The sequence below is a fragment of the Paenibacillus sp. TY11 genome, from assembly GCF_059772165.1.
The window spans coordinates 57,672-223,812 of record NZ_JCBAIQ010000011.1; the positions used below are offsets into that span (position 1 = coordinate 57,672).

Consider the following 166,141-nt stretch of genomic DNA (forward strand, 5'->3'; position numbering starts at 1 on the left):
TGGCTCCAGCGCAGGTTATTCCTTTTTCAATCAGTAAGGAAGAAGCCATAGCTGCTTTCAAAAAATGGTGCAAGAATGGCCGTCTGACGCCGAATCGGTTCATGATAGCAGACCGAATCAAGGGAATAACCGGGATGTATGTGCCCTTCTGGTTATACGAATTACATAATAAAATTGAGGTTCAAGGTGAAGGTACCCAAGTGAGAACCTATACGAGCGGAGACTACGAATATACGGAAACGAAGCATTTTGATGTATATCGGAAAATCCGTTTGAATTATGTAAAGGTTCCGATTGATGCTGCGGAGAAAATGAACGATGAGCTGATGGATAAATTGGAGCCTTTTCCATACGATCAGCTAAAGCCCTTTAAAACACCATATCTAGCCGGTTATATTGCGGAAAAGTACAGTTATAACGAAGAAGAGCTTTTCCCGCGAGTTAAAGACAAAGTGAAGGAATATATTGATGCTTATATTCAGTCTACGGTGTCAGAGTATACGGCCGTGAGTTATACGGAAAAGCAAATTGATACTACATTAAAGCAAGCGGATTATGTCCTGCTCCCGGTATGGGTCATACACTATGACTACAACCAATTGGAGCATACGTTTGCGATGAACGGCCAGACGGGGAAAGTAGTCGGTAAGCCTCCGATTAGCAAGTTCAAAGTGACGGCTTGGTTTGCAGGCATTTTCGGCATTACTCTCTTTTCATTGAGGTTAATCACTTGGTTGATGATGGGAGGGGGATTTTATTGAAAAAGCATAGAGCGATTATAGCCGTTTTGTTGTTCTTTGCTGTTTTTCTGGCGCTTCCTATGGAAATGAAGGGCGAAGCAGCAACGACAGAAATGAAGCCATTGATTTATGATGAAGCGGGTCTGCTTAATCAGGAAGAGTATGATGTGTTGAACGCTATGGCTAATCAATACGGAGCGGAAAGAGAAACGGACATTATTATTTTTACTACCCTCAATCCCAACAATATGGATGTTATGAAAATGACGCAAGACTTTTATGATGACCATGGCCCTGGGTATGACAGATCTCATGGGAACGCGGTCATTTTAACGATGGATATGAGAAATAGAGAGGTGTACTTGGCCGGATTTTATAAGGCAGAACGGTATCTGGATGATGACAGGCTTACTAAAATACGCCATGAGATTAGCCCGGATCTGACGAACGGCAACTATGGGCTGGCATTTCAAAAGTATATTCTAAGCGCGCACAGATATTTGGCAATCCGTCCAGGGGTGAATCCGGACAGTATATTTTTTAAAGGCTGGCTTCATTTGGCGGTTGCACTGGGATTGGCGTCTATTATTGTGGGCAAGATGGTTTCCAATTCCGGCGGTCGGGTTACGGTAAATCGGCAGACCTACGAGGATGCGAACACTTCAGGAGTTCTGGAGCATCGAGATCAGTATCTTCACACAACGACAACGAAACGGAAGATTGAAAAGAGCAGCAGTAGCAGCAGCTCAGGCGGTGGTGGCGGAACTACCAGCGGCGGTCATTCGCATAGCGGCAGCAGAGGATCATTTTAACTGAAAGGATGGATACAGTATGGGATTCTTCAGAAATCAATTTGCAAATGTTGTAGAGTGGGAAGAATTTAGAGATGATATGATTTTCTGGAAGTGGAGTAATCGTGAAATTAAAAAAGGCAGTAAATTGATCATCCGCTCCGGTCAAGACGCGATTTTTGTAAATAACGGCAAGATTGAAGGCATTTTTGAGAATGAAGGGTCGTATAACATGGACTCTGACATTATCCCTTTCCTGTCTACGTTAAAAGGGTTCAAGTTTGGCTTTAATAGCGGCATGAGGGTGGAGGTTTTGTTCGTTAATACAAAGGAGTTTACCGTCAAATGGGGGACGCAAAATCCGGTTTTGATCCCGACTTCCCAGCTGCCAGGCGGTATGCCCATTCGTGCCAATGGCACATTTAATTTTAAAGTGAACGATTATGTTACGCTCATCGATAAGATTGCCGGGGTGAAGGACAGTTATCTGGTTGAGGATGTTAAAATACGGATTACTTCGGTGTTGGATCAGTTATTGATGAAGTGGATCAGCAGAGAAGGCAAGGACATGTTTAATCTGCAGGCGAACGCTTGCGATATATCGAAGGGTATTCAAGAAGACCTGGACATGCAAGTGATGGACAACGGTATGACGATTACAGGCTTTCATGTGATGAGCTTCAATTATCCTCAAGAAATCCAAGATATGATTACGAAGACAGCTTCTCATGAAATGATCGGTAATCTGCAAAAGTACCAACAAGTGACGATGACGGACGGGATTGCATCGGGTAATGTAAAAGGCGGCGGTGCTGCTTCGGATATGGCGAGTATGATGATGGGGATGAATATAGCGAATGAAATGATGAAAAACTTGAACCCAAACCCAAATCCTCCGGCTGAGACTCAGCCTGCACCTGCTGCCCCCTCTCCATCTGGATATGGTAAAAAGCCCAATTTTTGTCCGAATTGCGGTACTAAAAACGAAGGAGCTAACTTCTGTCCGAATTGTGGACAGAAATTGAACGTGTAACCATAGCTACCGCCGAACTTCTTCATTTCAACAAAGTTTCAACTGGCTAAGTAGTCCTGCAAGCCAAATAGCAGTTGTCGCAGAGTATCCTCTGTGATGGCTGCTTTTTTTAATGTAGTTTGTTCGAGCATTTTCCTTAGAGATCCGATTTATTTGATTGAAAAAGGTACACAGGATAAGGTACTATAGCTATATAGTATGTATTTATATTAACTAATTAGTTATTACATTAATAAACTATAGGTATAGGAGCAAAGAAGATGACCAAATTCCAAGATCAAATCATTGCGCGGTATAAGTTTGATGATGCAGGAAATGTCGGCAAAGATAGCTCAGGGCAAGGCAATGACGGGGTTGCTTCAGGCACAGTAACACCTACGATCTCCAATGCTACCGGAAGAGCGGCTTTGACGCTTGAGGGAGGTCCCAACGGTACGTCTTATATCCAGCTTCCTTCCGACCTTTTTAAAGATGTAAGCGATAACACGGGTGTCACGGTTACTGCTTGGGTCAACTTCGGCAGATTTACGGATATGTGGGAACGTGTTTTTGACTTTGGTAAAGCCCATACAGGGCCCTATATGTTCATGACACGGAATCTGCGCGGAACTCTTTTCACCGAGGCAGATTTGTCCGTAGACCCGGGAAGAGGCTTTGTCAGGGATGAGTGGATGCACATAGCCCTGTCCGTGATCGGTACGGAAGGCGGCACATTAAGCAGCGCGGGCCCGATGGTATATGTTAATGGTGAGGTAGTAGCGGACGGCTCTATCAGCCAAACCTCCAGCGGGAACTATGCCAAGCTGCGTAAATGGTTCGAAACGTTTACAGATTCGTCCAACTATAGTACCAATTTTATCGGTCGTTCCCAACATGCAGCGGATGTAGACTTTGCCGGCTCCGTTTCAGACTTCCGAATTTATAAAGCAGGCTTGTCGGCGGATGAAGTCATTGAGGTCATGTGCGATTCGTTGACAGATGAAGAGATCGTGAAGCTTGCTCGCGATAAGTATTTGTCCTTTCCAACGACGATTGTAACCAAGGACATAACTCTGCCAACCGTTCTGATGGGCGGAAGAGTAGAAGTAACCTGGAAATCCAGCCAACCTGGTATACTCTCTGACAATGGGCAGTTGCAGGCGATTACCTCTGCACAAGGGGTTACCGTCACAGCCTTATTGACGAAGGGCTTAAGCCAGATTGAAGAAAGCTTTGAAGTATCCGTTCTTCCAGAACAGCTACCCCCGTACACGTTGACCATTCATGGAAATAAGGAAGTACTGGATGTCAGCGAAGTGATGTACGGCTTGTTCTATGAAGATATCAATAACGCGGCAGATGGCGGGATTTATGCAGAACTCGTTCAGAATCGCTCCTTTGAATCTTTCGAGTTCGATACGTATTCCCATGCTTCCGGTGAATGCGGCTGCTCTACAGGACGAAACCGCAACCCGTTGTTCGCCTGGTCGGGTGATACGGAGAAGATGACCCCACAACATAGCGGTGGATTAAATGAGTTTTTAGGCGCAAAAGACAAAGAAGTGAACTCTTATTATGTGACGGTAGCGGATGGTGCAACGATTCGGAACAAGGGCTTTTCCGACTCTAACCAGAATTGTGCCATGTCCATCCAAGAGGGTGCCAAGTATGAGTTTACCATCTGGGCGAAGGCCGATTCAGCGGGCACAATCACACTGCAACTGCAAGACTCAAATGAAAAGGCTATTAGTGATTCGGTTACGATACAGGTGGAAGGCGGCAACACGTGGAAGAAGTACGGCATCGATTCCAAGCTTGTGCTGACAGGCTCAGCTACGGTTCTCGGGCAGCTGGCGCTTACGTTTGAAGGGGACATTTCGGTTGATATGGTTTCTTTATTCCCACAAGATGTATGGGGCGCAGGAGAGGAAGAGCAATCCCCATCGGCACATGCTAACTTCCAGGGTAATCCTAACTACCGACTGAGAAAAGATCTGGTGAACGCACTGGTTGGCATGCATCCGAAGTTTTTGCGTTTTCCAGGTGGTTGTATTTCCGAGGGTTCGTTTATATGGGAAAACGTATACGACTGGAAGGAATCGATTGGGGATATCGAGCTTCGCAAGGAAAACTTTAATGTATGGGGCTATATGATGACCATGGGCCTTGGTTATATGGAGTATTTCCAGTTGGCAGAAGACCTGAATGCAGCTCCGCTTCCGGTTATGGCCTGTGGCGTTCTCTGCCAAGCCCGCTCGGATTACGCTCATCCGGCTGGTGGCGCATTAAGAGAATACTATATCAAGAATTTTACGGACCTGATCGACTTTGCGATTAGTGTGGATTTTGAACATAATGAATGGGCTGCCATGCGTAAAAAAATGGGCCATGAAGCCCCGTTCGATCTGCATTATCTGGGCGTGGGGAACGAAAACTGGGGCACAGAGTTCTTTGCCAACTTTGAAGTGTTCAAGACATCTATTGATGAGTACATGGAGAAAAACTACCCAGGTTATGAGCTGCATATCATCTCCACGGTTGGCGCTCAAGCAGACGACGATGCCTATCAACAGGGCTGGAAGTTCCTGAGCGGTAATATGAAGGGTTCGGCTAAGGTTGCCTTTGCAGATGGTAACCAGGTGACGGAAGAAACGGTAACCTGGTATGAGAAGCAAAAGGACTATATGGACACGATTGCAGACGAGCATTACTACCGTTCTAACGAGTACCTGCTAAATAACGTGGACCGCTATAACTACTACTACAGAGCTTATAACGTGGACGGCAGTATAAATTGGAAAGCGACATCAAAGGTTTTTGTCGGGGAGTACGCCTCAACAGATAAAAATACATTGGCAGGCGCTGTAGCAGAGGCAGCGGTGATGACGGGCTTCGAAAATAATGCCGATGTCGTTCGGTTGGCTGCCTATGCACCGCTGTTTAACAAGGTGCTGACGGATGGAACCTACAGATGGACGCCAGACTGCATCTGGTTCGACGACGAAACGGTGTGGTTTACGCCGAACTACTATGTACAGCAAATGTATGCTAAATATTTGGGGAATAAAGTATTGAGCACTTCTTTCTCTACTTACAAAAACGGCAAGCCAACGGATCTCATTCCTCAGGGTGGAATTGAAATCGCGACAGGCAATGCCGAAGTTATGATTAAGCGTGTGACCGTTACTTCCAACCAGGACGGCAGTGTGCTGCTGGATCAAGACTTTACCCAGGAATTGAATTCAGTCTGGCAGGTCATTCCCGGTTCCGTGGGCTCTACAGTGGAGGAAGGCAAGGGGCTTGTCCTCAAAGCTCAGGATAGCGGTCTGAATGGTCTGTACATCTTGAACGACAGCTGGAGCAATTACAAGGTAGAGGTGGTCGCTTCCCGCATTTCCGGCACGGACGGCTTTTATGTGGGTGCGGGTCTCACCGATATTTCTGCGGAGAAAAAGGACGTCGTTGAATACGCGATCGGCTATGGCGGCAAGGCTACCGGCGTGAAGGTTTACAAGCAAGGCATAGAAGGCTACACATTGGGTGACTACTCTTCCAGTACAGCGGCAGGTAACTTGAGAGCAGCTAGCTATGAAGAGTTGGCTGACAACACGGACTACACCATAACGGTGAACTATGGCGGTGAAACGGGCAACAACCTGATCTGCTCTTACACCGACGGCGAGACAACCAGCAAAGTGCTGGACTACAAGCTGGAGGCTTACAACAGAGACGTGTTCAACTCGGTGACCAAAGATGCTGAGCATGTATATGTGAAACTGGTGAATGCCGATAACGTGAATAAGGCAACGCAGCTGAATCTACAAGATTTAAGTGTTGAGTCCATCGCTAAGCTGATTACACTAACCGGCGATTCCTCGCTTGTTCATGTACCTAACGTGAACAAGAAGAATGATGAGAAGGTAGTGCCTACCGAGCAACAGGTTTCGCTTGATACGAATTCTGTCCTCTTACATTTACCGGCTAACTCGGTCAATGTGCTGGTGCTGGATCTTAAAGCGTAGCAAGGCTGAGGGGTTAAGCGGAGAATTCTGCATTTACCGCACACCGTTCATGTTCTGTAAAAAATTTAAAACCCGCTCACTGAGCGGGTTTTTTCTATGAATAGAGTCAGGATATTGAGCTAATTTCTCTGAAGGGCATTAGTGCGTGCTTCTGTTTACCAATTCACGCGGATTGGTGCCATCATCCATCGTTAGTGGAGTGGGTGCTCCCGTGGCGATTCGCTCCCAAGACACCATTTTAAAGTTCTGATTCAACTTTTTTCCGTTTTGAAGATTTTCATCATCTTGTGCAACGAAGATACCATGAGGAAAATTTTTGCCTAACCCATAGCCAAGAACATCAATACCGTCTGTGATAGAGGTACCGTCGACTGTAGGACTGGCACTGATTGTAAAGTTGCTTATATAAGCATTGTCGCCTTGCCGTTCATAGATTGCATAGCTGCTGTTTCCTTGACTGGAGGCCATGAGGTATCCCTTGCCGTCTTTGCCGTAATACAATGTAACTCCCTCTATATCATCTTGAAGTCTGCGCCCATCTGCAATATCAACACGTCGTAGCGGCTCAGAAGAACCGTCTGGTTCGGCATCATATTTCCAAATGGCGTGATCCTCTTCAGCGATATAGACTGTACCATATTCATCATCAGCCACCATGCCCTCGGATTGCGTAGCGAGCTTGAACTGGCGGACAAGCTTGCCGTCAATTTTGCCGCTTCCGTTGTCAGTCAGCTCATATTGTTCAAATTCCCCCTCTTTGCCCAATACGAGCGCGTAAAACTTATCTGTCTTGAGGCTATGGTACAAGCTGAATCCGTATACTTCTTTCATAGATGATTTAATAGGCTTGTTAACCACGTTTGTTAGCGTTCCTGATATCCCGTCAATAGCAAAGATATCTACAGTGTTGTTGGTGCGATTGGTCGCGCCTGCAATATCAATTTTTTTACCGCCCAGTGTAAACCCGTAACGGATGTCCACGTTGTTCATTTTTCCGACTTTAAAGTTTTGCAGCTGCTTGCCTTCCAGATCGTAGACCAGAATCCCGCCACCTTTATTGGTTGCCACAATTCTGCTGTTCTCCGGATTGGCTGGGTTGAGCCAAATCGCAGGATCGTCGGCTGCGTCATCTCCATCCTCCACTGCTTCTGTTTCGGCAGAAGGAGTCACTTTATAGGTAGGAACAGCGTCTTTAGGATCAGTATATTTGCTGTTTTCTGCCTTAAGCGTGGCAAAAAGCTTGGTAGGGAGGTATATATTCTCACCGACCATCTTAATTTCGTGGTCCGCTTCTCCGGTTTGACCGGCCAGGCGATATTGCTTCTCACCAACTGTAAAGGTTCCAACGATACCGTTTTTCAGCTTTACCAAAGCAGACTTGTCGTCACTGTCCCATGTAATTGTGGCTCCCATGGTATCTGCTAGTGTTCGTAGTGGTGTATACCCGGAGGGTTGCACCTCTGCGGCATGGGTCGTCCCAGGAGTAATGAGAGCCCCTGTCAAAACGGTTAATAATGCGAATTTAGCTACCTTCATATGTATACCCCTTTTCTGAAGTAGGATCATATAACTGACTTAGTATAAAGGGACAATATAAGAAGAGTGCGATGAAAATGTAAAGGAGATGTAAGCATTCAATTGGCTGGTTTCCAGTATTGTTGTCTGTAATTCTTCGGAGACATCCCGAACTTTTCTTTAAAGCACTTGGAGAAATAGCTTGCTTGGGAGAATCCCGTTTCTTCTGTGATTTGTTGGACGGACCAGTCGGTTTGCAGCAAAAGACTACGCCCCTGATCCAGTCGATAATCCATTAAATACTCAAGCGGCGTGCGCTGGAAAGCGACCTTCATGCATCTGGCGAGATAGTTCTGATGGACGTGAAAATGGGCCTCCAAATCTTTATTGGTGATTGTATTTTTGTAATTCTGTTTTAGGTATATTTCGATTTGTTCCGCCAACTTAGAGGAGCTGTCTTTATTATTCTGATCATACTCCAAACTCTGGAAAATGTTCACAAACGTCTGTTGGGCCTCCCATAATGCCAGCTTTCTAGGTTTTAAAGTAGAGGATAATAAGTAGTCTAATTTAGAAAATAGCTCATGCGGATTCACCACTTTTTGAATTTTGGGCAAATGAATGGTCGTATGTTCTGAATGAAAATGCAGCTCGGGAATGGGGGTGCTAGGTATAATAAGATTGGGCGAGGATTGTGCGCACCACATACTATTGGTTTGAAAATGGAACCAGTAAAAGGAGGTTTGTTCTGTACATGCCTCAATGGGAAAATGGTGTTTATCCGGCTCAAGAATGAGAGCGTAATTTTCAGTTACCTTCCACGACTCCTCCTCCTCACCGATGTGCAGCAATCCTTCTTTAATAATAATTACGTCAAAATAACCCAAGTTATACCGGTTCGGGTGCCAATCCCCTTTTTGATATGTAGTAAAATTCCCCTCAATGAAATAAGGAAGGGGAGGAACAAGGAATGATAGAAAGTCTGTTTTGCTCATGGAAGCTAGCTCCTTTGTGTGTGAAATCGTATAAGTTTTAGTTAAAGATCGCGATTTTTTTTATAAATTCAGGTTGATAAAATAAGGACTGTAGCAAGGGGAACTCAGGTTAGCTTGGTCAGTATCATCATTACTTTATCCTTATTTTTTCAAAAATGAAAGCGTTCTATTTACAGGAAGGGATGTTTATCCAATGAAAACGGCAAAGCCAGTTAAGCATGTCATCGTTGATGATTTATTTTGGGAAAAGTATAAGCAGGTTGTGGCGGAAGAGGTTATTCCTTATCAGTGGAAAGCATTAAATGATGAATTACCAGATACAGAACCCAGTCATGCGATTGAAAACTTTAGGATTGCAGCCGGGGAATCCAGTGGGGAGTATTATGGAACCGTTTTCCAGGACAGTGATCTTGCCAAATGGCTGGAGACGGTTGCCTTTAGCTTAAGGGATCATCCGAATCCTGCGCTTGAAGAGCGGGCAGATGAAGTGATTGCGTTGTTGGGAAGAGCTCAAGCTGAGGATGGATATCTGAATACGTACTATCTGCTCAAGGAACCCGATAATCGCTGGACGAATCTAAGAGATAATCATGAGCTGTATTGTGCAGGGCATTTTATAGAAGCGGCTGTTGCTTATTATGAAACGACGGGCAAGACGAAGTTTCTTCACATTATGGAGAAATACGTAGACCTGATTCAGCAGATTTTTGGTACGGAAGAAGGGAAACGGAAAGGCTACCCGGGACATGAAGAAATTGAGCTGGCCTTAATCAAATTATACGACGTAACTGCCAAGGATCAATATCTCAAATTAGCGCAATATTTTATTGAACAGCGGGGGCAGCATCCTATTTATTTCGCGGAGGAACAAGAAAACAGAAAACACATTCAAACAGAGCCCACCTGGAATGATGATAACAACATTAATTTTGGGTTAGGCTTCGAATATCAGCAGGCACACCAACCTGTGCGGGAACAAAAAGAGGCTGTCGGCCATGCGGTAAGAGCGGTGTACCTGTACATTGCGATGGCGGATTTGGCCGCGAAAACGGGGGATGTTTCCCTGTTAAAAACCTGTGAAACGCTGTGGGATGATGTAACGAATCACAAAATGTACATCACCGCCGGAATCGGATCTACTGTAAATGCGGAAGCGTTCACTTGCCATCATGATCTTCCCAATGACAGCATGTACTGTGAGACTTGCGCCTCTGTAGGGCTGGCCTTTTGGGCTAATCGTATGCTGCGCTTAGCGCCGGACCGGAAATATGCCGATGTTCTGGAGCGTGCACTATACAACGGGACGATTAGTGGAATGGACCTAGATGGGAAACGGTTTTTCTACGTGAATCCGCTGGAAGTTAATCCTTTTCAAAAATCCAGAAAAGATCAGGAGCATGTAAAAACAGAACGGCAAAAATGGTTCTTCTGCGCGTGCTGTCCGCCCAATTTGGCACGAATGATCGCTTCGGTCGAAGATCATATGTACACCCAGACCGAGGACACGTTGTATACGCATCTTTATATTGCCAGCAAGGTGAACATGACTTTATCTGGTCAAGAGGTTGAAATTACACAAACTCATCATTACCCATGGGATGCGGATCTAACCTTTTCGATCCACGTAACAGAGCCAACTTCATTTAAATGGGCACTGCGAATTCCAGGGTGGTGCAAGCAGGCAGAGGTAAAGGTGAATGGGGAAACCATTTCATTAGACCATCTGGAAAAAGGCTATATAGAGATTCAGCGTACTTGGAAGGACGGAGATGTGGTAACTCTGCATTTGGCTATGCCGGTTGAGCGCATCCGGAGCAATCCGCTTGTCTCCATGAACCAGCAGCAAATTGCTCTCCAACGCGGCCCAGTCGTGTTCTGTCTGGAAGAAGTGGATAATGGGGCGAATTTGGCAGGGTTAAGATTGCCGAAGGATAGCCTCATTACGGAAGAGTTCAGCGAAAACCTGCTGGGTGGAATTGTAAAGCTGACCATAGAGGGATACCGGGTAAAAAGTTCGGATGCATTATATAGCTCGGAGCCTCCTGAATTTGTTCCTCAACAAATCACGGCAATTCCTTACTACGCCTGGTGCAATCGGGCCAAAGGGGAAATGCGTGTATGGGTTTATGAATCATAATTCATTCGCATGAGGAGAGGAAAGATCATGAGCACGAGAATTGTGAGTACGGAACCACCCGAGAAAGAAGCAAGTTCAGTTCCTTTTCATCGTAAAATCAGCTATTCATTAACGGATACGGCAGGCAATCTGTTATACTGTGTCATTTCCAGTTATCTATTATATTTTTATACGGATGTATTCGGTCTTTCTATTGGGATTGCCGGGACATTACTATTCATCACCCGTTTTATCGACGCTATTGATGCCCCGATTTGGGGCATCCTGATTGACCGGACCAAATCAAAATATGGCCAGAGCAGACCCTATTTTTTATGGTTAGCTATCCCGTTTGCTGTGTTCATGGTCCTTACGTTTACGACACCCAATTGGAGTGAGTCTGGAAAAATTGCGTACGCGGCCATCACTTATATCATAGCGGGTATCCTTTATACGGGAATCAGTACACCGATTACATCTATTCTGCCTAACCTGAGTACCAATTCTAATGAACGCGTAGTTTTGAACTCCTTCCGTATGGTCGGGGGAAATGTGGGCTTCTTCATCGCTACGACGTTTACATTACCTCTGGTAGCTTTGTTTGGACAGGGCAATGATCAAAAAGGATTTTCCTTAACGCTCGTTTTATTTGGAATCATGGCGATTATTATGTTTTTCATAGCGTTTGCCGATTTGCGAGAAAATGCAGCAGTTAAAACGAAATCCGTTCCGATTGCTAAAAGCTTTACAGCCATCAAACGAAACTGGCCCTGGATGCTCGTTGTAGCTGCTAACCTGTGTTACTGGATCGGCTTGAATATTCGTTCAGCAACGTTAATCTTTTATCTGCAATACAATTTGGACAGTAAGGACTTAGTTCCTTTAATCAATGGGCTGACCTCTTTACAATTGATCTCGATGGTTCTGATTCCGTTTTTTGCTAGAAAATTAAGTAAAAATACGATTATGATTATCGGATTGATATTAGCTGCACTGGGTCAGGTCGTGATTTTAATGGGAAGTACAAACTTAACCCTCATTATTATCGGCTGGATTATTGGTGCGTTAGGATCAGGCTTTGCATGTTCTATGCCGTTTGCGATGTTATCCGATACGGTTGATTACGGGGAATGGAAAAATGGGATTCGGGCAAGTGGCTTCCTGACCTCCATTGGAAGCGCATTCTGTATTAAAGCGGGTAGCGGAATCGGTGGATTATTGCCAGCATGGATCATGGGCAGCACTGGTTACATCGCGGGGAAAGTTCAAACCCCTACGGCGTTGTCTGGAATTCAGTTTAGCTTTATCTGGCTGCCGTTTATCGTTTTCTTGATCGGAATCATCCCTATGTTTTTTTATAAAAAATTCGAAAAGAATGAAGCTTCTATTCAACAAGATTTAATTGCGAGAAGATAATATCTGTTCTTTTAACAAAGGTTTAATGATATCCTAAAACATTGTAATGCTACTTCAAAACCTGTTCACTGAGCTGAGCAGGTTTTTATGTTTTTTCTATTCAAAAGTGAGCAAAACCATTGACAGGATTTTCTTTTGGAGTGATACTTCTATGTAGAGAAAAGTGTACAGAATCAAGAACTAGATACATCTAGCCTTGCAACTTTATACATTTTTTCGCCATGAAAGCTCTTCTGTTGAAGGGTTTTTTTCAATTTGATAAAAAGAATGTGATGATATGAGTCAACTGAGTGTAAGGATGAGAACACATGGTTTTCTGAATAAGCATTTTTCAGGAGAGTCTATTGATTATCGACAGATTATTGCACTGTTTATCCCGCTTTTGATTGATCAGGCTTTTATCGTGGGTCTAAATTTGGTGAACACGGCAATGATTAGCTCGTCGGGGATGGCGGCGGTCAGTGCCGTAAATATGATTGATTCTTTGAATATTTTTCTGATTAATGTGTTTGTCGCTGTGTCTACCGGGGGAACGGTTGTCGTGGCACAGTATAAGGGGAGCGGTAACGACCTTATGGTCTCTAAAGCCGCATCCGGCACCATTTCCTCCGTTTCCTTGCTAGCCTTATGCATCAGTTTGTTTATGATCGTGTTGTACAATCCGATTTTAAGTGTTCTGTTTGGTTCCGCCTCGCCTGATGTATTAGCTAACGGTAAGGTATATCTGCTGGGAAGCTGTATGTCTTTTGTGGGGATTGCAATCGTTGAGGCGGTGTGTGGAGCGCTGAGGGGGATCGGAAAGACGAGGGCATCGCTGGCTCTTTCTCTCATCATGAATCTCTCGTACGTGCTTCTCAATGTGGTATTCATTAATGTATTGGATATGGGTGTGCTGGGCATGACGATTGCCGTAAATGTGTCCAGATATGCAGGAGCAGTATGCGCGCTGATCTATTTGGTCAGAGTAGATGACGACTTGCGTGTTCAGCTTAGAGATATGCTTTATTTTAACCTGGCCATGCTTAAAAAGATTCTGTTTATCGGGCTTCCTTTTGCAGCGGAGCAGATGTTTTTCAATGGGGGTAAAATTTTAACCCAAATTTTCATTGTGAGCCTGGGGACAAATGCGTTGGCAACGAATGCCATTTGCTCATCACTAGCTAACGTGTTCCAAATTCCTGCGAATGCTTTGGCTCTTACGATTGTGACCGTGGTTGGTCAATGCATGGGGCGTCGAAATGTCGAGGATGCCCGAAAGTTTACCAAATCGTTTATTTGGTTGTCTTCTTGTTCGTTTATTGTAATGGGATTAATCCTGATGCCTTTGTTTAAGCCGATGGTGGGACTGTTTCATCCGCCTGCTGAAATCGTAGATGACATTTTCATTGTCATGCTGATTAATACGTTAGCCCAGATCCCGCTCTGGTCCATCGCCTTTATTACACCTTCTGCGCTTAGGGCAGCAGGTGATTCAAAGTTTACGTCCCTCACCTCGATGCTGTCCATGTGGTTGTGCCGGGTGGTGCTCGGGTATATTTTGGGCATTGTGTTCAACCTGGGGATTGTTGGTGTCTGGCTGGCAATGGATATTGAATGGGGCGTGCGGGGACTCGTTTTCCTTTGGCGCTTCCGAGGGAACAAATGGGTCCAGCATCGTTTGATCGACTGAATAGGTCCACTACCATAAAATTGACTTCTGGATGAAGGCATTTTAAGGTAGTGGATTTTTTTCTCTTCCTATTACTTCGTTCAGACCCCTTACCCCATCCTGATCCCTATATTGCCTAACTGCGCTCCCTGCTGCATACGGTGGAAGGCTTGCGCTGTGTCTTGTAAAGGAAATACGCTATCTATAATCGGGTGGAGTGTATGGCGCTCTATGAATTGAAGCATAGCTGCGAATTCCTCGCCACTGCCCATAGAGGTGCCGATGATGCTGATTTGAGGGAAAAATATAGACCGCAGCGGAATCTCTACTCGATCTCCTGAGCTTGCGCCAAATGTAACGATCCGACCGTTCGGCTTAAGGATATCGAAATATTTATCGAACGTAGCAGGACCGATACTGTCAAGGACCAGATCCACAGTGTCTCCGTTCATACTTTCTTTCCATTTGCTATGGCTGTCGAATGCATGATTAGCGCCATGAGCGAGGGCAGCCTGCCTTTTTGCTTCGCTGCGTGATGTGACGGTGACCCGTGCGCCTGCCGCTAAAGCCATAAGCATGGCATACGTGGCTACACCACCGCCAATACCGGGAATGAGGACGCGCTCACCCTGCTGTAATTGGCCTCTTGTGAAGAGCGCGCGGTAAGCGGTCAAAGCAGACAAAGGCAGTACCCCTGCCTCTTCCCATGAAAGGTATGCTGGCTTGCTGATGGCATTTTGGACGGGAATGATAACCGATTCAGCGAATGTCCCGTCTGAAGGTCCGCCCAGAATGGCTGGAACCAAGGGAACGTGATGCGTATTCTCCCATCCGATACATGGATTGATAATTACATCGGTGCCTACCAGCGAGGTTGGGACACCAGGACCCACAGCCTCGATCACACCTGCTCCATCCGATCCGAGAATGAGTGGAGCATCGTTGGCAGCTCGATCTGCCATGAGGAACAGATCCCGATGATTCAAGCCTGCGGCTTTGAGCCTTACCTTCACCTCATCGTGCCCTGGCTGTCTGTCCGTAACGTCTGTATACATCAGACCCTCAAGGCCGTTTTTGCCGGTATGTATCACGGCTTTCATTTTAAAACCTCCCGTGGTGCGAATTTAGATGCAATTGCATGTACATTGAATTGTACAGAGCGGCAAGCATCCGGTAAAATGAACAAAATCGAACGTGAGTATCATAAATGATCATACCAAGCAGGTGACGTATACATGGAAAGCAGTGATTTGAAAATTTTTCGGGCTGTCGCTCGTGAGGGCAGTATCACAAAGGCTGCGCAAGCCTTGAACTATGTACAGTCCAATGTGACCTCGCGGATTCAGCAGCTTGAGGCACAATTGAACGTACCGCTATTTCGCCGATCTAATCGGGGAATGACGCTAACGTCGGCAGGAGAGAATCTGCTGGAATATGCGGATACCATACTGACCTTGCTGGACGAGGCTGTAAAGTCCACTCAATATTCGGACTATCCTGCGGGACCTTTGCGACTGGGCTCGATTGAGACGGCGGCGGTTACGCATCTGACTTCTTTATTGACGGAATATCACTCACAATATCCTGATGTCCATCTATCGCTTATGACAGGCAGCACACATGATCTCGTACAAAAGGTATTAAATTACGAATTAGATGGAGCGTTCGTCTATGGCCCCGTCGATGATCCGCATATAGAGCATGTTGCAGCTTTTGAAGAGGAATTGGTGCTTATCTCGGAACCAGGGAAAAAGGACATGGGCGAGCTGCTAGCCAAGCCTATGCTGTTTTTCGACGTAGGCTGCACACATCGTACAAGAGCGGAAAGCTTTCTGAGCGAAGCAGGTGTGAATGCGTATCAGATTATGGAATTCGGAACATTGGAAGTAATTCTGGGTGGTGTAGCCTCTGGTCTCGGGGTGTCCATGCTGCCACAATCGTCGATTGCAAAGACAGAGGAGGCGGGAAGTATTGCTTCTCATCGTTTACCTGAAAAATATCGAAAATTAGAGGTATGGTTTGTTCATCGGCGGGATTCGGTTTACTCCAGTGCACTGTCAGGCTTGCTTCACTGGATGAAAAAGGATGCTATACTTAACTGGGATTAAATTGACAACAGGGGTGTATCATTTGGAGGAACATAATTTATCGAAAAATCCATCTACAGTAGTTCCGGGAGAGTATGCGGCTCATGGCAGCTACCATCGACGAGAACCGGATAAGATGGCAGTATTATCAGCAACATACGGTGCCTCTATTTTTTTCAGAAGATGGGCGGCTTGGATGATTGACTTCATTCTTATCGTCTTTGGGTATGGAGGGCTGGTTTATTTTACAGCGAAAAAAGTATCTGAAGCGGAAACCCCAAATATGGGCATGGTAGTGATGCTCTTCCTGATTGGCTCCTTCTGCTATTATCTGTTACTGGAAGGACTTACAGGCTATACGCTGGGCAAGTTTGTACTTCGTATTCAGGTCGTGAATGGAGAAGGAAGGCCGCCAGGCATGGTTAAATCCTTGATCCGCACTCTCATACACCTGGTAGATACGAATCCGCTGCTTTTCCTGGGACTGCCTGCGGGGTTATGTGTGCTGGTGACACCAAGGAAACAACGGCTTGGCGATATGGCTGCGAGTACATATGTGGTTAAGGTACGAGATTTGGGGACAGTGGGCAGAAAAAAAACCGGAATTTTTACCGGGGCAATTATTCTGATGACGATCATTTCGGTCATTTTTGCTGTATCCCTTATTTCTTCGCTCATCACACAAATGGTGAAGCCTGAGGTTTTTGTTAGTAAGGATGATCAGTTTGCGGTTACAGCCCCGTGGAATTGGTCACGAGATGATACGATTAATGAGGATGCGGCCATCTCCATTAAAAATGAATTTACAGAAAGATATGTAATTGTATTGTCAGAACCGAAAAGCGATTTTGACAGCAGTATGACTCTTCAAGAATATAAAGGAATCATTAAAGATCATTTGGTGTCAGGAATTACGGCCCCTGAATTGGGGGACCCTTCTGACATCTTGGTAAATGGATACCCTGCCATCGAATTTACCCTGAAAGGAGAAGTGGAAGGGACTCCGATTATGTATAACGTGACTACGATTGAAACACCTTCGCATTATCATCAAGTGCTTGCCTGGACCTACGCTTCCCGATACAGCAGGGCACAGCAAGAGCTGCGCAAGATTAGAGACAGTTTCCGTGAAATGAACAGGTAGGCGCTACCTGTGATGTTAAGCTATACAGCGCGCAGAAAGCAGAAAAAGCAGACAGCTCACAGGAGCGTCTGCTTTTTCTTATATAACGATCTTCCCTAAGACCGCTTGATCACTCGCAATCCGGCGACTTTTGCCACCTTGCCTTGTGGATAGGCTTTGAATTGAATCGTAACTTCATTCTTTTGGTTCGTCACAGACAGAGGCAGCTCATAGGCGAACGTTTCGAATTTATTCATTTCCTCGGATTCCAGCTTGCCTTCCCCTAAAATCTGACCATCTGCAGTGATGTCAAAGTCACGATGAGAACGGTTGGAGTCCTTCAGATAAGTCACCGCCAATTGGACAGGCTCATCCGGGAGCACCTTCATGACAAAAGAGAACCAGCCCCCAGGCCATGTATCGCGATATTTACGGTTATAGATGGACCCCAGACTCACATGTTCGCCTGTAAAGGCATGATCCCGTTCCGGCTGCATTTCGGCAGGTTGCACAACATCCACTGTAAGTCGTTCCAGCTCCACTTGGTACGCTAACGCGGTACGATATTCTGCCTCTGTTGAAGCCCATTCCTCCTTGGAAAAGAGATCCCAATAGACGGTATAAGAACGATCATACATCTGATAAAACGGACGAAGCTGCAAGTCTCCGACATAGCCTAAGTCATTCATGCGGAATACATTAGGCTCGTTGTTGTCAGGAACCAGCTTCGATGTCAACGAGTCGGCCGATCCGATCAGTACAGACGCCAGCAGGCGCTCCTCGTTGGACTCCTGTGCGACAGGACCAAGGTCCCCAGCCAGCACAAGCGGGCCGTACATAAAAGCAATTCGGCGCGGATTATCCGGCATTTCCTCGATTCTTACTGTCATAGGAATGGCGTACTCAATGATATCCTCATCGTTCCATTCCCGTTCGATTACAACGTAGCTAGTAGGACAAGCCTCTGCGGCATACTCTTCCCCGTTGATTTTAATCATCATACCTTGCTCCGCCCAATACGGGCATCTTAGCTTGATCGTGAAGAATTTGGGCTTCTTGCTGATGACGCGCAGCGTTCCCCGCCCATTTTGCGGAAAGAGCGTGTCTTGTTTGAGCTGTACGCCCATCTCGTCCCACGTCACGGTAGAAGGGACATATTGATTGACATAGATCGTTTCTGGCGTGTGAAAATAAATCGCAGTGCCGTACATGGAGTGGCTTTCCATACCGGACCCGACACAGCATGTAAAATCCTCATATTGAGAATTGAAGGACTTGTGTCCTCCCATTTCCAGCGATACAAAATAGCATACACGTCCATCGACAGGCTGCTGTGAAGCCAAAATATGATTGAACATCGCTCGTTCATAGTAGTCGGCATAGGCTGCGTACGCGTCCCACTCGAACATATGTCTTGTTAATTTCAGCATATTGTAGGTGTTGCAGGTTTCACAGGTCCCTTCGCCCAAACGGTCATTCAGCTTCCCGGGTTCACCAAAATGTTCATTATAGCTATTGCCGCCGATCACGTAGGAATGCTTGTGAACAACCCGATCCCAGAAAAAGCGGGAGAGGTCCGCATATTGCGGTTTGCCCGTCATTTCAAATTGCCGTGCAGCGCCAATGATTTTGGGGATTTGCGTATTGGCATGTCGCCCTGCCAGCGTATCTTGGCCGTCCGCGAGATCATTTAGCACCTCTCCGTGATAAAAGCGTTCCGCCAGGCTCAAAAAGCGTTCTTCTCCCGAATGTTCCGCGAGATCCGTCAGCACCTCGTTCATACCGCCAAACTCGCAATGCAGCACCTGCTGCACCTGATCATCGTCCAGCCCTTGAAGTACATCCTCCAGCCAGTTGCCGAGTTTGATTTCTATAGACAGGGCCTTGGGATGATGCGCCAGCAGATGTGCATCACGCAAGCCCGCGAAAAGTTTGTGCATGGTATATAGCGGCACCCAGCCGCCGTTCAGATCAAAGCCCTGGGAGCGGATATCTCCGGCTTTTACTTCCTCAAAAATCTCTTTTCCGCGTGGAATGCCGGAAATGTATCCGTTTCCATGACTGTTTTGACATATTTCCAACTCGTCGACCACATAGTTCACTCGTTCCAGCAGTCTTTTGTCGCCTGTGGAGGCAAACATCAGCGCACAGCCAGACAGGTAGTGACCGAGTGTATGTCCGCTGATGCCACGCGCTTCCCAGCCCTCATAGTGAGCTGCTTTGGGCTCCAGTCCCGCATATTCACGAAAGCGCGATAATAAACGGTCGGGTTCCAAACTCAGCAGATAGGCCGTATTCAGTTCCATCGCATGTAAAAGCGGGCCGGAATCAATTCTTACTTTATGCAAGTCAAAAGCTTTAGCTTTCAAAATCATCGCTCCTTAGCTAAGATGAAAGTGTATATTTCTCCACTACATTAGCATTGCAATCGCGGTATGTCAGTAGCTTAACCATACAATGGGTGGACAAATCCGAACATGAATCTAAAGAGGCGATAACATGACCTATCTGAAAGTAAATGTAGATGCTCCGATCCAACTGATCTCGGCAGGCGAGTTTGTTTCCGAGGTGCCTTGGAAGCATATGAGTCGTTCCATTGAGAACTTTGAGCTGATCCTGGGTGTCCAAGAGACGGTATATATACGGGAGGAACAGGAACATTTTGAAGTAGGCGAGGGAGATATTCTATTGCTTTACCCCGGTCGTACGCATAAAGGATACCGGGAATCGTTGCCGGGCGTAAAATTTTATTGGTTTCATTTCGATGTTCCCACGACCCCGAAAGTATTATCTAATGAGGAAATGAAGCAGGAAACAAGGTCTATGGATGGGCTTTTGCAGCGTCACGGTGTGGTGCGGGATATCTATTTACCGCAATGTGTACAGGCAGACAACGGAGATCGGATTCATATTATCGTCAATCAAATTTTGCATGTAGCCAACTCACATTATCTTACGTATCACAGTGCAAATTATTTGTTCACCTCGCTGCTGATCGAGATATCTGAACTGGCGCTCAGCCGCTTGCTTTCCAATCCTGTCAGTTCACAGGGGAATGTGAGTTTTAACAAAATTATCGAGTGGACCCGAATTCATGCTGAAGAGCCGCTGACCGTGACGGATTTAGCCCGGAAGTTCAATTACAACAAGGATTATATATCTCGTTTGTTCAAGCAAAATACAGGCATGCGTCCCCTGGAGTTCATTCACAGTATTCGTATCAACAAAGCCAAGGAGTTGATTTCCCGTACAGATATGAGCATTAAGCAGGTTGCCGAAGAGGCAGGATATAGCGATGAGAAGTATTTTATGCGTTTGTTCAAAAAGAGAGTCCATATGACTCCTTCCCAATATCGGAACGCCTATCACAAAACATTTATGAACAATGTCTAGTACATTTCCGCTTGGATCGTAAATGCAGAGCTGGATGTATCCACCATTCACTTGCAGCGAAGATCAATGATAGATCGATGATTTGACCGAGGACTGACCAACCTGTCACCAGAGAAATAGCTTGTCAGACTGTAATTTGGTAATCTGATATAAGAGATTAAATGAGAGCAAGCAATACATAATACTTCAATGTAAAGGGGCGAGTGAGATGCTGCAACCACCATTAAAGGATGAACTGACTCGAATACTGGAAGGGCATCCACTGGATGAACAATTAAAAGAAGCGATCTATCAGGAAGCTCAGGCTGCTATACAATTTCATGTTGAACATGAAGAAAATTATGAGCATGTTGGCAATAGCCGAATCGCCGGCTACCCGGATTTGCCGCCCTCGATAGAGTGGCCTTGTAATTCAGACGGGGAATATTATACATTTATTGCTCAAATTAATTTGGGCGAGCTGCCATTTTCACCATTTGAGGGATTGCCTCATCAGGGCATACTTTACTTTTTTCTTGGGCTGGATGAGCCCGCCTATGATATTGACCATAAAATCTTTTACTATAACGGTGACAGCAGCGCTTTGGAGAAAACCTTGCCACCGACTGGGAAGGTTGAAGTATGTGCCGAGGACAGGGATTTCACATCTTGTGCAATTTCTTTTCAGCCAATTGTTACCATTCGGTCGGAGAGTGAGCTAGGAGATATTCTTGTAGATGAGTACGAAGAGCTGTATGAGCTTGTATGTGAACATAGTGACACGGTGTGGGGACAGCATCAGTCTTTTGCCGGGAATACCCTGCGGGATGCTTATCTATGCCGAAACGGGCTGGAGGGTCTTCTGTTTAACTGGCATAAGAGTGAGAGTCAGATCCATAAGGAAGTCGAGCAAGCCATGCATAGGGGAAGTACAGAGTACGCGGAGCATTTACGATCCGAAGTGCTGCCTCAGCTGCAAGAATATCAGACGAACAAAGAACAGCATGACAAAGCTTCGGAAAATTGGCATGTTCTGCTCTCGGTATCTTCTTTGGATGAGGTCGGTATGTGCTGGTGGGACGCAGGGTATTTGGAATTTTTGATCGATCAAAGAGACTTGAAGAACCTTGATTTCTCGAAGACATATGTCAATCTTGCTACGAGCTAGCCAGGTGCGGCAGACTCATGCTGATTTAGGGCAAATGATGGGGGGTTAGAGCAGGGCGGTTTTTTGATTGATAAAAGCAATGAATTGAGCATGTGGCACAGTAGGTTTGTTTTGCCTGAGTATCGGGAATCGAACGATCAATAATAGGTGGTCCTATATAGGGCTGCCTTTTTTCGATGTAAATGAACGATTGTACTCCATTATTAGTCTTAATAGATGAGACTACAACAAGGGAGGTGCACGTATATGACTGATCGAGAGCTGTTTGAACTATATAAGGAGCAGATATATTATTTTTGTTATTATTTGATGCAAAATCAAGCAGATGCAGAAGATGTTTGCCAGGAAGTGTTTGTCAAAGCACTTTTGGCCGACAGGTCCAAAGTACAAGATCTCAAATCATGGATTTTGCGAATTGCTTCTAATGAGTGCAGTAATGTGCTTAGAAGGCGAAAAACTGGGCTGATGAAGGAAATACGAACTTTTTTATTGTCACGCCCTCATTCATTTAATCCGGTGGAAGAGAGCTTATATCATCAAGAAACTAAGACAGAGTTACACAAGCTATATAACAAGCTGCCAGATAAAATTCGTATGGTCGTGGTCCTTCGTTATGTAAACGAATTGACTGTGCCGGAGATCTCTAGAGTTATGAATATACCCGAAGGAACAGCTAAATCTAGATTAAATCGGGGGCTTAAACTGCTAAAAAAAATGGTGATACCCCAAGTAAAGGAGATGAGTAGCAGTGAGTCGGTATTTTGAAAAAGAACAGAACATTCCTCAACCTGAATATGATGCAATGTGGGTAAATATAGAACAGGAAGCAACCAAACGAAAAGCAACTCTGCAACAGTCACAGGAAGCACCTATGCATAGAGCAAAAATTGTTCCAGCAAGTATCGTATTCTCATGTTTTCTGCTCGTTGCCATCCCTGTATTCGCTAGTGTGACCATCAATTGGGATAGAATAGGCGGACGTAGTGTAACCAATGCGCTAAATAACGGTATTGGCCAGCGGTATGATCTAAAAGCATCCAATGCAGGCATTACGATGAATTTGAATGGTGTTGTAACGGATGGAGAAAAAATGAAAATGCTTATCTCTCTGGATCCAGGAACCGATCCAACCAGTTATATTGGGTTTGCTATAGAGAAAACTATGGTAACTAGCAATTCTGATACCAAGGAACAAGCACACGGATATTTAAATTACGATCCTAAAAGCCAGAAACTCCTTGGCATTTATGAAACTATTGATACTTTAAAGGATCGTAAAAAAGATTACACACTTGAGGCACAGAATCTAATTTTTTATCGTAACCAGGATATTCCCTTAAAGACGGATCATCAAGCCGGGGACACCCTCGTTACCGGGACCAAGCAGTATCCTACCATTTATATAGAATCCGTTCGACAAACCAACAACAAGACTGTTGTCCGCTTTAGAGTTGCTGCAGCTCCATCCGATTTAGGAAGTGGGAACCCGCATTTGGTAATGAAGGTGGGCGACAAAGAGATAGACGCAATCCCAACCATTCTACCTAGCGACAGCCCAGACTTGCATATTGAGCAGGTATTCAACATGACTGCACAAGATTGGAAGAAGGCAAACCTTCATTTTTGTTACATTGAGGAAGCAAAACGAATTGAAGGTACTTGGAAGTTCGAATTTGAAGCGGATGGAAAAAAAGCAAGTGAAGCGATTTATTCCAAGAAGCTGCATAGCAGCGCTGAATTCCAAGAAAATACAGGCACTACCTTAGAGCAACTGATTGTTACCCCCTTGGATATTGAAATTCTAGTAACAGAGCGTGATTCACTTAAAAAAGGAATTGTTCATTATAAAACAGCTCAGCTGGTTATAGGTGATAAAAAAATTAACGGAGGGTGGAATATTAAAGGAGCTGGTCCTGAAAATTATCAACACTTATATCAATTTGAATCCCCAGAGTGGTATAAGGACTGGTCTGATGTTCCAATGAAACTTATATTGAAAGATGCTGTCATCGAGAAACGTGATACGTCTAAGAATTGGATCACTCTTCATAAACCTAAAGAAGAAAAACAGTTCGCTGAGCTTAATGCGGACGGTTATCAAATTGATTTCACATACTATACAGAGGGAAAAGATTTGATTGTTGAATCGAAATCCGATTCCCCTGGCTTCAAAGGCGTCAACCAAACAACAATGCGAATTAACGGCAAAGAAGTAGTGCCTGAGATCATTGCGAAGGGTATGGTATCCACAGGAGTTAATGTTGACCGTTACAAAGACATTGAATTAGACGGAAAATTGGAACTAAATCCTGGCATCTACAAGTACAGCGATCCTGGACGTGATATTGAAGTTATATTGAAATAGATATGGCCATCGCTGCCTATTCTGCAGATACGTAAATACAAAAGCCCTTCCAGCTTTAGCTTCTCATGAGGGAAGCAGCGGAAGGGCTTTTGTTATATCTACTCGTCTATACAGTGAGCGTGCTTATTTATACCCGTTGCACGGTAAACTCAAATTCCAGCTTTTGATCGGCTGCAATTTGGTATTCTTCATGTACCGGAGCTCCCCAGCTGTCGTCGCCGCCTACACCCATTTGCTTGCCAGCTACAGTGACAACGGTGTAATACACGTTGGGTAGCTCATACAGATGGTAGGCACTTTCCAGCTCAAACGCTGTATACGGCGAAATATTGCATTCCACAGGTGCGGTAGCAGGTGCAGTAATGCGTATACCTCGCTGAGAATCGTCGGTAATATCGACACGGCGCACGCCTGTACGGTTGCCGGATTCCTGCGGTACGACATACCCGGACACGTTATCCGCAGCTTCGTTGCGGAATACGCCTAGTCTTGCGCCAAAGGCACGGTCGATGTAATTCTCTTCCGGTCCCATCGCGTACCAGTCCAGATGGCGGTAGTCCGCTGGAACCTTGAACGAAAGGGCAAAGATCGGCAGGTTAGGCAGCCCCGATACGCCTTCATAAGTCGATTTTACTTTCAGACTGCCATCGGCAAAGACGGTGTAGGCTACTGTTACCTGTACGTCTGCATGGATGCTCAGCGTGTAGCGGAACGTAACGGTTACACGATCTGTCTGCTCTTCCGTGACCTCGATGCCCACACATTTACGCGTCAGACTTGCAGCGAACCAGCCACCGGCTTCAAAGCCCAGTGCGGTTCCCCGATCATTGTCTGTGGTCGCACGCCAGAACAATGGGGCAGGGGGAATGGCAATCATCTCGCGTCCGGCGTAGCGAAGTGAAGTCAGGCTACCTGCTCCTTTGGAGAACATCATGCTGAAATCTGCACCGTGAACGCCAATGTTTACATCGCCATGCACCACTCGTAGGGCGCCGCCCGTAGGGATCTTCAGCGGACTTGGATCTTCCACAATGAAAATATGCTGTCCGAAGGCTACTTCATACCCGGCCTCAGCCCAGAGCGTGGCTTCTTTCAAAACCAGAGATGTGTGAATGACATATTCACCGGGCTTCCCGTCTGTATTAGGGAACGTTAGTGGGATATACGCTTCAGTCTGAGCCGCCACATCCACAGGAATGACATTTCGTGCGATCTCTTTGCCTTCATGGAGCAGGCTGTATACGAGATCGTAGTCACCCGTTCCCTCGAACAGGTTTTCATTGCGGAGAGTCACGCCGTTGCGATCCGGGGTAAGCTTCAGATTTTGATACAGGAATTTGACCTCCTGCATCTTCGGTGAAACCTTCCGGTCCGCGTAGACGATTCCGTCCGTACAGAAGCCATAGTCTGTGGCACGGTCGTCAAAGTCGCCACCGAAAGCGAGGTACTCGCGTCCGTAGCGATCTTTTTTCATAACAGCCTGATCAATATAATCCCAAATAAAACCGCCCTGATACAGCTCGTATTTGTTCTCCAGCTCTGTATACTTGTGCATGCCGCCTACGGAATTACCCATCGCATGCATGTATTCGCAACTGATATACGGCTTTTGCGGATTGTCGTTCAAATATTGCTCGATATCTGCGGGTTTGGCGTACATCCGGCTCTCCATATCGCTGGTGTCATCGTACGTACGGTTGTGGAACACGCCTTCGTAGTGCACCAGACGGCTCGGGTCAGTGGCTCGGAAATAGTTGGCTACATTGCGCAGCACTTCACCTGCATACGACTCATTGCCGCAGGACCAGATCAGAATGGACGCATGGTTTTTGTCCCGTTCCAGCATGGAAATGGCACGATCCATGACGATATCCTGCCACTCAGGCAGATTGGCAGGAATATTCCACGATGGCTCGACGGCGCCGAGTTTTTGCCAGGAACCGTGTGTTTCCAAGTTCATTTCATCAATTACATAGACCCCGTACTCATCGCATAGCTCATACCACAGAGTCTGGTTTGGATAATGAGAGGTACGAACAGCGTTCATATTGTTCTGCTTGAGCGTTTGGATATCCCACAGCATATCTTCACGGGAAATCGCACGTCCGGTGCGAGCGTTAAATTCATGGCGGTTCACACCTTTAAAGACGATACGTTTGCCGTTCAAATGCATGACCTTATTCATCAGCTCAAATTTGCGGAAGCCAATTTTTTGTGGAATGACTTCCACGAGCGATCCACTGGCATCATAAATTTGAATGAACAACGTGTATAAATAGGGTTTCTCGGCGCTCCAGCGCTGCACTTGCTCCAAGATTGCTGACAGCGAAGCTGTGCCATCAGTAAAGTCGGCTTTCAAAGAAGCTACAACATGGCCGGTAGCATCTTTCACATCGACAGTTGCATAGGCCGTTGCCGGCTTTTCCAAGGTCAATTTCAGCTCCAGAAGGCCCTGCGTGTAGGAAGCATCCAGATCCGTCTTGGCATGCAGGTCACGTACGTGAACCGTAGGGATGGTATAGAGATATACGTCTCTGAAAATACCGGAAAAACGCCAAAAGTCCTGATCCTCCAGCCACGCCCCCGTACTTCTCTGATATACCTCTACCGCCAGCTTGTTTTCGCCTGCTTGCAGGAACGGTGTCAGTTCAAAATCAGACGGTGTAAAGCTGTCCTCGCTGTAACCGACAAATTGTCCGTTCAGCCATACATAGAAAGCCGACTCGACGCCTTGGAAAGAAATGAACACAGGCTGTGCGTCGGAAGCCATATTTTCCGGCAAAACAAAGCTTTTGATATAGCTCCCGACCGGGTTGTGATCCTCCGGAATATGGGGTGGGCGAACATCCGAATGTCCATCCCACGGGTACATCGTATTTACGTACTGCATTTGGCCGAAGCCTTGCGTCTGAATATGACCTGGTACCTGAATATCGCTCCAGCCGCCATACTCAAAGTCAGGGGCATAGAACTCTACTGGGCGGCTGGCTGGATTGGTCGCATAGTTAAACTTCCAGCTCCCATTCAGGCTATGACGCCAAGCCATATCGGCTTGCTGCTCCGCTTCCTGAAGCGTGGCGTAATATTTATGATCCGAATAGGCGGGTAGCCGATTTACCGCGAACTTGGTCACATCGGTGAGCCAGTCCAGACTAGGGGTATGAATGGTCAAGGCGAACACTCCTTATTTTTAAAATGAATGAAGAAATTACACTGTAATCTGTTATTTTACCGAGCCAACCATGCCCGCTACAAAGTGCTTCTGCATCAGGAAGAATACCAGTGCAGTCGGCAGCGTGGACAGGACAATGGCGATCATGATGACACCGTAATCCGGTGCATAGCTGGAGCCGAGGTTCGAGATCAACAACGGAATCGTTTGATTCTCCGGCGTTTGCAGCACAATCAGAGGCCAGAGGTAGTTGTTCCAGCTGGACATGAATGTAATGATCGCGGCAGCGGCATAGGTTGTTTTCATCGTAGGCATATACACCCGGAAGAACAGACCCAGCTCGGATAATCCATCCATACGACCTGCTTCGAGCAAATCCTTGGGAAACATCTTGGTGCTTTGACGGAAAAAGAATATCAGGAACGCCGTAGTTACGGTCGGAATGACGACAGAAGAGAGTGTATCAATACCGATCCATGGTATGACATTAGAAATACTGCCGAACATCCGGTAAAGCGGGATCATTATCGCCGCAAACGGAATCATCATAGACATCAGCAGGATATTGAAGACAATGTCTTTCGCTTTACTTCTGTAAATTTCAAAGCCATAGCCTGCCAGTGATGCAATTAACATAGCCAGCAGCGTAGTTGAGATCGAGACTTTTGCAGAATTACTTAATGCGGTAACGATGTCTACTTTTTCGAGCAGATTGTGCATGTTATCCATCAGATGGGAGCCAGGCAGAAGCTTGCCTTTCGTCACATCGACCGACAGGTTCGTGGAGCTGGATAGCATCCAGAGGAACGGGAAAATCGAAACGAACGACACAATGATCAGAAAGGCGTACGTAAATGCTCTTTTTGTTTTCATCATTTTTTCTCACCTGCCACTTTGAACTGGATAATCGACAAGATAATGATCATAATGACGATGGAATAAGATACGGTCGCTGCATAACCAAAGTCGGATGAATATTTGAAGGACAGATTGTAAATATATTGCGAAATTGAAGATGTCGCGTTCCCTGGCCCACCCTTGGTAATATTCATAATTTCATCGAAGAGCTGGAGTGTACCAATGGTCGATGTAATCGAGGTGAACAGGATAATCGGTTTAAGCAGTGGGACGGTAATACTGAAAAACTGTCGGATCGGGGAAGCACCGTCAATACGGGCTGCTTCATAGATGGAGCTGTCAATGTTCTGAAGACCGGACAGGTAAAAGATCATATTATAACCGGTCCAGCGCCATGTGATCGCGATAATAATGGTAACCTTGGCCCAGAAAGGATCTGTAATCCATTGGATTGGCGTGCCAATCACGTGCAGATTCAGCAATAAGGAGTTTACCAGACCGTCGGACGAGAACAGATACTTGAAGACAACCGAATACGCTACAAGGGATGTGATGCACGGCAAGAAGATGGCTGTGCGGAAAAAGCCCTTGAATTTCAGGTTTTTATCATTCAGTAATACGGAAATGAACAGAGCCAGAATGACCATCAAAGGCACCTGGAAAATTAAATAAATAAACGTATTCTTCACGGCAGTTATAAACATTTTATCGGTGAACAGACGCTTGTAGTTATCAATGCCGTTAAAGCTCAGATTAGACCCTGTACCTGTCTTAAAGGACAAGATAAGCGCCTGAATCATCGGATAGAAATAAAAAGCCGCAATCATGATCACTGCGATGGATATGAACAACCATCCTGTCATACCTGCTTTGAGACGTGTTGTAGTTATATTGGGCGCGGCTGTCTTCATACCATTCAACTCCCTGTGCAGCAATAAAACCTTGAACTCGCAAGCCCAAGGTTTTAAGTGCTTATCGTTTTATTGTTTAGCCTTGGCTAGATGGACTGTCTTATTTAAGCTGTGCTTCCGCCTGTCCTTGAGCATCTTTCAGAACGGTGTCTACATCTTTTCCGTTCAGATAGTTTTGAATTTCAACGGTCATGATGTCCTCAATGGCATACGTGTGCAGGCCATAATTGACTTTTGGAACTTGTTTAGTCCAATCTGCAAATTTCTTGTAGACTTTGTCGCCTCCGAAGTACGGATCTTCCACGTCATAAGCTTTACCGCTGGAAGCTGCGTTCAATGAACCGACAATTCCAATTTTGCTCAGCATATCTTGATACAGCTCTGGATCTGTACCGAATGTTTCTTTCAGGAAATCCGCAGCGGTATCTTGACCGTCCGAGTTAAGGACATACCAGGAGCTGCCACCGAGGCTGGAAGCATTCACGGATTCAGGTACATTTTTCAGTTTAGGGAAAGGAACAACGGCCCATTTACCCGATTGTGAAGCTTCTGCTTTGATCGAAGGCGTAATCCAGTTACCTGTAGGTACGGAAGCAACTGCACCACTATTGAAGGCGGCCAGGAATTGACTCCAGTCGGCATTCATTTTTACAATATTTGCGTCAAACAAGGATTTGTACGTCAAGAGCGCTTCTTTCAGAGCTGTATTACCAGCCAGGTTTGGTGTTTTACCGTCTTCTTTCAGGTACCATGAACCTGCAGATTGGATCATACCACGGATCAGACCGAGGTCATTCGGATCTTGAGTCAGCATTTCTTTGCCTGTTTTTTGTTTTACGGCTTTACCGATCTCAATGAATTTGTCCCAATCAATATTGGTCAGGTCCGCTACTTTGTAGCCAGCTTGTTCCAGATAATCCGTTCTTACATACAGTCCCATAACACCGGAGTCAAATGGAACACCGTACTGCTTGCCGTTGTAGCTGGTCGGTCCGATTTTATAATCAGCGAAATCGGATGCTTTGATCGAGCTGGTCATATCATGGAAAGAATCCGGATAGGCTTGCAGGAAGTTCTGTGCCCGGTAATCCTCGATTAGAACCACGTTAGGCAACCCTTTGGTAGAACCGGAGTTAAGGCCGGCATTCATTTTTTGTACGATATCGTTTTGAGCATATTCAACAATGTTTACGGTTACATCTGGATGTTTGGCAACGTAGCGATCTTTCGCCAGCTTCAGAGCTGCGATATTAAAGTTCGGGTCCCAAGCCCAGACGGTGATTTCTTTTTTGCCTGAATCTGTGGTCGTAGCTGCTTTCTCGGAATTGCTGGAGCACGCGGATAACAAGATCAAGCTTGCAATCAGCAGAAGGAAAGTCATTTTTTTCATTTTGTTCAACCCCTACTCTTTTTTTATATGTTGCTTGCCAGTTCTCAACCTCTTAAATGAAAGCGGTTACTTGTTTATGAATCTAGTGTATCATCCAGACTTTATCGGCGTTAGGAATATCTTTATACGGATTGGTCTTATTATTATGATTTATCAAAAAGGCACCGCTTACATTTTGTATTTTATTTGGGTTTTGGTGTTTTTTATAGATTGAACTAAAGAGGTACACGAAGCGCCACTGCGCGGTCGGATGGTGCTTCCCATCGCTGTTGTATCCAGATTTCTTTATTCAATTATATAAGGTTGAAATCTGGATACAGCTTATGCTTCCGATGCGAGCTTTCCTATGGAAAGCTTTTAGGCGACCGCTACGCTTGTACAGCACCATTCCGCCCACTCCGTTCTTGTTCCACTTCTTTGTCTTTAGTTCAGTGTATATATCATTTGCTGGAGTCGTTTGATCTCACGATCAATGGAAGTGTCAATCTCACTTTGGTGCCCTCGCCTTTTTTGCTGGAGATGGTCACGCCATATTCTTCTCCATATAAAAGGGTAATGCGGTTGTGTACGTTCTGGATGCCGATGCCAGTGAACAGTTGGCGTTTACTCTTGGGATTCGGCAGTCCGTCTTGCGCCGTATGTCCGTCCAAATCCATACCGTCTCCATCGTCGACCACCTCACAGATCAATGTATCCTCCGTTTTGGACACTAGTATATAGATAAGACCTGCATTTTTCTCATTAAACGCATGGAAAAAAGAGTTTTCGATAAAAGGCTGAATGATGAGCTTGGGCACATGATACTCCAGACAATCGGGCGATACAAAATAATTCACTTGTACCCGCTGTCCGTAGCGCACATGGTTGATGAACACATAATTTTGCATGTTGGCCATTTCCTGCTCGATGGTGATCGTTTCGCTCACATTACTGATTGTATTTTGCAGTAGGGAAATGAGCGCATTGATGGTCTCGGCGGCGGTTTCCTTGTTTCCTTTAAGCACCAGCATTTTGATCGAAGCCAGTGTATTGTACAGAAAATGCGGATTGATCTGCCGTTGTAGTGCAGCAAGCTCTGCATTTCGTTGACCCTTTTGCGTCTCTAAAAGCTTACGGATATAGTCATTCAGTTCATCCAGCATGTAGTTGTAAGCATGACTTAATTGTCTGACCTCATAGCTGCCCGTTACCGGGATATAATTATCAAAATTTTTCTCGCGTACGGTCGACATTTGCTTGACCAGCCGAGTCAGGGAACGAATCAGGCGACGGGAAATCAGAAAAACGATCACCAAAGCAATCAGTACGATGGCAATGCAGATCCATACAACAGATTTAACGTCAATAATTTGCCCAATGGCGGCTTGTCTGTCAATCATGTTCACCAGATAAAAATCAAATGAAGGGATATAGTTGGAAAGGAGGATACTCTCCCTATTCATCACATCCGCATTAATGTAGTTAAGTCCCTGTTCATTGATTTTTGTGGCATAGCCTAGCAGCTCACTGGAGCGTTGCCCGATCAGATCCTGGCGGTTGCTCGATATAATCAGTCCCGACTTGTCCAAAATAAGCACATCATTGCCGTTGCTCGTGAAATTGTTATAGAAACGGCGAAATTCAGGCTCTCGGATAGCGATGTAGATCATGCCGTACAGGGTACCGCTGGTTCGCTCCATAAATGGTTTGGAGGCGATGATATAGGGTGTTGGCTTTTGCGCGGTACTATTCATTTGTTGTTGAAATAATTCAGTATCCAATTGATACATAAGCTGTGCCGGTCGTGCTACACTTCGGGCTGTAATAGCACTGCTTTTAAGCTCTTCCGCAGTTACAGGCCAATAGGACGAGTCGGAGTAAAAGCTCCGGCCGTTCAGACCTGTTACAGCGACACCGACATCATAGGCATCGACGTTCGATTTAATTTGCTTCATTTGCTGTGCCATTCCGAAGTAAATCCTCGCCGAGTTAATCGAGTCGGATTGGCCGCCAGTCAGATAGTTTTTGACTGTTCCATTTTCGGAAGCATGGGTTACGGCATTCACGATAGAGTCATTGAAGGATTCAAAGCTGGATTGAATCTGACTGAGTACCTTGGCATTCGTAATACTGAATGTCTCAGCAAACAGTCGTTCAGACATCCGAATCGTCACCAAAGAGGTCAGCAAGGACACCGCAGTGATGCTGACCACCATAACAATAAAGATTTTGAAGAACAGACCTTGATATTTGATCTTATGGATATATCTTTTCATATTCAATCTCTTTTCTACTGGCAGATGTGGCTTACTCCCTAATAGAGATGCTCCCGGCGGTACTGACTGGGCGAGTAACCCTTCACTTTTTTGAACACTTTGGTAAAATAGCTGGGGTCCGAATAGCCTACCGTGCTGCTAATATCCGAAATCGACATCGTCCCTGAACGTAGTAACTCCGCGGCTTTTTCAACCCGAATTTTGTTCAGATACTCGCTAAAACCTTCTGTATGGTGTGCCGTAAAATAACTGGACAAATAGGAGGGGTTAAAATGAAAATATTGCCCAAGTGTCGTTAAATTGAGTGTTTCAGCGTGATGTTCCTCAATGTACTCCAGCAGCTTTTTCATGCTTGCGCTACTTCCTTGCTGTGTTTTAGCCATGATCTGCCTGTTCGCTTCCTCCAAAAAAGTCTCCAGCAGTCGCACGGCTTCATGTACGTGAGGGGCATCATTAATTGTTTTGAAATAGGAATATTTCGCCGCATCCAGATCTTTCATATCATACCCCTGATTCCCGAGCAAAATCGTAATGTTGAACACGATATTTCCGAGAAGCGATTTGAATTCAAAAGCGGTAGAGGTATAGTTGCCGGACATGGCTGCTACATAGGATCTCAAATCCTGAAAAGCTGTATCAAAATGCTCGCGCTTCATCTCTTCTGTAAACTGTTTTAAGTTGAACGAGCTGTTTACCTGAACAGGCTGGGGAAGTTCGTCTTCTATCAGCAGCGCTGTTCCTGGGAAATAAAAGCGATAACTCAGCAGTTTTGGCAGTTCATTCTGATAGACTTCGCTAATCCGATTAAAATCATCAAATAGATGGCTGACCGCCCAGCCTGTCTGTGGGTCGATCTGCTTCATCTCCTGAGCAACTTCCCTAACCGCAGCCATCCAGGAGTCTAATTCCCGTGGATCAAGATTAGCTAAAAAAACAGCCGCATAGGTATCAGACGGCAGTTGTTGCAGTACGATGTGTTCACAGGCAGAGGCTACTCGATCTGTAAGCTTGGAAAATAGGTCCGAGGTAGAGGGGGAGCGCCCCTTATTCTGCTGTGCCGACTGTTCTATGCCTATGAGTGCAAAACGGGCATGAGGAAATGCTTGCTTCAGCAGCTCAGCGTCATAGTCTATGCTATAGCCGGAAATCAGTTTTTCGATCACATGATCTATCGTAATTCGATTATTCCCGGCATATTCCTGATACTGAATGGATGGAATTTTGCGAGCCGTTCTCTGGAGCACTTGAAGCAGTTCATCTGTGTCTAGCTTAGGCTTTAAAATATAGTCAGCAACACCTTGCTGAAAGGTGGATCGCACGTAATTAAACTCGCCGTAGCTGCTGAGCACAATGACTTCGATATCTGGATAGTTCTGTCTGACTATGCGCGTCAGCTCCTCGCCGTCCATGATCGGCATTACGATATCCGTAATGACAATATGAGGGCGCAAGGTTTCAATCAGCTCCAACGCTTCTTTCCCGTTAGAGGCCTCACCTACAATTCGAAATCCATACTGTTCCCACGATAAATGATGCTTGATTCCTTGCCGTACCAATATCTCATCATCTACAATCAAAATGTTGCATAGCTCATTCATGGCAGCACTCTCCGTAATTAAACCTATTCAAAAAAGACGCCATTAAGGCGGATGTCCTATCATCTGAGGGATACGCGTTGATAGCGCTTCCAACTCGGTTCAAATATAAAGCATTTAATCTTTACATGCTAACATAACGACACGGCGATTCCAAAGATAATTTGGTTCAAATGACATATAAAAGACCAAAAAGGCTGCCGAGAAGATCTCGACAGCCTGAACAATCGGGATTACTTTATACAGTACCCCATGTCCGATCTCCTGCCAAATATTTTTCAGTCAAAATAGACAGCAGTTGAATACCAACCTCATTATGTCCTCCTTCAGGAAGAATCAGGTCGGCGTATTTCTTGGAAGGCTCAATAAATGCCTCGTGCATAGGCTTAACCGTAGTCAAATAGTGATCGTGGATCGAATGGATGGTGCGGCCGCGTTCTTCAATATCGCGAAGAACCCGACGGAGAATACGCACATCAGGGTCAGTATCCACAAATACCTTAATGTCAAGCAGGCTGCGGAGTTTTTCGTCTGACAGTACGTGTAGACCCTCCAACATTACGATATGATTCGGCAGAAGCTCTACCGTCTCGTCCGTGGAGCGGGCATGAACCGTAAAGTCATACACTGGCGCTTGAGTCGCTTGTCCTTTTTTCAGACATTGGAGATGCTCAATAAGCAAGTCGTTGTCAAAGGCAAACGGATGATCATAATTGACCAAAGCACGTTCGTCATAACTCAGATGTGAATGGTCTTTATAGTAGTTATCCTGAGATATGAAAGTCACTTTATTAGATCCCAGACGCTCAACGACGGCGCGTGCTACCGTCGATTTACCGGAACCTGTACCGCCGGCAATACCAATAATAAGCATGGCGTTTCACTTACCCTTCCCTAAATGTATCCCGATACAACTCAAGTATTGTAGCACAATGCACGCTTTTTTTCATCACTGTTGAGCTTTGTATTTCTTCCATTTCCGTATCTTGGCCCTGAATGTTTTAAATGGTGCCACCGAGTTGATATGAATCCATCTGGTCTTGGGCCAGTTCGGGTTACTGCCAGTCCACTTGTGAATGCCCTGTGTGAAGAGTTCTTCATGACTGAGTGTGTCAATCCAGTCCAGCCATTTTTGCTCGGTCAACTTGAATAAATGGCGTAATTCACTTAAAGAGTGATGGGAGTAGGTCTTGTAAAAGGATTGGTAAAGTTCGCCTAGCCTATTCCATTTATAGTTCGGTGCAGGCATGATGACGGTTTTTCCTTCCTTTTCGTCTCTGTCCCATGACATCACAAGATGAAGCCACCCGAGCTGGTAGGCAATCATTTCTGCGGGTGTTTTATCTACTTCGGGGATTCGAATATCCTTTTGGTTCTCGTCGATCTCCTGAAACTCACCGTCAAATAGTAAGTAGGAGGCATGAACGGCTTCTTTTAACTCTGCTTTGGAAGCGTAGTAGTAGCTAGACATCTAATCGCCCCTTTAAATGATATTGATGATACTCACCTCTTTATATGTACCATTCTCAATATGACAACTGTATGTCTTATTCAAAAATAAAAAAATATCGATTTTTGTGATTTTATGCAAGAGCTTTTGGTGTGTTTACGAAAAAGGACGAAAAATTAATAGAGAATTTAAGACAAAAGATAAGTAATTAGTCATATTTTAATATTTCTTTATATGTCTATAATTATTGGTGGTAGTTGTTTTGGTACTTATTAATTCATTTAAGAAGGAGATTGTTACATGAAGCCAAGTTTGTTGAAGAAATGTGCAAGTGTAATGCTGAGCAGTTCGTTGGCGCTGTCTTTATCGTTACCGTTACTAGGTCATGCGTATGCAGATGGTAATTTACAGGTGAGTGATGATTTTGAACAAGGAGAAGCTCAAGGATGGACCGCAGGTTCGGGAAACTGGTCTGTTGTGAAGGATGGGAATGGCTCTACATACCAACAATCTAGTCGAAGCGAAAGCCATTCCGTTAAAGGTAATGCGTCATGGACGAACTATAGTGTGCAAGCAGATGTGTATGTAAATGATTTTAACGGCTCCAACCGGGTGTATGTTGCAGGTAGATACACAGATGCCGATAACTTCTATGCGGCTACGTTGTACAACAAGAAGGGCGGAGCTCTTGAAATTCGTAAAAAGGTAAACGGCTCTATGAAGACACTGGCTACCAACAAGAATTACAAACTGGACACCCATACATGGTACAGAGTGAAGCTGGAACTGTCCGGTTCGGAAATTAAAATGTACGTCAATGATCAACTGGAGTTGTCCGCAACAGATTCCAGCCTTACTGCGGGAGCCGTTGGTTTGGTAACCTCCAAGACAGTTGCCCAATTCGATAATGTGATTGTATCCGGTGCTTCCTCAGAAGGGGATACAGGTATATCACCTGTGAAACCAGTGCCAGGCAAAGATCAGCCAACTCCTGGAGTGGATAAAAACGCAACCTCCAAAAATAACTACAATTTGACCGGCTTTTCGTATGGTAATACAGGCGGTGGAAACATTGCGGATACAGATGCCAATTACAAAAAGGTTTACAACGCTGTAGATCTCAACGAAGCACTGAAAAAAGGCTCCAAAGTTAAAGTTATTGAGATTATGAACGATCTGGATCTTGGCTGGAATGAAATTCCTAGTGCTGCGAAGGTAATGCCTTTTAGTGCCAACAATCCTGTACAGACACATCCTGTTCTGAAGAAAACAGGTGTGAGCAAAATCTATGTGGAGAACTTGCATGGAGTCACGATTTTCTCAGCGAATGGCGCTAAGATCAAACATGCTGGCTTTGTCATCAAAAGAAGCTCTAATTTGATTTTCCGTAACCTCGAATTTGATGAACTTTGGGAGTGGGATGAAGCAACCAAAGGGAACTATGACAAGAATGACTGGGATTATATTACCATCGAAGGTACAAGTTCCAAGGTATGGATCGACCATTGTACATTTAACAAAGCATATGATGGCTTGGTAGATGTGAAAAAAGGCAGTAACGGAGTCACCATTTCCTGGTCTTTGTTCAAAGGAGATGACCGCAGTTCCAACAGCTGGGTAACCCAACAAGTCAACGCGATGGAAGCAGACAAATCTTCCTACCCTATGTACGCTTATCTGAGAAGCAGTGCAGTAGGCATGAGTAAAGAAGATATCATTGATATTGCAGCAGGACAAAAGAAAGCGCATCTGATCGGTGCTACGGAAATGGCTGGCGACAATGCAGATTTGGAAGTGACGCTGCATCATAATTACTACCTGGATATTCAGGACCGCATGCCTCGTCTGCGTGGCGGTAATGCTCATGTATATAACATCGTTATGGACGATGCTGGATTGGCGAAAGCCAAGAATAGAATTACTTCTGACATGGCTAAAGCAATTGCCGCAAAGGGATACCATTTTGACGTCGTGGGTAACGGTGCGATTTCAACAGAAAACGGTGCGGTACTGCTAGAAAAATCGTATTTAATCGATGTGTTTTCTCCAGTGCGTAATAATCAAAAAGATCCTAACAAAGCGGATTACACAGGTAAAATCAAAGCTGAAGACGTTATCTTTTCGGACAACGGTACCGTGTTCAGAGGAGGCAGTGACGATGCGAATAGCCCGTTAGCCCCTTATCCTGCTAAGACCAAGGACTTCTCTTGGAATGGGTTCACAACGTTGCCATACAGCTATACAACCGAAGACCCTGCCAACCTGGTTGCTCAATTGCAGGGCAAGGATGGAGCGGGTGCAGGCAAGCTGAACTGGTCGAGTGAAAACTGGCTCAAAACGGTGTACAAAACAGCCGTTTCGAAAGATGTGCAAGTGGAGGAAGATTCCGAATAAGTAACATAGAAGAAGCAGCTAGAACAGATATCTTCTGTTCATAGCTGCTTTTTTGTTAACCACGTTTAGGCTACGTTTGGTACGATCTTAGCCGATAACAACGAACGAGGATACGCCAGCAGGTACCGATCTAACCCGGAATAACGTTCCATCGTCTCTAAAAGTACGCAGGGTATAAGGCTGGTTCGTAGGTGTGCGGACTCTGCTGAATCGGGCAGTACCAAAACTGTCGAAGCCTGCAGCTTGCACAAAGCTTCCATCTGCACGCCGGAGTGTTGCAAAAAACCCGGACGTGTTAAAAGGCACACCATTATTGTTAGCCCAGATGACTGTAAATCGACGAAGGGTTTGCGTTGGACTCACATTGTGATATCTCGAAGCAGGAACCTTTCTGCCCGTAGATTTCAACGTTTGTGGAGGACGGATGGCCACTTCAAATCAACTCCTTTGTTGTGATGTGATAGTAAATGCACACAAAGGAGTTTTGGACCGTGCTATAAACTACTTTTCAAATAATTAGGTTAATAGTCGTCCTCATCATGCCCAATCGCGCCGTAGCGTAAAGAGGTCTTTTAATGCGTCTGTCGACAGCTCGGTAATCCAGCCCTCGGTACTGGTAATGATTTGGTCGCTAAGCTGCTGCTTGCTCTCCAGCATTTCATCAATGCGTTCCTCAAGCGTGCCCAGCGAGATAAATTTGTGCACCTGTACATCCTTCGTTTGCCCCATCCGGTAGGCGCGGTCTGTGGCCTGATTTTCAACAGCTGGGTTCCACCAGCGATCAAAGTGAAAGACGTGGTTGGCGGCCGTCAGATTCAGACCCACCCCCCCGGCTTTGAGCGACAAAATAAACACGGAAGGCTGCTCGGCAGGGGGGAGCGTGTGAGATTGGAATTGATCAATCATTCGGTCACGCGCAGTTTTGGATGTGCTACCGTTCAGATAGAGCACAGGCTCTTGCAGCTCCTGAGCGAGTACCCGTTGGAGCATCTGACCCATACCAATATACTGTGTAAAAATAAGGCAGCGCTCGCCCTCCTCTCGCAGTTCCTTGACCATAGCCAGAATGCGCTCCAGCTTGGATGAACGGCTAATGACCGCTTCAAGATCAGACTGACTATAACCGGAAGCCGCGGTATCTGGGAGCGCCTCCTTCGTTAAGAGGGCAGGATGGTCACAAAGCTGCTTCAACTGGGTAAGGGCGGATAAAATGGCTCCTTTCCGTTCAATCCCTTCCAGCTTCTGCATCCGTTCCATCAACTCTTTGACAATCTGGTCATAGAGCGCGCCCTGTTCAGAGGTTAGGTGAATGTAGGTTTTCATCTCATTCTTGTCAGGCAAATCAAGCTGTATAGCAGGGTCCTTCTTTTTGCGCCGCAGCATGAAGGGCTGAACCAGCTTTTGCAAATCTATCGTGCGTTGCTCGTTATGTTCCTTCTCAATAGCATTAATGAAGCGATTGCTAAAGGCGCGTGAGCTGCCCAGATAACCTGGATTGATAAAATCATAAATGGACCATAGCTCGGATAAGCGATTTTCAATTGGTGTCCCGGTTAACGCAATCCGATGCCGTGCAGGAAAGCTACGCACGGCTGTGGATTGCTTGGTTTGCGCATTTTTAATATTCTGCGCTTCATCCAGGCAGACTGAATCCCAAGTCATGCTTTGTAGCAGCTCTTGATCCAGGGTTGCCGTAGCGAAGGAGGTCAGGATGACATCGGCCTGCTCGACTTCTTCGCGGAACAAGTCTCCCTGCTCCCGCTTGCTTCCATAGTGCAGCATCACCTTTAATGAAGGGGCGAAGCGGCTGAGTTCCTTCTGCCAGTTGCCCAGCACCGAAGTCGGGCAAATCAGCAGCGAACTGGAGCGGACGCCCGTCTCGGCGGCAATATCCTGTAGGTGCAGTAAATAAGTAATAAACTGCACTGTTTTACCGAGTCCCATGTCATCGGCCAGACAGGCACCCAGTCCAAAACGCCGTAAAAAGGCAAGCCATGCATACCCGTCTCGCTGATACGTCCGCAGCTCGGCTTGCAGCCCGTCCGGCACGTCCAGTGCGGGCCATTCCGACTGCCGTCCGAGCTGGCTGATCAGCTTCAGCAGATGGGCATTCAGCTCGACTTCCAGTCGGAAGCGTGCCGCATCCTCCGGCTGCTCGCCCGAAGCGTCGCCTTCAGGCTCGTCGGCGTTGCCGAGCAGATGTAGCTGCAGGATGTCCTGGAAGGACAATCCCTGAGCACTGTCGATCCCGGCCATGGCCCGGCGGATCTGCGCCAGCAGTGCGGGGTCGAGCGCGATCCATTGCCCGCGGAAGCGCACCAAGCGCTCGTTGCGAGCCACTAGCTCGGCGAATTCGGACTCGCTCAGATCGGCATCACAGATGGCAACACGCCAATCGAACTGGACAATCGAGTCCAGTCCGAACAGCGAGCTGCCCTTCGTGCGCTCTCCCGCTCCTTCGCCCGGGCGAACCTTGGCCCGCAGCTTTGGCTTCTTGCGGGTGGCTGCCTCCCACCAAGCCGGCAGCAGCACCTGCCAACCGCTTTCCAGCAGACGCTGGCTGTCGGTTGTCAGGAATTGCCACGCCGATTCGTCGGAGAGCGGGCGATTCAGCACGTCATCGCGGCTTCCGGCACGCTGCCCGGCGGGCAAAATAGAGGTCAAGCGTTCCAGCCACCCGGCTGAGCGCTCACGCACATGCGCCGTCCACGCATCGGGCCATGAGCCGGATGCGTACCCACCATCGGCAAGCTGTACAGGCATCAGCAACGCCGGGTCCTGCTTGTCCTGCAACACAAGCTTGAGCTGCCAGGACGGCTCGTCGTCCTCCAGCTCTGGCTCCAGCAGTTGCAGAAGCGGCCGAAATGGCGCGGTATCAGCTTTCCAGCCGATGGTGATAAGCCATGCCTGTGCGTCCAGACCCGCTGCGGCCGGGCGATTGGAGGCGAAGAGAATCGGATACTCTCTTCGCAGATCGGCGGCTTCCGCTTCGGTGCCGTACCAGCGCTGAAATACGGCAGCCGAGAACGCCGCTACCAGCCCTTCGCGCTCGTCCTTCTCCAAGCTGTCAAGCAAAGCAAGCTCTGCCGGTTGGATGTTTTCCAGTGCTTCCGCATCCCAATTCCATTGCAGCTTCCCCGCCTGAAACGCCACGAAGCTGGGCACGTAGGCTTTCGCTTCAATGCAATGAGCAAGTAGAGGGATCAGCCGAAGCCACGGGGCATTTTCTTCGTCCCAGACCCATTCGATATGCTTCAGAAGCTCGCGCTCTGCCAGAAAAGGAATCACTTGCTCCGAGGGCAGCAGGATAATATCCGTGTCTTGAACATGTTGAATCTCCAGCTCGGTGCCGTAAAATGAAGCCTCATGCCAAGCAAACAAACGCTGCTTCAGAATTTGGCCGGAAATGCTATAGTTCATGGAGGAATCGCCATAGATCAGCGCGTCTCCATAGGTAGTTAATTGGATATGCACCGTAATCGTTTCGGTATATTGGCTCATGATAACAATTTCCCTTTCCGCAATTCCTCCTGTAGCGCCCTCAGGCGGCTATGACGGCTGGTAAAGGTCGTGAAGAACAGCTCCCAGCGTGATTCTTGCTTCATTTTCTTGTATAGCTTGAACAGTCGCTTTAACAGCTTGACGGCTGCTTTATAGCTGGCTCTGTTTTTTTCCAGTACATATCGTTCTACCGCTTGATGGTAAAAGGGGAGTAGTAACTCGGGCGCATTCTTTTCAATGGGTTGCAACACGCTCACCCGAAAACTCAAAGGTTCACTGCGTATACTTAGCTGATAGTCGATCCATTGCCGCCATTTTTCGTGGGCAAGTAGCGCCTCTTCATACATTCCTCCAGCAAATGGAAGCATACCAACCAGTGTGTCCCACATGTCCTGCTCCGCTTCGGGAAGGTGCTGCAAAACCAGATCCCAATCATGTATATAATCTTGTAGATGGTCATCCCGATGACTGTGAAGCAAGGGGCCGATATGCCGCAGTCCGTCCTTGAGACGTGCCCAATCTTCGGCTTGACGCAACGTCTGTAAGAACAAAAGTAATTGACTGGAAGAGATTTTTAGTGGAAAAGCTCGTTCCGCCTCCTGAAGCAGTTCCCAGGCTTCATCATCCTGCGATTGGTAAACATGCATCCAGCTTCGGGCCAGCATCCACGGAAGCCGCGCCAAAGTTGCGCCAAGATCCTCCTCAGCCGCCTGTAAATGCTGTAATTCCTCCGTATATATGCTGGAGTCCTGCCTTTCGGGATGCACCCAGTGCAGCCAAAACTGATAATACGCGTCTGAAAAATAAGTACCGTTACGCGCCTCTGTCAGCATTTTTCGGCGCAAATAGGCTAAAGTTTCTGCCATACGGGCTTCTTGCATCGGTTCATCAGTCAGCTCCAGTGGACTCTCAAAATCACGCTCGATAGCTTCTTTAAGCTCATCTGCGGCGATTTGCGTGTAATACCCCATATAGGTATGAGTAGGATAACCCGGCATAGGGGACTGAGGCACCAGCTTTTCCAGCACACGCAGATGAGCATGCAGTCCGTATAGCTGTTGCATGCCAGGTGAAAGCGGCGGCTTCACAGCATAGATCGAGGCTAAAGCGCTTTGAACATATTGGGAATTTTGCGTGTGCACATGGTTAAGAGCGATACACTGATCGAACAGATCATGCCACTCTGAAATGGGCATGTCTGGTATCTTGCTTGCTGTTTTACTGAGAGCGTTTCTTGTTGCTTCCTTGTGATCCGGTGAAAGATTCGACCGGGAAGGAGGTGTGGTACGCGTGTCAGCTTTTGCCGTCAACCGAGTGAATCCCGCCGAATGAGCGTTCACTAATGCATGTACGGAACGTTCCTGTTCATTCGCGTAATTCAATAGTACGGCGATCATATGCTTGCAGTTGGTGTGGACAGGGCATGTGCATCTGCTGGCAGCAAAAGCACTCAAGTGGAAATCTACCTCGTAGAGCTCATTCCCATCCACAACAGCCGCAATATGGTCGAAGTCAGGCATTGCGAATTCTTTTACCTTTCCTTGCTTAAAATATTGAAAGCCTCGTTTGATCGTTACATCAGTAAAATGGTCAGCCACGTTTTGAATAAGCTGCTGCCACTGTATATCATCCATAAGATAGGTTGGTTTCATATGCTTAGTCTCCTAAGAGAGAATAGTCAATCCGATGACTGCTTAACTCTTCTATTATAACAGTTCGCGCACGTAAATTGAGGTGGAGGGAGCAGATGGGAAATTTCGAAGAATAACCCGCTGTGGAAAGTAAAAAGTCCCCTACGTTTATAACGTAAGGGGGCCTGAGTCATCAGCAAAGTTTGGGGGGAATCCCCTTACTGTTTGCCATCAGGATTGCCTTTTCGGTGGAAGACCATGGAGATAACAAGAAGCACCAAGGGTACTGCCGCTCCCATAATAATTCCAAAATAACCTGATATTTTATCGAAATTGCCTATCTCAATAAAGTTTTGGGGATACATGCTCAGGGAAAATATTAAAATTAACGGGAGATAACAGATGTATCTGTTCCACTTTTGGGTGAGTTGGCTGATTCCGGCTACCATATAGAAATAATAATTTGCGGCGGTCATAAAAATTTTGATCGTCCACAAAATGATAAATAATATTTCAAACCGTTCCAGGAACGAGCCGGGGAATTCAATTTGCTGTGCAAAAGAAACGACCGGCCATTGCAATCGGGAAACTTCCTCAACCGACATACAGCCAACGACCATCGTTACCATCAAGAGATACAAACCCATTGCAATTGAGTAGCCGATCCACCCTGCCTTCCATGCTTTTTGTGGATTGACCATCACATTAGTTAATATAAGGAGGGATTCAAAACCTATTGTCGAGAAAGGTATAACCTTAAGAGATTCGAAGATCGGATGCCATCCTTTATGGAAAACAGGGCGCAAATTATCAAGATTAAAATGATTGATATTGAGGATGATCAACAATAAAAAAACAATAAAGGTTAAAGGAAAAAAAAGCTCGACCAATCGAACCATTGCATGGAGACCGCCCCAGGTCAAATACCCAATAAGCAGAAGAAACGGCAAGAGAATCATGCTTAATGGCGTTCTTTCCAATGCAAGGCCTTTGAGGAATTCCGCCATCATTCTGCATACAAGAGAGCAGATCATCGTGCAATGTACAATAAATGCAATATTGATGAGAAGGCCGACGAATTTACCTGCGATTACGGGATTGAGCTCATAGAACGTCTTCCCTGGAAACCTCTGGCACAATTTAACATTGATAAAAACGACGCCTACCCCAAGCAGACTTGCCAGCAAAAGTCCCTGCCACACGTCGGGCGTTTGAGTCTTCTCCGCGATGGTTCTTGGTAAACTGACAATTCCCACAGCGTACACGGTCGAAGTGACTGTAAGTAAGGCTTGAAGGGTAGAGATTTTTTCCTGTTTCATGGAAGGTATGTTGGACATTACGCTCCCTCTCCTTTTGTATAAGCACCAGTTCGTTCAATCTGTACTTCAGCCTGAACGTCGATCGGTATTTGACTGAATGCATCTTGCCAATTTTCCTTTACCCGATCCCAGTAAGCGGGATAGTTCACTTTTACCTTTGTGCCGAAACCCACTACATCTGATCTCATTTTTTTTTGAAGCGTGTTTAACGATTGGGATACGGTCTGTTTGATTTCTTCTTGCGCCGCTTCTTTAGCGGTTCGGATGAACGGTTCCTTCAAGAAATCGGAGGAAATATCCAAGTTTTCATTTAATTTGATATCTGCTTTGATACGAACCGTGAAGGAAAGATCTTGTCCGTTGAGGTGGGGGATAAGTTTACTGTGGGCATCCTCAACTTCAAAGACCATGGGTTGCTCTGACTTTGGTTCCTCCGTTTTAATAATTGAACCCTGCGTTTTTCCAAGCATCCAGTTGATCCCGATGACATCCTCTTCATTTAGCCAATCGGCAAATTTCTTCGTTTTGCCGCTGACTAATGCTGCGCCTGAGAAGTGGTTGCCTTCATTGGTTTCTAGGCATTGAATGACGAAGTCAGCTCCTTGTGAAATATGAGTGGAAATTTCCCCTAATGTTATTTTATGAGGTATTTTAGAGTTGAAAGCGCTATTTTTAGCCAATGCTTCAAGGTCAATGGAAGGTATCTCTTTATGTTTGCCGATCTTATTGAGCGCTTCTTTCGCATCGCCCTTTACGATCATAACAAGTGATTTTCGACTCGGTTTATAGGAACGGGTAAACGTATCTAACAATTGGTCGATTCTTGTTTTTTGTAGAGCTTGTTCACTAATCAAAATCAAACGAATAAAACTATATAAGGGAGCACGGGACACTAGCTTTGCCTGTTCCCTGGAAGCAGTCTGAATGGAAGCTTTGTTAAAGGTTGTTACGTTGCTATACATATTTTTTTTGGATTTCTGCGCTATTAAATGCTGATAGGTAAGTTCCAGCATATCCTGCTGATCCGTATCAATGGCGACGCCCTGAATGATACTCAAGTTATCGATTTCCCTGCTGTCCCAACAACTGGTGAGGAGAGCACATGCGATCCATACGGCAACGCATTTTTGCACCCATAGGATTCGACGAGACAGATAGATGAAAGCGATCATAGGCTTACTTCCTTTTCCTGTTAGATTGTGTTTCGTCCTGTGTCTTTAGCATCATAGGACGCTTTTTGAGGTATTTAAAAGGAGCCCGAATTAAAGTATCTTGTTGATCTCTTAGCCGAATCGGGGCTAGAGGTGACATGAAAGAAACTCCAAAACTTTTGATCTGGACCATGTGCACACCCAAAAAAATAAAGGATAAAATCACGCCATACAGCCCATAAATCCCTGCAATCATCATAATGGGGAACCGAAGAAGGCGAATTCCAATACTTCCGCTGTACTGCGGGCTTGCAAAGGATGCAATTGCGGTGAGACCAACGATAATAATCAGGAAAGCACTTACGACCGCGGCCTCAACAGCTGCTTGTCCAATAACAAGACCGCCTACAATACCGATGACCTGTCCTATCCCTTTGGGTAGCCGCAGACTGGCCTCGCGCAATATTTCCAATGCCACTTCCATAATTAAAGCCTCCACAAAGACGGGAAAAGGAATTCCTTCCCTTGAGGCAACGATAGATATTACCAGCTCGGGCGGGATTAGTCCGGGATGGAAAGAAATGAGTGCGACGTACAGCGAAGGCAGAAATGTTGCAATGAACATCGCCGTTAAACGAAGCATACGGAAAAATGTTCCCAAGGGAAAACGCTCGTAATAATCCTCTGGGGATTGAGCCAGCATCCAGAAGGTCATGGGAGCAATCAGGACAAAAGGGGTGCCATCAAGCATAATGACGACTCTTCCTGACATTAAAGCAGCTATAGCTTTATCCGAGCGTTCAGAGGCTTGAATCTGAGGGAACGGAGACCACGAATGTTCCTCGATCCATTGCTCAATAATCCCGGTATCGGAAGCATCGTCCACATCAATCGTTTCGACTCTTCGCTTCACTTCCTGAACCAGCTCCGGATTTGCAATATCCGATATGTACAAGATCGCTAATTTTCGGGAAGATCTTCTTCCTATAGTTATTTTATCTATTTTAAAACTGATATCTTTGATGTGCCGCCTTACCATTGCCAGGTTGCTTTCCAAATCTTCGATAAAACCTTCCCTCGGTCCCCTCACCAAAATCTCGGTGCTTGGTTCCTTGACACTTCGCTGAGGAAACTTGCCTGTAGCAGCAAAGAAGGCTTCATCGGTTCCTTCGATCAGCAGACAAGTATTTCCCGATAATACTTCAATTACGCACGCCTCAAGGTCTGTTCCTTCTTTCATATTGATCGTAAAAGCCGTCTGCTGTACCAGTTCTTCCTTCAGTTTTTCCGGATTAACTTGGGAGTGGTTTTCACGAATTCCAGTTAAAATGAGCGGCTTAACGATTTGTTCGTTAATCATACTTGTATCCGCGATGCCAGAGAGATAGACCATAGCTACATGAACTCCCGTTTGCCCCACATCCATTTTTTTGAAGACGACGTCAGGAAGATGACCCAGAGTCTTTTTTAGATGATCTAATTTCGCCTCAAGTGATCTTGCCATGACTCTTCCCCCTTCAAAAGCTTAAATCATGATATACATGTAATATGTGTAAAATGGTGATAAATATTCATGGGATAAAACCGAACTTCATGTATTCTACGATGATAGAAAATGAGGAGTCTTAGAGTCACAGGGGGGTATTCCCTTCTTCCAGTACAAGCAAAAACGAACACCAAAAGGTGTCCGTCTCTGGGATGACGCCATATAAACTACTCCAAGTGTAGTCATTTTTTGAACTCGATAAAATGTTCCTCCAACGTGCTCAAAGACAGCTCGGCTGTAGTGGCTACCACGATATCCGCGCCTTGCATTTGCGAAGGCGTTCCTACACCGACCGCGAACATCCCGGCACCCTTGATCGCCTGTATGCCAGCCTGTGCATCTTCTACACCGATACAGTCGGCAGGCTGAACGCCCAGATTGGCGGCTCCGGTGAGGAAAATTTCCGGGTCAGGCTTGCCATGCCGAATGGCTGTAACATCCACCACACTGTCAAAATAGTGCGCTAGCTCCAGCCGCTCCAGTATAAACGCTGCATTTTTGCTCGCAGAGGCCAGCGCGATGCCGATTCTGGCTTCACGAAGCTCCGTCAAAAGCGGACGGATGCCTGGTAGTACGTCTGCCGGGGTCAAAGCCGAGATGAGCCGCTGGTACTCCGTATTTTTTCGTGTGGCCAGTTCTCGCTTGTCTTCGTCTGAATACGCATCGGACAGGTTGCCGCGCGCCAGTATTTTGTCGAGCGATTCCGTACGGCTGATCCCTTTTAACTGCTCATTAAATTCTCGATCAAAAGGAATGCCCAACGCTGCCGCCAAGCTGCCCCATGCCTGAAAATGATATTCGGCGGTATCTGTAATGACTCCGTCCAGATCAAAAATGACTGCCTTCATTTGGTTTCCCCCTGTCTGCCCGATTTATGAAACACTGTTCGTCATTAACGGCTGCCCACTGGTAATGTGCGTTGGCTGTCCATACAGCTCCAGCGTCAGGGGTTCTCCGTCCAACAGGGTAATGATTACTTCATTTTCCTGTACGAGAATACTTAGCAAGCGACCGCGATAGTTGATTTTAAACGTATATTTGTTCCAGCCCTGAGGCAGGAAGGGGGAAAAGCTTAATGTTTCACGATACGTTCTCATCCCGGCAAATCCCTGTACAATCGCCAGCCAGCTTCCCGTCATGGAAGTGATATGAAGTCCGTCTTCGGTATCGTTATTATAGTTATCCAGATCCAGACGGGCCGTCCGCTTATACATCTCGACTGCCTTCTCCTCCATTTTGAGTTCGGCGGCCAGCACGGCGTGAATGGACGGGGACAGACTGGATTCATGAACGGTCATTGGCTCGTAAAATTCAAAATTGCGTGCTTTTTCCTCCAGCGTGAACTGATCTCCAAAGAAATATAGTCCTTGCAGCACATCCGCTTGCTTAATGAAGCAGGAACGGAGAATTTTATCCCATGACCATTTCTGATTTAGCGGCAGATGACTTGGATCAAGGGAGGACACAGGCTGCAGATCCTTATCCATAAAGGTATCGTGTTGTACGAAAATACCCCGCTCCTCATCATAGGGATAATACATGTGGGTGATGATATCCTGCCAATGCGCAAGCTCATCAGCCGTAACCGCCAGATGCTCCGATTTCTCTGCCGAAATTTGAGGTAAGACCGATAATGTATATTTTAAAACCCATGCAGCCAGCGTGTTGGTATACCAGTTGTTATTGACGTTATTTTCGTATTCGTTCGGCCCGGTAACCCCGTGGATCATATACTGCTGCTGGCTTTTGGAAAAATGAACCCGGTCGGCCCAGAAGCGGCTAATTTCGACCAGTACATCTATTCCATAGTGATACAGATAGGTCAAGTCACCTGTATAGTTGGTGTAATTGTAAATGGCATACGCAATGGCCCCGTTACGGTGAATTTCCTCGAAGGTAATCTCCCATTCGTTATGGCACTCCACACCTGTAAAAGTGACCATAGGGTATAGTGCACCTCGTAGCCCTTGCTGGGCAGCGTTATGCTTGGCACCCTCAAGTTGTTGGTAGCGGTACAGCAGCAGATTTCGGGTTACATCCGGGTCTGCGAGCGCCAGGTACATAGGTACGGCATATGCTTCTGTGTCCCAATAGGTGGCACCGCCATATTTTTCACCTGTAAAGCCTTTGGGACCAATGTTCAGACGGGCATCTTCGCCGTAGTACGTAGAGAACAGCTGAAAAATGTTAAAGCGTATTCCCTGCTGGGCCTCTGTATCTCCCTCGATTTCTACATCTGCTTTGTCCCAACGTCTGGCCCAAGCTGCGACATGCTCCTGCTTGAGGGAGGTGTAGCCTTTGTTCACAGCCTCCACGGCGATGCGTTCAGCTTGTGGAATCAGTGCATCCTTTTCCATATCCCGTGAGGTGGTAACAGCCACAATTTTTTGCAGATAGATACTGTCGCCTGGAGCGACGCTGTATTGATAGTGGCGTGCAGCATACAAAAAGCTCTCTTCCGTCGTCTGCTGATCCTGTCCCTCGGTCACAATACCCATGGTAGCGTTTACGGTAAAGCGCGGAATACCGAAGGGATTATCTATAGTTGTTGTGGACAGGCTGATGAATTGTTCTTGAACCTCTCGGGCCTCCTCCAACCAAAAAACCTCATCATAGTTCGTGTCTTCATTCTTCGTATTGCCGTCCAGATAGGGGACAAGCTCTATGGTTAGAGGCTGCTCGCTTATATTCGTAGCTTGGTAATCAATCAGGCATAGCTCACGAGTGGTGATGCTCAGAAAACGCTCCGTAGTGATACGAACCTGATCATTCACGGTGCAGGCGCGCCGCAGAATACCCTGCTTCATGTCCAGTTCCTGCACAAAATCACTGATGTGTGCCGTAAATAAATCTACTTCCTCCTGGTTTACGATCAGACTGATGCCGATAAAGTTCATGGCATTGATGACCTTGCCAAAATATTCAGGATAGCCATTTTTCCACCAGCCGACCTTGGTTTTGTCGGGGAACCACACACCGGAGATATAAGTTCCCTGATGATGATCACCTGAATAAGCTTCTTCAAAATTGCCGCGCATGCCCATATAACCGTTGCCTATGGACGTTATGCTTTCCTGTAATCGCATGTGTGTGCTATGTAGAGTGTGGGTTGTCAGCTTCCAACTATCTACGTCAAATAATCGGTTGTAAACCATGATTGCGTACCCCTCTCGGAAAATGAGATCGTTGTTTTAACGAAACCAGTATATGAGCGAGTTCAGTATATAGTGCAACCGTTTGCCCTGTCAACGCAAAAAAACTGATTTTATGGATGTCCACAAAATCAGTTTTTGTTCATTCCTCGGAGAATCATAGTGCCTGGCTGGATTCGCGTTCCACGATTCGGTGGGGAACAATGATGTGTTTGGTCAATTCCTTGGGGTCTTCGATTTTCTCGATCAGGCTTTTGGCTGCCTGATAACCAAGGGTGAAGATATCAATATCCACGGAAGTAAGAGGGGGATTCATCAGATCAGCCAACATCAAATTATTAAAGCTCACCATGGATAGCTGCTCTGGCATGGATACGCCTAGTTGAGAAAGCATTTTCTGTACTGCCATGGCTACAAGGTCGTCGCTAACGATCATAGCGGTAGGCGGCGGGGAAGCCTGCAATAACGTGCGCATGTCCTCCAGATTAAAAGGCTCCCTGACCACGTATTCCTCCGGTAGAGGCAAGCCCGCCTCTCGCAGCGCATCCTGGTAGCCTCGGAGTCTTTCAATATTCACGATGTGTTCACGATCACCGCCAACATAAGCAATGCGCTGATGATTCAGCCCAGTCAAATAAGTGACCACATCCTTGGCAGCCTGGTAGTTATCGTTGTCTACATGGGTGGTTTCACTGACAAATTGCTGAGGCTTGCCGATTACGGTGTAGGGTATTTTTTCTTTATGAAAATACTCCACGATGCTATCTTTTTGCTTGGAGTACAGGACAATGTAGCCGTCAACGCGTCCGGTCCGGGTCATCAGCTTTACGCGAGATAGCAATTCATCGCTCGTTTTTCCTGTCACAATTGACAGTGTATAGTTGTGCTCATTTACCCATTCGCTGATCCCGCGGAGGCTTTCCGGAAAGAACGGATTTTGAAAGATTGCCACATCCGATTCAGGCATAATAATGCCAATCGACTGTGTGACACGGTTAGCCAGACTCTGAGCTGAATAGTTGGGTTCATAGCCAAGCGCCTTCATTTCTTTACGGACACGTGCCTTGGTGGCTTCGCTGATTTTGGGGCTGTCTTGAATGACGCGGGATACGGTGGAAGTAGCAACATTAGCACGTTTTGCGACATCTTTGATGGTTACTGCCATCGTCTTCGTCTCCTTTTGCTATCTCAAGCAGGAAATATTATGTTCTATCATACGATATTGCTCGAAAATCAACAAATTCGCGGCTTTTTCGAGTATTTCTATCATCATTAACCAAGATATTTACAATTAGGGTATTGCCAATAGAAAGCGATATCATTATAATAATCGTGCAACCGATTGCATAATATTTATAGAGTGCGAACAATGCTATACATACTATAAGGGATGGAGATTGAAGGAGAATGAAAAAACTTCTATCATTTGATTTTTGGCAAAAGCTTGGGAAAGCACTGCTTGTGGTTGTTGCTGTCATGCCGGCAGCTGGGATTATGATTTCGCTCGGTAAAGTAGTGGCGATGTTGGCTGGCGATGTTCAAGTCTGGTTGACTGTCGGCGGAGTCATGGAGAATTTGGGTTGGGGTATTATCAATAATTTACACATTCTGTTTGCCGTGGCGATTGGTGGTTCCTGGGCTAAGGAACGGGCGGGAGGAGCTTTTGCTGCCTTAATTGCCTTTATTCTCATTAATATTTCAACAGGAACGATTTTGGGTGTGTCCTCGAAAATGCTAACCCAGGAGGGAGCCACCACCCACACTCTTTTTGGTGCATCCATCCCGGTTAGTGGCTATTTTACCTCTGTCTTAGGGGCGCCTGCACTTAATATGGGTGTGTTTGTCGGTATCATCTCTGGATTTGTCGGGGCCGTGGTATTTAACAAGTACTACAATTACCGCAAGCTGCCAGACGCTTTAGCCTTCTTTAACGGTAAACGTTTTGTTCCTTTTGTCGTGATTTTATGGTCTGTCATCGTAAGTTTGATCATGTCTGCCATCTGGCCATTTGTCCAGGGGGGGATTAATCAGTTCGGTATCTGGTTGGCGACTTCGGGAGAGTCGGCTCCTTTTGTAGCTCCATTTGTCTATGGTACACTGGAAAGACTGCTGATTCCTTTTGGACTTCACCATATGCTGACCGTTCCTATTAACTATACTCAACTTGGTGGCGTTTACACGACACTTACGGGTTCCGGGGCAGGAAGCGTTGTTGCCGGGCAGGACCCGCTGTGGCTGGCTTGGGCAAGTGACCTGAGTACGCTTCGTGGTACCGATCCGGCAGCCTACAATAGCTTGTTGGAAGGCGTGACGCCTGCCCGCTTCAAGGTAGGACAGATGATCGGCGGAGCGGGAATCCTTATGGGACTGGCAGTGGCTATGTATCGCCGTGTAGACAAAGATAAACGCAGCAAGTACAAGTCGATGATTTTCTCAGCTGCTGCAGCTGTCTTTTTAACAGGGGTGACGGAGCCGCTGGAATTCATGTTTATGTTCGTGGCACCTGTGTTGTATGTGGTTTATGCTATTCTTACCGGTATTGCGTTCGGAATGGCCGACATCATACATTTGCGTTTACATTCGTTTGGTATGATTGAACTGCTGACCCGATTGCCGTTGTCTATAAATGCGGGTTTGGTGCAGGATATTATTAACTTCGTGCTGACTTGTGTTGTGTTTGCGGTAGCAACCTACTTTATCGCTTATTTTATGATCGGTAAATTCCAAATGGCTACGCCGGGAAGACTGGGGAACTATACGGATGAGGAGCCTCAGGGGACTTCCGAGGTGGGGAGTACGGAGGTAGATGGTGTGGCGGCTGTTTCCCCGCAAAATCAACTGGCTACGGATATCATCAAGACTCTTGGGGGTGAGCAGAACATTGTCGAGGTGGATGCTTGCATGACCCGCCTACGAGTGACGGTGAAGGATACAGATGCCGTTGGGGACGAAAAGACGTGGAAAGCGCTGGGTGCCCTGGGCTTGATTAAAGTAGACAATGGGGTGCAGGCGGTTTACGGGCCGAAGGCCGATGTGCTTAAATCAGATATACAAGACATACTCAACAGGTGATTACTTTGAAGTTGTTAACCTTAAATGCACATGCTTGGATGGAAGAAAACCAGCACGATAAGCTAAAGCAACTGGCTGCTTTTATTGATGAACAGCAGTTTGATGTCATTGCTTTGCAGGAAGTGAACCAGTCCATGGAAGAGACTCCTTTGTCACCGGACGATTTGGGCACTTACTATAGCGCAGATCCTGAAGTTGTCATTAAGCGTGATAACTATGCTTATGTGCTGAACGGGCTATTGTCCGAAGCTTATCATTGGACGTGGGCTCCCGCGCATGTTGGTTTTGTCAAATACGATGAGGGTTTGGCGATTCTGTCCAAAACACCGATTACAGATACGGTGAACGAATATGTTTCCTCACTACAGGATTATGACAACTACCGTTCGCGTAAAATTGTCGGCATTCAAACTGTGGTGGACGGGGAGCAGGCCTGGTTTGTAAGTGGACACTATAACTGGTGGAATGATGAGGAATCCTTCCGTGGACTATGGGATCGTACAACAAAAGTGCTGAATTCTTATGCCCCGACTCCTGTGTTTATGATGGGTGATTTCAACAATGCGGCAGAAGTGCGCGGAGAAGGATATGACTATGTACTGCAATCTGGCTGGTCGGATACCTATCCGAATGCAGCAGTACGTGATGAAGGCCACACGGTCATCAAAGCTATTGCAGGCTGGGAAAGTAACGCGAAGCCGCTCCGTATTGACTATATTTTCTCCAATAAGGCGGCACAGGTTCAATCCTCAACCGTTGTACTGAACGGGAAAACAGGACCGGTTGTATCGGATCATTTCGGGGTTGCAGTCGAGTTGGAGCTGTAATGAAAAGAAAGGAGGCCACTTGCTTATGCAAATGGCCTTTTTCTTATAGATTTCGACTTTAACCGAATGAAGTATTGGATAACGATAGCCATAAGCACCAATATCATATTGTAATAAAAAGGGGCATTTATGTTAAAGTGTTCAATGAGTGCGCCTGCGATGATTGGAGAAACGATGGCCCCTAATTCTGAAAGGGATACGACGTTGCCGATAAATGAGCTTCTGCTTTCTTCAGGAATAACATCCCCTAGTTGCGAGTAAAAAGAATCCAGGTAACTGGCTCCGCCAATGCCTCCGATGAACATCCCCAAGTATACGATCCACGGTTCTGTGAACCACAGAAACAAGGCTATTTCCACTATGATCAGCAACAGGCCGATGATACTGAACATTAAGCGATCTTTGAGCAGGTCGGATACTTTGCCGATAAAGGGTGCCGATACAAACGTCGATATCCCGATGATTGTAAAAGCCAGGCTGATTTCTACAGGGCTCCAATGGAGCTTGTAGGTTGCGTACACAGAGAAGTACGTTAAAAAAATGGCGAATGCACTCATTTCAAGGAAATGAACGGTGGAATAGAGCAATAGCTGTTTCGTTAGCATGGTTTTTCTTTTCGGCTCATGAAGGGGCTCGTGCTGTTGCTGAGGTTTGGAAGAGGGACTGGGGAAGGTCATTCTGGAGACGGCAACGAAGGATATGCAAGAAAAAATAGCAACGAAATAGAACGGAACAGATAAAGTAAAATAGGAAACAATCACTCCGCTCATGATAGGCCCTAAAATGGTACCTGCCCCTTCGCTGCTGCTGATATATCCATTGAGAGTGCCTCGATTCTCTGGGGTACTCATATGGTTGATGGTGACTCTTACAAAGACGGTTAGCCCTATAGCTACCAAGCCTTGAAGGAGTCTAAGAATGGATAGAATGATGAAGCTTTCTGCAACCGGGAATAGGAGCATACAAGCGATTTCAGCGATGAGCAAGCTCAACCCCAAGCGTTTTGCGCCGATCTTTTCATAAATTCGTCCTGCCAAGCCCCCACCAAGGAATCTTCCCACATAAAACAGAGAAAATAAAATGCTCATGCCGAGTGCGGATATCCCGAATTGCTCTACATAAATAGCAAAGAGTGGAAGGATCATACTTCCACTCATGTTAGCAATAAGGCTGATAACGATCATACAGGCGATATTACGATTTAAATATAAGAGTCTCTTCATATCCTCGAAACCTCTCTTTGATCTTGCATCATGGGAACCGTTTTTCGGATTGCTCCTAATTATGCATCAACGGCTTCAAATCGAGCTTAGCGGGTTCCCTCATAGGATACGCGGGTGCGTTTCTCGCTGTGCCTAAATTCTGCACCCTTTAAGCGGGAAAGCCGCCTCCTGGTGGTGGCCAAGCTCCATAGATCCGGCGCAGCAGTACGATTTCACCCAAATGATATGAATTGTGGGAAGCAATATTCCGCAGCAGTCCTGCTTTCGTTTCACCTGGGAAATGAGCCAGTGAATCATCCAGTTGCGCGGTTTCGGCAATCTGCACAGCCCGATCTACGCCCTGTAAAAATTCGTTAATGACAGCCTGCCATGCCTCTTCGTTTTGCGGTCCGGTCTCTTCGGGCCAGCTTTCCATGACATTGCCCGGAAGCTGGGGCTTCCGTCCTTCCAGATGCTCCAGCATAAATTGCTGCCAGTAAATCATATGCTTCAACAGTTGATAAATGCTGTAAGGCATTTCTGCATTTTTCTTCCCTGCCAGCTCGACGTCGATGTCTGGCAAAGCCCGAGCCACTCGAATATGTCCACGTTCTCCGATCAGTGATTTAACCAGTGCTTGACCGAATAATTGGTTTGCATCCGACATGTATCATCATCCCTTCTATGGAGAGTTTGTTTCTAGCCTATTCTCATTTAACGATTATACAATTATATTTTCCGAAATGAAAATGATCACGTGGTTTTTTGGAGAGGGACAGGAATGACTATTAAAAAATAGTTGATAATTATTCTCAATTAAACTAAAATAAAATTGTTTCAAAGGAAACGAAATGTCATAGTTAGATATTCTTTTGTATATATACGGAAATGTTAAGGGGAGCTTTTCGTATGTATATATTGTTTCTAGAGAAACGATTAGGTGGTGGAAATATAAATTTTAGACAAAGGAGCGTGAAGCATGGATTACGAAGTGATTGTAGTAGGCGGCGGCCCTGTTGGGATGTGGCTAGCTGCTGAGTTGGCACTGGCGAAGGTAAGTGTTTGTGTAATTGAGCGTTTAGAGGAGCCTATTCCTCAATCGCGCGCGCTAACGTTACATCCACGGACGCTTGAGATGTTTGATATGCGTGGAATGAAGGAACGATTTATGAAGCATGGCAGACCTATACGTACGGGGCATTTTGCAATGCTGGATACCCGTTTGGATTTTTCCGTTCTTGATAGTTCCTCCAATTATACGTTGTTTATCCCACAGGTGATTACAGAGCAGGTGATTGAGGAACATGCGATCAAGCTGGGAGTTGTCGTCCATCGTGGCGAGGAAGTGGTATCTGTGCGGGAGCAGGAGCAAGGCGTAGAAGTGGTGAGTGTACGCGCATCCGGTCCACAAGCAAATGTATCGGTAATGACTGCGGCTTATGTCGTAGGAGCGGATGGGGCGGGAAGTATTGTGCGGAAACAGGCGGGAATTGCTTTTCCTGGCACGGATACTACTCTGACTGCTGTATTAGCGGATGTAGAGCTGGCCGTTCCTCCTGAAAATGGAATACGTTCCGAATACACAGAGCGGGGTGGGGTGATGATTGCCCCCGTTTCTCCGGATATTTACCGGGTTATTTTGACTACACCCCATCTGATGCATGTCCCGAAAGACGTACCTGTAACGCTGGAAGAAATGAAGACAGAACTGCACTATCTTCTCGGTACAGATCTTGGAGCATCCAATCCTCGTTGGCTATCTCGATTCGGGAATGCAACGCGGCAGGCAGAGACGTATCGTAAAGGGAGAATCCTGCTAGCAGGTGATGCTGCGCATATCCACTTCCCGGCAGGTGGACAGGGAATGAATGTTGGCTTGCAAGAGGCGGCAAATCTGGGATGGAAGCTGGCCGGAGTGATTCGTGGCTGGGCTCCGGACTCGCTGCTGAGTAGCTATCATGACGAACGTTATCCGGTTAATACGCAGTTCTTACGGAATACCGAGGTTCAGACCCGCTTATTGGACTTTACGCCTGCTGTATTGGCACACCGCCAATTACATGAGGAATGGTTCCGCCATCCGGAAATTAATCAATCTATGGCAGAGCAGATTAGTGCACTGGATGTATGTTATCCGGCGGCTGGCAATATACCGCAGCATCCACTGAACGGGAAACGGTTTGCTGATTTTGAATTGCATTTGCCTGACGGAATGACAACGTATGCTTACGATCTTCTTCATGAAGGCCGCTTTGTACTTCTCCATCTTGCACAGGATAATGAGGTATCGAATGAGTTTCGCCATAGCTCACTTTCACATATTTCATATGTGGAGGCCGTAGCCGAAGAATTGCCAGTGGGATGGAGAGATGTGCATACGGTTCTCATCCGTCCGGATGGGTATATCGCTTGGGCCATTTCTATGAAACAAACGGATATATTGAGTGTGATTAAGGACGGCATTGCCACATTGGTATAAAGGGGAAAGGGTATGTTCATAACATGACCATATTGTTTCTTGTGAAACAAATGTGGGCTATAATGAAAGGAGGAGTATGCCAAAGGAGTGACTACTTGTTCGTATGGAAAAGGCGACATCGGTTCAGCATGTTTATGATTTGCTTATTAAGATGAATCATCAGTGGGAGCAGCATCAGCAGAGAGAGAGCATGACCTTTCTCGAAGAAATCCGCGAGCATTTTGATGGAATGACTTCGCTCAATATGACGGATGTGCACGTTATGGATTGTATCGGGCGGCATGAGCCGATCAATGTTACAACCTTAGCGCAACGAATGGAGCTGAGCAAGGGTACAGTTTCAAAAGTCAGCACCAAGCTGCTCAAGGAAGGCTGGATTCGCAGAACCCAGCTGAACGACAACAAAAAAGAAATTTATTTTCGGCTAACCCCGTTGGGAAAAAAACTCTTTCTTGTGCATGAGCGGCTGCATGCTGAGGTACAGCAACAGTTATTTCAATTTTTAAATCGTTACAGCTCGGAAGAACTGAATGTCTTGAAACGTCTGCTGTCCGATGGTGTAGATCTCTTGGAAGCTATGGAGTGGCAGGACAAGAGTCTGGACTAAAGGGATATCGAATCATCAACGATGGGCACCTGTTAATCTCCAAGTAATAGATACATGGGGAGATGCAGGTGCTTTTCTTTTAATGTCAGCATTTTTGCATAATTCGATTCCCAACGCTCGAAGGTACAATATATAGACGGACTAACCCGTTCCGATCTATATATTGCTGATTTGTGAATACTCTTGGGATTTATGCAAAATGCTTAATGTAATAGCCGTTTTGCTTCCATATAGAGCACCTGTACGAACTTTTTCGTATTAATGCGGGCTTGGGACAGTGAAGGCTCCACATTGTTTTGCAGCTCCAGCATTTTTTTGCGGATTTCTGTAAAATCAAAAAATTTGGATGCATAATTTTCAAATTTAGGATGGGTATAGTCGGTCAATCCGAGCGATACAATATGGCTTAGTGTCTGGAAAATAGCGCGGCGGACACGTTGCTCGGATGCTTTGATTTCCTTACTCAGCTCTACTGCTGAGGCTGAAGCCCCCAACCGTTTGGACGCTACATTAGCAAATATATCCTTCAACGGCGGGAACAGATAGGGAGATAGATTGCCTGTTTCCTCCTCATACTGGTCCAGAAATTCCAGCATGTCCAGTAAATCCATACTCCCGGCTTCGCCGATCATCCCCATTTCGGAGAGCAGAAACTGCCCGGAAGTTACGATGTTTCGGGTCGGTTCAATTGTTGCCGTTGGGTTATTCGTTGTGAACATCGACAACCCTTGAAGCGTGCGCTGAATATCCGTAATCGACTGCTGCATGCGCAGACGCTCAGCCACCTTATGAATAACTGCAATAATCTCCAGTCGATTCAAAGGCTTGGCCACATAATATTCAATACCGAGCGAGTATGCTTCGCCGATCATGTTTTTGGATTCGATGCGAGAAATCATAATGATTTTGCCGCTGAATTGATCGCCGAGTGCACGCACGGTCTGAATGCCGTCACGAAGCGGCATCAGCAGGTCAATCAGCAATACATCAATCCGGTTCAGCTCCAGCAGGCCGCTATTCACGTAGGAACCATCCTCCGCTTCCCCGATAACTTCCCCTAGACCTTCGTCTTCAATAATGTCTGCCAGCATAGAACGAATCCCCTGATCGTCATCCACAATATAAAAACGCATCCGGGCTATCTTCCTTTCTCCGTCAGTTTCCGTAAAGGCAATATGATTCTAAAAGTGGTCTGTAACCTATCTGTATTCTCTTCTTCATCCTGTTGCAGTTCAATCATTCCTTCAAGGCTCTCCGCAACCTCACGAACATAAAACAATCCCATACCGGTCGACGGCTGTCCTTCCTCATCATACTTGGTCGTATACCCTGGTGTGAAGACCATTTCCCGTTTCCGTTGAGGAATACCCGGACCGTTGTCGGTAACACTAAAGGAAGCTATATCCTCTTTTCCCGGTAGACAGCGAATGGAAACGTCAATCCTTCCGCTGTCCCTCATTGCTTCAACCGCATTGGCTGTCAGGTTATTAATAAGTGTCAAAACGGTATAAACATGTAGCTTGGGCAACAAAGGATCGACATCTAGGGTAAAACGAATGGACTTGTCCAGTGATTGGGCGTATTTGCTGTTCGTTCGGATGATTAGCTCCCCAAGCTCTTGAGAGGCCAAGTAATGCACTCCACTTTCGGCATCAATCAGCTTGGACAAACCAGCAAAAATCCGCTGGCTGTCTTTTTTAATCTCGTGAACCTGTCCGGAAATACGAAGTGCCTGTCTGGCGTAATGTTCTCTATCCTTCAGAGATTCATCCTGCTGCAGTTCACGGTACAGCTCGTAGCTTTCACGAGTGATTTGTTCTGCATGTGACAGCGTCTTGCCTAACTGGACCGACTCTTCATACAAGTCCGATACAAGGAGTAAAATTCGTTCCGTTTGCTGCCTTTGTGCCTCTTCATGCTGAACCGATTGATTTAACCGAATCATATTATAGAACCCAAGCACGAAGAAGCTGCGGATCATAGCCATGAAAGCTACTTTGCTGATCTTAATGATGTCCCAGAAATCGCCGTCAATGCTCCACCGGACGCTAAGTTCCGACACACTTGCGGCAACCTCAATCCCTACAGAGAGGATGCCCACGCGGAGTGCGCGGTAAGGCTCAGCATTAATGTTGAGGACCTGAAAGAGCAGGCCGTAAACCATGTAATAAAAAAAGGTAGGGCCGTGCAGTATCAGCAACTCTTCAAAGGGAAGGCCGGGCTGAGTGTAATGATTGAGTAAGATGCGAAAGGCCACTACAGCTATACCCGTAAGCAGTCCCGATAATGCAGGCGGAATATGACGAATAGATAACAGAAAGAAAAAAAATACAGGCGTACCAAAGCTCAGACGGAATGTATTAGCGAACGGGTGAATATTCAGCTCACCTGCGAGCGGTACAAATACAAGCATGAGCAGGAAAAGGAGCGTATTCAACTTCATCCATATTCACCTCCTGGGTATTCAATCAGAAAGGCAATGTAAGCTAAATTCACAGGCTCGCCGTTAAAGTTTGTGAATTTATAGAAAAAAATAAATGCAGCTGTAGATAATTGTCGTTTTTTATAGATCAGATTGTAGTATAAATAACATCATTTGAATATTAAGAACAGCATACTGCAAAAATATACAGATCAGCCAGGGGGGGACACGAAGTGAAAAAGATTAATTTGACGATGCAAATCTTTATCGGTCTGGCTTTAGGTATTATTATTGGTGCCTTATTTTACGGCAATTCAGGGGTGGAAGTCTACTTAAAGCCAATCGGCGATATTTTCATCCGTTTGATCAAGATGATTGTCGTGCCTATTGTAATCTCAACGCTCATTATCGGCGTAGCCGGCGTCGGAGATATGAAAAAACTGGGTAAACTTGGCGGAAAGTCTATTCTGTATTTTGAAATTGTAACGACTATCGCCATCCTTTTCGGACTGCTTGTTGCCAACCTGGTTCGACCTGGTGAGGGCGTGGACATGTCCCACCTGGCCAAGAGTGATATCCATTCCTATGTGGAGACTGCAGAAAAGTCAGGCCATAGCTTTATAGATACGATTGTGCATATTGTTCCTACCAATGTTATTCAAGCTCTCGGCGAGGGAGATATGCTGGCTATTATATTCTTCTCCGTACTGTTTGGACTAGGGGTAGCGGCGATTGGTGACAAGGGCAAGCCCGTGCTGAATTTTTTTGAAGGCGTAGCCGACGCCATGTTCTGGGTAACCAATCAGGTCATGCGCTTGGCTCCGTTCGGTGTATTTGCACTGATTGGAACGACAGTGGCCAAGTTTGGATTGGCCTCGTTATGGCCGTTATTGAAGCTTGTTTTGTCGGTGTACGGCTCCATGGTGCTGTTCATTGTGATTGTTTTTGGAATTATCGCCAAGCTTTGCGGTACCCGTCTCTGGACCATGATTAAAATTTTGAAAAGCGAGCTGTTGCTTGCATACTCGACGGCCAGTTCGGAAAGTGTGCTGCCTAAGATCATGGAGAAGATGGAGAAGTTCGGATGTCCTAAAGGAATTACTTCCTTTGTCATTCCGATTGGATATTCTTTTAATCTGGATGGTTCCACCCTGTATCAGGCACTGGCTGCGATTTTCATTGCCCAAATGTATGGTATTGACCTGCCGATCACTACACAGATCACACTGGTACTAGTGCTGATTATTTCCTCCAAAGGTATTGCAGGTGTGCCGGGTGCTTCCTTTGTCGTTTTGCTCGCTACGCTGGGAGCAGTGAACCTTCCGTTGGAGGGTTTGGCCTTTATCGCTGGTATTGATCGCATTCTGGATATGGCGCGTACGGTAGTCAATGTATTAGGCAACTCGCTTGCCGCTGTGGTCATGTCCAAATGGGAAGGCCAATATGATAAAGAAAAAGGCGAGGAATACGTTGCTTCAATTAAATAAGATACAATAAACTGAATAGTTGATAAAAAGAGCACCTTTGCGAAGTAACGCGAAGGTGTTCTTTTCGTTTCCAGACTTGTTCAGACCTTTCCTTTTTCGACATTTTTCGATGTTTTTTGTATGAATATATAGGTATATGGGCATAAAAAAACGGTTCTTTTTACCTATGTAATTTTAGATTTATTTATAATGATTCTTAATAAAATTCCGATATTAAACTATACCGTTTTATATATTGGCTTAGAAGGGAAGATCATATATGTTTCTTAAGAAAAATGAGACCCACTCACTTGCTCCTTTAGTAGAGGAAAGCCGCAAACTTTCACAAAGAATACAGCAGAAGGATTATTCCGCCACAATACAAGTTTCCTCAGCATCTTCCGAGGTTCAAGAAATTGCAAACAATGTCAACCAAGTGCTTGAGTCCATGAAAAATGATGCTCAACATGTTGACATCCGTCTGAAGCTTGTTACCAAGGCTATAGAGATTGGCTTATGGGACATGGAGGTGATTGCAGGTGATCCCGTCAATCCAAGTAATACGTTCACATGGTCAGAAGAATTTCGTGCTATGCTGGGGTATCAGAACGAAAAGGACTTCCCCAATGTATTGGACAGCTGGGCATCCCGGCTGCACCCCGAAGATCATGACAGGTCATTGGCAGAATTGTCAGATCATTTACTGGATTACACGGGAAAGACGCCTTATGACGTACAGTATCGTTTGAAGCTGAAGCATGGAGAATACCGCTGGTTCCGGGCTACCGGAACGACCATTCGCGATCAGCAGGGAGTGCCGCTTCGTATTGCGGGGGCTTTATTGGATGTGCATGACCAGAAGATTAAGTCCGAAGAGTTGGAGGCCATGGTTACAAGATACGATCTCATTAACCTTGTGCTGGTAGAGGCTCCTTACGATGTAAACATTATTGGAGGAAATATAGAAAATCCGGATAATACATTTTGGTGGTCACCGCAATTCCGCGCAACGCTGGGCTTTAAGGACGAGCAAGATTTCCCAAGCAAGCTTAGCAGTTGGGCTTCAATCCTGTATCCTGAGGATGCCGAAATGGCGATTAAGGTTTTGAATGATCATTTAAATGATTATACGGGACGCACACCGTACGAAATGGAATGCCGTTTAGTGCGTAAGAATGGTGAACATCGGTGGTATCATTGCAGTGGAAAAACATTGCGTGACAGTCAGGGAGTGCCCGTTCGTATTGCGGGTACCATTCGTGATATAACAATGGAAAAGGAAAAGCAGGCTATTGCGGATGAACTCACGCTCAAAATCCAACATCTCTCCGATTCCATTACGGAAATGGTGAACGGCGTCAACTCGGTTAGTAATCAGGCGCAGGAGCTGGCTACGGCTCAAGAGCAATCGACAGAGGCGGCGAATCAGGCCAAAGTCAGTGCAGAAGAGACACAAAACATTTCCAACTTCATTAAAGAGATTGCGAATCAAACGAATCTGCTGGGTCTGAACGCTGCAATTGAGGCATCGCGTGCGGGCGAGCAGGGGCGGGGTTTTGCGGTAGTTGCAGATGAAGTGAGAAAACTTGCCATTCACAGTGCTAATGCGACCGGGAATATCGAGACCAGTCTGGAAGAAATGAAGACACTCATCGAGCGGATTTTGCACAATATCGGTAACATGTCTACGCTGACACAGACACAGGCCGCGCTAACGCAGCAAGTGAATGCATCTACGGATGAGATCAACAGCATGTCCAAAGCTTTGTTGGATTTTGCGAGAACGATGTAAGGCTTCATGTAGAAATTAGGCCGGGCCTTAGGCTCGGTCTCTTTACTGTTTTTGGAAGATGAATTATACTTTTTGAGGATAGATCTAAAAATTACCTCATAGTAACTTTATGTGGAAAAGAGGAATATACTTGAGCTTACTTAGTTCAATATTGGTTGGAATTGTAGCTCTGGAGCACGTGTACATTTTAATATTGGAAATGTTTCTGTGGACGACCCCGCGAGCGATTCGTACGTTCGGTACATCGAAGGAGCTGGCAGGAGTAACCAAATCCATGGCAGCAAATCAGGGACTGTACAACGGTTTTTTGGCAGCCGGATTGGTGTGGGGCTTGTTCTATCCGGATACTGTGATCGGGCGGCAAATCCAACTATTCTTTGTCATTTGCGTGGTGGTGGCTGCGGTGTATGGTGCATTAACAGCCAATAAGTCTATTTTATTAAAACAAGGCCTGCCTGCCATCCTGGCACTAATCAGTTTGTGGATACTCTGAAGACACCCTTAACGGGTGTTTTTTTGCTGAATTCGATCACATAATGTCTGGAATGCTAATGACAAGGGGAATAAACAGTTTTTGACCGATTGTAAATCCGACTATTCCGATTTATACTATTTTTTATTACATACTTAAAGAATTCGGAGGCTATAGCGATGCGTCGTAATTTGACTGGTGTATGGGTACTAATCGTATTGATGTTAGTGGTAAGTGCATGCTCTGGCGGGAATTCGGGATCTTCGTCTGCGACAAATGGTAATACGTCCGGCACAGACGCCACTACAGCTGATAACGGACAGCCAAAAGATGGCGGTAGCCTGATCATCGGTGTGCAAGCTGATCCGGTGGTGCTGAATCCGAACTATGCGGGTGACCGGGTAAGTCTGACGATAGACCAGGCGATATTCGCACCTTTGTTTCAGGTGAACAATGGCAAGAAGACATTTTATTTGGCAGATAGCCTGACTCCTTCAGCAGACAAGCTGATTTATACACTGAAGCTGAAAAAAGATCTGACTTGGCATGATGGCGAGAAACTGACAGCTGACGATGTCGTTTTCACCATTAACAAAATTTTGGATGAGAAGCAGCACAGCTTTTTGAGAAGTAATTTTATGGTTAACGGCAAGCCGGTTCAGGCGAGCAAGGTTGACGATACAACGGTGGACTTCAAGCTGCCTCAGCCAGCCCCTGCTTTTGAAGCAGCACTGGTACAGGTATCCCCGATTCCGAAGCACATTTTCGAGAATGAAGCGGATATTGAGAAAAGTACTAAAAACAACACCCCGATTGGATCAGGTCCTTTCAAATTTAAAGAGTACAAAACCGGTGAGTACGTTACACTCGAACGGTTCGATAACTATTTTGGCGGCAAGCCGCATCTGGATTCTGTGACATATCGGATTGTTAAAGATTCGAATGCTGCGAATTTGGCCCTTCAAAATGGTGAGATCAATGTAAACTATCTCGACCCGCAAAACGTGGATACCATTAAAGCAACAGATAAGTTTGACATTTTCCCTTACAGCGAAGGTCGCTTGGCTTACCTGATGTTTAATGAAAACAGTGATACGAAGCAGTTGAACAAAAAGGAAGTTCGTCAGGCGCTTTCTTATGCGCTGAATCAGGATGAGTTGATTCAAGTATCCTATGGCTCCAAGGATTATGCCGACACTGCGAAATCTGCTCTGACACAGGACGTACTGTATCACACGAATGACGTTGCATTTTTCAATAATGATGTGAACAAGGCAAAAGAGCTACTGAAATCGGCTGGAGCTGAAGGACTGAAGCTGCGCATTATCATTCCGGGCGGCAACAAGGTACAGGAAGCACAAGCGCTCTATATCCAGCAGAAGTTCAAAGATATTGGCGTTCAGTTGGACGTGAACAGCATGGATTCCTCGGCATGGTCGCAAAAATTCGTCGATACGAATGCCAAGGACTTCGATCTGGCGATCAGCGGCTATATCATGGGGTATGACCCTGACGCGTATCGTATTTTGTATAGCACCGGATCGTCCTCCAACTATTCGCATTATTCAAATAAAGAAGTGGATAAGCTGCTGGAAGAGGGCGCGGGTGAGTCGGATACGACTAAACGTGGAGAAATTTATAAAAAGGTACAAGAGTTGCTGGCTGAGGATGCTGTCATCTACCCGATTGCTTATACCAAAACGATTGTAGCCTTCGACAAGCAGTATGGAGGTATTGATCAGGCTGTGTTAAAGCCGGTCGTGATTTTCGAGGATTTATCCAAAATTTATCACAAATAAGACAGGGTTTTCAAAAATAAGCTGGGCTAACCAGCTTATTTTTTTCGAAAACAGCAAGGGGAAGGGAAACGTATGAGACAACTCATCGCCAGAAGGTTGCTGCAAGTTATACCGATGCTATTTTTTGTGTCCATCGTCTGCTTCGGCTTGATCAAGCTGGCTCCAGGTGATCCGGTTCTCTCTTTTGTTACACCGAATATGCATCTGGAAGACATTGAACGAATGAGGCATAGCTTGGGGCTGGACCAGCCCGCTTATGTCCAGTACATATTATGGCTTAAAAAGAGCCTGACGGGTGATCTCGGCTACTCGCTAATTAATCACCAGCCCGTGCTGGATCAGATTCTCGATCGTCTCCCGGCTACAGCCGGGTTGATGGGTGCATCCATCATACTGGCTGTGCTGATTGCAATTCCACTCGGTTTGACGGCAGCGGCTAATCGGAATCGCTGGATCGACAAGCTCATTAATCTGATGTCGTACATCGGGATTTCTGTTCCGCTATTTTGGCTCGGTATTTTACTTATTTATTTGTTTGCGATTTATCTGCATTGGCTTCCGAGTACAGGGATGCGTACCATCGGAACGGACTCGGTGCTGGATGTGATCAAGCATGGAATTTTACCATGTTTTGTACTGGCCTTCGGCTTTCTGTCTGTGTATGTGAGGTACATCCGTTCCAGCACGATTACGCAGCTCAAGGAAGAATACGTGCAGATTCAATACGCGTTCGGGTCTGGAAAACGACTGGTTTTGTTTCGACATGTGCTCAAGCATGTGCTGCTGCCCATCATTACGCTACTTGGAATGTCGGTTGCGGACCTGGTGGCTGGAGCCATTGTGACGGAGACGGTATTTTCCTGGCCGGGCATTGGCTCGCTGGGCATGACGGCTGTAAAAGGGATGGATTACCCCGTCATTATGGGGATTACTTTATTTTCCGCCCTGCTGCTGATCCTGGGTAATCTGCTTGCGGATATCTTGTACAGCATTGCGGATCCGAGAATTAAATCAACGAGGTGAATTCATGAATCGGAGCAAATGGCGCAACATCGGGATCGAGCTGATGACGAGCAAAATGGGCGCCGTCGCCCTCATACTATTGATCGTATTCTCGCTGGGGGCGATTTTCGCATTTTTATCGCCGCAGGACCCGAATAAGCTGAACGTGCTAGAGCGTCTTCAACCACCGGGAGCGGCACACTGGTTTGGGACGGATGATTATGGGCGGGACTATTTTACAAGAGCACTGTACGGCGGACGTGTATCATTGCTGGTAGGCTTCGCGTCCATGATTATTGCGACCAGTATCGGTGCAGTGGTAGGCATTGTGAGCGGTTATTTTGGCGGGTGGATCGACAATCTGCTTATGCGGATTTTGGAGCTGGTCATGTCGATTCCGTCTTTCTTGGTTATTTTGCTGCTGAGTGTGTTTTTGAAGCCGGGTGTTGGCAATATCATTGTCATTATCGCCCTGCTCATGTGGATGAACATTGCCCGGGTGGTCCGGGCAGAGACAATGACGTTGCGCGAACGGGAGTATGTACTATACGCCAAAGCTTCGGGACAGAGTACGTTTGGCATTATCCTGAAGCACATCGTACCGAACCTGATTCCGGTGATTATCGTAGGGGCGACGAACAATATCGCTTCAGCGATTATGATGGAATCGTCACTTAGCTTCCTCGGCTTTGGTGTTCAACTGCCGAACGCTACGTGGGGCAGTATGCTGAATAATGCCCAAGGATATATTGCACAGGCCCCATATATGGCATTATTCCCGGGGTTGCTTATTTTACTGACCGTGTTGAGCTTTAATGTATTGGGGGATGTGCTGCGCGTAGGCTTTGAACCCAAATTAGTGAAACGATGATTCACAGCTACAAGGCCCATAACAAATGGCTCCAGGAGCGACGGAAAGGAGCGAAAACACAATGACGGAACATCTACTATCCGTCGAACAGCTGGAAGTTTCCTTTTTTACTCGTGAGGGGGAGAATCAGGCGGTTCGAGGGGTTAGTTTTCATATTGATGCTGGAGAAACGGTAGGAATCGTAGGAGAATCCGGGAGCGGAAAAAGTGTTACAGCGAAAGCAATCATGTCGATGATCGCCCCGCCGGGCAAGCGGCTGAATGGCGATATCCGTTACCGGGGACAAAGTCTGACCGCTCTGACGGAAAAGCAATGGCGCAAAATACGCGGAAACCAGATTGCGATGGTCTTTCAGGACCCGATGACCTCGCTGAATCCGGTCAAAAAGGTTGGCTATCACCTGATCGAGGTGATTCGCAGACATCGAGGACTGAGCAAGGAAGCGGCTACGCAAGCAGCTGTAGAACTGCTGCGACAAGTAGGCATTACCGAGCCGGAGCGCCGAATGAACCAATACCCGCATCAATTCAGCGGCGGGATGCGCCAGCGGGTGATGATTGCCATGGCACTCTCGTGCAGCCCGGAGCTGCTGATTGCAGATGAGCCGACTACAGCGCTGGACGTGACGATTCAGGCGCAAATCTTGGAGCTGCTCAAGACGTTGAAGCAGCAATCCGACATGGCGATTGCCCTGATCACCCATGATCTGGGCGTCGTCGCCCAGGTGTGCAGCCGTGTCATCGTGATGTACGGCGGTATGGTGATGGAGGAGGGGCGCGTGGACGATATCTTCTATCGTCCGGGCCACCCGTATACGCAGGGCCTGCTGCGCTCTGTGCCCCAGCGTACGAACGGCTTCCGCGAGCGGCTGGTGCCGATTGAGGGCACGCCACCGGATCTGCTGAACCCTCCATCGGGCTGTCCGTTCATGGAACGGTGCCCGCACGCGTTTGCCCGCTGTGTGGAGCGGCCGCCGATGGTGGAGCTGCGCCCTGATCAGCGAGCAGCCTGCTGGCTGAACGAGCCGGACGCTGTGCCTACCGGAGTCTACGAGACGCCGGAAGCGGGCCAGGCGGAAGGAGGGAATAACGGTGAGTGAAGCAAAGCATGTGGTGGGTGAGCGTCAGCCCTTGGTGGAGGTACACCAGCTTAAGAAGCATTTTGTGACCGCAAAAGATTTGTTAGGGCGTAGCTCCGAGGTGCTCAAGGCGGTTGACGGCGTGAGCTTCCAAATCAAGCGTGGCGAGACGTTCGGACTGGTCGGCGAGTCGGGGAGTGGTAAATCGACGGTTGGACGCTGCCTGACACGGTTATACGATTATACAGAAGGTACGGTACGCTTTGACGGTCAGGATATTTCCAAGCTGAACGATAAGCAGCTCAAGCCGCTGCGTCGGCGCATTCAGAGCATTTTTCAGGACCCGTATTCCTCTCTTAATCCGGGTATGAACGTGCTTGACCTGATTGGTGAGCCGATGGATATTCACAGAGTGCATCAGGGCAGTGAGCGTAAGGATGCCGTGGTGGCTTTACTTGAAAAAGTAGGGCTGAAGCGGGAGCATTTGTACCGCTACTCGCACGAGTTCAGTGGCGGGCAGCGCCAGCGGATTTCCATCGCTCGTGCTCTATCCGTGAATCCCGAGTTCATCATCTGTGACGAGCCGATTTCAGCGCTGGATGTGTCCATCCAGGCGCAGGTCATTAACACGCTGGAGGATCTCCAGCAGGAGTTCGGTCTGACGTATCTGTTCATCGCCCATGATTTGTCGATGGTGCGGCATATTTCAGACCGAATCGGTGTGATGTACCATGGGCGACTGGTAGAAGTGGCCGATGCAGATGAGCTGTATGAGCAGCCCGCTCACCCTTATACGCAGGCGCTGCTGTCCTCCATCCCTGTGCCTGATCCGAGAGCGGTCGGAGAGCAGAAGGGACTGGGGGGAGGCTTGGCCCAACCAGAGGGTTCATTGGTATGGGAGAAGGATAACAACAGTGCAACCGAGCTGAGAGAAATCAGTCCCGGCCATTATGTAGCGTACCCGGTTAACCGTTAGGTTAAGATCGGTTGTACGATGTGTATGACCCAAAGGAGGTAAAAAACGATGACTGAATCGACGAAAAGAGTACGTATTTCCCAATGGGACGCGCTCTTGCTGGAATCATTACGCTCTTTAGGCTGGTCCCATGAGGAATTAATCCGTCGAGTGCAGCAAAATGAGCTGCCAACGGACGGACAGTCCGGTTTTGATTATGCGGAGCTTGCCACCGGTCTGGCGTTCAAAGAGCCGGAGGTGTTTGTCAGCGCGGTAACGGACGGATATCAGATCAAGTATAATACGATACGGGGCATTCGGTCATGGATTGCCGCTGCGTTCGGGCGGGAGCCTGAGCTGTCACTGGAGGAAGGAAGCGAAGCCGTTACATCCGAACTGACGCCGGCTGAGTATGATAGGCTAGAGCGGGTACTTTCATTAGGCTGGGTCATCCAGGAAGTACGTCCCCCGGCTGGCGAGATTTCAGGATTATACCGAATTGTGCCTGCTTCACAGGCGAATTAAATCCTGGGTATGGAGTAACACACTTTACCCAGAAATTGAAACGAGCTGACCGATGAGGCCAGCTCGTTTTTTATTACAATCTTTCTTCATCTTTTTTATACAGCATGACCAGACTATTGTGAATGACCCGTGTCATGCAGTAAAAGAAGGCCATTCTGATGGTTTGCATAATGGCTCCCAACAACATGGACATCGATTCCATATGGGAAAAATGTAAGATAAGAATCCGGTTAATAATCCCTTCACCAAACCAGACAAAATATAGCGGAACAATCATCTTTTGAATATAACGAGCTTTGCGCTCCAATTCGGGGTGGAGCGCAAAGTACCTATAAATATGGGTGAATGTATTGGAGAATCCCCACAAATTAATAAAAGGAATCATGCGAGCAATGGCTCCAACGGTACGAATCGGATAATCGGAATGCTTTTGCCGGATGGCTTTATGTACTTGAACTAGCCAGATCAAATAGGTTACAAAACACATGTAGTACAGAACAAAGCTAAAAACTGTAAATTTTTGCTCCAGCTCGTATAGATGGTCGTAATAAAAATCATTTGCGTAAATATACACTAACGTAAAAATAAGGATGAGAAATTCGCCTATAGTGCCCACCGCTAGCAAGGCTTGGTGTACGCTGCCAGCTGTCTTGGACGGGAATGCTTTGGAATCTGAATCATTCAAGATGTACTTCCTCCCAGTCTAGTTGCTTCAAATACACGATAGCATCCTCCAGTGTTTCTACGGGGATAATGCGCAGCTTGAGTCCATGCTCCTTTTGAACTCGGGCAGCTTCTGCTTCGTTGCCTTCCTCACCGTACCATTCATAATCTGCCGGTACGAAAAATAGATCAACCTTTGCGGCCTCGGCTCCCAGCAGCTTTTGCTCCAGCCCACCGACCGATCCGACATCCCCGTACTCTTCCATCGTGCCAGAGCCTGCGATTTTGTGACGTCCACCTTCTGAAAAATCGATGTTGTTGGCTTCCTCATACAGTCCGATGCCTGTCATCAGACCCAAGGAATTTCCCGAAAGTTCCTGCAAATGAGTCAATAGCTCCGCATAGCGAGCATCCTCCAATTTGCTAAGACTCGAGAAGGTCGCCGTAGCCCCAGCTGTGTTGCTGTCTACGCTTAATTCCGTCGCTGCATGTACAGCTTGCATCGCAGAATATTTTAATGTGTCTGTCTCTGTGAGGTCCTTCAAATAAGAGTCCACTTCATCAGGTGCAAGGGGTTCAAATTTAATCTCCCCCCCAGATACATTTTCACTGGAATATACATTCCAACGCTCCAGAAGATTGTTAGCAATACCCGTTTGAACAGACGCAAAAAACACGCTCCCCTGAACGCCAAGATCTTTGACCGGATGCATTTCTCCCTGCAAAATATACTGTGCAGGCATAGGCCGTGTTCCAATAAAGGCAGCGATAGCCGGGATTAGCAATAGGGCGAAGATGAGTATACGTTCTTTGTTTATGCCAAATATCCTTTTGAGGAGATACGGATTACGGCTTGGCACCTCATTCACAACCTTTCCATCTTTTCTCATACGGATATCATCGGTTGAAATGATTAGAAAGGTTACATTTTCCACCATAAATGACCGATAAGAGTATAGTGATAATCGTATTTTATGGTAAATGAGGAAAGGGGATCTTTTAAATCTGATGAGTGAACAAGAAATACATGGGGGTGAACGTGGAGGTGGGACGATTGCCACTGAACCGAACGCAGCTCCACCAAGTCCACAAAGAATTGTTTTGACCTTGGTTACAGGATTTGCTGTATTGATCCTTGGTTTGTTTCTGTCGCTAATCACAGGTATATTTCCTATCAGCTATACAGAGGTATTGGAAGTGTTTTTTTCTTCAAATCCCGATCCCACATTAGAGGAAGTTGTATACCAAATTCGTATGCCATTTGCATTGGATATGTTGTTGCTTGGAGGATGTCTAGCCGTTTCAGGAACTCTTTTACAATTACGAACAGCTAATCGATTTGCATCACCAACCTTAACCGGACTTATGCCTGGGGCAATGGTAGGGCTATGTGTTGTCCTTTTACTTGGGATGGACATAGATTCCTTTGGTAGTATGGCTCTTTGTATTGCAGGAGCGGTGTTTGGAGGATTCATTGTATATACATTGAATAAAATCCGTTTCATTCGAGGACGGTCTGCGGGGATTCATTTATTCATGATTGGTTTCATTATTGATGTTGTCCTTCGTTCAGCGTCGGGAGTTATTATGCTACTTGGAGAAAATCAGCAAGAGTGGGCAATTTCTCAGGGCGGCTGGGGAATAAGAGAAGGATCGTTCACGTTTTGGCTTGCATTGCTTACAATTCTCGTTGTGTGCTCTGTGTTTGCACTCCCCAAGCAGCTTAGTCCGTTATACATTCCCTTCGCGATTGTGTTGACCGCCGTTACTGTGTGGGCATGTGGTACCATCGGATATATAGGACTTATTGTACCTTATTTCATGCGCTGTTTGATAGGAAACCGTCCACGGCTTCTCATTTTGGGCTCCGTCTTTTGGGGGGGCGGTCTGTTGATGCTGGCCAAAGTCATTTCCGCTAAAATTAACGAGCCGGTTGGGTTTCCCGTAACCCCGGTGCTGGCCTGTATCGGCATACCCTTTTTGATCTTTATGGTGTGGATAGAATGGAAAAGAAGCTCTCTGCTTGAAAGCAGTTGATTTTGAACGAGAAAACTTTTTCTAGATCACTGGACTGTTATTATAGGTGCTCTGCCAGATCATCAGACGCTCTTTTTTTATGCTATATTTTATACATAAGGAAAATCAGAGAGTTGAGGTGCAGCATGACAACACTGACTATTGTCGAATCATCCGTCAAACCAGGATTAATGGCTTTTCAGGCAAGCGCTGAAGATCAGGAGCAGGTTCAGGAGTTAATTTTAAAGACGGCCAGATGGCTGCACAGCAAAGGCTCCACGCAATGGGGCAACTTACTAAAAGGAAAAGATGATCACAACCTGGGGGGCGCTATTGCACGCGGAGAAGTGATTATTTTCCGAGCATCAGAGGATCATGGATTGGCAGGCGCAGTGATCTTGCAGCAGCAGCCCAGTGCATGGGACCGTAAGTTGTGGGGATTAGACGAAACGGATTCCGAGGGAGGAACCTCAGTATATCTGCATCGTTTGGTTGTGGATCGAGATAATACCGGGAAGGGTATGGGCCGTGAACTGATGCAATGGATTGAACAAGGTATTCGTTTCACAGGCAAGGATCGAATCCGTTTAGACTGTATTGCAGGGAATGACAAGCTTAGCAAGTTTTACAGACAATGCGGCTATACGTATATAGGCGAAACGGACGGCTATAATATTTTTGAAAAGATGCTAACAGAGATAGGAAAATAAAATTTGTACTGAGCAAAGGGACGTCTAAACAGGCGTCCTTTTTGCTTTGCTGGATTCCGTCATTCTATCCCAATATACGTCTAACTACGAATTAAAGTGTTTTATAAATAAGTTTATTCATTAATTAAAACATCATAAATGAATGTTATAAGTATATATTACGTCATATATATTGAAATGGCCTCCTGGTTTGTGTTACAACTTTAGATAGACATATGGATTAATTCAGGCATGTATCTCGATAAGTGGAGGGAATGAATTCAATGCTGAAAAGAGTGTACTCATTTAACGAAGGTAAGTTGGGGATGAAAGCGCTCCTAGGAGGAAAAGGCGCCAATCTCGCGGAAATGACGACACTGGGTCTCCCGATCCCTCCCGGCTTCACGGTGACCACCGAGGCGTGTCGAGCCTACTTCACTTCCGGCGGCAGGCTCCCGGAGGGCTTATTGGGGGAAATCGTGATTGCCCTGCACGACGTTGAGGAAGCGCAGTCGGCTATATTCGGAGATACGGAGCGGCCTTTGCTGGTATCTGTCCGTTCAGGCTCGGTAACCTCAATGCCCGGTATGATGGATACGATCCTGAATTTGGGTCTGAATGATGAAACCGTGTGTGGATTGGCAGAACAGACGAGAAATGAAACCTTCGCCTATGACTGTTACCGCAGATTTATTCAAATGTTTGGCGAGGTAGTGCTAGGGATAGAATCGATCCATTTTAATCAGCTTCAGGAGCAGAGCAAGCAAACCAACGGGCGTGCCAGTGACCAGGAAGTTAGCGCAGGAGAATGGAAGGAACTGATCGCAAATTATAAAGATCTTGTCGCAGAGCGGAGTGGACAGCCGTTTCCACAGGATGTGTATCAGCAATTGCAACTGGCGGTGGAGGCTGTATTCCGCAGTTGGAACAATATGCGTGCCAAGGTATACCGGAAGGCTTACGGCATTCCAGATGAACAAGGAACAGCAGTGAGCATTCAGGCCATGGTGTTTGGCAATCTCGGCAACGACAGCGGAACCGGAGTGCTCTTCACTCGCAATCCCTCCACAGGTGTGAAGGAATTGTACGGCGAGTATATGGTAAATGCTCAGGGAGAGGACGTCGTGGCAGGAATAAGAACGCCTAACCCTATTCCTCAGCTTTTGGAAGAGCAGCCACTAGTCTATGATCGTTTGGAAGAGTTGGCCTCATTGCTGGAGCGTCATTACCGGGACATGCAGGATATCGAATTTACGATTGAAAAAGGAAATTTGTATCTGCTGCAGACACGCAGTGGCAAAAGAACGGCGCAGGCGGCTGTAAAAATAGCTGTAGATCTGGTGGAGGAAGGGATTATCAGCCAAGAGGAGGCTATCCAGCGGATCGAACCGTCCCACATGGACCAACTGCTGCATCGCTCCATTGATACTTCCACGCCGCTGGTAGCGATTGCCCAAGGTCTGCCAGCCTCACCTGGCGCAGCGAGTGGGCGTATTGTGTTCGACGCGGATACGGCAGAGAACTGGACGAAGGATGGGTATAAAGTCATTCTGGTCAGTGTGGATACCTCGCCCGATGATGTTCACGGAATCATTGCCGCCGAAGGCGTGCTGACGAGTCGAGGTGGGATGACCAGCCATGCAGCTGTGGTTGCAAGGGGCATGGGTAAACCCTGCATTTGCGGCTGTGATGCGCTGAGCATTGATATGGGCAGTCGGAGCGTCAGTATCGGTACCCTGACCTTTCAGGAAGGGGAGGATATTTCGCTCGATTCGACCACCGGACAGGTGTACCAAGGCAGTCTGTCGCTCAATGAGCCGGTCATTACACCCGAGTTACTGAAGCTGCTGGAGATTGCGGACGGAATTCGGACGTTGAAGGTCTACACTAATGCGGATACACCACTCGACGCAGTCAAAGCCCGTGAATTTGGAGCCGAAGGCATCGGGCTTTGTCGGACGGAGCATATGTTTTTCTCCGGCAATCGTCTACCTATCGTTCAGGCGATGATTTTGGCCGATGATCAGGAGGAGCGGATTCTTCATTTGAATCGTCTGCTCCAAATGCAACAATTTGACTTTGAGGCTATGTTCAGTGCGATGGACGGTTTACCGATGACGATTCGCCTGCTGGACCCGCCGTTACATGAGTTCCTGCCGAATCTGGAACAGCTCCAGGAGCGACATCGGGAGCTTGAGCTTTCTGGCGGCCATGCGGAGGGGCTTCAACGTCTTAAAAATACTATCTCCAAGGTGCACGAACTGCGGGAAATTAACCCTATGCTCGGTCTGCGCGGTGTTCGGCTGGGCATTCTGTTTCCAGAGATATACGACATGCAGATTGAAGCGATCTTTAAGGCCGCGGAAGCGGCACTACGCAGGGGCGTGGATGTGAGACCGGGGATTATGATTCCCCTGGTCGGTCACTCCAATGAACTCAAGCAAATGAGGGAACTGGTTGATAAGGTAGCCGTTCAGGTGCTTAGCGAGGAATTCAAGTGGTTCAAGTATCGGGTGGGCACCATGATTGAGGTCCCAAGAGCAGCCCTGCTGGCAGATAGCGTGGCCCAGTACGCCGACTTTTTCTCCTTTGGAACCAATGATCTGACACAAATGACCTTTGGTTACAGTCGGGATGATGCTGAAGGTAAATTCCTCGGCTCCTATATGGAAAAAAATATTCTGGAAACGAACCCTTTTCAGGTGTTGGACCAAGATGGCGTAGGCAAGCTGATCGAATGGGCTGTTGCCAAAGGCAGGGCAAAAAAGCCTTTTCTGGAGACCGGTATCTGTGGTGAGCATGGTGGGGATAGTGAGTCTATTCTCTTTTGTCACCGCAGCGGACTGGACTATGTCAGTTGCTCACCGTACCGGGTGCCATTTGCCCGCATTGCCGCTGCTCAAGCAGCTTTGCTTGTCAGAGCGGAGCAACCTGAGGGAGCGCTGTCCGTTTTGTAGCTGATTCATTTTAATAGCACATTCTAGGCAGCCTTGATCCAAAGGCTGCCTTGTTCGTTTTACAACATAATTTACACACATACCTCTTCGGGAAGAAAAAATTTTATATAAAAAATGAAAATGGGGATATCGCGCCTCCCCCTCCTACATATGATGATAGGGAAAGTTTTGTAAGCGCTTCAATTAAAGATGACATACAACCATGCGAAGCTACAGGAGGCGGTTAAGGTGGACAATTACATGAGCTGGATAAAGATTGGCTTTTTCCTCAGCATTCTGTTTTTACTTGCAACGGCATGCAGTACCTCCCCCAAAATGGAGAACACAGAAGGGCAAAAAGTGCGGCTTACGATGCAGGCTTGGGGTAATCCTGCGGAGGTGAAGGTGTATCAGCGGGCACTGGATGCATTTGAAAAGGAAAACCCGAATATCGAGGTTAAACTGGTGCCTGTACCGGGAGACCAATATGAGCAAAAGCTGTTGACACAGCTTCAGGGAAGTCGCGGGCCGGATGTGTTTTATTCGTATGAACCGACGATTGCGCGTTTGATCGGGGCGAAGCAGGTGCAGCCTTTGGGTGAATTTTTAAAAAGTGATGCGAGTGATGTGAAGGCTGAGGATTTTCCGGAAGGATTATGGGGCCCGGCGAAGCGTGATGGGGAAATCTATGGGGTCACTCCCGACTCGAACCCGATGGTCATGTACTACAACAAAAAAGTGTTTAAGGATGCAGGTGTGAAGACGCCGCAGGAATACTATGACGAAGGCAAGTGGAACTGGGATGCCTTTGAGGAGGTTACATCCAAGCTGAAGGCTGCCGGAAAGCAGGGCTATATTGCGGAAAACTGGTGGGCTCACTGGTATTCATGGGTGTGGTCGAATGGCGGTCGGATCTTTGATGAACAAGGCAAGTATGTGCTGGACCACAATGAAAAGGGCAAGGAAGCCTTCGATTTTATGTACGATATGGTGAAAAAGGGAAATGCGGTATATCTCGGCTCGCTTCCCAAGGGGCAAGGGGCTGACGCGATGTTCATGTCCAATCAGGTGGGTATGCTGGCGGCGGGAAGATGGCTGGAGCCCTTATTCAGTCAAAATAAAAGCCTCGACTTTGATTATATTTACTGGCCTTCCAACACAGGCAAAAATGAACCTGTCGCCATTCCGGTTGCCTACGTAGCTGTGAACAAAAATAGTCCGCATGTGCAAGAGGCCATGAAGCTGGCAGCATTCTATGTCTCTGTGAAGGGGCAGGAAGCGCGGCTGGTTGAAGGTGGGAATGCCATGGGTACGCTTGCCGCCGCAGATAAGAGCATTATGAAAAATGCGACGATTGAGCATTCGAGCTATTTGACCGAGGGGCGTGACATAGGGCATGCTCATGGTTCTGCACTGGCCTATGATGCTCAGGTGCCGGGGTTAAACTCGGATATTACGGAAACCATTGACCTGATGTTCCTGGGCAAGCAGGATGCTGCGGCAACCATTGAAAAGTTGAATCAGATCATATCCAAGGCGGTCAAGTAGGCACGGGATGGCCGTGACCGGGGAGGAGGGTGACAAGATGCAGAAAAAGCATCAAGCGCTGTGGGGCTATCTATTCATTGGCCCCCAGTTTCTTGGTCTGTTATGTTTTTCGCTGTTGCCATTGCTATATGCGTTTTACTTAAGCTTTGTAAACTGGGATGGTTTTGGCGTCCCTTTGTTTGTCGGCTTGGACAATTTCAAAGGCCAATTATCTGATCCTGATTTTTGGAAGGCACTCATCAATACGATGTACTATATGGTGCTGGTCATCCCGGCGGGGATTATGTTGGCTTTGCTCGTGGCCATCGTGCTCAATAAAGTGAAGGGCAAGGAAATCTATCGCTTGTTCTTTTTCATGCCCGTCGTAACCAGCTCGGTATCGGTTGGGGTCATCTGGATGTGGATACTGAACGGCGAATTTGGCATTTTAAATCATTTGCTGCGAGCGATTGGGATTACAGGCCCGATGTGGCTTACCGATACGCAGTGGGTAATTCCATCGATTGCGCTTTTGAGCATATGGCTGGGACTGGGATATAATATGGTCATTTTTCTGGCAGGACTCCAGGGTATCTCCAAAAGCTATTACGAGGCAGCCGAAATTGACGGGGCCAGCAAGTTCCAGCAGCTAAGGTATATTACACTGCCGCTATTGTCACCGACGACCTTTTTTGTCACCATTATGATGGTCATTAGCTCTTTTCAGGTGTTCGATCAGGCGTTCGTTATGACGAATGGGGGGCCAGCCAAAGCAAGCTATACGCTCGTGTACCACATTTACGATCAGGCGTTCATTGACTTCACAATGGGAGAAAGTGCGGCGGCGGCCATGATTTTGTTCGTGATCATTCTCGTATTTACACTGCTGCAATTTAAAATGCAAAAGAGGTGGGTGCACTATGGAGATTAGTTGCAGAGGCAGGGTGTTCCTGCGCCATGTGCTGCTCGCTGTCGGCTCTTTAATCATGTTTTTTCCATTCCTGTGGACCATCCTCAGTTCTCTGAAGGATATTTCTCAAATTTTCGTCGTCCCGCCTCAGTGGATTCCCGATCCGTTTGTATGGAGCAACTATCCGGCTTCACTGGAGGCAATGCCCTTCGTGCAGGCGTACATGAACAGCTTTTACATTACGGCCATCATCGTGACAGCGACGCTGATTAGCGCATCTATGGCGGCGTATGCTTTTGCTAAAATCCGTTTTCCAGGTTCGAATGTGCTGTTTATTTTGTTCCTCGCTACGATGATGGTGCCCAAGCAGGTGACGATGATCCCGTTATATTTGGTGATGGACCGCATCGGGTGGCTGGATACGCATTGGTCGCTGATCGTGCCCGGAGCCTTGTTTAATGCATTTGCGGTATTTCTGCTCCGCCAGTTCGTCATGGGTATTCCACGCGATCTGGAGGAAGCGGCGGTAATGGATGGGGCGGGATACATTCGCATTTACTGGAGCGTTATTCTACCACTCATTCGTCCGGCATTGGCGGCGATAGGGATTTTCACCTTTTTGGGTGCCTGGAACAGCTTTCTTGATCCGCTTATCTACCTCAATACACCGGAGAAATTCACAGTTCCGCTTTTGCTTAACAATTTCAAAGGGCTATATACCGCCGATTGGTCACTGATGATGGCGGGTACCACCATTTCTGTCGTCCCGGTGCTGATCGTCTATATCATTGCCCAAAAGCAAATTATTGAAGGCATCACTTTGACGGGAATTAAGGGGTAGGGGCGTTCCCCTGCTCCTTTTTGTGTTCTTTCCGGTACTGTAACGGGGTATGTCCGGTGAATTGTTTGAATACACGACCAAAGTGAGCGATGCTGTCAAAGCCCGTTTTTTCAGCAATGGTGGTCACTTTCCAGTTCGTTTCTCTCAAATACGCCCGAGCCTGCTGGATCCGCACATCCTGAAGATATTCTACTAAGGTAAAACCCGTTGTCTGCTTGAAAATACGGCACAAATATGTGCTGCTAATATAAAAATGCTCTGCCAGCTGATCTAGCGACAGCCTCTCGGCATAATGAGCATGCAGGTATTCAATGACTGAGTACACTCGCTGCTGCTTTTCGCTGCGTTCCGGCACAATGGGATCGACAGTGGCGGATTGTATGCGCTGGATGCGGATAAGCAGCTGGAGCAGCAAGCTTTGGAGATATAGTTGGCGGTAGACGTGTTCTTGATGGTATTCATCCAGCATTTGCCGGAACAGATGCTCCAGCTCGCATTGTTCTTCCTCGGAGGGGCGAAGCAGAAAGCTTTTCTCTGGCAGAAGAAGCCGGTTCTGCTCGCTGGAGGGAGGGACAGGCATTGATGAGGCTGCAAATCCTTCATCAAAGTTGATCAAAATCCGTTCATGGCTACCGCTACCCTTGTTACTCGTACGGTGAAAATCATGTTTGCTGATCCAAATCAGATCGCCCTTCTGTAGCGCGTATACTCGCTGATTAATGTAGTAGTAGCGCTCTCCTGCCAGCAGATAATAGATTTCGTGCGCTTGGTGGACATGGTCGGCCGACATGCTAAACGGCGCCGTCCGTAGCGCTTGCTCGATGGCAAAACGGGGTGTGGCGATCATATCAACGGTCTCCTTTATGAAAGCATTCATGAGGATAATATATGTATACTTTACGAATAAATTCACAATAAAAGCGAAGATTTCGCTCTTTCTTATACTATAAAATAAAAGTAATTCATGTAAAGGGTGTGAACCAATTGGCTAAAATCAAATATGCACTTGTGGGCACCGGAGGAAGAGCCGAATTTTTCTACGGTGAAGTTGTTACCGTTTTCAAAGAAACCTCAGAGCTAATCGCGTTCTGTGACGTAAATCAGACAAGAATGGACTATGCCAATCGGCTGTTGCAGGAGAAATACGAGCATGAGCCGATTCCGACCTATAAAGCTCACGAGTTTGACCGGATGATCGCGGAGACGAAGCCGGATATTGTCATTGTCACGACCATTGACCGGGTGCATCATCGGTATATTATCCGGGCGATGGAGCTGGGCTGTGATGTCATTTCCGAGAAGCCGATGACGGTGGACGAGGACAAATGCCAAGACATTTTGGACGCCATAGACCGCACGGGACGGAAGCTGCGTGTCACCTTTAACTACCGATATGCACCGCATAATACGAAAATCCGTGAGATCATCATGGACGGGACGCTCGGTGACATATTGTCAGTCAATTTTGAATGGCTGCTGAATACACAGCATGGCGCGGATTATTTCCGTCGGTGGCACCGGGATAAGCGCAATAGCGGCGGTCTGCTGGTGCATAAATCGACGCATCATTTTGACCTGATGAACTTTTGGCTCGGCTCGAAGCCGGAGACGGTGTATGCGCTGGGTGATCTGAAATTTTACGGCCGGGAAAATGCGGAACAGCGCGGCGTGACTGAGTTTTATCAACGGGCTTACGGCAGCAAGGCAGCGGAAAATGACCCTTTTGCGCTACACCTGGACCGTAACGAGCATTTGAAAAGCATGTATCTGGATGCTGAGCACGAGGATGGCTATGTGCGGGATCAAAGCGTATTTGGCGACAATATCAGCATCGAGGATACACTCAGTGTCATGGTGAAGTACCAGAACAAGACGGTGATGAATTACTCGCTGAACGCTTATATGCCTTGGGAGGGCTTTATCATCGTGTTTAATGGCACCAAGGGACGAATGGAGGTTCGGGTATCCGAGCAATCCTATGTTAATTCCGGTGGAAGCAAGGCAGATGAGGGTGCGCTAAAAGAGAAGACCATCACCATCTATCCTCACTTTGCAGCACCTTATGAGGTCGAGGTAGAAGAAGGCGTCGGTGGTCATGGCGGAGGTGATCCAGTTATGCTGCGTGATATTTTTGATAAGCCGGCAGAGGATCGGTTTCATCGTGCGGCCTCACATATCGACGGCGCATGGTCCATTTTAACAGGCATCGCCGCCAACCGCTCTATTCGTACAGGTCAGCCGGTGAAGGTGGAGGAACTGGTTCGTTTTTAGCGAGGTATCAACTTTAAGACCAAAAGCCCCCTCTAACTAGATTAACAGAGGGGGCCTTCTTGGTTGTTGTATTTAAATATAGAATGCACCTTATATCTAACGGCACTTTATTTTATTATTTATCGGCAGTCAGCTCACGGGTTCCCAGTTGTTGTACAGGACGATGGTTATCGGGAAAAATGGCAGCAAACCGATTGATTTGGTCTGCCGACATTTCAATAGGTTGTTCCAGTACCGTCCAATTCACATGTTCTGTGCATGGCGGGGTAGTCAGCGATCCATTGTAGCGAACGGAGTGCAGGTCCTTCGGCAGCAGCGTGGCGAGATTTACTTCTTCCTCCAGTGTCGCTTCTTGAGAGCTATCTTTTGGCAGTTTGGACCAAATGCGGTTGAAAGCCTTGTTTTCTTTGCCACTTTGAATAAGGACCCCTAAGACAGCTGTGCTCCCGTTGTCGCTCTGATGAACAAAATGAAGCTCCATTTCAGCATTTTTACCATCTATTTGGTGTTCGCTCGGGTGGTGAAAATGAAACTGCTTTAAAGTGAACTTAGTACCGTCCAGTATGATGTTATTGCTGGCATCGGCAACATTGATTTGCACAGTGTGTCCATTATTTAATATGGATGCTTTCGTGTTGGTGTAATGAACCTGCAGCGGTTGCTGCGTTTGCGATGCTTCCAGATGGGTATGCTCTATATTGACAGGAGATTGTTCGTGGCCGTTACCACAAGCAACAAAATCTTTTTCCAGCTCTCCCCAATGTTCCGGTCCCTGATCTCCCTCATAGGACCAGTGAGGGCTTTTCTGAACAACTGCATGTACATTGTTAGCTGATGACGGTGAAGTGTTGGTGGTGCTAGAAATGGTGGACTGTGGACTACATCCTGTTACCAACACAACCAAGAAAATGGCAAATACGCTGGATAGGCAAACTTTCCAGTTTTTTTTCATGGCTCATGATCCTTCTTCCAGATAGAGTATGTGAAACTTTTTACATTGTAATTTATTGTACAAAGTTCCTGCAAGGGTACAAGGACTTAGGAAAAAGGTTCAAAGGTGGGGTGTCGATTAAATAGCTTTAAGTGAGATATAGGATTGTCCTCTTTGGGGAAAAATTACTATAATAGTGGAGTGTTCATTACAAAATAATTCCATATCCATTTAAAGGAGAGATCTCATGAAAGCAGCAGTTGTTACAAAAGACAAAAGAGTCAGTATAGAAGAGAAACCTTTGCGCTCCCTGAAACATGGAGAAGCGTTAGTCCAAGTCGAATACTGCGGGGTTTGCCACACAGATTTACATGTGAAAAATGCAGATTTCGGTGATGTCACAGGCAGAGTTCTGGGGCATGAAGGCATTGGAAAAGTCATTGAATTAGGTGAAGGAGTAACCAGTCTTAAAATTGGTGATCGCGTAAGTATTGCCTGGATGTTCGAGAGCTGCGGTCACTGCGAATATTGCTTAACCGGTCGGGAAACGCTGTGTCGTGAAGTTAAAAATGCCGGATACACGGTAGACGGTGCAATGGCAGAACAATGTATTGTCACAGCTGACTACGCGGTCAAAGTACCAGATAGTCTTGACCCTGCGGCTGCAAGCAGTGTAACTTGCGCAGGGGTTACAACCTATAAAGCAGTTAAAGTCAGTGAAATCAAACCAGGACAATGGATCGGTATCTTCGGCATTGGTGGCTTGGGTAACCTGGCTGTGCAATACGCCAAAAATGTATTCAATGCTAAAGTTGTAGCCTTTGACATCAGTGATGAAAAATTAGAACTGGCCAAAAAAATCGGCGCTGACTATATCGTTAACAGCATGAAAGAAGACCCGGTCGCCCGAGCCAAGGAGTTAACAAACGGTGCTGGTCTGGATGCAACCGTGGTTACTGCTGTTGCCAAAACACCTTTCAACCAGGCCATCGACGTTGTAAAGGCTGGTGCGCGTGTCGTAGCTGTAGGTCTTCCAACCGATAAGATGGACCTGGACATTCCACGTCTGGTTCTGGACGGCATTCAAGTTATTGGCTCCTTGGTCGGCACTCGTGAAGACCTTAAAGAAGCGTTCCAGTTCGCTGCAGAAGGTAAAGTCGTCCCTCTTGTACAAAAACGTCCGATCGAAGACATTAATGAAATCTTCGAGGAGATGGAGCATGGCAAGATCCAAGGACGCATGGTCATTGATTTCACGAAATAAAATGAGTCCAATTCGTAACCCTTGAAATTCGGAGAGAGAGAAAGCGCCTGCTGATGTATTGCAGGCGCTCTTTTTGGCTTTTACAGCTTATTCAGAATGTTATCTTCCAAAACAGCGGATTTATCCCCGTATTCTTTAATAATATGCCTTTCTCCCCAGGCACAAAGAGAATCCAAAATGCCTTTCAAACTACATCCATATTCACTAAGCTCGTACTCCACTTTGGGTGGAACCTGATTATAGCTAATCCGATTGACAATGCCGTCTTCCTCTAATTCCCGGAGCTGCTGAGTCAGCATTTTTTGTGTTATGGAAGGCATCATCCGCTTTAATTCACTTGTCCGCATCTTTCCGTGTGTCAAATGACACAGAATCACGCACTTCCATTTTCCCCCGATCACCTCTAGCGTTGCCTCAACAGAGATATTGTATTTTTTCTTCCCCAATGCCGATCCCTCCATGTGTGTCGCTTTCTGTTATACATACCTTAACAGCCTGTTTTGATCTAAAAGAACTTTTATTTAGGGTACTTTTTGGTACCTATATCACTAAAAAGTACGTACTGTTCATATTTGCTTGAATAACTCATAATAACATCTGCTGGTCAAAGATTTCTATAGATAGGAGTGAAAAACATGCCGTCAGAATCAAAACGAAGTATCTGGCCATTACTGGCTCTAGCCGTAAGCGCCTTTGCCATTGGGACAACTGAGTTCATCAGCGTGGGACTGCTTCCCCTGATCGCTGAAGACTTGCACATATCCGTAACGATGTCTGCACTAACCGTAACACTGTACGCATTAGGGGTTACCATCGGGGCACCTGTTTTGACCTCATTAACATCAAGTGTTCCCCGTAAAACGTTGCTACTGTGGATCATGATTGTATTTATTGCGGGCAATAGCCTCGCTGCGGTCTCTAGCGGAATCACCTTGCTGTTGATTGCACGTGTGATCTCGGCGTTCTCCCATGGGGTGTTCATGTCCATCGGTTCCACCATCGCAGCCGATCTTGTGCCGGATGATCGGCGGGCCAGTGCTATTTCCATTATGTTCTCCGGGTTGACCGTAGCCACGGTCACAGGTGTACCTTTGGGTACCTACATTGGGCAGCAATGGGGTTGGCGGGCTGCATTTATGGCGATTGTGGTCGTCGGTGTGGTGGCACTTATCGCCAATCTGATTTTGCTGCCATCTACTCTGCGTAAAGGGAACAAAACGCCTTTCCGTGAGCAGGTCAAACTGGTTACAAATGGTCGCTTGCTGCTTGCATTTATCATTACAGCTTTGGGGTATGGAGGCACATTCGTAGTGTTTACTTATTTATCTCCATTACTTCACGACATAACCGGATTTCAGCAAAATACGGTAACGTTCATTCTCTTGTTGTATGGAATCGCAATTGCTATCGGGAATGTTATTGGTGGAAAAGCTGCGAACCGCAAGCCGCTTTCAGCTTTATTTTACATGTTTCTGATTCAAGCTGTTATCCTGTTTCTCCTGTTGTTCACCGCACCTTTTAAAACGGCAGGACTGATTTCGATCTTCTTTATGGGATTGCTTGCGTTTATGAATGTGCCCGGCCTACAGGTATATGTAGTCATGTTAGCCGAACGTTTTGCACCCAAAGCTGTCGATGTTGCCTCCGCCGTGAATATTGCAGCTTTCAACGCAGGGATCGCAATTGGAGCATATGTAGGAGGAATTGTGACTGACTCACTGGGTCTCATTCATACGACGTGGATCGGGAGCATTATGGTTTTTGTTGCAGTTCTACTAACAGGCTGGAGTCGTATGCTCGAAAAAAGGGATACAACCACCACTACAGGCTAAAGCTTTTAAAAAATAGAGAGGAAGATACAAAATGACACAAAACTTACAAAGCACAACAACATTGCACAACGGAGTTCACATGCCTTGGTTTGGCATCGGGGTATTTAAAGTGGAAGAAGGTTCGGAGCTCGTAGATGCTATAAAGGCTGCTGTAAAGCATGGCTACCGCAGTATAGATACAGCTGCAATCTATGCGAATGAAAATAGTGTAGGACAGGCTATTCAGGAAGCCCTTCAGGAGAATAATCTGTCCAGAGAAGATCTGTTCGTCACGTCCAAAGTGTGGAATGCAGATTTAGGCTATGAAGAGACACGGGCAGCTTATGAAGCAAGTCTGGACAAGCTGGGTCTGGACTATCTGGATCTGTATCTGATTCATTGGCCGGTTCAAGGAAAGTATAAAGAAGCCTGGAGAGCTTTGGAGTCCTTGTATAAAGAAGGACGGATTAAGGCGATTGGAGTCAGCAACTTCCAGATTCATCATTTGGAAGATCTCATGAAGGATGCTGAAATCAAGCCAATGATCAATCAGGTGGAATTCCATCCACAATTAACACAAGCCCAGCTACTGCAATTCTGTCAAAAGAACAACATTCAAATGGAAGCCTGGTCCCCGTTAATGCAAGGCCAATTGCTCGATCATCCGGTACTGCAAGACATAGCGAACAAGTATGGCAAATCGGTGGCTCAAGTGATTTTACGCTGGGATGTGCAGCAGGGAGTTGTCACCATTCCCAAGTCTACCAAGGCGCATCGGATTGTCGAAAATGCCGACATTTTTGATTTTGAATTGACGCGCGAGGATATGGATCGAATCCAGGCGTTAAATGCCAATCTTCGAGTAGGTCCCGATCCGGATAACTTCGATTTTTAAATTCAGCCCATCATGTAACGCCGTTTCCTTCTTCATTGAATGGGACGGCGTTTTTGTCCATGATGGGTCTGGAGCCACAGCAATCCAATCCCGCCATATGGTATTATAGGGTTGAGTGAAAAGAGACGTTTTGGAAGCTTGTGAATAATGAAAATCTCCGGGGGCCCTCATGAATAAGACGATTGCAGATATAGCAAAAATGGCTGGTGTAGCCAAGAGTACGGTATCCCGTTTTTTGAACGGCGGGTCTGTCAGCGTGGATACGAGACGTAAAATTGAAAAGGTGGTCAAAGCCACGGGTTATGTGCCCAATGCCTTTGCCCAGAGCCTTAAGGCGAAGCGGACCAACATTATCGGCACCGTTGTGCCGCGTCTGGATTCTTTTGCGACATCCCATACGCTGATGGGTATTGATGAGGAGCTGCGTTCTCAGCATTATCAGATGCTAATCTCTAATACGAGCCAGGATGTACAGCGTGAAATAGAAGCCATTTATGAGCTGGGACGACAAAAGATTTCGGGTATCATTTTGCTGGCTGCTCAAATTACAGACGACCATCTAACCGCGATTCGTGACATCAGTATTCCGGTGTTGCTGGTGGGACAGCAACACGAGCAGCTTCATAGCCTTATCCATGATGACTACCGCGCGGGCTATGATATTGGCGCGTATGTTCTGTCGCAGGGGCACCGCGAAATTGCCTACGTTGGTGTTACTGAAAAGGATGTTGCTGTCGGTGTGCAGCGCAAGGAGGGCTTTAGGCAGGCCGTTCGCGATGCATTGCCTGCTGAGTCTCATACGGACGATGCGATGCGAGCAGCAGGGTATGATATCAGATACTATGAAACCGGCTTTAAAATGTCCGATGCACGGATTGCTGCATCGGACATTTTAGACAAGTTCAAGCCATCGTTAATGGTGTGTGCTACGGATAATATCGCGCTTGGCGTAATCAACGCGGCTTATTCCAGAGGGATTGTCATCCCGTCGGATTTGTCGGTAACTGGCTTTGGGGGATACGATATTACGGAGGTCATTCACCCTGCGTTGACAACCGTTCAATATCCGTATATGGAGGCTGGACGTGTAGCAGCGCAAAATATTGTGCGGCTGGTAGAACATAAATCAGTAGAAAAAGTGACGGTCATGAATTATTCACTTATAGAAAGAGAAAGCGTTGACAAACGCTAAACGGGTGGATTATAATTTCTTCGAAACCGGTTCCATAGCACTCGGGCACAAATGGAATCGGTTGCAAATCCATGGATGAGTATATTTTTTTAATCGTGTGGGAACCGGTTCCGGTAAAATGTTTTTTCATTGTTTTGGAACCGGTTCCTACAACGAAAGTTTGAATAAGAATGAGGTACACCTATGAAAATGACAAAAGAACAAAAGTATCGACTGATCGAGCAGGCAGAGCCCGGTGAAATAGCCAGCTTGGAGAAGAAGGTGGAGCAATGTCACTGGCGGCAGGCGTTTCATATCCAGCCACCAACAGGTTTGCTCAATGACCCTAATGGCTTTTCATATTACCAAGGTGAATACCACTTGTTTTATCAGTGGTTCCCGCTCGGAACTGATCATGGGATGAAGTACTGGTATCATTTGAAATCCAAAGATTTGGTCACATGGAATAGTGCGGGCATTGGCATCGCACCTGGAGACTATTTTGATTCGCATGGGGCTTATTCGGGCAGCGCGCTGGAGCATGAGGGCAAGTTATATATGCTGTATACGGGAAATACACGAGATGAAAACTGGATCAGACATCCTTATCAATGTATGGCTGTTATGGATGAGAGCGGTCACATTACCAAATGGGAGCACCCCATTATTTCCAATGTGCCAGAAGAGTATACAGACCATTTTCGCGATCCCAAGCTGTGGAAGGACGGCGATAGCTTTTACTGTGTGATTGGTGCCCAGAGAACGAATACAACAGGCTGCGCAGTCCTTTACCGATCAACCGACCTTTATTCGTGGCAGTTTGAGGGAGAGTTGCGCACAGGGCTGGAGTCGTTTGGCTACATGTGGGAATGTCCGGATTATTTTGAACTGAACGGAGCGGGTGTCTTGGTCTTTTCTCCTCAGGGCTTGGAGCCTTCAGGGGATGAAAATCACAATATTTATCAATCGGGCTACGTAATCGGCAAGCCGCTAGATACCGGGACAAGAACACTGGAGCATGGTGAATTCCACGAGCTCGACAGAGGCTTTGACTTCTATGCGCCGCAGACGATGATTGACCCGCAGGGGCGGCGTATTTTGGTGGCCTGGATGGGCTTACCGGATATCGAATATCCGACAGACCCGAACGGATGGGCTCATTGTCTGACGCTACCGAGGGAGCTTATGCTTCATGAGGGGAAACTCTTGCAGCGGCCAATCCCTGAGCTGACTACGCTGCGTAGAAATCGTGAGGATCGGGTAGCTGACACGTTATCCTCAGAGAGCAAAACCTACGAAGGATTTACAGGTACGGCCTATGAGCTGATCTGTGAGGTAGATCTTTTGAGCGCTAAGGCGTTTGGTATTGAATTCCGTGCAAGTGAGACTGAGAAAACGGTGATTAAATATAATGCCGTCAGCCGCAAGCTTGTACTGGACCGTTCGCAATCGGGTGAGCCTGTGGCGGCTTCGTATGGTGAGGTACGGCAGTGTGCATGGGATAAAGATCATATCAAACTTCATTTGTTTGTAGATACGTCTTCGGTTGAGATTTTTGTCAATGATGGGGAAGAGGTGTTCACCAGTCGTATTTTTCCGCACCCAGAGAGTGACGAAATACGCTTTTTTGCCGACAAGGGAGAGGCTCTCTTCCAGGCGGTAAAATGGGATTTTACATGAGTAGGCTAAATCATCAAGTGGATCGTTAATCATCAAACACAACGGAATGAACGAGAGGATGAACATCATGGCGGAAAACAGGGAAATAGCTAAAGAAGTGATCCAGGCGATCGGTGGGCAGGAAAATATTGCGTCCTTTGCTCACTGTGCAACACGCTTGCGGATTATGGTGCATAACAAAGAGAAGATTGACCAGAAAAAGGTCGAGGAGATCGACAAGGTCAAAGGTGCTTTCTTCAATTCCGGTCAATATCAGATTATTTTTGGTACAGGTACGGTAAATCGGATTTTTGAAGAGGTTGAAAAGCTTGGCGTGACCGGATCATCTAAAGAAGAGGTGAAGAGTCAGGCGAAAAAGGAAGGAAATGTCTTCCAGCGATCCATTCGTACCTTTGGCGATGTGTTTGTACCGATTATTCCTGTACTGGTCGCTACGGGGCTGTTCATGGGGTTGCGTGGCTTGCTCACTCAGCCGCAAATTCTCGCTCTGCTCGGCATGACGCCACAGGACATTTCACCCAATTTTCTATTATATACACAAGTATTGACGGATACGGCCTTTGCTTTTCTACCAGCGTTAGTCGCATGGTCAGCCTTTAGAGTATTCGGCGGCAGTCCGGTGCTGGGCATCGTTCTCGGTCTGATGCTGGTAAACCCGGCCTTGCCCAACGCTTATAGTGTTGCGGACGGCTCAGCCCAGCCTTTGACGATGTTCGGATTCATTCCTGTGGTAGGCTATCAGGGCTCGGTATTGCCAGCCTTCTTCGTAGGCTTGATCGGAGCCAAGCTGGAGCGGGCGCTGCGCAAACGGGTGCCTGAAGCGCTGGATCTCATTCTTACACCGTTTTTAACACTGTTGATCATGATCACACTCGGGCTGTTTGCCATTGGTCCGGTTTTCCATTCACTCGAAGAATGGGTGCTGCACGGAACAACGTTTGTGCTTGATTTGCCTTTCGGTATTGCAGGGATTATCATCGGCTTTTTGCATCAGATTATCGTAGTTACGGGTGTGCATCATATATTTAATTTTCTGGAGATTCAACTGCTTGAAAAGAACGGTGTAAACGCCTTCAACGCCATCATTACCTGTGCTATGGCTGCCCAAGGTGCTGCTTGTCTGGCAGTTGGAATGAAAACGAAGAACAGCAAGCTGAAAGCGTTAGCACTTCCTTCCTCGTTGTCTGCTTTTCTGGGGATTACGGAGCCAGCTATTTTCGGAGTTAACCTTAGATATATGAAGCCTTTTATCATGGGGCTCATCGGTGGGGCGGTTGGTGGTTTTATCGCTTCGGTCTTCCATTTGGCGGCTACAGGTATGGCAGTTACGGTCATTCCGGGCACGTTGCTCTACATGAATCATCAGCTTCCGCTTTACATTTTGGCGAACTTGGCTGCTATGATTGTAGCTTTTGTTCTGACTTGGATGTTTGGTTATAACGATAAAATGTTGGAGGAAGTTAAAACAGCAGGATCTTCAACTTAATACCACCCAGGTGGCACGAATACACGCAGATTCATGCGCGTAAGAATAAATGTGATGGTCGTTTTACATGGAACGCTCTTGTCCCTTAATGAAAAAAGGGATGCTGGAGCAGGGTTCCATGTGGGGCGACCCTTTTTACTAACTATGAAATTCCGCTCCAGACCATCGAATTAGACGATTGAAGAGCGTTCATCCAAAAATTCGGACGGCGAGCAGCCTGTCAACCGTTTGAAGATTCGATGAAAATAGGAAACATCGCTATATCCCACATACTCTGAAATTTCACGGATCGTCAGCCGGGACTCAGTCAACATGTAGATGGCGGTCTTAATACGTTGCGTATGTACATGCTCGCTGATCGTTTGGCGTGTTACCTCACGCAGCAGCGTCGCGGCATAATTGGGGGTTTTGCGGATGGCGTCGCCAAGCTCCTCCTTGGTTACCTTTTCCCGGTAGTGGTTCTGTATATACTGTTTCATATGTTCTACATGCCGCTCTCTATCGCAAGAAATGGCGCCTTTGTCCCATTCCTGATTCATATAAATCATCGCCTCGGTCAGCAGACAGTCAGCCATCATGGTGTAGTAGCTTGGGTGTTCAATCCATTGATAGTACATCGATTTGATCCGTTCATGCAGCATATCGTAGCATCCAGGTTTGATCAACAACGGCTTGTCTGTATTCAGTATGGGAAGTGTGCTGTTCGTACATGTTTTGCGGCAATGTATCACATACTTGGTATGGAAAAGCGTAGGAATGCTCTTGCCGTAGTAATCCAGATGACCGGGTAAAAGCAGTGCTTCACCCTTGCCTAGAATGAATTTGCAATCGTTCACCCAATATACACATTTGCCAAAGGTGACCAAAATGAACAGCAAGTCATCATTGTCGCTATTTGTACCAGCCTTTTCATACCAGTCCACACCGTTGTCCTGCCGTATATTCGTCAATGTAATCACGAAACTCACTCTCCGATGTCTTCAACATTCATTATACTATAGTACATTCATCATACTATAGTTCATAGTCTTGGCGCACGGGTACGGGTAGAATAGAGCCATATAAGTTTAATGTAGATAGAGAAGCAAAGAAACCATACAGTAAAGACATTCAGGAGGATGACATTACTATGCTTAAAACGAAAATTATTTGTACCATGGGACCTGCCTGCGACTCCATTCATTTGTTAAAAGAAATGATCCAGGCCGGTATGACTGTAGCCCGCTTGAACATGGCTCACGGGGAGCTGGAAGATCACGTTAAACGTATTGAAAATGTACGGCAGGCTGCGAAGGAAATGAATACTTTTATTCCTGTCATGATGGATATTAAAGGACCGGAAATACGGATTGGCAAGCTGAGAGAGGCATCTTGTCTGCTGAAACCAGGCAGTCAGCTCATTCTGACCACGGAAGAGATTTTAGGGGACGAGCATCGTATTTCGGTGAATTACCCGGATATGCCGAAGGACATCAAACCAGGCGACCGGATTCTCATTGACGACGGTTTGGTTGATCTGACTGTAACCTCCATCGAAGGTACGGAAATGATTTGTAATATTGTAAGCGGCGGTATTTTGAAGCCGAGAAAAGGTGTGAATCTGCCAGGAATTCATACGACCCTTCCAGGTGTAACGGAGCGAGATGTTAGGCACATCCAATTCGGGGTGGAGCAGCGCATTGAGCTTATTGCGGCTTCTTTTGTGCGTAAAGGCGACGATATCCGTGAAATTCGTGAGATTTTGAAGGGGCATCATGCCGAGCATGTACAGATTTATTCCAAAATTGAAAATGCCGAAGGCATGGAAAATCTGGATGATATTATCGAAGCTTCGGACGGCATTATGGTAGCCCGTGGCGATCTGGGCGTCGAAGTGCCGATTCAAGATGTGCCTGTGATGCAAAAAGAAATGATCGACAAGTGTAATCTGGTCGGCAAGCCCGTTATCGTGGCTACCCACATGCTGGAATCCATGCAGGTGAACCCGCGTCCGACGAGAGCCGAAGTTAGTGACGTATTTAATGCTGTTATGCAAGGTGCCGATGTGGTTATGCTATCGGGCGAATCTGCTGCAGGTAAATATCCTGTCGAGTCTGTACGGACAATGGCCGCGGTAGCTGCCAGAGCAGAATCGCAATTCGATTATCAGGAGCAGTTCGATAAGCGCAGAGCACGCCAAAGCACAAACATTACCGAAGTGATTAGTCAGGGAGCGGTGAGTTCGTCTCTGGAGCTGGATGCGAAAGCAATTATCACCTCGACTGCCAGTGGATTCACGGCACGTATGGTGTCCAAATATCGTCCGAAGGCACCAATCATTGCGGTTACTCCGAATAATACGGTTTTCGCTAAAATTTGTCTGTTATCCGGTGTATTCCCGATCAAAGGGGATAAAGTAGCAACAACGGATGAAATGTTCGAATCCTCTATCCGTAATGCCCTGAATGCAGGATATATCCAAAAAGGGGATACTGTAGTTCTGTCGGCAGGTGTTCCTGTCGCCGAAGCGGGCACCACCAACCTGATCCGAGTATATCAAGTGTAGGTTAAAACCAAATACAGACGGCCAAAAGGCGCTGATCCCTCATGGATTCAGCGCCTTTTTCACATTTTGCCGTGTCACAGGGCTTACAGCCCGAACACACTTTTAGCAACGACCTGTGTCAATTCTTCCTTATGGGCTTGGTACTGCTCAGGCGTAATGCTCTTATTGGCCAATCGTTGATCCAGCTGCTCAGTTAACTGAGCTACCTGCAAATCAACGACAGCTTGTGCGTCCCGTTTATGGGTTTGTGCAATATCTGCCAAGGTTTGACCGTTATATAACGCATCATACAATTGCTCATCCGAGGATACACCTAGCGTTTTCAACAGTTCATCATCCTTGGAAGCTTCATTATCCTGTACCTGAAGGGCTCTCTCTGGAGCCAGTGCAGCAGCATTAGCCCGATTTCCCCATGTAGAGGACTGCCCAATAGACAACGCCAGCAACAGTGTGCAGATGACCATAATTCGTTTTCGATTCATAAGTGTAAATCTCCTTTTGCGTTTCATTAGAATTCTGACAGGGTGGAACGGTATATGGATATCCAACGGGAGTAATGTTTATGCCTTTTAGCCGATCTGGGCGTATGTAGTTACCAGATTCTAAAATACATCATACACGCCCAAGCTTAGCGCCAGCTTAATACTCGTTTAAAATAAACTAAAAGAGGAGATTGTAAACAGGTAACGCCAAAAAAATTCACAGCTGATGAATAATACATGTGATTTACCCTTTGGAATCTGTTCTTTTCTTTGACCATAGTTTTCGTATCACATGAATACAGAGCAGCAGTAAGGGAAAAAACAACCCGATTGATAGTGCATAAGGAACCCACGTCTTTGTATCATAGGTTTGTTGATAAGGGACATTGGGATATACGATGATGGACATGACGACTAAAATGATCCCGAGAGGAAGCACTAGTTGCCGATCGTTTTTCAAACGAAAGATTTGGCCTATTGCTGTCACAGTGGAGTGCATATACAACGTGATTCTGAAAAAGAGCGAAATAAACCACATGGTAGCCATGATGGCTTCGATGCGCTGTAGAAAATTGCCAATGCTAATTTTTTTGGCTAACGTATAGCTAGGATATATATTTCTTGCCGTTAAATCAGGACCTAATACCAAAATTGTCAATGCAACCACCACGACCAATATTAATCCACCAATCAGGCTTCCTGTGAAAAATGCTTTACGGGCTTGCTCGGGACGATTTACAGAAGCCGGGAAGAACATCAGAAAAACAATATGAGGTATAAACACAGTGCTAACAAAGGACAGGGCAGCAGGCCAAATAGGCCCAACTCCCGCCTCCAATACAGGTTGGATGTTTTCCAATTTAATATTAGACACCACTAACCCCGCAAAAGAAATGTAAAGCAGAATAAACAACGGAAACATCAGTTCGGCAGAACGGGCCAGCACTTCCAGCCCAAGCCGAACAGCAAAAAATATAATAAGCGCAAAAAGAATGTTTACCGCTAGAATCGGTGTTTCCGGTATCATTTGGGTGGTCATAAAATTCCCTAAATAAAATAAAACGGGAGCAGGAGCATTGATGAAAAGTGTGGTGAAAAACAGAAGACCGACGGCTTTGCCTAGCCATTTTCCGAGCAGGGTTTCCATAATTTCAATCAGGGTCATCTCTGGATACAGAGATGCAACCTTGCTGTACAAATACAAGATAAGGAGCCCGGCCCCGACCCCGACGAGCGCGGCAATCCACGCATCTTGTTTGGCTACAAGCGCCATGCCTGAAGGGATGACGAGGATTGCGCTCCCGACCGTATATAAAGCCGTTAGTACCATAAGTTGACGTGCTGAGATTTTGATCTGTCCGGGCACCAATTTCACCTCGTCTTATTTTATTAGACCGATATGGGTTAGGAAATTGCTGAATGGTCTATATACGGCTGCTACCCAATCCAGAGGAGTGGGGATAAGCCAGTTTAATGCCTTGGCGCAGCTGATTCCGACCCCAAAAAGGAGAAGGATGGAAAATATCCAAAGCTCTTTTTTTAACCCCTTTTTCCACATGTAGGGGACCTCGATCATGCTGATTGTAGCAGCAACCAGTAATATGCCCAGAACGTTTACCATATGAGGCAGCATCTTGGAAAACACCTTCTTTTCTAGGGTAAGAGTCTATACAGGAGCCAGATCGCACGCTGCATCTGGCAAGGGATTTACTCCTTAATATCATTCAAAAATGAGCTGCCAATCGTGCCCAAGCGCCGAATCTTGAAATCGACCTTGATATTTACGGGCAATTCTGCAAAGTGCTCATCATTCCAGTTTTTTTTCAGTGAGTTCCAAGTCTTCGGGTCAGCGCGGTGAATGGCTTCACCAAATCCGAAAATGTCAGCTTTGTACGATCTTTGGGCCTTTCTGACGACCGATTTCATAATATCTTCTATCTTTTCCTCACTTTGCTTTTCGAGGTCATAAATCGTGCTTACCTTGGTCAGATCCAGGTCAGTACACTCGACTTCTCCCACGTTAGCCTCAACCTGCATTTTAATATTGATCTGGGGCTCCCCCCTATAGATGCTCCCTTTTATAGCAGCATCGGTTCGAATGATTTCCGTGACTACTCTACCCCCTCTGGGGCAAGCTACAAAGCCAACAGACCTCTGCACTTTGCCGAGTATGAAGTTGTAGCCTCTACTTTCAGTTTCATTTAACCAACCGATTAATTTGTCTTTTCTGAATACAGCAAGTCCGGAATACTGTAATCGGGCGGGCGGGGCGATCTTTTGAACATTGCTGTTCGTTTCTCCCATTTCTTTATTGCCAATAACCCGAAGTCCTGTCAAGACAGGCTGTTTTCCTTCACTGGTGAGAGCTGAAATCAATTCATCCAAGGTTACCGTCATACTGGGTGACCAGTTTTTCTCCGACGTTTCCAGGGAGGAGAAAAGGTCATTCGCCGGAATCGGATCTAAAGGCGTCATAATTTTCAATGTATCCTCAGCGCTAGTGCCCTTGGACACTACAATATAAAAATCGGTGCGGAACTGATGATACCTGGAAAGTATATCTAAAGACTTCGCCATTCCTTCGGTGGCCATCGACTCACCGATTACGCATATACGCAGGTGAGAAAAATACATTCTCCGGGGACTAATCGTTGTTATTTTTCGGATCGCTTCAAATATGGTATCCGCTTCCTCTGTATACAAGGTGGCTGGAGCACCGCCGCCTGCTCCTTTTTTGGCCGCTGCTTTTCCAGGGTCCACAACTTGAATGGAAACCCGGAATTGATCTCCTTGTTTATCGATCCCCATACCGACGGCGATGGCGAGCTCATTCAACTCCCTGCGGTTCCAACAGCCCGTCAGAAGCAAGACCAGTGTAAGAATCAAGAACAGAAATGCCGTCTTCCGTCTCATGATTGTCCACTCCTTTCCGTCTGTTCCTGTCTCTCTCCGGTTTATTCCCGTGATTTGCGAGGCGGAGTGCTGTTTCGGCGCTTCACATTCTTCTGATTGATTAACCGGGGACGTGAAAGCATCATCCAGTGAGGAAACCGAAATATAGCATCCTTGCTGTCCGTCGGTATTAGAGGTGCAAAAGGAGTCATGTAGGGAACGCCAAATGAACGAAGGCTGCACATATGCAGGATGAGGGCGATGCCTCCGACGATGATCCCGAACAGTCCGAATGAAGCAGCAAGCCCCATCAAGGGGAACCGCAGCATACGAAAAGCGATGGACATATTATAGGCAGGAAGAACAAAGCTGGAAATTGCGGTAATCGATACGACAATAACCATTGCCGCAGATATGATACCAGCCTCAACGGCAGCTTGCCCGATGACGAGTGTGCCCACGATAGAGACGGCTGCCCCGATATACCGCGGCATACGGACGCCGGCTTCCCGCAATATTTCAAAAGTCAATTCCATCATGAGCGCTTCAATGAAGGCGGGGAAGGGAACAGCCTCGCGCTGTGCCGCCAGACCGATCAGCAGTGAAGTTGGCAGCATTTCCTGATGAAACGTAGTGATGGCAACATATAAAGACGGACCAAACAGGGAAATAAAGATCCCAGCATAACGAAGAATCCGAATGAAGCTGCTGATGTCCGCACGCTGATAATAATCCTCCGCCGCATGAAGGAAGGAAACAAACAGCGCGGGTACGACAAGCACAAACGGGGTCCCATCCACCAGAATAGCGATCTTTCCTTCCAACAGTTCGGCGGCGATGACGTCTGGACGTTCAGAGTTGTACACTGTTGGAAAAGGGGTGAAAGTTTCGTCCTGGATTAACTCCTCGATATACCCGCTTTCGAGAATACCGTCTACATCAATGCGATTCAATCGCTCATGCACTTCCTCGACCAATTTATGGTTTGCGATCCCCTTGATATACATGACAGCGACATCGGTCTGGGTTACACGTCCGATTTGTTTGGTTTCCAGCCACAAATTCGGATCTTTAATCTTACGCCGAATCAAGGCCGTATTCGTCTGCAGTGTCTCAGAAAACCCTTCTCGCGGCCCACGGACGACATTTTCTGAGGCAGGCTCGGTGACCCCGCGATCCTTCCATCCACGTGCGCTGGCCACTATTCCCTGCGTCTCACCGTCAATCAAAATGATTGCATCCCCGGACAGCAGCGCGTTATATAAGGTTTCAAAGTCGGTAATATCCCGGATGCTACCAATGGTCAGGGCGTAATCTTTCAAAATTTGCATGACACTAGAGGAGGTCTGGATCCTGCACTCCACGTCCCTGGACAAGCTGCTATCCAGCATCATCGACTCCATGATGAAGTCGGAGACTATATTTTTGTCCGCCAAACCGTCGGTATAGAGGATCGCAATGATTTGGTCACCATCCTTGCCGATACGAACTTCTCTTATGATGATGTCGGTGCTGTTACCAAGTGTTTGTCTGATCCGTTGAAGATTTAGCCCGATATTTGCACTGAGCTGATCCTCTGAATGTGTAGGCTTACTCTCGCTGTGCTGGATCGGCGGCTTTTTAACTTTGTTAGGGGGGGTTCTTTTCCGAAAGCGCATGGACGTTCTTCCTCTCCTTGAGGATACTTTTTATTCCAGTATGGACGCAGGGGTCTCCTGATAAACTTATTACTGGAATTTCGATGGGGGAGAGGCAGATATGAAAAAACCTCCTTCACAAAAGTGAAAGAGGTTTTAGACAATACAACTCATTACAATTTAGGGTTTTTCCCATATTTATTGTCGTTAGGCTGACTGTCTTGGCATGTGAATACAATCAAAATAATTGACCCTACCAGAGGAATCAGAGCGATTAGAATCCACCATCCGCTTCTACCAGTGTCATGCAGTCTACGGGCCGTAACGGCCAAGGATGGCAGCAGGACAGCCAGAGAATAAATGAAAGTCAATATTGGAGTTAACCCCAAGAGACTATCGATCAGACTGATTACAAAACTGACGATTGCACTAAATAGAACAAACATCCAATATTCTGTACGTCTTGCTCTACCTTGGAATCCTACATAGTTTTGTAACGCTTTTAAATACCATTGCATATATTTTCACCTCCCCATAAAATGTAAATATTTGTTTTATAGTAATCGTAAAATTGTTCTTTTAGGTATATCGGCAGGAAACATATAGAATTTTACTTGTAAAATAATAACTTTAAACTAGAAATTTACACAATACATTTTTTAATGTTAATAATTAGATAAATAATTTATAAAAATATAAAATTACATATTGAATTTTCCATATCCATTGAATAATATAGAGGTACGGTTAACCGTCAGGTTTGAATCGGCCTTCTTAACAGAAGGTACTTTTATTTTTTGAAGTAATTGAAAGCGCTTTAATGCGAAATGGGAGGGATGAGCAACATTTAATTCGAGGGTGAAGAAGCTAATAAAAACATGATCCTGACCGCCTTACTCAATATTGTCTTATGTTATCAGGGATGTTCAAAACGAGAGGAGATTGGTTTATGAAGCAATTATTTTTTCGCAAGATTACGGCAGCTTCTCTGGCGGGTGCACTGTTGTTGCCTGCCTCTTTTGCAGGCGCAGAACAACCACTCAATCCAGATACAGTTGGAATTCAAAATGCGGGGCAGATGGCCCTTCAAGCTCAAGACCAAGAAAACATTTCAATACAAAGCAAAAAGGTTGTTTCTTTTAAGGAGACTTCCGTACATGATCCATCCATTCTGAAAGTGAACGATACATTTTACATTTTTGGTTCGCATTTGGCGGCTGCCAAGTCCAAGGACCTCATGAATTGGGATACGATTGCTACCGGAGTGGCGAATGGTAATGTATTGATTCCCAACGTCAAAGAGGAATTAAAGGAAGCACTGGATTGGGCGCAGACGGACACGCTGTGGGCAGCTGATGTCATTCAACTGGCGGATGGCAAGTTCTATATGTATTATAACGCATGCAAAGGTGACTCCCCGCGTTCAGCAATGGGCCTAGCAGTTGCTGATAAAATTGAAGGACCTTATAAGAATAAAGGGATTTTTCTAAAATCCGGCATGTGGAACCAACCGAGTGAGGATGGGACGATCTATGACGCAACCAAGCATCCAAATGTCGTGGACCCGGACACTTTTTATGATAAGAACGGCAAGCTGTGGATGGTATACGGCTCCTACTCAGGAGGCATCTTCATTATGCAGATGGATGAAAAAACAGGGAAGCCGCTCCCTGGTCAAGGCTACGGGAAAAAGCTGACAGGCGGTAACCATGCTCGTATGGAAGGGCCGTACATACAGTACAGTCCGCAAACGGACTACTATTACTTGTTCCTGTCCTATGGCGGATTGTCAGCGGATGGCGGATACAACCTGCGTGTCGCTCGTTCCAAAACACCGGATGGTCCTTTTTACGATGCTGAGGGCAACGACATGATCAAGGTTAAGGCGAATCCTGACAAACCTCTTTTTGATGACGCTTCCATTGAGCCGTACGGTGTCAAGCTGATAGGTAATTATCTGATTCCAAGAGGAATTGGTGATCCGGGTACAGGACTGGGTACAGGCTATGTTTCACCTGGACATAACTCGGCTTATTATGATCCCAAGACGAAAAAGCATTTTGTCATTTTTCACTCCCGTTTCCCGGGCAGAGGCGAGCAGTTTGAAGTGCGGGTACATGAAATGTTCATGAACGCTGACGGTTGGCCTGTAGTTGCTCCTTATCGTTATTCGGGAGATGAGGATTCACTGAAAAAGCTGTCAGAAAAGGATGTCCTCGGTCAATACTCGTATGTGAATCACGGGAAGGAAATTTCGGCCAATATTAAGCAAGCTGTGACCGTCAATTTGGAAAGCGGCGGCAAACTGTCTGGCGGAGTGAACGGTACATGGAAGCTGGGGGCAGGTAATCAGCTGGAAATCACAGCAGAGGGTACGAAGTACAAAGGCGTATTCCTGCGGCACCGTGATCCAGACACAGGTGCCAAGACGCTTGCTTTTACCGCGTTGTCCTCCAAGGGTGTGGCGGTATGGGGGTCGCTAAAGCCTGACCTGAAGGCCAGCAAGATTGTAGCTGCTGTGCAGAAGGATCTGAGTCTGGGCGATACGAGCAACGTTTTTTATAACCTGACGCTACCTACTCAAGCTGCACAAGATACCACCATTTCGTGGGAGTCCTCCCACCCGGAGAATATTTCTGTAACAGGTGAAGTATACCGTCCAGAAGCCGGTTCACAGCCTGCAACAGTCATATTGACGGCGACTATTAAAAAGGACAAAGCCACAGCACAGAAAAGCTTTATAGCCATTGTTCCTGAGCAAGCTCAAGGTCCTCAGCTTGCACGCTATTCGTGGAGTGAAGATCAAGGAACTTCGGTTGTCGACAGCACATACAATCAATTCGATGGTAAGGTCTATGGTGGTGCCGCATGGGATAAAGACGGGAAGATCGGCGGTGCTCTTGTCCTGAACGGCAAGGATGGTTACGTGCAGCTACCAAGTATGGTAACGGATGCGAAGGATTTTACCTTTTCCGCTTGGGTGAACTGGAAGGGCGGTGCAGCTTGGCAACGGATTTTTGACTTCGGCAACGGCCAGGCCCGGCATATGTTTCTCACCCCTTCCCAAGGAAGCGGTGTACTCCAGTTTACAATCCATGAGGGTACGGATCAAAGCTTGCTTTCCAAAACATCATTATCTTTAAACCAGTGGACGCATGTAGCAGTTACACTGGAGGGAAATACAGGGAAGTTGTATGTAAACGGTGAGGAAGTAGCTGTTAATGACGGCATTACCTTTAATCCAAACGAGCTGCTGACGAGCGAGGCTTATCTGGGTAAAAGCCGCTTTGCCGCCGATGCTTACTTTAACGGCAGCCTGGATGAAGTGCAATTGTATAACAAAGCGCTGACAGCAGAGGAAATTAAAGCACTGGCAGGGCTGTAATTCAAATGAAGTAAAATGAACAAATAAACGCAGGAGATGAGCTTTTTTAAGAAGTTCGTCTCCTGCGAAAGGTTTTGTATATTTATTTCTCGTTTACTGGTATAATAAGAAGCAACTACGGATATAATGTTTTAGGTAGGCGTTAATGACTCACTCCCGCCTAATGAATACAGATTTGAAGCAACAATAGAGGACATAAGCACTCTGCATAAATTAAATTCACCAGTGCTTGCGTTTTCAATACACTTATGGTAATATGAGTATATTGAAATTGTGACCTGAGATTCACGTATTGTAGAGGGTTATTGTTTTAGGTTGAAATAACCTTGTGCAATATGTGAATTTTTATTTGTAAAAAATAAAGGTCATATAAATACATTTTGGAGGTAATTCCATGCAAACAGGTACAGTTAAATGGTTTAACGCAGAAAAAGGTTTCGGTTTCATCGAGGTTGAAGGTGGAAGCGATGTATTCGTACATTTCTCCGCAATCCAAGGCGAAGGTTTCAAATCTTTGGACGAAGGCCAACGCGTAGAATTCAACGTAGTTGAAGGAAACCGTGGACCACAAGCTGAGAACGTTGTAAAACTGTAATTTAAATTACAGCCTACTTCAGATGCCCCGAACATAGCGTTTGGGGCATTTGTTTTTATCTGTTCACAAGACCGTTTTTGAACTGATTACATCTTATCGCTTTATAAATCATGAAGAAAGAGGGATGTTTATGTACAATTCACGGAAAAAGCCAATGGATGAGATTCCTGAGGAAATCACAACTGTCTGGAATTGCGGCAGCGATACATGCAACGGCTGGATGCGAGATAACTTCGCTTTTTCTGTCGAGCCGACATGCCCCATTTGCGGTTCTGCCATGGTGAAAGGCGAGAAAAAGCTGGCTGTTTTAAATAATACGAGCTTTAATCATACCAAACAATCCTAAGCGGATGAATGTTTGTAGTGAAAGATGCCCCATAGCCATTAACGGCGCTGAGGCGTCTTTTTTGTTTTTTTGGAGAGTAAACCGTCAGGCTTTGCTTTTTATAAATATAAATTATACATAAGAATGAACAGGCTTTCAATTATAGTGTGTAGAGGATGGGGCTAGTATGCTCAGTAAGGTGGAGTTAAATTCAGGTAACGCTTCGTAAAATACAGCGTGACCGCTTCGTTCGAAAGGAATAAGCTTTGATCCAGCAATTCCTTTTTGAGTTTGGACAGCTAGGGGGAAAGGGCAGACCCGATCCAGCTTGCCGTGTAGTATCCACGTAGGCACGTGTATATATGGCAAATCAGGGTGCAAATCAGAATCACGCAGTGAATATAAAGTACAGGCCATGCTATGCACTGAAGCCGCAAAGCCCTGATCTCGTAACCAGTCACGTAAGCTCTGGCTGACGGGATTGGCAAACAACATTTCGCCAAAAGAAGTTACTAGTTGCGGACGATCTGTATAGGCTTGTTTGATAAGTTTATCTACCTCTGTGGCAGGAGTGCCATAAGGAAAGTCGCTGGTTGGGGTGAACCGGGGCGTAGCTGCTCCGATCAAAATCAGCTGATCAACACCCCATCCCCGGTGCCTGCTCATGTAGCGTGTGACAACAGCTCCCCCCATGGAAAAACCGATCAGCCGTACGTGGCTCAATTGAAGCGCCTGCATAACAGCCAGCAAATCGTCTGCCAGTCGATCATAGTTGTACCCATGCCATGGTCGATCAGACCTGCCGAACCCCCTAAGATCAACCTGAATACAGCGGTACCCGTAAGCAGGCAACAAGGCGGCCTGGTATTCGTACATTCGGTGATCCAGCGGCCAGCCATGCACCATCAGAACAGGGATGCCTTCTCCTATATCCTCAACATACAGCTTGACGCCACGTTCCACCTCAATATAATATCCCATGGTGTTCACCCCTTTAGAAATCACGAAACTTCGTTCTCTCTCACATATATGTAGCCAGGGCTTAGCTCATTCGAAAAAAGGGATGAGACTGTCACTATATAATCATATAAATTGGAAAAAAATGTATATCATCCTGTATAGGGATAGGATATAATTATGGAATGAAATAGCATCGGGAGAGTGGAACAATGACACCATCAAAAACATTAAAATGGATTACAGGCGGATTGGAACTGTTTTTAGCCATTCCCGTTTTGGGCGGACTGCTCGTCGTAAATTCTGCGTACACTATATTGTTCTTTATGTTGATTTTCCACATTGTAACGTTGGTGCTATCGGTGACAAATAGAGAGTCTTATTATGGATCTATTTTAGGGATCGTGACCTCGGTTGTTGGATGGATTCCGTTTGTGGGCTGGCTGATGCATTTGCTTTCAGGCATATTTTTGATGATTACCGCAGCTCAACAGCCGCGTGATCAGTATCGTAATCGTAATCGCAATCCTTATGATGATTATCGCTACTAGGGTAAGTATGGCGATGCAAAGATGAAAGATCCTGTTAAGATCCTGTTAAGATCCTGTTGAGCAGGATCTTCTTTATTTGTTAAATCTCCCCATGATTATGGTGTTGTAGTATTTTCCATCTGAAAGAACCTTATCGTTTTTTAATAACCCTTCGATCTCAAATCCATGTTTTTTATAGAGCTCAATGGCTTTATCATTCGTTTCTAAAACTTGGAGAGTCATTTTCTTGATGCCATTGGAGTCAGCCCAGGAAATAGATTTTTTTAAAAGATTCGTCCCGATCCCATAACCCCAAAAATCCTTTAGTACGCATACGCCGAACTCAACTTTATGAGAGAATCTATTCAGAACATTGCCTTCACATCTTGAAAATCCGACGATTTTATCATGAACTACCGCAACTAAAAACAGATTTCTGTTATTCTCTGTATCCGTTTCAATGAGCTGTTCAAAACCGGATGTACTTATAAATGCTTCTCCCTTCTCTCTGTCTAAATTTTCAGTCTCTCCATCAATCAGCAAGCGGATTTCAGACAAATTCGTCGCATCTTGGATTATGGCAGATCTGATCGTATAGCTCATTCCTTGCACATCAAATTCCTGTTTGTTTATTTTCATTGCATACTCCTTTTGTTGAATTAGAATGAAAAATGTTATCTCTGGATCATGTTAGTCTACCACATATTCCCTTGTTTACATGAAAAATAAGCCTGTCCCCTTTTGCTATATGGTAGCAGGGGACAGGCTTATTGATTTCTCGATCCGTACAGGGAAGCCGGATCGAGATTTATTATACATGGGGTGGCTGTGTCAGATTAACAAATGGTTCTTATGAATGCGACTTATCGAGCAACAGCTTTTTGGAAAACGGGAGCTTTTGCCGCTTGAGCTTGGTTTGCCCCAGCCTTAACTGGAGCTTTAGCTACTTCTGCTTTAGCAGGAGCCTTGGCTGCATCTCCTTGAGCAGGAGCTTTACCTGCATCCGATTTACCACCATCTACTGGTGGCTTGGACGGTTTAACGCCAATCACCATATCTGTAATCATTTGCTTCAGATTAGAGACACGTTGGTTATATTCGGTTGCTTTAATCTTGCCATTTTCTTTTTCCGTAGCCAGTTTTGCTTTCATATCCGAAACCATCACATCAATAACAGAATTTACGCTCACGCCTTGTGCTTTGGCGATCGCAGCAAGGGATTTGTCTGCTTTCAGCTGTGTATCCAACTGACTGGAGGACAATTCCAATAATTTTAGGAGAGCTTTGTTTTCAGCATAGTTACCTCCTACGATTTTAGGGCCGTTAGCATCGCCGGGGTTACCCTTAGGTGTTTGTGCTTTGTCTGCAATAGGAGCCTTCTCAGGTGTAGTTGAAGCAGCATGGGCTGCGCTTGTGGAGTACAGTGCTCCGCCTCCTAAAAATGCCAACGCCATCGTTCCAGCCAAAATTGCTTTCTTGGTGCTTTTCATCTTCATTTTCCACCTTTCGGTTATGGTTTGTTTGGTACGTGATACATCATAAGGGATCAACTTGAACGCTATCTGAGCGGAAGCTGAGCATTTACTGAATGAAATTTGGATAGCATGACTAGCATTTTAGCTAAGATTAAACTTGTATTACGTGTATTAAGTGATATAATACACTACAGGCACGATAGATGCAGCCGATTAGGGGGAAACACCCATGGAAGAACAACAGGTTGGCTCGTTCCGATTTTTAATTGACTTTAGCCAGCCATTATATGAACAAATATTAAATCAAGTACGAAGCTCCATTGCTAAAGGGGAGATCGATATGGGAAGCAAAATGCCATCTGTTCGTGATCTGGCGCAGGAATTGCGCATGAATCCGAACACCGTGATGCGGGCGTATCAGGAGCTGGAGCGGGACGGATTGACTGAGAAGCGGCGCGGCCTAGGCACTTATGTCACGTCGTCCAGTGAGCGGATTGCCAGCTTTCGGGAACAATTGGCTATGACGTATATAGATCAGTTTCTCGGACAGATGAACAGCTTGGGGTTATCCTGGGAAGATGTACAGCAGTATATAAGAAGCAAACAGAACGGTAATGACGAGGAAGGAGGCGAAAAGGCATGACGGAATCCGTAGTGGTTGCGAATCATCTGATGAAGCAATATGGCAATAAGAAAGCGCTGGACCAATTGGATGTCGTCATTCCGGCCGGACGCATCGTAGGGGTGCTTGGACCCAATGGGTGCGGGAAGTCAAGCTTGTTTCGGGCAATCACTGGATTGATCCAACCGGACGGAGGCGAGCTTCAGGTGCTGGGCCAACAGCCCGGTTGGGAAACCAACCGTGGCATATCCTATCTTCCTGACCGGGCCCGTTGGTACCCCAATCATACGGTTCAGCAGACGTTGGAGTGGGGGCAGTCCTTTTTGCCCGGCTTCAATATGAAGGATGCGCATAAACTTGCTGATCATATGGACGTAGAGCTGGAGTTGAAAATGACCGGGCTGAGTCGCGGGCAGGAAGCGCGTGTGCTGCTGATTTTGTGTCTAGCGCGTGAGGTTCCGCTCATGATCCTGGATGAACCGTTTGCGGGCATTGATGTCCTCTCCAGAGAAGCGATTGTAGCTGGGATTATTGATTATTTGGAGGATCGGCAACAATCCATACTTATTAGCACGCATGATATTCAGGAAGTGGAAGGTTTGTTTGATTATACGGTCATGATGGACCACGGACGAGTGATATGGTCCGGTGATTCGGATGACCTGCGTGCAGAGCATGGATCGTTGAATCATGTGTTCCGCAATTTGTACAAAAGGGAGTGGAGGGCGTGAATTCATCAAGGCTGTTCAAAGATTTGATGCGCCATGAATTTCGAAATAAAGGTAGCTGGAGAAAGCAGAGCCGGAATCGCCTACCCAGATCGTGGAGACTTGTGTATTTCTCACTATTTATAATTGCGGCGTTCGCTATTTCCTTATACTTCGCGCTTCACAACCAACTCGAATTGACAAGGCTGTGGTATGTCACCCTGGGCTTGCCGTACATGATTATTTTTATGGGTGTGGGAAGTCTGAGAAGAGAATGGGAAAATGACACCTACGGATGGTGGCTGACCCTTCCTTATCCGCGAATGTGGCTGATCAGCGCCAAATGGATTGCTGCTATTTTACAAACCATTGCCGTGATATTGTTCTTGTTTGTAGTGGGTTCCCTGTATGCATTGTTCATCTCATCAACCATACAGCCTTATACGCTTGCGGATGCAGTGTCCTTTATCATAGCTGGATTTAACTGGTTTGTGATGATTATCGCTTTCACACCGTTTGTTATTGCTTTGGGTCTGCTGACGGCCAGTACCAAATACAGCACTTTGCGGCCGCTTAACCCGCTGCTGTGGATCCTTTTGATGGGTGGAGGGAGTGTCTTTTATTGGTCAGGCGATCACCAGATTTATGAGCAGTTTGACCATGTCCAGACGGGGCAATGGTTTCCTTTTACCTGGCATTTCCCGGTTGCGGCGTTGATCAGCTGGATTGCTGCATATGTATTAATCCGCTTGAACGCTTATTTGCTGGAAAAAAAACTGTCGATTTAGCATAGAACGAATTACTATCTATATTAGAAAGGAGTTTCACCATGACGACGATATTCATATATGCATTGATGGCTGTTCTGGTGGGGCTGATGATCTGGTTGAGAACCAAAAGACGAGGGGGCCCGGTAAAAGGAAACGGAATCCGGATTCTGCTTCCCTTGTTTATCGCATTCCCGGTTATGATGATATCCGTATACCAATTGATGCATATACCCGGTCAAACGTATGCGCTCCCCGCATTTTGGGAGCTGCTGGTTGCCGGGCTATTAGGGGCTTTGTTTGGTTACGTTATTTTGCTGCATACGGCCTATGAAAGACGGGATGACGGTCTTATTTATCCGAAGCCGAACCAATATTTTAAATACATTATTATCGCTATTATCTTGATTCGCGTTGTTTTGACCCAGTACCTCAGTAGTTTGGGCACGACCGAAATTAGCATGCTGGCGATTACAATGGCGCTGGTATATATCTCAATCTGGCGGATAGGGAGCTTCATCAAGTTTCGGAGAACGTTATCGGGATAAGCATTATCAATGGTGTAAAGAAGCGGCTTGCTATTCAAAAGCGTTCATTTGCTTGGCGATAGGAGCCGCTTTTTTTGTGGTTTCATCATAAATTCATTTGTAAGACCATAAGCATACATTGTTATTAGTCCCCATATCCTTTATTCTAAGGCTGTAGCTTGCTGCATAACGGGCTATGCATATAGAATTTTGAAAGGAGGGGTATTGAGGTTTCAAGAGATTCAGATGAGGGTTAAAGATAAGGCAGGACGTGAAAAGTTCATTTTTTGTGATTAGGTGTAACTTAATTAGTTACATAAAAGGGAATTGTTTTCAATTTTCTATTTTTTTTATGTTGAGAGGGGCTTACATTCATGAAAAAACATACGGTTACTGCCGCACTCGCTGGCTTGCTCGTGCTATCTTCTGCTGTACCGGCCTTGGCGGCCGAAGCAAAACCCGCTACAGGTATTCAGGTTTGGGTAGATGGCAAGAAGGAGGCTTACAAAATTGCGCCTATCGTGAGAAATAAGCAGGTCTTAATTCCCTTGAGACAATTGGCCTCCAGTTTGGGGATTCCGCTGGATTCCAAGCATATTACGTTCAATACGGCGCGTCAAAGCACAACCATTCGTTATGACCAGGCGACGGTTGTACTGGTGTCAGGCAGCCCGGAAGCGCAAATCAACGGGATTAAGGTACCACTGTCCACCTCGACCATCTTGACTAAACAAGGGGTAACCTATGTACCGGTTGATGTCATAAAAGAAGCGTGGGGCAAGCAAGTGATTTGGGACCCGGCCAGCCGAACCGTGCAAATCGGAGTGAGTAATAAGGATAAGGTTGTAGAGATTCTGAAAAGTTTTGAAACCGGAGATACGAAAGCAGCCGAGACTTGGATCAGCAAGGATCAGTACATTCAGCACAATCTGAGCTTTGCTAGTGGGAGAAATGCCTTGCTGCAAGGGATTAGCCAATTGAAGGGAGCCAATGTACAGGTTGAAATCCAACGTGTTATTCAGGATGGCAATTATGTAGCGGTTCATTATAAAGAGTCCATTGCAGGGAAAACGAGCATTGTTTTTGATATTTTCCGCTTCGATAGCAATGGTAAAATTGTCGAGCATTGGGACAACATACAGGACTCGGCTCCAGCCAATCCAAGCGGCCATACCATGATTGACGGAACAACACAAATCACGGATCGCAACCAAACTGAGACCAACAAAACACTGATCCGCAAGTTTGTGGATGATGTCCTGGTTGGCAAAAATCGTGCTGCATTGGAAAGTTATTATAATGGTGATCAGTACATTCAGCATAATCCTCTTTTTGGTGACGGTGTATCCAATCTGAAACAGGCATTTTCCGCAGCGGGAAGCCAGGGAGCTTCTTTTGGATATGATCAGATCCACATGGTCATTGGAGAAGGCAACTTCGTGCTGGTTGTGAGTGAATTGACATCGCCTAAGGGAACTTCGGCCGCTGTCTATGATCTGTTCCGGGTAGAGAATAGCAAGGTAGCAGAACATTGGGATGTAGTTCAGGACATTCCGTCTAAAACGGAGTGGAAAAATACGAACGGAAAATTCTAAAAAATGCGCTCGTAGTATGGCATGATTGAGAGGCTTTCCCAACCGTCCTATTCCTGTTAAAATGATGCAAACATATAACAGGGGGTAGGACGATGGAAGGCTTGAAGCAACGTGTGGGCTGCCTGCATGCGCATCACTCGAACATAGCCTATGTGGAACGGGCTTTTGCTTCTTATGAGGTGGAGCTGGTACATTTTGTGGACCCCGGACTTATGCGCCGGGTCTCGTCGGATCCGAATTTTTCTGCGGCCGATGCCAGTCGCAAGGTAGAAGAGCAACTGAAATGGATTGCTCAAAGCGATATAGACATTATTTTGATAACGTGCACGAATTATATCGTTTTGGCAGAAAAGGCTCAATTGACAATGCCTACGCCAGTAATTGCGCTCGATGAGCCCTTTTTTCATGAGATATGCGATGATTTGCTGCCACGGACCTTGGTATTCACGAATCCGGCTACCGTAGAGGGAACGATGAAGCGTCTTTATCATACGGCTACTCTGTTAGGCAAACCGGATATCTCTTCTATGATAGAGGTCAAGGTGGTGGCGGACTCTTTTGAACTGATTATGCAGGGACGTAAAGACGAGTATAAGGAATTGCTGGTTCATTCACTGCGTGAACTGAAGAAAGCTGATCCAAGCAGAGGGCTGGCTGTAGCACAGTTATCTATGGTTGATGCTGCGTTACAGGTGGAGCTGGAGACGGGGGAAACGATTGGCAATCCCTTACGATCGTTAACGAATTTAATTGAGAATTTGTTAGGTTAAATGAGAGCCTAACCCAAAGAACTTCCCACCCGCATTCTGGGGCTGTGGAAGTTCTTTTTGTCGGGAGGAGGGGGTATGATAGGATGATATTTTTGCGGTGTTCATCAGAGATTCTGTTGATCTTGGGTGATGAATGCTGGGCCCGCCGATTCTCTTTGGACAAGCGTAACGTATAAACGCTCATGCTCCACGTCTTCTCCGGCAATGATTTTGAGAACTTGTTCGGCAGCTACAGCGCCCCATTTACGCTTGGAATAGTCAATCGTTGTCAGACGGGGCTGAATATATTGCGCCAGCTCAATATTATCAAAGCCGACGATATGAATATCCTTGCCAATCGTAAGCTTTGACTGAGCCATTCGATTGTAAAAGCCCACTGCCATTTCATCATTGAGACAAAATACGGCTACAGGTTCCGAACCCGGGCTAACTTGTTGCTGCAAAATGATCTCGGCCGCCTGTTCGCCGCCCGATTTCTCAAAATCGCCGTCAATTTCGATCATTTCGGCGACGCCGCTACGCTCAATGGTCTGCTTAACCGCCTGCATCCGTTGCCATGAATCATAAGAACCTTCTGGTCCGGTAACAACATATAGCTTGCGGTGTCCCAATTCCAATAGATGTTCTATTGCGAGAGCGGCACCCGCTTTGTTATCCAGCAGCACCTGATTAATGTTAGGATGATTCAGTTCACGGTCCAGTACGACCATTTTATGTCCACGCTCGGCGTAGTTCAGTAGCTCCTGACTATCAAACGTCTGATCCAGTACGATGGCTCCGTCGATCATGCGTTCTGGCAGCATTCGGTGAGATTGCTTACCGCTGCATACGATGAGGTCATAGCCCTTGCGGTTCAAAATTTCTTTGATGCCGTACAGTAAATCTCCATAAACGTCTCCACGAAAATCGGTCAGGAAAACTCCAATAATTTTGGTTTGCCTTTTCTTGAGATTACGTGCGGCGGCATTTGGCACATAGTTAAGCTCTTTGGCAATGGCCAAAATACGTGCGCAAGTCTCTTCTGTTACCTTATCGCTACCGTTCAAAGCATATGAAACGGTAGATATGGAAACGCCCGCCTGTTTGGCGATATCTTTAATGCTGACCACATCGTCACCTCCTTGTCGTCCGTCTTATATTTGCTATTGTATATTTATTATTAACCACATATCTATTCCAAATGTCGTAGTTCTACACGTAAGCAGCAAAGGGCGATCCCGCAAGATCGCCATCCCTTTGTTGCCTATACCAGATTTAGCATTAAGCATAATTCGATTTTATAAAATAATCTCCAGACGGCGTACACCCTCATGTTCTGCTAATGCCTGCTCGATAGTCTCGCGTTTGATGCGCAAGGCACCGGAGCGGTAGCGATTATCATCGGCTGGTACGCTTTCCAGTGGTATCCCGTTCAATACTGCACGGCCTTGCTCACCGCCCGTATGCTCTTGCAGCATGCGGTAGACGAAGGTGATCGGTTTCCCTGCAAAGGAAAATTCAAATTCCAGTCCGTCGAGAGCGTCCGGCAGCACAGGGTCCAGGATCAGGTCTTCGCCCGACTGACGAACACCAAGGACATTCGATATGAGCTGATTCATGTAGATCCCCGGACCGCTGGAATAGATTCTCCAGCCACCCTTGACGGGTACGGCTCCTTCTCGTAGTTCACCAAACCGTTCTTGTGCTTCATAGCGGGTGTTAAATTTACCGTCCGAGCTGCTGAAATAGGCGTTGCTTTGGCGCCATTCGGCATTCGGTACGGACGCGCGGATGCCGACCGGATTGATGAGCTTCAGGCTGTGCCAGGCGTCATCCTTGCGACCCAACTTGGCCATCGCTTCCGCAAAGCGGATATGGGCATGCACGTATTGCAGCCCGACCTCACGCCCGAAGTTGGCCGCTTGCTCTGCGCGCTTGAAGTGCGAGCTCACACCGCCGTCATACGGTGCAGGGCGGTTCATCAGACGCACACCATCCGGGCAGAGGAACTGCTCGCGGATGAGCTGCTCATGAGCCAACGCTTGCTCAGGCGTGAGCAACTGGCTGATCATGCTGCGTGTCATCGGCAGCAAGCGGTAGTGGATTCCCGTCTCGGTGTCAGACGGATGGAGCATCAGCTTGGGGTGACCGGGCTCTTCCATATACACGAAGCCCGGAATAATCCCGCTCTCCAGCATGTAGCGGTTGAAGTCTTTACGGATGCCATCGGCCATCTGGTGTAGCTCCTGTGCGGTCTTGTCGGCTTCGCTTACTACACCTGCAGGGGCCTGCTCCAAGGCAACAGCAAAGTTACTAATTACTTGATAGGTGAGTGCAACGGTCCAGCTGCTCGCCATGTATTGCTTCAGCTGAGCATTGGCTGGCTGGAGGGTGTCGTCCCAGTCGCCGTCGCCATAAGCCGACAAATACGTATCATGTAGGAAATTCTCTCGAATATATTCGATTTCCTTCAGAGCATGTTCCATAAGGGTCGCAGTCTGCTTGGTATAATCAAAAGTATGCCGATGGGTGTAAGGCACATTTTCTCCCAGAATACTGTAATCACGGGTTGCGGTCAAATAATCGCCCAGTACCTTGAGCGGCCAAACGATAATATCCCCATGGCTTTCTTCTTGCTGCACGCGAGTATAGTTGTCAAACATAAACCATTGCGGCCAGTTTCCGCTGTCCTCGTACTGATGGCTGAATACAGTCAGTAGAATGGAACGAACCTCGTCAAACTTTTGCACGGCTGAAAAATATTCTACAGGTCCCTGACACACATCACGTGTTCCCCAGGCTGCACCGCCGTATTGCTCCAGACCGTGAGGCACGGAGTAGTGGACGAGCATATTGTGGGTGTACCACCAGGCCACTGCGTTCACACGGAATAGCTCGCTCGTTTCATGTTGGCCCAGCGTCAGATGGAAACCGTTCATAAGTTGGGCAAAATATTCTCGATAGCGCTCGCGCTCATCCTCAAAGGAAGCGTGGCGCTCTTTGTGCGCTGATTCTTGCCCGGCTGAAAGGCCGTACAGCCAGCCCTGCACAGTGCAGGTCCATTCGCTGCTGTCACCCAGTTCCAGCACAACCAGGGATGCATCAGGGGAAGCTTTACCCTGTAGCAGTGCGTGAGCGTCGCTCACATGCTGTAATGGAGCGCCCTTTACGTGCATTCGGTACAGCAGGTCCGGATAGGCCTCAGCGCTCAGAGAAGCCGAATCTGCCCGGAAGAGCAGGGCGTCACCTTCGCGTTCCATATGAAACGGAAGCTCATATTCGTTCACATGCATAGATATTTGCTGAGTGATGAGGAACGGATAGGCTTTGCCGCTCGCCGAACGCATGTGAAGCCGCACTTCTGGGCTATCGGCATTCGTATAGTTTGTAATAATGAATGTATCGTCAGCCGTTTTGTAATACCAGCGCACATAATTAAAGCCAATCTCGAACAGGGAAGGCATCGTGAGCAGGCGGTATTTCCCTTGGATTCCGACATAGATACGCTGGCCAGATGTCTTGGGAATATTGAGTGCATTACGCGTGTTGGTGATCATTTTGTTGAAATTCGTATTGCCGATCACGAGCTGGGAATTGAATATCCCGTACATATAGGAGGTGGTTGTAATCGTTTCTTCCTTACCTCCTGAGTAATGCCCGCCCATTAAAATGTGCCCATGGGGACGCTCTACACGAAGCTCTTTGGATTTGAGCACAACATGCTCATAGCTATCCGTAAAAAAGGAAAGTAGTTCATCGCCATCCCGTTCTTCTTCCCGGCGTTTCGGGAAAAGCTGATCCACTTCGGCATCGGTCAAGTCCAGCGTGCCCAGCGGCTCACCAATGGTTTGAGCTGGAGTCACATGCCCTGCCTGGAAATCACTTGCGGCGCGTGCTGGTATGGTAGTCTCGGAAGCGTCCACTAGAATGGCGGCTACTTCGTCGCGTGCTTTTGTCACCAGTTCCTGATACTCCAGCTTTGTCACTGCGGCCGGATGATTGGGCTGGAACAGACCGTAAAAAGTAAAGCGAGCTTCCCCGGCGAGTTTCACCCGCTCAGATTGCAACGCCGTATAGGCGAATTCGTACTGGTACACTTCATTGGCGAGCGAGTCGCGGCGGAGTGCTTCCGGCTCATTTGTTTCCTTGTACGAAAGTCCAAAGAACTGAAATCCGTCTGTCGAGTAACCGACAGTGCGGGTTAACGAGCCTTGTTGAATGTAAGGGAACGCTTGACTTTGAGGTTGATTTTGACGAGAGCAAACGGTATAGCCTCTTTGTTCATCATGGTAAACGGTATGGTCAATATATTGAGACAAATAAGCTTCATTACTGCGCACAGCAGCGGTATCCGCAATCCCGATATCCTGACCGTACACGACATCGGCTTCAACGTCATCGCCCTGTAGGGTTACATCCCAGAACCATACTCCCAGGCGGCTTAGCGTGAAGGTCACCTGATAGCCTACACCAGCGGTGAACCCTTCCCAAATAATCTGCTGATCCGTTTGCCGGATTACGCCGGGTGAACGAACTCCAAGCAGGGGAGTGATACTTACGCCGGACGGACGGTACAGTCTCAAGTACAGATTGTTCAGGGAACCGTCGACTGAATTGGTCAACAGTTGGTTAATCATCGTTGAGCCGTGGGTGATCTTATACACATCACCGCTGCTCAAGAAGGTAAAAGACAAGTCACCGGCCCGCAGCAAAATATTTTGATCCAGACTTGTATTCATCAAAGGGAACGCCTCACTTTCCTGTTTCTTTCACTAACCGAAAACGGCCTTCGGTAGTATCGCGGCTGTTAGGTCCTGTAAAGACGGCAAATGCACCACTGTCACTGCTGAAGCTTAAATCTGCATGATGATAGCGCAGCTGAGGCTCGGTCAATGCAAATTCCACTTCCCGGCTTTCGCCTGGGGCAAGAAGAATTTTGCAGAAATCTTTCAGTTCTTTCATTGGGCGAACCGTATCACCACTGATATCACGGACATAGAACTGCACGGTTTCCTCAACCGGACGTGTTCCTGTGTTCGTTACCTGCACTTTAACCGTCAATTCCTGACCGGGTATAAGGGTATCGCTAGAAAGCTGTACGCTTTCATAGGCTACCTCGGTGTAGCTCAGGCCATAGCCGAACGGGAATAAAGGTTCGTTCGGTACGTCCAGGTATTGGGACACGTAGCGTTCTTTTGTATTCGGATCTAACTGCGGACGTCCCGTATTAAAATGATTGTAATACACGGGCACCTGTCCGACCGATTGCGGGAAGGACATCGTCAAACGACCCGTAGGTTCGGCATCACCGTATAACAAATCGGCAATCGCCGCGCCGCCTTCGCCACCAGGGAACCAGGCTTCCAGTACGGCGTCTGCTTCTTCAATAATACCGTGAAGATCCAATGGACGACCATTAAACAATACGGCTACCATAGGCTTATTCAGCGTCTTCAGGCGCTTCACTAGTTCCAACTGGGCTTGTGGCAGACGAATATTCGAACGGCTGCCTGCTTCACCACTCATATCCGAGCGCTCACCAAGCGCCAACACGAGAACCTCTGCTTGGCTGGCAGCATGCAGAGCTTCTGCATATTGCTCCTCAGTTATGTCGTCTATAGAGCATCCTGTCGCAACCGTGAGCAGCGAGGAGGATATTTTTGATTGGAACCCGTCAACAACGCGAATAGCTTCCTCCTGCGAACCGCTCCACGACCAAGAACCCAGGATATCACCGCTCTCTGCAAAAGGTCCGATCAACGCAATATGTTGACTGCAATTCAATGGAAGAACGGAATCATTTTTGAGCAGCACGCATGATTTAATGGCTAATTCTTTGGCGACCGAGCGGTGAGCTTCGCAGAACACAACTTCACGTTCACGCTCAGGGTCTGCGCCGCGTAACGGATTCTCGAACAAGCCGAGCTTTTGTTTGAGCTTCAATATACGCATCACCGCTTCATCGACGAGCGCTTCATCCAGCTGTCCGCTGCGAACCAGCTCAGGCAAATGCCCGTTATAGCAGGAGGTCATCATTTCAATATCTACGCCAGCCAGCAATGCTTTCTTCGCTGCCTCCCGTTCATCCTCGGCGATGCCATGAGGAATAAGCTCTTTGATAGCGGCCCAATCCGAAATGAGTACACCGTCAAAGCCCCATTCATCACGAAGCAAATCACGCATCAGACGCTTATTGCCCGTTGCGGCTACGCCTTCTACGGTATTGAAGGACGTCATCACCATTTCGCAGCCTTCATCTAAAGCAGCTTTGTAGGAGGGGAGATAATACTCTCGTAGCTGCCATGCGGATACATCTACGGTATTGTAATCCCGTCCGCCTTCGCCAGCTCCATAAGCGGCAAAATGCTTCACGCATGCGGCCACCCGGTCGGTATCGTTCGTCAGATCTTTACCCTGAAATCCACGTACAAACGCACGGGCAAATTCACTGTTGAGGTAAGGGTCTTCCCCTGTAGATTCCATCACACGGCCCCAGCGTGGGTCACGCACCAAATCAACCATTGGGGCAAAAGTAACGTGTATCCCCGACACAGCTGCCTCCCTCGCAGCTATGGTAGCGCTCTCTTCCGCAAGTCGCATATCCCATGAGCAACCCATAGCCAGCGGTATCGGAAAAATCGTTTTGAATCCGTGTACAATGTCTGCCATAATTAAAAGCGGAATGCCCAGACGGTTTTTACTCAAATGGGCCTGCTGAACACGAATCACTTCCTTGGCTCCTGCGAGGCCAAGCACGGAACCGACGTTGTGGACGGTTTCCTCGGTGATACCAAGAGAAGCCATAGGTCCGGTAATTTGGCCTTCTGTTCCAGCATCTTCAAAAAAGGCGCCCACAAGCTGAAGTAGCTGGTCGACCTTTTCTTCAAGCGTCATGCTTTGCAAATAGGAATTTAGTTGTTGTTTCATCATAATCCTCCGTAAGCTGTGTTGATGGACAGCTTTCTTTTTCAGATTCATGAGATTTTTTGGCGAAAATGGATTCATAAAAGTGTTGACCCGGCTAATAGCTAGTATAGAAGCATAATATTCTGTTGTATTATTAATCGAAACGTTTCTATTGTTGAACTCAGTTGGATTATATACGCTTTCAAATCGAGAGTCAAATCCATATTGGAGGTTATTTCACGGGAAAAGTAACGTATTTAAGATGAAACAAATAAAACAAGAGCATGATTTTGACGGAATAAAAAATAATATCCCTATTGAATACGGTTTCAATTTGTTCTATAATGACTATCGAAACGTTTCTATTGATGAGTATGGTCCTTAGATTGTGAACATAATTGCTATAACGGTATGCTGTAATCACTGGCTGTAGTCACTGTATGTATTTACTTGTATTTGAAGCCGTTATCATATGCATGATCAGTAAACTGATCATCTCGGGAGGAATTCGTATGATGAAAAGAACGTTGGGGATCATTTTGGCAAGCACCTTATTACTGGGAGGCGCGCTGGCAGGCTGTTCATCCAAGGATGATTCATCCGGCAAAGATGCGAATGGCAAGACCACCATCACCTTATGGGGCATGGGAGCGGAAGGAAAGTTGCTGCCTGAAATCATAAAAGATTTTGAGAAAGAAAATCCGGATATTCACGTTGATGTACAGGCGTTGCCGTGGGATAACGCTCACGACAAATTGCTCACAGCGGTTGCCTCAAAATCCGGTCCGGATGTTGTTCAGTTAGGTACATCATGGGTGCCAGAATTAGCAGCTGCGGGTGCATTAACAGATATCACTCCTTATATCAGCAAATACCCTGAGCTTGAATCGAAAAATTTCTTCAAGGGCGCTGTGGGGACGGCCCAATTTGAAGGTAAACCAGTCGCTGTACCTTGGTACACTGAAACGCGAGTCTTATTCTATCGTTCCGACCTATTGAAACAAGTGGGATACAATGAAGCACCTAAAACGTGGGAAGAACTTTCCGATGCTGCTCAAAAGCTGGCGGCTCGGGGTAAAGGCAAATATGGTATCTCCTTTAGTGCAAAGGAGCAGTCTATGGGCTTTATGTTTGCTCTCCAGAACGGTTCCAAACTGGTTGACGAGCAGGGCAATCCGCTATTCAACCAACCACCGTTTGTAGATGCTGTGAAGTATGTGAATAGCTTTTTCCAAAATGGCTCTAACGCAGTGGATATTGGAATTGATTCCGTTCAAGGTTTGCAAGGCGAGGGTATCGTTCCAATGTTTATCAGCGGTCCTTTTATGATTAAAGAAATCAAGAGCAAGGCACCAGAGCTGGAAGGTAAGTGGAATATAGCGGAGCTTCCTGGCAAAGTAAACAACCTGTCCGTTTTGGGTGGAGCGAACCTTTCAATTATGCAATTCAGCAAGCACCCAGAGGAGTCGGCCAAATTCCTGGCTTACATGAGCAAACCAGAAACACAGCTGAAATGGATGGAACTGTCCAGTAACTTGCCTGCGACTACTAAATCGTGGGAAGATGCCAAACTGAAGAGTGATCCGATGCTTCGGACGATTCGCAAACAGCTGGATCATTCCGCAGCATTGCCGCAACTGGCAGCATGGGAAGAGGTTTCTCAACAATTCATCAAGAGCTTCGAGCGTATTTACCGCGGTCATGCCGATGTGCAGAAGGAAATGGATGACTTTAATCAGCAGGCTGCAAGTATTATGAAAAAATAATGATCCATATCCGTCAATGTCAAAGGGAGTGAAGGCATGAAAGGAAGCTCGCAGAAGCTTGCGCCATACTTGTTTATCGGTCCCTCCATCATCCTGTTAACGCTGTTTTCGCTATTGCCGATACTACTGGCGCTCGTGATCAGCTTCACGGATATGGATCTGTCCGGACTCGTTAATTATGATAGTATTCGCTTTATAGGTTTGGAAAATTACACGAACGTGCTTTTGGACCCTTCTTTTTTGAAGTCCATTGGTAATACGCTGTTCTTCGTCATCATTGGTGTTCCGCTAGTGCTGATATTTTCGCTCAGCATCGCGATCCTGATTAATATGGGAAAATCTCGTGCTTTCAAAATATTCCGCGTCGTGTTCTATCTGCCGTCCGTAACGAATGTGGTTGCAGTCGCGGTCGTTTGGAGCTATCTGTATAATCCAACGCTCGGATTATTCAACTATGTACTCGGTCTAGTGAATCTGGGCCCTGTTCCATGGTTAACCGATCCGACAGTAGCAAAAGTTTCGTTGATTGTGTTAGCAGTTTGGCGGGGTATCGGCTTAAACATGATTATTTTTATCGCGGCTATTAAAGGGATACCAGGCTCTTACTATGAAGCGGCTCAGCTTGATGGCGCCAATACATGGCAGCAAATTCGTTATATTACGCTTCCGCAGCTTCGTTACGCTATTTTCTTCGTATCCATCACGACGATGATCGGCTGGCTGCAATTTTTCGAGGAACCGTTTGTCATGACCAAAGGGAAACCGCTCGACGGCACGCTGACGGCATCCCTGTTCATTTACAATAACGGCTTCCAATTTAGCAAATTCGGGTATGCCGCGGCGGGATCGTTCATTCTGTTCTTTGCGATCATCGCGGTGACGCTGATTCAGTTCCGTTTGCAAAATAAAGCGGAGTCCTGATAGAGAGAGGTGATGAACGTGAAAACAGCTGTTCAGCAAGCCCGCGCCAATACGCGCAGTGGTGAAAAAACATTTCAATGGTTCGTGGCGATTCTCCTGACCGTGGGAGGTCTGCTGATGGTGCTGCCTTTTGCGTGGATGATTTTATCCTCCTTTAAGACTGAGGGCGAGGTAACCAAAATTCCTCCCACCATCTGGCCGCAGCATTTTACACTGGATAATTTTAAATTACTATTCGATAGCATGGCTTTTGGAACCTATCTGACGAATACGCTGATCATTGTTTTAGCTTCATTCTTCGGATTATTCCTGAACGCCATGGCGGGTTATGGTTTTGCCAAATTCCAATTTAAGGGCAAAGGGTTTCTGTTCTATCTGGTGCTGGCAACGATGATGATTCCAGGTCAAGTGACGATGATTCCCGTCTATTTGATTCTGAACCAGATGGGATTGACCAATTCTATGCTGGGGATTGTCCTTCCTGGTTTGGTAGGAGCGTTCGCGATTTTCTTGTTCCGGCAGTTCATGTCGGATATCCCGGAAGAACTGCTGGAGGCGACACGTCTTGATGGAGCAGGGGAGTTCCGTACTTTTTTACAAATCGTGCTACCCATTTCGACGCCAATTCTGGCAGTGCAGGCCATTCTGACCTTCATTGGCGGTTGGAACAGCTTTCTGTGGCCGCTCATTATTGCGAACGATGAGAAGCTGTACACCCTGTCCGTCGGTCTGTCACTGCTCAAGGGGCAGAACGAAAGTCAATTTGCCCTTCAAATGGCAGGCTCGACCTTCATGGTCGTTCCGATCATGATTATCTTCATTGTTTTTCAAAAGTATATTATCGAGAATTATACAATTTCGGGGATTAAGTAATAGTGTAGTGACGAACTATAGGCTGAACATAGTAACGGCGTAGTTTCTTGGTTTTAAACCAAAGAGACTACGCCGTTTTGTTGTGTTTTTGTTTTATAGAAAAATTAGAAAATCCTGACCAGCTTACATTCATTCTTAAAAGCTGCATTAGGTTTTGTTTATATATGGAGAACGGGAGAACGAAAGATTTAGAATTCAGATTGCGTGTTACGAAGGTGAATAAAAGTTGCGGCCTCCAGAATCATTAGGGATGCATTACATTAACAACGAGCGGCTTTTTTCGGCAAAGCAAACTATACTTTTATTATATTTAATTGAAAATATTTCAAAAATAATATGTTAACAAATTTTACATAATTACTTCAAAAAAAGTATAGAGTATAACGAAAAAAAGATTATATTGGAAAAGAAATGAAAAAATATAAAAAATGAGGTGAATCAAATTGTTCGATCCTATTAACCAAGCAGCTGAAGGAAGTGTTTCTCCTATGACATGTGTTTTTTGTGATACACGTGATCGTTGTGTAGGTTGTGATGCTACCGATTGGTTTTGTAGCAAAGAAAGTGGTCATTGGTGTACTAATAATGATAGCGATTAATTGAAGTAAAACTCGCAACGATAGGGCTTTCAAACACAGATAGTCAATTAGGAGGTCTGGGAACTAATCTTCTTGGACTTTCTCCTATTTTGTAACTTTGAGAGGATGATTAATAGTGATTAGTGCTCCATTTGAAAAAAATCCCGTCAAAATCATAGAACAAAATGAAAAGTTATACTTATACAATATAAAAACAAATGGGCTTTTTCAGATTGATGATGTCGTAGTAGATATATGTAATAGCGAAGGTAAGGAAATTGAAGAAATATATGAATTACTTAAGCATCGTTCTAGTAGAGAAGAGGTAGATAGGTTATTAGCCAGTCTGAAGGAAGCATCGGTTATATATAATAAAGATTTGTCTATTCAAAAGGAATGTAAAAGTTGCAATGATGAGCAAGTAAGTCTATCATCTATAATCCTTATGCTGGTTCAAGAATGTAATCTAAGATGCTCTTACTGTTATGGAGGAGACGGGGAATATAATGATCGGGGACGGATGGACACAGAGACCGCATTAAAAGCAGTTGATTATCTGTTTAATCATTCTGGCGAAGAAGAAGAACTGAATATTTGCTTTTTTGGAGGGGAGCCACTTCTGAACATTGAAGTTATTAAAGAAGTTGTAGCCTACACTAAGCTAAAACAAGAAAAATCAAATAAACGTGTTACATATAGTATGACAACGAACGGCACCTTGATTTCCAAAGAAATTGAAAACTTCTTATTAGATCATCGTGTTTCTATTCAGATAAGTCTAGATGGTGATCAAATGACACACGATTTCAATCGATATTATCAGAACAGAAAAGGTACCTATGAAATCATTTTAGATAGAACAGAAAGTTTAAGAAAAAAAGGTGTTATAACAGCAAGAGCTACGATTTCACCAGTACAATTGGATATAACACATACACTTACTCATTTAATGGGAATTGGTATTCGTCATGTTGCGATGTATCCTGCAGTCGAGATGCTTAGTGAGAAAGATTTTGAGAAGTATGCACAAGAATTCACCAAATTGGTTGTGCATTTTGAATCTTTGCTTCAGGCTAAAAAATATGGGGAAGCACGTCAAATATCGAACATTCTAAAATACTTGAAGATGATTCATTCTTCTTCTAAGAGAGATTATTTTTGTGGGGCGGTTTCGCATATGCTTGCCATTGATGTGCATGGTAATCTTTATCCTTGTCAACGATTTGTTAATGAAAAGAATTATTCTTTAGGGAATGTAAGGGAAGGGGTGGATGAAAGAAAGAAGAGTGGCATGCTTAGTGAGATGCGTTTAGAGAAGAGAACTGTATGCGGAGAATGTTGGGCTAAGAATCTATGTGGTGGAGGTTGTCCTCAAGAAAATATGGTGCTTAGTGGTTCGATTAATGAGCCAGTGGGTAGATACTGTAATTTTACTCGTAGTGCAATAATGGATTGTATGAAATTGTATTTACGATTAACTAAAGAAGACAAGAAAAACCTGTTCTCTGCTAAGCAGCAGCAAGAGCAACTATTGGAGGATGTCTCATTTGACAATTGATATTCGAGCTTTAAGTAAGTCATATGGTTCTCACCAAGTACTTAACGAGCTTCATTTCCACATTGATAATGGTATATTCGGACTGCTCGGAGACAATGGGGCAGGTAAGACCACTTTAATGAAAATTCTTGCTACTTTACTTAGATTCGACCGAGGGGAAGTTGAAATATTCGGACATTCTTTGAAAAAAGAACCGGATGCTATTCGTTTGTTACTGGGTTACTTGCCGCAGCATTTTGATTTTTTTTCAAATGTAACCATTATGGAATCTATGAACTATTTTGCGGCTTTAAAAGGTATTCAAGGTAAGCGTCATATTCAAGAGGAGACATCACAGCGATTAATTGAGGTGGGACTAATCGATCAAGTTCATAAAAAAATAAAACAGCTGTCTGGGGGAATGAAGCAGCGCTTAGGAATTGCCCAAGCTATGTTAGGACAGCCTAAGTTATTAATTGTTGATGAGCCTACGGTTGGACTGGACCCCAAAGAACGAATTGCTTTTCGAAACTTGCTTCAGAATTATGGAGAAGACCGGATTATATTGTTATCTACTCATATTGTTCCTGACGTTTCAAGCACATGTGACAAACTACTCGTTTTAAAAGAAGGCCGTTGTCTGTATCAAGGGGCTATAGACGATATGATTCGAACTGTCGAGGGTAAAGTATGGTTGGTTGATGTTGGCAAGCGTCAATTGGAACAATTAAGCCAACAAGCTCGAATCACCTCCATTGTGCGGAAGGAAGGGAGAATTCAGGCTCGATTATTGTGTAACCACCCTCCAGACTGCTGTACAGAAGTCACACCCGAAACGGCTAATCTTGAGGATGCGTATCTGTACATTTCCGATCTGGGGGAGAGTTAACAAAATGGGACAAGTAACCAGAGCCCTGGTTCAATTTGAAGTTTTGCTAATGAAGAAAAGTGTAGTGTTTTTTATAGCACTAACGTTCTCTTGTTTTTTAATTCCTTTATTTTTATATCTAGGAGCGGGGAATAAGAATAACGAGTTATGGATATTTTTGCATCATGGACAAATGTTCTTTACCATATTACTAATGCCGTTAATGTATTCTGTTCTTTATGATAGCGAGAAGCAAAAAATGATCTCTTCTGTTATTATGCCTAAAATGCATAAAGGAGGCCAATATTTTTACTGTAAGAGTTGTGTATTATGGGGAGTGGTTTGCTTATTTCAGTTTGTCGCTTTAGCTATGATTTGTGTAGTTCAATGGACGACTCATGGTAAGGCTCCGTTCTTGACACTGCTTCATCTAACAGTAGCAAGTGTAGCAACTATGGGATATTCTGTTCAAGTTACCGTCATATTGAACTTGCTCTTACGTAAACAACTGTATGTGAACATTATAATGCTCGTCTACCTTTTAACCAGTATTACTATCAATTTTCCCTACATTTCCATCTGGTTTAATCCAGACTGGATTATTTCCAATTTCTTCACACAGTTGTTTGCTTTCGGGCGAATATTCCTATTTTTGCTTATGTGGGTATTGATGAAAGTCAGTAATCATCTATGGATGGCGAGGGTACAAGAATGAATGGAACTATAGTTCGTTTCTGGCTACAGCTTTTACTCCGAAGAGAACAAGCAGTAACCTTGCTCGTTTCCTTTGGTGTGGTTATTATATTCAATTTAATAATGAATGAAGGTATTGCAATAACTTATAGTGTTAACTTGTTATTTGTAGCTTTTTTTTCTTTACAGATTGCGAGTATACATAATCGTAATCATACAGAGTCGTATATATATATTTCTGTCTTTCCTAATTACCGTCTAATCACTTACCAGCTCTATGTATCTTTAATTCTTTCGTTTCCTCTCTTGCTCATAATGGTAGGACTTTTATGGAAATCATTCGCTGATGTATCATTATGGAATTTGGTTATCATTGTATTTTTTTCTAGTGTTTTTTCGTCGATGTTGGGTCTCTTGTTGGGGCAGGTAGTAAAGCATTATGGGTTGGCCTTCACTTTTCTCATTGCTTTTTACCTTCCTATAGGTTTAGTTTCCTGGTCTTTTAATGAAAAATTTCGTTACATATCTCCTGTAGTGAATATATTCAACCCCTATATGATCAACTGGCGAAATCTCTTTGGACTCTTAGGCTGTAGTTTATTATTTTACGGATTAGGCATATTGTTATCCAGTCGGCGCGGAGGCGGCAAAAAGTCTATAATCCCTTGGATTAGTACTGTCCTTGCCTGTAGCCTACTGATTGGCGTGTGGGGATATGAGAGGCTATTTAATGAGAATGTACAGACATCATCGTTTCAAAAAATAATAGTGGGACAAACACAAGTAGAGTATAAGGGGATTAGTTCGTATCAAGCAAAGCAATTTGCCACCCTCTTTGAAACGCTGTATCAAGTGGCTAAGAAAAAGGAGACACACCCGGTTCGCTATACCTTGCAAATCACCCGAATGCACTCCATGTCATCACTCGAACCGGAAATAATAGTACACCATCATAATAAACTTCAAATTAATATTTATTCAAATAAGCTCTTAGAATTCAATCGTGGGATGGATTGGGCTAGTAAGTGGATTGATTACATTTTGCCGCAATCAACTCACTTGTCCAATGAGCAAGTGGACGTATTTAGGCGCGTCAAAAGTGATATTGTTGTGGAAGTTCGCAGAAAAAATCCCGAAAATGTCTATACCCTTCAGGGAGACTGAGAGCTAAAATAGCGAGATTTCGTGAAGAACCGATAATAATAGATATAAAAGAAAGGGATGGAATGCATGGAACGTGAGGCATACCATTTGAATATAAGAGCTATATTTCATTCATTCCAATATTGGCCGAAGTTAACTAAGTTATTATGGAGTACAGAACCTATCTATTTTATTATCATCTTTTTTGGTTATTTTCTAAAAGGGATACTCCCGATTGCCAACCTTCTTTCCATACAGTATTTGGTTTCTGAAATAGAGACTAGAACATTATCGCATACTCTTCACATAAGCGCAGTGTTCCCTGTAATTCTTGTGATGTTTTCTGGTTTGCTTATTTCAAGTATAATTGAATATTCGGATAAATTGTTCCAAGTTTCACTGATAAATAAATTACAAACATTAATAGTATCACAAACATCAACATTTAGTCTTGCGGATTTTGAAAGCCCGCAAGTACATAATCAACTCAAAAGAGTACAAAACGACTCAATAGATAGACCTATTCAGATTTATAAAGAACTCATTAATTTGTTAAGTTCCATGGTTACGTTATGCTCTAGTATCGCCATTTTAATAGCATTCAGATGGTGGATCTTACTCATTCTTGTTGTTTCTCCCCTAGCATCTTTTTATTCTTTATTGAGGTTCACACAAATTCAATATGTAGCCAAGAAAAAACGGGCTCCTTTACAACGTAAATCCAGGTATATTAATTACTTATTGACTAATGAGAAGTCTTTTAAAGAAATCGTATTGTATCAACTTAGTGACTACTTTACAGCAAAATATAAGGGCATTTTTGATGTTTTCTACAAAGAGGATAAGTATTTAGCCAAAAAACGTATTGCGTTATATTTGTCTTTTCAAGTAATAAGTACATTATTTATAGCCATTGCTTTGATTATGATTATACAAATAACATGGAAAGAAGAATTTCTCATTGGCAGTATTTATGCATTAGTTCAAGCAGTATTATTAGCTAATCAAAATATTAACACAGTATCTCAAGGATTGATTTCATTGTGTGATCATAATCTGTATCTAGATGAATTATTCGCTTTTTTTAACATAAAACATAAACAAGACAGTTCTAGTATGTTGCTAAGAGAATCAGGTATACAAACTGATTCTACGATAGAATGCATAGAATTTAAAAATGTTTCATTTGCCTACCCAGATCAAAAAGAATTGGCTCTCAAAGATATAAGTTTTAAAATGAAGCGTGGTGAATCTCTTGCTCTAGTGGGCAGGAATGGATCAGGGAAAACAACAGTGATAAAACTTTTAATGGGATTATATGAAGATTTTAAAGGGGATATTTTAATTAATTCTATCTCGATTCGAAATTATCATAAAGAAGTACTTTATAAAAAAATAGGCGTTATATTTCAAGATTTTGTTCAATTCGATTTTTCAGTAAGAGAAAATATAGGTTTTGGCAGTATAGAACATCTTGAATTTGATACTAGGATATGGAAATCAGCACAACATACAGGAGTAGATAAGGTAATACGAGATTTGCCTAATCAATTAGAACAACAGCTAGGAAGAAACTTCGAAGGGGGTATACAGCTTTCAGGAGGGCAGTGGCAAAAGATAGCTATATCCAGAGCGCTCTTCAAAGATGCTGACGTTTACGTATTAGATGAGCCTAGTTCATTTCTTGATCCAGAATCAGAAAAACAAGTATTTCGCCAATTTCAAAATTTTGTTATTGATAGGCTTTGCCTCTATATTTCTCATCGTTATACCTCTGTTCTATATGCAGGTAAAATTTTAGTTCTGGATAAGGGTCAGATTATAGAAGAAGGAACTCACCAAGAACTAATTGAAAGTCGAGGGCTTTACTATGATTTATTTTCTGATGAAATTAATACATTCCAGGAAGCGCTAGTTACTAATGATACACGCTAACTGTGTATAGGGATTCCGGCATATATTTGGACTGGGAACAGTATTGTTTTTTACCTAGAGAAGTAGACTATGTAGAATACACAAGTCATAGTCACAAGAACGAACAGCGGAGCTTCTCTTTGGGAGAGGGGCTCCGCTGTTTTTGTTGTACATAGATATATTTATATATGAGTTAGACAATATTGAGGGGACAATGTACGAAGTTTCCCTTTCAGTCTGTAGATTCGAGTCGGTGTAGCTGTAACGGAGATATTATATTTGATAGCAAGGAAGACTCAGGCAGCGTATATTGGGAGGGGTTGCTTATATATGACAGCTTATTAAACCGATATATTTCTAGAATCACTTATTAGAAAGAATTGGAGGTTTTAGGATGAATGTATCATTTACATCATCTCACCAATCTCCGTTCCGCACCACAGATAATAACCGACTTGAACTACGGCATCCCATTTCCAGTCAGACTGAAAGGAAGAGTATAGGTAAGCCGCAAAACAAGGTTATTCAACAATTGACAGAGCAAAAGCAAAATTTGATGGAGAGGCGTTCGGACTATATAAGTAATGCTCTAAAACGTGGCCTCGGTCCGGAGGCTGTAAAAGCTGAAATGGAAAAGATAGATATGCAGATTCAGCAAATTGACGAGAACATTCAAAAGCAGTCACTGGAAGAACGAAAAAAAGCTTTTGGCGTGGATGAGGACAGTAAAAAAGAAGCTCAGGAAGGTAAAAAGGAGGAATATACGCCCAAGACTGCAGAAGAGCAGAAGCAAAGTCTGATCACCTATACGATGCATAGTATTGTATCTGCAAACAACGAGTTGAAGAATTCCGAAATCACTAAAATGGCACAAATCACATTAGAAAGCGAAGCTAAGGGTTGGGAAAACACTAACCCTGCAAGATCAGCTGTATTGCGTGAGAAGGCAGCAGGTCTTGATGGTAAAATTATGGAGATCTCCGCGAATATTAATGAGCGTATCGGTGATGCAGTGAATAAGGAACCGGCGATTACAGATCTGGATGAACAGAAGGATAAGAAGGAAGTGAGTAAAGACGCTGGCAGGGAGTGGACTGAACAAGAGCTCAATGCCTATCTGGACTCGACTAAAGACGGAGTGAAGACTGCAGGAACGAAGGTAAATATTACAGTCTGATCCGACTATTATGTGCAGGGTGCGCTGAATCTCCTGTGCAGGCGGAGGGTGCTTGCAAACGAAGGCTATCATTCGAAGAAGCACCCTCCGTTTTTACGCTAATGGAAATGAACAGCAAGACTATTATTGCTACTTAGCAAAGTGGCTATTTACTAAGTAAGTTTGTTTATAAAAAAAATAATTAGAAGTGCGTAACCAATTGCTTATCGTTTATTATAAATGTTAATAATAATATTAAGTATTTAATAATAATGTTGACTATAATAAATATGGTGTGTTATATTAAAATCGTAAATAAAACGGCTTTTTTTTCTTAGAGGTACAACGGATTTTATTTTCGCATTCAGAGAGGATGGTTTAGGTGGCAGCAGCTGTAAAAGCAAAGATGATCGTAGACAAGTCTTTTCGTATTGCTGAAGTCGATAAACGCATTTATGGCTCTTTTGTAGAGCATCTCGGGCGTGCCGTATATGGCGGCATTTACGAGCCTACTCATTCAACTAGTGATGAAAGCGGTTTCCGAAATGATGTTAAAGAGTTGGTAAAACAGCTTGATGTTCCTATTATACGCTATCCGGGCGGCAATTTTGTATCCGGTTACAATTGGGAGGATGGTGTCGGTCCAGTCGCGTCCAGACCTAGACAGTTGGAGCTGGCATGGAGAACGGTCGAGCCGAATGAAGTGGGTACGAACGAATTTTTTAAATGGGCCAAGGATGTTGGCTCCGAAGTGATGATGGCGGTTAATCTGGGTACGCGCGGAATTGATGCTGCGCGTAATCTGGTGGAATATTGCAACCACACAGGCGGCTCCTACTGGAGTGATCTACGTCGTAGTCATGGTGTAGAGCAACCACATAAGATTAAAACCTGGTGTCTTGGTAACGAGATGGATGGCCCATGGCAGATTGGTCACAAGACAGCAGAAGAATATGGCCGTCTGGCTGTTGAATCTGCAAAAGCCATGAAGCTGATTGATCCTGACATTGAGCTTGTATCCTGTGGCAGCTCCAGTTCCACAATGCCGACGTTCCCAGAATGGGAAGCAACCTCACTGGATCATACCTATGAGGTAGCGGACTATATTTCCTTGCACCAATACTACGGCAATCATGACAATGATACGGCTAATTATCTGGCACGCTCTATGGATATGGATCATTTTATTCATACGGTCATTTCAACTTGTGACTATATCAAAGCAAAGAAACGCAGCAAGAAAAAAATGATGCTCAGCTTTGACGAATGGAACGTATGGTACCACTCCAATGATGCGGACAAAAAAATTGATCCATGGTCTGTGGCACCACCTCAGCTTGAGGATATCTACAACTTTGAGGATGCGTTGTTGGTGGGCAGCATGTTGATTACGTTCCTGCGTCACGCGGATCGTGTAAAAATGGCTTGCCTCGCCCAACTGGTCAACGTTATTGCGCCAATCATGACTGAGAATAACGGAAAAGCGTGGAAGCAAACGATTTTCTATCCGTATTTGCATGCCTCCCGTTATGGTCGTGGAATATCGCTGATGCCTGTAGTGGACTCGGAAAAATACGATTCCAAGGATTTCACGGACATTCCTTATCTGGATAGCGCTGTGGTTTATGATGAAGAGGGAGATGCTCTGACTGTCTTTGCAGTGAACCGTCACTTGTCTGAATCGCTGGAGCTGACGGTAGATGTACGCAGTTTCGAAGGCTACCGCATTGTCGAGCATACTGTACTGGAGCATGACGATCTCAAAGCGACCAACAGTCCAGCCGGTGAAAAGGTTACGCCTCACAATGGCGGCAATGCCAAGCTTGAAGACGGAATTGTAAAAGCTCACTTGAGCAAAGCATCGTGGAACGTCATCCGTCTCGCTAAGTCTCATTAATTCTCTTCTGTAAAAGGTACAGCCACGGCTGTACCTAAATAAGCTCGCATTCTCTCTTGTAAGGGTATTACAGGAGCAGCAATGCGGGCTTTTTGTGTAAAATGAGCCATTTGTCCCTCCATAGATATAGTGTTCCAAGAGAAGGATAAATTTTAAATAAATATTATGTTTATTACTAAATTTAACTAGATAAAGATGATCCTTATTCACTAAGTGCTTATACTCCATACATTTTTATGAAGTTAATTAGACCCAGTGCCGGACTTACCAGATGAAAAAAGACCCTGTTATATCGTTGTCAATGTATTGATATCTGAAATGCAGGGTGTGCAATCCGACTTGAATCCACGTTATACTTTAAAAAATAGTCTATTTAAAACCAGGTGATAGTTGTAGCCTTTCGAGAAAGGAATGATCTGTATGAGTCAGACAGACGAATATCGTTTTCAGGTGAACTTGGGCGGTATGATTGATATTTTGGCCAATCATTTATATAGCAGTCCACGGGTGTTTATACGTGAGGTTCTGCAAAATGCAACAGATGCGATCACGGCTCGCAAGGAGCTACGGAAGGCTACTGCTGAACGTAAAACATTGAAAGAAGACAAGGCCCCTGAAGATACAGCTTTTGAGAGTAACGACTATGAAGGTAAAGTCATCGTGGAGTTATCTGGTTCCGGGGAGCAACAGGTATTGATGATTCAGGATAACGGCATTGGATTGTCGGAAGAAGACATTCACCGTTTTCTGTCGATCATCGGCCAGTCTTCCAAGAAGGGAGCTGATTTGCTGGCCTCGGAGACTTCATTTATCGGACGCTTTGGGATTGGGTTGCTATCTTGCTTTATGGTGAGCGATGAAATTGTGGTACTGACCCGCTCGGTGAAGGAAGGCATCTCCATGGAATGGAGAGGGAAGCCGGACGGAACGTATACGATTCGTCGATTGGAGACCGAGCTGCCTATAGGGACGCAAATTTATTTGCGCTGCAAGCCGGGAAGTGAGTTTTATTATGAGCCAGCGCAGGTGGAGGAGTCTTTATTCTATTATGGGGCGTTGCTGCCGTATCCGGTCATGCTGTCTGTAGACGGGGAGACCAAGCGCGTCAATCTTCCATCGACGAGCTGGATGCAGAACCCGGAACAATTACGGAGTCGCCGGAGTGAGGTACTGGATTTAGGCTATCGCCTGATGGGCGAGCGCTTCAGTGATTTTATACCGTTGCGGACGGCATCGGGCAGAACAGGCGGGATTGCATTCATTTTGCCTCGCAGTGTTAATCTGAACAGCAAGCGGCTGCATCGGGTGTACTTGAAGCATATGCTGGTGTCGGACAAGGCGGAAAATGTTTTGCCGGAATGGGCATTCTTCATTAAAAGCCTCATTTGGACAGATGAATTGCAACCAACGGCATCACGTGAGTATTTTTATGAAAATGAGCAGCTTGACGATGTTCGTTCTGAACTGGGGACCTGTATTCGGGAAGAACTGCTACGCATGGCGCAGTATGAGCCAGACCGCTTGCAGCACTGGATTCGTTTGCATGAGCTGTCCATGAAGGCGCTCGCCGTGGAGGATGATGAATTTTTGCGGATAATGTACCGTTGGTTTTCCTTCGAAAGTACATTTGGGCGGCGTGAGCTGAAAGAACTGATCCAAGAGGCGGACGGACGTCCACTGCATTACACATCGACAGTAGATGAGTATCGTCAGATTACGCATGTGGCGGCGGCGCAATCCATGCTGGTGATCAATGGTGGCTATATTTATGATTCAGACATTTTGGAAAAGCTGCATTGGATTGACCCTAACCTGCAAACAGAGCGTCTTAGCCCTGAGGAGGTATCTCTTTCATTTACCGGGCTAACGCAGGAAGAGCACGAGAGTTATTACGGTGTGCTACGTGTCATGGATGCTGCTTTGCAGCCGATGCGTTGCCGTGCTGAGTTGAAGCGTTTTGAGCCTGCGAGTTTGCCAGTGTTGTATACCATTTCTCAGGATGCACTGACCTTGCGCTCCATGGAAAACACTGTCGAGGAGACAACCGCGCTTTTTTCCAATGTGCTTGATAGTCTGAAAGCGGGAGTCCAGCAAAATTCGGGCTATTCCACCTTATACTTTAATCTAAACAACCCGGTGGTTGCGCGAATTTTTGAAGCTACCGATACACAGATGATCACGGCTGCTACAGAAATGATGTATGTGAATGCGCTTATGATGGGTCACTATCCGATGAACCGCAGTGAGTTGGGACTGATGAATCGGAGTGTGCTGCATTTTATCAATTGGGGATTAGGGAACGGACACAATACGTAATTGCGTAATTATAGGGGGAGCCAAATGGAAGATACGATATATGAATTGATGGAACAGGCGCAGGATCTGCCCGGAGGGGCAGCAAAGCTGGCGATTCTGGAAGAAGCTGTCCGCTTGGCAGACACTTCCGGGTTGAAGGAACTTGCTTATGAAATCCGGGGAGAGATTGTAGACTGCGCTATTTTTAACGGATATCCATTGAAGTCGCTGATTGCTTTTTCGTGGCAGCTGGGCCAATTTGACCAAAATCCAGAGGAATACGACGCAGATGAGCTGTTGTGGAATTACAAATGGATACTCGGGAAGGTGTGCAGCTTTTCCAATATATCGAAGACTCAAATAGAAGATCTGGCGGAGGATATGCGCAGACGTTATGCCGAATACGGGTATAATGAGCGTCCATATTACTATTATAAGTTCCGCATCGCGATGGATATGGGAAAACTGGATGAAGCACGGCGGTATCTGGATACCTTCCGCTTGGTCGAGCGGGACAGTATGAGTGATTGTGAGGCCTGCGAGCAGAGCCAGATGGTGCGGTTCTATTATTTGACCGGAGAAGACGAGCAGGCGCTTGCCGTGGCAAAACCGATTTTGTCGGGTCGCATGAAATGTGCAGAAGTACCGCATGTGACGCTTTCTCAGGTATTATTGCCGCTCTATCGTCAAGGGGAAGCAGCTCAGGCGAAGGACAATCATCGCAAAGGCTATCGCCTAATTCGGGATGACCGCGACTTTCTGAAAACGATAGCGGAGCATATCGAATATTTGGCGATTGCAGATCCGGTTCAAGGAATCGAAGTGGTAGAGCGTCATCTGCATATGGCGCTGGACTATGAGAGCGGGCTGGAGCAGATGTATTTTTATGCGACGATGGTGAGTCTACTGCAAAAGTTGGATACTTCGGGAGAAAAACGGTTGATCCGGTTGCCGGCTTCCTTGGAATGGGGTAAAGAGGATCGCACATTGACAGAAATCATTGCGTATTTTAGACCACTGGCGGAGTCGGCGGCAGCTGAATTTGATCGACGGAACGGGAATACGTTTTATTCGGATTGGATCGGGAAGATTGTTCAAACGGCCTAGAAGATGAGGCAACTGTGACGAACATTTTATACAGCCCAAACAATCAGCAGGTATAATGTTCCTGTGAAATAACAGGAGGGGTTATGTTGTGACTGTAACCGAAAAGGTGATTAATTTCGCACACCGCGGAGCTTCAGGTGTATGTCCTGAGAATACGATGGCGGCATTCCGCCACGCCTTGGAACTGGGAGCAACAGGTATAGAAACGGATGTGCAGCGTACCCAAGATGGGCATCTGGTGCTGATTCACGATGAGTCGCTGGAGCGTACGACAGGTTGCCCACTGGATGTAAGAGATATTACGCTGGAAGAATTAAATAAACTGGATGCGGGCGGCTGGTTTGATGAGAAATTCCGAGGTGAGCGGGTGCCGATGCTGGATGAGCTACTGGAACTAGCACAGTCCTCGGATACAATCATTAATCTGGAGTTGAAAAACAGCATTTATCTCTATCCGGGTATAGAGGAAGAGGTCATTGCTGCTGTGAAGCGTTTTGGGTTGGAACAGCGGGTAATCATATCCAGCTTCAATCACGAATCGCTGGCGCTCTGTGCGCAGCTTGCTCCTGAAATCAAGACGGGGGCGCTGTATATCGAAATTATGGTTCGTCCATCGGAGTATGCCACCCAATTCGGGGTTACAGCACTTCATGCCTACAAACAAGTTGTTACACCAGAAGCTGTATCAGAGGCTTTGGCATTAGGCGTCGTCTACCACCCATGGACGGTGAATGAGCCAGAAGAAATGAAGCGTCTGCTGGAGGCTGGGGTGAACGGCATCATCACGGACTACCCTGATCGGTTGGCGCACTTATTGGCTGTTCGCTCTTCCTAAGTCGAAGACACATCGGAACTGTGACTAAGGTTTGCAAGGATATGACTGTAGCTATTTATTGAAGCAAAAAAGGCTCTCCTGTACGCACTCGTTTTTGCGAGGCGAGGGAGGGCCTTTTTTGCCTTAAGCCGAAGAGCGTATCATCCACGATGACCTTGATTCCTTTCTACTTGATGCCGAGCCGCATCCGATAGCTGAACAGGATGTCTAGTGTTCTGCCCTGAAAATGATTCTCTACCAGCTTCACGAAGCGGGCTATATCGTTGTCAAGCGCTCGATTGCCAAGTTTGAAGAGACTTTGAATACCCCCTTGGCTGAGAGCGAGCCCTGTATAGCGAGCTGCGTCACACTGCTCACGGTTATGGAAGACAATCTCCCGGGTATATCGGAATTGTCCGCTGCGGTGCAGATTAGCTAAATGCTGATCCTTGCTCCATTTATGAGCTTGTTGCTCTACTGGGGCTTCTTGCTCCAAAAGGGTATCCGCTTTGGTGATAAGCTCTGTATAAGCTTGCTCTATCTGCCATTGCAGCACCGGAGGCCAGTCACAGTCAAAGGCCGCGAACACACCGCCCTGAGCCAAGACCCTGCCCGCTTCCTGAAGCGTGCTCTCGGGGTCCATCCAGTGAAAGGATTGAGAGCAGGTGATGACGTCTACAGTTCCGTCCTCAAAGGGTAGGTTGTTGGAGAACCCGCTTTTGAAGGAAATGGTTCCTGCCATTGTCGTTCCTGCTGTCTCCAGCTTGTGCTGCGCTTTTCCTCTCATGTCCGGGTTAGGCTCGATACCGACGATTTGCCGAGCGGCGTTTTCCCATATGAAAGTTGAAAGTCCTGTACCGCAGCCAATATCGGCAACTAGCTCTACGTTTCGCTCCAGATAGCGGCTGATGATTTCCACGACGAGTGACGGCGCTTCCGGGCGGTGTTGATCGTAGTTGTCGGCAAAACCGTTGAAACGATCCACATTACTTTGCAGATTTCCCTCAGGGATCATAGGTCCTTTTCCTCCTTAGTTTCGACCGGGCGGCCGTGTAGATTCAAATGCTGCTGTACTCCTATATTGTACAAGTTTACATGTTCATCCATCTACTCTCGTGATTTCACAGCACCCGTCGGATTTCGGAGGGAGGAAATTCCCCTATTTTATCATTGAAGCAAGCGCCCACTCGCGCATCATGGAGTCAAGCATCGGACGCAAATCTTCGCGTTGCATACCCATGTGGAGCACGGCTTCCAGATATCCAGCTTTATCTCCAATATCATAACGTGTGCCTTCCAGTTCCAATGCGAGCAGTTGGTTCTGCAATGCTACTTGATGAAGGGCATCTGTCAATTGGTATTCACCGCCCGCTCCAGTGGACAGGTTTTCCAATATAGAGAAAATGGAAGGCTCCAATACATACCGACCAATGACTGCCTGCCGCGAGGGGGCCTCTGCCGGAGATGGTTTTTCAACAAGTCCACCGACTTCATGAATGAGACCGTTCTGGTGAGTGGAGTCAATAATGCCGTATTTACTCACATCCTGTTCTTCCACCGTGCGCACGCCGACCACTTGCTTGCCAGTCGTTTCGTAAACATCCATCATTTGACGGATCGCCGGGGTGGAGGAATTCATAATATCATCGCCCAGCAGCACGGCGAAGGGCTCATCGCCAATGAACTGACGAGCACAGCGTACTGCATGTCCCAGGCCGAGGGGTTCTTTTTGACGGATATAGTGAATGACTGCTTTGCCCCCGATGCTTTGAACTTCACGCAGGAGATCATATTTACCTTTGCTCTCCAGTACCTGCTCCAACTCTACAGACTTGTCAAAATGATCCTCGATGGCTTTTTTATTACGCCCCGTTACGATAATGATGCTCTCAATTCCGGACTTGATGGCTTCTTCTACGATATATTGAATAGCCGGCTTGTCTACGATTGGAAGCATCTCTTTCGGTAAAGCTTTCGTAGCTGGTAGAAAACGGGTTCCTAATCCGGCGGCTGGAATAACAGCTTTTGTAATTTTTCTCATAGAAACTCACTTTCCTTTCGGGATGGGGAACCGAATACCCAGTATCGGCTCCCGATATAATTGATGATCATTCCGGCTGCGGTCGCGATCAGCTTGCCTAAAGCAAGTGGCAGCTCGGTTCCAGTGTGAAGCACCTGCAGTAATAAGGAGGTTATCCCTAATGCGATGAGGTTGATGACGATAAATTTAGGTAATTGACGCTTATTAGTGTCGTTTGATAGTTGTTTGTTGAATGTCCATTTGCTGTTCAAAATATAACTGTTAGCTGTGCCGCAGCTGTACGAAATGATCTGCGCTACAATGACCGGTACCCCGACCCAAGCCAACAGCATAAAAATGATATAATCTACGCCCGTATTCACCAGACCTACGATGCCAAATCGGATCATAGGAAGCAGCTGGGCCATGCGACTTTTCATAGGTTAGGCTCCATGACCGGATTTGGGTCCGGTATATCCCGCGCTGTTGCCGCGTACTGTGCGTCCGGCCGAAATCAGACTGTCACGGGCTCCTTGCATGTACAGGGAGTCACGTTGTTCAGGGACTTTCATAGCATGTGTCGGACCGTTTTCGTATTGTCCACCCAGATGCTCACGGACAATGTAGAGCGGACGCGCTTTGGTTTCGTCATAAATCCGTCCAACATATTCACCCATAATACCGAGAATGATCAGGATCACGCCGTCAAAGATCAGGCTGATGCTAATCATGGACGACCAGCCCTTCATCACATAGGAATCGGTAAAAAAGTTGAGAAATAATACGTACATCAGATACAGGAAGCCGGACATGGACAGAAGTGCGCCGATATAACCTGCCAGTTTGAGCGGTTTAATCGAAAAGGATGTGATCCCGTCCAGGCTGAGCTTGATCATGCGTTTAAGTGGATACTTGGTTTCGCCTGCGAGCCGCTCATCGCGCTCATATTCAACAGCGGTTTGTTTGAACCCGATCCAGCTGACCAGTCCACGAACGAATCTGTTATTTTCCGGCAGCCGTTTCAATTCTTCTATGACCTTGCGATCCATTAGGCGGAAGTCCCCGGTGTCGACTGGGATATTAATATCCGTTGATGCTTTAAGTACACGGTAGAAGAGGCTGGCAGACCATTTCTTGAAGCGAGTTTCGCCATTGCGTTTGAGCCGTTTGGCGTAAACCACTTCATAGCCTTCCTTCCACTTGTTAGCCATCTCAACAATCAGTTCCGGCGGGTCCTGGAGGTCGGCGTCAATGACGACGACCGCCTCTCCCACCGCATAATCCATCCCGGCGGTAATCGCTAGCTGATGACCAAAATTGCGAGAGAAATCAATCAATACAATGGTGTCATCTCTGAGACTGAATTCCTTGATCAATTGGACGCTGCGGTCCGAACTTCCATCATTTACGAAGATCAACTCGTAGGGCTCACCCATTGAGCCCATGACTTGTTTCAGCCTCCGGTAGGTTTCCGTAATAACGGCTTCCTCGTTGTACATCGGAATAACTATGGAATAACGGATGGGTTCACTCATTCGTAGTTCCTCCTCATTTATAATGTGATTTCGTATAAAGTACTGCTTCCGCCACGTTCGTCTCCGCCAGGTCCACCTTGACCATCCTGAGCGTTCGCATTGCTGTTTGTGGTGTCGCTTCCGCTCTCGGTTGCTTTAACGTCTGTACTTGTTTCGCCTGTTGTTGTTTTCCATTCATCTGTAGGGATCACTTTGCCGTGTTCTTTGATCCATGCAGTGACTTCAGAGTTACCGCCGTCCGGTCCGCCGCCTCCACCAGAAATCATGAAGTACTTCACTTGGCCGCTTTCGACCAGCGCCTTGATTTTATCGACGGTATAGACTGGATCGGAAGATACAAAGCCGTTCATAATAATGACTTTTTGTCCGGCCTCAACCAGGTAAGGAGCAGCTGTTGAATAATTACTTGCCGCGAAAAGGTAGGTTTCACCTGTGTTATTTTTTTGCAAATAGCTCAACGTTTTTTGATCTAAACTTTGACTACCGTTCGGTCCTCCCATTCCTCTGGAACGGGTAGAAGATTTCTGTTCCGCGTCTGTACTTGTTTGTGTGCTTGAAGTATTTCCATCAGAGCTGGATTGTTTTGTATTGTTGGTCTGGTTACTCGTTTGAGTTCCTTCAGCTTGTTGTCCATTGGCGTTCTGGTCTCTGTTGCCTTCATTGCGGCCTGGCATCCCGCCACCACCACCGCCACCAAATTGAGTCGGTCCGGCTTGTGGAATCATGCTGTTCCCCCCGTAGGTGATCGGTGTCAATGCCCAGTACACAGGGCCGATGAACATAGCGAGTACACTTGCAATGATGGCATATCTCGTTAACTTCTCAGATTTCAATCGTGCTACTACCAGCAGCACCGTGCCGATGATCCCCAGGACCAATACGGCGATGGACCAGCCACTACCGATGGTGTCGTTGTAATTTTGCAGGACGAACCAGCCAAATACCGAGGTCGCCAATACCGCTGCGGGTAACAACCAGGAGAGCCAGCCAGAACGCTCACGATATTGCTGCCACAATTCCACGAATCCAGCCCCGAAGAGCGCTGCAATCGGTGATGCGAGCATAATTAGGTAATAATGATGGAAGAAACCTGCTACGCTGAAAAATGCAGCTATGGGAATCAACCAGGCCAGCCAGAAGATGACTTCTTTGTGTTTTTGTGTGATATTACGGCGTCGAATGCTTGCAAGTAGGCCGATGGAAGCAATTATTGCGAACGGAAGTAGCCAGCTGGCTTGACCTGACAGGGAAGATTGGAACAACCGCAAAGGTCCTTTTTCGCCAGTGCCGAACATGCCGCCACCGGAATTTCCTCCCGGTCCACCGCCTGGACCGCCCTGGCCACCTTGCCCGTTGCCGCCAAATCCACCCGGTGGCATTTGACCACCTGCACCGAATCCGTCTGCTGTCATGTTGTTGGCACCAGAGTCACCCGTAGTGGTAGTGCTGTCTGATGATGTAGTCGTCTGAGCCTGATCCGAGTTCGTATTGTTGCTATTCGTTGTAGCTTTATTGTTCTGCTCCGTGCGTTGACCGCCACGAGTACCACCTGTTCCCTGATCTCCTGTCAGACGGGACAGGCCGTTATAACCAAAGGCCAAATTCAGTACAGAGTTTGTACCGCTACTCCCCATATAAGGGCGTTCGTCTGCTGGAGTGGAGTCCACCACGACTGCCCAAGAGAGCGACACGATCAGGAGGACGACTGCCGATCCTGCCAGTGTTACTGCTTTTCGTTTCCAGTTAAACTTGGAGGCCAGTAGATAGAACAGTCCCAAAGCAGGAACGATCATATAGGCTTGTAACATTTTTTCGTTAAAGGCGATGCCTACGACTGCAAAAGCTGCGAGGATCAGCCCTGTTTTGCTATTTCTAATGCCTCTGAACAACAGCCATGTTGCGAGCAATAGTGTGAAAACCAACATAGCGTCGATGTTATTCGTGCGGCTGACCGCTACGGCTATCGGTGTCGTTGCCATGGCGAAGGCGGCCAATCGTGCGGCCATCGTACCGAAGCTCGGTTTGACGAGTAAGTAAACGAGCAATACCGATCCGACCTGAGCCAGCGCTTGCGGCAGGATAACGCTCCATCCGTGAAGCCCGAATATATAGGCGCTCAACGTCTGAATCCAGAACACCACAGGCGGTTTGTCTACCGTTACCGATCCGGCAGAATCAAGTGAGGCGAAAAAGAAGTTGTGAAAGCTCTGTAGCATGCTTGCTACGGCCGTCGTGTAGTAGGTGTTTACGTACTTGTCTTGCCAGATGTTGTATCCGTTCAAAAATGCGGATATCAGCATGATGATGATCAGGGGGATGTCCGCCCTGGTCTTAAACCATTTCTTAATCATGTTCAGTCCACTCCCTGTGAAAATTCTTTGTATTTATTCCGTTGTTCTAGCCGCTATCTTCAGGACTGCGGAATGACCAGTCACATCTGATCTTGGCCCGGTGAACTACCGGCTTGCACTTATCATGCCAGACGTACCTTAATTGGTTCTGAGCGCTCCCTGAACGTTAGCTGAAAGCTGAGCAGGGGTGCTTTTTTTACGACAAGATTCAGGTATATTAGATACAGGTAAAAAATGAACCGACTTTTATATGAGAAAAACGCGGCAACATGAAAGGGAAGATTAATAATGAATCCAATACACGGAGTTAAAATTATGCTGGCAGACGATGAGCCTCATATTTTGCAATTTTTAGAGCTTGGACTGATTAATGAAGGATATGAAGTCAGAAGCGCCGAGAACGGGAGCGATGCGCTCGATTTGGCCAGAGAGTTTCGTCCGCATGTAGCGGTGCTGGATGTGATGATGCCTGAAATGAACGGTTTTGAGGTTTGTCAAAGTCTCAAGGAGACGGAGGATAACATCGCGATCATTATGCTGACAGCCAAGGATGATGTAGACGATCGGGTGAAGGGATTAAAACTCGGCGCGGATGATTATATCGTAAAGCCTTTCAGTTTTAATGAGCTGCTGGCTCGCATTGAAGCGCGCCTGCGCAATCAGTTCCCCGATCTACTGGGGGAAGTGGTTCACGGGCCTTTTCAAGTGGATGATCGACGGAAGGAAATTCGTTATCAGAGTCAGGTGCTGGAACTGTCGCCTACCGAATATGAACTATTGAAGTTTCTGGTGCTAAACCACGGAATTGTGCTGAGTAAAAGTCGTATTCTGGACCGGGTATGGGGGTACGATTTTGGGGGCGAGGATAATATTGTTGAAGTGTACATTCGCTCCTTACGTGAAAAACTCAAAGATAAGGAGCACCGGGTCATTCGTACGCTGCGCGGTGTTGGATACCGGGTGGATCTGCTATGAAGGCGGGTGGGAAAAGTCGGAGAAAATATGCGCTCCGTTCTCTCCGATCCCAGCTGTTGGCCAGAACGTTACTCATTTTGGCTTTGCTGCTCGTATTGATCGGTTTTCTACAATATTTTCTAATGAAAGATTTTCTGTATCGGAGTCGGGCGGACGCTATGGATACGCAGCTAAATTCACTTCCTGCCGATTTATTGATTAAGGATTCGCAGGAGAAGAGCGGGGTCACCGCTCCCCAAGAAGGAACCAATCGGAGGAATAATCGACCGGGGCCGTTTTTGTTTTGGCCGGATATGTCGCTCGCTTCTATAGATACAGACGGCACTTTCCAGAGCTTGTCCAACGAAAACGGACTTAAGCCGCCACGTCTCACCACTGAGCAATATCATGCGATGCAGCAGAGCATACGCATGCGTCACGGCTATCAATTAATCACGGATGCTCAGGGGAAAGAGCAACTGGTTGTATTCCGTCCGCTCGGTCCACCTGACCGTTCGTCCGGTTTACTTCAAATGGGCGTATCCACGACTTCTATGCAAGAGCAGTTGATTAATCAGCTCCGCACCTTTATTTTATTGTCTCTGATTGCGCTTGCGATTGGGTTGGCGCTTATGCTTCCTGTGCTGCGCCGCACGTTGGTGCCCCTTTCCAGGATGGTCGAGGCAGTCAAACGTATTGATGCGGGCAATCTGGACGAGCGCTTCGACGCTGAGCAGGGGCAGTATGAGGTGGATCGCTTGGCGGTTTCATTTAACGGGATGCTGGAACGGCTGGAGCATTCTTTTGCTGCCGAACGGGAATTGCAGATGCAGATGAGACGATTTATTGCGGATGCTTCCCATGAACTACGCACCCCGCTCACGTCTATTCACGGCTTCTTGGAGGTGCTGCTTCGTGGAGCAGCATCTAATCCGAAGCAGCTTCAACCGGCACTAGAAAGTATGTATGGTGAATCCAAGCGGATGAATAAGCTTGTCTCTGATCTACTATTGTTGGCTAAGCTGGACCGAACACCGGAGTTGAAGCTGGAAGACATATCGCTAGATGCGTTGCTGCTGGAAATGAAACCGCAACTTCTTATGCTGGCAGGCACACGTAAGGTGGTTTTTGATATGACGGCAGGGGTAAGGGTGTTGGCAGAAGGGGATAAAATCAAGCAGGTAGTGCTCAATCTGTTTCACAATGCTGTTCAGCATACCGATATGGAAAGAGGTGTGATCCTGGTAAACCTGTCCGCCGGTAAGAAGTTGGTAGATATCCAAATTCGTGATAACGGACCAGGCATGAGTAAAGAACAGCTGGAGCGGATATTTGAGCGATTTTATCGTGGAGATGAATCGCGTACACGCAGCTCAGGCGGAGCGGGCCTTGGTCTGGCTATTACACAGTCTATCGTGGAAGCACACGGCGGGAATATTACGGCCGAAAGCACACCGGGAACGGGAAGTGTATTCAAAGTAACGCTACCTTTAGCGGGAACAGTATAGTATTTCAGGTTATGGCGTAACATAAAAATAGCCCCCCGAACCGCAGCTTTGGTTATAACACGGCTCGGGAGGCTTTTCTATTGTTAGTTAATCAACGCAGCTTTTTGTAAAAGCACATGCAGCACCTTGGCGGATGCCTCACGCGTTGTAGGTGCATTCGGCTGGAAGTAGGAGGAGCCTTTAATCGCTTCTCCGTTGATGATACCTGCTGCACTTACTTTTTCAATACTGTCCTTGGCATAGCCTGCAAAGGATGAAGCATCATGGTACGGTGTACGTGCAGGGCCATCGGCTGCTGCTTTGATTTGAAGCAGATCTACAGCTTTACCCAGCACGACAGCAATTTCTTGACGACTGATATTAGCGTTCGGATCAAACTTGTCGCTGTTGCGACCCGTAATCAATCCGGCTTCATAAGCGGCTGCCACATCGCCAGAATACCAGCTACCTGCCGGGATATCACTGAATGGTGCAGCAGTACCTGGGGTCAGGCCAAGTGCCCGGGTTACCAGGGCTGCAAATTCCGCACGTGTCACGTTCTTCTTCGGTGAGAAAGTCGTGTCGGTTGTGCCGTTAATCAGCAACTTGTTGGCTAGCGATTGAATTTCTGATTGGGCATACGACGATGAAATATCTTCAAAGCTAACGGGGCGCGTCGCCGCTGCATATGTCGAGAAGCCCGGACGGCTTATCTTGACGACGGTAGATCCATCAGCCTGCTTGGTGAAGACGGATGGAACTGGATAGACATCTCCGTTCGCCGTATAGAGTACACCAGCTGTATTCGAATCAATTTGACCAGGTACGGTAAAGGATCGGCTAATGAACTGTCCTGGAGCAACCTTGAGCGGTTGGCTCTTGCCGCCAGTGACAATGTTAGCCTCAAACCCTACCGGGGTGCCGATCACATTCGAGCCTTTCAGCTTGCCTGTAAATGTGCTGCTTGCCTGAGCCTGGCTGCTGATTACCACTTCAATGCCTGCACCAGCAGGAACATTTTTCAGAGCGGATACTGGCAAAGCCAAAGAAGAGCCTGTATTGCTTACAATCAAGCTGCTTCCTGCTGCAGCCTTGCCCAGCGTTACCAGTTGTGTGGAAGTGAGCGATGCTTTCGTCGTTTGACCTGCTTGGCTAGTAGCCGACAGTACAATAGCTGTCGGGCTGGAACCTGCTGCTGTCACGGCAGCCTGCAAATCTGCATCGGTTACTGTCAGCGACTGTACATTATTGTTCAATGCAACAGCTGTAGTGACAGTTTTAACAGCCTGTCCTTGTTTCACAACGCTTTGAAGTGAAGGTGCAGATGTAGGGACAGGAGTGGATGTGTTCGTTGTAGCAGAAGGTGTAGTATTGCTTCTGCCGCCACCTCCACCACCTCCGCCTCCACCACTACCGCTGGATGCGGCGCTATTATCCACACGAATAGCTTTAGTAGCGGTGAAGAGTTTAGGACCTTTAGTAGTGCTCTCGACTTCGCCTTTTGCATTCAACTCCGGAGCGCTGACTTCCAGCTTGTATACGCCGTCCTTCAAATGCTGAATCACGGGCTGACCGTTAGCATCCAGAACAGATTTTCCATTGTCATCTAATTCGGCGTAACTTCCGTCAATGCCCTTGAAGGAGTAGACGCCTTGTTTGAGGCGTGCATTGTCACCTTGTTCCTTGGAGGTCGTAATTCCATCGATCAGACCGATTAACTTGTCATCTACGCCGTACACATAGAGCGCGATCAGGTTCGTTTTATCCGTAGTCAGGCGGAATGCCAAATCTGTTGAGCGCTGAGCACCTGTACGACTCGGATAAATAATCGGGTTGGTAACACTCAGGTCCTGCAAGCCAAAGCCTGTTGCCGGATTTTCTTTGCCCACATGAACGACGAACGGCAGATGAAGCGTTGGCAGTCCTGCGCTTTTCAGAATAACTTCCCCTTCATATACACCTGTGGCTGCGCCCGAATTTGGTTGTACAGACAGGAAGAACGGTTGCGATTTACCCGGTTCTGCCGAGATTGCTCCATTCGCGCCGACACCCTGCAACTGAACGGAAAGGTTGCTTACATCAGGCGTGGCAATCGGCTTAGTCGGATCAGAGGTTACATTATCATGTAAAATGTAGCTGGCTTCATATTGCACAGGGTTAGCGGACAAGTTTTTGAGTTGAAGCTGAATCTGCTTCGCATCACTACCAGGTCGTAACACCCCGAAGCTGGCGGAAGGATTGTAATTCACAACCTCCTGCCGATTAAAGTTTTTATCGAGAATCGTAATCTTTTCAACGGTTTCCAGCAGGGCGGGAGTCTGAATCGCATTAGCGATGTTTACTAGGCCTGCACCTTGGGAATACACATCATATTGAATTTTATCCTCATCAAAGAGTGTAACCGAAGTGTTTGCCAGAGCAGCACGGATATCAAACGGTGTCCAGTTTGGATGCTGCTGCTTCAGCAGCACAGCAAGTCCAGCCACATGCGGAGACGCCATACTTGTACCATTGCTACGACTGTAAGCTTGCTCATAAGATGCATCTGGATAGAACTTGGCGAAGGCAGGATAGGTTGACAAAATGCCAACCCCCGGTGCGCTCACGTCTGGTTTGATACTGAGCAGTTCATCTCCGTTCGGTCCACGGGAGCTAAATCCAGCAATTGTATTGCCTTCATTATCTGTGCGATGATAATCTTTTCCAAAAGTGATAAAGAATTTTTGTTTGTTGTTTTGGCTTTCAATGATTTGTCTTGCCAGCGCCCGGCCTTCCTTTCCTGTCATGTCAAAGGTAGGGATGTAATCCACACCGTCACCTTGATTTGAATTAATGTAACCGTCGTAACCTGGGATAGCATCATTCAGATTGGCTTGAGTGCTGTCGTCAGATTTCGCTTGACCATTAAAAATAACAATAGCCTTCGCACCGCTTTGTTGTGCGTTCGCGATTTTGTCTACGAAGCCCAAGACGCCACGTGATACGATTACAACCTTACCTTGTACATCTTTAGAAGCAAAGTCATCTGGGTATCCCAAATTGGCATACACTAATTCCAATGGTTCTGTTCCTAAAATGGAAGCGAAATCCTCATGAAACGTTTGCCAACTCATCGTGTTAAGATTGTAATAGGTGTCTGATGTAACTGTCATCAGCTTTCCATCATTGCCATAGGTAGCAAGATTAACCGATGCTCTATTTGAGTAGCTGTGGCTCGGCGAAGTAGCTGCACCGACGGAAATCGCCAATTGGGATGTTGCAGGTGAACCCATGGAATAAAAATATGGTCCATCCTGTGCCGCATTACCGTTCGCAATGACCGCGACTACGCCGGAAAGTACAGCATTATTGATGGCAATGGAGTCCGGGGAGTTGGGGTCCTTTTCGGAATCCGAGCCCAGCGACAGGTTAATGACGTTCATGCCATCTTTGACAGCGCGTTCAATACCGTCAATGACCTGTGCGGAGGAACCGGAGGAGCGACCCGTCTTGGTATTGCGTCCAAGCACTTTATACACGTATAAGTCCGATTTATAGGCAATGCCCTTTTGTACAATTTCCGAGGATTTATTCGCGGCTTTACCGGCAATCGTACCGGAGACGTGGGTACCATGTGTCGTTCCACTAAAACCTGTTCCGTATGGGTCATTCTCTTTTTCTAGGAACGGTTCCTCGTAAGGATCGTTGTCCTGTTCAAAAGAGTCATATCCGCCTTTGTAAGCTTCTTTCAAATCAGGATGTTCATAATCGATACCGGTATCAATAACCCCGACCTTGATTCCTTCGCCTGTCAATCCTTTGGCCCAGGCTTCGGGAACACCAATTTGGTCCAACGGTGCGTTATCATAAGTTGCTTCACTGGCTGTAAGTGTTGGTGGGTCCTGTACGGGGATGGAATAATACGTTTTGTTTTCGTGAATGGATTTTACGCCTGGCAGTTTAGCCAGTTCCGGAATCTTATTAGCTGGTAGTGTGACCTCCAAGCCGTTAAGAACTGTGTTGTATTGGTAATTCACCTGAAGAGAAATACCGTGCTCAGCGGCTTGGTCCACGAACGTTGTTTGTTCGGTGGCGATCGCGGATTCCGCTTTTTGCTCAGATTGAGCTGTGAAAACTTGAATGCCTGATCGTGCCGCATATTTGTCCACGGCTAGGGGCTCACCATCTAGCTGCACGATAACTCTGACCTGGCGGGAAGAGTCGGTACTCAGCTCTGGCGAAACGAAGGCCGGAGCCGCCTCAATAGTCAATGCTTCCTGAGCTTTCAAAAATGAGTTGATTTGCGGATCTGCATTAGCAGCAGAACTGAGAGACGGCAGAGACAAGCTTACCGTCAAGGCAAGAGCGAGTGATACGACAGGTATTTTTCTCAAAATGATCGGCTTTTTCAAAGATTTCCCTCTTTTCAATCAAAATATGATATGTCTACATACTAGGATTTGAAGCCACTGCCGTTGTCTCACGCCTCCCTTAATATCTAAAATAATAGAATTGACCACTGGTGACTAACTTGCCAGTTTTGAGGCATATCTTACCATATTGGTGGGATATATTACTATATGTTTTTTATATTTTTAGAAAAAACAAGGTTAACTTCACATAGAGATTCCATGGAAATGTTATGAATTTACTAGATTATTTTTGAAATCAATCGAAGGGGAATGGGAGAATGCGAGATTTAATGATATAATCTGCATTGGAATTGTTGCAGTTTCACAATAATGTAAAATGCTTAATGCAAAGGAGTCGATTATGTTGGCAAAAACATTGATTTTTGGGCATAAAAATCCGGATACGGATACCATTTGCTCAGCTATTGCTTATGCAGACTTGAAAACCAAACTGGGTGCGGACGTAGAGCCGGTTCGTCTGGGTGAGGTTAACGGGGAAACGCAGTATGCACTGGATTATTTCAAAGTGAGCGCGCCGCGTCTGGTTGAGCAGGTTGCCGCAGAAACGGACAGCGTCATTCTGGTCGATCATAATGAACGCCAGCAAAGCGCTGCTGATATTGACAAGGTACGTGTAATTGAAGTCATCGACCATCACCGGATCGCTAACTTTGAAACAAGCCAGCCGCTATACTTCCGCGCTGAGCCAGTGGGTTGCACAGCCACCATTTTGAACAAGCTCTACAAGGAAAATGGCGTAGCAATTCCGAAAGAAATCGCAGGTCTGATGTTGTCCGCGATTATTTCCGATTCCCTGTTGTTCAAATCCCCAACCTGCACGGATCAGGACGTAGCCGCTGCCCGTGAGCTGGCTGAAATTGCTGGTGTGGATGCAGATCGTTACGGATTTGACTTGCTTAAAGCGGGTGCTGATTTGAGCGGTCACACCATTGAACAGTTAGTAAGTCTGGATGCGAAGGAATTCCAGATGAATGGACGCAAAGTGGAAATTGCGCAAGTGAACGCAGTAGACGTGAACGACGTATTGTCCCGTCAAGCTGACCTGGAAGCTGCATTGTCCCAAACCATTGAAGCCAAAAATCTCGATCTGTTCCTGTTCGTCGTAACAGACATTGTGAACAGTGATTCCATTGGTATTGCGCTGGGAAGCCAGGCACAAGCGGTTGAAAAAGCCTATAATGTACAGTTGGACGACAACAAAGCTGTTCTGAAAGGCGTAGTATCTCGCAAGTCGCAAATCGTGCCTGTATTGACTGACGCTTTTAATAGTCTGTAATTTTGATAGATTGTGGCTCGCTCGCAAGCAAGACATGGCTTAAGTCTGTCGCGCATAGCAGCTAGCTGCTATCAAAGTAGCAATAAATAATAAGCCTCCTGAACCCGGCTGCATGAAGGCAGTGGAAGCAGGAGGCTTATTTTTATTTCTTCAGTTCTGCGAGGACGTCCCCGATACGAAATTCAAATGCCAATTTCAACTGGTCGCTCATCAGGTGCCAGGCATTTTCAGCTACAGCGAGATCACCGCTATGCGTAAAGGCATGTGCGGCACCCATGTATTTTTTATACGTCACGGGCACATCCGCTTCAATCAGCCGCTTGGCGTACAACTCGGCTTCGTCAGCTAAGGAGTCCAACTCCGCGGTTATGATCAGAGCGGGAGGGAGATTATGTAGTGATTCTGCATAAATGGGGGAAACCAACGGATTTCGCGCCTCATCTGCCGAGTGTAGATAGCTTTCATTGAAGATTTTTGCCATGCGAGGCGGAATCGCCTTCTCAAATTGGGGCTTCAGTTTGGGATCTGTAGCAATATCCAGTGGGGGGTAATCCAGTACCTGATACACAATCGGAAATTCCTTGTGATCCCGGGCCATGAGACACAGCGCTGCCGCCAGATTACCGCCTGCGCTGTGTCCCCCGACCGCAATGCGTTGAGGATCTACGTTCAGTACATCAGGATGCTCGTGCAACCATTGGGTCACATCATAGCTTTCCTGTAACGGGATAGGGAATTTATGCTCCGGGGCCAACCGATAATCTACATTAACGACGACGCAATTCGCACGTTCGGCAATGACCGGGCACCAGGGATCATCCATTTCGGCACTGCCCATTACAAAGCCGCTACCATGGAAATTGACGAATACAGGGAGTGGATCAGCAGACCGGTGGGATGGCTCATATACAATCACCCTGGAATCACCTACAGAGGTGGGGATGATCCTTTCTTTCCGGTGTACTTTGGGAGAATGCGAAGGTTTGAAATCAGATGCAGCTACCATTCTACCAGCCGATATGCGGGCAAGTTTGACGAACAGCTTTTGTCTCAGTCTTCGCACCATTTTTCTCTCTCCTCCCTGGGGTCGGTTAAACGCGAATCTTTAACATCTTCAAACGCAGAACGTACGCGTGACAAATAGGTTTGGAACTGACAGATTTCCGACTCACTAAAGTCTGACATCAGACGTGAAGCCAGCCCTATGAAAAAAGGATCCATCTGCTGAATTTTACTTCTTCCTTTATCATTCAGGGAAACAAATACACCCCGCTTGTCATTGGGATCGTCGTATTTATTAATGAATCCTTCTTGTTCGAGAGAAATAACCATAGAACTGATTGCCGCTCGGCTTACACCCATCTTTTCAGCCAAAGCAGAAGGAGACGACATTTCATCTCTTTGCGCAGAAAGTACACAAAGCGCAATATATTGCCCGTAGGAGAGACCAAATTCACGTGAACGTTTTTCCATACTTTTACGTATTTCATACGTTATGGAAAATAAATCTACCAAAACACCAATCGGTTTATTGCCACCTGGAAACAGATTATAGGCCAGTTGACGAATTTCGGAGTCCAAAAAAAAGAACATGCGATCCACCTCGATGTAGTTAATTAGTTAACTGTAATTTAATTAACCACTGGTTGCAATGATTTATACAAACTTTGTTCCGCATTTTTTTGAAAATATATCTGTAAAACGTCACTTCCAGGGACCGATGCACTGCTCAATGCCCTGATTCACAAAGGCTTGTATAGAGGGCTGACGCAGGGTACGCCCTTCTTGCCACCGCCACTCACTATATTGAACCTTGGCGGTATACATGGGTTGCACCCAAAACGCATCTTGATGCCGATCTGGTTTATTGACAAAAGGCCGCTCCGTAGTGGTATGTGGCAGCAGGCGCTCGGTAAGCTGGCGCCAATCTTCCCGAGTCAGCTTACCCGTACCCGCATGTCCGATATAGCGCAGCATTCCTTGTTTATCATACTGGCCCAGCAGCACAGCGTTAATAACGCCCCCGTTGAGGGTGTAGCCACCGATAACGGCAATGATATCGCCATAATTTTTGACCTTAACCCATCGTCCGTCCTGCCCGCCCAATGTGTACGGACTATCAAGCTTTTTACATACGATGCCTTCCATTCCTTGGCTGCACATAACCTGAAATAGAGCTTGTCCATCAGGATGAGCAGGAGCCAGTTGAATCTGTTCATTCGGTATGATGATCTGGTTCAGCAGTTCAAGCCTTTCTTGTAACGGTTTGCGATGAACCCACTCCCCATTCAGATACACAATATCAAATAACATGTAAGTGGCGGGTACAGCTTCATAGGCTGCCTGAATTCGATCCGTCCGACGAATTAGATCCCGTCGCATGATTTCATGGAACGATGGTTTACCGTCGGCACCGAGTGCGATCATTTCCCCGTCCAGTATGACCGAATCTGCCCTACAGTAGGAGGAAAAGAGAGCAAGCTCCGGGTACAAGAGTGTTCGTTCATGCTGTTTGCGGTTGAACAGACGCGTGCTACCCTGGTCGTGATACGTCAAAATTCTCGTACCGTCCCATTTTATTTCGTAACGCCAAAGTCCTTTATCTACAGGTACTTTTTCGCTCAAATCCGGTTCAAACGGGATGACAGGTTTCATTTCCGAACGCAACACAGCACCTCCCCTTGCCTTAATTGGAATAAATGTAGTGTCGACGATAGATCTTTTTTTATGTATGTGATGTTTCGCTGGTCCCTAAAGAGGGGAATGATAAGGATATCTAGCGTCGGCATGAAGTGATTGCAGTAATTCGTAGCATGGAGTCGTTACGGGATTTTCTTCAGTCAGAAAGGGGATCAGTCTCATGAGACAAATTCGCGAGGAGGACCATGCAGTAGTCATGGTGGATGATGGACAGGTAGTTGCAGAAGTAGGCTATAAATCCGTAGATGACCACTCTTTGGTCATTGACCATACATTTGTATCCGAGCAGTTACGGGGTCAAAAAATCGGCAAGGAGCTAATCGACAAAGTTGTTGATATGGCGAGGGATCAGCATAAAAAGGTTATCCCTGCTTGCTCGTACGCGTTGGCTCTGTTCAAGCGCCATCAGGAATACAATGACGTCTGGCAGCAATGAATATGGCACATCAATCTGCGTAATTGCATAACCGACACAACACCGGAGCGGGTAATCAGACCTTCCCGGTGTTTTTTTTTGTGTGCATAAAGCTTGTAAAATGATTGCATTCTACCGTTGATATAGAGAGGTAAAGGGCTATCCTCAAATGTTGAAGCATATTTTCTGACAGAAGGCTGTGAAATTGTTCATACTGTTGTCACTTCACAGGCTGTCCATGAGTTCTATATAATATATTATGGTTATGACTACAATAGTAACGAAAACCTGAATTTAAACGAAGGAGACGCTCATGATGAATAAAGCGAGTGAGGACAAGCAGTACGTTCCAACGAGCAAACGTAATTTTACAGCCTTGATTATCACCGTTTCCATTATAGCCAACGTGATTATTTTGCTGCTTTTCTTTTCGCCGATCGGATATCAGGGTAGTGTCAGCTTTGATATCACTATTTTCCCTAGGTTGAATGCGATTTTTAACAGCTTCACATTTATTTTCCTGTTGGCTGCACTGGTTGCTATTTTCAAGAAGAACATCAAGGTTCATAAAACCTTTATTTTGCTGGCCTTCGCCAGTACCGTTTTATTTTTATTTTCCTACCTGACCTTCCACTACATTTCGCCGGAAACTGCAAAATATGGTGGGGTGGGTATCCTTCGGCCGATTTACTTTACGCTGTTGATTTCGCATAGCATACTGGCTGCGCTTATCGTACCGTTGGCGCTGTTCACGGTTGTATGGGGATGGACGATGCAGGTAGCGAAACATCGTAAAATTGCGCGTTGGACGATGCCGATTTGGTTGTATGTGAGCTTGACCGGGGTACTGGTGTACGTTTTCATGGCCCCATATTATTAATAGATGTGAACCCTCTGCGGGTTAATTCAAGAAAATGGCGTCTCTGCTGAAGAGGCGTCTTTTTTGTATCCAATAAAAGAAAAATTATTCCTTCTAAATTTATTTTATTGAAAAAACGTTCCTTCTACAGAGGTATTTCTGCTATAATTTGCCTTAATCAACTAAGAACAAGGGGGTCACCATGTGACAAAGAATGCGAAAGGCAGGTTACGGTTGCTTGTATCTATGCTGGTGCTGGTTGTACTGCTGAGCAGCTGCGGTGGCGGAGGCTCAAAGTCGGAAAAGGTAGACGGAGGGAAAGTGACACTGCAATTTTGGACCATTGCGCTACAACCTACATTTACCCCGTATTTCAATCGGGTGATTGCCGATTATGAGCAGAAGAACCCCAATGTCAAAATCGATTGGAAGGATTACCCTTATGACGCAGTGACCAACAAGCTATTGACGAGTATCGCTAGCAACAGCAGTCCGGATGTGGTGAATCTCAATACGGAATTTGCTAGCCAAATGGGCTCCAAGGGTGCTGTTGTTGATATGAATGAGCATTTGTCGCCCGAGGAAAAGGCTGCTTATTTCGAGGGTATTTATAATTCCACAGTCATTGACGGTAAAGCTTATGCGCTACCCTGGTATACCGGCACGGAAGTGCTTTACATGAATACAAAGCTGGTCAAAGCCGCCGGATTGGACCCTGCTCATCCGCCCAAAACGCGGGAGGAATTGTCTGAATGGGGCCGCCAGATCAATAGAAAAATCGGCAAGGCAGGCTATGCTCAGCAGCTTGTATCCAAGCTTTTCGCTGTTGACGGCATTCCCATTCTGAATAAAGAAAAGACAGCAGCGGCGTTCAACACACCAGAAGCAGTCACCATGATTGATAATCTAAAAAAACAGATGGAAGATGGTGTCGTGCTCAAGGAAGATGCCGATTTCTCACAACAAGTGAAATATTATGCTGGAGAGCAGGTTGCTTTCGAGCTGGCAGGACCGACGTTCATCAATTTTATCAAAACGGCAGCGCCGGATGTATATAAGAACACGATTGCTGTTCCCGTCCCAACCGGCAAAGCCGATGTGCGTCTTTCCAACTCCATGGACCTGGTCGTACCTACCAAGTCTGCACATGTGGGCGAAGCGGTGAAGTTTGCTGTTTTCTTGACAAATGCAGAGAGTCAAACAGCTTTTTCCAAAGCGGCGAATACACTACCTTCCACGAAAGATTCCATTAAAGATCCGTATTTCACCCAGTCTGACAAATCATTAGAAGCACAAGCAAAGGTAGTATCCGCGCAAAGCTTGGATAAGGCGACAGATTATATGGTCGGTGTACCTAATGCCAAGGATGTGAACAGTGCCATCGCGCGAGCTTTGCAAAATATTGTATTGAACGGAACGGATACGAAGCAGACGCTTACTGCCCTGGAGCAGGAAGTGAACGATATTTTAAAGCAATAGGTTTGACAGGGGAGTAATGTGAATACTCCCTTGTTCATTTATCAAAATCAGGTGGTGATGCAGCATGATCAAATGGTTGAGGTCGGAGTCCTTTACGGCCTGGGCCTTTATGACGCCGGGACTGTTATTACTTGCCGTCTTTGTATTTTGGCCTATTATTTACAGCATCCCGCTGGCATTGACGGACTACTCTGTCATATCAGATACCCATTTTGTCGGCTTGGATAATTTTGCAGCGGCGTTTAAGGACCGTAACTTTCTTATTTCGATTTGGAACTCATTGTTGTACGTGCTCATTGTCCCCTTTCTCCAAATTTTCTCCATCCTGATGGCCGTGCTGGTGAACAGCCATATCCCGGGAATTAAAATATTTCGTACGACCTACTACATCCCTGTTGTGACTTCGATGGTAGCTGTAGCCTTAATTTGGAGCTGGCTGTTGGGCAATAACAGCGTAGTGAACTACTTGCTCATGCAGGTCGGCTTGATCAGCAAAGACATACATTGGTTATCGGATAGCAATTTGGCCTTGTATGTACTGATGTTCATCACGATGTGGAAGGGACTCGGGTATTATATGATGCTCTATCTGGCAGGATTACAAAACATTCCTCAAGATCTGTACGAAGCCGCTAGAGTCGACGGAGCAAGCCGATGGCGTCTGATTGTCCATATTACTCTTCCACTGCTGAGACCTTACGTTCTGTTCTGTACCCTTATATCGCTCATGTCAGCTATTCGTGTATTTGATGAGGTATATGTGCTAACCAAGGGTGGACCGGGAACGGCCACGTTGACATCCAGCTTGTATATTTTTCAAAAGGGGATGGAGCAGTTTAATTTTGGGTACGCTTCGGCGCTTGGCTTAATTGTCGGTGCAATGATTGCGGTACTTAGTATTATCGTATTCCGATTCAATAGGAAAGGCGGTGTCAATCCCTATTGATGAATCTAAAGGATGACAAAATGCTACGCTCGTCTCTTCCTAAAAAGGAAAGCAGCCGCATCATGCGCAGTCTTGGTCGAATGCTCAGAATGACAGTAATCTATTTGCTTCTAGTGCTGCTCGCCCTCTTTTTAATGGGACCATTCCTATGGCTGCTTAGCGTATCTCTCATGCCAGGTCGTAACATTTTTTCAACACCGCCCGCTATTTTTCCGACCTTTATTGATTTCGACAACTATGTTCAGGTGTGGCAGTTTATGAATTTTCCAAAATATATGCTGAATACGGTCATCATTACGGTGTTGGGCGTTGTGCTCAATGTGGTGCTCGCCAGTCTGACAGGATATCCCTTGGCTGTATTTCGTTTTAAGGGTAAAAATCTGGTGTTTACGCTGCTGATTGCTACGATGATTATTCCTTCTTACACCGCATTTATTGTGCATTATCTGACCATTCAAGGGCTTCATCTGGGCAATACCTATTTGGGTGTGGTACTGCCTGGGGCTGTCTCTGTGTTCAACATTTTTCTGATGCGGCAGACGTTTATTCATATTCCCACCGATGTGCGTGATTCCGGTAAAATGGACGGCGCTTCGGAGTTTCGAATTTGGTGGCAGCTGGTGCTTCCGCTGGTCAAGCCGGCGCTCGCTGTGATTTCTTTGTTGGAGGCGATGTCATTCTGGAACAGCTTCCTGTGGCCTATCGTTATTTTGAACGATACGGAGCTTTACCCGCTGGCAGCTGCACTTACGTATCTCAACGGTCAATTTGCCTATAATTTCGGCTGGATTGCTGCAGGCACAATGATTTCGGTAGTGCCGATCATTATATTGTTCCTGTTCACACAGCGCTACTATATGGAAGGTTTGGCGGGAGCGGTAAAAGGATAAGCCAGAAGTCTCGGCTACGGAGAGTCCGTGAATGGAAGGAGACGATTGCGATGGAACTGTCGAAAGGAATGGGGCCTAATTCGGGTGTGGGGCTAACACCGCAGGAGATTCAATATTATTTTCGTGATGTGTATGACAGCGGGGAAAAGCTGGTTATCTCCGAACCGCGCCTGATCTGTGAACTGTCCTCTCGCTTCGCAATGAATCAGGAGTATGAAGGTGTGCTGGACCCCGAGGGACCGATCAAGCTCATTGTACCTCCGGGACCGGGTGTACCGACTGAAACACGGGGAAGCGTGCAGTTGGTGCTCGAATATGACGGAGCGCTTGCTGCCGATGGATATCGTTTGGACATTCAGAAGGAAGGGCGGATTGAAGTCCATGCTTCCAATAAAAGAGGGCTCAAATACGGCATGGATGCCCTGCATCTCCTGCTTCAAGTGGAACAGGAACGATGTATTCTGCCGGTGATGTCTATTCGGAATGAGCCTTCCTTTCCGGTCAGAGGAATTATTGAAGGCTTCTACGGGAAACCGTGGAGTTTCGCGGATCGGCTGGATGCCGTCCGTTTTATGGCTGCGCATCGGATGAACACGTTCATGTATGCCCCCAAGGATGATCCATATCATCGTGAGCTATGGAGGGAGCCGTACCCTGAGGATACGTTTGCCCAGATCCGCGAATTAAAGGAAGTCTGCGAACGGCATGAGGTTGATTTTCATTACTGTATCAGTCCAGGGAACGACCTGAGCTTTGGCAGCGATGAAGATTTCCTCAAATTGACGGAAAAGCTGGCGGCCGTGATTGCCATTGGCGTACGCCATTTTTCTGTATTAATGGATGACATTGACTATGTACTCAAAGGGGAAAATCGACATTTGCTGGGCCGCTCGGGTCACGCTCATGTCTTTTTGACGAACAAGGTGCATGCATGGCTGACTGAACGGCTACCTGAATTTACGCTGACGGTCTGTCCTTCTGAATATTGGTCGTATTGGGATACCGAATACAAAAAGGATTTCCGTGAGCGGCTGCATCCGGAGATTAAGGTGTTCTGGACGGGGTACTTTGTTTTTGCTCCACAGATTAGTCGCGAGCACGCAGCCGATAATCATGCATTCTTTGGGCATGAACTGTGGCTGTGGGATAACATCCCGGTGAATGATTGTGACCATGATCGGTTATTCCTCGATCCGCTGCGCGGACGATATTCAAGGCTACCAGACTGCGGACACACCGGTATGGTGGCCAACCCGATGAATCAGTGGGAATGCTCCAAAGTGACGCTCATTACGATGTCCCACTATATGTGGAACAGTGAGCGGTATATGCCGGAGCTATCTTGGGAATGGGCTGTGCAGGAGTTAGCGGGGGAGCGTGCGGATGAACTGATGTTTTTCTGTCGTCAAAACAGGAACAGCCGACTGGGCGGCAGCACGTATGAGGACGTGGATATTGCCTTGCAAATGCGCGATATCCCTGCGCTGGATATGTACTTTGAGCGGCTACTTGAGGCCGTGAGCGTCCTACGGAACGTGCCTGCCGATGATCCGGCGGTAGGGTTCGTGTCCCAGGCCGCGCCGTGGCTGGAACGTGCCGAGCTGGACGCGGCCGTGTGGCATGTGTTGCGCCAAGCTGCGCTCAGCAGCGAGCGACAGGACGATGCACAGTCACGGGGGAGCAGCACGCCAAGCGAAGCAGTTGACGGGCAAGAGCCGCCGCCGCTGACGGACGAAGTCGTGGCGGAACTACGACGCGGTATCATCGCTTGCCTCGAAGCAAAGGCTCGGCTGGGTAGCAATCCGGCGATCCGTGCTGCCGAGCAGTGGGGCTACGTTGATCAGGATGAACAAGGCAAATATCGACTAATTCTATAGGCTTTAGCCGATGGAGAGAAACCAGGTAGCTTAGCTGCGCAGAAAATAATTATTGCTGTTAGCATAACGGTAATTTTCAGGAGAGGTGGAGCGTATGGTGAAGCCAAACACCCGATTACTTTTTATACCGCTGGATGAGCGGCCCTGTAATTATCAATTTCCTTATTTGCTGGCACAGGGCACAGACCTAGAAATGGAGCGGCCCCCATTGGAATGGATGGGACAAAAGAAAACCCCTGGCGATACGACCAGACTATGGGCATGGCTCGAAGAACGTGCGGCGGCTGCTGATGGAGCCATTATTGCAATGGATACGTTGCTATACGGGGGAATCGTACCTTCTCGACTACATGGAATGTCGAGCGAGCAGGTCGGAGACAGGGCAATTCGTCTTCGCAGGTTAAAGCAACTATACCCACAACTGACCCTGTATGCATTTCAATTGATTATGCGTTGTCCGCAATACTCTTTAGCTGATGAAGAACCGGATTACTATGCCGATTGGGGTCGTGAGATATTCAGAAAGGGCTTCATAGAGCATCGTCAGGAGCTAGGAATCGCTACCGCAGAAGAGTTGCTCGAATTAGCTGACATCAACGAGCGTCTGCCTATAGAGATACTGGACGATTATCTGGGCCGTCGCCGTGTGAATCTGGAGGCCAATCAAGTCGCACTGGATCTCGTAGCTGAAGGTGTCATTGATTTTATGATCATCCCACAGGATGATTCGGCTCCCTACGGCTATACCGCCAAGGATCAGCAGCGGCTAAGAAGTCGTATTTCTGAGCTTGGACTGGATTTGAATGTATACATGTACCCGGGGGCAGACGAAGTGGGTTGTACGTTGCTGGCTCGTTGGGTTAACCAGACCAATAATGTGGTTCCACTGGTGTATCCCCGATTGTCTGCTTTGCAGGGGGCGTTCGTAGTCCCGCTGTTTGAAGATCGCTATTTTTACGAAACGTTAAAGTACCAGATTATAGCGGCAGGTGGGCTGATAGCTTCCTCAGCAGCGGAGGCTAATTTGATTTTGCTGGCTAACACACCCGGCGACACGATGGCAGAAGCTTCATCCCAGCAGCATGCAATGGCCGGATATGATGTACATCGGAATGTAGTAGAGCTGGTTGAGTACGGTGCTTATATGCTGCAATATGCAGATAAAAATATTGCAATTGCTGATGTGGGCTATGCCAACGGCGCCGATCTCAAGTTGCTTAGACTATTGAAGCAAAAAGGACTACTTTTTAAGCTGGCAGGTTATGCAGGCTGGAATACCAGTTCTAACACGCTCGGTACCGTCATTGCCCAGTCTATGCTTTATACCCACTATGGCTCTACGGAGGAACATCTGGATTTTCTGGCGCTGCGCTACGCCGAGGATGCCTGTTATTGCTCTGTGGTACGTACGGCTATGAATAACGGGATTGTGGAGCAGATGGGCTTTACCAAGTTTATGCTCGATGGACCGAGAGGCTCGGTAGCCGCGGTCATTCGCGGACGGCTGGAGCAGGCGCTCGATGAAAATGTAAATGGGCCGGAGGGCCGCGTGGAAATTACAGATTGCTACATGCCGTGGAACCGCACCTTTGAAGTCGGATTGACCGTACGGCATCATGCCAAGGAGAGAGGGTGATTCCTATGGGAATGGAAGGTGTATTATCCAAAGTTCAGCACGGACTGATCGTATCCTGTCAGGCGCTACCGGGGGAACCGCTGCATGGAGCAGATTCCATGGTCAAAATGGCTCGTGCCGCACAGCAGGGTGGAGCCGTAGCGATTCGCGCCAATGGCGCATCGGATGTACGTGCGATTAAACAGGCAATTTCTCTACCAGTCATTGGCTTGATTAAGCGGGATTATGATGATTCTGATATTTACATTACGCCGACTCTTCGTGAGATGGAGGAATTGGTTGAGGCGGGTGCGGATATCATCGCGCTCGATGCCACACTGCGTCCACGCCCGGGAGGGTGCAAACTGAAGCGGCTCATAGATTATGCCCATGAGCAGGGGGTCACTTCTATGGCAGATATATCGACACTGGAGGAGGCGCTTCATGCGGCTTCCCTTGGTGTAGGCTGCGTATCCACAACATTATCCGGATATACGCCATACTCTACCCAGATAGATGGTCCGGATCTGGAACTGGTTCGGAGAGCGTCGGAGCTGGTTCCCGTTCCTTTAATTGCAGAGGGCAAAATCTATGACCCGGCGCAGGTTGAGGAAGCATTCCGAATGGGAGCACATGCAGTGGTTGTAGGCTCGGCGATTACCAGACCCCAATTGATTACGCAGCGGTTTGCCGATGCCGCAAGGAAGGCAGTGAAATGCATCTATGGAGATGAACGACCGAATTAACACGTATTATCCTTCATTAACGAAATCGGAGCAAAAAGTCGCCATGTGCGTACTGGAACGCCCTGCAGACATCATATATTTCTCCGTGACGGAGCTGGCAGATTTTGCGGGTACAGGCGAGACGACCGTTATGCGCTTTTGCCGGAAAATTGGATTTAAAGGTTATCAGGATTTTCGACTGTCCTTGGCGCAAAATCAGACTTATCGCAAAACGGATATGGGCGAGGAGGACACCGATCCAGATAACGAACATGATATTACGCGTACGGTGTATCACAACATGCTCGATATTTTGCACTCCAGTATGGGGCTGCTGGACCGTTCAGAGCTTGGTCGTGCGATAGCGTGTCTCGATCAAGCGGGCTATGTTCAATTTTTCGGTGTAGGCGCTTCGGGAATTTCCGCGCAGGATGCTAAAAATCGTTTCTTACGGATCGGGCGGCGCGCCGAGGCTGTGGCAGACGGACATATCCAGTCGATGATGGCGGTGTCCATGAACCCTGGTGATGTCGCTATCGGCATCAGTGTATCGGGAAGTACGCTGGATACGAACGACATGCTGCGCAAGGCCAAGCAAAACGGTGCAACAGTTATCGCAATTACGAATTATGCGAAATCACCCATTACCTCCATTGCAGATATCGTGTTGCTGACCGCAGGCAAGGAAGCCCCGACAGAAGGCGGTTCAATTAGTGCTAAAATCTCGCAGCTATTCGTGATTGACCTCATCTGCGAAGGACTTGCTCGCAAGCACACGAGTCACACCAAACAGATGAAGGAAAAAACAGCGAGGGCGGTTATTGAACGAAGCTATTGAGATTTTTCGATTTTGGATTGGAAAACGGTACGCTCCGACAGGTTCAATGACTTGTGTTTGTGGTGGCTTATGAATTGCAATTTCATGTATTGCTGTTTAATAGAAGGTTTGTGCAAAGAGCTAGTATGCTTTTATGTTGGGCAACAAGGAGGATGCTGTGGTGGCAGTTGCTGTGAACAGAGTCATTGGGATCGACATTGGAGGCACATCAGTGAAGGCCGCCATAGTGGCACGGGACGGATCCGTGCTTGATGAAATCCGGCTGGATACGGACGCTTCTCGTGGACGTGAATGGGTATTGTCGCGGATGTCTGAGTCTGTATTCGGACTGATGCGTTCTTTTGGAGACACCAGCACTGTTACCTATATAGGTATAGGCGCTCTAGGCATCGCTACTGCTGGCAGAGTAAATGTGGAGAGCGGTGAAGTTGTGTATGCCACAGATAACCTGCCTGGCTGGCAAGGCACATCCTTGGTAACGTGGGCTAGAGAAAAGCTGGCTTTACGTGCGGTTGCTGATAATGATGCGAACGCCGCTTTACTTGGAGAAGCGTGGCAGGGAGCGGGGAAGGGCAAGCAGCGCTTGGTCATGCTCACTTTGGGAACAGGTGTCGGAGGTGCATATATGGAAAATGGCCTCTTGTGTAGAGGGGCTCATTGGAGCGGCGGCGATTGGGGGCACAGTATTCTATTCCCCGGAGGTCATCCCTGCAATTGCGGAAAAAAAGGGTGCGCCGAGCAGTATGTATCGGGTAGCGCCCTGTTACGTCGAGGCAGGGAACACGTCGGTAAATTGTACCGTTCAGGGAACGAGATTGTGAAAGAGGCCGCTCACGGTAACCTGAAGGTAATACAAGTGCTGGACGATTACACCGCGGATTTAGCTGTGCTTCTGGCTAATATCTCGGTGACTCTTGATCCTGAGGCGATCATTGTAGGCGGAGGAGTAGCGGACGCGGGAGAGGTCTGGTGGCCCTTGCTGGAAAAGCATCTGCACCAACTGGGAGTTCAAACGGAAGTAAGTCGGGCGTTGTTGGGCAATCGCGCTGGAATCATCGGCGCTGCCCGGCTTGCTTTTGAAATGACTGAGTCTTAGTACAAGAATGAAAGGGGAACGAACCATGACGCAAAAACGGCTTGATACCGATATTGTTGTGATTGGCGGAGGTCTGGGGGGGACATCGGCAGCCCTTGCGGCGGCGAAGGCTGGTATGAGAGTCATCGTGACGGAGGAGACGGACTGGTTGGGGGGACAGTTAACTTCACAGGCCGTTCCCCCAGATGAGCACCGATGGATCGAACAGTTTGGCTGCACAGGAACATACCGTGAGTTCCGTAATCGTGTACGTGACTATTACCGTCAGAACTATCCGTTAACTGAAGAAGCCCATAATGATCCCATTCTCAATCCTGGAAACGGCTGGGTAAGCCGTCTGGCTCATGAACCACGGGTAGCTCTGCGGGTGCTTGAAGATATGCTTGCTCCCTATTTGAATTCCGGGCGCGTTCGTGTATATTATCACACCGTGCCCATTGCCGCTCAGACGGATGGGGACTGTATTACTTCTGTAACCGTCCGTACCTCGAATAGCCCTGATCATAAGAGTAGAGTCAGAGTGCTGCACGGAACGTTTTATCTGGATGCGACAGAGTGTGGCGATCTTCTTCCATTGGCGGGCGTGGAGCATACGAGTGGAGCAGAGTCGCGGGCTGCTACGGGTGAACCTCATGCACTAGAGTGTGCTAACCCTTTTGATATGCAATCTATCACACATGTGGCTGCCGTAGACTATATTCCCCAGGGGAGCTTCATTATAGAGCGGCCGCAACAATATGATTTTTGGAGAAATTATATTCCTTCCTTTTCCCGTTTTCCGATTTTGAGCTGGTTTGCTACAGACGCGGATGATACCAGTAAATTAAAACAGTTCACATTGTTCCCCAACGATCAGGGCATTGTATCCTTATGGGATTATCGTCGTATTGTAGACCCCTCCATATGGAGCGAACCGCTAAATGATGGTGAGGTAACTCTTTTAAACTGGGCGCAAAATGATTATTACCTGGGACCGTTGATCGGTGTCACCGCTCAGGAACAGGAAAGACATCGAGAAGGAGCACGTGAGTTGACCCGTTCATTAATATATTGGCTTCAGACCGAAGCACCTCGGTTAGATGGAGGGTTCGGCTATCCGGGAATTCGACCACGGGGAGATTTTCTCGGCACTTCAGATGGTCTGGCTAAAACGGCTTATATTCGCGAGTCACGCCGGATACAGGCCATGTATACGATATCTGAGTTTGATGTAAGTCGTGAGCTTCGGGGAAAAGAGGGGCCCAAACGCTATACAGACAGTGTAGGTGTAGGCAGCTATCATTTGGATCTTCATCCAACTACGGTATCTCAGCGAACATTCTACATTCCTAACTATCCTTATGAAATCCCATTGGGCTCACTGATTCCGGTAAGAGTACGCAATTTGCTTCCTGCCTGCAAAAATATAGGGATGACCCAAATAGCAAATGGCTGCTATCGACTGCATCCTACAGAATGGAATATAGGAGAATCAGCGGGAAGTCTGGCGGCTTACTGTGTCTCCAACGGAGTATATCCCATTGAAGTGAGCGAATCAGCAGAGCATCTGGGATGTTTTCAAAACAGTCTTCTTCGCCAGGGTGTGGAGTTACACTGGCCTGCAGAAGTATTCGAGCCAGAGGGAGTCATCAGTTAATGAAAGGGGCAGCTAGCCTCTTGGCTGAGTTTAATGAGGTAGAGAAAAGGGGAGTTATTCTAAAATAATAAAATTAAAAAAAGTGCTTGCTAAGTTGCTGGGGTTTATGATATATTATTTGAGCTGACAACAAAACAGCAGTTTCAAAAGCGAAAAGCTTGGGTGAAATGATCTTCAAAAAAAGAAAAAAATAACCCTTGCATTTTTGAAACGAACATGATATGATCTTATAGCTGTTGAAAAACGCAGCGAAAGAGAAATGTTTGATCTTTGAAAACTGAACAACGAGTGAGTAAATGATTTTGCTTGCAAAATCAAACAAGAGATATTTTATCTCGTCAGTTTCAAAATGAGCTTATCGCTCTTTCTATAAACCAACTTCGGTTGGTCTTTAATGGAGAGTTTGATCCTGGCTCA

At 46.5% G+C, this 166,141-nt stretch carries 129 protein-coding genes (1 of these 129 running past the window's edge); 78 read left to right on the forward strand and 51 right to left on the reverse strand.

The features are described 5' to 3' along the window. The 4 genes from AC6EJC_RS14230 to AC6EJC_RS14245 all read left to right on the forward strand — a co-directional run. Nucleotides 1-761, forward strand: partial view of a TFIIB-type zinc ribbon-containing protein gene (locus AC6EJC_RS14230; protein ID WP_444954520.1) — the 3' portion only. Its footprint begins 274 nt before the window's first position; 761 of the gene's 1,035 nt are visible here — the last part of the coding sequence; the start codon falls outside the window, past its left edge; its stop codon occupies nucleotides 759-761. Further along, nucleotides 758-1,552, forward strand: coding sequence for a TPM domain-containing protein (locus AC6EJC_RS14235; protein WP_444954521.1), 795 nt, complete (start codon nucleotides 758-760; stop codon nucleotides 1,550-1,552). The genes AC6EJC_RS14230 and AC6EJC_RS14235 overlap by 4 nt, the downstream gene beginning before the upstream one ends. A 19-nt stretch (nucleotides 1,553-1,571) precedes the next feature. Further along, on the forward strand, nucleotides 1,572-2,564 hold the full coding sequence (locus AC6EJC_RS14240; protein ID WP_444954522.1) for an SPFH domain-containing protein: 993 nt from the start codon (nucleotides 1,572-1,574) through the stop codon (nucleotides 2,562-2,564). A gap of 260 nt (nucleotides 2,565-2,824) precedes the next feature. After that, nucleotides 2,825-6,565, forward strand: a complete 3,741-nt coding sequence (locus AC6EJC_RS14245; RefSeq protein WP_444954523.1) for an alpha-L-arabinofuranosidase family protein — start codon at nucleotides 2,825-2,827, stop codon at nucleotides 6,563-6,565. Nucleotides 6,566-6,703: 138 nt separating this feature from the next. Here AC6EJC_RS14245 and AC6EJC_RS14250 read toward each other — a convergent pair whose 3' ends face one another. Then, nucleotides 6,704-8,101, reverse strand: a complete 1,398-nt coding sequence (locus AC6EJC_RS14250; RefSeq protein ID WP_444954524.1) for a phytase — start codon at nucleotides 8,099-8,101, stop codon at nucleotides 6,704-6,706. 98 nt (nucleotides 8,102-8,199) lie between these two features. Next, a complete protein-coding gene (locus tag AC6EJC_RS14255) occupies nucleotides 8,200-9,075 on the reverse strand; it encodes a helix-turn-helix transcriptional regulator (protein WP_444954525.1) in 876 nt (291 codons plus the stop codon). Between the two features lie 193 nt (nucleotides 9,076-9,268). Here AC6EJC_RS14255 and AC6EJC_RS14260 point away from each other — a divergent pair, with 193 nt between their 5' ends. The 3 genes from AC6EJC_RS14260 to AC6EJC_RS14270 all read left to right on the forward strand — a co-directional run bounded on the left by AC6EJC_RS14260 (nucleotide 9,269) and on the right by AC6EJC_RS14270 (nucleotide 14,276). Further along, the gene (locus AC6EJC_RS14260; RefSeq protein WP_444954526.1) at nucleotides 9,269-11,212 is read left to right on the forward strand and encodes a glycoside hydrolase family 127 protein; all 1,944 of its coding nucleotides are present in this window, start codon (nucleotides 9,269-9,271) and stop codon (nucleotides 11,210-11,212) included. 27 nt (nucleotides 11,213-11,239) lie between these two features. Next, complete coding sequence (locus AC6EJC_RS14265; RefSeq protein WP_444954527.1) at nucleotides 11,240-12,607, forward strand: glycoside-pentoside-hexuronide (GPH):cation symporter; 1,368 nt, start codon at nucleotides 11,240-11,242, stop codon at nucleotides 12,605-12,607. A gap of 277 nt (nucleotides 12,608-12,884) precedes the next feature. After that, nucleotides 12,885-14,276 carry an MATE family efflux transporter gene (locus AC6EJC_RS14270; RefSeq protein ID WP_444954528.1) on the forward strand — a complete coding sequence of 464 codons (1,392 nt, stop codon included), beginning with the start codon at nucleotides 12,885-12,887 and terminating at the stop codon, nucleotides 14,274-14,276. Between the two features lie 89 nt (nucleotides 14,277-14,365). Here AC6EJC_RS14270 and AC6EJC_RS14275 read toward each other — a convergent pair whose 3' ends face one another. Next, complete coding sequence (locus AC6EJC_RS14275) at nucleotides 14,366-15,355, reverse strand: zinc-binding dehydrogenase (protein WP_444954529.1); 990 nt, start codon at nucleotides 15,353-15,355, stop codon at nucleotides 14,366-14,368. Between the two features lie 135 nt (nucleotides 15,356-15,490). Between AC6EJC_RS14275 and AC6EJC_RS14280 the strand changes: the two genes are divergently transcribed. Further along, nucleotides 15,491-16,363: a LysR family transcriptional regulator gene (locus AC6EJC_RS14280; RefSeq protein ID WP_444954530.1), complete on the forward strand. Its 873-nt coding sequence runs from the start codon at nucleotides 15,491-15,493 to the stop codon at nucleotides 16,361-16,363. Next, nucleotides 16,341-17,486 (forward strand): RDD family protein, encoded by a 1,146-nt coding sequence (locus tag AC6EJC_RS14285; RefSeq protein ID WP_444954531.1) that lies wholly within the window; start codon nucleotides 16,341-16,343, stop codon nucleotides 17,484-17,486. Before AC6EJC_RS14280 ends, AC6EJC_RS14285 begins: the two co-directional genes overlap by 23 nt. A gap of 95 nt (nucleotides 17,487-17,581) precedes the next feature. Here AC6EJC_RS14285 and AC6EJC_RS14290 read toward each other — a convergent pair whose 3' ends face one another. After that, entirely contained in the window at nucleotides 17,582-19,834 is a 2,253-nt protein-coding gene (locus AC6EJC_RS14290) for a beta-L-arabinofuranosidase domain-containing protein (RefSeq protein ID WP_444954532.1), read from the reverse strand. A gap of 130 nt (nucleotides 19,835-19,964) precedes the next feature. Between AC6EJC_RS14290 and AC6EJC_RS14295 the strand changes: the two genes are divergently transcribed. From AC6EJC_RS14295 to AC6EJC_RS14310, 4 genes are all read left to right on the forward strand, one after another. Beyond that, a complete protein-coding gene (locus AC6EJC_RS14295) occupies nucleotides 19,965-20,858 on the forward strand; it encodes an AraC family transcriptional regulator (RefSeq protein ID WP_444954533.1) in 894 nt (297 codons plus the stop codon). A 208-nt stretch (nucleotides 20,859-21,066) separates the two neighbouring features. Then, complete coding sequence (locus AC6EJC_RS14300) at nucleotides 21,067-22,005, forward strand: YwqG family protein (RefSeq protein WP_444954534.1); 939 nt, start codon at nucleotides 21,067-21,069, stop codon at nucleotides 22,003-22,005. Between the two features lie 246 nt (nucleotides 22,006-22,251). Beyond that, the gene (locus AC6EJC_RS14305) at nucleotides 22,252-22,770 is read left to right on the forward strand and encodes an RNA polymerase sigma factor (protein ID WP_307353734.1); all 519 of its coding nucleotides are present in this window, start codon (nucleotides 22,252-22,254) and stop codon (nucleotides 22,768-22,770) included. Further along, nucleotides 22,754-24,370, forward strand: a complete 1,617-nt coding sequence (locus tag AC6EJC_RS14310) for a DUF4179 domain-containing protein (RefSeq protein WP_444954535.1) — start codon at nucleotides 22,754-22,756, stop codon at nucleotides 24,368-24,370. Before AC6EJC_RS14305 ends, AC6EJC_RS14310 begins: the two co-directional genes overlap by 17 nt. A 127-nt stretch (nucleotides 24,371-24,497) precedes the next feature. Here AC6EJC_RS14310 and lacZ read toward each other — a convergent pair whose 3' ends face one another. The 8 genes from lacZ to AC6EJC_RS14350 form a co-directional block, all read right to left on the reverse strand. Continuing rightward, on the reverse strand, nucleotides 24,498-27,542 hold the full coding sequence (gene lacZ / locus AC6EJC_RS14315) for a beta-galactosidase, LacZ type (RefSeq protein ID WP_444954536.1): 3,045 nt from the start codon (nucleotides 27,540-27,542) through the stop codon (nucleotides 24,498-24,500). A gap of 51 nt (nucleotides 27,543-27,593) precedes the next feature. Next, nucleotides 27,594-28,418, reverse strand: a complete 825-nt coding sequence (locus tag AC6EJC_RS14320; protein ID WP_444954537.1) for a carbohydrate ABC transporter permease — start codon at nucleotides 28,416-28,418, stop codon at nucleotides 27,594-27,596. Continuing rightward, nucleotides 28,415-29,311 (reverse strand): carbohydrate ABC transporter permease, encoded by an 897-nt coding sequence (locus AC6EJC_RS14325; RefSeq protein ID WP_444954538.1) that lies wholly within the window; start codon nucleotides 29,309-29,311, stop codon nucleotides 28,415-28,417. The genes AC6EJC_RS14320 and AC6EJC_RS14325 overlap by 4 nt, the downstream gene beginning before the upstream one ends. Before the next feature lie 100 nt (nucleotides 29,312-29,411). Then, nucleotides 29,412-30,701, reverse strand: a complete 1,290-nt coding sequence (locus AC6EJC_RS14330) for an ABC transporter substrate-binding protein (protein ID WP_444954539.1) — start codon at nucleotides 30,699-30,701, stop codon at nucleotides 29,412-29,414. 440 nt (nucleotides 30,702-31,141) lie between these two features. Then, nucleotides 31,142-32,956, reverse strand: coding sequence for a cache domain-containing sensor histidine kinase (locus AC6EJC_RS14335; protein WP_444954540.1), 1,815 nt, complete (start codon nucleotides 32,954-32,956; stop codon nucleotides 31,142-31,144). A gap of 38 nt (nucleotides 32,957-32,994) precedes the next feature. After that, nucleotides 32,995-34,554, reverse strand: a complete 1,560-nt coding sequence (locus AC6EJC_RS14340) for a response regulator transcription factor (RefSeq protein ID WP_444954541.1) — start codon at nucleotides 34,552-34,554, stop codon at nucleotides 32,995-32,997. Between the two features lie 235 nt (nucleotides 34,555-34,789). Beyond that, nucleotides 34,790-35,425: a uridine kinase gene (gene udk, locus AC6EJC_RS14345; RefSeq protein WP_013368919.1), complete on the reverse strand. Its 636-nt coding sequence runs from the start codon at nucleotides 35,423-35,425 to the stop codon at nucleotides 34,790-34,792. Nucleotides 35,426-35,500: 75 nt separating this feature from the next. Next, complete coding sequence (locus AC6EJC_RS14350) at nucleotides 35,501-36,022, reverse strand: ClbS/DfsB family four-helix bundle protein (protein ID WP_444954542.1); 522 nt, start codon at nucleotides 36,020-36,022, stop codon at nucleotides 35,501-35,503. Nucleotides 36,023-36,301: 279 nt separating this feature from the next. Between AC6EJC_RS14350 and AC6EJC_RS14355 the strand changes: the two genes are divergently transcribed. Beyond that, nucleotides 36,302-38,395, forward strand: a complete 2,094-nt coding sequence (locus tag AC6EJC_RS14355) for a pectate lyase family protein (RefSeq protein WP_444954543.1) — start codon at nucleotides 36,302-36,304, stop codon at nucleotides 38,393-38,395. Nucleotides 38,396-38,482: 87 nt separating this feature from the next. On the opposite strand, the gene AC6EJC_RS14360 is transcribed toward AC6EJC_RS14355, so the two are convergent. The 9 genes from AC6EJC_RS14360 to AC6EJC_RS14400 form a co-directional block, all read right to left on the reverse strand. After that, nucleotides 38,483-38,827 carry a hypothetical protein gene (locus AC6EJC_RS14360; RefSeq protein ID WP_444954544.1) on the reverse strand — a complete coding sequence of 115 codons (345 nt, stop codon included), beginning with the start codon at nucleotides 38,825-38,827 and terminating at the stop codon, nucleotides 38,483-38,485. A gap of 105 nt (nucleotides 38,828-38,932) precedes the next feature. After that, entirely contained in the window at nucleotides 38,933-41,896 is a 2,964-nt protein-coding gene (locus tag AC6EJC_RS14365; protein ID WP_444954545.1) for a DEAD/DEAH box helicase, read from the reverse strand. Further along, complete coding sequence (locus tag AC6EJC_RS14370) at nucleotides 41,893-43,548, reverse strand: SWIM zinc finger family protein (protein ID WP_444954546.1); 1,656 nt, start codon at nucleotides 43,546-43,548, stop codon at nucleotides 41,893-41,895. The genes AC6EJC_RS14365 and AC6EJC_RS14370 overlap by 4 nt, the downstream gene beginning before the upstream one ends. 197 nt (nucleotides 43,549-43,745) lie before the next feature. Continuing rightward, a complete protein-coding gene (locus tag AC6EJC_RS14375; protein ID WP_444954547.1) occupies nucleotides 43,746-44,846 on the reverse strand; it encodes a GerAB/ArcD/ProY family transporter in 1,101 nt (366 codons plus the stop codon). A gap of 17 nt (nucleotides 44,847-44,863) precedes the next feature. Further along, entirely contained in the window at nucleotides 44,864-46,018 is a 1,155-nt protein-coding gene (locus AC6EJC_RS14380; protein ID WP_444954548.1) for a Ger(x)C family spore germination protein, read from the reverse strand. A gap of 4 nt (nucleotides 46,019-46,022) precedes the next feature. Next, entirely contained in the window at nucleotides 46,023-47,501 is a 1,479-nt protein-coding gene (locus AC6EJC_RS14385) for a spore germination protein (protein WP_444954549.1), read from the reverse strand. 224 nt (nucleotides 47,502-47,725) lie between these two features. Continuing rightward, nucleotides 47,726-48,391 (reverse strand): beta-phosphoglucomutase, encoded by a 666-nt coding sequence (pgmB, locus tag AC6EJC_RS14390; protein WP_444954550.1) that lies wholly within the window; start codon nucleotides 48,389-48,391, stop codon nucleotides 47,726-47,728. 24 nt (nucleotides 48,392-48,415) lie between these two features. After that, nucleotides 48,416-50,698, reverse strand: a complete 2,283-nt coding sequence (locus tag AC6EJC_RS14395; protein ID WP_444954551.1) for a glycoside hydrolase family 65 protein — start codon at nucleotides 50,696-50,698, stop codon at nucleotides 48,416-48,418. 154 nt (nucleotides 50,699-50,852) lie between these two features. After that, nucleotides 50,853-51,860, reverse strand: a complete 1,008-nt coding sequence (locus AC6EJC_RS14400; RefSeq protein WP_444954552.1) for a LacI family DNA-binding transcriptional regulator — start codon at nucleotides 51,858-51,860, stop codon at nucleotides 50,853-50,855. A 242-nt stretch (nucleotides 51,861-52,102) separates the two neighbouring features. Here AC6EJC_RS14400 and AC6EJC_RS14405 point away from each other — a divergent pair, with 242 nt between their 5' ends. Both AC6EJC_RS14405 and AC6EJC_RS14410 read left to right on the forward strand, forming a co-directional pair. Further along, nucleotides 52,103-53,767 (forward strand): PTS transporter subunit IIBC, encoded by a 1,665-nt coding sequence (locus tag AC6EJC_RS14405; protein WP_444954553.1) that lies wholly within the window; start codon nucleotides 52,103-52,105, stop codon nucleotides 53,765-53,767. A 5-nt stretch (nucleotides 53,768-53,772) separates the two neighbouring features. Continuing rightward, nucleotides 53,773-54,594 (forward strand): endonuclease/exonuclease/phosphatase family protein, encoded by an 822-nt coding sequence (locus tag AC6EJC_RS14410; protein ID WP_444954554.1) that lies wholly within the window; start codon nucleotides 53,773-53,775, stop codon nucleotides 54,592-54,594. A gap of 23 nt (nucleotides 54,595-54,617) precedes the next feature. On the opposite strand, the gene AC6EJC_RS14415 is transcribed toward AC6EJC_RS14410, so the two are convergent. Together AC6EJC_RS14415 and AC6EJC_RS14420 are read right to left on the reverse strand one after the other, a co-directional pair. After that, nucleotides 54,618-55,817: an MFS transporter gene (locus AC6EJC_RS14415; RefSeq protein ID WP_444954555.1), complete on the reverse strand. Its 1,200-nt coding sequence runs from the start codon at nucleotides 55,815-55,817 to the stop codon at nucleotides 54,618-54,620. A 148-nt stretch (nucleotides 55,818-55,965) separates the two neighbouring features. Then, nucleotides 55,966-56,463: a DinB family protein gene (locus tag AC6EJC_RS14420; RefSeq protein WP_444954556.1), complete on the reverse strand. Its 498-nt coding sequence runs from the start codon at nucleotides 56,461-56,463 to the stop codon at nucleotides 55,966-55,968. A gap of 312 nt (nucleotides 56,464-56,775) precedes the next feature. On the opposite strand from AC6EJC_RS14420, the gene AC6EJC_RS14425 reads away from it, so the two are divergent. Together AC6EJC_RS14425 and AC6EJC_RS14430 are read left to right on the forward strand one after the other, a co-directional pair. Beyond that, nucleotides 56,776-58,275, forward strand: coding sequence for a monooxygenase (locus AC6EJC_RS14425; protein WP_444954557.1), 1,500 nt, complete (start codon nucleotides 56,776-56,778; stop codon nucleotides 58,273-58,275). Between the two features lie 103 nt (nucleotides 58,276-58,378). Further along, nucleotides 58,379-58,882 carry a MarR family transcriptional regulator gene (locus tag AC6EJC_RS14430; RefSeq protein ID WP_103048420.1) on the forward strand — a complete coding sequence of 168 codons (504 nt, stop codon included), beginning with the start codon at nucleotides 58,379-58,381 and terminating at the stop codon, nucleotides 58,880-58,882. 203 nt (nucleotides 58,883-59,085) lie between these two features. Here AC6EJC_RS14430 and AC6EJC_RS14435 read toward each other — a convergent pair whose 3' ends face one another. Both AC6EJC_RS14435 and AC6EJC_RS14440 read right to left on the reverse strand, forming a co-directional pair. After that, the gene (locus AC6EJC_RS14435; protein WP_444954558.1) at nucleotides 59,086-60,015 is read right to left on the reverse strand and encodes a response regulator; all 930 of its coding nucleotides are present in this window, start codon (nucleotides 60,013-60,015) and stop codon (nucleotides 59,086-59,088) included. Nucleotides 60,016-60,020: 5 nt separating this feature from the next. Beyond that, nucleotides 60,021-61,325 (reverse strand): sensor histidine kinase, encoded by a 1,305-nt coding sequence (locus tag AC6EJC_RS14440; RefSeq protein WP_444954559.1) that lies wholly within the window; start codon nucleotides 61,323-61,325, stop codon nucleotides 60,021-60,023. 212 nt (nucleotides 61,326-61,537) lie between these two features. On the opposite strand from AC6EJC_RS14440, the gene AC6EJC_RS14445 reads away from it, so the two are divergent. The 9 genes from AC6EJC_RS14445 to AC6EJC_RS14485 all read left to right on the forward strand — a co-directional run bounded on the left by AC6EJC_RS14445 (nucleotide 61,538) and on the right by AC6EJC_RS14485 (nucleotide 71,264). Further along, nucleotides 61,538-62,791: a cation:dicarboxylate symporter family transporter gene (locus AC6EJC_RS14445; protein WP_444954560.1), complete on the forward strand. Its 1,254-nt coding sequence runs from the start codon at nucleotides 61,538-61,540 to the stop codon at nucleotides 62,789-62,791. Between the two features lie 259 nt (nucleotides 62,792-63,050). Beyond that, the gene (locus AC6EJC_RS14450; protein WP_444954561.1) at nucleotides 63,051-64,562 is read left to right on the forward strand and encodes a methyl-accepting chemotaxis protein; all 1,512 of its coding nucleotides are present in this window, start codon (nucleotides 63,051-63,053) and stop codon (nucleotides 64,560-64,562) included. 130 nt (nucleotides 64,563-64,692) lie between these two features. Next, complete coding sequence (locus AC6EJC_RS14455) at nucleotides 64,693-65,055, forward strand: DUF1304 domain-containing protein (RefSeq protein ID WP_444954562.1); 363 nt, start codon at nucleotides 64,693-64,695, stop codon at nucleotides 65,053-65,055. Between the two features lie 158 nt (nucleotides 65,056-65,213). Beyond that, nucleotides 65,214-66,833: an ABC transporter substrate-binding protein gene (locus AC6EJC_RS14460; protein WP_444954563.1), complete on the forward strand. Its 1,620-nt coding sequence runs from the start codon at nucleotides 65,214-65,216 to the stop codon at nucleotides 66,831-66,833. 72 nt (nucleotides 66,834-66,905) lie between these two features. Further along, complete coding sequence (locus AC6EJC_RS14465) at nucleotides 66,906-67,856, forward strand: ABC transporter permease (RefSeq protein ID WP_023986565.1); 951 nt, start codon at nucleotides 66,906-66,908, stop codon at nucleotides 67,854-67,856. Nucleotides 67,857-67,860: 4 nt separating this feature from the next. Continuing rightward, complete coding sequence (locus AC6EJC_RS14470; RefSeq protein ID WP_444954564.1) at nucleotides 67,861-68,706, forward strand: ABC transporter permease; 846 nt, start codon at nucleotides 67,861-67,863, stop codon at nucleotides 68,704-68,706. Between the two features lie 61 nt (nucleotides 68,707-68,767). Next, a complete protein-coding gene (locus AC6EJC_RS14475) occupies nucleotides 68,768-69,805 on the forward strand; it encodes an ABC transporter ATP-binding protein (protein WP_444954565.1) in 1,038 nt (345 codons plus the stop codon). Then, nucleotides 69,798-70,760, forward strand: a complete 963-nt coding sequence (locus AC6EJC_RS14480) for an ABC transporter ATP-binding protein (protein WP_444954566.1) — start codon at nucleotides 69,798-69,800, stop codon at nucleotides 70,758-70,760. Before AC6EJC_RS14475 ends, AC6EJC_RS14480 begins: the two co-directional genes overlap by 8 nt. A 48-nt stretch (nucleotides 70,761-70,808) precedes the next feature. After that, on the forward strand, nucleotides 70,809-71,264 hold the full coding sequence (locus AC6EJC_RS14485) for a hypothetical protein (protein WP_444954567.1): 456 nt from the start codon (nucleotides 70,809-70,811) through the stop codon (nucleotides 71,262-71,264). 73 nt (nucleotides 71,265-71,337) lie between these two features. On the opposite strand, the gene AC6EJC_RS14490 is transcribed toward AC6EJC_RS14485, so the two are convergent. Both AC6EJC_RS14490 and AC6EJC_RS14495 read right to left on the reverse strand, forming a co-directional pair. Further along, nucleotides 71,338-71,949 carry a hypothetical protein gene (locus tag AC6EJC_RS14490; RefSeq protein WP_444954568.1) on the reverse strand — a complete coding sequence of 204 codons (612 nt, stop codon included), beginning with the start codon at nucleotides 71,947-71,949 and terminating at the stop codon, nucleotides 71,338-71,340. Continuing rightward, a complete protein-coding gene (locus AC6EJC_RS14495; RefSeq protein ID WP_444954569.1) occupies nucleotides 71,942-72,817 on the reverse strand; it encodes a hypothetical protein in 876 nt (291 codons plus the stop codon). The genes AC6EJC_RS14490 and AC6EJC_RS14495 overlap by 8 nt, the downstream gene beginning before the upstream one ends. 118 nt (nucleotides 72,818-72,935) lie before the next feature. On the opposite strand from AC6EJC_RS14495, the gene AC6EJC_RS14500 reads away from it, so the two are divergent. The 6 genes from AC6EJC_RS14500 to AC6EJC_RS14525 all read left to right on the forward strand — a co-directional run bounded on the left by AC6EJC_RS14500 (nucleotide 72,936) and on the right by AC6EJC_RS14525 (nucleotide 80,846). Continuing rightward, nucleotides 72,936-73,964, forward strand: a complete 1,029-nt coding sequence (locus AC6EJC_RS14500; RefSeq protein WP_444954570.1) for an iron ABC transporter permease — start codon at nucleotides 72,936-72,938, stop codon at nucleotides 73,962-73,964. A 125-nt stretch (nucleotides 73,965-74,089) separates the two neighbouring features. Next, entirely contained in the window at nucleotides 74,090-74,653 is a 564-nt protein-coding gene (locus AC6EJC_RS14505; protein WP_444954571.1) for a GNAT family N-acetyltransferase, read from the forward strand. 263 nt (nucleotides 74,654-74,916) lie between these two features. Continuing rightward, nucleotides 74,917-77,589, forward strand: a complete 2,673-nt coding sequence (gene ppdK, locus AC6EJC_RS14510; protein ID WP_444954572.1) for a pyruvate, phosphate dikinase — start codon at nucleotides 74,917-74,919, stop codon at nucleotides 77,587-77,589. Nucleotides 77,590-77,817: 228 nt separating this feature from the next. Continuing rightward, nucleotides 77,818-79,116, forward strand: coding sequence for an ABC transporter substrate-binding protein (locus AC6EJC_RS14515; RefSeq protein ID WP_444954573.1), 1,299 nt, complete (start codon nucleotides 77,818-77,820; stop codon nucleotides 79,114-79,116). Nucleotides 79,117-79,153: 37 nt separating this feature from the next. Beyond that, nucleotides 79,154-80,026, forward strand: coding sequence for a carbohydrate ABC transporter permease (locus AC6EJC_RS14520; protein WP_444954574.1), 873 nt, complete (start codon nucleotides 79,154-79,156; stop codon nucleotides 80,024-80,026). Further along, complete coding sequence (locus AC6EJC_RS14525) at nucleotides 80,016-80,846, forward strand: carbohydrate ABC transporter permease (RefSeq protein ID WP_444954575.1); 831 nt, start codon at nucleotides 80,016-80,018, stop codon at nucleotides 80,844-80,846. The genes AC6EJC_RS14520 and AC6EJC_RS14525 overlap by 11 nt, the downstream gene beginning before the upstream one ends. Here the strand turns inward: AC6EJC_RS14525 and AC6EJC_RS14530 are convergent. After that, a complete protein-coding gene (locus AC6EJC_RS14530; protein WP_444954576.1) occupies nucleotides 80,836-81,693 on the reverse strand; it encodes a helix-turn-helix transcriptional regulator in 858 nt (285 codons plus the stop codon). The genes AC6EJC_RS14525 and AC6EJC_RS14530 overlap by 11 nt on opposite strands. A 137-nt stretch (nucleotides 81,694-81,830) precedes the next feature. Between AC6EJC_RS14530 and AC6EJC_RS14535 the strand changes: the two genes are divergently transcribed. Then, nucleotides 81,831-83,117: a Gfo/Idh/MocA family protein gene (locus AC6EJC_RS14535; RefSeq protein WP_444954577.1), complete on the forward strand. Its 1,287-nt coding sequence runs from the start codon at nucleotides 81,831-81,833 to the stop codon at nucleotides 83,115-83,117. A gap of 115 nt (nucleotides 83,118-83,232) precedes the next feature. Here the strand turns inward: AC6EJC_RS14535 and AC6EJC_RS14540 are convergent, their stop codons facing one another. Then, the gene (locus AC6EJC_RS14540) at nucleotides 83,233-84,069 is read right to left on the reverse strand and encodes a carbonic anhydrase (protein WP_444954578.1); all 837 of its coding nucleotides are present in this window, start codon (nucleotides 84,067-84,069) and stop codon (nucleotides 83,233-83,235) included. A gap of 226 nt (nucleotides 84,070-84,295) precedes the next feature. Between AC6EJC_RS14540 and adhP the strand changes: the two genes are divergently transcribed. Next, entirely contained in the window at nucleotides 84,296-85,312 is a 1,017-nt protein-coding gene (adhP, locus tag AC6EJC_RS14545) for an alcohol dehydrogenase AdhP (protein WP_444954579.1), read from the forward strand. 80 nt (nucleotides 85,313-85,392) lie between these two features. Here adhP and AC6EJC_RS14550 read toward each other — a convergent pair whose 3' ends face one another. Next, a complete protein-coding gene (locus tag AC6EJC_RS14550) occupies nucleotides 85,393-85,758 on the reverse strand; it encodes a winged helix-turn-helix transcriptional regulator (RefSeq protein WP_013308345.1) in 366 nt (121 codons plus the stop codon). A 189-nt stretch (nucleotides 85,759-85,947) separates the two neighbouring features. On the opposite strand from AC6EJC_RS14550, the gene AC6EJC_RS14555 reads away from it, so the two are divergent. The 5 genes from AC6EJC_RS14555 to AC6EJC_RS14575 all read left to right on the forward strand — a co-directional run bounded on the left by AC6EJC_RS14555 (nucleotide 85,948) and on the right by AC6EJC_RS14575 (nucleotide 92,355). After that, entirely contained in the window at nucleotides 85,948-87,144 is a 1,197-nt protein-coding gene (locus AC6EJC_RS14555) for an MFS transporter (protein ID WP_444954580.1), read from the forward strand. 31 nt (nucleotides 87,145-87,175) lie between these two features. Then, nucleotides 87,176-88,018, forward strand: coding sequence for an aldo/keto reductase (locus AC6EJC_RS14560; RefSeq protein ID WP_444954581.1), 843 nt, complete (start codon nucleotides 87,176-87,178; stop codon nucleotides 88,016-88,018). A gap of 169 nt (nucleotides 88,019-88,187) precedes the next feature. Continuing rightward, on the forward strand, nucleotides 88,188-89,210 hold the full coding sequence (locus AC6EJC_RS14565) for a LacI family DNA-binding transcriptional regulator (RefSeq protein WP_444954582.1): 1,023 nt from the start codon (nucleotides 88,188-88,190) through the stop codon (nucleotides 89,208-89,210). A 183-nt stretch (nucleotides 89,211-89,393) separates the two neighbouring features. Continuing rightward, nucleotides 89,394-90,869: a glycoside hydrolase family 32 protein gene (locus tag AC6EJC_RS14570; RefSeq protein ID WP_444954583.1), complete on the forward strand. Its 1,476-nt coding sequence runs from the start codon at nucleotides 89,394-89,396 to the stop codon at nucleotides 90,867-90,869. Between the two features lie 67 nt (nucleotides 90,870-90,936). Continuing rightward, nucleotides 90,937-92,355, forward strand: a complete 1,419-nt coding sequence (locus AC6EJC_RS14575; protein WP_444954584.1) for a sucrose-specific PTS transporter subunit IIBC — start codon at nucleotides 90,937-90,939, stop codon at nucleotides 92,353-92,355. 170 nt (nucleotides 92,356-92,525) lie between these two features. Here AC6EJC_RS14575 and AC6EJC_RS14580 read toward each other — a convergent pair whose 3' ends face one another. Next, entirely contained in the window at nucleotides 92,526-93,314 is a 789-nt protein-coding gene (locus AC6EJC_RS14580) for a helix-turn-helix domain-containing protein (RefSeq protein WP_444954585.1), read from the reverse strand. A gap of 170 nt (nucleotides 93,315-93,484) precedes the next feature. Between AC6EJC_RS14580 and pyk the strand changes: the two genes are divergently transcribed. Beyond that, complete coding sequence (gene pyk, locus AC6EJC_RS14585) at nucleotides 93,485-94,900, forward strand: pyruvate kinase (RefSeq protein WP_444954586.1); 1,416 nt, start codon at nucleotides 93,485-93,487, stop codon at nucleotides 94,898-94,900. A gap of 83 nt (nucleotides 94,901-94,983) precedes the next feature. On the opposite strand, the gene AC6EJC_RS14590 is transcribed toward pyk, so the two are convergent. The 5 genes from AC6EJC_RS14590 to AC6EJC_RS14610 all read right to left on the reverse strand — a co-directional run bounded on the left by AC6EJC_RS14590 (nucleotide 94,984) and on the right by AC6EJC_RS14610 (nucleotide 100,429). Then, nucleotides 94,984-95,382: a hypothetical protein gene (locus AC6EJC_RS14590; protein WP_444954587.1), complete on the reverse strand. Its 399-nt coding sequence runs from the start codon at nucleotides 95,380-95,382 to the stop codon at nucleotides 94,984-94,986. A 244-nt stretch (nucleotides 95,383-95,626) separates the two neighbouring features. Further along, nucleotides 95,627-96,748: a GerAB/ArcD/ProY family transporter gene (locus tag AC6EJC_RS14595; protein ID WP_444954588.1), complete on the reverse strand. Its 1,122-nt coding sequence runs from the start codon at nucleotides 96,746-96,748 to the stop codon at nucleotides 95,627-95,629. A 341-nt stretch (nucleotides 96,749-97,089) separates the two neighbouring features. Continuing rightward, nucleotides 97,090-98,295: a Ger(x)C family spore germination protein gene (locus AC6EJC_RS14600; RefSeq protein WP_444954589.1), complete on the reverse strand. Its 1,206-nt coding sequence runs from the start codon at nucleotides 98,293-98,295 to the stop codon at nucleotides 97,090-97,092. A gap of 41 nt (nucleotides 98,296-98,336) precedes the next feature. After that, on the reverse strand, nucleotides 98,337-99,932 hold the full coding sequence (locus tag AC6EJC_RS14605; protein ID WP_444954590.1) for a spore germination protein: 1,596 nt from the start codon (nucleotides 99,930-99,932) through the stop codon (nucleotides 98,337-98,339). A gap of 152 nt (nucleotides 99,933-100,084) precedes the next feature. Beyond that, complete coding sequence (locus AC6EJC_RS14610; protein WP_190298443.1) at nucleotides 100,085-100,429, reverse strand: DUF805 domain-containing protein; 345 nt, start codon at nucleotides 100,427-100,429, stop codon at nucleotides 100,085-100,087. Nucleotides 100,430-100,860: 431 nt separating this feature from the next. Here AC6EJC_RS14610 and abnB point away from each other — a divergent pair, with 431 nt between their 5' ends. The 3 genes from abnB to AC6EJC_RS14625 all read left to right on the forward strand — a co-directional run bounded on the left by abnB (nucleotide 100,861) and on the right by AC6EJC_RS14625 (nucleotide 104,237). Beyond that, entirely contained in the window at nucleotides 100,861-103,296 is a 2,436-nt protein-coding gene (gene abnB, locus AC6EJC_RS14615) for an arabinan endo-1,5-alpha-L-arabinosidase AbnB (protein WP_444954591.1), read from the forward strand. A gap of 394 nt (nucleotides 103,297-103,690) precedes the next feature. Next, nucleotides 103,691-103,891 carry a cold-shock protein gene (locus tag AC6EJC_RS14620; RefSeq protein WP_007428290.1) on the forward strand — a complete coding sequence of 67 codons (201 nt, stop codon included), beginning with the start codon at nucleotides 103,691-103,693 and terminating at the stop codon, nucleotides 103,889-103,891. Between the two features lie 130 nt (nucleotides 103,892-104,021). Further along, the gene (locus AC6EJC_RS14625; protein WP_348621238.1) at nucleotides 104,022-104,237 is read left to right on the forward strand and encodes a cold-shock protein; all 216 of its coding nucleotides are present in this window, start codon (nucleotides 104,022-104,024) and stop codon (nucleotides 104,235-104,237) included. 135 nt (nucleotides 104,238-104,372) lie between these two features. Here the strand turns inward: AC6EJC_RS14625 and AC6EJC_RS14630 are convergent, their stop codons facing one another. Continuing rightward, nucleotides 104,373-105,197 (reverse strand): alpha/beta fold hydrolase, encoded by an 825-nt coding sequence (locus tag AC6EJC_RS14630; RefSeq protein WP_444954592.1) that lies wholly within the window; start codon nucleotides 105,195-105,197, stop codon nucleotides 104,373-104,375. Between the two features lie 188 nt (nucleotides 105,198-105,385). Here AC6EJC_RS14630 and AC6EJC_RS14635 point away from each other — a divergent pair, with 188 nt between their 5' ends. Beyond that, nucleotides 105,386-105,724, forward strand: a complete 339-nt coding sequence (locus AC6EJC_RS14635; protein ID WP_444954593.1) for a hypothetical protein — start codon at nucleotides 105,386-105,388, stop codon at nucleotides 105,722-105,724. A gap of 72 nt (nucleotides 105,725-105,796) precedes the next feature. Here the strand turns inward: AC6EJC_RS14635 and AC6EJC_RS14640 are convergent, their stop codons facing one another. After that, nucleotides 105,797-106,342, reverse strand: coding sequence for a GNAT family N-acetyltransferase (locus AC6EJC_RS14640; RefSeq protein ID WP_444954594.1), 546 nt, complete (start codon nucleotides 106,340-106,342; stop codon nucleotides 105,797-105,799). Nucleotides 106,343-106,566: 224 nt separating this feature from the next. Next, on the reverse strand, nucleotides 106,567-107,193 hold the full coding sequence (locus tag AC6EJC_RS14645) for a hypothetical protein (protein WP_444954595.1): 627 nt from the start codon (nucleotides 107,191-107,193) through the stop codon (nucleotides 106,567-106,569). Between the two features lie 214 nt (nucleotides 107,194-107,407). Between AC6EJC_RS14645 and AC6EJC_RS14650 the strand changes: the two genes are divergently transcribed. The 6 genes from AC6EJC_RS14650 to AC6EJC_RS14675 all read left to right on the forward strand — a co-directional run bounded on the left by AC6EJC_RS14650 (nucleotide 107,408) and on the right by AC6EJC_RS14675 (nucleotide 112,166). Beyond that, on the forward strand, nucleotides 107,408-107,821 hold the full coding sequence (locus tag AC6EJC_RS14650; RefSeq protein ID WP_444954596.1) for a GntR family transcriptional regulator: 414 nt from the start codon (nucleotides 107,408-107,410) through the stop codon (nucleotides 107,819-107,821). Further along, nucleotides 107,818-108,531: an ABC transporter ATP-binding protein gene (locus tag AC6EJC_RS14655; RefSeq protein ID WP_444954597.1), complete on the forward strand. Its 714-nt coding sequence runs from the start codon at nucleotides 107,818-107,820 to the stop codon at nucleotides 108,529-108,531. Before AC6EJC_RS14650 ends, AC6EJC_RS14655 begins: the two co-directional genes overlap by 4 nt. Continuing rightward, entirely contained in the window at nucleotides 108,528-109,295 is a 768-nt protein-coding gene (locus AC6EJC_RS14660) for an ABC transporter permease subunit (RefSeq protein WP_444954598.1), read from the forward strand. The genes AC6EJC_RS14655 and AC6EJC_RS14660 overlap by 4 nt, the downstream gene beginning before the upstream one ends. Before the next feature lie 41 nt (nucleotides 109,296-109,336). Beyond that, on the forward strand, nucleotides 109,337-109,822 hold the full coding sequence (locus AC6EJC_RS14665; RefSeq protein WP_444954599.1) for a CcdC protein domain-containing protein: 486 nt from the start codon (nucleotides 109,337-109,339) through the stop codon (nucleotides 109,820-109,822). Nucleotides 109,823-110,175: 353 nt separating this feature from the next. Further along, the gene (locus tag AC6EJC_RS14670) at nucleotides 110,176-111,396 is read left to right on the forward strand and encodes a stalk domain-containing protein (RefSeq protein ID WP_444954600.1); all 1,221 of its coding nucleotides are present in this window, start codon (nucleotides 110,176-110,178) and stop codon (nucleotides 111,394-111,396) included. 92 nt (nucleotides 111,397-111,488) lie between these two features. Further along, nucleotides 111,489-112,166, forward strand: coding sequence for a hypothetical protein (locus tag AC6EJC_RS14675; RefSeq protein ID WP_444954601.1), 678 nt, complete (start codon nucleotides 111,489-111,491; stop codon nucleotides 112,164-112,166). Between the two features lie 104 nt (nucleotides 112,167-112,270). Here AC6EJC_RS14675 and AC6EJC_RS14680 read toward each other — a convergent pair whose 3' ends face one another. From AC6EJC_RS14680 to bglX, 3 genes are all read right to left on the reverse strand, one after another. Next, complete coding sequence (locus AC6EJC_RS14680) at nucleotides 112,271-113,275, reverse strand: LacI family DNA-binding transcriptional regulator (protein WP_444954602.1); 1,005 nt, start codon at nucleotides 113,273-113,275, stop codon at nucleotides 112,271-112,273. Nucleotides 113,276-113,443: 168 nt separating this feature from the next. Beyond that, a complete protein-coding gene (locus AC6EJC_RS14685) occupies nucleotides 113,444-116,884 on the reverse strand; it encodes a GH36-type glycosyl hydrolase domain-containing protein (protein ID WP_444954603.1) in 3,441 nt (1,146 codons plus the stop codon). 13 nt (nucleotides 116,885-116,897) lie between these two features. Then, a complete protein-coding gene (gene bglX / locus AC6EJC_RS14690; RefSeq protein WP_444954639.1) occupies nucleotides 116,898-119,072 on the reverse strand; it encodes a beta-glucosidase BglX in 2,175 nt (724 codons plus the stop codon). Nucleotides 119,073-119,563: 491 nt separating this feature from the next. On the opposite strand from bglX, the gene AC6EJC_RS14695 reads away from it, so the two are divergent. From AC6EJC_RS14695 to AC6EJC_RS14755, 13 genes are all read left to right on the forward strand, one after another. Continuing rightward, nucleotides 119,564-120,817 (forward strand): extracellular solute-binding protein, encoded by a 1,254-nt coding sequence (locus AC6EJC_RS14695; RefSeq protein WP_444954604.1) that lies wholly within the window; start codon nucleotides 119,564-119,566, stop codon nucleotides 120,815-120,817. 36 nt (nucleotides 120,818-120,853) lie between these two features. Beyond that, nucleotides 120,854-121,738 carry a carbohydrate ABC transporter permease gene (locus AC6EJC_RS14700; protein WP_444954605.1) on the forward strand — a complete coding sequence of 295 codons (885 nt, stop codon included), beginning with the start codon at nucleotides 120,854-120,856 and terminating at the stop codon, nucleotides 121,736-121,738. 18 nt (nucleotides 121,739-121,756) lie between these two features. Further along, nucleotides 121,757-122,611, forward strand: coding sequence for a carbohydrate ABC transporter permease (locus AC6EJC_RS14705; RefSeq protein ID WP_023986622.1), 855 nt, complete (start codon nucleotides 121,757-121,759; stop codon nucleotides 122,609-122,611). A 714-nt stretch (nucleotides 122,612-123,325) separates the two neighbouring features. After that, the gene (gene papB / locus AC6EJC_RS14710; protein WP_444954606.1) at nucleotides 123,326-124,747 is read left to right on the forward strand and encodes a PapB family radical SAM/SPASM ranthipeptide maturase; all 1,422 of its coding nucleotides are present in this window, start codon (nucleotides 123,326-123,328) and stop codon (nucleotides 124,745-124,747) included. Continuing rightward, complete coding sequence (locus AC6EJC_RS14715) at nucleotides 124,728-125,615, forward strand: ABC transporter ATP-binding protein (protein ID WP_444954607.1); 888 nt, start codon at nucleotides 124,728-124,730, stop codon at nucleotides 125,613-125,615. The genes papB and AC6EJC_RS14715 overlap by 20 nt, the downstream gene beginning before the upstream one ends. A 4-nt stretch (nucleotides 125,616-125,619) precedes the next feature. Next, nucleotides 125,620-126,309, forward strand: a complete 690-nt coding sequence (locus tag AC6EJC_RS14720) for an ABC transporter permease (RefSeq protein WP_444954608.1) — start codon at nucleotides 125,620-125,622, stop codon at nucleotides 126,307-126,309. Beyond that, the gene (locus AC6EJC_RS14725; protein WP_444954609.1) at nucleotides 126,306-127,451 is read left to right on the forward strand and encodes a hypothetical protein; all 1,146 of its coding nucleotides are present in this window, start codon (nucleotides 126,306-126,308) and stop codon (nucleotides 127,449-127,451) included. The genes AC6EJC_RS14720 and AC6EJC_RS14725 overlap by 4 nt, the downstream gene beginning before the upstream one ends. A 66-nt stretch (nucleotides 127,452-127,517) precedes the next feature. Then, nucleotides 127,518-129,365, forward strand: coding sequence for an ABC transporter ATP-binding protein (locus AC6EJC_RS14730; RefSeq protein WP_444954610.1), 1,848 nt, complete (start codon nucleotides 127,518-127,520; stop codon nucleotides 129,363-129,365). Between the two features lie 373 nt (nucleotides 129,366-129,738). Continuing rightward, nucleotides 129,739-130,521: a muscle M-line assembly protein unc-89 Uncoordinated protein 89 gene (locus AC6EJC_RS14735; protein ID WP_444954611.1), complete on the forward strand. Its 783-nt coding sequence runs from the start codon at nucleotides 129,739-129,741 to the stop codon at nucleotides 130,519-130,521. A 361-nt stretch (nucleotides 130,522-130,882) separates the two neighbouring features. Continuing rightward, the gene (gene arfA, locus AC6EJC_RS14740; protein WP_444954612.1) at nucleotides 130,883-132,397 is read left to right on the forward strand and encodes an arabinosylfuranosidase ArfA; all 1,515 of its coding nucleotides are present in this window, start codon (nucleotides 130,883-130,885) and stop codon (nucleotides 132,395-132,397) included. A 420-nt stretch (nucleotides 132,398-132,817) separates the two neighbouring features. Beyond that, nucleotides 132,818-134,713, forward strand: coding sequence for an HSP90 family protein (locus AC6EJC_RS14745; protein WP_444954613.1), 1,896 nt, complete (start codon nucleotides 132,818-132,820; stop codon nucleotides 134,711-134,713). Between the two features lie 24 nt (nucleotides 134,714-134,737). Next, nucleotides 134,738-135,799 (forward strand): hypothetical protein, encoded by a 1,062-nt coding sequence (locus tag AC6EJC_RS14750; protein WP_444954614.1) that lies wholly within the window; start codon nucleotides 134,738-134,740, stop codon nucleotides 135,797-135,799. Between the two features lie 88 nt (nucleotides 135,800-135,887). After that, a complete protein-coding gene (locus AC6EJC_RS14755; RefSeq protein WP_444954615.1) occupies nucleotides 135,888-136,634 on the forward strand; it encodes a glycerophosphodiester phosphodiesterase in 747 nt (248 codons plus the stop codon). Between the two features lie 166 nt (nucleotides 136,635-136,800). Here the strand turns inward: AC6EJC_RS14755 and AC6EJC_RS14760 are convergent, their stop codons facing one another. From AC6EJC_RS14760 to AC6EJC_RS14780, 5 genes are all read right to left on the reverse strand, one after another. After that, on the reverse strand, nucleotides 136,801-137,628 hold the full coding sequence (locus AC6EJC_RS14760; RefSeq protein WP_444954616.1) for a class I SAM-dependent methyltransferase: 828 nt from the start codon (nucleotides 137,626-137,628) through the stop codon (nucleotides 136,801-136,803). A 144-nt stretch (nucleotides 137,629-137,772) separates the two neighbouring features. Beyond that, nucleotides 137,773-138,654: a UTP--glucose-1-phosphate uridylyltransferase GalU gene (galU, locus tag AC6EJC_RS14765; protein ID WP_444954617.1), complete on the reverse strand. Its 882-nt coding sequence runs from the start codon at nucleotides 138,652-138,654 to the stop codon at nucleotides 137,773-137,775. Then, entirely contained in the window at nucleotides 138,651-139,073 is a 423-nt protein-coding gene (locus AC6EJC_RS14770; RefSeq protein ID WP_444954618.1) for a GtrA family protein, read from the reverse strand. Before AC6EJC_RS14770 ends, galU begins: the two co-directional genes overlap by 4 nt. Nucleotides 139,074-139,076: 3 nt before the next feature. Further along, complete coding sequence (locus tag AC6EJC_RS14775; protein WP_444954619.1) at nucleotides 139,077-140,168, reverse strand: glycosyltransferase family 2 protein; 1,092 nt, start codon at nucleotides 140,166-140,168, stop codon at nucleotides 139,077-139,079. 17 nt (nucleotides 140,169-140,185) lie between these two features. Continuing rightward, entirely contained in the window at nucleotides 140,186-142,519 is a 2,334-nt protein-coding gene (locus AC6EJC_RS14780; protein WP_444954620.1) for a glycosyltransferase family 39 protein, read from the reverse strand. 288 nt (nucleotides 142,520-142,807) lie between these two features. On the opposite strand from AC6EJC_RS14780, the gene AC6EJC_RS14785 reads away from it, so the two are divergent. Then, entirely contained in the window at nucleotides 142,808-143,494 is a 687-nt protein-coding gene (locus tag AC6EJC_RS14785) for a response regulator transcription factor (RefSeq protein WP_444954621.1), read from the forward strand. After that, nucleotides 143,491-144,981, forward strand: coding sequence for a sensor histidine kinase (locus AC6EJC_RS14790; RefSeq protein WP_444954622.1), 1,491 nt, complete (start codon nucleotides 143,491-143,493; stop codon nucleotides 144,979-144,981). The genes AC6EJC_RS14785 and AC6EJC_RS14790 overlap by 4 nt, the downstream gene beginning before the upstream one ends. An 83-nt stretch (nucleotides 144,982-145,064) precedes the next feature. Here the strand turns inward: AC6EJC_RS14790 and AC6EJC_RS14795 are convergent, their stop codons facing one another. After that, complete coding sequence (locus AC6EJC_RS14795; protein ID WP_444954623.1) at nucleotides 145,065-149,351, reverse strand: S8 family serine peptidase; 4,287 nt, start codon at nucleotides 149,349-149,351, stop codon at nucleotides 145,065-145,067. Between the two features lie 361 nt (nucleotides 149,352-149,712). Between AC6EJC_RS14795 and AC6EJC_RS14800 the strand changes: the two genes are divergently transcribed. Beyond that, nucleotides 149,713-150,648, forward strand: a complete 936-nt coding sequence (locus AC6EJC_RS14800; protein WP_444954624.1) for a manganese-dependent inorganic pyrophosphatase — start codon at nucleotides 149,713-149,715, stop codon at nucleotides 150,646-150,648. 142 nt (nucleotides 150,649-150,790) lie between these two features. Here the strand turns inward: AC6EJC_RS14800 and AC6EJC_RS14805 are convergent, their stop codons facing one another. The 3 genes from AC6EJC_RS14805 to AC6EJC_RS14815 all read right to left on the reverse strand — a co-directional run bounded on the left by AC6EJC_RS14805 (nucleotide 150,791) and on the right by AC6EJC_RS14815 (nucleotide 153,315). Then, nucleotides 150,791-151,714: an alpha/beta hydrolase gene (locus AC6EJC_RS14805; protein ID WP_444954625.1), complete on the reverse strand. Its 924-nt coding sequence runs from the start codon at nucleotides 151,712-151,714 to the stop codon at nucleotides 150,791-150,793. Beyond that, nucleotides 151,699-152,241 carry a MarR family winged helix-turn-helix transcriptional regulator gene (locus AC6EJC_RS14810; RefSeq protein ID WP_444954626.1) on the reverse strand — a complete coding sequence of 181 codons (543 nt, stop codon included), beginning with the start codon at nucleotides 152,239-152,241 and terminating at the stop codon, nucleotides 151,699-151,701. The genes AC6EJC_RS14805 and AC6EJC_RS14810 overlap by 16 nt, the downstream gene beginning before the upstream one ends. A gap of 111 nt (nucleotides 152,242-152,352) precedes the next feature. Beyond that, nucleotides 152,353-153,315, reverse strand: coding sequence for an ATP-dependent DNA ligase (locus tag AC6EJC_RS14815; protein WP_444954627.1), 963 nt, complete (start codon nucleotides 153,313-153,315; stop codon nucleotides 152,353-152,355). Between the two features lie 193 nt (nucleotides 153,316-153,508). On the opposite strand from AC6EJC_RS14815, the gene AC6EJC_RS14820 reads away from it, so the two are divergent. The 11 genes from AC6EJC_RS14820 to AC6EJC_RS14870 all read left to right on the forward strand — a co-directional run bounded on the left by AC6EJC_RS14820 (nucleotide 153,509) and on the right by AC6EJC_RS14870 (nucleotide 165,724). Further along, entirely contained in the window at nucleotides 153,509-153,784 is a 276-nt protein-coding gene (locus AC6EJC_RS14820) for a GNAT family N-acetyltransferase (protein ID WP_444954628.1), read from the forward strand. A 292-nt stretch (nucleotides 153,785-154,076) separates the two neighbouring features. Continuing rightward, on the forward strand, nucleotides 154,077-154,643 hold the full coding sequence (locus AC6EJC_RS14825) for a DUF420 domain-containing protein (protein WP_444954629.1): 567 nt from the start codon (nucleotides 154,077-154,079) through the stop codon (nucleotides 154,641-154,643). Nucleotides 154,644-154,826: 183 nt separating this feature from the next. Beyond that, nucleotides 154,827-156,101, forward strand: coding sequence for an ABC transporter substrate-binding protein (locus AC6EJC_RS14830; protein ID WP_444954630.1), 1,275 nt, complete (start codon nucleotides 154,827-154,829; stop codon nucleotides 156,099-156,101). Between the two features lie 64 nt (nucleotides 156,102-156,165). After that, entirely contained in the window at nucleotides 156,166-157,047 is an 882-nt protein-coding gene (locus AC6EJC_RS14835; protein WP_444954631.1) for a carbohydrate ABC transporter permease, read from the forward strand. Next, the gene (locus AC6EJC_RS14840; protein WP_444954640.1) at nucleotides 157,047-157,937 is read left to right on the forward strand and encodes a carbohydrate ABC transporter permease; all 891 of its coding nucleotides are present in this window, start codon (nucleotides 157,047-157,049) and stop codon (nucleotides 157,935-157,937) included. Before AC6EJC_RS14835 ends, AC6EJC_RS14840 begins: the two co-directional genes overlap by 1 nt. Nucleotides 157,938-157,987: 50 nt before the next feature. Further along, on the forward strand, nucleotides 157,988-159,814 hold the full coding sequence (locus AC6EJC_RS14845; protein ID WP_444954632.1) for a protein O-GlcNAcase: 1,827 nt from the start codon (nucleotides 157,988-157,990) through the stop codon (nucleotides 159,812-159,814). A gap of 94 nt (nucleotides 159,815-159,908) precedes the next feature. Beyond that, nucleotides 159,909-161,450 (forward strand): DUF4127 family protein, encoded by a 1,542-nt coding sequence (locus AC6EJC_RS14850; RefSeq protein WP_444954633.1) that lies wholly within the window; start codon nucleotides 159,909-159,911, stop codon nucleotides 161,448-161,450. A 5-nt stretch (nucleotides 161,451-161,455) separates the two neighbouring features. Next, the gene (locus AC6EJC_RS14855; RefSeq protein ID WP_444954634.1) at nucleotides 161,456-162,175 is read left to right on the forward strand and encodes an N-acetylmannosamine-6-phosphate 2-epimerase; all 720 of its coding nucleotides are present in this window, start codon (nucleotides 161,456-161,458) and stop codon (nucleotides 162,173-162,175) included. Continuing rightward, a complete protein-coding gene (locus tag AC6EJC_RS14860; protein WP_444954635.1) occupies nucleotides 162,153-162,992 on the forward strand; it encodes a MurR/RpiR family transcriptional regulator in 840 nt (279 codons plus the stop codon). The genes AC6EJC_RS14855 and AC6EJC_RS14860 overlap by 23 nt, the downstream gene beginning before the upstream one ends. A gap of 133 nt (nucleotides 162,993-163,125) precedes the next feature. Next, complete coding sequence (locus tag AC6EJC_RS14865; protein WP_444954636.1) at nucleotides 163,126-164,088, forward strand: ROK family protein; 963 nt, start codon at nucleotides 163,126-163,128, stop codon at nucleotides 164,086-164,088. A 25-nt stretch (nucleotides 164,089-164,113) separates the two neighbouring features. Further along, entirely contained in the window at nucleotides 164,114-165,724 is a 1,611-nt protein-coding gene (locus tag AC6EJC_RS14870; RefSeq protein ID WP_444954637.1) for an FAD-dependent oxidoreductase, read from the forward strand. Nucleotides 165,725-166,141: the final 417 nt, after the last annotated feature.

Excerpts from the sequence above, each read along its gene's own strand:
- AC6EJC_RS14240 (WP_444954522.1), top strand. The coding sequence starts at position 1,572 with ATGGGATTCTTCAGAAATCAATTTGCAAATGTTGTAGAGTGGGAAGAA.
- AC6EJC_RS14245 (WP_444954523.1), top strand. The coding sequence starts at position 2,825 with ATGACCAAATTCCAAGATCAAATCATTGCGCGGTATAAGTTTGATGAT.
- AC6EJC_RS14250 (WP_444954524.1), bottom strand. The coding sequence starts at position 8,101 with ATGAAGGTAGCTAAATTCGCATTATTAACCGTTTTGACAGGGGCTCTC.
- AC6EJC_RS14255 (WP_444954525.1), bottom strand. The coding sequence starts at position 9,075 with ATGAGCAAAACAGACTTTCTATCATTCCTTGTTCCTCCCCTTCCTTAT.
- AC6EJC_RS14260 (WP_444954526.1), top strand. The coding sequence starts at position 9,269 with ATGAAAACGGCAAAGCCAGTTAAGCATGTCATCGTTGATGATTTATTT.
- AC6EJC_RS14265 (WP_444954527.1), top strand. The coding sequence starts at position 11,240 with ATGAGCACGAGAATTGTGAGTACGGAACCACCCGAGAAAGAAGCAAGT.
- AC6EJC_RS14270 (WP_444954528.1), top strand. The coding sequence starts at position 12,885 with ATGAGTCAACTGAGTGTAAGGATGAGAACACATGGTTTTCTGAATAAG.
- AC6EJC_RS14275 (WP_444954529.1), bottom strand. The coding sequence starts at position 15,355 with ATGAAAGCCGTGATACATACCGGCAAAAACGGCCTTGAGGGTCTGATG.
- AC6EJC_RS14280 (WP_444954530.1), top strand. The coding sequence starts at position 15,491 with ATGGAAAGCAGTGATTTGAAAATTTTTCGGGCTGTCGCTCGTGAGGGC.
- AC6EJC_RS14285 (WP_444954531.1), top strand. The coding sequence starts at position 16,341 with ATGCTATACTTAACTGGGATTAAATTGACAACAGGGGTGTATCATTTG.
- AC6EJC_RS14295 (WP_444954533.1), top strand. The coding sequence starts at position 19,965 with ATGACCTATCTGAAAGTAAATGTAGATGCTCCGATCCAACTGATCTCG.
- AC6EJC_RS14300 (WP_444954534.1), top strand. The coding sequence starts at position 21,067 with ATGCTGCAACCACCATTAAAGGATGAACTGACTCGAATACTGGAAGGG.
- AC6EJC_RS14305 (WP_307353734.1), top strand. The coding sequence starts at position 22,252 with ATGACTGATCGAGAGCTGTTTGAACTATATAAGGAGCAGATATATTAT.
- AC6EJC_RS14320 (WP_444954537.1), bottom strand. The coding sequence starts at position 28,418 with ATGATGAAAACAAAAAGAGCATTTACGTACGCCTTTCTGATCATTGTG.
- AC6EJC_RS14325 (WP_444954538.1), bottom strand. The coding sequence starts at position 29,311 with ATGAAGACAGCCGCGCCCAATATAACTACAACACGTCTCAAAGCAGGT.
- AC6EJC_RS14330 (WP_444954539.1), bottom strand. The coding sequence starts at position 30,701 with ATGAAAAAAATGACTTTCCTTCTGCTGATTGCAAGCTTGATCTTGTTA.
- AC6EJC_RS14335 (WP_444954540.1), bottom strand. The coding sequence starts at position 32,956 with ATGAAAAGATATATCCATAAGATCAAATATCAAGGTCTGTTCTTCAAA.
- AC6EJC_RS14340 (WP_444954541.1), bottom strand. The coding sequence starts at position 34,554 with ATGAATGAGCTATGCAACATTTTGATTGTAGATGATGAGATATTGGTA.
- udk (WP_013368919.1), bottom strand. The coding sequence starts at position 35,425 with ATGCTTATTATTGGTATTGCCGGCGGTACAGGTTCCGGTAAATCGACG.
- AC6EJC_RS14350 (WP_444954542.1), bottom strand. The coding sequence starts at position 36,022 with ATGTCTAGCTACTACTACGCTTCCAAAGCAGAGTTAAAAGAAGCCGTT.
- AC6EJC_RS14355 (WP_444954543.1), top strand. The coding sequence starts at position 36,302 with ATGAAGCCAAGTTTGTTGAAGAAATGTGCAAGTGTAATGCTGAGCAGT.
- AC6EJC_RS14365 (WP_444954545.1), bottom strand. The coding sequence starts at position 41,896 with ATGAGCCAATATACCGAAACGATTACGGTGCATATCCAATTAACTACC.
- AC6EJC_RS14370 (WP_444954546.1), bottom strand. The coding sequence starts at position 43,548 with ATGAAACCAACCTATCTTATGGATGATATACAGTGGCAGCAGCTTATT.
- AC6EJC_RS14375 (WP_444954547.1), bottom strand. The coding sequence starts at position 44,846 with ATGAAACAGGAAAAAATCTCTACCCTTCAAGCCTTACTTACAGTCACT.
- AC6EJC_RS14380 (WP_444954548.1), bottom strand. The coding sequence starts at position 46,018 with ATGATCGCTTTCATCTATCTGTCTCGTCGAATCCTATGGGTGCAAAAA.
- AC6EJC_RS14385 (WP_444954549.1), bottom strand. The coding sequence starts at position 47,501 with ATGGCAAGATCACTTGAGGCGAAATTAGATCATCTAAAAAAGACTCTG.
- pgmB (WP_444954550.1), bottom strand. The coding sequence starts at position 48,391 with ATGAAGGCAGTCATTTTTGATCTGGACGGAGTCATTACAGATACCGCC.
- AC6EJC_RS14395 (WP_444954551.1), bottom strand. The coding sequence starts at position 50,698 with ATGGTTTACAACCGATTATTTGACGTAGATAGTTGGAAGCTGACAACC.
- AC6EJC_RS14400 (WP_444954552.1), bottom strand. The coding sequence starts at position 51,860 with ATGGCAGTAACCATCAAAGATGTCGCAAAACGTGCTAATGTTGCTACT.
- AC6EJC_RS14405 (WP_444954553.1), top strand. The coding sequence starts at position 52,103 with ATGAAAAAACTTCTATCATTTGATTTTTGGCAAAAGCTTGGGAAAGCA.
- AC6EJC_RS14415 (WP_444954555.1), bottom strand. The coding sequence starts at position 55,817 with ATGAAGAGACTCTTATATTTAAATCGTAATATCGCCTGTATGATCGTT.
- AC6EJC_RS14420 (WP_444954556.1), bottom strand. The coding sequence starts at position 56,463 with ATGTCGGATGCAAACCAATTATTCGGTCAAGCACTGGTTAAATCACTG.
- AC6EJC_RS14425 (WP_444954557.1), top strand. The coding sequence starts at position 56,776 with ATGGATTACGAAGTGATTGTAGTAGGCGGCGGCCCTGTTGGGATGTGG.
- AC6EJC_RS14430 (WP_103048420.1), top strand. The coding sequence starts at position 58,379 with ATGGAAAAGGCGACATCGGTTCAGCATGTTTATGATTTGCTTATTAAG.
- AC6EJC_RS14435 (WP_444954558.1), bottom strand. The coding sequence starts at position 60,015 with ATGCGTTTTTATATTGTGGATGACGATCAGGGGATTCGTTCTATGCTG.
- AC6EJC_RS14440 (WP_444954559.1), bottom strand. The coding sequence starts at position 61,325 with ATGAAGTTGAATACGCTCCTTTTCCTGCTCATGCTTGTATTTGTACCG.
- AC6EJC_RS14450 (WP_444954561.1), top strand. The coding sequence starts at position 63,051 with ATGTTTCTTAAGAAAAATGAGACCCACTCACTTGCTCCTTTAGTAGAG.
- AC6EJC_RS14460 (WP_444954563.1), top strand. The coding sequence starts at position 65,214 with ATGCGTCGTAATTTGACTGGTGTATGGGTACTAATCGTATTGATGTTA.
- AC6EJC_RS14465 (WP_023986565.1), top strand. The coding sequence starts at position 66,906 with ATGAGACAACTCATCGCCAGAAGGTTGCTGCAAGTTATACCGATGCTA.
- AC6EJC_RS14470 (WP_444954564.1), top strand. The coding sequence starts at position 67,861 with ATGAATCGGAGCAAATGGCGCAACATCGGGATCGAGCTGATGACGAGC.
- AC6EJC_RS14475 (WP_444954565.1), top strand. The coding sequence starts at position 68,768 with ATGACGGAACATCTACTATCCGTCGAACAGCTGGAAGTTTCCTTTTTT.
- AC6EJC_RS14485 (WP_444954567.1), top strand. The coding sequence starts at position 70,809 with ATGACTGAATCGACGAAAAGAGTACGTATTTCCCAATGGGACGCGCTC.
- AC6EJC_RS14495 (WP_444954569.1), bottom strand. The coding sequence starts at position 72,817 with ATGAGAAAAGATGGAAAGGTTGTGAATGAGGTGCCAAGCCGTAATCCG.
- AC6EJC_RS14500 (WP_444954570.1), top strand. The coding sequence starts at position 72,936 with ATGAGTGAACAAGAAATACATGGGGGTGAACGTGGAGGTGGGACGATT.
- AC6EJC_RS14505 (WP_444954571.1), top strand. The coding sequence starts at position 74,090 with ATGACAACACTGACTATTGTCGAATCATCCGTCAAACCAGGATTAATG.
- ppdK (WP_444954572.1), top strand. The coding sequence starts at position 74,917 with ATGCTGAAAAGAGTGTACTCATTTAACGAAGGTAAGTTGGGGATGAAA.
- AC6EJC_RS14520 (WP_444954574.1), top strand. The coding sequence starts at position 79,154 with ATGCAGAAAAAGCATCAAGCGCTGTGGGGCTATCTATTCATTGGCCCC.
- AC6EJC_RS14525 (WP_444954575.1), top strand. The coding sequence starts at position 80,016 with ATGGAGATTAGTTGCAGAGGCAGGGTGTTCCTGCGCCATGTGCTGCTC.
- AC6EJC_RS14530 (WP_444954576.1), bottom strand. The coding sequence starts at position 81,693 with ATGATCGCCACACCCCGTTTTGCCATCGAGCAAGCGCTACGGACGGCG.
- AC6EJC_RS14540 (WP_444954578.1), bottom strand. The coding sequence starts at position 84,069 with ATGAAAAAAAACTGGAAAGTTTGCCTATCCAGCGTATTTGCCATTTTC.
- adhP (WP_444954579.1), top strand. The coding sequence starts at position 84,296 with ATGAAAGCAGCAGTTGTTACAAAAGACAAAAGAGTCAGTATAGAAGAG.
- AC6EJC_RS14555 (WP_444954580.1), top strand. The coding sequence starts at position 85,948 with ATGCCGTCAGAATCAAAACGAAGTATCTGGCCATTACTGGCTCTAGCC.
- AC6EJC_RS14560 (WP_444954581.1), top strand. The coding sequence starts at position 87,176 with ATGACACAAAACTTACAAAGCACAACAACATTGCACAACGGAGTTCAC.
- AC6EJC_RS14565 (WP_444954582.1), top strand. The coding sequence starts at position 88,188 with ATGAATAAGACGATTGCAGATATAGCAAAAATGGCTGGTGTAGCCAAG.
- AC6EJC_RS14570 (WP_444954583.1), top strand. The coding sequence starts at position 89,394 with ATGAAAATGACAAAAGAACAAAAGTATCGACTGATCGAGCAGGCAGAG.
- AC6EJC_RS14575 (WP_444954584.1), top strand. The coding sequence starts at position 90,937 with ATGGCGGAAAACAGGGAAATAGCTAAAGAAGTGATCCAGGCGATCGGT.
- pyk (WP_444954586.1), top strand. The coding sequence starts at position 93,485 with ATGCTTAAAACGAAAATTATTTGTACCATGGGACCTGCCTGCGACTCC.
- AC6EJC_RS14590 (WP_444954587.1), bottom strand. The coding sequence starts at position 95,382 with ATGAATCGAAAACGAATTATGGTCATCTGCACACTGTTGCTGGCGTTG.
- AC6EJC_RS14600 (WP_444954589.1), bottom strand. The coding sequence starts at position 98,295 with ATGAGACGGAAGACGGCATTTCTGTTCTTGATTCTTACACTGGTCTTG.
- AC6EJC_RS14605 (WP_444954590.1), bottom strand. The coding sequence starts at position 99,932 with ATGCGCTTTCGGAAAAGAACCCCCCCTAACAAAGTTAAAAAGCCGCCG.
- AC6EJC_RS14610 (WP_190298443.1), bottom strand. The coding sequence starts at position 100,429 with ATGCAATGGTATTTAAAAGCGTTACAAAACTATGTAGGATTCCAAGGT.
- abnB (WP_444954591.1), top strand. The coding sequence starts at position 100,861 with ATGAAGCAATTATTTTTTCGCAAGATTACGGCAGCTTCTCTGGCGGGT.
- AC6EJC_RS14620 (WP_007428290.1), top strand. The coding sequence starts at position 103,691 with ATGCAAACAGGTACAGTTAAATGGTTTAACGCAGAAAAAGGTTTCGGT.
- AC6EJC_RS14625 (WP_348621238.1), top strand. The coding sequence starts at position 104,022 with ATGTACAATTCACGGAAAAAGCCAATGGATGAGATTCCTGAGGAAATC.
- AC6EJC_RS14630 (WP_444954592.1), bottom strand. The coding sequence starts at position 105,197 with ATGGGATATTATATTGAGGTGGAACGTGGCGTCAAGCTGTATGTTGAG.
- AC6EJC_RS14635 (WP_444954593.1), top strand. The coding sequence starts at position 105,386 with ATGACACCATCAAAAACATTAAAATGGATTACAGGCGGATTGGAACTG.
- AC6EJC_RS14640 (WP_444954594.1), bottom strand. The coding sequence starts at position 106,342 with ATGAAAATAAACAAACAGGAATTTGATGTGCAAGGAATGAGCTATACG.
- AC6EJC_RS14645 (WP_444954595.1), bottom strand. The coding sequence starts at position 107,193 with ATGAAAAGCACCAAGAAAGCAATTTTGGCTGGAACGATGGCGTTGGCA.
- AC6EJC_RS14650 (WP_444954596.1), top strand. The coding sequence starts at position 107,408 with ATGGAAGAACAACAGGTTGGCTCGTTCCGATTTTTAATTGACTTTAGC.
- AC6EJC_RS14655 (WP_444954597.1), top strand. The coding sequence starts at position 107,818 with ATGACGGAATCCGTAGTGGTTGCGAATCATCTGATGAAGCAATATGGC.
- AC6EJC_RS14665 (WP_444954599.1), top strand. The coding sequence starts at position 109,337 with ATGACGACGATATTCATATATGCATTGATGGCTGTTCTGGTGGGGCTG.
- AC6EJC_RS14670 (WP_444954600.1), top strand. The coding sequence starts at position 110,176 with ATGAAAAAACATACGGTTACTGCCGCACTCGCTGGCTTGCTCGTGCTA.
- AC6EJC_RS14675 (WP_444954601.1), top strand. The coding sequence starts at position 111,489 with ATGGAAGGCTTGAAGCAACGTGTGGGCTGCCTGCATGCGCATCACTCG.
- AC6EJC_RS14685 (WP_444954603.1), bottom strand. The coding sequence starts at position 116,884 with ATGAATACAAGTCTGGATCAAAATATTTTGCTGCGGGCCGGTGACTTG.
- bglX (WP_444954639.1), bottom strand. The coding sequence starts at position 119,072 with ATGAAACAACAACTAAATTCCTATTTGCAAAGCATGACGCTTGAAGAA.
- AC6EJC_RS14695 (WP_444954604.1), top strand. The coding sequence starts at position 119,564 with ATGATGAAAAGAACGTTGGGGATCATTTTGGCAAGCACCTTATTACTG.
- AC6EJC_RS14700 (WP_444954605.1), top strand. The coding sequence starts at position 120,854 with ATGAAAGGAAGCTCGCAGAAGCTTGCGCCATACTTGTTTATCGGTCCC.
- AC6EJC_RS14715 (WP_444954607.1), top strand. The coding sequence starts at position 124,728 with ATGTCTCATTTGACAATTGATATTCGAGCTTTAAGTAAGTCATATGGT.
- AC6EJC_RS14720 (WP_444954608.1), top strand. The coding sequence starts at position 125,620 with ATGGGACAAGTAACCAGAGCCCTGGTTCAATTTGAAGTTTTGCTAATG.
- AC6EJC_RS14725 (WP_444954609.1), top strand. The coding sequence starts at position 126,306 with ATGAATGGAACTATAGTTCGTTTCTGGCTACAGCTTTTACTCCGAAGA.
- AC6EJC_RS14730 (WP_444954610.1), top strand. The coding sequence starts at position 127,518 with ATGGAACGTGAGGCATACCATTTGAATATAAGAGCTATATTTCATTCA.
- AC6EJC_RS14735 (WP_444954611.1), top strand. The coding sequence starts at position 129,739 with ATGAATGTATCATTTACATCATCTCACCAATCTCCGTTCCGCACCACA.
- AC6EJC_RS14745 (WP_444954613.1), top strand. The coding sequence starts at position 132,818 with ATGAGTCAGACAGACGAATATCGTTTTCAGGTGAACTTGGGCGGTATG.
- AC6EJC_RS14750 (WP_444954614.1), top strand. The coding sequence starts at position 134,738 with ATGGAAGATACGATATATGAATTGATGGAACAGGCGCAGGATCTGCCC.
- AC6EJC_RS14760 (WP_444954616.1), bottom strand. The coding sequence starts at position 137,628 with ATGATCCCTGAGGGAAATCTGCAAAGTAATGTGGATCGTTTCAACGGT.
- galU (WP_444954617.1), bottom strand. The coding sequence starts at position 138,654 with ATGAGAAAAATTACAAAAGCTGTTATTCCAGCCGCCGGATTAGGAACC.
- AC6EJC_RS14770 (WP_444954618.1), bottom strand. The coding sequence starts at position 139,073 with ATGAAAAGTCGCATGGCCCAGCTGCTTCCTATGATCCGATTTGGCATC.
- AC6EJC_RS14775 (WP_444954619.1), bottom strand. The coding sequence starts at position 140,168 with ATGAGTGAACCCATCCGTTATTCCATAGTTATTCCGATGTACAACGAG.
- AC6EJC_RS14780 (WP_444954620.1), bottom strand. The coding sequence starts at position 142,519 with ATGATTAAGAAATGGTTTAAGACCAGGGCGGACATCCCCCTGATCATC.
- AC6EJC_RS14785 (WP_444954621.1), top strand. The coding sequence starts at position 142,808 with ATGAATCCAATACACGGAGTTAAAATTATGCTGGCAGACGATGAGCCT.
- AC6EJC_RS14790 (WP_444954622.1), top strand. The coding sequence starts at position 143,491 with ATGAAGGCGGGTGGGAAAAGTCGGAGAAAATATGCGCTCCGTTCTCTC.
- AC6EJC_RS14800 (WP_444954624.1), top strand. The coding sequence starts at position 149,713 with ATGTTGGCAAAAACATTGATTTTTGGGCATAAAAATCCGGATACGGAT.
- AC6EJC_RS14805 (WP_444954625.1), bottom strand. The coding sequence starts at position 151,714 with ATGGTGCGAAGACTGAGACAAAAGCTGTTCGTCAAACTTGCCCGCATA.
- AC6EJC_RS14810 (WP_444954626.1), bottom strand. The coding sequence starts at position 152,241 with ATGTTCTTTTTTTTGGACTCCGAAATTCGTCAACTGGCCTATAATCTG.
- AC6EJC_RS14820 (WP_444954628.1), top strand. The coding sequence starts at position 153,509 with ATGAGACAAATTCGCGAGGAGGACCATGCAGTAGTCATGGTGGATGAT.
- AC6EJC_RS14825 (WP_444954629.1), top strand. The coding sequence starts at position 154,077 with ATGATGAATAAAGCGAGTGAGGACAAGCAGTACGTTCCAACGAGCAAA.
- AC6EJC_RS14835 (WP_444954631.1), top strand. The coding sequence starts at position 156,166 with ATGATCAAATGGTTGAGGTCGGAGTCCTTTACGGCCTGGGCCTTTATG.
- AC6EJC_RS14840 (WP_444954640.1), top strand. The coding sequence starts at position 157,047 with ATGAATCTAAAGGATGACAAAATGCTACGCTCGTCTCTTCCTAAAAAG.
- AC6EJC_RS14845 (WP_444954632.1), top strand. The coding sequence starts at position 157,988 with ATGGAACTGTCGAAAGGAATGGGGCCTAATTCGGGTGTGGGGCTAACA.
- AC6EJC_RS14850 (WP_444954633.1), top strand. The coding sequence starts at position 159,909 with ATGGTGAAGCCAAACACCCGATTACTTTTTATACCGCTGGATGAGCGG.
- AC6EJC_RS14855 (WP_444954634.1), top strand. The coding sequence starts at position 161,456 with ATGGGAATGGAAGGTGTATTATCCAAAGTTCAGCACGGACTGATCGTA.
- AC6EJC_RS14860 (WP_444954635.1), top strand. The coding sequence starts at position 162,153 with ATGGAGATGAACGACCGAATTAACACGTATTATCCTTCATTAACGAAA.
- AC6EJC_RS14865 (WP_444954636.1), top strand. The coding sequence starts at position 163,126 with ATGTTGGGCAACAAGGAGGATGCTGTGGTGGCAGTTGCTGTGAACAGA.
- AC6EJC_RS14870 (WP_444954637.1), top strand. The coding sequence starts at position 164,114 with ATGACGCAAAAACGGCTTGATACCGATATTGTTGTGATTGGCGGAGGT.